General features: G+C 71.5%; 202 protein-coding genes, 1 tRNA gene and 6 pseudogenes (1 of these 209 running past the window's edge). 121 read left to right on the top strand and 88 right to left on the bottom strand.

Going from position 1 to position 228,554, the window contains the following annotated elements; genetic code table 11:
- The first annotated feature begins 168 nt into the window (after positions 1-168).
- Positions 169-663 carry a GNAT family N-acetyltransferase gene (locus IEY56_RS04665; RefSeq protein ID WP_189035746.1) on the top strand — a complete coding sequence of 165 codons (495 nt, stop codon included), beginning with the start codon at positions 169-171 and terminating at the stop codon, positions 661-663.
- On the opposite strand, the gene IEY56_RS04660 is transcribed toward IEY56_RS04665, so the two are convergent.
- Together IEY56_RS04660 and IEY56_RS04655 are read right to left on the bottom strand one after the other, a co-directional pair.
- Complete coding sequence (locus IEY56_RS04660) at positions 644-1,441, bottom strand: SGNH/GDSL hydrolase family protein (protein WP_189035745.1); 798 nt, start codon at positions 1,439-1,441, stop codon at positions 644-646. The two genes, IEY56_RS04665 and IEY56_RS04660, sit on opposite strands and share 20 nt — an antisense overlap.
- Entirely contained in the window at positions 1,428-2,009 is a 582-nt protein-coding gene (locus IEY56_RS04655; RefSeq protein ID WP_189035744.1) for a PadR family transcriptional regulator, read from the bottom strand. Before IEY56_RS04655 ends, IEY56_RS04660 begins: the two co-directional genes overlap by 14 nt.
- A gap of 194 nt (positions 2,010-2,203) precedes the next feature.
- Between IEY56_RS04655 and IEY56_RS04650 the strand changes: the two genes are divergently transcribed.
- The 3 genes from IEY56_RS04650 (at position 2,204) to IEY56_RS04640 (ending at position 4,254) form a co-directional block, all read left to right on the top strand.
- The gene (locus tag IEY56_RS04650; protein ID WP_189035743.1) at positions 2,204-2,641 is read left to right on the top strand and encodes a nuclear transport factor 2 family protein; all 438 of its coding nucleotides are present in this window, start codon (positions 2,204-2,206) and stop codon (positions 2,639-2,641) included.
- Positions 2,642-2,779: 138 nt separating this feature from the next.
- Entirely contained in the window at positions 2,780-3,559 is a 780-nt protein-coding gene (locus tag IEY56_RS04645; RefSeq protein ID WP_189035742.1) for a class I SAM-dependent methyltransferase, read from the top strand.
- Between the two features lie 263 nt (positions 3,560-3,822).
- Positions 3,823-4,254, top strand: a complete 432-nt coding sequence (locus IEY56_RS04640) for a VOC family protein (RefSeq protein ID WP_189035741.1) — start codon at positions 3,823-3,825, stop codon at positions 4,252-4,254.
- A 129-nt stretch (positions 4,255-4,383) separates the two neighbouring features.
- On the opposite strand, the gene IEY56_RS04635 is transcribed toward IEY56_RS04640, so the two are convergent.
- Complete coding sequence (locus IEY56_RS04635; RefSeq protein ID WP_189035740.1) at positions 4,384-5,388, bottom strand: Gfo/Idh/MocA family protein; 1,005 nt, start codon at positions 5,386-5,388, stop codon at positions 4,384-4,386.
- Positions 5,389-5,541: 153 nt separating this feature from the next.
- Here IEY56_RS04635 and IEY56_RS04630 point away from each other — a divergent pair, with 153 nt between their 5' ends.
- The 11 genes from IEY56_RS04630 (at position 5,542) to IEY56_RS04580 (ending at position 16,270) form a co-directional block, all read left to right on the top strand.
- A complete protein-coding gene (locus IEY56_RS04630; RefSeq protein WP_189035739.1) occupies positions 5,542-6,300 on the top strand; it encodes a GntR family transcriptional regulator in 759 nt (252 codons plus the stop codon).
- A 293-nt stretch (positions 6,301-6,593) separates the two neighbouring features.
- Positions 6,594-7,604, top strand: a complete 1,011-nt coding sequence (locus IEY56_RS04625) for a sugar ABC transporter substrate-binding protein (RefSeq protein ID WP_189035738.1) — start codon at positions 6,594-6,596, stop codon at positions 7,602-7,604.
- Between the two features lie 112 nt (positions 7,605-7,716).
- Positions 7,717-8,751 carry a sugar ABC transporter substrate-binding protein gene (locus tag IEY56_RS04620; protein ID WP_444544887.1) on the top strand — a complete coding sequence of 345 codons (1,035 nt, stop codon included), beginning with the start codon at positions 7,717-7,719 and terminating at the stop codon, positions 8,749-8,751.
- Complete coding sequence (locus IEY56_RS04615; RefSeq protein WP_189035737.1) at positions 8,748-9,842, top strand: ABC transporter permease; 1,095 nt, start codon at positions 8,748-8,750, stop codon at positions 9,840-9,842. The genes IEY56_RS04620 and IEY56_RS04615 overlap by 4 nt, the downstream gene beginning before the upstream one ends.
- Positions 9,839-10,711 carry an ATP-binding cassette domain-containing protein gene (locus IEY56_RS04610; protein ID WP_189035736.1) on the top strand — a complete coding sequence of 291 codons (873 nt, stop codon included), beginning with the start codon at positions 9,839-9,841 and terminating at the stop codon, positions 10,709-10,711. The genes IEY56_RS04615 and IEY56_RS04610 overlap by 4 nt, the downstream gene beginning before the upstream one ends.
- Positions 10,712-10,877: 166 nt before the next feature.
- The gene (locus IEY56_RS04605) at positions 10,878-12,032 is read left to right on the top strand and encodes an ROK family glucokinase (RefSeq protein WP_189035855.1); all 1,155 of its coding nucleotides are present in this window, start codon (positions 10,878-10,880) and stop codon (positions 12,030-12,032) included.
- Complete coding sequence (locus tag IEY56_RS04600; RefSeq protein WP_308424113.1) at positions 12,029-12,646, top strand: hypothetical protein; 618 nt, start codon at positions 12,029-12,031, stop codon at positions 12,644-12,646. The genes IEY56_RS04605 and IEY56_RS04600 overlap by 4 nt, the downstream gene beginning before the upstream one ends.
- A gap of 81 nt (positions 12,647-12,727) precedes the next feature.
- The gene (gene pcaDC / locus IEY56_RS04595) at positions 12,728-13,975 is read left to right on the top strand and encodes a bifunctional 3-oxoadipate enol-lactonase/4-carboxymuconolactone decarboxylase PcaDC (RefSeq protein ID WP_189035854.1); all 1,248 of its coding nucleotides are present in this window, start codon (positions 12,728-12,730) and stop codon (positions 13,973-13,975) included.
- A 70-nt stretch (positions 13,976-14,045) separates the two neighbouring features.
- Complete coding sequence (locus tag IEY56_RS04590) at positions 14,046-14,684, top strand: MBL fold metallo-hydrolase (RefSeq protein ID WP_189035735.1); 639 nt, start codon at positions 14,046-14,048, stop codon at positions 14,682-14,684.
- Positions 14,685-14,694: 10 nt separating this feature from the next.
- Positions 14,695-15,474, top strand: a complete 780-nt coding sequence (locus IEY56_RS04585; protein WP_189035734.1) for an exodeoxyribonuclease III — start codon at positions 14,695-14,697, stop codon at positions 15,472-15,474.
- A 328-nt stretch (positions 15,475-15,802) separates the two neighbouring features.
- Positions 15,803-16,270 carry a hypothetical protein gene (locus IEY56_RS04580; protein WP_189035733.1) on the top strand — a complete coding sequence of 156 codons (468 nt, stop codon included), beginning with the start codon at positions 15,803-15,805 and terminating at the stop codon, positions 16,268-16,270.
- A gap of 178 nt (positions 16,271-16,448) precedes the next feature.
- On the opposite strand, the pseudogene IEY56_RS04575 reads toward IEY56_RS04580, so the two are convergent.
- Positions 16,449-16,704, bottom strand: a pseudogene (locus IEY56_RS04575) (alpha/beta fold hydrolase); the annotation flags it as partial.
- Between the two features lie 195 nt (positions 16,705-16,899).
- The gene (locus IEY56_RS04570; protein ID WP_189035732.1) at positions 16,900-18,705 is read right to left on the bottom strand and encodes an SGNH/GDSL hydrolase family protein; all 1,806 of its coding nucleotides are present in this window, start codon (positions 18,703-18,705) and stop codon (positions 16,900-16,902) included.
- A 290-nt stretch (positions 18,706-18,995) separates the two neighbouring features.
- Here IEY56_RS04570 and IEY56_RS04565 point away from each other — a divergent pair, with 290 nt between their 5' ends.
- Positions 18,996-19,436 (top strand): DUF6278 family protein, encoded by a 441-nt coding sequence (locus IEY56_RS04565; RefSeq protein WP_189035731.1) that lies wholly within the window; start codon positions 18,996-18,998, stop codon positions 19,434-19,436.
- A gap of 3 nt (positions 19,437-19,439) precedes the next feature.
- Here the strand turns inward: IEY56_RS04565 and IEY56_RS04560 are convergent, their stop codons facing one another.
- Positions 19,440-20,171 (bottom strand): hypothetical protein, encoded by a 732-nt coding sequence (locus tag IEY56_RS04560; protein WP_189035730.1) that lies wholly within the window; start codon positions 20,169-20,171, stop codon positions 19,440-19,442.
- 151 nt (positions 20,172-20,322) lie between these two features.
- On the opposite strand from IEY56_RS04560, the gene ggt reads away from it, so the two are divergent.
- From ggt to IEY56_RS04530, 6 genes are all read left to right on the top strand, one after another.
- Positions 20,323-22,149: a gamma-glutamyltransferase gene (gene ggt, locus IEY56_RS04555; RefSeq protein ID WP_373292029.1), complete on the top strand. Its 1,827-nt coding sequence runs from the start codon at positions 20,323-20,325 to the stop codon at positions 22,147-22,149.
- A 349-nt stretch (positions 22,150-22,498) separates the two neighbouring features.
- Positions 22,499-23,341, top strand: coding sequence for a nitrilase-related carbon-nitrogen hydrolase (locus tag IEY56_RS04550; protein ID WP_189035729.1), 843 nt, complete (start codon positions 22,499-22,501; stop codon positions 23,339-23,341).
- A complete protein-coding gene (locus IEY56_RS04545) occupies positions 23,341-24,690 on the top strand; it encodes an aspartate aminotransferase family protein (RefSeq protein WP_189035728.1) in 1,350 nt (449 codons plus the stop codon). Before IEY56_RS04550 ends, IEY56_RS04545 begins: the two co-directional genes overlap by 1 nt.
- Positions 24,687-26,093: a dihydropyrimidinase gene (hydA, locus tag IEY56_RS04540; protein WP_045865813.1), complete on the top strand. Its 1,407-nt coding sequence runs from the start codon at positions 24,687-24,689 to the stop codon at positions 26,091-26,093. The genes IEY56_RS04545 and hydA overlap by 4 nt, the downstream gene beginning before the upstream one ends.
- Positions 26,094-26,133: 40 nt before the next feature.
- Positions 26,134-27,141 (top strand): TIGR03842 family LLM class F420-dependent oxidoreductase, encoded by a 1,008-nt coding sequence (locus IEY56_RS04535; protein WP_189035727.1) that lies wholly within the window; start codon positions 26,134-26,136, stop codon positions 27,139-27,141.
- Positions 27,142-27,234: 93 nt separating this feature from the next.
- Entirely contained in the window at positions 27,235-28,929 is a 1,695-nt protein-coding gene (locus IEY56_RS04530) for an NCS1 family nucleobase:cation symporter-1 (protein WP_189035726.1), read from the top strand.
- Positions 28,930-29,093: 164 nt separating this feature from the next.
- Here the strand turns inward: IEY56_RS04530 and murJ are convergent, their stop codons facing one another.
- Positions 29,094-30,662 (bottom strand): murein biosynthesis integral membrane protein MurJ, encoded by a 1,569-nt coding sequence (gene murJ, locus IEY56_RS04525; protein WP_229711620.1) that lies wholly within the window; start codon positions 30,660-30,662, stop codon positions 29,094-29,096.
- A gap of 600 nt (positions 30,663-31,262) precedes the next feature.
- Between murJ and IEY56_RS04520 the strand changes: the two genes are divergently transcribed.
- Positions 31,263-31,883, top strand: coding sequence for a hypothetical protein (locus IEY56_RS04520; RefSeq protein ID WP_189035724.1), 621 nt, complete (start codon positions 31,263-31,265; stop codon positions 31,881-31,883).
- 16 nt (positions 31,884-31,899) lie between these two features.
- Here IEY56_RS04520 and IEY56_RS04515 read toward each other — a convergent pair whose 3' ends face one another.
- Complete coding sequence (locus IEY56_RS04515) at positions 31,900-32,700, bottom strand: SIR2 family NAD-dependent protein deacylase (RefSeq protein ID WP_189035723.1); 801 nt, start codon at positions 32,698-32,700, stop codon at positions 31,900-31,902.
- 170 nt (positions 32,701-32,870) lie between these two features.
- Between IEY56_RS04515 and IEY56_RS04510 the strand changes: the two genes are divergently transcribed.
- The 9 genes from IEY56_RS04510 (at position 32,871) to IEY56_RS04470 (ending at position 44,152) form a co-directional block, all read left to right on the top strand.
- The gene (locus IEY56_RS04510) at positions 32,871-34,505 is read left to right on the top strand and encodes an ABC transporter substrate-binding protein (RefSeq protein ID WP_189035722.1); all 1,635 of its coding nucleotides are present in this window, start codon (positions 32,871-32,873) and stop codon (positions 34,503-34,505) included.
- Positions 34,502-35,455, top strand: coding sequence for an ABC transporter permease (locus IEY56_RS04505; protein WP_189035721.1), 954 nt, complete (start codon positions 34,502-34,504; stop codon positions 35,453-35,455). Before IEY56_RS04510 ends, IEY56_RS04505 begins: the two co-directional genes overlap by 4 nt.
- A gap of 62 nt (positions 35,456-35,517) precedes the next feature.
- On the top strand, positions 35,518-36,378 hold the full coding sequence (locus tag IEY56_RS04500; RefSeq protein ID WP_189035852.1) for an ABC transporter permease: 861 nt from the start codon (positions 35,518-35,520) through the stop codon (positions 36,376-36,378).
- Positions 36,375-37,454 (top strand): ABC transporter ATP-binding protein, encoded by a 1,080-nt coding sequence (locus IEY56_RS04495; protein ID WP_189035720.1) that lies wholly within the window; start codon positions 36,375-36,377, stop codon positions 37,452-37,454. Before IEY56_RS04500 ends, IEY56_RS04495 begins: the two co-directional genes overlap by 4 nt.
- The gene (locus tag IEY56_RS04490; protein WP_189035719.1) at positions 37,451-38,581 is read left to right on the top strand and encodes an ABC transporter ATP-binding protein; all 1,131 of its coding nucleotides are present in this window, start codon (positions 37,451-37,453) and stop codon (positions 38,579-38,581) included. Before IEY56_RS04495 ends, IEY56_RS04490 begins: the two co-directional genes overlap by 4 nt.
- A gap of 5 nt (positions 38,582-38,586) precedes the next feature.
- The gene (locus IEY56_RS04485; RefSeq protein WP_189035718.1) at positions 38,587-40,461 is read left to right on the top strand and encodes a gamma-glutamyltransferase family protein; all 1,875 of its coding nucleotides are present in this window, start codon (positions 38,587-38,589) and stop codon (positions 40,459-40,461) included.
- Between the two features lie 88 nt (positions 40,462-40,549).
- Complete coding sequence (locus IEY56_RS04480; RefSeq protein WP_189035717.1) at positions 40,550-41,368, top strand: inositol monophosphatase family protein; 819 nt, start codon at positions 40,550-40,552, stop codon at positions 41,366-41,368.
- A gap of 40 nt (positions 41,369-41,408) precedes the next feature.
- Positions 41,409-42,836, top strand: a complete 1,428-nt coding sequence (locus tag IEY56_RS04475; RefSeq protein ID WP_189035716.1) for a phytoene desaturase family protein — start codon at positions 41,409-41,411, stop codon at positions 42,834-42,836.
- A 179-nt stretch (positions 42,837-43,015) separates the two neighbouring features.
- Complete coding sequence (locus tag IEY56_RS04470) at positions 43,016-44,152, top strand: glycerate kinase (protein ID WP_189035715.1); 1,137 nt, start codon at positions 43,016-43,018, stop codon at positions 44,150-44,152.
- Between the two features lie 140 nt (positions 44,153-44,292).
- Here the strand turns inward: IEY56_RS04470 and pssA are convergent, their stop codons facing one another.
- The 9 genes from pssA to IEY56_RS04425 all read right to left on the bottom strand — a co-directional run bounded on the left by pssA (position 44,293) and on the right by IEY56_RS04425 (position 55,409).
- Positions 44,293-45,141: a CDP-diacylglycerol--serine O-phosphatidyltransferase gene (pssA, locus tag IEY56_RS04465; RefSeq protein ID WP_045865824.1), complete on the bottom strand. Its 849-nt coding sequence runs from the start codon at positions 45,139-45,141 to the stop codon at positions 44,293-44,295.
- On the bottom strand, positions 45,128-45,775 hold the full coding sequence (locus IEY56_RS04460) for a phosphatidylserine decarboxylase (protein WP_189035714.1): 648 nt from the start codon (positions 45,773-45,775) through the stop codon (positions 45,128-45,130). The genes pssA and IEY56_RS04460 overlap by 14 nt, the downstream gene beginning before the upstream one ends.
- A 170-nt stretch (positions 45,776-45,945) precedes the next feature.
- Entirely contained in the window at positions 45,946-47,193 is a 1,248-nt protein-coding gene (locus IEY56_RS04455; protein WP_189035713.1) for an acyl-CoA dehydrogenase family protein, read from the bottom strand.
- 1 nt (position 47,194) lies between these two features.
- Positions 47,195-47,728, bottom strand: coding sequence for a MaoC family dehydratase (locus tag IEY56_RS04450; RefSeq protein ID WP_189035851.1), 534 nt, complete (start codon positions 47,726-47,728; stop codon positions 47,195-47,197).
- A gap of 5 nt (positions 47,729-47,733) precedes the next feature.
- Entirely contained in the window at positions 47,734-48,717 is a 984-nt protein-coding gene (locus tag IEY56_RS04445) for an HpcH/HpaI aldolase/citrate lyase family protein (protein ID WP_189035712.1), read from the bottom strand.
- Positions 48,714-50,792 carry an ethylmalonyl-CoA mutase gene (locus tag IEY56_RS04440; RefSeq protein ID WP_189035711.1) on the bottom strand — a complete coding sequence of 693 codons (2,079 nt, stop codon included), beginning with the start codon at positions 50,790-50,792 and terminating at the stop codon, positions 48,714-48,716. Before IEY56_RS04440 ends, IEY56_RS04445 begins: the two co-directional genes overlap by 4 nt.
- Positions 50,793-50,798: 6 nt before the next feature.
- Positions 50,799-52,175, bottom strand: a complete 1,377-nt coding sequence (gene ccrA, locus IEY56_RS04435; protein ID WP_189035710.1) for a crotonyl-CoA carboxylase/reductase — start codon at positions 52,173-52,175, stop codon at positions 50,799-50,801.
- A gap of 512 nt (positions 52,176-52,687) precedes the next feature.
- Positions 52,688-53,497, bottom strand: a complete 810-nt coding sequence (locus IEY56_RS04430) for a TetR family transcriptional regulator (RefSeq protein WP_189035709.1) — start codon at positions 53,495-53,497, stop codon at positions 52,688-52,690.
- A 127-nt stretch (positions 53,498-53,624) separates the two neighbouring features.
- Positions 53,625-55,409 (bottom strand): 3-hydroxyacyl-CoA dehydrogenase family protein, encoded by a 1,785-nt coding sequence (locus tag IEY56_RS04425; protein WP_189035708.1) that lies wholly within the window; start codon positions 55,407-55,409, stop codon positions 53,625-53,627.
- Between the two features lie 407 nt (positions 55,410-55,816).
- Between IEY56_RS04425 and IEY56_RS04420 the strand changes: the two genes are divergently transcribed.
- Positions 55,817-56,443: a HEAT repeat domain-containing protein gene (locus IEY56_RS04420; protein ID WP_189035707.1), complete on the top strand. Its 627-nt coding sequence runs from the start codon at positions 55,817-55,819 to the stop codon at positions 56,441-56,443.
- Here IEY56_RS04420 and IEY56_RS04415 read toward each other — a convergent pair.
- A complete protein-coding gene (locus tag IEY56_RS04415; RefSeq protein WP_189035706.1) occupies positions 56,427-56,963 on the bottom strand; it encodes a GNAT family N-acetyltransferase in 537 nt (178 codons plus the stop codon). The genes IEY56_RS04420 and IEY56_RS04415 overlap by 17 nt on opposite strands.
- 21 nt (positions 56,964-56,984) lie before the next feature.
- Here IEY56_RS04415 and IEY56_RS04410 point away from each other — a divergent pair, with 21 nt between their 5' ends.
- On the top strand, positions 56,985-57,140 hold the full coding sequence (locus tag IEY56_RS04410) for a hypothetical protein (protein WP_189035705.1): 156 nt from the start codon (positions 56,985-56,987) through the stop codon (positions 57,138-57,140).
- On the top strand, positions 57,137-57,646 hold the full coding sequence (locus IEY56_RS04405; protein ID WP_189035704.1) for a pyridoxamine 5'-phosphate oxidase family protein: 510 nt from the start codon (positions 57,137-57,139) through the stop codon (positions 57,644-57,646). The genes IEY56_RS04410 and IEY56_RS04405 overlap by 4 nt, the downstream gene beginning before the upstream one ends.
- 37 nt (positions 57,647-57,683) lie before the next feature.
- Here IEY56_RS04405 and IEY56_RS04400 read toward each other — a convergent pair whose 3' ends face one another.
- Positions 57,684-58,091 (bottom strand): RidA family protein, encoded by a 408-nt coding sequence (locus IEY56_RS04400; RefSeq protein ID WP_189035703.1) that lies wholly within the window; start codon positions 58,089-58,091, stop codon positions 57,684-57,686.
- Between the two features lie 66 nt (positions 58,092-58,157).
- Positions 58,158-59,195, bottom strand: a complete 1,038-nt coding sequence (locus IEY56_RS04395; protein WP_045865834.1) for an Rv2578c family radical SAM protein — start codon at positions 59,193-59,195, stop codon at positions 58,158-58,160.
- Positions 59,196-59,386: 191 nt separating this feature from the next.
- Between IEY56_RS04395 and IEY56_RS04390 the strand changes: the two genes are divergently transcribed.
- From IEY56_RS04390 to IEY56_RS04360, 7 genes are all read left to right on the top strand, one after another.
- Complete coding sequence (locus IEY56_RS04390; RefSeq protein WP_189035702.1) at positions 59,387-59,833, top strand: SRPBCC family protein; 447 nt, start codon at positions 59,387-59,389, stop codon at positions 59,831-59,833.
- A gap of 286 nt (positions 59,834-60,119) precedes the next feature.
- Complete coding sequence (locus tag IEY56_RS04385; protein ID WP_506003868.1) at positions 60,120-62,786, top strand: MFS transporter; 2,667 nt, start codon at positions 60,120-60,122, stop codon at positions 62,784-62,786.
- Between the two features lie 240 nt (positions 62,787-63,026).
- The gene (locus IEY56_RS04380; RefSeq protein ID WP_189035700.1) at positions 63,027-63,860 is read left to right on the top strand and encodes a M55 family metallopeptidase; all 834 of its coding nucleotides are present in this window, start codon (positions 63,027-63,029) and stop codon (positions 63,858-63,860) included.
- Complete coding sequence (locus tag IEY56_RS04375; RefSeq protein WP_189035699.1) at positions 63,853-65,181, top strand: M20/M25/M40 family metallo-hydrolase; 1,329 nt, start codon at positions 63,853-63,855, stop codon at positions 65,179-65,181. The genes IEY56_RS04380 and IEY56_RS04375 overlap by 8 nt, the downstream gene beginning before the upstream one ends.
- 50 nt (positions 65,182-65,231) lie before the next feature.
- The gene (locus IEY56_RS04370; RefSeq protein WP_189035698.1) at positions 65,232-67,265 is read left to right on the top strand and encodes a S9 family peptidase; all 2,034 of its coding nucleotides are present in this window, start codon (positions 65,232-65,234) and stop codon (positions 67,263-67,265) included.
- A gap of 110 nt (positions 67,266-67,375) precedes the next feature.
- The gene (locus tag IEY56_RS04365; RefSeq protein ID WP_229711594.1) at positions 67,376-68,305 is read left to right on the top strand and encodes a S66 peptidase family protein; all 930 of its coding nucleotides are present in this window, start codon (positions 67,376-67,378) and stop codon (positions 68,303-68,305) included.
- The gene (locus tag IEY56_RS04360) at positions 68,302-68,841 is read left to right on the top strand and encodes a DinB family protein (protein ID WP_373292027.1); all 540 of its coding nucleotides are present in this window, start codon (positions 68,302-68,304) and stop codon (positions 68,839-68,841) included. The genes IEY56_RS04365 and IEY56_RS04360 overlap by 4 nt, the downstream gene beginning before the upstream one ends.
- 97 nt (positions 68,842-68,938) lie before the next feature.
- On the opposite strand, the gene IEY56_RS04355 is transcribed toward IEY56_RS04360, so the two are convergent.
- The 3 genes from IEY56_RS04355 to IEY56_RS04345 all read right to left on the bottom strand — a co-directional run bounded on the left by IEY56_RS04355 (position 68,939) and on the right by IEY56_RS04345 (position 71,176).
- A complete protein-coding gene (locus IEY56_RS04355) occupies positions 68,939-69,274 on the bottom strand; it encodes a hypothetical protein (protein WP_189035696.1) in 336 nt (111 codons plus the stop codon).
- A gap of 26 nt (positions 69,275-69,300) precedes the next feature.
- The gene (locus tag IEY56_RS04350) at positions 69,301-69,717 is read right to left on the bottom strand and encodes a hypothetical protein (protein WP_189035695.1); all 417 of its coding nucleotides are present in this window, start codon (positions 69,715-69,717) and stop codon (positions 69,301-69,303) included.
- 478 nt (positions 69,718-70,195) lie between these two features.
- Positions 70,196-71,176, bottom strand: coding sequence for an aminoglycoside phosphotransferase family protein (locus IEY56_RS04345; protein ID WP_189035694.1), 981 nt, complete (start codon positions 71,174-71,176; stop codon positions 70,196-70,198).
- Between the two features lie 57 nt (positions 71,177-71,233).
- On the opposite strand from IEY56_RS04345, the gene IEY56_RS04340 reads away from it, so the two are divergent.
- From IEY56_RS04340 to IEY56_RS04305, 8 genes are all read left to right on the top strand, one after another.
- Complete coding sequence (locus tag IEY56_RS04340) at positions 71,234-71,962, top strand: 4'-phosphopantetheinyl transferase family protein (RefSeq protein WP_189035693.1); 729 nt, start codon at positions 71,234-71,236, stop codon at positions 71,960-71,962.
- A gap of 242 nt (positions 71,963-72,204) precedes the next feature.
- A complete protein-coding gene (locus tag IEY56_RS04335; protein ID WP_189035692.1) occupies positions 72,205-74,256 on the top strand; it encodes a DUF5107 domain-containing protein in 2,052 nt (683 codons plus the stop codon).
- A 404-nt stretch (positions 74,257-74,660) separates the two neighbouring features.
- On the top strand, positions 74,661-75,422 hold the full coding sequence (locus IEY56_RS04330; protein ID WP_189035691.1) for a DeoR/GlpR family DNA-binding transcription regulator: 762 nt from the start codon (positions 74,661-74,663) through the stop codon (positions 75,420-75,422).
- 136 nt (positions 75,423-75,558) lie between these two features.
- The gene (locus tag IEY56_RS04325; protein ID WP_189035690.1) at positions 75,559-76,920 is read left to right on the top strand and encodes an ABC transporter substrate-binding protein; all 1,362 of its coding nucleotides are present in this window, start codon (positions 75,559-75,561) and stop codon (positions 76,918-76,920) included.
- Entirely contained in the window at positions 76,917-77,897 is a 981-nt protein-coding gene (locus IEY56_RS04320; RefSeq protein ID WP_189035689.1) for a carbohydrate ABC transporter permease, read from the top strand. The genes IEY56_RS04325 and IEY56_RS04320 overlap by 4 nt, the downstream gene beginning before the upstream one ends.
- Complete coding sequence (locus IEY56_RS04315; protein WP_189035688.1) at positions 77,894-78,820, top strand: carbohydrate ABC transporter permease; 927 nt, start codon at positions 77,894-77,896, stop codon at positions 78,818-78,820. Before IEY56_RS04320 ends, IEY56_RS04315 begins: the two co-directional genes overlap by 4 nt.
- Positions 78,817-79,806: a zinc-dependent alcohol dehydrogenase family protein gene (locus tag IEY56_RS04310; protein ID WP_189035687.1), complete on the top strand. Its 990-nt coding sequence runs from the start codon at positions 78,817-78,819 to the stop codon at positions 79,804-79,806. The genes IEY56_RS04315 and IEY56_RS04310 overlap by 4 nt, the downstream gene beginning before the upstream one ends.
- A gap of 249 nt (positions 79,807-80,055) precedes the next feature.
- Positions 80,056-81,624 carry a sulfatase family protein gene (locus IEY56_RS04305; RefSeq protein WP_189035686.1) on the top strand — a complete coding sequence of 523 codons (1,569 nt, stop codon included), beginning with the start codon at positions 80,056-80,058 and terminating at the stop codon, positions 81,622-81,624.
- A 91-nt stretch (positions 81,625-81,715) separates the two neighbouring features.
- Here IEY56_RS04305 and IEY56_RS04300 read toward each other — a convergent pair whose 3' ends face one another.
- The 5 genes from IEY56_RS04300 to IEY56_RS04280 all read right to left on the bottom strand — a co-directional run bounded on the left by IEY56_RS04300 (position 81,716) and on the right by IEY56_RS04280 (position 86,583).
- Positions 81,716-82,072, bottom strand: coding sequence for a VOC family protein (locus IEY56_RS04300; protein ID WP_189035685.1), 357 nt, complete (start codon positions 82,070-82,072; stop codon positions 81,716-81,718).
- A gap of 31 nt (positions 82,073-82,103) precedes the next feature.
- Positions 82,104-82,913 (bottom strand): methyltransferase domain-containing protein, encoded by an 810-nt coding sequence (locus IEY56_RS04295; RefSeq protein WP_189035684.1) that lies wholly within the window; start codon positions 82,911-82,913, stop codon positions 82,104-82,106.
- 87 nt (positions 82,914-83,000) lie between these two features.
- Positions 83,001-84,731, bottom strand: coding sequence for a bifunctional phosphatase PAP2/diacylglycerol kinase family protein (locus tag IEY56_RS04290; RefSeq protein ID WP_189035683.1), 1,731 nt, complete (start codon positions 84,729-84,731; stop codon positions 83,001-83,003).
- Positions 84,732-84,971: 240 nt separating this feature from the next.
- A complete protein-coding gene (locus tag IEY56_RS04285; RefSeq protein ID WP_373292025.1) occupies positions 84,972-85,382 on the bottom strand; it encodes a DUF2795 domain-containing protein in 411 nt (136 codons plus the stop codon).
- Positions 85,357-86,583 carry a baeRF2 domain-containing protein gene (locus IEY56_RS04280; RefSeq protein WP_189035682.1) on the bottom strand — a complete coding sequence of 409 codons (1,227 nt, stop codon included), beginning with the start codon at positions 86,581-86,583 and terminating at the stop codon, positions 85,357-85,359. The genes IEY56_RS04285 and IEY56_RS04280 overlap by 26 nt, the downstream gene beginning before the upstream one ends.
- A gap of 164 nt (positions 86,584-86,747) precedes the next feature.
- On the opposite strand from IEY56_RS04280, the gene IEY56_RS04275 reads away from it, so the two are divergent.
- Positions 86,748-86,969 (top strand): DUF6158 family protein, encoded by a 222-nt coding sequence (locus IEY56_RS04275; RefSeq protein WP_045864719.1) that lies wholly within the window; start codon positions 86,748-86,750, stop codon positions 86,967-86,969.
- A gap of 86 nt (positions 86,970-87,055) precedes the next feature.
- On the opposite strand, the gene IEY56_RS04270 is transcribed toward IEY56_RS04275, so the two are convergent.
- On the bottom strand, positions 87,056-87,730 hold the full coding sequence (locus IEY56_RS04270) for a diguanylate cyclase (protein WP_189035681.1): 675 nt from the start codon (positions 87,728-87,730) through the stop codon (positions 87,056-87,058).
- Positions 87,731-87,796: 66 nt separating this feature from the next.
- A complete protein-coding gene (locus tag IEY56_RS04265; RefSeq protein ID WP_189035680.1) occupies positions 87,797-89,674 on the bottom strand; it encodes a thiamine pyrophosphate-requiring protein in 1,878 nt (625 codons plus the stop codon).
- Between the two features lie 544 nt (positions 89,675-90,218).
- On the opposite strand from IEY56_RS04265, the pseudogene IEY56_RS04260 reads away from it, so the two are divergent.
- The 3 genes and pseudogenes from IEY56_RS04260 to IEY56_RS04250 form a co-directional block, all read left to right on the top strand.
- Positions 90,219-91,013 (top strand): annotated as a pseudogene (locus tag IEY56_RS04260) (SigB/SigF/SigG family RNA polymerase sigma factor); the annotation flags it as partial.
- Positions 91,014-91,464: 451 nt separating this feature from the next.
- Entirely contained in the window at positions 91,465-92,577 is a 1,113-nt protein-coding gene (locus IEY56_RS04255) for an aminotransferase class I/II-fold pyridoxal phosphate-dependent enzyme (RefSeq protein WP_189035678.1), read from the top strand.
- Between the two features lie 17 nt (positions 92,578-92,594).
- The gene (locus IEY56_RS04250) at positions 92,595-93,782 is read left to right on the top strand and encodes an MBL fold metallo-hydrolase (RefSeq protein ID WP_229711593.1); all 1,188 of its coding nucleotides are present in this window, start codon (positions 92,595-92,597) and stop codon (positions 93,780-93,782) included.
- Between the two features lie 114 nt (positions 93,783-93,896).
- Here IEY56_RS04250 and IEY56_RS04245 read toward each other — a convergent pair whose 3' ends face one another.
- Positions 93,897-94,613 (bottom strand): DedA family protein, encoded by a 717-nt coding sequence (locus IEY56_RS04245; RefSeq protein WP_189035677.1) that lies wholly within the window; start codon positions 94,611-94,613, stop codon positions 93,897-93,899.
- The gene (locus tag IEY56_RS04240) at positions 94,613-95,410 is read right to left on the bottom strand and encodes an MBL fold metallo-hydrolase (protein ID WP_189035676.1); all 798 of its coding nucleotides are present in this window, start codon (positions 95,408-95,410) and stop codon (positions 94,613-94,615) included. The genes IEY56_RS04245 and IEY56_RS04240 overlap by 1 nt, the downstream gene beginning before the upstream one ends.
- Before the next feature lie 204 nt (positions 95,411-95,614).
- On the opposite strand from IEY56_RS04240, the gene IEY56_RS04235 reads away from it, so the two are divergent.
- On the top strand, positions 95,615-98,005 hold the full coding sequence (locus IEY56_RS04235) for a phage holin family protein (RefSeq protein ID WP_229711592.1): 2,391 nt from the start codon (positions 95,615-95,617) through the stop codon (positions 98,003-98,005).
- Here IEY56_RS04235 and IEY56_RS04230 read toward each other — a convergent pair.
- The 10 genes from IEY56_RS04230 to IEY56_RS04185 form a co-directional block, all read right to left on the bottom strand.
- The gene (locus IEY56_RS04230) at positions 97,951-99,021 is read right to left on the bottom strand and encodes a fatty acid desaturase family protein (protein WP_189035675.1); all 1,071 of its coding nucleotides are present in this window, start codon (positions 99,019-99,021) and stop codon (positions 97,951-97,953) included. The genes IEY56_RS04235 and IEY56_RS04230 overlap by 55 nt on opposite strands.
- 195 nt (positions 99,022-99,216) lie before the next feature.
- Positions 99,217-99,609 (bottom strand): YrhK family protein, encoded by a 393-nt coding sequence (locus tag IEY56_RS04225; RefSeq protein ID WP_308424112.1) that lies wholly within the window; start codon positions 99,607-99,609, stop codon positions 99,217-99,219.
- A 118-nt stretch (positions 99,610-99,727) separates the two neighbouring features.
- Entirely contained in the window at positions 99,728-100,747 is a 1,020-nt protein-coding gene (locus IEY56_RS04220; protein ID WP_189035674.1) for a PHP domain-containing protein, read from the bottom strand.
- 229 nt (positions 100,748-100,976) lie between these two features.
- The gene (locus IEY56_RS04215) at positions 100,977-102,650 is read right to left on the bottom strand and encodes an alpha-amylase family glycosyl hydrolase (protein ID WP_189035673.1); all 1,674 of its coding nucleotides are present in this window, start codon (positions 102,648-102,650) and stop codon (positions 100,977-100,979) included.
- Between the two features lie 103 nt (positions 102,651-102,753).
- On the bottom strand, positions 102,754-103,770 hold the full coding sequence (locus IEY56_RS04210) for a glycoside hydrolase family 130 protein (RefSeq protein WP_189035847.1): 1,017 nt from the start codon (positions 103,768-103,770) through the stop codon (positions 102,754-102,756).
- A 76-nt stretch (positions 103,771-103,846) separates the two neighbouring features.
- A complete protein-coding gene (locus IEY56_RS04205) occupies positions 103,847-104,653 on the bottom strand; it encodes a carbohydrate ABC transporter permease (RefSeq protein WP_189035846.1) in 807 nt (268 codons plus the stop codon).
- Positions 104,654-104,692: 39 nt separating this feature from the next.
- The gene (locus IEY56_RS04200) at positions 104,693-105,607 is read right to left on the bottom strand and encodes a carbohydrate ABC transporter permease (RefSeq protein ID WP_189035672.1); all 915 of its coding nucleotides are present in this window, start codon (positions 105,605-105,607) and stop codon (positions 104,693-104,695) included.
- Between the two features lie 17 nt (positions 105,608-105,624).
- Complete coding sequence (locus IEY56_RS04195; protein ID WP_189035671.1) at positions 105,625-106,911, bottom strand: extracellular solute-binding protein; 1,287 nt, start codon at positions 106,909-106,911, stop codon at positions 105,625-105,627.
- Positions 106,905-108,071, bottom strand: a complete 1,167-nt coding sequence (locus tag IEY56_RS04190; protein WP_189035670.1) for a LacI family DNA-binding transcriptional regulator — start codon at positions 108,069-108,071, stop codon at positions 106,905-106,907. Before IEY56_RS04190 ends, IEY56_RS04195 begins: the two co-directional genes overlap by 7 nt.
- A gap of 225 nt (positions 108,072-108,296) precedes the next feature.
- The gene (locus IEY56_RS04185) at positions 108,297-109,055 is read right to left on the bottom strand and encodes a helix-turn-helix domain-containing protein (RefSeq protein WP_229711616.1); all 759 of its coding nucleotides are present in this window, start codon (positions 109,053-109,055) and stop codon (positions 108,297-108,299) included.
- A 235-nt stretch (positions 109,056-109,290) separates the two neighbouring features.
- On the opposite strand from IEY56_RS04185, the gene IEY56_RS04180 reads away from it, so the two are divergent.
- Positions 109,291-109,596: a 4a-hydroxytetrahydrobiopterin dehydratase gene (locus tag IEY56_RS04180; RefSeq protein ID WP_189035668.1), complete on the top strand. Its 306-nt coding sequence runs from the start codon at positions 109,291-109,293 to the stop codon at positions 109,594-109,596.
- 141 nt (positions 109,597-109,737) lie between these two features.
- Here IEY56_RS04180 and IEY56_RS04175 read toward each other — a convergent pair whose 3' ends face one another.
- The 3 genes from IEY56_RS04175 to IEY56_RS04165 all read right to left on the bottom strand — a co-directional run bounded on the left by IEY56_RS04175 (position 109,738) and on the right by IEY56_RS04165 (position 113,929).
- The gene (locus tag IEY56_RS04175) at positions 109,738-110,913 is read right to left on the bottom strand and encodes a S1 family peptidase (RefSeq protein ID WP_189035667.1); all 1,176 of its coding nucleotides are present in this window, start codon (positions 110,911-110,913) and stop codon (positions 109,738-109,740) included.
- Between the two features lie 233 nt (positions 110,914-111,146).
- A complete protein-coding gene (locus tag IEY56_RS04170; RefSeq protein ID WP_308424111.1) occupies positions 111,147-111,983 on the bottom strand; it encodes an aldo/keto reductase in 837 nt (278 codons plus the stop codon).
- A 119-nt stretch (positions 111,984-112,102) separates the two neighbouring features.
- Positions 112,103-113,929: an AMP-dependent synthetase/ligase gene (locus tag IEY56_RS04165; protein WP_189035665.1), complete on the bottom strand. Its 1,827-nt coding sequence runs from the start codon at positions 113,927-113,929 to the stop codon at positions 112,103-112,105.
- A 467-nt stretch (positions 113,930-114,396) separates the two neighbouring features.
- Between IEY56_RS04165 and IEY56_RS04160 the strand changes: the two genes are divergently transcribed.
- The 3 genes from IEY56_RS04160 (at position 114,397) to IEY56_RS04150 (ending at position 116,600) form a co-directional block, all read left to right on the top strand.
- Positions 114,397-115,419: a bile acid:sodium symporter family protein gene (locus IEY56_RS04160; protein ID WP_229711591.1), complete on the top strand. Its 1,023-nt coding sequence runs from the start codon at positions 114,397-114,399 to the stop codon at positions 115,417-115,419.
- 157 nt (positions 115,420-115,576) lie between these two features.
- A complete protein-coding gene (locus IEY56_RS04155) occupies positions 115,577-116,161 on the top strand; it encodes a DinB family protein (protein WP_189035663.1) in 585 nt (194 codons plus the stop codon).
- Position 116,162: 1 nt separating this feature from the next.
- A complete protein-coding gene (locus tag IEY56_RS04150; RefSeq protein ID WP_189035662.1) occupies positions 116,163-116,600 on the top strand; it encodes a VOC family protein in 438 nt (145 codons plus the stop codon).
- Between the two features lie 123 nt (positions 116,601-116,723).
- On the opposite strand, the gene fdhD is transcribed toward IEY56_RS04150, so the two are convergent.
- From fdhD to IEY56_RS04110, 8 genes are all read right to left on the bottom strand, one after another.
- Entirely contained in the window at positions 116,724-117,578 is an 855-nt protein-coding gene (gene fdhD / locus IEY56_RS04145; protein WP_189035661.1) for a formate dehydrogenase accessory sulfurtransferase FdhD, read from the bottom strand.
- Positions 117,579-117,678: 100 nt separating this feature from the next.
- Entirely contained in the window at positions 117,679-118,545 is an 867-nt protein-coding gene (locus IEY56_RS04140; protein ID WP_189035660.1) for a 2Fe-2S iron-sulfur cluster-binding protein, read from the bottom strand.
- Complete coding sequence (locus IEY56_RS04135; RefSeq protein WP_189035659.1) at positions 118,542-120,521, bottom strand: NAD(P)H-dependent oxidoreductase subunit E; 1,980 nt, start codon at positions 120,519-120,521, stop codon at positions 118,542-118,544. Before IEY56_RS04135 ends, IEY56_RS04140 begins: the two co-directional genes overlap by 4 nt.
- A gap of 8 nt (positions 120,522-120,529) precedes the next feature.
- A complete protein-coding gene (locus IEY56_RS04130) occupies positions 120,530-122,482 on the bottom strand; it encodes a molybdopterin oxidoreductase family protein (RefSeq protein WP_189035658.1) in 1,953 nt (650 codons plus the stop codon).
- Positions 122,479-123,456 (bottom strand): 2-dehydropantoate 2-reductase, encoded by a 978-nt coding sequence (locus tag IEY56_RS04125; RefSeq protein ID WP_189035657.1) that lies wholly within the window; start codon positions 123,454-123,456, stop codon positions 122,479-122,481. The genes IEY56_RS04130 and IEY56_RS04125 overlap by 4 nt, the downstream gene beginning before the upstream one ends.
- Positions 123,457-123,621: 165 nt before the next feature.
- Positions 123,622-123,780, bottom strand: coding sequence for an MFS transporter small subunit (locus tag IEY56_RS04120; RefSeq protein WP_189035656.1), 159 nt, complete (start codon positions 123,778-123,780; stop codon positions 123,622-123,624).
- The gene (locus tag IEY56_RS04115; RefSeq protein ID WP_189035655.1) at positions 123,752-125,161 is read right to left on the bottom strand and encodes an L-lactate MFS transporter; all 1,410 of its coding nucleotides are present in this window, start codon (positions 125,159-125,161) and stop codon (positions 123,752-123,754) included. The genes IEY56_RS04120 and IEY56_RS04115 overlap by 29 nt, the downstream gene beginning before the upstream one ends.
- Positions 125,162-125,344: 183 nt before the next feature.
- Complete coding sequence (locus tag IEY56_RS04110) at positions 125,345-126,064, bottom strand: class I SAM-dependent methyltransferase (RefSeq protein ID WP_229711590.1); 720 nt, start codon at positions 126,062-126,064, stop codon at positions 125,345-125,347.
- A 345-nt stretch (positions 126,065-126,409) separates the two neighbouring features.
- On the opposite strand from IEY56_RS04110, the gene IEY56_RS04105 reads away from it, so the two are divergent.
- Positions 126,410-127,087: a GntR family transcriptional regulator gene (locus tag IEY56_RS04105; RefSeq protein WP_189035654.1), complete on the top strand. Its 678-nt coding sequence runs from the start codon at positions 126,410-126,412 to the stop codon at positions 127,085-127,087.
- Between the two features lie 22 nt (positions 127,088-127,109).
- On the opposite strand, the gene IEY56_RS04100 is transcribed toward IEY56_RS04105, so the two are convergent.
- Positions 127,110-128,165, bottom strand: coding sequence for an NAD(P)/FAD-dependent oxidoreductase (locus IEY56_RS04100; RefSeq protein ID WP_189035653.1), 1,056 nt, complete (start codon positions 128,163-128,165; stop codon positions 127,110-127,112).
- A gap of 91 nt (positions 128,166-128,256) precedes the next feature.
- On the opposite strand from IEY56_RS04100, the gene IEY56_RS04095 reads away from it, so the two are divergent.
- The 7 genes from IEY56_RS04095 (at position 128,257) to IEY56_RS04065 (ending at position 136,743) form a co-directional block, all read left to right on the top strand.
- A complete protein-coding gene (locus IEY56_RS04095) occupies positions 128,257-128,856 on the top strand; it encodes a helix-turn-helix domain-containing protein (protein WP_189035652.1) in 600 nt (199 codons plus the stop codon).
- Positions 128,857-129,170: 314 nt separating this feature from the next.
- Entirely contained in the window at positions 129,171-130,352 is a 1,182-nt protein-coding gene (locus IEY56_RS04090; RefSeq protein WP_189035844.1) for an ROK family transcriptional regulator, read from the top strand.
- A gap of 330 nt (positions 130,353-130,682) precedes the next feature.
- Positions 130,683-132,272, top strand: a complete 1,590-nt coding sequence (locus IEY56_RS04085; protein WP_189035651.1) for a sugar ABC transporter ATP-binding protein — start codon at positions 130,683-130,685, stop codon at positions 132,270-132,272.
- On the top strand, positions 132,269-133,285 hold the full coding sequence (locus IEY56_RS04080) for an ABC transporter permease (protein WP_189035843.1): 1,017 nt from the start codon (positions 132,269-132,271) through the stop codon (positions 133,283-133,285). The genes IEY56_RS04085 and IEY56_RS04080 overlap by 4 nt, the downstream gene beginning before the upstream one ends.
- Before the next feature lie 98 nt (positions 133,286-133,383).
- On the top strand, positions 133,384-134,397 hold the full coding sequence (locus IEY56_RS04075) for a substrate-binding domain-containing protein (RefSeq protein ID WP_189035842.1): 1,014 nt from the start codon (positions 133,384-133,386) through the stop codon (positions 134,395-134,397).
- Between the two features lie 76 nt (positions 134,398-134,473).
- On the top strand, positions 134,474-135,679 hold the full coding sequence (locus IEY56_RS04070) for a Gfo/Idh/MocA family protein (protein WP_189035650.1): 1,206 nt from the start codon (positions 134,474-134,476) through the stop codon (positions 135,677-135,679).
- Between the two features lie 65 nt (positions 135,680-135,744).
- The gene (locus IEY56_RS04065; RefSeq protein WP_189035649.1) at positions 135,745-136,743 is read left to right on the top strand and encodes a sugar phosphate isomerase/epimerase family protein; all 999 of its coding nucleotides are present in this window, start codon (positions 135,745-135,747) and stop codon (positions 136,741-136,743) included.
- Between the two features lie 216 nt (positions 136,744-136,959).
- On the opposite strand, the gene IEY56_RS04060 is transcribed toward IEY56_RS04065, so the two are convergent.
- Both IEY56_RS04060 and IEY56_RS04055 read right to left on the bottom strand, forming a co-directional pair.
- On the bottom strand, positions 136,960-137,499 hold the full coding sequence (locus IEY56_RS04060) for a flavoprotein (RefSeq protein ID WP_189035648.1): 540 nt from the start codon (positions 137,497-137,499) through the stop codon (positions 136,960-136,962).
- Positions 137,500-137,659: 160 nt separating this feature from the next.
- On the bottom strand, positions 137,660-138,547 hold the full coding sequence (locus tag IEY56_RS04055; protein WP_189035647.1) for an AraC family transcriptional regulator: 888 nt from the start codon (positions 138,545-138,547) through the stop codon (positions 137,660-137,662).
- A gap of 471 nt (positions 138,548-139,018) precedes the next feature.
- Between IEY56_RS04055 and IEY56_RS04050 the strand changes: the two genes are divergently transcribed.
- The 12 genes and pseudogenes from IEY56_RS04050 to IEY56_RS03995 all read left to right on the top strand — a co-directional run bounded on the left by IEY56_RS04050 (position 139,019) and on the right by IEY56_RS03995 (position 150,657).
- Positions 139,019-139,405, top strand: coding sequence for an SseB family protein (locus IEY56_RS04050; protein WP_189035646.1), 387 nt, complete (start codon positions 139,019-139,021; stop codon positions 139,403-139,405).
- Entirely contained in the window at positions 139,402-140,028 is a 627-nt protein-coding gene (locus IEY56_RS04045) for a hypothetical protein (protein ID WP_189035645.1), read from the top strand. The genes IEY56_RS04050 and IEY56_RS04045 overlap by 4 nt, the downstream gene beginning before the upstream one ends.
- Positions 140,029-140,030: 2 nt before the next feature.
- Positions 140,031-144,752 carry a putative T7SS-secreted protein gene (locus IEY56_RS04040; protein ID WP_229711589.1) on the top strand — a complete coding sequence of 1,574 codons (4,722 nt, stop codon included), beginning with the start codon at positions 140,031-140,033 and terminating at the stop codon, positions 144,750-144,752.
- Between the two features lie 16 nt (positions 144,753-144,768).
- Positions 144,769-145,197: a hypothetical protein gene (locus IEY56_RS04035; RefSeq protein WP_189035644.1), complete on the top strand. Its 429-nt coding sequence runs from the start codon at positions 144,769-144,771 to the stop codon at positions 145,195-145,197.
- Between the two features lie 208 nt (positions 145,198-145,405).
- A pseudogene (locus tag IEY56_RS28250) lies at positions 145,406-145,813 on the top strand (RHS repeat-associated core domain-containing protein); the annotation flags it as partial.
- A 223-nt stretch (positions 145,814-146,036) separates the two neighbouring features.
- Positions 146,037-146,261 (top strand): hypothetical protein, encoded by a 225-nt coding sequence (locus IEY56_RS04025; protein WP_229711588.1) that lies wholly within the window; start codon positions 146,037-146,039, stop codon positions 146,259-146,261.
- A 241-nt stretch (positions 146,262-146,502) separates the two neighbouring features.
- Positions 146,503-146,845 (top strand): annotated as a pseudogene (locus IEY56_RS04020) (RHS repeat-associated core domain-containing protein); the annotation flags it as partial.
- Between the two features lie 389 nt (positions 146,846-147,234).
- Positions 147,235-147,546, top strand: coding sequence for an immunity protein CdiI family protein (locus IEY56_RS04015; protein WP_189035643.1), 312 nt, complete (start codon positions 147,235-147,237; stop codon positions 147,544-147,546).
- A gap of 579 nt (positions 147,547-148,125) precedes the next feature.
- Positions 148,126-148,767: pseudogene (locus tag IEY56_RS04010) on the top strand (RHS repeat-associated core domain-containing protein); the annotation flags it as partial.
- Positions 148,742-149,188 (top strand): hypothetical protein, encoded by a 447-nt coding sequence (locus IEY56_RS04005; RefSeq protein ID WP_189035869.1) that lies wholly within the window; start codon positions 148,742-148,744, stop codon positions 149,186-149,188. The pseudogene IEY56_RS04010 and the gene IEY56_RS04005, both read left to right, overlap by 26 nt.
- A gap of 553 nt (positions 149,189-149,741) precedes the next feature.
- Positions 149,742-150,242: a GNAT family N-acetyltransferase gene (locus tag IEY56_RS04000; protein ID WP_189035641.1), complete on the top strand. Its 501-nt coding sequence runs from the start codon at positions 149,742-149,744 to the stop codon at positions 150,240-150,242.
- 64 nt (positions 150,243-150,306) lie between these two features.
- Complete coding sequence (locus tag IEY56_RS03995) at positions 150,307-150,657, top strand: DUF6086 family protein (protein WP_189035640.1); 351 nt, start codon at positions 150,307-150,309, stop codon at positions 150,655-150,657.
- A 13-nt stretch (positions 150,658-150,670) separates the two neighbouring features.
- Here IEY56_RS03995 and IEY56_RS03990 read toward each other — a convergent pair whose 3' ends face one another.
- Positions 150,671-151,045, bottom strand: coding sequence for a hypothetical protein (locus tag IEY56_RS03990; RefSeq protein WP_189035639.1), 375 nt, complete (start codon positions 151,043-151,045; stop codon positions 150,671-150,673).
- Between the two features lie 248 nt (positions 151,046-151,293).
- Here IEY56_RS03990 and IEY56_RS03985 point away from each other — a divergent pair, with 248 nt between their 5' ends.
- Positions 151,294-152,709 carry an FAD-binding oxidoreductase gene (locus IEY56_RS03985; protein WP_189035638.1) on the top strand — a complete coding sequence of 472 codons (1,416 nt, stop codon included), beginning with the start codon at positions 151,294-151,296 and terminating at the stop codon, positions 152,707-152,709.
- A 49-nt stretch (positions 152,710-152,758) separates the two neighbouring features.
- Here the strand turns inward: IEY56_RS03985 and IEY56_RS03980 are convergent, their stop codons facing one another.
- Positions 152,759-153,004 (bottom strand): DUF397 domain-containing protein, encoded by a 246-nt coding sequence (locus IEY56_RS03980; RefSeq protein WP_189035637.1) that lies wholly within the window; start codon positions 153,002-153,004, stop codon positions 152,759-152,761.
- A complete protein-coding gene (locus IEY56_RS03975) occupies positions 153,001-153,894 on the bottom strand; it encodes a helix-turn-helix domain-containing protein (protein WP_229711587.1) in 894 nt (297 codons plus the stop codon). Before IEY56_RS03975 ends, IEY56_RS03980 begins: the two co-directional genes overlap by 4 nt.
- Positions 153,895-154,507: 613 nt before the next feature.
- Between IEY56_RS03975 and IEY56_RS03970 the strand changes: the two genes are divergently transcribed.
- From IEY56_RS03970 to IEY56_RS03925, 10 genes are all read left to right on the top strand, one after another.
- Positions 154,508-157,015, top strand: coding sequence for a PQQ-dependent sugar dehydrogenase (locus IEY56_RS03970; RefSeq protein WP_189035636.1), 2,508 nt, complete (start codon positions 154,508-154,510; stop codon positions 157,013-157,015).
- A 128-nt stretch (positions 157,016-157,143) separates the two neighbouring features.
- Entirely contained in the window at positions 157,144-158,481 is a 1,338-nt protein-coding gene (locus tag IEY56_RS03965; protein WP_229711612.1) for a ThuA domain-containing protein, read from the top strand.
- 331 nt (positions 158,482-158,812) lie between these two features.
- A complete protein-coding gene (locus IEY56_RS03960) occupies positions 158,813-159,964 on the top strand; it encodes an inositol-3-phosphate synthase (RefSeq protein ID WP_189035634.1) in 1,152 nt (383 codons plus the stop codon).
- On the top strand, positions 159,961-160,848 hold the full coding sequence (locus IEY56_RS03955; RefSeq protein ID WP_189035633.1) for an SCO3242 family prenyltransferase: 888 nt from the start codon (positions 159,961-159,963) through the stop codon (positions 160,846-160,848). The genes IEY56_RS03960 and IEY56_RS03955 overlap by 4 nt, the downstream gene beginning before the upstream one ends.
- Positions 160,845-161,744, top strand: coding sequence for a sugar phosphate isomerase/epimerase family protein (locus tag IEY56_RS03950; RefSeq protein ID WP_189035632.1), 900 nt, complete (start codon positions 160,845-160,847; stop codon positions 161,742-161,744). Before IEY56_RS03955 ends, IEY56_RS03950 begins: the two co-directional genes overlap by 4 nt.
- Complete coding sequence (locus IEY56_RS03945; RefSeq protein WP_189035631.1) at positions 161,738-162,571, top strand: EboA domain-containing protein; 834 nt, start codon at positions 161,738-161,740, stop codon at positions 162,569-162,571. Before IEY56_RS03950 ends, IEY56_RS03945 begins: the two co-directional genes overlap by 7 nt.
- Entirely contained in the window at positions 162,571-163,434 is an 864-nt protein-coding gene (locus tag IEY56_RS03940) for a TatD family hydrolase (RefSeq protein ID WP_189035630.1), read from the top strand. The genes IEY56_RS03945 and IEY56_RS03940 overlap by 1 nt, the downstream gene beginning before the upstream one ends.
- A gap of 15 nt (positions 163,435-163,449) precedes the next feature.
- Positions 163,450-164,628 carry a metabolite traffic protein EboE gene (gene eboE, locus IEY56_RS03935; RefSeq protein WP_189035629.1) on the top strand — a complete coding sequence of 393 codons (1,179 nt, stop codon included), beginning with the start codon at positions 163,450-163,452 and terminating at the stop codon, positions 164,626-164,628.
- On the top strand, positions 164,625-166,013 hold the full coding sequence (locus tag IEY56_RS03930) for an alkaline phosphatase family protein (RefSeq protein ID WP_189035628.1): 1,389 nt from the start codon (positions 164,625-164,627) through the stop codon (positions 166,011-166,013). Before eboE ends, IEY56_RS03930 begins: the two co-directional genes overlap by 4 nt.
- A complete protein-coding gene (locus tag IEY56_RS03925) occupies positions 166,010-167,041 on the top strand; it encodes a sugar phosphate isomerase/epimerase family protein (protein WP_189035627.1) in 1,032 nt (343 codons plus the stop codon). The genes IEY56_RS03930 and IEY56_RS03925 overlap by 4 nt, the downstream gene beginning before the upstream one ends.
- A gap of 227 nt (positions 167,042-167,268) precedes the next feature.
- Here IEY56_RS03925 and IEY56_RS03920 read toward each other — a convergent pair whose 3' ends face one another.
- The 5 genes from IEY56_RS03920 to IEY56_RS03900 form a co-directional block, all read right to left on the bottom strand.
- Positions 167,269-167,583 carry a hypothetical protein gene (locus IEY56_RS03920; protein ID WP_189035626.1) on the bottom strand — a complete coding sequence of 105 codons (315 nt, stop codon included), beginning with the start codon at positions 167,581-167,583 and terminating at the stop codon, positions 167,269-167,271.
- A gap of 374 nt (positions 167,584-167,957) precedes the next feature.
- Positions 167,958-169,346: an OFA family MFS transporter gene (locus IEY56_RS03915; RefSeq protein ID WP_189035625.1), complete on the bottom strand. Its 1,389-nt coding sequence runs from the start codon at positions 169,344-169,346 to the stop codon at positions 167,958-167,960.
- A gap of 199 nt (positions 169,347-169,545) precedes the next feature.
- Positions 169,546-171,699, bottom strand: coding sequence for an acetate--CoA ligase family protein (locus IEY56_RS03910; RefSeq protein WP_189035624.1), 2,154 nt, complete (start codon positions 171,697-171,699; stop codon positions 169,546-169,548).
- A 3-nt stretch (positions 171,700-171,702) separates the two neighbouring features.
- A complete protein-coding gene (gene frc / locus IEY56_RS03905; RefSeq protein WP_189035837.1) occupies positions 171,703-172,935 on the bottom strand; it encodes a formyl-CoA transferase in 1,233 nt (410 codons plus the stop codon).
- Between the two features lie 46 nt (positions 172,936-172,981).
- A complete protein-coding gene (locus tag IEY56_RS03900; protein ID WP_189035623.1) occupies positions 172,982-174,682 on the bottom strand; it encodes a thiamine pyrophosphate-binding protein in 1,701 nt (566 codons plus the stop codon).
- A 152-nt stretch (positions 174,683-174,834) separates the two neighbouring features.
- Here IEY56_RS03900 and sucC point away from each other — a divergent pair, with 152 nt between their 5' ends.
- The 6 genes from sucC to pntB all read left to right on the top strand — a co-directional run bounded on the left by sucC (position 174,835) and on the right by pntB (position 182,270).
- On the top strand, positions 174,835-175,998 hold the full coding sequence (sucC, locus tag IEY56_RS03895; RefSeq protein ID WP_189035836.1) for an ADP-forming succinate--CoA ligase subunit beta: 1,164 nt from the start codon (positions 174,835-174,837) through the stop codon (positions 175,996-175,998).
- A gap of 15 nt (positions 175,999-176,013) precedes the next feature.
- Entirely contained in the window at positions 176,014-176,892 is an 879-nt protein-coding gene (gene sucD / locus IEY56_RS03890) for a succinate--CoA ligase subunit alpha (protein ID WP_189035622.1), read from the top strand.
- Between the two features lie 231 nt (positions 176,893-177,123).
- On the top strand, positions 177,124-178,668 hold the full coding sequence (locus IEY56_RS03885; protein ID WP_189035621.1) for an aldehyde dehydrogenase family protein: 1,545 nt from the start codon (positions 177,124-177,126) through the stop codon (positions 178,666-178,668).
- 134 nt (positions 178,669-178,802) lie between these two features.
- Positions 178,803-178,887, top strand: a tRNA-Leu gene (locus IEY56_RS03880).
- A 371-nt stretch (positions 178,888-179,258) separates the two neighbouring features.
- Positions 179,259-180,803 carry a Re/Si-specific NAD(P)(+) transhydrogenase subunit alpha gene (locus tag IEY56_RS03875; protein WP_189035620.1) on the top strand — a complete coding sequence of 515 codons (1,545 nt, stop codon included), beginning with the start codon at positions 179,259-179,261 and terminating at the stop codon, positions 180,801-180,803.
- 6 nt (positions 180,804-180,809) lie between these two features.
- Entirely contained in the window at positions 180,810-182,270 is a 1,461-nt protein-coding gene (gene pntB, locus IEY56_RS03870; RefSeq protein WP_189035619.1) for a Re/Si-specific NAD(P)(+) transhydrogenase subunit beta, read from the top strand.
- Between the two features lie 118 nt (positions 182,271-182,388).
- Here the strand turns inward: pntB and IEY56_RS03865 are convergent, their stop codons facing one another.
- Both IEY56_RS03865 and IEY56_RS03860 read right to left on the bottom strand, forming a co-directional pair.
- Entirely contained in the window at positions 182,389-182,835 is a 447-nt protein-coding gene (locus IEY56_RS03865) for a PIN domain-containing protein (RefSeq protein ID WP_189035618.1), read from the bottom strand.
- Positions 182,832-183,074: a type II toxin-antitoxin system Phd/YefM family antitoxin gene (locus tag IEY56_RS03860; RefSeq protein WP_189035617.1), complete on the bottom strand. Its 243-nt coding sequence runs from the start codon at positions 183,072-183,074 to the stop codon at positions 182,832-182,834. The genes IEY56_RS03865 and IEY56_RS03860 overlap by 4 nt, the downstream gene beginning before the upstream one ends.
- Positions 183,075-183,295: 221 nt before the next feature.
- On the opposite strand from IEY56_RS03860, the gene IEY56_RS03855 reads away from it, so the two are divergent.
- A complete protein-coding gene (locus IEY56_RS03855) occupies positions 183,296-184,498 on the top strand; it encodes a Glu/Leu/Phe/Val dehydrogenase dimerization domain-containing protein (protein WP_189035616.1) in 1,203 nt (400 codons plus the stop codon).
- Between the two features lie 119 nt (positions 184,499-184,617).
- Here the strand turns inward: IEY56_RS03855 and IEY56_RS03850 are convergent, their stop codons facing one another.
- Positions 184,618-185,076 (bottom strand): ATP-binding protein, encoded by a 459-nt coding sequence (locus IEY56_RS03850; protein ID WP_229711586.1) that lies wholly within the window; start codon positions 185,074-185,076, stop codon positions 184,618-184,620.
- A 146-nt stretch (positions 185,077-185,222) separates the two neighbouring features.
- Here IEY56_RS03850 and IEY56_RS03845 point away from each other — a divergent pair, with 146 nt between their 5' ends.
- From IEY56_RS03845 to IEY56_RS03835, 3 genes are all read left to right on the top strand, one after another.
- Positions 185,223-186,110 carry a helix-turn-helix domain-containing protein gene (locus IEY56_RS03845; RefSeq protein ID WP_229711585.1) on the top strand — a complete coding sequence of 296 codons (888 nt, stop codon included), beginning with the start codon at positions 185,223-185,225 and terminating at the stop codon, positions 186,108-186,110.
- Complete coding sequence (locus tag IEY56_RS03840; protein ID WP_189035615.1) at positions 186,107-186,319, top strand: DUF397 domain-containing protein; 213 nt, start codon at positions 186,107-186,109, stop codon at positions 186,317-186,319. The genes IEY56_RS03845 and IEY56_RS03840 overlap by 4 nt, the downstream gene beginning before the upstream one ends.
- A gap of 93 nt (positions 186,320-186,412) precedes the next feature.
- Entirely contained in the window at positions 186,413-186,625 is a 213-nt protein-coding gene (locus IEY56_RS03835; protein WP_189035614.1) for a DUF397 domain-containing protein, read from the top strand.
- A gap of 183 nt (positions 186,626-186,808) precedes the next feature.
- On the opposite strand, the gene IEY56_RS03830 is transcribed toward IEY56_RS03835, so the two are convergent.
- The 7 genes from IEY56_RS03830 to IEY56_RS03800 form a co-directional block, all read right to left on the bottom strand.
- Positions 186,809-188,164 carry a M14 family metallopeptidase gene (locus IEY56_RS03830; protein ID WP_189035613.1) on the bottom strand — a complete coding sequence of 452 codons (1,356 nt, stop codon included), beginning with the start codon at positions 188,162-188,164 and terminating at the stop codon, positions 186,809-186,811.
- A gap of 208 nt (positions 188,165-188,372) precedes the next feature.
- Positions 188,373-189,587, bottom strand: a complete 1,215-nt coding sequence (locus tag IEY56_RS03825; protein ID WP_373292024.1) for a S8 family peptidase — start codon at positions 189,585-189,587, stop codon at positions 188,373-188,375.
- A gap of 385 nt (positions 189,588-189,972) precedes the next feature.
- Complete coding sequence (locus tag IEY56_RS03820; RefSeq protein WP_189035611.1) at positions 189,973-191,283, bottom strand: helix-turn-helix domain-containing protein; 1,311 nt, start codon at positions 191,281-191,283, stop codon at positions 189,973-189,975.
- Between the two features lie 264 nt (positions 191,284-191,547).
- Positions 191,548-191,799 carry a DUF6332 family protein gene (locus IEY56_RS03815; RefSeq protein WP_189035610.1) on the bottom strand — a complete coding sequence of 84 codons (252 nt, stop codon included), beginning with the start codon at positions 191,797-191,799 and terminating at the stop codon, positions 191,548-191,550.
- A 182-nt stretch (positions 191,800-191,981) separates the two neighbouring features.
- Positions 191,982-192,845, bottom strand: coding sequence for a viomycin phosphotransferase (vph, locus tag IEY56_RS03810; RefSeq protein WP_189035609.1), 864 nt, complete (start codon positions 192,843-192,845; stop codon positions 191,982-191,984).
- Positions 192,846-192,969: 124 nt separating this feature from the next.
- Positions 192,970-193,497 (bottom strand): SMI1/KNR4 family protein, encoded by a 528-nt coding sequence (locus IEY56_RS03805; protein WP_189035608.1) that lies wholly within the window; start codon positions 193,495-193,497, stop codon positions 192,970-192,972.
- Between the two features lie 120 nt (positions 193,498-193,617).
- Positions 193,618-194,526 carry a hypothetical protein gene (locus IEY56_RS03800; protein ID WP_189035607.1) on the bottom strand — a complete coding sequence of 303 codons (909 nt, stop codon included), beginning with the start codon at positions 194,524-194,526 and terminating at the stop codon, positions 193,618-193,620.
- Positions 194,527-194,791: 265 nt separating this feature from the next.
- Between IEY56_RS03800 and IEY56_RS03795 the strand changes: the two genes are divergently transcribed.
- The gene (locus IEY56_RS03795) at positions 194,792-195,214 is read left to right on the top strand and encodes a PaaI family thioesterase (RefSeq protein ID WP_189035606.1); all 423 of its coding nucleotides are present in this window, start codon (positions 194,792-194,794) and stop codon (positions 195,212-195,214) included.
- 52 nt (positions 195,215-195,266) lie between these two features.
- On the opposite strand, the gene IEY56_RS03790 is transcribed toward IEY56_RS03795, so the two are convergent.
- Together IEY56_RS03790 and IEY56_RS03785 are read right to left on the bottom strand one after the other, a co-directional pair.
- The gene (locus tag IEY56_RS03790) at positions 195,267-195,713 is read right to left on the bottom strand and encodes a PaaI family thioesterase (protein WP_189035605.1); all 447 of its coding nucleotides are present in this window, start codon (positions 195,711-195,713) and stop codon (positions 195,267-195,269) included.
- Between the two features lie 38 nt (positions 195,714-195,751).
- Positions 195,752-196,060 (bottom strand): annotated as a pseudogene (locus tag IEY56_RS03785) (DUF2238 domain-containing protein); the annotation flags it as partial.
- 177 nt (positions 196,061-196,237) lie between these two features.
- Between IEY56_RS03785 and IEY56_RS03780 the strand changes: the two are divergent.
- Together IEY56_RS03780 and IEY56_RS03775 are read left to right on the top strand one after the other, a co-directional pair.
- Complete coding sequence (locus tag IEY56_RS03780; RefSeq protein WP_189035604.1) at positions 196,238-197,131, top strand: hypothetical protein; 894 nt, start codon at positions 196,238-196,240, stop codon at positions 197,129-197,131.
- Between the two features lie 111 nt (positions 197,132-197,242).
- Complete coding sequence (locus tag IEY56_RS03775; RefSeq protein WP_189035603.1) at positions 197,243-198,067, top strand: SDR family oxidoreductase; 825 nt, start codon at positions 197,243-197,245, stop codon at positions 198,065-198,067.
- Positions 198,068-198,140: 73 nt separating this feature from the next.
- Here IEY56_RS03775 and IEY56_RS03770 read toward each other — a convergent pair whose 3' ends face one another.
- The gene (locus IEY56_RS03770) at positions 198,141-198,716 is read right to left on the bottom strand and encodes a hypothetical protein (RefSeq protein WP_189035602.1); all 576 of its coding nucleotides are present in this window, start codon (positions 198,714-198,716) and stop codon (positions 198,141-198,143) included.
- Positions 198,717-199,230: 514 nt separating this feature from the next.
- On the opposite strand from IEY56_RS03770, the gene IEY56_RS03765 reads away from it, so the two are divergent.
- Together IEY56_RS03765 and IEY56_RS03760 are read left to right on the top strand one after the other, a co-directional pair.
- A complete protein-coding gene (locus IEY56_RS03765; RefSeq protein ID WP_189035601.1) occupies positions 199,231-200,691 on the top strand; it encodes an amino acid permease in 1,461 nt (486 codons plus the stop codon).
- Positions 200,692-200,947: 256 nt separating this feature from the next.
- Entirely contained in the window at positions 200,948-201,367 is a 420-nt protein-coding gene (locus IEY56_RS03760) for a PPOX class F420-dependent oxidoreductase (RefSeq protein WP_189035600.1), read from the top strand.
- A gap of 60 nt (positions 201,368-201,427) precedes the next feature.
- On the opposite strand, the gene IEY56_RS03755 is transcribed toward IEY56_RS03760, so the two are convergent.
- Together IEY56_RS03755 and IEY56_RS03750 are read right to left on the bottom strand one after the other, a co-directional pair.
- Positions 201,428-202,327, bottom strand: coding sequence for an LLM class F420-dependent oxidoreductase (locus IEY56_RS03755; protein WP_189035599.1), 900 nt, complete (start codon positions 202,325-202,327; stop codon positions 201,428-201,430).
- 343 nt (positions 202,328-202,670) lie between these two features.
- Positions 202,671-203,315 carry a GntR family transcriptional regulator gene (locus IEY56_RS03750; protein ID WP_229711584.1) on the bottom strand — a complete coding sequence of 215 codons (645 nt, stop codon included), beginning with the start codon at positions 203,313-203,315 and terminating at the stop codon, positions 202,671-202,673.
- Positions 203,316-203,502: 187 nt separating this feature from the next.
- Here IEY56_RS03750 and IEY56_RS03745 point away from each other — a divergent pair, with 187 nt between their 5' ends.
- From IEY56_RS03745 to IEY56_RS03720, 6 genes are all read left to right on the top strand, one after another.
- Positions 203,503-204,966, top strand: coding sequence for an Nramp family divalent metal transporter (locus tag IEY56_RS03745; RefSeq protein ID WP_189035597.1), 1,464 nt, complete (start codon positions 203,503-203,505; stop codon positions 204,964-204,966).
- Positions 204,963-205,400, top strand: coding sequence for a hypothetical protein (locus IEY56_RS03740; RefSeq protein ID WP_189035596.1), 438 nt, complete (start codon positions 204,963-204,965; stop codon positions 205,398-205,400). Before IEY56_RS03745 ends, IEY56_RS03740 begins: the two co-directional genes overlap by 4 nt.
- Positions 205,401-205,670: 270 nt before the next feature.
- Positions 205,671-207,143 (top strand): APC family permease, encoded by a 1,473-nt coding sequence (locus IEY56_RS03735; protein ID WP_189035595.1) that lies wholly within the window; start codon positions 205,671-205,673, stop codon positions 207,141-207,143.
- A 482-nt stretch (positions 207,144-207,625) separates the two neighbouring features.
- Positions 207,626-208,375, top strand: coding sequence for a hypothetical protein (locus tag IEY56_RS03730; RefSeq protein WP_189035594.1), 750 nt, complete (start codon positions 207,626-207,628; stop codon positions 208,373-208,375).
- Positions 208,372-209,055 (top strand): DUF4166 domain-containing protein, encoded by a 684-nt coding sequence (locus IEY56_RS03725; protein WP_189035593.1) that lies wholly within the window; start codon positions 208,372-208,374, stop codon positions 209,053-209,055. Before IEY56_RS03730 ends, IEY56_RS03725 begins: the two co-directional genes overlap by 4 nt.
- The gene (locus IEY56_RS03720; RefSeq protein WP_189035592.1) at positions 209,052-209,696 is read left to right on the top strand and encodes a TetR/AcrR family transcriptional regulator; all 645 of its coding nucleotides are present in this window, start codon (positions 209,052-209,054) and stop codon (positions 209,694-209,696) included. Before IEY56_RS03725 ends, IEY56_RS03720 begins: the two co-directional genes overlap by 4 nt.
- A 38-nt stretch (positions 209,697-209,734) precedes the next feature.
- On the opposite strand, the gene IEY56_RS03715 is transcribed toward IEY56_RS03720, so the two are convergent.
- Together IEY56_RS03715 and IEY56_RS03710 are read right to left on the bottom strand one after the other, a co-directional pair.
- Positions 209,735-210,634 (bottom strand): cytochrome c biogenesis CcdA family protein, encoded by a 900-nt coding sequence (locus IEY56_RS03715; RefSeq protein WP_189035591.1) that lies wholly within the window; start codon positions 210,632-210,634, stop codon positions 209,735-209,737.
- Between the two features lie 16 nt (positions 210,635-210,650).
- On the bottom strand, positions 210,651-211,298 hold the full coding sequence (locus tag IEY56_RS03710) for a redoxin family protein (RefSeq protein ID WP_189035590.1): 648 nt from the start codon (positions 211,296-211,298) through the stop codon (positions 210,651-210,653).
- Between the two features lie 887 nt (positions 211,299-212,185).
- Between IEY56_RS03710 and IEY56_RS03705 the strand changes: the two genes are divergently transcribed.
- Together IEY56_RS03705 and IEY56_RS03700 are read left to right on the top strand one after the other, a co-directional pair.
- The gene (locus IEY56_RS03705) at positions 212,186-212,530 is read left to right on the top strand and encodes a MerR family transcriptional regulator (RefSeq protein ID WP_229711583.1); all 345 of its coding nucleotides are present in this window, start codon (positions 212,186-212,188) and stop codon (positions 212,528-212,530) included.
- A gap of 152 nt (positions 212,531-212,682) precedes the next feature.
- Positions 212,683-213,813, top strand: coding sequence for a CapA family protein (locus IEY56_RS03700; RefSeq protein ID WP_189035588.1), 1,131 nt, complete (start codon positions 212,683-212,685; stop codon positions 213,811-213,813).
- A 98-nt stretch (positions 213,814-213,911) separates the two neighbouring features.
- Here the strand turns inward: IEY56_RS03700 and dgoD are convergent, their stop codons facing one another.
- The 3 genes from dgoD to IEY56_RS03685 form a co-directional block, all read right to left on the bottom strand.
- Positions 213,912-215,060: a galactonate dehydratase gene (gene dgoD, locus IEY56_RS03695; protein ID WP_189035587.1), complete on the bottom strand. Its 1,149-nt coding sequence runs from the start codon at positions 215,058-215,060 to the stop codon at positions 213,912-213,914.
- A 210-nt stretch (positions 215,061-215,270) separates the two neighbouring features.
- Positions 215,271-216,524: a PP2C family protein-serine/threonine phosphatase gene (locus IEY56_RS03690; RefSeq protein WP_189035586.1), complete on the bottom strand. Its 1,254-nt coding sequence runs from the start codon at positions 216,522-216,524 to the stop codon at positions 215,271-215,273.
- Positions 216,511-217,323 (bottom strand): alpha/beta fold hydrolase, encoded by an 813-nt coding sequence (locus IEY56_RS03685; RefSeq protein ID WP_189035585.1) that lies wholly within the window; start codon positions 217,321-217,323, stop codon positions 216,511-216,513. The genes IEY56_RS03690 and IEY56_RS03685 overlap by 14 nt, the downstream gene beginning before the upstream one ends.
- An 88-nt stretch (positions 217,324-217,411) precedes the next feature.
- Here IEY56_RS03685 and IEY56_RS03680 point away from each other — a divergent pair, with 88 nt between their 5' ends.
- The 3 genes from IEY56_RS03680 to IEY56_RS03670 all read left to right on the top strand — a co-directional run bounded on the left by IEY56_RS03680 (position 217,412) and on the right by IEY56_RS03670 (position 219,911).
- Positions 217,412-218,080, top strand: coding sequence for a MarR family winged helix-turn-helix transcriptional regulator (locus IEY56_RS03680; protein WP_189035584.1), 669 nt, complete (start codon positions 217,412-217,414; stop codon positions 218,078-218,080).
- A complete protein-coding gene (locus tag IEY56_RS03675) occupies positions 218,080-219,012 on the top strand; it encodes an EamA family transporter (protein WP_189035583.1) in 933 nt (310 codons plus the stop codon). The genes IEY56_RS03680 and IEY56_RS03675 overlap by 1 nt, the downstream gene beginning before the upstream one ends.
- A 131-nt stretch (positions 219,013-219,143) precedes the next feature.
- Positions 219,144-219,911: a thioesterase II family protein gene (locus IEY56_RS03670; RefSeq protein WP_189035582.1), complete on the top strand. Its 768-nt coding sequence runs from the start codon at positions 219,144-219,146 to the stop codon at positions 219,909-219,911.
- 99 nt (positions 219,912-220,010) lie between these two features.
- Here the strand turns inward: IEY56_RS03670 and IEY56_RS03665 are convergent, their stop codons facing one another.
- The gene (locus IEY56_RS03665) at positions 220,011-220,184 is read right to left on the bottom strand and encodes a DUF5302 domain-containing protein (RefSeq protein ID WP_189035581.1); all 174 of its coding nucleotides are present in this window, start codon (positions 220,182-220,184) and stop codon (positions 220,011-220,013) included.
- A gap of 722 nt (positions 220,185-220,906) precedes the next feature.
- Here IEY56_RS03665 and IEY56_RS03660 point away from each other — a divergent pair.
- Together IEY56_RS03660 and IEY56_RS03655 are read left to right on the top strand one after the other, a co-directional pair.
- Positions 220,907-223,528, top strand: a complete 2,622-nt coding sequence (locus IEY56_RS03660) for an ATP-dependent Clp protease ATP-binding subunit (RefSeq protein WP_189035580.1) — start codon at positions 220,907-220,909, stop codon at positions 223,526-223,528.
- A 149-nt stretch (positions 223,529-223,677) separates the two neighbouring features.
- The gene (locus IEY56_RS03655) at positions 223,678-223,899 is read left to right on the top strand and encodes a DUF4236 domain-containing protein (RefSeq protein WP_189035579.1); all 222 of its coding nucleotides are present in this window, start codon (positions 223,678-223,680) and stop codon (positions 223,897-223,899) included.
- Between the two features lie 59 nt (positions 223,900-223,958).
- Here IEY56_RS03655 and IEY56_RS03650 read toward each other — a convergent pair whose 3' ends face one another.
- The 3 genes from IEY56_RS03650 to IEY56_RS03640 form a co-directional block, all read right to left on the bottom strand.
- Complete coding sequence (locus IEY56_RS03650) at positions 223,959-224,660, bottom strand: GAF and ANTAR domain-containing protein (RefSeq protein WP_189035578.1); 702 nt, start codon at positions 224,658-224,660, stop codon at positions 223,959-223,961.
- Positions 224,661-224,740: 80 nt separating this feature from the next.
- Positions 224,741-225,631, bottom strand: a complete 891-nt coding sequence (locus tag IEY56_RS03645; protein ID WP_189035577.1) for an Fpg/Nei family DNA glycosylase — start codon at positions 225,629-225,631, stop codon at positions 224,741-224,743.
- Between the two features lie 11 nt (positions 225,632-225,642).
- Positions 225,643-226,068 (bottom strand): OsmC family peroxiredoxin, encoded by a 426-nt coding sequence (locus IEY56_RS03640; protein ID WP_189035576.1) that lies wholly within the window; start codon positions 226,066-226,068, stop codon positions 225,643-225,645.
- A 327-nt stretch (positions 226,069-226,395) separates the two neighbouring features.
- Between IEY56_RS03640 and IEY56_RS03635 the strand changes: the two genes are divergently transcribed.
- The 3 genes from IEY56_RS03635 to IEY56_RS03625 form a co-directional block, all read left to right on the top strand.
- Positions 226,396-226,941 carry a glycoside hydrolase family 25 protein gene (locus tag IEY56_RS03635; protein WP_189035575.1) on the top strand — a complete coding sequence of 182 codons (546 nt, stop codon included), beginning with the start codon at positions 226,396-226,398 and terminating at the stop codon, positions 226,939-226,941.
- Between the two features lie 105 nt (positions 226,942-227,046).
- Positions 227,047-227,811: a hypothetical protein gene (locus tag IEY56_RS28245; RefSeq protein WP_229711582.1), complete on the top strand. Its 765-nt coding sequence runs from the start codon at positions 227,047-227,049 to the stop codon at positions 227,809-227,811.
- 25 nt (positions 227,812-227,836) lie between these two features.
- Positions 227,837-228,554: the 5' portion of a DUF1707 SHOCT-like domain-containing protein gene (locus tag IEY56_RS03625; protein ID WP_189035574.1), read on the top strand. Its footprint extends 59 nt past the window's final position; 718 of the gene's 777 nt are visible here — the first part of the coding sequence; the start codon lies at positions 227,837-227,839; its stop codon lies beyond the right edge, outside the window.

The raw sequence follows: 228,554 nt of genomic DNA, 5'->3' as shown, positions 1-228,554 counted from the left end.
CCACGCCTGAGGCGGTCCGTTGCCCCCTGCGGGCGGCCGCAACTCCGCTCGGAGCGGCGTGACTTGCGCGACGCCGACGCCTACCGCGCGGCACGGCCCGCATGTTCCGCCTCACATGCCTCCGCAACCCCCACCTCACCCGCACAACATGAACCTACGCTAAGGCGGATGAGGATCAGCGAGTGCCGGGAAGAGGACGTCGTGCTGCTCGACGAGCACATGCCCTGCCCCGGGTCGACGTCGCTCCACGGTCCTCGCTTCGCCCGCCACGACGCGGGTGCCAGCACGTTCCTCGTCGCCTGGCGCGGCAATCTGCCGGTGGGCAGCTGCGAGGTGCTCTGGGAGGGCTGCGACGCGCCGGAGGTGCGCGCCGTCCACGAGAACTGCCCGGAGATCCAGGGGCTCGGCAACTGGCCGGGCACGCTGCGCGCCCAGTCCGTGGGCACCGCCCTCATCCAGGCCGCCGAAGGCCGTGTGCGCGACCGGCGGTGCTCCTGCGTCGGCCTGGGCGTGGAGAGAAACAACCCGCGCACCGCCGACCTCTACAAGCGGCTCGGCTACACCGCGTCCACGCCCTACCTGGACTGCGGCGTCTACCGGGACGGCACCGGCGTCTTCCACCGCGTCGCCGACGCCTGCACGTTCATGGTGAAGTACCTCTGAGCCGTACGGGCAGCAGCTCCGGGCGCTTGGCCGAGCGGCCGTCGCCGGAGGACCGGCCCAGCACGCGCCGCGCGAGCCACGGCCCGAGGAAGGACGCAGCCCACCGCAGCTCGCCCGCCGCGGCACGCAACCCGGCGGGGACCGCCGCGGACGGTCCGGGGAGCGGCCGGGTCCACGAGTCGTCGCTGCCGGGCAGCTCCAGCGCGTGGGCCACGGCGGCGGCGATCCGCTCGTGGCCCAGGGGCCCGGCGTGCAGCCGGTCGGGACTCCACAGACGGGGATCGGTGACCACCCGGTGGTGCGACGTCTCGACGACGGTGACGCCGTGACGTCGCGCGGCCAGCCGGATGCGGTCGTTCAGGGCCCCGACGCGGGGGGCGAGGGGGCGGGCGAGCGGGGTGATGCGGGCGAGGTCGGGGAAGGTGAGCGTCGCGACGCGGGCTCCCCGGGCGGTGAGCGCGGCGTACATCGCCTCCAGATGGCCGGCGACCTCGTCGGCGTCGAACCTGGGGCGCAGCAGGTCGTTCATCCCGGCGACGACCGTGGCCAGCCCGGGCCGCAGTTCGAGCGCCGGGGCGAGCTGCCCTTCGCGGACCTGCCCGGCGGTCCTGCCCCGTACGGCGAGGTTGGCGTACCGCGTGCCCGGGTGGTGCGCCGCGAGCTGCTCGGCGAGGCGGTCGGCCCACCCGCGCAGGCCCGCTGACCCGTCGCCGTCGCCGAGGCCCTCGGTCTGGCTGTCGCCGAGGGCGACGTAGCGAAGATCCTCAAGACCGGACACGGGACGCCTCCGACGTGTGCGCTCTCTCCCGCAGGACCTGCGCGGTCCGCCGGCACCAGTCGCGGTTGCCGCGCTCGAACTCCAGGCCGCGACGGCAGGTCAGATACGGGCCGATCCGCTCCCCGTACTTGAGGAACTCGTCCTCCCCGAGTCCGTCGCGCATCTTCAGCAGCAGCGCCTCGAACAGCGCCGTCTTGGCCTCGGCGAACTCGGCCCGTTCGGTGAGCTGCTCGATCAGCGGGCCGGTGGAGACGCTGTCGGCGGCCTGCACCTTGACCAGGAGGTCGTCCCTGATGAAGGAGGGCTTGGCGGCGGCCGAGGCGAAGCGCTCCAGCTCGGCCTGCCCCGCGTCGGTGACCCGGAAGAGCCGCTTGTTGGGCCGCGCGTCCTGCACGACCTCGCGGCCCGCGACCATGCCGTCCCTCTCCAGTCTCGAAAGCTCCGTGTAGAGCTGCTGGGGGAGGGCGTGCCAGAAATTGGCCACGCCCATGTCGAAAGCCTTCGCCAGCTGGTAGCCGCTCAACTCCCCGTCGAGCAGCGCCGCCAGCACGGCGTGACGCAGTGCCACTGAATCGTCTCCTCTCCTGAGCCTGCCCCGGCCGGGGGGCGTTTCCGGCCACCCGCCGCAGCTCCGTGCCCGGACGCTGGTCATCCGGACGTCAGCCATGGTACTCAAGAAAATGACTATTCATATTCTTGAGTATGACGCGAGCAGGGCCGCCGCATCCGGGACCTGTCGCCGGACGACGAGGGAGTGCCCCCATGGCCGCAGCGAACCGATTCCGCGCCGCCGTCGACAACCGCGATCTCGCCGCGCTGGAAGGTCTGTTCACCGAGGACGTCCGGCTCTACAGCCCGGTCAAGTTCGAACCGTTCGCGGGCCGGACCGCCGTGCTGGGCCTCTTCGGCGTCCTCCTGCGCACCTTCGAGGATTTCCGCTACATCGGCGCACTGGACGGAGCGTCGGAGACGGCCTCGGACGGCGTCGAGACTCCGTCGGCGGCCCTTGTCTTCCGTGCGACGGTGAACGGACGGCAGATCCACGGCATCGACCTGCTCCACCTTGGCCAGGACGAGCGGATCAGGGAGATCACCGTCATGGTCCGCCCCCAGTCCGCCGTGCGGACACTGGGCGAGGCGGTCCTCGCAGGGCTCGTCGCGGACGGACAGGTCCCCGGGACCGGGGCCGAGCAGGCGTGAGGCGCGCGTCGGGCCGGTGGGGCGACACACGGTCCGGACCGACCGGACTGACCGGACTGACCAAACTGACCGGACTGACCGGACTGACCGGACTGACCGGACTGACCGGACGGACCGACTCACCGGAAGGTTGAGGACATGTTCGACGAAGCTCTCGACTCCTGGCGGGAGTGGCAGCGGAGCCCCTGGGGCCGGCTCCGTTACAGCGTCGCGGAGTACAACCTCCGGCGGTGGCTCGCGCCGCTCGGCGACGGCCCGCTCAGGGTGCTCGACCTGGCCGGCGCCGACGGCGGCGACGCCCTGCGCCTCGCGGCGCTCGGCCACCGGGTGACGGTCGTCGACTTCTCGCCCGGCATGCTCGCCGCAGCTCGCGAGCGTGCACGCGAAGCCGGCCTGGAGGAGCGGCTGGTCACCGTCGAAGCGGACGTCTTCGACCTCCCGGCCGAGGTGACCGCCGTCCGCTACGACGCCGTCCTGTGCCACAACCTCCTGCAGTACCAGGACGATCCGCGGCCCGCGCTGCGCACGGCGACGGGCCTCGTACGCGCCCGCGGTGCCGTGTCCGTCATGGCGATCAACCGCCACTCCGTGCCGCTGGGCCTGGCCGTACGCGGTCTCGACCCGGCGGCGGCGCTCGCCGCGCTCGGCGAGCGCACGGCACCGGGGCACACCTTCGACGCCGAACTGACCCTCTACACGGCGGAGGAACTGACGCCGCTGCTGGCCGAGTTGGGCTGCGAGGACATCGAGCACCGCGGGATCCGCACCGTCCAGGACCACATCGTCGACGACGCCCGGAAGCACGAACCGGAGTTCTACGCCGCACTGGAGGCCCTGGAGCTGGCGCTGACCGACCGCCACCCCTACCCGCACACGGCGAGGATCCTCCATCTGCTCGCGCGGGCGGGCGGCCGGTGAGTTCCTGGGTCCGTGTGATCAGGGGCCCGACCGGCTTGCGGCGCCGTGGCCGAAACGGCGTTGTCCCGGCCTGCGAGGCGGGCTACGTTGACCGGGTGACTGCCGGGTCGGCCATGCGCCAAGCACGAGTGGGGCTCCCGGCCTCGCCGTGAGTGCGAGGCGGGCGAGAGGCCCGCCGGTCTCCGCGTCCTGCCTCCCCGCACCCCGTCCGCAGACACCGGCGGAGTGCCTTTCCATCGCGCTCAGGACCTGGAGACACACGCATGCCCGACGATCAGCAGCAACCGCACCGCGAACCCGGTCCGCACACGACCGCGGTCCAGCTCGACCACACGGCCGTCTACGCCCGGGACCGGCGTCTGTCCGCGGAGTTCATCGCCGGTGTCCTCGGCCTGGAGGTCGGCGCCCCGTTCGGGCCGTTCCTCCCCGTGGACCTCGGTAACGGCGTGACCCTCGACTACTACGAGAAGAGGGACGAGCCGGTCCAGCCGCAGCATTACGCGTTCCTCGTGCCAGACGAGCAGTTCGACTCGATGATCGCCCGCCTGGAGGCGTCCCGTACCACCTACTACGCCGACCCCGGCCACACCGAACCCGGCCGTGTCAACGACCTGTTCGGGGGCCGGGGCGCGTACTTCGACGATCCGGACGGTCACAACATGGAGATCATGACCCGTCCGTACGTCCGCCCCTGAGGGACCGTCGCCCGCTGTCCGCCGATCCGTTCACCGGACCGGCGGCCGGGCGGCGGTCCGTCACGGGCGGGGGCCGCGTGCAGCCCAACTCGCGGCGAGAGGCGGCCCGTTGGGCGCTGCCGCCGTGCCTCAGCTGGCGAACTCCGACATCGCCACGGGACGCCCCTCGCGCCGCGAGCGCTCGCACGCCTCCGCGACGCGCAGCGCGGCCAGCGCCTCGTAGCCGTCGCAGGGGTTGGGCGCCTCGCCCCGAACGGCCTTGACGAACGCGGTCAGTTCGGCCTCGTAGGCGGGTGCGAACCGCTCCAGGAAGCCCGGCCAGGGGGTGCCCCGGGAGCTGCCCGCCGCCGGCTCGAGGGAGGTGAGGGGCGTGCGGGCGTCGAGCCCGACGGCCACCTGGTCCTTCTCGCCCGCGAGTTCCATGCGCACGTCGTAGCCCGCCCCGTTGACGCGGGTCGCGGTCGCCGTGCACAGCGTGCCGTCGTCCAGGGTGAGGACGGCGGCGGCGGTGTCGACGTCGTCGGCATCACGGAACATCGAGGGGCCGGCGTCGGAGCCCGCCGCGTACACGGAGACGACCTCGCGCCCGGTGACCCACCGCAGCACGTCGAAGTCGTGGACCAGGCAGTCCCGGTACAGGCCGCCGGAGAGCGGCAGGTAGGCGGCCGGGGGCGGGGCCGGGTCGGAGGTCATGGCGCGCACCGTGTGCAGCCTCCCGAGGCTGCCCGAGCGCACGGCCTCGCGCGCGGCGGCGTAGCCGGCGTCGAAGCGGCGCATGAAGCCGATCTGCAGGAGGCTCCCCGCCTCCTCGACGGTCCGCAGCGCCTCCATCGTGCCGGGCAGGTCGAGGGCGATGGGCTTCTCGCAGAAGACGGGCAGGCCGTGCTCCGCGGCCTCGCGGATGAGCCCCGCGTGCGAGGCGGTCGCGGAGGCGATGACGACGGCGTCGACGCCGTGGGTCAGCAGGAGCTCGGTGGGGGACGGCACGGACGTCGCGCCGAGTTCGGCCGCCACCTCGGCGGCGCGGGCGGCGTCCGCGTCGGTGAGGAGTACCTCCGTCACTCCGGGGGCCGCGGTGAGGGTGCGGGCGTGGAAGGTGCCGATACGGCCGGTGCCGATGAGTCCGATGCGCATGGGGACACGTTCGCCGGTGCGCTCAAGTGCTGTCAACACTTTGTCCTGACAATTGCAGCGCCGTACAGGACGGCCATGGAGTAGCTGTGCGCTTTGTCCGGACAACCAGACTTACGCCTTCCGGTGGGCCGCCCCGCGCACTACGCTCCACCCGTGGCCAAGAATGATCCCGTCGACCTCGAGTTCAGCGTCGACCGCGCCAGCCCGGTCCCTCTGTACTTCCAGCTCGCCCAGCAACTGGAAGCCGCCATCGAACGCGGCCGGCTCTCCCCCGGAAGCCTCCTCGGCAACGAGATCGAGCTGGCGGGGCGGCTGGGGCTGTCCCGGCCCACGGTGCGTCAGGCGATCCAGTCGCTCGTCGACAAGGGCCTGCTCGTGCGGAGGCGCGGCATCGGCACCCAGGTCGTGCACAGCCAGGTGCGCCGCCCGCTGGAACTGAGCAGCCTCTACGACGACCTGGAGGCCGCCGGGCAGCGGCCGGCGACGCAGGTGCTGCACTACGAGACGGAGGCGGCGGGTCCCGAGGTCGCCGCCGCGCTGGCCGTCCCCGAAGGCGGCGACGTGCGCCGGGTGGAGCGGCTGCGGCTGACGCACGGCGAGCCCATGGCCTACCTGTGCAACCACCTCCCCAGCGACCTGCTGCCCGGGGACACCCGTGCGGAGCTGGAGTCCACGGGGCTCTACCGGCTCATGCGCGGTGCCGGCATCACCCTGCACAGCGCGCGGCAGTCGGTGGGGGCGCGCGTCGCCACCGCCGAGGAGGCGAAGCTGCTGGGGGAGGAGGCCGGTGCGCCGCTGCTGACCATGGAGCGCACCACGTTCGACGACACCGGGCGGCCCGTGGAGTACGCCTCGCACCTGTACCGGGCCTCGCGCTACGCCTTCGAGTTCCAGCTCCTCGTCCGGTCGTGACCGTCCGGTCGTGACCGTCGGCGGTCCCTGGCCGGAGCGGCCGGTTCCGCGCCCGCCTGCGTCCGGCCGGGCCGCGACCGCGCCCTCTCAGGCGCGCGCAGGCGCCTCCCGCCCGCACCCTCACCCGCGTCCCGTCCGCGTGAGGTCCGCTTCCTGTCCGCGCCCGGTTCCGTGCGGGGGCTCCGTCCCGTGTTCCGCCGCAGGCCTCGCCGAGTTTGTTCGGACAAACTGTCGTGGAGAATGTTCGGACAAAGTATTGACGCCCTGCTCCGACCACGGCTAGAACTCCGCTCATGGTCCTTCGGCGTAGAGCACGTAGAGCAACAACGGTGGCGATAGCCCTGACGAGCGCGGCGCTCCTGGCCGCCGGCTGCAGCAGTTCCGGCGGCAAGGGCTCCGAGGAGAAGGCGAACGGGGCCGGCGGCGGCAAAGGCGTCAACACCCCCCGGATGACTATCGCGATGGTGAGCCACTCCGGGGAGGGCGACACCTTCTGGGACATCGTGCAGAGCGGAGCGAAGGACGCGGCCCGCAAGGACAACGTCCAGTTCGACTACTCGCACGACGACGAGGCGGGGCGGCAGGCGCAGCTCGTGCAGTCGGCCGTCGACAAGAAGGTCGACGGGCTGATCGTCACGCTCGCCAAGCCCGATGCGATGAAGGGCGTGCTGAAGAAGGCCGCCAAGGCCGGCATCCCGGTCATCACGATCAACTCCGGCGGCGAGTTCTCCAAGGAGATGGGCGCGCTCTCGCACATCGGGCAGGACGAGTCGATCGCCGGTGAGGCCGTCGGCGACGAGCTGAACAAACGGGACCGCAAGAAGGCCCTGTGCGTCATCCACGAGCAGGGCAACGTCTCCCTCGAGGACCGCTGCGCGGGTGCGAAGAAGACCTTCGACGGGGACATGTCGACGCTGAACGTCGACGGCACGAACATGCCGGACGTGCAGTCCTCCGTCGAGGCCAAGCTGCAGTCCGACTCGGACATCGACACCGTCCTCACCCTCGGCGCCCCGTTCGCGGCGACGTCCGCGAAGGCGAAGGAGAAGGCCGGCAGCGACGCGGAGATCGACACCTTCGACCTCAACGCGCAGGTCGTGAAGGGCCTGAAGGACAAGAGCTTCGGCTTCGCCGTGGATCAGCAGCCCTACCTCCAGGGCTACGAGGCCGTCGACGCCCTGTGGCTGCACGCGTACAACGCCAACGAGCTGGGCGGCGGCAAGCCCGTGCTGACCGGTCCGCAGATCGTCACGGAGAAGGACGTGCCGAGGCTGGAGAAGTACACCGAGCGCGGCACCCGGTGACAGGACGCCGCGGGGGGAGTGCGGATACTGGCGCGGGGGTCCGCGCCGGTGACGGCTGCCGCCGCGGCGACCAGGAAGAACAGCGCCACCCGTACCGAGAGGTCAGCAGCACGTGTCCAGGCTGGAGAGGTTCCGCGGCAAGCGAGCAGGAGCGCGCGCCGGGCGGGCCGCCGTCGCGGGGCTCCTCGCGGCGGCGATCCCGCTCGCGGGGTGCAGCAGCACCGGCGGCAAGCGGGCCGAGGAGGAACGCAACGCCGCCGTCGGAGGCGAGGCCGCCGTCGGTACGCCCCGCTGGAAGATCGCGATGGTGAGCCACTCCGGGGAGGGCGACACCTTCTGGGACATCGTGCAGAGCGGAGCAGAGGACGCGGCCCGCAAGGACAACATCGAGTTCCTCTACTCCCACGACGACGAGGCGGGGCGGCAGGCGCAGCTCGTGCAGTCGGCCGTCGACAAGAAGGTCGACGGGCTGATCGTCTCCCTCGCCAAGCCCGACGCGATGAAGGGCGTGCTGAAGAAGGCCGCCAAGGCCGGCATTCCCGTCGTCACCGTCAACTCCGGCCAGGACGAGTCCCGCAAGTTCGGCGCGCTCGCCCATATCGGGCAGGACGAGGTGCTGGCCGGCGAGGCCGTCGGCAGGGAGCTGAACGACCGCGGGCGCAAGAAGGCCGTCTGTGTCCTGCACGAGCAGGGCAACGTCGGGCACGAAGAGCGCTGCCGCGGCATCCGCGAGACCTTCGACGGCAAGGTGCGCAACCTGCACGTCGACGGGACGAACATGCCCTCGGTCGAGTCGTCGCTGGAGGCCGAACTCCAGTCCGACGGCGGGATCGACTCCGTCGTGACGCTGGGCGCGCCCTTCGCCCCCACCGCCGTGAAGGCCGCCGAGGGGGCGGGCAGCAAGGCGGAGATCGACACCTTCGACCTCAACGACCAGGTGGTCACAGGCCTCAAGGACGGCTCACTCGGCTTCGCCGTGGACCAGCAGCCCTACCTCCAGGGCTACGAGGCCGTCGACCTGCTGTGGCTGCACCGCTACAACGCCGACATGCTGGGCGGCGGCAAGCCCGTGCTGACCGGCCCGCAGATCCTCACGAAGAAGGACGCACCGACCTTGCAGAAGTACACGAAGCGGGGAACGCGATGACGGCTACACCCACTCCGACACCCACACCGGAGCCCGCCGGCACGGCGCCGTCCGAGGCACCGGAGAAGGACAGGACCGACGAACGCCTGGTGCACCGCTCGCTGCTGAGCCGGCTGATGGGGCGGCCCGAACTCGGCGCCGTAGTGGGCGCGGTGGCTGTCTTCGTCTTCTTCTCGTTCGCAGCCGAGAGCTTCCTGCGGGCCTCCAGCCTCTCCACGGTCCTCTACGCCTCCTCCACCATCGGGATCATGGCGGTGCCCGTGGCGCTGCTGATGATCGGCGGCGAGTTCGACCTGTCGACGGGCGTGATGGTCACGTCCTCGTCCCTGATCTCGTCGATGTTCAGCTACCAGATGACGGCCAACGTGTGGGTCGGCGTCGGGGTGTCGCTGCTGCTCACGCTCGGCATCGGCTTCTTCAACGGCTACCTGCTGGTGCGGACGAAGCTGCCGAGCTTCATCATCACTCTCGGCACGTTCCTGATGCTCACCGGGCTCAACCTGGGCCTGACGAAGCTCATCAGCGGCACCGTCTCCACCAAGGGCATCGGCGACATGGAGGGCTTCGCCTCCGCCCAGGCGCTTTTCGCCTCGGAGCTGTCGGTCGGGTCCGTCCAGATCCAGGTCACCGTCGTGTGGTGGCTCGCCCTGGTGGCCGTCGCCACCTGGATCCTGCTCCGCACCCGTGCCGGCAACTGGATCTTCGCCGTGGGCGGCGGGCAGGACACCGCGCGGGCGGTCGGCGTTCCCGTCGCCCGTACGAAGATCTGCCTCTACCTCGGAGTCGCGCTGGGCGCGTGGATCTCGGGGCAGCACCTGCTGTTCAACTACGACGTCGTCCAGTCCGGCGAGGGCGTCGGCAACGAGCTGATCTACATCGCCGCCGCCGTCATCGGCGGCTGCCTCCTCACCGGCGGCTACGGCTCGGCGGTCGGCGCGGCGGTCGGAGCGCTCATCTTCGGCATGACGAGCAAGGGCATCGTCTACGCCCAGTGGGAGCCCGACTGGTTCAAGTTCTTCCTGGGGGCGATGCTCTTGATCGCGACCCTGCTGAACGCGTACATACGCAAGCGGGCGGAGGCCAACCGATGACCGCGGAGAAGACCACAGGCAAGGACACGGAGGAGCAGGTCGGCGGGGCCGTGCAGGACGCCGCAGCGGCGGAAGGCACCCCTCTGGTCGAGCTGTCGGACGTCAGCAAGCTGTACGGCAACATCCGCGCCCTGGAGGGCGTCTCCCTGCCCGTGCACGCCGGCCGCATCACCTGCGTGCTCGGCGACAACGGCGCGGGCAAGTCCACGCTCATCAAGATCATCGCCGGGCTGCACCAGCACGACTCCGGCAGCTTCCGCATCAACGGCGAGGAGACCCGGCTCGGCTCCCCGCGTGAAGCCCTGGACCGCGGTATCGCGACCGTCTACCAGGACCTCGCCGTCGTCCCGCTGATGCCCGTGTGGCGCAATTTCTTCCTCGGCTCCGAGCCGGTCAAGGGCCGCGGCCCCTTCTCCCGGCTCGACGTGGACCGTATGCGCCGCACCACACACAGCGAGCTGCTGCGCATGGGCATCGACCTGCGCGATGTCGACCAGCCCATCGGCACCCTCTCCGGCGGCGAGCGGCAGTGCGTCGCCATCGCCCGCGCCGTGTACTTCGGCGCGAAGGTGCTGGTGCTGGACGAGCCGACGGCCGCGCTCGGCGTCAAGCAGTCGGGTGTCGTACTGAAATACGTCGCGGCCGCGCGTGACGCGGGCCTCGGTGTCGTCCTCATCACGCACAACCCGCACCACGCGTACCTCGTCGGGGACCGTTTCGTGCTGCTCAAGCGGGGCGCCATGGCCGGCAGCCACCGCAAGGAGGAGCTGGCCCTGGACGAGCTGACGCGCCAGATGTCCGGCGGCAGCGAGCTGGAGCAGCTCTCCCACGAGCTGGAGCGCGCCCCCGTACCGCAGCACCTGGAGTGAGGCGTGCGGCACCGCGCGGGCTTCGGTTCCGGCCTGCGCGGGGCCGCACGGTGCGACTGTGCGGCGGGGCCTCGCGGTAAGGCAGAATCGGCCACGTGGGCGGGGGAGCGTCCACCCGTGACCGAGCAGTCAGCACCGTGCGAACACGAAAGGCCGCGCCGTGAGCATGTACCGAGAACGGGCGGACCGGGACCGTGTCTACAGGCGCACCGCACCCAGTGCCAGCGTGCTGCGGACCGTCAGCACCCGGGAACGGCGCTCTCACCTCTCCGCCCCCCGGGTACCCACGGTAGGTATCGACATCGGCGGGACGAAGGTGATGGCGGGCGTGGTCGACGCCGACGGCAACATCCTGGAGCAGGTGCGCACCGAGACTCCGGAGAAGTCCAAGAGCCCCAAGGTCGTCGAGGACACCATCGCCGAGCTCGTGCTCGACCTCTCCGACCGGCACGACGTGCACGCCGTGGGCATCGGCGCCGCCGGCTGGGTCGACGCCGACCGCTCCCGCGTCCTGTTCGCACCGCACCTCGCGTGGCGGGACGAGCCCCTCAAGGACGCCCTCACCGCCCGTCTCGCGGTGCCGGTCATGGTGGACAACGACGCCAACACCGCCGCGTGGGGCGAATGGCGCTTCGGCGCCGGCCGCGGCGAGGACCACCTCGTGATGATCACGCTCGGCACGGGCATCGGGGGCGCCATCCTGGAGGACGGCGGGGTCAAGCGCGGCAAGTACGGCGTGGCCGGCGAGTTCGGCCACATGCAGGTGGTGCCGGGCGGCCACCGCTGCCCCTGCGGCAACCGCGGCTGCTGGGAGCAGTACAGCTCCGGGAACGCCCTGGTGAGGGAGGCGCGGGAGCTCGCCGCGGCCGAGTCGCCCGTCGCCTACGGCATCATCGACCGCGTCGACGGCCAGATCGCCGACATCACCGGCCCGCTGATCACCGAGCTGGCCCGCGGCGGCGACGCCATGTGCACCGAGCTGCTGCAGGACATCGGCCACTGGCTGGGCGTCGGCATCGCCAACCTGGCCGCCGCGCTCGACCCGGGCGGCTTCGTCATCGGCGGAGGCGTCAGCGCCGCCGACGAACTCCTCATCGATCCCGCGCGGGACGCCTTCCGCCGCCACCTCACCGGCCGCGGCTACCGGCCGGAGGCCACCATCGCCAAGGCGCAGCTCGGCCCCGAGGCGGGTATGGTCGGGGCCGCCGACCTGGCGCGCCTCGTCGCCCGCCGCTTCCGCCGCGCCAACAGGCGCCGCCTGGAGAGGTACGAGCGCTACGAACGCGCCGCCGACAACCTGCGCCGGGCGGTGGGACAGTGACCACCACGTCCACCACATCCACGACGGACGACGACTCCCAGGCCGATTCCCCCATGGACGCCACACCCGCGCACGTACGCTCCGCCCAGCGGCCGCCGCACCGCCCGCGGCACCGGCTGCTGACGCTCCTCATCGTCGTGCTGCTCATCGCCGTCCCCGGCGGCTACCTGGTCAGGTCCGCCTTCCAGAGCCGCGACAGCGGCGAGGACAAGCAGCGCAAGGCCGCGGCCACCAACCTCACCTACGGCTGGCCGAGCAAGGTCCAGCGCAACGTCTACGACGTGCCGCTGCCCGCGCAGTCCAGCCACCACGCCTTCTACGAGGACAACTCCTGGAAGACCAGCTCCCTTTACGTGCAGTTCCGCACGTCGCAGAAGCGGCTGGACGACTTCCTCGAGGACGTGGGCACCGACCGCGCCGCCCTGAAGAAGGGCGAGGTCACGATCGGCGAGAAGCACGCCGACCACATCGGCTGGGACTTCAACAGAGAGGACCGCGACTGGGCGGGCACGACATACCGGCAGAAGCAGGGCCGCCCCACGGTGTCGATCACCGTGGACCGCACATACGAGAGCCGGCCCCGTGTGTATGTCGTGTCCACCGTGAAGTTCTGATGTACGGAGCGACGACCCCGGGGCCGGGCTCCGGGGACCCCTGGGTAGCGTGAACACGTGAGCGAAGAGCAGAACGCCCTTATGTTGCAGCACCGCCTCGACGGCCCCGACGACGCACCAGTGCTCGTGCTGGGGCCCGCACTGGGCACGACCTGGCACATGTGGGACCGGCAGATCCCCGAACTCTCCCGCAACTGGCGCGTCCTGCGGTTCGACCTGCCCGGCCACGGCGGCGCCCCCGCGCGCTCGGCCGACTCCGCGAAGGTACTGGCGGAGCGCCTGCTCGCCACTCTGGACTCGCTCGGCATCAACCGCTTCGGTTACGTCGGCTGCTCGATAGGCGGTGCTGTCGGCATCCAGCTCGGCCTCCAGGCTCGGGACCGGGTCTCCTCCCTCGCCCTCGTCTCCGCCTCGTCGCGCTTCGGCACGGCGGACGCCTGGCGGCAGCGCGGCGTCGTCGTCCGCACGAACGGGCTCGACCCGATCGCTCGCTCCACCCCGGACCGCTGGTTCACACCCGGCTTCGTCGCCGCGCAGCCGGCGATCGTCGAGTGGGCCGTGCAGATGGTCCGCACGACCGACCCCGGCTGCTACATAGCCGCCTGCGAGGTGCTCGCCGCCTTCGACGTCCGCCAGGACCTGGGCCGCATCGGCGTCCCGACGCTGGTGATGGCGGGAGCGGAGGACCAGGCCACACCGCCCGCCGACGCCCGCGCGCTGGTCGCCGGCATCCCGGACGCGCGCCTCGCGATAGTGCCCGGCGCCTCCCACCTGACACCCGTCGAGCAGCCCGGGGCCGTGACGGAGCTGCTCATCAGGCACTTCACGACCAGCTGGCAGGAGTCGCCCGCCGGGCCGCCCGCGCCCGCCCCCGTCATCACCCCCACGCCGACGCGTCCCGTCGGGGCGATCGCGGAGCTGGAGTCGGCGGCGCAGATCGCCGGCCGCAACGATCCGTACGACGCGGGCATGAAGGTGCGCCGCGAGGTGCTCGGCGACGCCCACGTCGACCGCGCGATGGAGAACGCGGACGCGTTCACGCAGGACTTCCAGGACTTCGCGACCCGCTATGCCTGGGGCGAGGTGTGGACCCGGCCGGGCCTGGACCGCCGCACCCGTTCCGTCGTCACGCTGACGGCGCTCGTCGCGCGGGGCCACTTCGACGAGCTGGCGTTCCACGTCCGCGCCGCACTGCGCAACGGCCTGACCCCGGAGGAGATCAAGGAGGTTCTCCTCCAGACCGCCGTGTACGCCGGTGTTCCCGCCGCGAACTCGGCCTTCGCCGTCGCGCAGGGGATCATCCGCGAGGAGACCACGCCGGAGGACTGACGTCCGCGCGCGTTCCGCGCCGCCCCCGTCCGGAGCGGCCCGGAACGGGGCTCCCGGGCACAATGGCCCCATGAAGCTGATCAAGAAGGGCCACTCCTGCGTACGGCTCGAGAAGGACGGGCGCGCCCTCGTGATCGACCCCGGCGGCTTCAGCGAGGACGACGCCGCGGTCGGGGCCGACGCACTGCTCGTCACCCACGAACACCCCGACCACTTCGACGAGGGGCGGCTGCGGGCCGCCATGGAGGCCAACCCGGCGGCCCGGATCTGGACGCTCCGCGGAGTCGCGGACCGGATCTCCACGACCTTCCCCGGGCGAGTGCACATCGTCGGCGAGGGGGACGCGTTCGACGCGGCCGGCTTCGAGGTCGAGGTGCACGGCCAGCTCCACGCCGTCATCCACCCCGACATCCCGCGCATCGCCAACTCCGGCTACCTCGTGGACGGTTCGCTCTTCCACCCCGGGGACGCCCTGACCGTGCCGGGCCGCTCCGTCGACACCCTGCTGCTGCCGGTCCACGCCCCGTGGAGCAAGGTCTCCGAAGTCATCGACTACGTGCGCGAGGTCGCCCCCCGCAGGGCCTTCGACGTCCACGACGGCCTCCTCGCCGACCGGGCCCGCCCCGTGTACGACCGGCTCATCGGGGACCTGGGCGGCGTCAGCCACAGCAGGCTCACCCCCGGCGAGAGTGTCGGTGTCGCGCGGTAGATTCACACGTATGCGTATCGCCACCTGGAACGTCAATTCCGTCAGCGCCCGGCTGCCGAGGCTGCTCGCCTGGCTGGAGTCCGCACGCCCCGACGTGGTGTGCCTGCAGGAGCTGAAGTGCTCCGCCGAGGCGTTCCCCTCCGAGGAGATCTCGGGGCTGGGCTACGAGGCCCTCGTCAACGGGGACGGCAGGTGGAACGGCGTCGCGGTGCTCTCCCGGGTGGGCCTGAGCGACACGGTCCTCGGACTGCCCGAGGGTCCGCTCTTCGACGGCGGGGACGAGTCCCGTGCCGCGGCGGCGACCTGCGGCGGCGTGCGGGTGTGGTCGGTCTACGTGCCCAACGGCCGCGAGGTCGGGCACCCGCACTACGCCTACAAGCTGGAGTGGCTGGAGGCCCTGCGCCGTACCGCGCTGAAGGAGGCCCCGGGGTCGCTGCCCTACGCGATACTGGGCGACTACAACATCGCGCCGGCCGACGAGGACGTCTACGACCGCGCGGCCTTCGAGGGCTCGACGCATGTGACGGAGCCCGAGCGCGCCGCGCTGAAGGCCCTGCGCGACACCGGCCTCAGCGACGTGGTGCCCAGGCCGCTGAAGTACGACCACCCCTTCACGTACTGGGACTACCGGCAGCTGTGCTTCCCCAAGAACAGGGGGATGCGCATCGACCTGGTCTACGGCAACGAGCCGTTCGCGGCGGCGGTGAAGGACGCCTACGTGGACCGTGAGGAGCGCAAGGGGAAGGGCGCCTCCGACCACGCGCCCGTCGTGGTCGACCTGGAACTCTGATTAGGCGGCCTGCCCGTACGCCCTTCCGCCGGGAGCGGCCGCGCGCCGTGCGAGGCGGCGCCGGCGGCCGGTTCCCCGCCGGGGGCGAGTGCGGCGATGGCTTGAAATGTGCGGCAGGCGCTCTTGCGCTCTTCCGCGTCACGCGTATCAATAGCAACGCGTGAATTGACGAGCTGTCATCGTGACGCCCAGGGGTGCCGCCTGCCGCGGATCGTGCGCATCCCGGTCGCCACAGCACGCACCGCACCCCCCACACGCTCACGCGCGCCAGACGTGGCGCACCGATGCGGTGGTCAGGCTTTTCCCCCACGACCTGGAAGGCGATCCCATGGGACGCAGGAAAGTTCTCGGAACGGCACTGGGCACGGCAGCACTGACGGCATGCGCGCTGGCGTTCGCGCCCGGCGCGCTGGCGGTCGACCCGACCACGGCCACGGTCACGGCGGACTGCGGCAGCGCCGGCTCTGGCGACGCCACGCTCACCGCGACACAGGACGGCACGGCCGCGACGATCACGCTCTCGTCGTCCGCGGTGAAGGCCCCGATCGACGTGGCGGCCGGCTCCGTCGAGACGGAGCTGACCCTCACGAAGAACGGCAGCGACACCGCGACCTTCAAGGGCAACTCGAACCCGGCCATGTCGGCCGGCGACGACGTCAACTCCGGTCCCCTGGACGGCACGGTGGCCGCCGGCGACGTGATGGAGGCGAAGTCGGTGAAGCTGGTCATCTTCGGGGCCATCACGGTGAACTGCGAGGCGACGTCCCCGCAGGACCCGGGTCCGTTCACCTTCTGAGGAACGTGTGACGAGCGGGGCGGTGCCTGTGCGCCGCCCCGCTCCGCGGTCTCCTGGGCTTCCCGGCCGGCCTTGCGCTGCCGACGCCGGACTCCGCGCGCACCCCGGCCTGGACGCGGTGTGCGTGCCGCGTCCGTCAGCTCCGGTCCTGCTCCGTGCAGTTGCTGTCCCGCTCCGTGAGGGGCGTCGCGGTGGCGTCGGCGTGTGATTCCAGCCGGTAGTCGAAACCGGCAGGACGGTCGCTGATGCCGAGACCCAGCAGGTCGATCAGCAGGGAGCGGCGGCCGGCCAGCAGCGGATGGGACGCGACCTCCGCGAAGTAGGCGGGCGAGGTGGCGCCCCAGCCCGTGCACGTAGACACGCGGCGGCTCCCGTCCCGGCAGTTCGGCCCAGCGCATCCAGTCGCCCCCGGGCGTCACGACGGCGTCGCGCACACTCTGCTCCCTGACGGTGAGACGTTGAGGAGTAGAGAGCAGCCAGCGACTGCCGAGCGCCCCGGCGCGGTACCGCGGCCCTGCGGGCCGTCCCGTACGGTGCCGGCGGAAGGGCGGCGGGCAGGTGTGCAGGACCTGTCCGCCGCCCTTCCGTGTTCGCCGGACCCGGGGGCGGGCCACCGCCCCCCGGGCGCGCTACGGCACCAGCTTCCTCAGCTCCACCGAGTCGGCCATCGCCTTCAACCCGGCGTCCCCCGGGTGCAGATGGTCGCCGCTGTCGTACGCGGGCAGCATCCGCTGCGGCCGCGCCGGATCCCGCACCACGGCGTCGAAGTCCAGCACGGCGTCGTACACGCCCCCGTTGTGGCGGACGAACTCGTTGACGGCGCTGCGTCTGGCCTCGACCTCCGGGGAGCAGTCCTTGTAGCCCTCACACGGCGTCAGTGTCGCGCCGACGACGCGCAGTCCGCGCTCGCGTGCCCGTTGCGCGAACGTCTTGAGTCCGGCGACGACGTCCTCGGCGGAGGCACCCCACCGCACGTCGTTGATGCCTTCGAGGACCACCACCGTGTGCGCGTTCGTCTGGGCCAGCACGTCGCGCTCCAGGCGGTGCAGGGCGCTGACACCGCCGGTGTCGTCGCTGACCCCGTCGCCCGGGTAGCGGTCGGAGAGGACGCGGTTGGCGGAGATGCCCTGGTTGAGGACGCCGTAGCGGGGCACGTCGTCCTGGGCGCGCAGCCGCTGCGACAGGACGTCGGGCCACCGCCGGTTGGCGTCCTGCGTGGAGCGCACACCGTCGGTGATGGAGTCGCCGAAGGTCACGACGGAGCCGGGGCCTTCCCCTACGCCTTCGGCGCGGGGAGACCCCGTCCGCACGTCCACACCCGTCAGGAACGGCCACGCCTCCAACGACCCCGTGAACGCGGCGCCTTCCTCGTCTCCCGTACGGTCGCCGCTTCCCGCACCGCTGACGTACGAGCGCTGGATGGCCTCGCTGTGCACGGGCGCGGCGGCGACGGGGCCGGGCAGGTGGATGCTCACGAGCAGGTTGGCGCCGGGCGGCACGCGGAAGCCCACGGGGTCGCTGACCGCCTGCGCGCCGGCGGGCATCACGACGCCGTCCCGTCCGTCGAAGCGCAGCGGCACGGGCCTTCCGCGTCCCGAGGCGCCCTCCCGCTGCACGACCACGGAGGCGCTTCCGATCTCCACCGGGGCCGAGGCGAAGGTGTTGGCCAGCCGGATGCGGGCCCGCGACCCGCCGGCGGAGCTGTGCACCACCAGCCGCAGTGTCTGGTCCTGCCACGGCCCGAGGGCGGTGTAGCCGGAGCTGCTCGCCGACCAGCTCCCCGTCCACGTGGAGTCCTCGCGGCGCACGGCAGCGGAGAAGACGTGCAGGTCCGACTGGGGGCCGGCGTCGTCGGGGAGCGTCACGGAGCGGATCTGCCGGCTGGGGTCGGCGGGCACCGTCACCGCGTAGAGGCGGGCCTTCTCTGCGAGCTGCCCGCTTGCACGGGTGTTGACGTGCGGCAGGGCGACGGCCTTCTCGGCGAGCGGCCCCGCGCGCCAGTCCGGGGCGGTGAGGGTGTACGGGCTGCTCGTGCCGTCCCAGTAGTGCACGGTGCCGCTGCCCTTCACGCCACCGCCCGGCCGCCCGTCGGCCGAGGTTCCCGCCACCAGGAGGGAGACGGCGTTGCCCGATCCGCGTACCCGTACGTGCTGCCCGTCGGCGCGCACGTTGTCGGGGCTGCCGGGAGAGGTGCGGGGCCACCGCAGCGAAGCGGAGTCGAGGTCGAGCCGGCGGCCCGGCTGCCAGCCGGCGGCGTGCAGGTCCTGCGCGGAGAGGGAGTTGCCCGCTCCGTCGAAGTCGGCTTCACCCGGGTGCGCGTCGTCGCTGACGGCCCGGTTGTCGAAGAGCCGCTCCAGGGGGAGCGGCTCGGTGGTCGTGGTGCGGTCTTCTGCCACGGCGACCGCGGGGAGGCCCGCGACGCTCGTCAGGATCATGAGGGGGACACTCCACAGACGTCTGCGCACGCCGACTGGTCCTCTCTGGCGTCCGGGCCCTGCCGCGCGGATCTCCGCGGACCCGCGGCGACCCTGACGGCACGTCCCAGTGGCTTCCGGCTTCAACACCCTTTCGTCGCGCCTTGATTCGACCCAGGCCCGGTGAAGGTAGAGAGACGGCAAAGCGCCGTCAAGGTGTCCAGTCGGACACACCGCGTTTTTTCCGTACCCCTCCACGTGCACAGCGTGCCTGTGGTGCTCCCGCATCAGGGGATGCCACCCTGATCCGTATGAACATCCCCTTCCTGGACAACTGGCGTAAGAGGCACGGTGCGGCATCGGACACGCCCGTCTCCGACACCGCGTCCAGCGACCCCGAGGGCGTCGCGCAACTGCTCTCGGAATGCGAGCTGCTGCGCGGACTGGCGGGACGCGAGGGAGTGCAACTCGACGACTCCGCCGAGTCGTTGGCGGAGCTGGACCAGATGCTGCCCCGCTGGCGGGAGGACCCGGAGGTGTCGCCGTGGCTGGGCAGCGACGCCGGTCTCTACCTGGGCACCGTCATCGTCCGCACGGTGCCGGGCGCGGCCTGGTGGTTCGGCTCGGGCGGTGAGCCGGTCGTGCAACTGCCCTCGGGGCGCCGCCTGGACGTCCTGGAGGAGGGCGCCGCGTGGGCGGAGACGGGCACGCCGGAGCTGTCGCAGCTCTACGCGGAGTTCTCGGAGCGGTGAGTCTCAGGCGGACGCCGGCGGGGGAGCGCTGGTGGCCGCGCGGGTGACGTCGGCGACGAGTTCGACCACGTCCGGGCCGTACGCCTGGGAGTTGACCACCCGCAGCAGCAGGCAGAAGTCCCCGCGCGTCCCGTACTTGCGCATCAGCCGCCGGTGGTTCCGGGCGAGGTAGCGGGCGGCGGCCTGGTGGGTTATCGAACGCTGGCCGCAGAAGAGGAAGACGGGGCGGATGTCCGCGTCCTGCCCGGCGGTGAGACGTGCGAGCAGCACGTGCTCGCGGACGCCGCGCTCCACCAGGTGGCGCTCGCCGCCGATCGTGAAGGCCGCCTGGTCCGGGCCGCGTTCCGCGTCCACGACGGCGCCCGGCAGCAGTGACTGCAGATGCGCGGCCATGCGCCGGTTCGACGTGGGCCCGCCGACGCAGAACTCCGTGCGCTCCCCGAAGCCCTGCTGCGTGGCGTCGTGCGGTACGACGTCGGCCCTCGCGCCGCACTCCTTGATCAGGGCGGACAGCTCCAGGAGGGCGAAGGCGTCGTTCCGTCCGACGGCCCATTCGCCCGCGGCCGGGTCGCGGTCGACGACCATCACGCACTCGGAGTGGCTCGGCAGGCCGAAGAAGCGCTGGGTGCGGCGGAGCTCGCGCCTCCACAGCCAGGTACGGGCGAACCAGCCCAGAGCCGCCACGGCGCCGGCCGCCAGCACACCGAGCACGATGTCACGGAGGTTGTCCGTCATGGGGCGGCAGCGTACATCCGCCGGCTACGCGGTCGTACGGGTATGCCCGAGGGCCCCGGGGAGGGACGGGTCGCGGCGAAGCCCGCACCGATGCTGACGTGCACACGTCCGGGGGCTACTCTTCGCTGACCAATCCCGTCAGGAGGTGTCCATGCGGCGCATGACCAACCGCCGTTCCGCCAGACTGCTCGCCCTGATCACCGCGACGGCGGCCATCGGCACAGTGGGTGCCGTTCTCGCGCCCGCCGGAGCCGGTACGAAGGACGGCTCGGCGCAACCGAAGAAGGAGTCCGTTGCGGTCGGCCACGGCGGCGCCGTCTCCAGTGTGGACCCCGACGCCTCGGCGGCCGGGATCAAGGTGCTCAAGCAGGGCGGCAACGCGGTCGACGCGGCCGTCGCCACCGCTGCGGCGCTCGGCGTCACCGAGCCGTACTCGGCGGGCGTCGGCGGAGGCGGCTACTTCGTGTCCTACGACGCGAAGAGCGGCAAGGTGCGCACGCTGGACGGCCGTGAGACCGCCCCCGCGAGCGCGGACGAGAAGCTCTTCCAGGAGGACGGCGAGGCGCTGCCGTTCGACGAGGTCGTCACCAGCGGACTGAGCGTCGGCACCCCCGGCACACCCGCCACCTGGGAGAAGGCCCTCGACAAGTGGGGCTCGAAGTCGATGCGCGACGTCCTCTCGCCCGCGGAGCGGCTCGCCCGCAAGGGCTTCGAGGTGGACGAGACGTTCCGTCAGCAGACCGCCGACAACGAGGAACGCTTCCGCAACTTCCCGGACACCGTCGACCTGTTCATGCCGGGCGGCGAGCTGCCCGAGGTGGGTTCGACGATGCGCAACCCGGACCTGGCGCGCACCTACAAGACGATGGGCCGCGAGGGCGCGGACGCGCTCTACGAGGGGCCGGTCGCCGAGGACATCGTCGACACCGTCCGGAAGCCGCCGGTCGGCGAGGACGCGAAGAAGAAGATCCGCAGCGGTGACCTCACGGCGGAGGACCTGAAGGCCTACAAGGTCAAGAAGCAGGCCCCGTCCCGCACCGAGTACCGCGGCCTCGACGTCTTCGGCATGGCGCCCTCCTCGTCGGGCGGTACGACCGTGGGCGAGGCGCTGAACATCCTCGAAGGCGGCGACCTCGGCAAGCTCAGCAAGAAGGAGCTGCTGCACCGCTACATCGAGGCGAGCCGCGTCGCGTTCGCCGACCGCGGGCGCTGGGTCGGCGACCCGGCGGCCGAGGACGTGCCGACGAAGGAGCTGCTCTCCCAGCGGTTCGCCGACTCCCGCGCCTGCCTCATCAAGGACGACGAGGTGCTCAAGAGCCCCGTCGCGCCCGGCGATCCGCGTGATCCGTCCGACTGCGGCAGCGGCGACAAGGCCACCCGCACCCCCTACGAGGGGGAGAGCACCACGCACCTGACGACGGCCGACAAGTGGGGCAACGTCGTCGCCTACACGCTGACGATCGAGCAGACCGGCGGCAGCGGCATCACCGTGCCCGGCCGGGGCTTCCTCCTCAACAACGAGCTGACGGACTTCTCGTTCGAGCCGGTCGACCCGGACGTCCACGACCCGAACCTGCCCGGCCCGGGCAAGCGGCCGCGCTCGTCCATGTCGCCGACGATCGTGCTGGACGAGGGCAAGCCCGCCTTCGCCCTCGGTTCACCGGGCGGCGCGACCATCATCACGACGGTGCTGCAGACCATGATCAACCACGTGGACCGCGGCATGCCGCTGGACAAGGCGCTGAACGCGCCGCGCGCGAGCCAGCGCAACGCGGCGAAGACCGAGATCGAGCCGAAGCTCTACGGGAGCGACGTGCGGCCCGAACTCGAGGAGCTGGGCCACGCGTTCACGAAGGTCCCGGAGCTGGGCGCGGCCACGGCCGTGCGGCCTCTGCCGGACGGACGCTGGCTCGCGGCGGCCGAGAAGGAGCGCCGCGGCGGCGGCTCGGCGATGGTGGTACGTCCCTCGAAGAAGTAACCGGGCGTCTGGAGACGAGAGTTGGACTGCGCCGCGGGCGGGACACCGCCCGCGGCGCAGCTGTACGTGGCGCCGGTCTCCCGCGACGCACCGGTAGCCCACCCCGTCCGCCGGCGCCTGCATCGCGGGCCGCGGCGCGACGGGACGCGGTACCGGCCGGCCCGGCGTCGGAGGGCCGTCGGGCCCGGCCGCGCAGGCCACGCGGTCTTGACACGGACCGGAAACAAGATCGATCGGGCGACCTAACGTCGATGCCCTTGCCACCGTGCGTGACGGGACCTACGGTCACATTCTCACGTGGATCTACGCGTGTCGCATTGCCCTGACCTCCCTCCCAAAGGAGCTGCTCATGACCGATGTTGTGCGCGCCGCACTCGTACAGGCGACGTGGACCGGCGACACCGAGTCGATGATCGCGAAGCACGAGCAGCACGCGCGGGAGGCCGCCCGGCAGGGGGCCAAGGTGATCGGCTTCCAGGAGGTCTTCAACGCCCCGTACTTCTGCCAGGTCCAGGACGCCGAGCACTACAAGTGGGCGGAGTCCGTGCCGGACGGGCCGACGGTGCGGCGGATGCAGGATCTCGCCCGGGAGACCGGCATGGTGATCGTGGTGCCCGTCTTCGAGAAGGAGCAGTCGGGCTTCTACTTCAACACCGCCGCCGTCATCGACGCCGACGGCTCTTACCTCGGCAAGTACCGCAAGCACCACATCCCCCAGGTCAAGGGCTTCTGGGAGAAGTTCTACTTCAAGCCGGGGAACCTGGGCTGGCCGGTCTTCGACACCGCGGTCGGCAAGGTCGGCGTCTACATCTGCTACGACCGGCACTTCCCGGAGGGCTGGCGCGCCCTCGGCCTTGCCGGGGCTCACCTCGTCTACAACCCGTCGGCCACCCACCGCGGCCTGTCCTCCTACCTCTGGCAGCTCGAACAGCCCGCGGCGGCGGTGGCGAACGAGTACTTCGTCGCGGCCATCAACCGTGTCGGCCAGGAGGAGTACGGCGACAACGACTTCTACGGCACCAGCTACTTCGTCGACCCGCGCGGCCAGTTCGTCGGGGACGTCGCGAGCGACAAGGAAGAGGAACTCGTCGTACGCGACCTGGACTTCGGCATGATCGACGAGGTCCGTGAGCAGTGGGCCTTCTACCGCGACCGCCGCCCCGACGCCTACGACGGGCTGGTGCAGCCCTGATGACCACCGCGGACCACGACCCGGCTGGTTCGCCGAGGGTGCTCCACAACCGCCACCGCGCCGTTCTGCCCGACTGGCTCGCGCTCTACTACGACGAGCCGATCGAGATCACCCACGGCGAGGGGCGGCACGTCTGGGACAGCGAGGGCAAGCGCTACCTCGACTTCTTCGGCGGCATCCTCACCACCATGACGGCGCACGCGCTGCCCGAGGTCACCAAGGCCGTCAGCGAGCAGGCGCAGCGCATCCTGCACACCTCCAGCCTCTATCTGGACCGCCCCATGGTGGAGTTGGCGGAGCGCATCGCCGCGGTGTCCGGAATCCCGGACGCCCGCGTCTTCTTCACCACGTCCGGTACGGAGGCCAACGACACCGCCCTGCTGCTGGCCACCACCTACCGCCGCTCGAACCAGATCGTGGCGCTGCGCAACAGCTACCACGGGCGGTCGTTCTCGGCGATCGGCATCACCGGGAACCGGTCCTGGTCGCCGACGTCCCTCTCGCCGCTCCAGACGCTGTACGTGCACGGCGGCGTGCGGACCCGGGGACCGTTCGCCGAGCTCGACGACGCGGCGTTCGTCGACGCCTGCACCGAGGACCTGGCCGACATGCTCGGACAGGCCGGGGGCGACGTGGCCGCTCTGATCGCCGAACCCGTGCAGGGCGTGGGCGGGTTCACCTCCGGCCCCGACGGGCTTCTCGCCGCCTTCCGCGAAGTGCTGCGCGAGCGCGGCGTGTTGTGGATCAGCGACGAGGTGCAGACGGGCTGGGGCCGCACCGGCGAGCACTTCTGGGGCTGGCAGGCGCACGCGCAGGCGGGACCGCCCGACATCCTCACCTTCGCCAAGGGCATCGGCAACGGCATGTCGATCGGCGGCGTCGTCGCCCGCGCCGAGGTCATGAACTGCCTCCCGGCCAACTCGATCTCCACCTTCGGCGGCAGCCCCGTGACCATGGCCGCCGGCAACGCCAACCTCAACTACCTGCTGGAGCACGACCTCCAGGGCAACGCGCGCCGGGTCGGCGGGCTGCTGCTGGAGCGGCTGCGGGCGGCGGCGGCCGGGCTGGGCATCGTTCGCGAGGTGCGCGGCAGGGGCCTGATGGCCGGTGTCGAGCTCGTACGTCACGGCACCGACGAGCCGTGGCCGGAGGCGGCCTCGCTGGTGCAGGAACTGGCCCGCGAGAGAGGGCTGCTCATCGGCAAGGGGGGCGGCCACTCCACCAGCAGCGTCCTGCGGGTGGCGCCGCCGCTGACGCTGACCGTCGCGGAGGCGGAGGAGGGCGCCGAGATCCTGGAGCACGCGTTGCGCACGGCAGACACTCAGCTGGAGGGGAAGAACCCGCAATGACGCACACCCGTACGGCAGTTCGCGGCGGTCTCGTGATCACGGCAGCCGACGAGACGCACGCCGACATCCTGATCGAGGACGGCCGCGTCGTCGCGGTCGCAGCGAGCGGCAGCACCGTCGCCGAGAGCTGGAACGCGGAACGCACCATCGACGCCTCCGGCAAGTACGTCGTCCCCGGCGGCGTCGACGCGCACACCCACATGGACTTCCCCTTCGGAGGCACCTTCTCCTCCGACGACTTCGCGTCGGGCACCCGGGCGGCGGCCTGGGGCGGCACCACCACCATCGTCGACTTCGCCGTGCAGACCAAGGGCCAGGCCCTGCGCGAGGGGCTGGACCGCTGGCACGCGAAGGCCGACGCCCAGTGCTCCGTCGACTACGCGTTCCACATGATCCTCTCCGACGTCAACGAGGGCACCCTCAAGGAGATGGACATACTGGTGGAGGAGGGCATCACCTCCTTCAAGATGTTCATGGCCTACCCGGGCGTCTTCTACAGCGACGACGGGCAGATCCTCCGCGCCATGCAGCGCACCGCCTCCAACGGGGCGCTGACGATGATGCACGCCGAGAACGGCATCGCCATCGACGTCCTCGTCGAACAGGCCCTGGCCGCGGGCCGGACCGACCCCCGCTACCACGGCGAGGTGCGCAAGGCGCTGCTGGAGGCCGAGGCCACGCACCGCGCCATCCAGCTGGCCCGCGTGGCGGGTTCGCCGCTCTACGTCGTGCACGTGTCCGCGGAGGAGGCCGTCGCCGAGCTCGCGACCGCGCGCGACAAGGGCCTTCCCGTCTTCGGGGAGACCTGCCCGCAGTACCTCTTCCTCTCCACGGACAACCTCGCGGAGCCGGACTTCGGCGGCGCCAAGTACGTCTGCTCCACGCCGCTGCGGCCCAAGGAGCACCAGGCGGCGCTGTGGCGGGGCCTGCGCACCGACGACCTGCAGGTGGTCTCGACCGACCACTGCCCGTTCTGCTTCGTCGGCCAGAAGGAGCTGGGCCGGGGCGACTTCTCGAAGATCCCAAACGGCATGCCCGGTGTGGAGCACCGCATGGACCTGCTGCACCAGGCGGTCCTCGACGGCCACATCTCGCGGCGCCGCTGGATCGAGCTGGCCTGCGCCACGCCGGCCCGCATGTTCGGGCTCTACCCCAAGAAGGGGACCCTGCAGCCCGGTTCGGACGCCGACGTCGTCATCTACGACCCGCAGGCCCGGCAGACCCTGTCCGCCGAGACGCACCACATGAACGTCGACTACTCGGCGTACGAGGGCAAGCAGATCACCGGGCAGGTGGAGACGGTGCTCTCGCGCGGCGAGACCGTCATCGACCGCCGTACGTACGCGGGACGGGCCGGGCACGGCCAGTACACCCCCCGCGGTCTGTGCCAACTCCTGGACTGAGCACGGCAGCCGGACAACAAAACACCGAAAGGACTCTGGCATGGACTTCGGACTCGTACTGCAGACTGACCCGCCCGGCTCCCGGACCGTCGGCCTCATGCGCCGCGCCGAACGCAACGGCTTCCGCTACGGGTGGACGTTCGACTCGGCGGTGCTCTGGCAGGAGCCGTACGTCATCCACAGCCGCGTGCTGGAGAACACCGAGAAGCTGATCGTCGGTCCCATGGTGACCAACCCGGGCACCCGCTCGTGGGAGGTCACCGCCTCGACGTTCGCCACGCTCAACGAGATGTACGGCAACCGCACCGTCTGCGGCATCGGACGCGGCGACTCGGCGATGCGCGTGGCCGGGCGGAAGCCGAACACCCTAGCCCGCCTCAGCGAGGCGATGTCCGTCATCCGCGACCTGGCCGAGGGGCGCGAGGCCGTCCTCGACGGCACGCCCGTGAAGCTGCCGTGGGTGCGCGACAGCAAGCTGCCGGTGTGGATGGGGGCTTACGGGCCGAAGGCGCTGGCCATGGCCGGCCGCGAGGCGGACGGCTTCATCCTGCAGCTCGCCGACCCGTATCTGACGGAGTACATGGTCAAGGCGGTGCGCGTCGCCGCCGTCGAGGCCGGACGCGACCCCGACGAGGTCACGATCTGCGTCGCCGCCCCCGCCTACGTCGGCGACGACCTCGCGCACGCCCGGGAGCAGTGCCGCTGGTTCGGCGGCATGGTCGGCAACCACGTGGCCGACCTCGTCGAACGCTACGGAGAGAACTCCGACCTCGTCCCCACCGCGCTGACCGACTACATCAAGGCCCGGCAGGGCTACGACTACTCGCACCACGGCCGCGCCGGGAACCCGGACACCGCCTTCGTGCCCGACGAGGTCGTCGACCGCTTCTGCCTGCTGGGCCCGGCGGAGGCACACGTGCAGCGGCTGAAGGAGCTCCGCGAACTGGGTGTCGACCAGTTCGCGGTGTACGCCATGCACGATGCCACGGAGTCGACCATCGACGCCTACGGGAGCGAGATCATCCCCGCACTCGGCGCCGGTTCCTGACCGGACCCGGACCCGGTCCCGGTGCCGGGCACCGGGAGCGCTGCACGACACGCGACACCCACTGGACCGACCCAGCAGAAGAGGTGTGTGCACATGACCGGGACCGCTCCAGCCGCCGCACCGGGACCGCAGAGCGCTCCCGGTGACGGCCCGGCGGGCGACCAGATCACCCACGCCGACGGCCGGGTGGAGCTCGCCGAGGGCGCCATACCCGACGGAGGCCGGTACACCAACGACGACCTCAGACCGGTGCCGCTCGCCCAACGGCGCTGGACCACCTACAACTTCGCCGCCGTGTGGATCGGCATGGCGCACAACATCCCGTCCTGGCTGCTCGCTTCGGGGCTGGTTGCGCTCGGCATGGACTGGAAGCAGGCCGTGTTCACGATCGCCCTGGCGAACGTGATCGTGCTGCTGCCGATGCTGCTGACCGGTCACGCCGGGCCCAAGTACGGCATTCCCTTCCCCGTGTTCGCCCGCGCCTCCTTCGGCGTGCGCGGAGCCAACCTGCCGGCGATGATCCGCGCCGCAGTGGCCTGCTGCTGGTTCGGCATCCAGACGTGGATCGGCGGGCAGGGCATCTTCATCCTGCTGGGGAAGCTGTTCGGAGGATGGAAGGACGCGTCGCAGATCGGCGGGCAGCCCTGGACGCTGTGGGTCTGCTTCCTGCTGTTCTGGGCCCTCGAACTGGCCATCATCTACCGGGGGATGGAGGCGCTGCGCCGCTTCGAGAACTGGGCGGCGCCCTTCGTCATCGTCGGCGCGTTCGTCCTGCTGATCTGGATGGCGGTGAAGGCGGGAGGCTTCGGGCCGCTGCTCGACCAGCCCTCCGAGCTGGGCTGGGGCGTCGAGTTCTGGCCGGTCTTCTTCCCGGCCCTCATGGGCATGATCGCCTTCTGGTCCACCCTGTCGCTCAACATCCCCGACTTCACCCGCTTCGGCGCCGGCCAGCGCGCCCAGGTGTGGGGCCAGTCGCTGGGGCTGCCGACGACCATGACGCTCTTCGCGCTGCTGTCGGTGTTCGTCACCGCCGGCTCGCAGGCCGTATACGGGGCGACGATCTGGGACCCGGTCGAGCTCGCCGCCAAGACGGACAACGTCTTCGGCCTGCTGTTCGCCCTGATCACCGTGCTCGTGGCGACGATCTCGGTGAACATCGCCGCGAACGTCGTCTCACCCGCCTACGACCTGGCGAACCTCGCCCCGAGGTTCATCAACTTCCGTACGGGCGCGCTCGTCACGGGCGTCGTGGGCGTCGTCATCATGCCGTGGAAGCTGACCGAGACGCCCGAGCTGTACATCTACACGTGGCTGGGCACCGTCGGCGGGCTGCTCGGCACCGTCGCGGGCATCCTCATCGCCGACTACTGGCTGCTGCGGCGGACCCGTCTGCTGGTCGCGGACCTCTACCGGGAGGGCGGCGCCTACTGGTACGGCTCCGGCTGGAACTGGCGGGCGCTGGCGGCGTTCGCCGGGGGCGGGCTGCTGGCGGTCGGCGGCTCGTGGTCGGCGCCCGGCAAGGGGCCTTTCCCCGCCGACGGTCTGATCCCCTTCCTGAAGCCGCTCGCCGACTACGGCTGGGCCGTGGGCATGGCCAGTTCGCTGCTGTTGTACGTGGCGCTGACGCGGGCCGTACCGCCGGAGAGCCCCGCGACCGAACCGCCGGACGGCTCCGTGGCGGAGCCGCAGGCCGTGCCGCAGCAGGGATCCGCCGCGGAACCTTCGGACGGCTCCGTGGCGGAGCCGCAGCAACCCGCGGCCGGTGAGGGCGCGGCGGGCGAGCGGTAGGACGGACGCCGCCGCGGCGCTTCACAGCTCCGCGTCGAGGAGCGGCCGGTTCACGCCGGGGAGGTACTCGTCGAGTACCTCCCCGGCGTGAACCGTGCCGCGCCCACCGCGTGCCGGAACTCGCCCGCCGGGCGGGCCGGTCGGACGCGCGTCGCCACCAGGTGTCACCTCAGCCGGAACATGCTCCGCAGCTCGCCCAGCCGCAGCAGGCGGACCGCGCCCAGGTACGTCCCCGCCAGCACGGCGACTCCCGCGGCCACCTCCGCGGCGGAGGCCGCAACACCGCTGACCGGCAGGTACGCGCAGCCCCGCGCGGCCGCCCAGCCGAGCCCGCCGGCCACGGTCCCGGCGATCACCAGCTTGGTGTAGGCACGGCGCACCTGGCCGCCGTCGAGAGGGCCGCCGAGCCTGCGCCGGAGCAGCCGGGAGGCGAGGACGAGGCCCGCCGCGTACGCGAGCGTGTACGAGGCGGCCATTCCCGTCACCGCCCAGCGTGCGGGCAGCAGCAGATGGCACGCGGTGGCAAGCGCGATGTTCACCGCCGCGGTCCAGGTGGCGACGGCGAACGGCGTACGGGTGTCCTCGAAGGCGTAGAACCCGCGCAGCAGCAGGTACTGGGCGGCGAACGGGACGAGGCCCGGGCCGAACGCCTGCAGCATGTGCCCCAGCGGCCGGGCAGACGCGGCGTCGGCGGCTCCGTGGGCGAACAGCAACTCCGCGATGTGCGGCCCCAGTACGAGGAACAGGCATCCCGCGGGCACGATGAAGGCACCGGTGACCTGCAGTGCCCTGGAGAGGTCCCCGCGCAGGTCACTGACGCGGTTCTCCGCCGCCGCGCGGCTCATCCGCGGCAGCAGCGCGGTGACCAGCGAGACGGTGACGATCGACTGCGGCAGTATCCAGATCGTCTGCGCGTAGGTGTACGCGGAGTATCCGACGCCCGCCTCCGGGAGCGCCTGGTCGGCGGCGTTGGCGTAGTTGGTCACCACGGCCAGGGCCACCTGGTTCACCAGGACGAACAGCAGGGTCCACTTGGCTGCGTGGAAGCTCTTGCCCAGTCCGGTGTTCCGCCACCCGAAGCGCGGTCGGAAGCGGAAACCCGCGGCGCGCAGGAACGGCAGCAGCGACAGCGCCTGCAGCGCGATGCCACTCGTGGTGCCGAGGCCCAGCAGCCGCACTTGCGCGGCGGTGACGTCCTCCACCTGAGCGGGAAGCGTCATCAGAGTCAGGTAGGCGCCGAACATGCCGATGAGCACGAGGTTGTTGAGGACCGGCGTCCACATCATCGCGCCGAACTTCTCGCGTGCGTTGAGGACTTGGCCGAGTATGCCGAACAGTCCGTAGAAGAAGATCTGCGGCAGCAGGAAGCGTGCGAAGACCACGGTCAGCTCGAACGCCTCGTGTGCGGCCGGGGTGTCGCGCATGTACAGGCCGACGATGTACGGCGCCGCCCACACGGCCAGCGCCGTCCCCGCGGCGAGCACGCACAGCACGAACGTCACGAGCCGCTGCTCGAAGGCGCGCCCTCCGTCGGGGTCGTGCGTCCGCGCCCGCACGAGCTGCGGCACCAGCACCGCGTTGAGGGTTCCGCCGACGAGCAGCATGTACAGGCTCGTCGGGATCGTGTTCGCCGTGTTGTACGTACTCGCCAGCAGCCCGTTGCCCAGGGCCGCGGCCTGGAGCAGCTGACGGAACAGGCCCGTGGCACGCGAGGCCACGGTGCCCACGGCCATCAGCAGAGAGGAGCGGGCCAGGCTTCTGCCGCTCGCGTGTCCCTCGCCGGTCCTGGGGCGCTCGTCTTCGCGCTCTCCCTCGGCCGTTCCGGTGTCCGCCGGTGTCGTCCCCGCCCCTTCAGCCATCGGGCCAATCTAGAACAGGGCGGGACGATCGCCGGGCGCGGCTCCGTACAGGCACTCCGCCGGCCGTCCCTCCCCGGTCCGCCGCGCTGCCGCGTCTCGTCCGCCGTGCTGCCCCGCTGAGGAACCCGACACCCGGGGCGGTGTCAAGGGCGGGGTCAAGACCTAGGTTCTGTCTGACAAATCCCGCCTGGTTGGCGGTGCCCGGCACGCGTCCTCACTGCGTTGTCGATCGTCGGCGCAGCCCGCTGCGCTCTCTCCCCCTCGGCCTCGCGGCCTGGGAGGTGCCCCCACCCTCCGCCTTGCGATCACACGCACCGGACACCGCCAACCACGTCCTGACGGACGTACGACGCTATTTGTCAGACAGAACCTAGGCGCCGGGGGAAGTCCGCAGTAGAACTGCCTGGTCGTCAGATGAGAGGCGTCAGGGCGCACGAGGGGCGCCCGTCCCACCGAGGCGAGGTGTCGTACCCGATGAACCGCAAGACGAGATTCCTCCTGACGGGTGTGGCCTCCGCGATCGGCGCGGGCCTGCTGCACAGCTGGTCCGGGCGCGGGGAGCACCTCCTCGCCACTGTCTTCAGCGAGCCCGGCTACAGGGGCAGCGTCCGGCACCTGACGTGGACCGGAGGAAAACCGGAGGTCGTCGCGCTCGGCAAGCTCGGGTTGCCGAGCGTCGGCTCGATCAAGATCGAGCAATCGGTGTTCCGCTTCCGGCCCGCTGCGCGGCTGCCGAACCCGCCCATCCTCTGGTACGCGCTCACCGAGCCCTCCGACCGTACGGACCCCGAGGAGGGCGTGCTCGGCCTCATCGCTCTGAACGAGCTCGCGAGCGTGTTCTCGCCGGGCTACCGGGAGCCGGTCCGCCCGTCCGCGGCGCGCTCGGGGGTCCGGCTCTGGGCCGGACATCCCCGCGTCGCGGCGTCCGCGCGTTCCCGCCGTGCCCTCTCCCGGGGAACGGCTTCCGGCAGTGCGGCGGTCTCAGGTGCCGAGCCCTGGTACGACGTCCTGGCCGACGCCCCCGACCTCGCCTCCTGGGGCAGCCGCGTCCGCTACCTCGAACTCGGCTGCCTCCGGAGGCGCTTCGGCCGCTGAGCCGGCGCCGGGCCGGTCAGGCGGCGCGCAGCTCCTCCAGGAGCTGCGGCAGGGCCTCGCCGATCGGCTCGCGCACGACCTCGTCCGCCATCCCGTCGTACGGCGTGGGCTCCGCGTTGACGATGACGAGGCGCGCCCCGTGCTCGACGGCGATCTCCGCCAGCGACGCGGCCGGCTGCACCTGGAGCGACGTGCCGACGGCCAGGAACACGTCGCACGCCTTGGCCACGCCCACCGCCTGGCCGAGGACTTCGGGGTCGAGGGCCTGCCCGAACATGACGGTCGCCGACTTGAGGATGCCGGAGCACTCGGTGCATGCGGGGTCGTCCTCGCCCGCCTCCACCCGCCGCAGCGCCTCCTCCATGGGGGAGGAGGCCCCGCACTGCGTGCAGACCACGGTGCGCGAACTGCCGTGCAGTTCCAGCACCTTGCGGTCGGGGAGACCGGCGAGCTGGTGCAGTCCGTCCACGTTCTGGGTGATGACGCGCACGGGCCCGCCCGACTGCTCGAACCGCGCCACCGCCTCGTGCGCGGCGTTCGGGCGGGCCTTCCAGGCCGGGCTGTCGCGCCGCATCAGCCAGGAGCGCCGCCGGATGTCCGGATCGGTCATGTAGTAGTCGTACGTGACCAGCTTCTCGGCGTCCGGGTCCTTGCGCCACAGCCCCTGCGGGCCGCGGTAGTCGGGGATTCCGGAATCGGTGGAGATCCCCGCGCCGCTGAGGATCGCCACGAGGGGGCCGCTCCGCGAGCGGTGGCCGTCCTCGCGCCGGTGGTCGGGGGAGTGCCGGTCCGGTGTGGGTTCGGGGGAGGTCGCCATGCCCGCCAAGCGTAGTCAGACGCGGCGGAACGCAGGTCGCACCGGGTCGTTGCGCTGGTCGCGGCGCCGATCCGGGTGGTCGTCCGGTGTTCAGGCAAGCCCTTGCCAGGTCGGTGTATACGACATACTGTCGCCCGCGTCCTGCCGTTTCCGCTGAGAGGTGGGCCGTCATGCGCCGTCGCGTACCGCTCCCCACGCGTGCCGCGGCCCTCCTTGCCGCCGTGGCACTCGGCGCCACGGGGTGCGCTTCGCTGACGACGGCGGCGACCGAGGTCGGCGGGGTCCGCATGAGCGACGAGCGCCCCGTCCGTGACGGCGGCACGCTCACCGTCGCCCTCAAGTCCGACCCGGACAAGCTCGATCCGAGCCTCGGCAGCACCCTCGTCGGACGCACCGTCTTCGCCGCGATGTGCCAGAAGCTCTACGACACCGACGCGGACAACCGCATCAGGCCCCAACTCGCCGCCGGGATGCCGGAGGTGAGCGACGGCGGGAAGCGCGTCGTGCTGAGGGTCCGCAGCGGGGCGCGTTTCAGCGACGGCACCCCGCTGGACGCCGACGCCGTGCGCACCTCGCTGCTGCGCCACCGCGACCTGCCCGCCTCCGCGCGCGCCAGCGAACTCGAACCCGTCGAGAGCGTCAGGACGCTGGACGGCAACCGCGTCGAACTGCGCCTGAAAGAGCCGTACGAGCCGCTGCTCGGAGCGCTCGCCGACCGGTCGGGGATGGTCATGTCCCCCAGGGCGCTGAAGAAGTACGGGGAGGACTTCGCGACCCGCCCGTCGTGCGTCGGGCCGTTCCGCTTCAAGGACCGCGTGACGGGCGACCGGATCGTGCTGGAGAAGGACCCGCACTACTACGCGGCGGAGGACGTCCACCTGGAGAAGGTCGTCTACCGCACCATCGTCGACGGCAACGTCCGCCTCGCCAACCTGCGTTCGGGCGACGCGCAGGTCAGCGACCAGACCGCGCCGCTGGAGGTGCAGAGCGCGCTCACGGACGACACCCTGCAGCTCTTCAACTCGCCGACCCTCGGCTACCAGGGGCTCACGGTGAACATCGGCAACTCCCGCGGCCTGGGAAAGCCGCCCGGCAAGGTGGACAGCGCCCTGGCCCGCGACAAGCGCGTCCGCGAGGCCTTCGCCCTCTCCCTGGACAGGCGGCTCATCAACAAGATCGTCTTCCAGGGCATGTACGACACCGCCTGCGGCCCCGTGGCGCCCTCCAGCGAACTGGGCACGGAAACGCGCTGCCCGGGACGCGACCTCGAACGCGCCCGCCGGCTACTGAAAGAGGCGGGGGAGAAGGGCAGGGTCCCCGTCGAACTGACCATCTCCAACACGGTGGAGGACATGCGCCTCGGCCAGGTCGTACAGGCCATGGCGAAGGACGCGGGCTTCCAGGTCCGCCTGCGGCCCACCGAGTTCACGACGCTTCTCGAACACGCCGACAAGGGCGACTTCGAGGCCGTCTCCGTCGGCTGGTCCGGACGGCTCGACCCGGCGGGCAACATCGACGCCTTCGCCGGCACCCTCGGCTCCGAGAACCGCTCCGGCATCTCCGACGAGCGCATCGACGGGCTCATCGAGGACGGACGGCGCACCTCCGACCCCGCCGAGCGCAAGAAGATCTACCGGGACCTCACCGAAGCCGTGAACGGGCAGTACGGGCTGATCTACCTCTACCGGCAGCGCAACTACGTCGTCGCCAACGAGGACGTGGCCGGTCTGCGCGTCTACGGCGACGGGCTCATACGTGTCGAGACCGCCGGCTACGGCGGCGGGACGGAGGCGGGGGACCGATGACCCGGTATCTGCTCCGCCGCCTCGGCCAGTCGGCGCTGACGCTGGTCATGGTGAGCATCGTCGTCTTCGCGGGCGTGCGGGCCATGCCCGGCGACACCGCGAGGGCCCTGGCAGGGGAGGAGACGACACCCGAGGCGCTCGACGCGATCCGCCGCCAGTACGGCCTGGACCAGAACATCGCCGTGCAGTACGCCCGTTACGTCGAGAACGCCGTCAGCGGCGACCTCGGCACCTCCGCCCGCACCGGGCTCCCCGTCACCGACGGCATCTTCGACGCCCTCCCCGTCACGCTCGAACTGGCCTTCCTCTCCTTGCTGCTGGCCGTCGTCGTCGGCATCGGCGCGGGGGTCATCGCGGCCGTCCGCAGGGGGCGGCCCGCGGAGTGGATCGCCAACACCGTCGCGCTGCTGGGACTTTCGGTGCCCAACTTCTGGCTCGGCATCCTGCTCATCCTCGCCTTCGCCATCGCCGTACCCGTCTTCGCCGCGTCCGGCTTCGTTCCCTTCGGCGACGACCCGCTGGAGAACCTCCGCCGGATGGTGCTCCCCGTCGTCGTCCTCGGCAGCGGCCTGGCGGCCGTCGTGATGCGCCAGACGCGGGCCGCGATGCTGGAGTCGCTTTCCGCGGACTACGTGCGCACCGCCCGCGCCAAGGGCCTCCTGCCGCACCAGGTCGTCGGAGGGCACGCACTGCGGAACTCGCTCGTCACCGTCGTCACCGTCCTCGGCCTCCAGCTCGGCCACCTCATCTCGGGGGCCGTCGTCACGGAGCAGATCTTCGTCCTCCCCGGCTTCGGCAAGCTGATGATCGACGCCGTCTTCACCCGCGACTACGCCATGGTCCAGGGCGTCGTCCTCTTCACGGCCACCGGATACATCCTGGTCAACCTCGCCGTCGACCTCCTCTACTCCGTCATCGATCCGCGGATCCGGCTCGGAGGTGCCCAGTGAGCACGGACGCCGTCCACAGCGGAACGGCCCGAGGGCCCGCCGGACCGGGCGGCCCCGAGGACATCCCGGGCACGGCACCCGGGCGCCGCCGTCCCGGCCTCCTGCGCCGGCTGCGGCGCAACAGGCTCGCGTTCACCGGCGCCGTGATCGCGGCCCTCTTCGTCCTGGCCGCGCTGGCAGCGCCGCTCATCTCGCCGTACGACCCCGCGCGAGCCGACTTCGGCTCCGCCCTCGCCCCGCCCGGCTGGAGCCACTGGCTGGGCACCGACGACCTCGGCCGCGACCAGCTCTCCCGCGTCATCCACGGCGCCCGCGCCTCGATGCAGGTCGGCGTGCTGGCGGTGGCGCTGGCCTTCCTGGCGGGCGTGCCGCTCGGCCTGATCGCGGGCTACTACGAGCGGTTCGCCGACCCGCTGGTCTCCCGCATCACCGACACCCTGCTGGCCTTCCCGTTCCTGGTGCTGGCCGTCGGGCTCGCCGCCGTGCTCGGCCCGTCGCTGCTCAACGCCACCGTCGCCATCGGCGTCTCCCTGGTCCCGCAGGTCATACGTGTCACGCGTGCCGAGACGCTGCGCCTGAAACACCTCGACTACGTGGGAGCCGCGGTCGCCAGCGGCGGCGGCGACGGCGTCGTCCTCGTCCGCCACATCCTCCCCAACGCCGCCTCCGCACTGCTCGTGCAGGCCACGGTCGGCGTCCCCACGGCCATCATCGGCGAGGCGCTGCTGAGCTTCCTCGGGCTGGGGGTCCAGCCGCCCGACCCCTCGCTCGGGGTCATGCTCTCCAGCGCCCAGCCCTACATCGCCGCCGCACCCTGGACGGCCGTCTTCCCCGGCCTCGCCATCGTCGTGGCGACGCTGGCCTTCAACCTCTTCGGCGACGGGCTGCGCGACGTACTCGACCCGAGAGGGGCGACACGGTGAACGACACCGCCGGCAGCACGGCCGTGCTGCGCGTACGGGACCTGTCCGTCTCCTTCCGCGGCGAGGAGGGCGGGGACGGCGACGTACACGCCGTCGACGGCCTCAGCTTCGACGTCGCACCCGGCGAAGTGCTCGCCGTCGTCGGCGAGTCGGGGTGCGGGAAGTCGGTGACGTCCCTCGCGGTCATGGGCCTGCTGCCCCCGACGGCGCGCGTCGGCGGCTCCGTGGCCCTCCGCGGGCGGGAACTCGCGGGCGCGGACGAGAAGGAGCTGCGGTCCGTACGGGGCCGCGAGATGTCGATGGTCTTCCAGGAGCCCATGACATCGCTCAACCCGGTGCTCACGGTGGGACGGCAGATCGGCGAGGTGCTCCGCCGCCACCAGGGGCTGGGCAGGCGCGAGGCGCGGCAGCGGTCCGCCGAACTGCTGGAGACCGTGGGCATCCCCGACCCGGGACGGCGCGTCGACGAGTACCCGCACCAGCTCTCGGGCGGCATGCGCCAGCGCGTCATGCTCGCCGTCGCCGTGGCCTGCGACCCGGCCGTACTGATCGCGGACGAGCCCACCACGGCGCTCGACGTGACGGTCCAGGCCGGTGTGCTGGACGTGCTCGGCGCGCTCAGGGAACGGCTCGGCACGGCGATCGTGCTGATCACCCACGACCTGGGCGTCGTCGCGCACACCGCTGACCGCGTCCTGGTGATGTACGCGGGCCGCGCCGTCGAACACGCCCCCGTCGAGGACCTGTTCGCCACACCCCGGCACCCCTACACCCGCGGCCTGCTCGACGCCGTACCCCGGCCCGGCGGGCGGGCGGCCGCCCTCGCCGAGGGCAGGCGCCCGAGGCTGCGGGAGATACCCGGGCTCGTACCCGGCCTGGAGACCCAGCCGGACCGCTGCACGTTCGCTCCGCGCTGCGCGCACGCGGACGGTCTGTGCACGTCGCGCCGGCCCCTGCTTCAGGCGCCGGCGGGGCCCGTAGGCGAGCGGCCGGACGCGCCGCACACCGCGGCCTGCTGGCATCCCCTCGACGTGACGGGCGCACCCGCCGAAGCCACCGAGGAGGCGGCACCGTGACCTCCCAGCCGACCGCGGGCGGCACGCCTCCCGCTCTCGAAGTACGCGGCCTCGTACGCCACTTCCCCGGCCCCGGCCGAAGCACCGTGCGCGCCGTCGACGGGGTCTCCCTCACCGTCGGACGTGGCGAAGTCGTCGGGCTCGTGGGGGAGTCGGGCTCCGGCAAGTCGACCGTCGGACAGTGCGTCGTCCGCCTCGACGAACCCACCGGGGGGACGGTCCGCATCGGGGGAGTGGACGTCACACGGCTCTCCCGGCGCCGGCTGCGTCCCCTGCGCAAGGACTTCCACCTCGTCTACCAGGACCCTTCCGCCTCGCTGGACCCGAGGATGAGCGTCGCCCGCATCGTCGCCGAGCCGCTGGTGCTGCACCGCCTGGCGAGAGGCGACGCGCTGCGCAGCAGGGTGGCGGAGCTGCTGGAGCAGGTGGGGCTCCGGCCCGAGCTGGCGGAACGTCGCCCGCACGAACTCTCCGGCGGCCAGCGGCAGCGGGTCTCCATCGCCCGCGCGCTCGCCGTCGATCCGCTGCTGCTCGTGGCGGACGAACCGACCTCCGCCCTGGACGTCTCGGTGCAGGCGTCCGTGCTGAACCTGCTCGCGGACCTCCAGCGGGACCGCGGCTTCGGCTGCCTGTTCATCACCCACGACCTGGCGGCCGTGGAGTTCCTCGCCGACAGGATCGCCGTGATGTACCTGGGCGAGATCGTCGAACAGGCCCCCGCCGCCGAGCTGTTCACCGCTCCCAAGCACCCCTACACCCAGGCCCTGCTCTCTGCCGTCCCCGTCCCCGACCCCGCGGTGCAGCGAGCGCGCGGGGGTTCCCCCGCGGAAGGCAGGGGGAGGATCGTGCTCCACGGCGACCTGCCCAGCCCGGTCTTCCCCAGGACGTCCACGGGGCAGGCGGTCGGCTACTGCCGCTTCCACACCCGCTGCCCGCTCGCCGTCGAACGCTGCCGCACGGAGGCCCCCGAGCACCGCACGCTTCCAGGCGGCCGGCAGGTCGCCTGCCACCTGGTCGAGGACGACGGCACCGCACCCGACGCCGCGCGGCCGCGCCCGCGCACACTGGAACCGCAAGCCCCGGCACAGTCCGCTGACAGCACCACCGACGTCGACAGGAAGCCGTAACGCCCGTGTTCACCACCCGACCCACCCTCCAAGGCACCTTCGGCATGGCCTCCTCCACCCACTGGATCGCCTCGCAGACGGCGATGTCCGTGCTGGAGGACGGCGGCAACGCCTACGACGCCGCCGTCGCCGCGGGCTTCGTCCTGCAGGTCGTCGAGCCGCATCTGAACGGTCCCGCCGGTGAGGTGCCGCTCATCGTCGCTCCCGCCGAGGGGCCCGTGCGGGTGCTGTGCGGGCAGGGCGTCGCACCGGGCGGCGCGACCATCGAGCACTACAGGTCTCTCGGCCTCGAACTCGTCCCCGGCACGGGCCCGCTGGCCGCCGCGGTCCCCGGCGCGTTCGACGCCTGGATGACGCTGCTGCGCGACCACGGCACACTCTCCCTGGAGAGGGTTCTGGACTACGCGATCGGCTACGCGGAGCGCGGCCACCCCGCCGTCGAACGCGTCGGCGAGACGGTGGAGACCGTGCGGGAGCTCTTCGAGACGGAATGGACGACGTCGGCGGCCGTCTACCTGCCCGGCGGACGTCCGCCCGCTCCGGGGCAGCTGCTGAAGAACCCCGCCCTCGCGGCCACCTGGCGCCGACTGCTCGCCGAAGCGGCGGCGGCCGGCCCCGGCCGCGAGCAGCGCATCGAGACCGCCCGCCGCGTGTGGCGTGAGGGCTTCGTCGCCGAGGCGCTGCTCGCCGCCTCCGCACGTCCCACCATGGACACCTCGGGCGAGCGGCACACCGGGACCCTCACGGGAGACGACCTGGCGGGCTGGGAGGCCACGTACGAGGACCCCGTCACCTACGAGTGGAACGGCTGGACCGTCTGCAAGGCCGGGGCCTGGTCCCAGGGCCCGAGCATGCTGCAGCAGCTCGCGCTGCTGCCCGGACTGACCGCCGACGACGTCGAGTTCGGCGACGGTTCCGGCGAGGACGGCGCGGCCGGCGGCGGCTTCCGCGACCCCGCGTTCGTCCACCGCCTCATCGAGGGCACGAAGCTCGCCATGGCAGACCGGGAGGCGTGGTACGGCGACGCGGAAGGCGCCGGCTCCGTCCCCGTGGAGACGCTGCTCTCGGACGGCTACAACGAGGCCCGCCGCGCCCTCGTGGGCGACACCGCGTCCCGTGAGCTGCGGCCCGGAAGTCCCGGCGGACGGACCCCGCGTCTCGCCGCCCACGCCACCGAGGTCGCACGGGGCCGTGACGCCTTCCGGATGGCGGGCGGGACGGGCGGTGCCGGCGCGGCGGGAGCGGGCGAGCCGACGGTCGCCAGGGACGGCGCGACCCGCGGCGACACCTGCCACCTCGACGTCGTCGACCGGTGGGGCAACATGGTCAGCGCCACCCCCAGCGGCGGCTGGCTGCATTCCAACCCCGTCATCCCCGAACTGGGCTTCCCGCTCGGCACCCGGCTTCAGATGACCTGGCTGGAGCCCGGCCTGCCCAACTCCCTCACCCCCGGCCGCCGCCCCCGCACGACGCTGACGCCCTCCCTCGCTCTGCGCGGCGGCGTCCCCGTGCTCGCCTTCGGCACCCCCGGAGGCGACCAGCAGGACCAGTGGCAGACGCACTTCTTCCTCGCCGCCGCGCTGCGCCCCCGCGTACGCGGCGGTCTCGACCTTCAGGGAGCCGTGGACGCCCCCAACTGGCACACCGAGAGCTTCCCCGGCTCGTTCTTCCCGCGCGCGATGCGGCCGGGCAGCGTCACCGTGGAGTCCCGCGCCGGACGCCGGATGACCGACGGGCTCAGGGCGCGCGGACACGACGTGGAGGAGGGACCCGCATGGTCGGAGGGCAGGCTGTGCGCCGTGGCGCGCGATCCGGAGACGGGCGTGCTGAGCGCCGCCGCGAACCCGCGCGGCATGCAGGGCTACGCGGTGGGCCGGTGACGCCCGTGCCCGGCACCACGTCCACGTCCACGGCCACCGCACCGGCCACCGCGACGGCCGGGGCACCGCACGTGCTTCCATTGAGCGCATGATCGACGATGAGCTGGCCGCAGCGGTCGAAGGAGCCATCCGGCGGACGGTCGCCGAGGAGGTGATGCCGCGGTGGCGGCAGCTCTCCGACGACGACGTGGTGCAGAAGAGCGGCCCGCACGACCTCGTCACCGTCGCCGACCAGCGCGCGGAGGACCGCCTCAGCCGCACGCTGACGGCGCTGCTCCCCGGCTCCGTCGTCGTCGGCGAGGAGGCCGTGCACGCCAAGCCGGCGGTCTACGAGGCACTCCACGGCGAGGCCCCCGTCTGGATCGTCGACCCCATCGACGGGACGCGGCAGTTCGTCCGCGGGAACGAGGGCTTCTGCACCCTCGTCGCCCTCGCCCGCTACGGCGAGATCCTCGCCTCGTGGACGTACGTGCCGGTGCCCGGCGAGATGGCCGTCGCCCGGCACCGGGGCGGCGCGCTGCTCAACGGCGAGGCCCTCGTCGCCGGGCGTCCCGAGGACGGCAAGGTCCTCGAAGTGGCCACCTCCCACCCGGACTTCACCACCGAAGCCCAGAAGCACGCGCTGCTCGGGCTGCGCACCGAAGGCGTCTCACCGCGCCCCTGCGGCTCGGCGGGAGTGGAGTACCTGAGCGTCGCCCGCGGCACGCTCGACGCCGTCGCCTTCAGCTGGGAGGCGGCGTGGGACCACGCCGCGGGTCTGCTGCTCGTCTCCGAGGCCGGAGGCGCCAACTCCACGCTCGGTGGAGAGCCCTTCCGGCTCGCCGGCGGCAACGCCCTTCCCTTCACCGCGGCGCGGGACGCGGGCACCGCGCGGCGTATGGTGGGGCTGCTGCGCGCCGGCAGCTGACCGTCGGCGACCGACCTCAAAGGCGAGGGGAGAGCCGCCAGTGCCATCGATCCGTGACGCGGTCGTCGTCGGAGCCGGACCCAACGGACTGACCGCGGCGGTCGAACTCGCCCGCCGCGGCTTCTCCGTCGAGGTGTTCGAGGCCAGGGACACCGTCGGCGGCGGCGCGCGCACCGAGGAGCTCACTCTCCCCGGCTTCCGGCACGACCCCTGCTCGGCGGTCCACCCCACCGGCGCCAACTCGCCCGCCTTCAACCGGATGCCGCTGCACGAGTACGGGCTGGAGTGGCTCCACCCCGAGCTGTGCCTGGCCAACCCCTTCCCCGACGGCACGTCGGCCGTGCTCTCGCGCTCGGTCACCGAGACGGCGCTGTCGCTCGGGCCGCGGGACGCCGGCACCTACCGCCGGATGGTGGAGCCCTTCCTCGAACAGTGGGAGGAGCTGGCCGAGGACTTCATGGGCATGGGCTCGTGGTTCAACGGCCGCTTCCCCCAGAACCCGGTGCTGCTCGCGCGGTTCGGGCTGCAGGCGCTCCAGCCGATCAGCTGGCTCAACCGCCGGTTCCGTGACGAGAAGGCGCGGGCCCTGATGGCGGGAATGGGCGCGCACGTCATCGCGCCGTTCAGCACGCCGGGCGTGAGCGGCGCGGCCCTGTGCTTCGCGCTCTCCGCGCACGGCCAGGGCTGGCCCCTCGCGCGCGGCGGCTCCCAGGCCGTCAGCGACGCGCTCGCCGGGTACCTGCGCGCGAACGGCGGCGTGATCCACACGGGCACTGAGGTCAAGCGCCTCGACGAACTGCCGCCCGCCAGGGCCTACATCTTCGACACCTCGCCGAGGGCGCTGACCCGGATCGCGGGCCTCGGCAACGCCTACGACGGTTTCCGCTACGGCGCGAGCGTCTTCAAGATCGACTACGCGCTGGACGGCCCCGTTCCCTGGACGTCACCGGAGGCCCGCCGCGCGGGCGCCGTGCACATCGGGCCGACGGCCGGGGCGATGGGCACGGCCCTCAAGGACGCCGTCTCCGGGCGGGCGCCCGAGCGGCCGTTCCTGATCACCGCGCAGCCCACCCTCGTCGACCCTGGCCGTGCTCCTGACGGCAAGCACGTCTTCTGGGCGTACGGCCACGTCCCGAACGGCTGGGAAGGCGATGCGACGGACGCGGTGGAGCGCCAACTGGAGCGGTTCGCACCGGGATTCCGGGACCTGGTGCTGGCGCGCGCCACGGCCGGCCCGCCTCAGCTCGCCGCCCGCAACGCCAACTACGTCGGCGGCGACTTCGCCGCGGGCGCCGTCGACGGTCTGCAGTTCCTGATCCGCCCGAAGCTGACGGCACTCCCGTACGGCACGGCGCACCCCGCGGTGTTCATCTGCTCGTCCTCCACGCCGCCCGGCCCGGGAGTGCACGGCATGTCCGGCCACCACGCGGCGCGCGCCGTCTGGCGGCGGCTGCGCCGGCAGGACTGACGGGCCCGCCCCCGGGGGCCCGGCCCGCCCCCGGCAGGAGCCGCGCACCGGCGCGCGCCGGTACGCGGATTCGCGGCAGTTGACGTTTGCACGGCCCATGGTGGGCAGGGGTCACAGCCGGATAGGGTCGCCTCGGCGCGACTGCCTGTTCGAAAGCGAAAGAGACCCAGGGGCAGAAAATGACGACGACGGCGCGCGTACTGATCGCCGCGGACAAGTTCAAGGGCTCACTGACGGCCGTCGAGGTCGCTGAGCACATCACAGCCGGGATCAGGAGGGTCCGCCCCGAGACGAGCGTGGAGTCGCTGCCCGTCGCCGACGGCGGCGACGGCACCGTGGCCGCGGCGGTCGCGGCCGGCTTCGAGCGGCACGAGGCGGAGGTCACCGGCCCGCTCGGCGCACCGGTCACCGCCGCCTTCGCACTGCGCGGCGACACCGCCGTGGTCGAGATGGCAGAGGCCTCCGGCCTCCAGCTCATGCCGCCCACCGTGTACGCGCCGCTGACGGCCACCACGCGCGGCACCGGCGAACTGCTGCTCGCCGCCGTCGACGCGGGAGCCCGTACCGTCGTCCTCGGCGTCGGCGGCTCCGCCACGACGGACGGCGGAGCCGGCATGCTCGAAGCGCTCGGCGCCCGCTTCCTCGACGAGGACGGTGACCAGATCCCCCACGGGGGAGGGCCGCTGGTGGAGATGGTCTCGGCGGACCTGTCCGGCGTCGACGAACGGTTCGCGGACATCGAGGTCGTCCTCGCCAGCGACGTCGACAACCCCCTGACGGGGCCGAAGGGCGCCGCCTCCGTCTACGGCCCGCAGAAGGGCGCCGGAGAGCAGGACGTGAACGTCCTCGACGCGGCACTCACGCACTTCGTGAAGGTGATGGGCGAGTCGGTCGGCCCCAGAGCGGCCGAGACGGCCGAGGCTCCCGGCGCCGGCGCGGCCGGCGGCATCGGCTACGGCGCGCTCGTCGGCCTCAACGCGACGTTCCGTCCCGGCATCGACGTGCTCCTGGAGGTGCTCGGCTTCGCCTCGGCGCTGGAGCGTGCCGACCTCGTCGTCACGGGGGAGGGGGCGCTGGACGCCCAGACCCTGCACGGAAAGGCCCCGGCCGGGGTCGCCGCGGCGGCGCGCAAGCAGGGCAAGCCCGTGCTGGGCGTGTGCGGGCAGCTGAAGCTGGACGGCAAGGCCCTCAAGGGCGCCGGGTTCGAGCGCGTCTACGCCCTGACGGACGTGGAGAGCGACCCGCAGCGCTGCATGTCCCAGGCGGGCCCCCTGCTGGAGAAGCTCGCCGAGCGCCTGGCGGAGGAGCGCCTCTGACTGCGGGCCGGGCGGTTCGGTCCGGCCGCCCGGCCGTCCCGCTGTCCTGCGCCGTGCGCGCGGGAGACGGCACCCCGTACATCGCAGAAGGGCCCGGCCGCGGAATGCGGCCGGGCCCTTCTGCGCGTTTCTGCTCCGCGTCAGCCCTGCGCTGCTGTGCGCGCCTCGCGGCGGTTGTCGCGGAAGGTGTGCACGCGGCGCGCCGTAGCGAACAGCGGGATGACGGCGCCCAGTACGACCTGGAGCGCGCAGCCGGTCTGCATGAGCAGTTCGCCGCCCGGCGCGTCGAACGCCCAGGCCGCCAGCAGGCCCATGCTCGCCATGATCCAGGCGAGCATCGCCACAGCGAGCCGGCCGCGCGGCTTGGGGTACTCGACGCGGCTCACCATCAGCCAGGCGACGCCCATGATGGCCAGCAGCGTCGGCACGAACGGCAGCTCCAGCAGGACGATCGACACGACCGTCAGGGCGCCGAACGGCCCCGGCATGCCCTGGAACATCCCGTCCCGCATGGGCACGCACGAGAACCGGGCAAGCCGCAGCACCACCGCCAGCAGCACCACGACGGCGGCGACCACGGACACGTGCTGGTTCGCGTCGTTGGCGACCATGCCCCACGTGGCGACGAAGTAGGCGGGCGCCAGCCCGAAGCTGATGAGGTCGGAGAGGTTGTCCAGCTCCGCGCCCATGGCCGAGCTGCGCAGCTTCCGCGCGACGAGCCCGTCGAAGAGGTCGAAGACCGAGGCCAGCAGCATCAGCATCACGGCTGTCGCCGCGCTGTGCCGGGCCATGCCGCCGTCCTCGCTGCCCGTCAGGTGCGGGATGAGGACGCCGGTGGTCGTGAAGTACACGGCCATGAAGCCGCAGGTGGCGTTGCCGAGGGTGAGGGTGTCCGCTATCGACAGCCGCGTCGACAGCGGCATCTCGTCGTCCTCTTCGGCCTCGGCGACCCAGGCGGCCGCCTGGGTATCGGGATCAATCACGGTCAAGACGAGTCACCCCCGCGGTAGTGGTCTGGCCGACCTCGACGCCGGCCTCGACCCCTTCGGGCAGGTAGACGTCGACTCGGGAGCCGAAGCGGATGAGTCCGATCCGGTCGCCCTGCTCGACCTTGCAGCCCTGCGGCACGTACGGAACGATCCGGCGGGCCACGGCACCGGCGATCTGCACCATCTCCACGTCGCCGATCTCGGTGTCGAAGTGCCACACCACGCGCTCGTTGTTCTCGCTCTCCTTGTTGAAAGCGGGGACGTATCCGCCGGGGATGTGCTCCACGGACGAGATGGTGCCCGCGAGCGGGGCGCGGTTGACGTGCACGTTCAAAGGGCTCATGAAGACGGCGACGCGGGTACGGCCGTCGTGCCACGGCATGATGCTCTGCACCACACCGTCCGCGGGGGAGATCACACGGCCCTCGGCGATCTCACGCTCCGGGTCGCGGAAGAACCACAGCATGCCCGCCGCGAGTGCGGTTGCGGGCACGGCGACCGCGGCCGCTCTCTTGGAGCGGCGCGAGCGCAGAAGGCTGACGGCAGCGGTCGCGACTGTCGGCAGAAGCCACGGCGACGCTCCGCGCGCGATGCGGACTCGGCCGCTGGGTGCAGAGGATGGGCTGTGGGGCATGTATGACCTTCGTAGCGGAGGGAGCCGCGGCTGCAGAAGGGGGACGGCGGCTTTCCGGGATGGTATCGGTTACCGGTGGCAACTGGCCAAGCCAGTACGCCAGTCCGTCTCCGAATTCCCTGTGCGGGATGCCGTCCCGTGCGTCAGGAAGGCATCCCGTAAAGGGACATTCAGCCCTGGAAGCGGTACTCCTCCAGCAGGCGGCGGCCTACGATCATTTTCTGGATCTCGGCAGTTCCTTCACCGATCAAGAGCATCGGCGCCTCGCGGTAGAGGCGCTCGATCTCGTACTCCTTTGAGAAACCGTACCCGCCGTGGATGCGAAATGCGTCCTCCACGACCTCCTTGCAGTACTCCGAGGCGAGGTATTTGGCCATTCCGGCCTCGAGGTCGTTGCGCTCACCGGCGTCCTTCTTGCGGGCCGCGCCGACCATCAGGGCGTGTGCCGCCTCCACCTTGGTGGCCATCTCGGCCAGCCGGAACTGGATTGCCTGGTGCTGCGCGATGGGCTTTCCGAAAGTGTGCCGTTGCTGTGCGTAACCGATGCCCAGCTCGAACGCACGCTGCGCCACTCCGCAGCCACGCGCCGCGACGTTGACGCGGCCGACCTCGACGCCGTCCATCATCTGGTAGAAGCCGCGGCCGGTGGTCCCGCCGAGGACCCGGTCCGCGGGGATCCTCAGGTCCTGCATGACGAGTTCGGTCGTGTCGACGCCCTTGTAGCCCATCTTCTCGATCTTGCCGGGGATCGTGAGACCGGGCCTGACCTCGCCGAATCCGGGCTCCTTCTCCACCAGGAACGTCGTCATCGACTTGTGGGGCTTGGGGGCACCTCCCTGGCCGCCAGGCTCAGGGGGACCCTCGGGGACGCCCTCGTCCGTACGGCACAGCACGGCGACGAGCGTGGAGGAACCGCCGTTCGTCAGCCACATCTTCTGGCCGTTGAGGAGGAAGTCGCCGTCGGCGGAGTCCCCGTCGCGCACGCCCTTGGAGGTGATGGCCGCCACGTCGGAGCCGAGTCCCGGCTCCGACATCGAGAACGCGCCCCTGACCTCGCCGGTGGCCATCCTGGGCAGGAAGTGGTCCTTCTGCTCCTGGGTGCCGTGCTGCTTGAGCATGTACGCGACGATGAAGTGGGTGTTGATGATGCCCGAGACGCTCATCCACCCCCGCGCGATCTCCTCGACGCACAGCGCGTATGTGAGAAGGGACTCACCGAGCCCGCCGTACTCCTCGGGGATCATCAGCCCGAAGAGGCCGAGCTCCTTGAGCCCTTCGACGATCTCTGTGGGGTACTCGTCCCGGTGCTCCAGCTCGGTGGCGACCGGGATGATCTCCTTGTCGACGAAGCTGCGGACGGTGGCGAGTATCTCCTGCTGGATCTCGGTGAGACCTTCGGTCTGAGCGAGGCGTCCCATCTCACTTCCCTCCCTTCTCCGCGCCGCCGGCGGGCTCGCGCAGAACGGGCCGCCCCGGCTGCTCCCCGCCGCGCTCCTCTACGTACGTCCGCGTGGGGACCATCACCTTGCGGCGGAAGACGCACACGAGCGTGCCGTCCTGCTTGTAGCCCTTGGTCTCGACGTGGACGACTCCGCGGTCGCTCTTGGACTTCGAGGGGGTCTTGTCGAGGACGGTCGTCTCGCCGTAGACCGTGTCGCCGTGGAAGGTCGGCGCGACGTGCTTGAGCGACGAGACCTCCAGGTTGGCGATGGCCTTCCCGGAGACGTCCGGCACCGACATGCCCAGGAGCAGCGAGTAGACGTAGTTGCCGACCACCACGTTCCGGCCGAAGTCGGTCGTGCTCTCCGCGTAGTTGGAGTCCATGTGGAGCGGGTGGTGGTTCATGGTGAGCAGGCAGAACAGGTGGTCGTCGTACTCGGTGACCGTCTTGCCCGGCCAGTGCTTGTAGACGTCCCCGACGGTGAACTCTTCGTAGGTGCGGCCGAACTGCATCCCGCTCACGCCTCCGGTGCTTCGAAGGACTTCGTGCGCGCCATGCCCGCGGCACGCCCCTTGCCCGCGATGACGAGGGCCATCTTCCGGCTCGCCTCGTCGATCATCTCGTCGCCGAGCATGGCGGAGCCCTTCTTGCCGCCCTTCTCGGACGTGAAGTACTCGTAGGCGTCGAGGATCATCTCGGCGTGGTCGTAGTCGTCCTGCGAGGGGGAGAAGATCTCGTTGGACGCCTCGACCTGGCTCGGGTGCAGCACCCACTTGCCGTCGAAGCCGATCGCCGCGGAACGGCCGGCCACCTCGCGGAAGCCGTCCAGGTTCTTGATCATCAGGTAGGGGCCGTCGATCGCCTGGAGGTCGTGGGTGCGGGCGGCCATCAGGATGCGCATGAGGATGTAGTGGTACGCGTCGGCGGGGTAGCCGGGCGGCTGCTCGCCCACGACGAGGGACTTCATGTTGATCGAGGCCATGAAGTCGGCCGGGCCGAAGACGATCGTCTCCATGCGCGGCGAGGCCGCCGCGATGTCGTCGACGTTCACGAGGCCCTTGGCGTTCTCGATCTGCGCCTCGATGCCGATGCGGCCGACCTCGAGGCCCATCGTCGTCTCGATCTGCGTGAGCAGCATGTCCAGCGCGTGCACCTGCTGCGCGTCCTGGACCTTCGGCAGCATGATGCAGTCGAGGTTGTGCCCGGCGCCCTCCACGACCGTGATGACGTCGCGGTAGGTCCAGTGCGTCGTCCAGTCGTTGACGCGCACCACGCGGGTCTTGCCGCTCCAGTCGCCCTCGTTGAGGAACTTCACGATCGTGTGCCGCGCCCCCTCCTTGGCCAGCGGGGCGCAGGCGTCCTCCAGGTCGAGGAAGACCTGGTCCGCCGGAAGGCCCTGCGCCTTCTCCAGGAAGCGGGGGTTGCTCCCGGGCACGGCGAGACAGGATCGCCGCGGGCGGAGGCGGGAAGCCGGGGTGGCGGCCGGCGACGGGGCTGTCATGCGGGGACCTCCAGAGGGTCGAGCTTGTTCGCTGTGCGGATTTCGTTGACGATACGGCCGATGATCTCCGTGATCCCGAAGTCCTTCGGGGTGAAGACCGCGGCGACTCCGGCCGCGCGCAGTTCGGCCGCGTCGGCTGAGGGGATGATGCCGCCGACGACGACGGGTACGTCGTGCGCGCCCGCGTCGCGCAGGCGCTCCAGCACGTCCGGTACGAGTTCGGCGTGCGAGCCGGAGAGGATGGACAGGCCGACGCAGTGGACGTCCTCGGCGACGGCCGCCGCCGAGATCTGCTGCGGAGTGAGCCTGATGCCCTGGTAGATCACCTCGAAGCCCGCGTCGCGGGCCCGTACGGCGATCTGCTCGGCACCGTTGCTGTGCCCGTCCAGGCCGGGCTTGCCGACCAGCAACCGGAGCTTCCCGGCGCCCAGTTCGCGAGCCGTGTGCTCCACGCGGCGCCGCACGTCCGCGAGGGCGGAGCCCTCCTCGGACGGCACCGCCACGGGGGCGCTGCTCACGCCCGTCGGCGCACGGAACTCGCCGAAGACCTCGCGGAGCGCTCCCGCCCATTCGCCGGTGGTGACACCGGCGCGGGCGCACTCCAGCGTGGCCTCCATGAGGTTGGCGTCGCCGGCAGCGGCGTCCTTGAGCCGCCGCAGCGCGTCGGCGGCCGACTCGCCGGGCGGGCACTGCCGCGCGTCGCGGACCTTGCGCCAGTGCCTGACGGCTTCGGCGACCTGGGCCTCCGTGGCCGGGTCGACCGTCTGGACGGCGGTGTCCAGGTCGGCGGTGAGGGGGTTCGGCTCGGTCGACTCGTAGCAGTTGACGCCGACGATCTTCTCCTCGCCGGACTCGATGCGCCCGCGGCGCTCGGCGTGCGAGGAGACAAGCTGCGACTTCAGGTAGCCCGACTCGACCGCGGCCATCGCGCCGCCCAGCCGCTCGATGTTCTCCATCTCGGCGAGGGACGCCTCGACCAGCTCCGTGACCTTCCCCTCGACGACCGACGAGCCCGCGAAGATGTCGTCGTACTCCAGCAGGTCGCTCTCCAGGGCCAGTACCTGCTGGATGCGCAGCGACCACTGCTGGTCCCACGGCCGGGGCAGGCCCAGCGCCTCGTTCCAGGCGGGCAGTTGCACGGCACGGGCCCGGGCGTCCTTGGAGAGGGTCACCGCGAGCATCTCCAGCACGATGCGCTGGACGTTGTTCTCCGGCTGGGCCTCGGTCAGGCCGAGGGAGTTGACCTGGACGCCGTAGCGGAACCGGCGCTGCCGGGGGTCCTCGATCCCGTACCGCTCCCGGGTGACGCGGTCCCAGATGCGCGTGAAGGCGCGCATCTTGCACATCTCCTCGACGAAGCGGACGCCCGCGTTGACGAAGAACGAGATGCGCCCGACGACGTCGCCCATGCGCTCGGGCGGCACCTGCCCGGAGTCGCGCACGGCGTCCAGCACGGCCACGGCCGTGCTCATGGCGTACGCGATCTCCTGGACGGGCGTGGCACCGGCCTCCTGCAGGTGGTAGCTGCAGATGTTGATCGGGTTCCACTTGGGGATCCGGCCGACCGTGTAGGCGATCATATCGGTCGTGAGCCGGAGCGAGGGCCCCGGCGGGAAGACGTGCGTCCCCCGCGAGAGGTACTCCTTGACGATGTCGTTCTGCGTCGTCCCCTGGAGCCTGGAGACGTCCGCGCCGTGCTCCTCCGCAACGACCTGGTAGAGCGCCAGCAGCCACATGGCCGTGGCGTTGATCGTCATGGACGTGTTCATCTGCTCCAGCGGGATGTCCTCGAACAGCCGCCGCATGTCGCCGACATGGGAGACCGGTACGCCGACGCGGCCGACCTCGCCGCGCGCCAGCACGTGGTCGGGGTCGTAGCCGGTCTGCGTCGGCAGGTCGAAGGCGACGGACAGGCCCGTCTGGCCCTTCGCGAGGTTGCGCCGGTACAGCTCGTTGGACGCCTCAGCGGTGGAGTGGCCGGCGTACGTGCGCATGAGCCACGGCCGGTCCTTCCTGCCGGGCCCGCCGCGCCCCGCGGGCGCGGCGGGTGCAGCGCGTTCCCCTCGGTTCGTCATGACGGGTCACGCCGCCTTGCCGGTGGCGCGGTGGCCCTGCCCCGCATCGGCGTCCCGGAAGAGGTTGATGGCGTCGAGGTGCTTGGCGCGCTTCGCCTCGTTACGGACGCCGAGTCCTTCTTCGGGGGACAGTGCGAGGACGCCGACCTTGCCCTGATGGAGGTTGCGGTGGACGTCGTAGGCGGCCTGGCCGGTCTCCTCCAGGCTGTACGTCTTCGACAGGGTGGGGTGGATCTTGCCCTTGGCGATGAGGCGGTTGGCCTCCCAGGCTTCGCGGTAGTTGGCGAAGTGCGAGCCGACGATGCGCTTGAGCGACATCCACAGGTAGCGGTTGTCGTAGCTGTGCTCGTAGCCGGAGGTGGAGGCGCAGGTGACGATGGTGCCGCCCTTGCGGGTGACGTAGACGCTGGCGCCGAAGGTCTCGCGGCCGGGGTGTTCGAAGACGATGTCGACGTCCTCGCCGCCGGTGAGTTCGCGGATGCGCTTGCCGAAGCGCTTCCATTCCCGCGGGTCCTGGTGGTGCTCGTCCTTCCAGAAGCGGTAGTCCTCGGCGTTGCGGTCGATGATCGCTTCGGCGCCCATGCGGCGGCAGATGTCGGCCTTGGCGTCGCTGGAGACGACGCAGATGGGGTTGGCGCCTCCCGCGAGCGCGAACTGGGTTGCGTAGGAGCCCAGTCCGCCGCTCGCGCCCCAGATGAGGACGTTGTCGCCCTGCTTCATGCCGGCGCCGTTGCGGGAGACGAGCTGCCGGTAGGCGGTGGAGTTGACCAGGCCGGGGGCTGCGGCCTCCTCCCAGCTGAGGTGGTCGGGCTTGGGCATGAGCTGGTTGGACTTGACCAGCGCGATCTCCGCGAGGCCGCCGAAGTTGGTCTCGAAGCCCCAGATGCGCTGCTCGGGGTCGAGCATGGTGTCGTCGTGTCCGTCGGCTGATTCGAGCTCGACGGACAGGCAGTGGGCGACGACCTCGTCGCCGGGCTTCCAGGAGTTGACGCCGGCGCCGGTGCGCAGCACGACTCCGGAGAGGTCCGAGCCGATGACGTGGTAGGGCAGGTCGTGGCGCTTCGTCAGCGGCGAGAGGCGGCCGTAGCGCTCCAGGAACCCGAAGGTGGACATCGGCTCGAACAGCGAGGTCCACACCGAGTTGTAGTTCACCGAGGACGCCATCACCGCCACCAGGGCCTCACCGGGCCCCAGTTCGGGCACGGGCACCTCGTCGAGGTGGAGCGACTTGCGCGGGTCCTTCTCCCGGGAGGGGAGGCCGTCGAACATCCCGGCCTCGTCCTTGTGGACGGTCACCCCGCGATACGACTCGGGGAGGGGCAGCTCGGCGAAGTCTTCGGGCTTTGTGTCTGACGCGAGGATCGCGTCGAGGATCTTGTTCACGGTATTGCCTCCGGCGAAGCGCGAGGAAGGAGACGCTTTGAGGGTCGTCGGGTTTGAGGCAGAGCCGTCGGTTCGGCGGGTTTGTTGCTGTCGGCAGCGCTGGTGAGCGCGGGGTCGCCTGTGACGCAGGCGTCCGGGAACACGGCTGTGGTGCCGTCGGGACAGCGCCCGGACTCGCACCAAGGTATGACACCCAGTGCCAGCACACAAGACACTGCGTGCCAAAAATTTCTCTCATCTGTCACCGGGGCTCGCACGCATGAGCGCGCGGCGCTGCCCGCCCACCGGAGGGAGTGCGGGCAGCGGTGAGTGAGGGACGTCTACCGGGTCAACTCCCCGCGGCGCGGGGGGAGTCGGGCACGCCGGACGGAGGCGTGGCGTACGCGCTCAGGTGCCGGCCGCCGTGCCGGCGGGCAGGACGCACTGGGCGGAAGGCGCGGACCGGTGCGAACAGGCCAATCTGAGAGGAGTGCCGCAGAACACCGCCCGGTGCCGGGGGCGGCTCCGGAGAGTCAGGAACGCAGCGCCCGCTCGATCGTGTCCATGATCTCGCCGAGAGGGGCGTCCGTACGCGCGACCGTGACCAGGACCTCGTCATGCCGGACCGTTTCGGCTCCCGCCCCGCTCCCGGAGCCCGGGCCGCCCGGACCCGAAGTCTCTGGCGTGGACAGCCTGTTGGCGCCGAACCCCGTGCCGAAGGTCTTCCGCACGATCGCGAACGCGTGGTCCAGCTGCGCCTCGACGTCCCCCACCCCGCCGTTGCGCAGCCAGCGCCGCAGCACGTGGTTGTGCGCCGTGACGACCGCGGACGCGGCGACCTCCGCGAGCAGCGGCTCGTCGAAGTCGCTCACGCCGTCGCGGTGCGCCGCCTCGTCGAAGTGGCCGAGGAGGTAGCGGGTGAAGAGGCGCTCGTACCGCGCGACGGACGCGATCTCGCGCTCGCGCAGCGCGGGGACCTCGCGGGTGAGCTTGTACCGCTCGACGCTGCCCTTGGGCGAGGCCGCGTACATGCGCATGACCTCTTTGATGCCCCGGCAGACGGTGTCCAGCGGGTTCTCGTGCGCCGGCGCTGCCTCCAGCACGGCCTGGGCCCGGACGAGGGTGTCGTCGTGGTCGGGGAAGATCGCCTCCTCCTTGGCCCGGAAGTGCCGGAAGAAGGTGCGCCTCGCGACGCCCGCTGTGGCGGCGATCTCGTCGACCGTGGTGGCCTCGTACCCCTTCGTCGCGAAGAGTTCCATCGCCGCCGCCGCCAACTCGCGCCGCATCCTGAGGCGCTGGGAGGACGCGGTGTGCGAACGGGAAGGCTTGGCCGAGTCTGACATGTGGGGAACGTTACACGCCGTGACGGACTCGGGGGGCGGGCTGCCGGAAGGCTCCAGCAGCCCGCCCCACCCGTCGTTCTGCCTCACCGGCGCTTCCGCTTCACCGGCGCCCTGCCCGCGGGGGTTCTCACCGCCGCGCGTATTCGCGGAAGCCACGTCCCGTCTTGCGGCCCAGGCACCCCGCGGCCACCAGGTGCTCCAGCAGCGGCGCCGGAGCCAGGCCCGGATCGCGGAACTCGCGGTGCAGCACCTGCTCGATGGCGAGGGAGACGTCGAGCCCGACCACGTCGAGCAGTTCGAAGGGCCCCATGGGGTACCCGCCGCCCAGGCGCATCGCGGCGTCGATGTCATCGAGCGAGGCGTAGTGCTGCTCGACCATCTTCACCGCGTTGTTCAGGTACGGGAAGAGCAGGGCGTTGACGATGAATCCGGCGCGGTCGCCGCAGTCCACGGGGTGCTTGCGCACTGCACGGGCCACCACGCGCACGGTGGCGTGCGCCTCGTCCCCGGTGAGGACGGTGCGGACGACCTCGACGAGCTTCATCGCGGGTGCGGGATTGAAGAAGTGCATGCCGATGACGTCCTCGGGACGCGAGGTGGCGCGTGCGCAGGCCACCACGGGCAGGGAGGAGGTGGTCGTCGCCAGCACGGCGCCCGGCTTGCAGACGCCGTCCAGGGAGGCGAAGAGCTGCCGCTTGACCTCGAGGTCCTCGGCCACCGCCTCAACCGCCAGGTCGACGCCGGACAGCGCGTTCAGAGAGCCGGCCGGAGTGATACGGGCGAGAGCGGCGTCCCGCGCCTCCTCCGTCATCCGGCCCTTCTTCACCGCGCGGTCGAAGGAGGCCGCGATGCGGGCCTTCGCGCTCTGCGCCTTCTCCTCGCCGCGCGCCGCGAGCACCGTCTCGTACCCGGCCTTGGCGAACACCTCGGCGATGCCGCTGGCCATGGTGCCGGAGCCCGCGACGCCCACCGACGAGACGGGGCGCCCTTGCTCCAGCCCGGCGTCGCCGTCCGGCGTCTCGGCGTCGGCGAGGGTGACCGACGAGCCCGGCGCCTCGTAGGTGTAGAAGCCGCGGCCCGCCTTCTGGCCGGTCAGGCCCGCGTCGCTGAGCTGGCGCAGGATGGGGGCGGGGGCGTGCAGGCGGTCGTGGGAGTCGGCGTACATCGCGTCCAGGACGGTGCGCGCCGTGTCGATGCCGATGAGGTCGAGCAGCGCGAGCGGGCCCATGGGGAGGCCGCAGCCGAGGCGCATGGCGTCGTCGATGTCCTCCCGGCTCGCGTAGCGGGACTCGTACATCGCGGCCGCCTGGTTGAGGTAGCCGAACAGCAGGCCGTCGGCCACGAATCCGGGACGGTCGCCCACCGCGACGGGCTCCTTGCCCAGATCGCGGGCCAGCTCGGTCACGGCGGTGACGGCCTCCGGCGAGGTGAGCACCGACGAGACGACCTCGACGAGCTTCATCTTCTTGGCGGGGTGGAAGAAGTGCAGGCCCAGCACCCGCTCGGGCCGGTCGGAGTCGGCCGCGAGCCGCGTGACGGACAGGGCGTTGGTGCCGGTCGCGAGGATCGTGCCGGGCTTCACGACGGTGTCGAGGGCGGCGAAGACCTGGCACTTGGTGTCGTAGTCCTCGGGCACGACCTCGATGACCAGGTCCGCCTCGGCGGCGGCACGCAGGTCGGAGAAGGTGCGGAACCGGGCGAGCGCGTCCCGCCGTTCGTCCTCCGTCATGCGCTCGCGCTGCACGGCGCGGGCGGTGGAGGCTTCGAAGGAGGCGACGGCGTGCCGGGCGGCGGCGTCGCTGATGTCGATGCCGACGACCTCACGGCCGGAACGGGCGAGCACGTCGGCTATGCCGGTGCCCATGGTGCCGAGGCCGACGACGGCGATGGTGTGCAGAGGCGGACGGTCCATCACGGGACTCCAGGGGTGACGACTGACGGTGAGGGTGGGCCGGCTCCGCGCCGGAACGAATGAACTCCTCGGCGGGCACGGCCGGTTCGGCTGATGGCCGGTTCAGCTCGGTGCACGGCATCGGCGCACGCGCTGGAAGAGCTGCGATGAGAGGATGAGTGGAAGGCGGAACCAGCCCGGTCCCAGGGGCTGTTCCGTACTCAGCGGTGCTGCCCGGGCAGTGCCGCGGCGTACACCGCGGACCCGGACCCCCGCCGAACCGACTCGAACTCCGGCGGCTGCGTCACCAGGCCGCCTGAGCGGGGGTGCCGCTCTGACGAGCAGCTTAACTCGTGGGTAACCAACGCGCCAGGGGTATGGCACTTCCAGGGCTGTGGGACGGACCACGTGGGGGAGGGAGCGCGGAAGTGGGCGACGCATTCCGTTCGTTGACCGATCGCGTACGGGCCGAGGCGGACCCGGCGGAGTACGAGCGACTCGTACGGCTCGCGAGGGAGGGCACACCGGCGGCGCGGGACGAACTCGCAGCCGTCCTCGCGGAGAGCCAACGTCCGCTGTGGGCGCGGGAGGTGGCGGCGTTCGCCCTCGGCACGGCCGGGGACCGGCGTGCCTTCGAGACGCTGATCTTCATGCTGAACTACCGCGACCCCGTGCGCTGCGCCACCGCCGCCCACGCCCTGGCACGCCTGCGTGACCCCCGGACAGCCCGCGCCGCGGCAGCGCTCGCCACGAACGAACTGCGCACCGGGTACGCCCTGCACGCCGTACGGCTGCTCACCGCGTTACGGGCCCCCGAGTCGGTCCCCACGCTGATCTCCGTCCTGCAGCGCCTGCTGATGGGGCCGGTGCACTACTGGCCGATCGCCGAGGCGTGCGTCCAGGGGCTGGGTGCGCTCGGCGACCGGCGCGCGGTGGCCGTCCTGGGCGCCGCCGCCGAACACCACCGCCTCTCCCCCTCGGCGAAAGCGGCCCTGGCCCGGATACCCGCGACACCCCGTCGGGCCCGCAAACGCTCGGTCAGACCGCACCCGTGAGGAGCGGCCGCGTGTAGCGCACCACGGTGACGGGCGTCCCCGCCACGTCGTCCAGACTCTCCGCGTCCTCCAAGGTGTCGAGGGTGAAGCCCGCCCGTTCGTAGAAGCGGCGCGCCCTGGCGTTGCCGCCGATCACCCACAGCGCGATCCGGGAAGCGCCCGAGGCGGCGGCCCTCGCAAGACAGGCGCCCGCCAGTAGCCGGCCCACCCCGGTGCCGAGGACGTCGGGTCGGACGTAGAGCGCGTAGAGCTCGGCGCCGCCCGCCGGTCCGCCCCGCCCGTGCGGCCCCTCGATGCGGTACGGGCCGAGGGCCGCCCAGCCGGCGATGCCGCCGTCCTCCGCCTCCGCGACGAGATTCACGATGGTGCCGTCCGAGGCGGCGAACATGCGCCGCCTCGCCGCGGCGTCCTCCTCGACGGACATCGACGACAGGTACGCGGCGGGCAGCAGCCCGGCGTACGCGGACTGCCAGGCGCGCACCCGTAGTTCGGCCACGGCTTCGATGTCCGCGGCGGTCATCTCCCTCACCTTCATGCCCTGATGCCGGCAGTACCCGGGCCGTACCTCACCCGGATTTCCCGCCGGCTCTCCTCGGGGCTGCGCCCCCTGCCGGCCGCCGCGGTGGGCGGCCCGGTGGGCCTGGTGGCGGAACCCGGACAGAAGGTGTCGTGTTTCCAGGCGACGATGCGCATATGACTCTCAGCTGGGCGGACTTCCACGCCGCCGAACCCGAATTCGCCGACGCCGTCCGGGCACGCTTCGGGCGTTTCCGCCACCACGTCCTCGCGACGCTCCGTGCCGACGGATCGCCGAGGCTGACGGGCCTGGAGGGGGACTTCCGCGCCGGTGAACTGTGGCTGGGGATGATGTACGGCTCCCGCAAGGCGCGGGATCTGCGCCGCGATCCGCGCTTCTCCCTGCACGCCAACCCCGGCCCGGGCGACGACATGGCGGGCGGCGACGTGCGGGTCTCCGGCCGCGCCGCGGAGGTCACGGACCCGGGCGCGCTGGCACGTTACGCGGCCGGAGCGCCCGAGGGCAGCACACCCGGGCGCTTCCACCTCTTCCGCGCGGAGCTGACGGAGGCCGTGCGCGTCCATGTGGAGGACCCGTACATCGTCTTCGAGGTCTGGCACCCGGGGAAGCGTCTGCGCACGGTCCGGCGGAAGGACGAGGACAGCACGCTTCACGAGGACGTATGAGCTGCACGTGGCGGCTGTGACCGGGCGGGGTGTCCGGTCACAGCCGCCACGTCGGCGTGATCGCGAACGCCTCGACCTCCAGGTAGAGCTCGGGGTGCACGAGCGAGTAGACCTGCACGGCGGTGCAGGCGGGCGGCCTGTCGGGGTTGATGCAGGCGTCGCGCGCCTCCCGCACGGCGGGCATGACGCGCATGTCGGTGACGAAGAAGGTGAACTTCACGACGTCGTCGAAGGTGGCGCCGGCCTCGTTGAGGCAGCGGCGTACGTTCGCGAAGACCTGCCGGGCCTGTGCCATCGGGTCGTTGAGACCGACGACGTCGCCGTTCTCATCGAGCGAGAGCTGTCCGGAGACGGCGACGAAGCGGCCCTCCCCCCAGACGACGTGGCTGTAGCCGTACGCGGGGGCGATGCCGGCCGGGGTCTTGATGTGCGTGAGTTCGGGCATGACGCGGATGCTGGTTCATAGAGATCGTCGGCGCCACCGCTTTGTGAAGTTCCTGTGGTCCGGTTTTCACAGCAGCGTCAACTGGGTGCACTCCGGCGGCTCGGGCTCCGGCTCCCGGTCGGGGTGGACCTCGACGCGGCGGTGCCTGCCGGGTGCGCTGGGGCCGATGCCGTACTCCGCGGCCAGTTCGTGCACCTGGCGGGTGATGCGCCGCTGGTACCACTTCGGCGCGTAGGCGCTGTTCTCGTACAGCGCCTCGTAGTGGCGGACGAGGTGCGGGTGGTGCCGGGCGAGCCAGCTCATGTACCACTCCCGCGCGCCCGGGCGCAGATGCAGGGCGAGCGGGGTCACGGAGGTGGCGCCCGCGGCGGCTATCGCCCGGACGGTGGTGCGGAGCTGTGCCGGGGAGTCCCCGAGGAACGGGATGACGGGGGCCATCAGGACGCCGCACGGGATGCCCTGCCCGCTGAGCGTGCGCACGACGTCGAGACGGCGGTCCGGGGCGGGGGTTCCGGGTTCGACGGTGCGCCACAGCTCCTCGTCGGTGAAGCCGACGGAGACCGAGATCCCCACGTCCGTGACGGCGGCGGCCGAGCGCAGCAGGTCGAGGTCGCGGAGGATGAGCGTGCCCTTGGTGAGGATGGAGAAGGGGTTGGCGTAGTCGCGCAGCGCGGTGATGATCCCCGGCATCAGGCGGTAGCGGCCCTCGGCGCGCTGGTAGCAGTCGACGTTGGTGCCCATCGCGATGTGCTCGCCCTGCCAGCGGGGCGCGCCCAGTTCGCGGCGGAGCAGGTCGGGGGCGTTGACCTTCACGACGATCTGCGAGTCGAAGCCGGCTCCGGTGTCGAGGTCGAGGTATCGGTGGGTTCCGCGTGCGAAGCAGTACACGCATGCGTGCGAACAGCCCCGGTACGGGTTGACGGTCCATTCGAACGGCATGCGGGACGCCCCCGGCACCCGGTTGACGATCGAGCGGGCGCGCACCTCGTGGAAGGTGATGCCCCGGAACTCCGGGGTGTCGAACTGCCTCGTGACCACGTCGGTGCCGAAGAGGGCGGGAGACTCCGCCGCCGACCCGTCGCCGCTCAGGTTCTCCCAGCGCATGGACCCTCCTCGCGTGCCGCCCTGCCGTTCGTACTTAGAATAGAACATCTGTTCCCCATCGCTCTGTCAAGCCGATTTGGGCGCGGGGCGGCCGGGTGGTTGGCTGACGCCGGGGGATGCCGCGGCAGGAGGCGGACGCAGCAGGAAGGCGCCGCCCCGCCGCATCCGGATGCCGACAGCAGGAGGAGTTCATGGCGCAGGTCGTCTCGACCACCGAGCGGGAGATCGCGGCGAAGCCCGACGCGGTCTTCGACGCGCTCGCCGACTACAGCGCAACCCGGCCGAAGCTGCTCCCCGCCCACTTCAGCGAATACGAGGTGCGGGAGGGCGGTGACGGCGAGGGCACCCTCGTGCACTGGAAGCTGCAGGCGACGAGCAAGCGGGTGCGCGACTGCCTGATGGACGTGAGTGAGCCGTCCGAGAGCGAACTCGTGGAGCGCGACCGCAACTCCACGATGGTCACCACCTGGAGCGTCGCCCCGGCCGGCGGCGGCAGTGCCGCGCGCGTGTCCGTGCGCACCGAGTGGCAGGGGGCCGGTGGCATCGGGGGCTTCTTCGAGCGGACGTTCGCCCCGAAGGGGCTGGCGCGCATCTACGACGAGATGCTCGCGAAGCTCGCCGCCGAGCTGGAGAAGTAGAGCGGAGGCGCGGACGGGGGTGGGGGCGGCGCGCTCCCGCCCCCCGGTGGGGTGCGGGACGTGCTGTCGTGCTCACCGGTTCGGGTGGTTTCCCCGGTAGTGCGGAGCGTCGGGATCCGTGTGCGCCCCCGCGTCAAAGCCGCAGTTGAGCGCGCCGACCGGCGCCCTGGGCAACGGAGTTGGCGCCCCGGCCGCAGTGTTCGGGGCTCTCTGTCCGGCTTGCTCGCTCTTGTCGCGTAATGCGAGAAATACTCCCCGAGGACAGTGAGCACGACAGGGGAGCGCAATGGGCGGTATGGCTCTGGGTCACAGAGATGAGCAGAGCCCCGCCGTCGTCGAAGTCAGCCTGGAGCTGCCGGAGTACGGCCGTCCTCCCGGCCGGGGTGCTGCTTCCTGCGGCGCCCCGGCCGAGGCCCGTACGCCTTCCACGGCGAGCGCATCGGACCCCGGCCCCTCCGGGACGGGGTCCGGCGGGGGCGGTTACGCCGGGACGACGCCGGCGGAGGAAGGGCCCGGTGCGGGCGGTGCCGTCCCGCTCAGCCCCCGCCGCGTGCGGCTCGTCTTCGTCGCCCTCATGCTCGCTCTGCTGATGGCGGCGCTCGAACAGACCATCGTGGCAACGGCGTTGCCCGAGATCGTCGGGGACCTGAACGGGCTGGACCGCATGTCGTGGGCGGTGACGTCCTACCTGCTGGCCTCCACGGTCGGCCTGCCCGTCTACGGCAAACTCGGGGACCTCTTCGGCCGCAAGAGCGTCTTCCTCTTCGCCATCGTGGTCTTCGTCGCCGGCTCCGCGCTCGCGGGATGGTCGCGGACGATGACCGAACTCATCGCGTACCGCGCCCTCCAGGGCGTCGGCGCGGGCGGCCTCATGATCGGCGTGCAGGCGATCATCGCGGACGTCGTGGCGCCCCGTGAGCGGGGCCGGTACATGGGTCTCATCGGCGCCGCCTTCGGACTCGCCTCCGTGGCCGGTCCGCTGCTCGGGGGCTGGTTCACCGACGAGCTGTCGTGGCGCTGGTGCTTCTACATCAACGTCCCCTTCGGCCTGCTCACGCTGCTCGTCACGGCGTTCGTGCTGAAGCTGCCGCGCCCCGCCGCCCGGCCCCGCCTGGACGTGGTGGGGACCGTGCTGCTCGGTGCGTTCTCCACCTGCCTCGTACTGCTGACGAGCTGGGGCGGCACGGAGTACGCCTGGGACGACCGCGTGATCCTCGCGCTGGGCGCCGGGGCGGTGCTCAGCGCCGCACTCTTCCTCGTCGTCGAACGGCTGGTCCCCGAACCCGTGCTGCCGCTGCGGCTGTTCAGGGACTCGGTCTTCAACGTCACGGGCCTCGTCGGGGTGGCCGTGGGCATCGCGCTGTTCGGCGCCGCGAGCTACCTGCCCGGCTTCCTGCAGATGGTCGACGGCGTGACCGCGACGGAGTCGGGTCTGCTGATGCTGCCCATGATGGGCGGCCTCGTGCTCTCCTCGACGGTCTCGGGCCAGCTCATCTCCCGAACGGGCCGCTACAAGGTCTTCCCGGTCCTGGGATGCGCGCTGTCCGCCGTGGGGATGTGGCTGCTTTCCCTGCTGGAGACCGGCACGGACCGGCTGTCGTACAGCATCTGGATGGCCGTACTCGGACTGGGGATCGGGCTGGTGCTGCCGGTGCTCGTCCTGGCCGTCCAGAACTCCGTCCCGGCGCGGGACCTCGGCGCCGCGACGAGCGCCAGCAACTACTTCCGGCAGATCGGCGGGAGCGTCGGAGCGGCCGTCTTCGGCACCCTGTTCATCGAGCGGCTCACGGACTCCCTGGCCAGAGACGTGCCGCGGGGCGGCGCCCATGTCGCGCCCGACGCGGAGTCCCTCACTCCGCAGGCGGTGCACGCGATGCCCGCCCCTCTGCGGGACGCGTACGTGCAGGCTTACGCCGACGCCATGCCGCGGATCTTCCTCTACCTCGTCCCGGTGCTCGTCCTCGGGCTGATCCTGACCTTCTTCCTCAAGGAGAAACCGCTGGTGTCCGAGAACGCCCCCGTGCCCGAGGCGCGCAACGAAGCAGGCAGCACCCACGCCGGGAGCACGGCCTTCGGCCAGACCGCCCCCCTCGGCGCGGACCCCCTCGGCCCCGCCCCTCTCAGCACGGACCCGGCCTTCGGCCGCGACGGGATCCACCGCGCGGGCGCCGCCGAGGCACAGGCGGGTGTCACCGGAGCCGTCGCGGTGTGCGGCAGCGTCCGGCACCACGACGGCACCGGCGTGCCGCGCGCGGCGCTCACCCTCATCGACACCGGCGGCAAGCAGGTCGGCAGGGGCGTCACAGGAGAGGACGGACGGTACGTGCTGAGCACCCGGGGAAACGGCTCCTACGTACTGATCGCGGCCGCGGGAGGGCACCAGCCGCAGGCGGTCGGCGTCACCGTGGGGGATCGGCCGGTGGAGCTCGACATCGTGCTGGGCGGCGCCGGGCGCCTGACGGGCAGTGTGCTCACCGCCGACGGGCTGCCGGTTCCGGACGCCGCCGTGACGCTGACGGACGTGCGCGGCGAGGTCGTCGCCGCCGTCCGCAGCGGGCGGGAAGGCGGCTATGTCGTCGACGAGCTCGTCGCGGGCGAGTACACCCTGGCCGCGAGTTCACCGGCCTGCCGCCCGGCCGCGCTCCCCGTCTCCGTCCAGGCGGGACGCGAGACCCGCCAGGACATCGAACTCGCGGGCGGCGCCGTGCTGCGGGGAACTGTCCGGGCAGGCGGCGGAAGGCCGGTGGAGGACGCCAGGGTGACGCTCCTGGACGGGTCGGGCCACGTCGTCGAGACCGTCACGACGGGAATCGACGGGACCTTCCGCTTCGTGGGCCTCACGCCGGGCGAGTACACCGTCATCGCGTCCGGCTATCCGCCCGTCGCGACGGTCCTCAAGGTGGCCGGCGGGGAGAGCGCGGAGCGGGACGTGCTGCTGGGTCACGAGGACTGACCGGAGGCGGGCGGCACGGAACCTCCGTGCCCGCAACTCGGGCGGGCGCGCCAGGGGTTGCCCCTTGTCCGCGCGGGCTGCGAAACCCGCCTGCTGGCGTGTCGCGCGGTGCCGGCCCCAGGCGTGTCGTCCTGTAAAAGGGCAGGTCAGAGGGGAGAAGTCGAGCCTGTCAGTGGTAGAGACCACAGGAGTTATCCACAGGGGTGTCCTGGGGTTTGCGCACCGCGTAACGTTCCCGGCATGAAGATCCTCATCAGCGCCGACATGGAAGGCGCCACCGGTGTCACCTGGCCTGCGGACGTCCTGCCGGGCACGCCCCAGTGGGAGCGCTGCCGCCCCATGTTCACCTCGGACGTCGACGCGGCGGTGAAGGGCTTCTTCGACGGCGGCGCCGACGAGGTGCTCATCAACGAGGCGCACTGGTCGATGCGCAACCTCCTGCTCGAACAGCTCGACGACCGGGCGCAGATGCTCACCGGGCGCCACAAGTCCCTCAGCATGGTCGAGGGCGTCCAGCACGGCGACGTGGACGGCATCGCGTTCATCGGCTACCACACGGGGGCGGGGACCGAAGGGGTGCTCGCCCACACCTACCTGCCCAACTCGGTCACCGGGGTCTGGGTCGACGGCGCGCGGGCGAGTGAAGGGCTCCTCAACGCCCTGGTCGTCGAGGAGTTCGGCGTCCCCGTGGTCCTCGTGACGGGAGACGACCGCACCTTGGAGGATGCGAAGGGCTACGCGCCGGACGCCTTCGGCGTCGCCGTGAAGGACTACGTCTCGCGGTACGCGGCGGTGTGCCGCACCCCGAAGCGCACGGCGGCCGACATCAGAGAGGCCGCGGCGAGCGCGGCGCGGCTGGCGGTGCGCACGAGGCCGGCGGAGCCCCAGGCGCACACCGTGGAGCTGGAGTTCGACGCCGAGCACCTGGCCGGAGCCGCGAGCGTGGTCCCCGGCGTGGAGGTGACGGGGGAGCGCCGCGTGACCTACACGTCACCCGACATGTACGAAGGAATCCGGACTTTCAAAGCAGTGACGACGGTCGTCTCGTCAGCGGTGGAGGAGCAGTATGGCTGAGCACATCGACCAGCGGGCCCTGGACGAGGCGGTGACCTTCACCTCCGAGCTGATCCGCATCGACACCACGAACCGCGGCGGCGGCGAGGGCTCGGAGCGCCCGGCCGCCGAGTACGTGGCCGAACGGCTCTCCGACGCGGGCATCGAGCCCCGCTTGCTCGAGAAGGCCCCCGGGCGGACCAACGTGGTGGCCAGGATCCCGGGCAGCGACCCCTCCGCGGACGCCCTGCTCGTCCACGGCCATCTCGACGTGGTGCCGGCGGAGCCCGCCGACTGGAGCGTGCACCCCTTCTCCGGGGAGATCCGGGACGGCGTGGTCTGGGGACGCGGCGCCATCGACATGAAGAACGCGGACGCCATGGTGCTCGCCGCCGTGCGTGCCTGGTCCCGGGCCGGTGTCCGCCCGCGCCGTGACGTCGTCCTGGCCTTCACCGCCGACGAGGAGGACAGCGCGGAGTACGGCTCCGAATACCTCGCCGAGCAGCACGCGGACCTCTTCGAGGGCTGCACGGAAGGCATCAGCGAATCAGGCGCCTTCACCTTCCACACCGGCGACGGGATGCGGCTGTACCCCGTGGCGGCGGGTGAGCGGGGCACGGCCTGGCTCAAGCTCACCGCACACGGCAAGGCGGGGCACGGTTCGAAGATCAGCCGCGCCAACGCGGTCAGCCGGCTCGCCGCCGCGATCGCCCGCATCGGTGAGCACGAGTGGCCGCAGCGGCTCACGCCGACCGTGCAGGCCGCGCTGAAGACCCTGGCCGCCGTCCGGGGGCTGCCCGAACCGGACGTGGACGCCCCGGACTTCGACGCCGACAAGCTCCTCGCCGACCTCGGCCCTGCCGCCGCCCTCGTGGAGCCGACGGTGCGCAACAGCACCAACCCGACGATGCTGAACGCCGGTTACAAGGTCAACGTCATCCCCGGCACCGCCACCGCGTACGTCGACGGGCGGATCCTGCCCGGCGGGGAGGCGGAGTTCACCGAGACCCTCGACCGCCTCACCGGCCCGCACGTCGAGTGGGAGTTCCACCACCGCGAGGTCGCGCTGCAGGCCCCCGTGGACTCACCGACGTACGCGGCGATGCGCGAGGCGCTGGAGCACCACGACCCCGGAGCGCACGTCGTGCCGTACTGCATGTCGGGCGGCACCGACGCGAAGCAGTTCTCGCGGCTCGGCATCGAGGGGTACGGCTTCTCACCGCTGAAGCTGCCCGAGGGCTTCGACTACCAGGCGCTCTTCCACGGCGTGGACGAACGAGTGCCCGTGGACGCCCTGCACTTCGGTGTCCGCGTCCTGGACCGCACGCTGCTCGCGCTCTGAGCCGCCCCCGTCCCGCTCCCCGCTTCTCCCAGTCCCCGGAGGCTTCACGCATGCCGACCATCACGGCCCCCTACGGCACCTGGACGTCCCCGATCGACGCCTCTCTCGTCGCCTCGCACGACGGCCGGCCCGAATACCCCGGCGCAGTGGGCGAGGAGATCTGGTGGACGGAACCGCGGCCGGCCGAGGGCGGACGCCGCGCGCTGATGCGCCTGCCCGCCGACGGCGGGGACGGCGCGGCGGAGTCCGTGCTGCCCGCGCCGTGGAACGTGCGCAACCGTGTGATCGAGTACGGCGGGCAGCCCTGGACGGGGGCGGTCCGGAGCGAGGGCGGACCGCTGCTGGTCTTCACCCACTTCGCCGACCAGCGGCTCTACGCGTACGAGCCGGACGTCCCCGGCTCCGTTCCCAGGCCGCTGACGCCGCTCTCCGAGGTGTGCGACGGAGGGCTGCGCTGGTGCGACCCCGTCGTGGTGGAGCCCGAGGGTTCCCGGCCCGAAGTCTGGTGCGTCATGGAGGAGTTCACCGGTGAGGGGCCGACCGATGTGCGGCGCCTGCTCGCGGCCGTCCCCCTGGACGGCTCCGCCGCCGAGGACAGGGGCCGTGTGCGTGAACTGACCGGTGACGCCAGCCGGTTCGTGACGGGCCCGCGGCCGTCGCCCGACGGCCGGCGTGTGGCCTGGCTCGCCTGGGACCACCCCGCGATGCCCTGGGACGGGACGCTCGTGAAGGCCGCCCGGGTCACAGGCGGGGGCGAACTAAAGGACGTACGGACCGTGGCGGGAGGCCCGGAGGAGTCGGTCGCCCAGGTCGAATGGGCGCCCGACGGCACGCTGCTGCTGGCCTCGGACGAGACCGGTTGGTGGAACCTGCAGCGCCTCGACCTGGACGCGGCGGCGCCCGGCGGCTTTGGCGAAAGGGTCGCCCTCTGCCCGCGCGAGGAGGAGTTCGCCGGCGGGCTGTGGCGCATCGGGCAGAGGTGGTTCGCGCCGATGGCCGACGGCCTCATCGCCACCCTCCACGGCCGCGGCGCCATGCGGCTGGGCATCCTCGACCCGCGGACAGGCGAGATCGCCGACGCCGCCGGTCCCTGGACGGAGTGGGCCGCCCTGGCGGTGACGGACACCCGCGTCGTCGGTGTGGCCGCCTCCCCGCACAGCTCCTACGAGGTGGTCGAGCTGAACACGGGCACCGGTCACGCGGTCGTCGTCGCCGCGGCACACGAGGACCCGGTCGATCCGGCCCACTACCCGCAGCCGCTCGTGCGCACCTTCACCGGACCCGGTGGCAGGGACATCCACGCCCACGTGTACCCGCCGCACCATCCCGGCTACGCGGCCCCGGAAGGCGAGCTGCCCCCGTACGTGGTCTGGGCACACGGCGGCCCCACCAGCCGCGCCCCACTCGTACTCGACCTGGAGATCGCCTACTTCACCTCCCGCGGCATCGGCGTCGTCGAGGTCAACTACGGAGGCTCCACCGGGTACGGGCGGTCCTACCGCAACCGGCTCCGCGAGCAGTGGGGCGTCGTCGACGTCGAGGACTGCGCGGCGGCGGCCCGCCAGCTGGCGGCCGAAGGCAGCGCCGACCCGAATCGCCTGGCACTGCGCGGCGGCAGCGCGGGCGGCTGGACGACGGCCGCGTCCCTCACGTCACCGGACACCGCGGGCCTGTACGCATGCGGGACGATCAGCTACCCCATCCTCGACCTCACCGGATGGGCCACGGGTGAGACGCACGACTTCGAATCGCAGTATCTGGAGTCCCTGGTGGGCCCGTTGCGGGAAGTGCCCGACCGCTACCGCGACCGCTCGCCCATGCAGCACGCCGACCGCATCGAGGCACCCTTCCTGCTGCTCCAGGGACTCGACGACGTCATCTGCCCATCTGTCCAGTGCGACCGCTTCCTGGAGCAACTCGACGGCCGGGGGGTGCCGCACGCCTACCTCACCTTCGAGGGGGAGGGGCACGGCTTCCGCCGCGCGGAGACCATCATCAGGGCGGTCGAGGCGGAACTGTCGCTGTACGCCCAGACGTTCGGGACCGAGCGGGGCGACGTACCCACACTGGAGCTGAAGCCGTGATGGATGAGACGCAGACACCGCACCGGGGCGCGGAACAACCGGGGGCCGCGTTCCCCGCGGCCGCCGATACGACGCACGCCGCGTCTCCCTCTGCGGGCGGGGAGGTGAGCGTGCGCCCCCTGACCCGGCCGCGGCGGCTGCGCCCGGGCGACCGGGTGGGCATCGTGGCGCCGAGCGGGCCTGTGGGGCGTGAGAATCTCGCGACGGGGGTGGACGTCCTCCGCGACTGGGGCCTCGAGCCCGTCCTCGGGCCGCACGTCCTCGAACCCCACCCCTCCATGGACCACTTGGCGAGTGCGGACGAACTCCGGGCCCGCGACTTCCAGGAAGCCTGGTGCGACCCTTCGCTCTCGGCAGTCATCGCCGCCCGCGGCGGCTACGGGACCCAGCGCGTCCTCGACCTGCTCGACTGGGACGCACTGCGCCGCGCGCCGGCCAAGGTGTTCGTCGGCTACAGCGATCTCACCGTCATGCACGAGGCGTTGGCCCAGCGGCTCGGTCTCGCCACGCTGCACGGGCCGATGATCGCCACCGCCTCGTTCCTCGCCGACAGCGCGACGCGTGAGCATCTGCGCAGCTCCCTCTTCGCTCCGGAGAGCGTCCTGACGACGACGCCGGCGAAGGTCACCCGCACCCTCGTTCCCGGCCAGGCGCGGGGTGTCACCCTCGGCGGCAACCTGTCGCTGCTTGCGGCGGAGCGCGGCACCAGCCACGCGCGTCCCTCCGCGGCGGGCGGCATCGTGCTGCTGGAGGACATCGCGCAGCAGCCCTACAGCCTCGACCGGCTCCTCACCCAGCTCCTGCGCTCCGGCTGGTTCGAGGGGGTCGCGGGTATCGCGCTCGGTTCGTTCACGGACTGCGGGGAACGCGAAGACGTCCGGGTAGTGCTGCGAGAACGACTCGCCCCGCTCGGCGTCCCGATCGTGGAGGACATGGGCTTCGGCCACGGCACCTCCACCCCGACTCTTCCCCTGGGCGTTCCGGCCGTACTCGACGCGGACGCCCGCACGCTCACCTACGACGAACCAGGACTCACGTGACCGCCACCGAAGCCTCCATCCCGCCGCTGCCGCCGGGCGAGCCCGATCCGTCGACGGCCGATCCGCACGTGCTGCTGCGCGGCTATCTCGACTACTACCGGGACACGCTGCTGCGGAAGATCGACGGCCTCTCCGAGGAGGAGCTGCGGGGCAGCCGTCTGCCGTCGGGCTGGACGCCGCTCCAACTCGTCCGGCACCTGACGTACGTCGAACGCCGCTGGCTGTGCTGGGGGTTCGAGGCCGAGAAGGTACCTGACCCGTGGGGCGACAGGGGCGGGGACGGCAAGTGGCGCGTCCCGGACGGGGTGCCGGTGGCCGATATCGTCGCCGCCTTCCGGGCCCAGTGCGACCGCTCGCGGGAGATCGTCCGCGAGGCCCGGCTGGACGCACACGCCCGGCTCGGTGGCCGCTTCCCCACCGAGGAGGAGGCGCCCTCGCTGGCATGGATCCTCTTCCACCTGCTGCAGGAGTACGCGCGGCACGTCGGGCACCTCGATGTCGCACGGGAACTGGCCGACGGAGCGACGGGGGAGTAGGGCGAGCAGCGCCGTCGCATCACTGGCACGGTCGAGCTGCCGACGTCACGTGCAGCCGGCGTCACGTGCAGTCGACGTCACGGCTGCCGAACCGACGTCAGGTTCCTTCAGCCCTGCGCTCAGCGAGGGGGGCGCGAGGGTCGATGTGCGCGCGCCGCACGAGGACTTCGTCGACGGGCCCCACGGGGACCCCGAGGTCGCTCGCGGCGCGTCGCAGCTGGGTGAGCGCGGCGTCAGCAGCCTGACCGGGCGTTTCGGCCGGCATCCCGAAGACGGCACCCAGCGTCTCGGCCGTTCCCCCGTCGGCCATGGTCAGCTGGGGCAAGGCGTCGGCCCCGTGAGCGGAAAGCCACGCCGCGAGCCGGTCCGTCAGGGCTACGGAATCAAGCCCGTCCTCCATGACGACCAGCTCCGCGTGCACTTCCCACTTCACGGGGTCTCTCCTCGACGCGGCGTCCGCTACGGCGTGTTGACCTTCACCATCTTGCTGCTGGCGCTGCCCTTCGTGCCCGGGAAGGGAGAGGTGATCTGCATGGTCACCTTGCCCTGGTAGGAGCCGTCGCCCCTGATCTTCTTCCCCTTCGGCTTGGGCGTGTAGTAGGTCACGCTCCCGCCGTTGACGGCGACCGACTTCGTCTCATTCGACGTGGCGACGGTCGAGGGCGGGCAGAGGCCGGGGCACTTCAGCAACTGACCGCGCACCCGCACATGGACCCTGGGGATGTTCCCCTTGCAGCTGAGCCGGGTCTTGAAGATGACGCTCTTGCCCCCCTTCGACCAGTGCGGATTGTTGACGGTCCCCGTGCACTTGGCCCACCTGGTGCGCTTCGTGCTCACGTCCCCGTCGGCGCCGCCGGCGCGGACGCTGCTCGTCACAGTCCCGGACTCCGATCCGGGTGCCTGCGCGGCACTTTGGGCGGAGGCGATGTTCGTGCCGCCCAAGAGCAGCACGGCACTTGCGGCCGCAACGGCCGTGACGGCACGACGAGTTACAGATTTGCTCATGTGATTCCCCCGGTAGAACTCGGTGATCACTCTGATCGTGCACTGTCCGCGGTGGCTGAGGAATGCGATAGGTGTCAGATGTCCAAGATGTGCCGCCGGAATGACTTGTTCTCCAAGTCTTCACGCAAGAGGAAAGTCATACGAAAAGCGTGCTCCGGCCGTTCCATTTGTCGCTGCCAGGTGGGCGGAGCTGAACGTGAACGGGCACGGTGCGGCCGCGCTTTGGGGGTGCTCTGAGGAGCCCGGGATTGCGGCAGAAAAGCACGCCGCCGTCGCGAATACCGCCTCCGCGCCATGGCCCCCGTATTCCGGTCCCGCAGCCCTCGAATTCCGGCGGCCCGGGAGAATCTCAGAGGCCGGCCAGCTCGGCGAGGACGCGGGCCTGCCGGACGAGCTGCACGGTCCGGTCCAGCCGCCCTTCGTGCCCGGTGTCACCACCGTCCACGTCGAGCTGCCACAGCGCGAACTCGACGAGGCGTGCCATGGCCCAGGCGTGCACACGGGCCGCGTCCGCGCCGAGTTCGCCGGCGACGAGCGCCGTGCGCCGGGCGAGGACGTGCTCCGGCGACGGATGCGCGAACGGGTCGTCCACCTGCTGGATGAGGGGCCAGGGGTCGAACGCGGCGTCCCCGTAGAGGGGTTTGGCGTCGATCGCCAGCCAGGGACGGCGGCCGGACGCCAGCACGTTGCCGGGGTTGAAGTCGCCGTGCAGCACCGTCTCCAGCGGTGCGGTGCGCGGCAGTTCACGCAGCAGCGAGGACGCCTGCCGGAAGAGGCCGGTGTCCACGGAGGACGGCCATGTGCGGCGGCCCGCCCGTTCGTCGAGTACGTCCGCCAGCCGGCCTGTGGCGCCGGCGAGGTCCTCGATGGCGGAGTCCGGCCCGGGCCGCCGCCCGCGGCCGCGGTCCCACAGCACCCGCAGAACGCCCGCACCCGTCACGAGCCGTTCCTCGGCCGGCAGTTCCAGGGCTTCGCCGAGCTGCGTGCCCGGTTCGCAGCGTTCCAGGAGCAGCGCGTACTGCCGCGGGTCGTGCTCGTACACCCGCACCGCGCCGTCTCCCGCCCACAGCCGCAGTGCCTCGCCCTCCGGCCGTGCCTCCCTGTGCGGCCAGGTCACCTTCAGTACGGCGCGGGCCCCGTCGGCGCGCTCTGCCGGGGCGACCCACGAGCAGCTGCCGCCGGCGTACGGGGAGCCGAGCCGCAGGTTCCAGCGCTGCCTCAACTCCTCGACCAGAGAGGGGAGTCGGCTCAGCCAGTCCCGTCCGCTCGCGGTGCGCCGCATGGCGGTCGTCACGGGAAGCGAGTCGGGGAAGAGATCGGCTGGGGTCATGCTGGGGAGCCCTCCGGCGGCATGGGGCGACGACGTCGGGGAGTGTACTTTCGTGGGATGCCGACGACTTCCGGAGCAGCGTGGGACGCCGACCGTGTTCCGGGCCGCCGCCTGTCATCCGAGGACGCGCCGGACACCCACGTCGACGTCCGGGTCCTGCGGGTCTCCGAGTACGCCGACCGTGCCGCCGGGGAGCTGTCGCTGCTCTCGGACGAGGAGCGGGCCCGCGCGGCCGCGTTCCGGCTGCGGGCGGACCGCGACCGCTACCACGTCGCACATACGGCGCTGCGCCACGAACTCGCGGCGCGGCTCGGCACGACGCCCGCCGCGGTGCCGCTGACCCGGGCCGACTGCCCGGTCTGCGGCGGCCCGCACGGACGTCCCTCCGTGCCCGGCGATCCCCTGCACTTCTCCCTCTCCCACGCGGGCGACCTCGTGGTGCTCGCCTTCGCGGGCGCAGCGGTCGGGGTCGACGTCGAGCAGGAGCAGGAGCCGTCGGTCGTCACGGAGGTCGCGCGCGCCCTTCACCCCAGGGAGCAGATCGAGCTGGCCGCGCTTCCGGAGGCGGAGCGGGGCGTCGCCTTCGCCCGCTGCTGGACGCGGAAGGAGGCGTACCTCAAGGGCAAGGGCACCGGACTCGCCGAGGATCCCGCGGTCTCCTACGTGGGCACGTCGCGGATGCCCGTGCCTCCGGCGGGCTGGCGGATCGCCGACGTCGCCGTCCCCGGCCGTTACGCCGCGGCCTGGGCGCTGCTGGACGGCCCGGGCGCCCCGCCCTCGGCGTAGGCGCCGACCGCCGACCGCCGACCGCCGATACCTGCCGCAAGACACCGGCCAAGCACGGACGACACGGGCCACCGCCGCCGCGTTCCGGGATCGGTGCCGCACCCCGACACCTCCCGTGCGGCCGGACGCGTCCCGTACGGACCGGCACATGCGCCCTGGTCATCGCGGCGCCCACCGTGTTCCATGGTCGTCGGGGCCCGGGAGAGCCGGGCGTCCCAGCCGCGTAGAGGAACGAGGATGCCGTGCCGACGACGCTGCGCTCCACCACCCTTACCCTTCCGGCGGCTCCCGTCGGCCCCGCGAATCCGCTGCCGCCGCTGCTGCCCCTGGACGAGATGCACACGCTCGACGAGAGCGAACGGGCGTCCCTCCCCGCCGAGATGGCACGGCAGGTGGGGTACGAGCCGCTGCGCTCGGTGCTTCCCGAACGGGTGCTGGACGGCTACACCCGCGAACGCACGCCGGCGTCCATCGACGCGCTCGTCCTGGAGAACGAGAAGCTGCGCGTGACCGTACTGCCGGGGTACGGCGGCCGCATCCACTCGCTCCACCACAAGCCGACCGGACGGAACCTGCTGTACACCAACCCCGTACTGCAGCCCGCGGACTTCGCCCTCAACGGCGCCTGGTACTCCGGTGGCGTCGAGTGGAACATCGGGGCGACCGGCCACACCACGCTGTCCTGCGCCCCGCTGCACGCCGCACGGGTGCCCGCGCCCGGCGGCACGGGGCCCCACCCGGCGGCAGCCGGGGGAGAGATGCTGCGCCTCTGGGAGTGGGAGCGCCTGCGCGACACCCCGTTCCAGGTCGATCTGTGGCTACCGGAGAACTCCGACTTCCTGTACGTGGGCGTCCGCATCCGCAACCCGCACGACCGGACGGTGCCCGTCTACTGGTGGTCGAACATCGCGGTTCCGGAGGGCGAGGGCACGCGCGTCCTCGTACCGGCGGACGAGACCTGGTACTTCGCCTACGAGCGCCGCCTGCGCCGCATCCCTGTGCCGGAGTGGGACGGCGCGGACCGCTCGTATCCGCAGGCCAGCGAGTTCCCCGCCGACTACTTCTACGAGATCCCCGCCTCCTCCCGTAAGTGGATCGCCTCCCTTGACGCGCAGGGCACCGGCCTCGTGCAGACCTCCACCTCGCTCCTGCGCGGACGCAAGCTCTTCGTGTGGGGGCACGGCCCGGGCGGGCGGCGCTGGCAGGAGTGGCTGACCGAGCCGGGCACGGGCGGCTACGCCGAGATCCAGGCGGGCCTCGCCCGCACCCAGCTCGAGCACGTCCCGCTCGGCGCGGGGGAGGAGTTCGCCTGGATGGAGGCGTACGGTCCGCTCGACGCCGACCCTGCCGCCGTGCACGGCGCGGACTGGGCGGCGGCCCGCCGTCACACCGAGTCCCGGCTGGAGGAGGCCCTGCCCCGCGCTGAGGTGGACGCCGCCTACGAGGCGTGGCGGGAGTGCGCCGACGCGGAGCCCGAAGGCGGGCTGCTGGCCGCCGGCTCCGGATGGGGCGCGCTCGAAGTCGCCCGCGGCGGCTACTCGTTGCCGGGCACGCCCTTCCCCGAGGAGACGACGGGCGAGGAGCAGCGCCCCTGGCTGGAGCTGCTGACGAAGGGCCGCTTCCCCGAAGCCCCGGCGACCGGCTCCGCGGCGACGGGCTCCGCGGCGTCCGGTGCCAGGGAGTCCGGCGGCGCTGCCGCCCGCGTCCCGGCCCCCTCGCTGGTCTCCCGGGAATGGCGCGACCTGCTGGAGTGCGCTCCCTCCGGGCCGTCGACCGACTACCACCTCGGCGTCGCGCAGTGGCACGCGGGAGACAGGGCGCAGGCCGTGAGGAGCTGGGAGCGGTCCGTCGCAGCCGAGGCGACGCCGTGGGCCCTGCGGTGCCTGGCGGTCGCGGACGCGCAGGATCCGCACCCGCGCGGGGGGCTGCCGCGGGCAGCCGACCGCTGGCTGACCGCCGTCGAGACTGCCGCCTCCCGGTCCGCGCCGGCGGTGCTGCTGGAGGCGCTCGTGCGCGAGGCGGTGCCCGTGCTGCTCTCGGCGGGGCGGTCCGCCGAGGCGCGAGACGTCCTGGAGCGGCTCCCCGCGGAGACGCGGAAGCGGGGACGCTACCGGCTGCTGCTCGCGCAGGTGCTGGCCGCCGAGGGCGAGCCGGGCGCGGCACGCGAGGTGTTCGACGCGGGCTTCGAGGTCGACGACCTGCGCGAGGGCGACGAGGTGCTCGGCGAGACGTGGGCCGCCCTCACCGACGAACCGCTGCCGGAGCGGTACGACTTCCGCATGCGCCCCGCCTGACGGAGCGGGCCTTCCGGGAACTCCGCCCGGCACGGCGCAGCCTCGGACGGCGCGGTCCGCCCGGGCTGTTCGCGTCCGTCAGGACTGCGCGCGCCCGTCTCCTCGGACCGCTCCGGATGACCGTTCGGACCCGGGCCGCGGGCGGGCAGTGACCCGTGCCACCGTCCCGCCGGGCCGGAACGGGCACCCGGCGGGCGCACCCACGGCGGCACCAGGCGTCGCCCATGACCGCTGGGGGCCCGTCCGCGCACGTCACGGCGCCGCAACGGGGTCCGTGGAACGGGCAGAAACGGGCACGATCCCGCCAGCGCCTGGCCTGGTCCCCGTGTTCGAGGAGCTGTACAACTCTCCACACGGGCCCGAACGGGCACGGCCGTGACCGTACGGAGAGGGGAGTGCCGCCCATGAGCGCGGAGGAACGACAGCGCGAGATCGTCGTGGCGGCCCGCCGCGGCGGCTCGGTCGACGTCGCGGAACTCGCCGGCACACTGGGCGTCGCGAAGGAGACGGTCCGCCGCGATCTGCGCGTCCTGGAGGCGCACGGACTGCTGCGCCGCACGCACGGCGGGGCCTATCCGGTGGAGAGCGCGGGCTTCGAGACGACCCTGGCCTTCCGCACCACCATGCACGTGCCGGAGAAGCGCCGCATCGCCGCCGCCGCTGCCGAACACCTCGGGGAGGCGGAGACGGTCTTCATCGACGAGGGGTTCACGCCGCAGCTCATCGCCGAGGCGCTGCCCCGCGACCGTCCGCTGACCGTGGTCACCGCGTCCCTGGCCGCCGCCGGAGCGCTCGCCTCGTCGGAGGAGATCACCGTGCTGCTGCTCGGCGGGCGCGTACGCGGCGGGACGCTGGCCACCGTCGACCACTGGACGACGAAGATGCTCGCCGGGTTCGTCATCGACCTGGCCTTCATCGGCGCCAACGGCATCTCGCGGGAACACGGTCTGACCACCCCCGACCCGGCCGTCAGCGAGGTGAAGGCGCAAGCCGTCAGAGCCTCCCGGCGGCGGATCTTCGCGGGCATGCACACGAAGTTCGGGGCGGTGAGCTTCTGCCGCTTCGCCGAGGTCGGCGACTTCGAGACGATCATCACCTCGACCGGAGTGCCCGCGTCCGAAGCCCACCGCTACTCCCTCCGCGGACCCCAGGTGATCCGCGTCTGACCGCCAGGGGGCACCTCCACCGCCCGCCCTCCACCCCGTCCCCGCTACCGGCGGCTCGGCGCCCTCCCGGCTCCTCCCCTCGACTCTCCCGCCCGAAGTCCGCCCGCTTCGCCCCGATATGACCAGGAGATCGTTCATGCGCAGTCAGAGCCGCCGCAGGACGCGCGCAGTCATCGGTGTGGCAACCGCCAACGTGCTGATGGCAGCGTGCGCCGGCGCGGGCAGCCTCGCCACAGGCGGCGACACGATCAACGTCCTGATGGTGAACAACCCGCAGATGGTCGAGCTCCAGAAGCTCACCGCCGAGCACTTCACCAAGAAGACCGGCATCAAGGTCAACTTCACGACGCTGCCGGAGAACGACGTACGCGACAAGATCGGCCAGGACTTCGCCAACCAGGCCGGGCAGTACGACGTCGCCACGATCAGCAACTACGAGGCGCCGATCTACGCCAAGAACGAATGGCTCCAGCCGCTCGACGGCTACCTGAAGAAGGACCCGGACTTCGACCAGAAGGACATCCTTCCGCCCATCCGCGAGTCGCTGAAGGGCGAGGACGGCAAGACCTACGCCGAACCCTTCTACGGCGAGTCCTCCTTCCTGATGTACCGCAAGGACGTCTTCGAGAAGAAGGGCCTGAAGATGCCGGCCGAGCCGACCTGGCCGCAGGTCGCGAAGCTCGCCGCGAAGGCGGACGGCGCCGAGAAGGGCATGAGCGGCATCTGCCTGCGCGGGCTGCCCGGATGGGGCGAGGTGATCGCCCCGCTGACCACCGTGGTCAACACCTTCGGGGGCACGTGGTTCGACGAGAACTACAAGGCCAGGCTCACCGACCCCGCCTTCGTGAAGGCGACCGAGTTCTACGTCCGGCTCATCCGCGAGCACGGCCAGTCCGGCGCCACCCAGTCGGGGTTCGCCGAATGCCTGAACAACATGACGCAGGGCAAGTCGGCCATGTGGTACGACGCGACGTCGGGCGCGGGCTCGCTGGAGGCCGAGAAGTCCCCCGTCAAGGGCAAGATCGGCTACGCGCCCGCGCCGACTGTGAAGACCTCCTCCTCCGGGTGGCTCTACAGCTGGGCCTGGGGCCTGCAGAAGGCGTCACGCAATCAGGACAAGGCGTACGAGTTCATTTCCTGGGCGTCCAGCAAGGAGTACGAGCACCTCGTGGGCGAGGAGTTCGGCTGGGCGAACGTCCCGGCGGGGAAGCGGGCCTCCACCTACGACATCCCCGAGTACGAGAAGACGGCCGGAGCCTTCGGCGAGACCACCCGCAAGGCCATCACCGAGGCGGATCCGCGTGACCCGGGCGTCCAACGGCGTCCCACCATCGGGATCCAGTTCGTCGACATCCCCGAGTTCTCCGACCTGGGCACCAAGGTCTCCCAGGAGATCAGCGCGGCCATCGCGGGACGCCAGTCCGTCGCGACGGCCCTGAAGAAGTCACAGCAGCTGGCCCTAGAGGTCTCCGAGGAGTACGAGGGGCGAGGACGATGAGCAGCACACCGGCCACGACGACCACCACGACCCCGCCCGGCGGACGGGCGCCAGGCGCACGGGACTCCGGACATCCGGCGCGTACCGCCCCGTCCCCCCGGCTGCGCGCCTGGGTCACCCGGGCACCGCTGCTCCCCGCTCTCGTCTTCCTGATCATCGTCACGCAGCTGCCCATGGTGGCGACGCTGGTCATCTCCGTATTCGACTGGAACGCCCTCTATCCGGAGGCCCGCAGCTTCGCCGGACTGGCCAACTACGCGGAGGTGCTGGGCGATCCGGAGCTGCGCAAGTCCGTCCTGACGACGATCCTGCTGACCGTCACCGTGGTGCTCGCCAGCCTCGTGCTGGGGATGCTGCTCGCACTGCTGCTGGACCGCCGGTTCAAGGGCCGCGGCGCCGTCCGCACGATGCTCATCGCGCCGTTCCTGCTGGTGCCCGTCGCGGCGGCGCTGCTGTGGAAGCACGTGCTCTACAACCCGGAGTACGGGCTGTTCAACGGCGTGCTGCACTGGATCTCCGGCGACGGCGCCCCGCAGCCCGACTGGGTCGCGGAGATGCCGCTCGGCGCCGTCGAGGCCTCGCTGGTGTGGCAGTGGACGCCGTTCATGATGCTGATCCTGCTCGCCGGGCTGCAGAGCCGCCCCTCCGACGCCGTCGAGGCCGCGTGGATCGACGGTGCGAGCGCCTGGCAGGTCTTCCGCTACATCACGCTGCCCCACTTGCGGCGCTACCTGGAGCTGGGGGCGCTGCTGGGGACCGTCTACATCGTGCAGAACTTCGACGCGGTCTTCACCATCACCTCGGGCGGGCTCGGCACCGCCAACCTGCCGTACACGATCTACCAGACCTTCTACCAGGGCCACGAGTACGGACTGGCGTCCGCCGCCGGTGTGCTCGTCGTGATCGGCTCCATCGTCATCGCCACCCTCGCGCTGCGGGTGGTCTCGTCCCTCTTCAACGAGGAGGCCCGTTCATGAGCGCCGCAACGAGCACCGGCCGGTCCGCCGCCGCCCCGGCGGGGACGTCCGCCGCGAAGCCCGCGGGGAGGGGCGCCGCCCCGGACACCGCGCCGAAGAGCGTCCGCCGCAGGAACGCCTCACTGGGTCTCGTCGCCTGGTTCGTGGGCGTCGTCTTCGTGCTGCCGGTGCTGTGGATGGTGCTGACGTCGCTGCACTCGGAGACCGACGCGGCCAAGAACCCGCCCGCCCTGGCGGCGCCCCTCACGCTCGACGGCTACCGCGAGTTCTTCGGCGCCGGAGGGGGCCCGAGCCCCTGGTTCTCGCTCGCCAACTCGCTGACGGCGTCGGTCGTTTCCACCCTCCTCGTGCTGCTGCTCGCGCTGCCCGCCGCGTACGCGCTGTCGATCCGCCCCGTGCGCAAGTGGACCGACGTCCTGTTCTTCTTCCTCTCCACGAAGATGCTGCCGGTCGTCGCCGGGCTGCTTCCGATCTACCTCTTCGCGAAGAACACCGGCCTGCTGGACAACGTCTGGCTGCTCGTCATCCTCTACACGTCGATGAACCTGCCGATCGCGGTCTGGATGATGCAGTCCTTCCTCGCGGAGGTGCCGCCCGCGCTGATCGAGGCGGCGCAGATCGACGGGGCGAGACTGCCGGCCATCCTCACCCGCGTCGTCGCCCCCATCGCCATGCCGGGCATCGCCGCCACCTCGCTCATCTGCTTCATCTTCAGCTGGAACGAGATGCTCTTCGCCCGGGTCCTCACGGGCGTCGTCGCCCAGACGGCTCCGGTCTTCCTGACCGGTTTCATCACCAGCCAGGGCCTGTTCCTGGCGAAGGTGTGCGCGGCGTCGGTCGTGATCTCCCTGCCGGTGCTCGCGGCAGGTTTCGCCGCCCAGGACAAGCTCGTCCAGGGCCTTTCCCTAGGAGCAGTGAAATGAAGGCAGCACTCGTCGAGTCCCCGGGCAGGGTCTCGCTCACCACCGTCCCCGACCCGGCTCCCGGCCCCCGGCAGGTGGTCGTGGACGTGGCGGCGTGCGGGCTGTGCGGCACCGATCTGCACATCCTGGAGGGCGAGTTCGCTCCGACGCTGCCGGTCGTCCCCGGTCACGAGTTCGCCGGCGAGGTCGTCGGCGTGGGCAGCGAGGTCAGCGAGGTGGCCGTGGGGGACCGGGTCGCCGTCGACCCGTCGCTGTACTGCTACGAGTGCCGCTACTGCCGTACGGGGCACAACAACCTCTGCGAACGCTGGGCCGCGATCGGGGTGACCACGGCGGGCGGCGCCGCCGAGTACGCGGTGGCTCCCGTCGCCAACTGCGTGAAACTGCCCGAGCACGTGCGCACCCAGGACGCCGCCCTCATCGAGCCGCTGTCGTGCGCGGTGCGCGGCTACGACGTCCTCAAGAGCCAGCTCGGCTCGCACGTCCTGGTCTACGGCTCCGGGACCATGGGCCTGATGATGCTCGAACTGGCCAAGCGCACCGGCGCGGCCAGCGTCGACGTCCTCGACCTCAACGAGGAACGGCTCGCCACGGCACGGCGGCTGGGCTGCTCCGCCGCGGCCGCGACGGCCGACGAGCTGGACCGGCCCCAGGGCTGGGACCTGGTGGTCGACGCGACGGGCAACGCGGCCGCGATCCAGGACGGCATCGGCCGGGTCGCGAAGGCGGGAACGTTCCTGCAGTTCGGCGTCTCCGACTACGCGACGACGGCGACCATCGAGCCGTACAAGATCTACAACCAGGAGATCACCATCACCGGCTCCATGGCGGTGCTCCACAGCTACGAGCGCGCCGCAGAGCTCTTCGCGGGCGGCCTGCTCGACCCGGAGATCTTCATCTCCGACCGGCTCCCCCTGGACGAATACCCCCGGGCGATCGAGCAGTTCGCGGCCGGCAAGGGGCGGAAGATCGTCGTCGTGCCCTGACGCTGCGGCGTCATGCCTGTGAACTCCCGCCCCCGTGCGGCGAGTTCAGAGCAGGGGACGAGCGGGCCAGTACGGAACCACCACCGTGCGGGGCCCGCTCGCCCCCGACCGCATCCTCCGCCTCGTCTCCGTCACCGCCCTGCTCTCCCGTTCCCGGCCCATGTCACCGACGGTTCACAGAGAACTCACAAGGTCGATGTCCAGCATGCGCGGCACGCACCAGAGTTCAGGACCGGAGAGGAGGGCCGGATGCCCACCGGCAAGCGTCTACACCGCAAGGGCCAAGGGCGCCGACGCATCGGACGTACGCCCGTCGCGGGACTGTGTCTCGCCGTCGCCGCCGCGCTGCTGACGTCGTGTTCGACCGTGCAGGGGACGGACGCGAAGGATGCGGCGACGTCCTCGTCCGCCGACGGCGGCGAGGGCGGGAGCGGCAGGCCGAACATCGTGCATGTGCAGACCGACGACCTGTCATGGAACCTCGTGCGGTACATGCCGCACGTACAGCGGATGCAGAAGGAGGGGGCGACGTTCTCGAACTTCTTCGTCACCGACTCGCTGTGTTGCCCGTCCCGCTCGACCGGCCTCACGGGGCAGTATCCGCACAACACAGGTGTCTTCACCAACAACGGGGACGACGGCGGCTACGGCGCCTTCATGAAAAAGGGCAACGAGAAGAAGTGCTTCGCGCCCGCGCTCCAGGACGCCGGCTACCGGACCGGTTTCATGGGCAAGTACCTCAACGGCTACCAGCCCGCGGACAAGAACGGCACGTCCCAACCGTACGTACCGAAAGGCTGGGACGAGTGGGCCGTCGCCGGCAACGGCTATCCGGAATTCGACTACGACCTCAATGAGAACGGCCGCGTCAAGCACTACGGAAACGAGCCCGAGGACTATCTGACGGACGTCCTGTCGAAGAAGGCGTCGTCGTTCGTCGACAAGTCGTCCGGGGCGAAGAAGCCCTTCATGCTCCAGATCAACCCGTTCACGCCGCACTCGCCGTCGACGCCCGCGCCCAGGGACAAGGACGAGTACCCGTCGCTGAAGGCGCCCCGTACCGAGGCGTACGACAAGGCGTCGACGCCCGCTCCCGAGTGGCAGAAGGACCTGAAGCCGCTCACCGCGAAGGAGGAGAGGGAGATCGACCGCAAGTTCGCCAAGCGGGTGCGATCCGTGCAGGCTGTCGACAAGATGATCGGCGACCTCCAGGACCAGCTGAAGAAGAAGGGAATCGCGGACGAGACCTATTTCGTCTTCGGCTCCGACAACGGCTTCCACATGGGTGAACACCGGCTCAGGCCCGGCAAGCAGACCGCCTACGACACCGACATCAACGTGCCGCTGATGGTCACCGGACCGGCGGTGCCCGCGGGCGAGCGGATCCCGCGGATGGCGGAGAACACCGATCTCAATCCCACGTTCCTCGAAATGGCGGGCGTGAAGCCTCCGTCGTCGGTCGACGGCAGCGGCCTCACGGACCTGCTGCGCGGGAAGACGCCGGAGAACTGGCGGGAATCCGTGCTGGTGGAGCACCGCAAAGGGAAGTCCAAGAAGGGGGATCCGGACGCCGCCCCCCGGAAGAACCACGGTGACCCGCCGAGTTACGAGGCCCTGCGGACCCCGGAGTCGCTGTACGTCGAATACGCGGGCGGCGACCGCGAGTTCTACTCGATGAAGTCCGATCCCGAGCAGCTGCGGAACCGGATCTCGTCCCTCCCGGACGACCGCCGCGACGAACTGCACGACACCTTGGAGGCGTTGAAGAGCTGCGAGGGCTCGGAGAGCTGCCGCGAGGCGTCCCGCGTGGACGAATAGCGGCCGCGCCGACCAGCGCCGGGGAGAGGGCGGTGGCGCGGCCCTGCCGTGACGTGCGGCAAGGCCGCGCCGTGCGCCTCGCCGTGACGCCCTAGCTGTCCGTGCCCTGGCGGTCGACGTACTCGAAGACGCTGCCGTCGGGGTGCCGTGCCACGACGTTGCGTCCGATGGGCGTCTCCTTGGGGCCCGCGATGATCTGGGCGCCCACGGCCTTCAGATCGGCGACGGCCTCGTCGACGTCCTTCACGGCGAGCGTCGCGGCGATCTTCCGGAGGATGTCCATGTGCTCCGCGGGGCCGCTCATGAGGAAGAACGGCCCGACGGCCGCCACCGAGACCGGTCCTTGCGCGAAACGCACCGCCTCGGCGTTCGCCAGTCGTTCGTACGCCGGAACGGCCGCGTCCAGATCGTCGACGCACACGCGCAGTGAAGTCCCCAGAATGTCCATGGAACGAGCCTAGTTGGCGACTTACCCGTCGTCAGGCCCGGCAGAGGATCTCTCCGTGGGGCACACCGAACCACCCGTCTTCCCGCGCACCCCACTCCCGCCACGCACGCGCCGCGTCGTCGAGCCGCCCGGCCGTCGCGAACCCGCCGTCGACGGCCGTGCGCGCGAACGAGGACGCGAGCGTCCGCTCCGCCCACAGGCCGCTCCACCACCGGCGCTCCTCGTCAGTGGCGAAACACCACACGCTCGACGACGACGCGACCTCCGTGAAACCCGCCTCCCGCGCCCAGACGTGCAGGCGGCGGCCGGCGTCCGGTTCGCCGCCGTTGCCCCGGGCGACGCGGCGGTACAGCTCCCGCCACTCGTCGAGCCCCTCGGTCCGCGGATACCAGAACATGGCGCCGTAGTCGGAGTCCCTGGCCGCGACCAGCCCCCCGGGCCGGCACACGCGCCGCATCTCGCGCAGGGCGCCCACCGGATCGCCCACGTGCTGCAGCACCTGATGGGCGTGCACGACGTCGAAGGACGCGTCGGCGAAGCCGAGGGCGTGAACGTCGCCGACCGCGAAAGCGGTGTTCGCCAGACCGCGCCCCGCGGCCTCTGCCCGCGCCTGGCCCAGGACGTCCGCGGCGGCGTCCACGCCCGTGACGCGGCCGTCCGGCACGAGGGCGGCCAGGTCGGCGGTGATGGTCCCGGGACCGCAGCCGATGTCCAGCAGGCGTGTGTCCGGGACGAGTTCACCCACCAGGTACGCGGCTGAGTTCGCGGCGGTGCGCCACGTGTGCGAGCGCAGGACGGACGGGTGGTGGCCGTGCGTGTAGGTCGCGGTCTCCTTCGGCATGACGGCAGCCTACGGCCGTTGTTCACCTGCTGGACAGATCCGTCTCACATGGCGGGAGGCTTGGGCGCGCAGAGGGCGCGGGACCGCTCATTGCTCCAGCGGCCGGTACACCGTCAGCGCCTCGTGCTGTTTGTCCAGCAGCAGCCGGTGCGGCGCCGGGGCCACCTCGCCGTCGTAGCTGAGATGCGTCCCCGACGGGATGTCGGAGATCACCAGCCTCCGCAGCCGCCGCGTGCTGTGCAGCGGAGAGCGGCCGACGGTGCTGGTGAGGGCCGCGACGAACAGGCGGGTGCGGGCCCAGCGGCCCGCTCCGACGAGCCGGATGTCCAGCTGCCCGTCGGCGAGGTCGTGCCTCCGCACCGGCGCCATCCCGACGCGGTAGCCGCAGTTGCCCGCGAACAGCAGCCACAGCGCCCGCTCCTTGCCGCCGAGTCCCGCCTCCACGGGGCCGCTGGTGCGCAGCACCTGCAGGGCCGCCAGGACTCCCGCGGGCCAGGGCCCGATGCGGTGCGCCCACCTCTCGCGGATGCGGACGAGCTCGGGGTACGCGCCGAGGCTGAAGGTGTTCAGGAAGTACCCGGGCTCGCGCACCACGTCGTCCTGGGTGCCGGAGTGCGGAGGCAGCGGGGTGAAGCGCCCGAGGTCGACGGCCACGGCGTCGCCCGTCTGTACGGCGCGGCAGGTGTCGGCGAACTCCTCGATGCCCAGGTCGTACGCGAAGTGGTTGTGCGTCCCGCCCGGCAGCACCGCCAGCGGCACACCCGCCCGCAGGGCGTGGGTGGCGGCGGTGTTGACCGTGCCGTCGCCGCCGCAGACGCCCAGCGCGCCGCCGAGTTCGGCGGCCCGCCGCGCTGCCTGACCGAGCTTCTCGTCCAGATGCCCCGACCTCGGGTCGCAGCAGACGATCTCCGCCTTGGGCAGCATGTCGCGCACGACGCTCAGGGACGTCGGCTCCTCCAGCTCGGCGTCCTCCTCCGCCGGTTCGCAGGGGGACTCGTCGCGGGAGCCCGAGCGGGCGTTGGCCACCAGCACCAGCCCGAGCCCTTCCGGAAGCGCCGGAGCGTCCCTCAACGGACGCCCTGGGGAAGGGAGTTGGGAACGGGTCGGGGCGATGCCCCGCACCGCGAACGCCGACCCCACACCGAGCGCAGCCCCGACGAGCACGTCGCTCGGGTAATGGACGCCGGTGTAGACGCGTGAGAACGCCACCGCCGCAGCGACGGGCGCCACCACCGCGCCCCAGCGCGGCGACTCCAGCGCCACGCCCGTCACGAATGCGGCGGCGGACGCCGCGTGACCGGAGGGGAAGGACGTCGTCACCGGCTGGCGGTGCAGCCGCCTTATCACCGGCACCGCGTCCAGGACCGGACGCTGCCGGCGGACCGAGCGCTTGCCGAGGGTGTTGACGGTGGCCGAGGCGACCGCGAGCGACGCCAGGCCGCGGGCGGCGCACCTGCGGGCCCGCGGGGTGTTGCTGAGCGCGATCGCCCCCGCCACCGCGAACCACAGCCGTCCGTGGTTGGCGCTGCGGCTCAGCCGCGGCAGGATCCGCTCGGGTCCCGGCCAGTCGCGCTTGGCGACCAGGTCGAAGACGGACCGGTCCGCCGCGGACCAGGCCTGCCATCCGGGCCAGTCCCGCCAGGCGGGACGCCCTGAGCGTCCCGTGTCCGGGTTGTGCGACACGGCGGAGGCCGCCGCCTCCAGGACCGACGGGCCGGGCCGCCGCCTGGCGGCACGCACCCGGCGCAGCGGGGAGACCCGCCCGCGACCTGCGCCGTCGCGTGCTCCGAGCCCTGTGAGACTGCTGAACCTTGCCATGAGGCTCGCTTTCTCCGACCCGGATGCCGGTAAACCTCGACGGCCCGCCGCCACCCGCCGGACGCGCGCCCCGTGACCGGTGGTCGGCCCGGCGCACTCGAACTCAGCAGACGGCGGGGACCGCGCGGCGAACGGCTCCCGCCGCCCGGGCGGGAGCCGGAATGCCCGTCGCACGTGCCGCGCCGGTGCGGGGCCGCTCAGGGCGGCCCGGCACCGGCGCGGTTCTGGGCGGACGGGCGCTCAGGCGCGGGGCTTGCGGCCGAGCGCGGCCATCACCTCCTGGACGTTCGCGTACGTGCCGCCCTCCTTCGGCAGCCGCCGCACCACCTCCACGAGCGGATCGGGCGCGTACTGGTCCATCAGCTCGCGCTTGAGGGCATCGCGGTCGGCGGGGAACGAGTGCCGCCCCAGATGCCTGGCCAGGTCGGAGCGGAGCGCTTCGTCCTCCGCCTCCTGCGGGGTCGGCGCATTGGCGGGCGGTACGGGACGAGTGGTGAGCTCCGGGTCGTCGTCCGCCCCGGGCTCGGCGTCGTCCCACTCCTCGGCACGCGTGGGGTGCCCCGACCTCAGCCAGCCCTGCAGCTCGCGCTTGGCCTCGTCGTCGCGGTGGGGGCTCAGGTGGTCGCTACCGCGTTGCATGTTGTCCGCCACCGGTTCCGCCTCCTTCCGGTCCTCCTCCGTGCGCCCAGCGCAGCAGCGCCCCCAGGCCGCCGTCCGGCAGCCCTTCCGGCACGCCCTCGGGCACGTCCGACGGCCGTACGCGCAGCACTTCGGCGCCCGTCGTGGCGGCGGAGCGCAGCAGCGCGTCGTCGGCGCGCGCGGACGACGGCTCGGTCTCGCCCAGGTACTGGGGTTCGGTGCGGCGTGCCGCCACCTGGTCCGGATGGTCGCCGACCCAGACCTCGCGGTGCAGGTCGGGCCCTTCCGGGCGTACGAGCAGCACGGCGATGCGGTGCTCCCGTGCCGCCTCGACCAGCGCGGGTACGCCTTCCGCGGCGTGTACGCGGCCCTCCTGGCCCGGCGAGCGTCCGGCCTGGAACCGCTCCAGTACGGCCGCCGCGCTGCGCCGGGCGAAAGCGGCACGGGCCTGGGCTACCTCCTCGTCCAGCAGCTTCCGGCCGCTGGCGGTGTTGGAGGCGGGCCCTTCGGGGCCGCTGTCGGCCCGTACGCCGTGCTCGGCCTGGAACGTGCGTTCCTGCAGGTCGGGCGGCAGGCGGTCGTGGACGGCGTGGCGTTCGCGGCTGTCGCCGGCGAGGACCACGAGCCGGGCTCCGCACTTCTCCCAGCGGTTGCGCAGCTCGTCGGCGATCTCCGCGGCGTTCTGCTCCCACGTGTTCTCGACGGCGGTCTGGAAGTGCCGCTCCGACCAGTCGCCCGAGGGGGTGCGGTGCACCGGCCAGTCGGCGCCGGTGACGCGGCCCGCGCTGTGCGAGCCGACGGAGCCGCGGAGCTCGAACTCGGCTCCCTTTCGGTCGATGTAGGCCACCAGGCAGGACGGGTCGCTGTCCGCGAGCTCCACGAGGGGGCCGAGGCGCGGCAGCGCCTGCCAGGAGACCGGGGGATGGCCGCCCTCGGGTGGCGGGACCGTCAGCTCCGTGTCGAGCACCACCTCGCCGTGTGTGGCGAAGACCGCGTAACCGGGAGCCCGTCCGACGGGAAGCGAGGCGAGCCGCTCCGAGACGGCGCGGCACGTCTTCTCGTCCGCGCCCTGCTGCTTCAGGCGGTCGACGGCTGAGCGGGCGGTCAGCTCCCTGCGTGCCGCCGCGTCCTCGGAGGCCGTGGTGGTGTCGAAGTAGACCGACGCCCATGGGCCCTCGCGCTCGAAGAGCGGGCCGAGGAATCCGAGATCCATTGATTCCCTCCTTGGATTGCGCACGCCGGGTACCCGGCCCGTCGCGGGCAACACGAGGAAACACCGGCCTGCCGCGCGGCCCGTACCGGAGCGGGCGCACCTGCCGCCGCACGCAGAGGCGACGGGCCGGTGTACGCACCGCCGAAGGACAGAGAGGGAGACCCATGGGAATCGATCCACGTCAGCTGAGCGACGCGGACCTGCTGAGGGAGCTGGAGAACATCCACCGCACGCGGCACGACACCCTGCTTCACGCTCCCGACGACGCGCTGTCCGCGCACAGCGTCCGCATGACGGAGCTGGAGGCGGAGTACCTGCGCCGCCACCCGGAGCGTCCGGTCTCACCCGGCCGCACCCGAGAGGGAGCCCGCGCACGCGGCGAGTGACGGCCCGGCCGCCCGGCCGCACCCCGCGGCACGCCGCCCGGACGCGCCCGCCGACTCGCTCGCCGGGGCGCGTCCGGGCGGCCGGGTCAGGCTTCCGCGCCGCGGGCGGGGCCGTCCGTCGGGCCGCCGTCATCCGCGCGGCCGTCCCCGCGTGCGGCGGCGCGCCTCCGGTCGGCCCGTACGCAGCGCAGCAGCTCCTCCGCGTACGGAAGGGCCACGCACACGCCGAACGCGACGGTGATCCCGGCCAGGTACTTGCGCGGCAGAGGCGGCTTCCGCAGGACCAGCCGCCAGGCGTCGCGGTCGCCGCGCCCGCCCCGCAGCAGCGAGCGCACCTGCTCCGGGTGGAGGCAGACCAGGGAGGCCAGCGCGCTGAACGGCAGCGACTCGAGGAAGCTGTGCACGTGCTGCTCGACGGGCTTGATCTCCCGGTCGCTGTGGTGCGCCGTGCGGACGTCCCAGACCGCGGTCGCCTCGTGCGCCGCGGCGGCGCCCAACTGCACGGTGAGCAACAGGGGGTTGACCTTGCACAGCAGGGTCAGCCCGATCGGCGCGCCCACCTCCGCCATCATCAGGGAGTGGATGAGCGACTCCCGCGTGGCGGGGGAGTCCTCGATGCGGCTGCGCCTGTGCAGCCACCAGTCGGCCAGGCCGGGCAGGAACCACGACGGCAGCAGCCCGTACATCAGGTAGCGGACCGTGGCGTCCTCCACTCCGGCACCGCCGTCCGCCCCCCGGCGGACGGGCAGGAACCCGGGCATCTCTACTCCTTCACGACTCGCAGGGTGCGCAGGGACGGGGCCCGGCCTGTGCGGCATCCACGCCGCTCACGCCCCGCTGTCCGGGTCGCGGGGTTCGGACGCCGGGTCGGACTCGCCGCGCTTCTCGGCCTTGCGGGACCGTTCCGAGGGGTGGGGCCTGCCGCCCGGGAGGAACTCCTGCACCTTCGCCTTGATCCCCTGCTTGACCATCGCCTTGCGGTCGCTGTCGCCCCTGAGGATGGACGCGGCGGTGGCCTCGATCTGGTCCCAGTCGGCGTGCGGCGGGATCGGGGGCACCGAGGGGTCCGTCATGAACTCCACGACGGCCGGCCCTTCGGAGGCCAGCGCCTCCCGCCAGGCGCTCTGCACGTCACCGGGCTTCTCGACGCGGATGCCCGTCATCCCGAGGGAGCGTGCGAAGGCCGCGTAGGAGACGTCCGGCAGCGACTGGGAGGGCGCGAACTGCGGCGAGCCGCTCATGGCCCGCATCTCCCAGGTGACCTGGTTGAGGTCGCGGTTGTTCCAGATGCCGACGACGAGCCGCGGATCGTCCCACGTCATGCGGTACTTGGCGAGGGTGATCAGCTCGGCCATGCCGTTCATCTGCATCGCCCCGTCGCCGACGAGAGCGATCACCGGACGGTCGGGGTTGGCGAACTTCGCGCCGATCGCGTACGGGACTCCGCAGCCCATCGTCGCGAGCGTCCCCGACAGGGAGCCGCGCATGGTGCCGCGCATCGTCACGTGGCGGGCGTACCAGTTGGTGGCCGAACCGGAGTCGGCGGTGACGATCGCGTCGTCCGGCAGCAGCGGATCGAGGCAGTGCGCGACGTACTCCGGGTTGACGGGGTCGGCGCTCACCTCGGCCCTGCGCCGCATCACCTCCTTCCACCGGTCGACGGAGGCCATCAGCTCCTCGTGCCACTCGATCCCCTCGTCGTTCTGGCGGAGCCGGGGCAGCAGCTTCTTCAGCGTCGTCTTCGCATCGCCGACGAGGTTGACCTCGTACGGGTAGCGCATCCCCACCATGTGCGGGTCGAGGTCGATCTGCACGGCGCGTGCCTTGCCGTAGGGCGGCAGGAACTGGCTGTAGGGCATGCTCGACCCGATGGTCAGCAGCGTGTCGCAGTCACGCATCAGCTCGTAGCTGGGGCGGGTGCCGAGCAGGCCGATGGAGCCGGTGACGTAGGGAAGCGTGTCCGGCAGCACGTCCAGGCCGAGCAGCGCCTTGGCGACGCCCGCCTGCAGGGTCCCGGCGACCTGCTCCACCTCGGCACGCGCGCCCCGCGCGCCCTGCCCGACGAGGATCGCCACCTTCTTGCCCGCGTTGAGGACCTCGGCGGCGTGGTCGAGAGCGCCCTCGGAGGGTTCGGCCTGCCATCCGCTGCTGCCGAGGCTGGAGGGCACCATCTTGAACTCGTGGCCGGGCGCCTCGTATTCGAGGTCCTGCACGTCCGCGGGGATGATGACGGCCGTGGGGGCGCGCCGCCCGTAGGCGGTCCGGATCGCGCGGTCGAGCACGTTGGGCAGCTGCTCGGGGACGGTGACCGTCTCCAGGAACTCGGAGGCGACGTCCTTGAAGAGCGAGTGCAGGTCGACTTCCTGCTGGTAGGAGCCGCCCATCGCGGAGCGCGCCGTCTGGCCGAGGATCGCCACGACGGGCACGTGGTCGAGCTTGGCGTCGTAGAGGCCGTTGAGCAGGTGGATCGCGCCGGGTCCCGAGGTGGCGGCGCACACGCCGAGCCTGCCGCTGAACTTCGCGTACCCCACGGCCTCGAACGCGGCCGTCTCCTCGTGCCTGGACTGCACGAAGCGGGGCTCGTTCCCGGCGCGTTCCCAGGCGGCGAGCAGGCCGTTGATGCCGTCGCCGGGGTAGCCGAAGACGTGCTCGACCTCCCACTCGCGCAGCCGGCGCAGGACGTAGTCGGAAACCTTCTCGGACATCGGGAGCGCTCCTCTCGCGTTCGTCGCCGCAGTGCCCTGACCGGGCGCTGCCGGCGGGCCGGCGGCCTGGCCCCGGCCGGTGGCGTCCCGGCCGGGGACGCCGTCGCCGGCCTCAGCCGTCCCCGGCGGGCGGCACCCCGGCGCGGCGGAAGCCGGACCGTTCCGGCAGGCCGGGGGCGGCCCGCAGGGCGGGAGGGGCGCCCGGTCCGGCCGCCCGGGCCCGGAGCCGCGGACTCCTGACCCCGGGGTGTCCGTACGTCGACGGGGGTGTCATGCCGCTTCGGGTTACCGCGCGTGACGGCAGGAAACACCGTCACGGGCGTGGCGCCGGATCACGCGGCGCCGAATCCGCAAGAGAGCCGGAGCCGTTGACGTTTGCGGCAGGAGGCCCCGGGCAGGCGCACAGATACGTGCTTCGGCAAGAAGGCACATCCGCGGGAACGAGAGCTCTGTCTCCGTCAGGACCGTTTCAGTCCTCCCGCCAGGTGCCTCCTCCCGCGGTGTTTGCTCGATGGAGTACACCAAGGGAAGTAGGCAGCACAGAATGACGACCGTACGAACACGTACGAGGAGTGCCCGCCACCCGCACGACGACGCCCCCGACACGGCAGCGGACTTCCTCCGCATCGCCTCGCTCCCGGACGGACCGGAGAAGGAGCGCGCGCGGCAGGAAGTGGTACGTGCCTGGATGCCGATGGCACGGCGACTCGCCCAGCGGTTCCGCAACCGCGGCGAGACCCTGGAGGACCTGCAGCAGGTCGCCTCTCTCGGCCTGGTCAAGGCCGTCGCCCGCTACGACCCCGACCGCGGCAGCGCGTTCGAGAGCTTCGCGGTGCCCACCATCGTGGGTGAGATCAAGCGCCACTTCCGCGACCACCTGTGGGGCGTTCACGTCCCCCGGCGCGTTCAGGAACTGCGCAACCGCGTCCGCAACAGCAGGCGCGAACTGAGCCTCTCCGAGGACGGACGCACCCCGTCCGTCGCGGAGGTGGCCGAACACAGCGGCATGTCCGAGGAGGACGTGCTGGTGGGGATGGAGGCGCTGGAGAGCTTCAGCACGCTCTCGCTCGACGCCGAGCTCCCCGGTTCGGACGACGGCTACTCGCTGTCCGACACCCTGGGACGCGCCGAACCCGGCTTCGACCACGTGGTCTACAGGGAGTCGGTCAAGCCCCGGCTGGAGAGGCTGCCGGAGCGTGAACGCCACATCCTGTACCTGCGTTTCTTCTGCGACATGACGCAGATCAAGATCGCGGAACAGCTCGGCATCTCGCAGATGCACGTCTCACGGCTCATCAGCCGCACCTGCGAGCGCCTCCAGGAGGAGGTGGACGGGGACATGGACGCGCAGGAGGCCAGGATCCGGCCGGCGCCCGCCGTCCAGGCCCGGCCCGTGACGGCCCTTCCGGCTCAGACCGAGCCCGCCGTGCCGACTCGCATCGGGCCCGCCGTTCCGGCGGGGACCGAGCCCGCCGTCCCGGCGGAGCCCCTGGCCGCCTGAGACGTCCCGTCCGGCTCGGGGGCGGGCCACGGGCCGGTCCGATCGGGCGGCCCGCGGCGGACGCCGCGAGAGGAGGGGCGGTGCGCGGAACGCGCGCACCGCCCCTCCCGCTGCGCGCTGCGAGAGACGGTCCGGCGGCCCCAACCGGCCTTCGGCGTACAGCCGTTCGGCCCGCGCGTACCGCCGCCCGGCCGTCAGCGCTTGTTCCGTGCATGTCGGACTCGCCCCTGTCTGCGAAGCTGGACGTGTTGCGGGGTCGCCGGGTCACGGAGCGCGTCGGAGGCGGACGATGGAGGCTGACAGCCAGGCACGGCAGGGCAGCTCGGCCGTCGCGGTCGCCGCGTGCGGCTACTGGCAGCGCCGGGGGATGCCCACCCGCCCCGGCCAGGTCGTCGCCGCGCCCAGCGCCCGGCTGCTGCTGCTCGCCGTCCTCGCCGCCGCGGGCGAGGGCTCCGTCCTCCTGCCGCGTCCCAGCGCCGGCTGGCACGCTCCGCAGGCCCGGCTGCTGGACCGCCCCGTGCACACCGTCCCCGTGCCCGTGGAGTGCGGCGGAGTGCCGGACCCGGTCGCCCTGCGCGAGACGGTGCGGCGCGCCCGTGCGGAGGGCGAGGAGCCGCGCGTGCTCGTCCTCTCCGTGGCCGACGACTGCACAGGAACCGTCGCCCCGCCCGAACTGCTCCACGAGGTGTGCGAGGCCGCGGGAGACGACGGGCTGCTGATCGTCAGCGACGAGAGCTGGCGCGACACCTCGCACGTGCCGCACGACACCGTCCTCGTCTCTCCCGCGGAGATGGTGCACGGCGGACGGGAGTCCGACGCCGTCGTCGTCCTCGTGGGTCTGGGCGAAACGCTGCTCCCGCACGGGCCGCAGGCGGGCATCGCCCGCTTCCCCGACAGCGGGCGCGGCCACGGCCTCGCCGGATCCGTGCGCGCCGTCCTCGCGGCGCTCGACGCACAACTGCACGCGCCGGCGGACGGGGTGGTCGCCGACGCCCTCACCGAACCGGAAGCGGCGCGCACGCACCGGACGACAGCGGCCCGTTCGCACGGTGCGCTCCTCGGCGCGCTGCACGACGTCTGCACCGAGGCCGGCGCCCTGTGCAGACCGCCGCGGGCAGGACGGCACGTCTACGCCGATCTGGAGCCGCTGCGCCCGCGGCTGGAGGCCCACGGCGTCAGGGACTCCGCCGGGCTGGAAGCCGAACTGGTGCGGCGGCTCGGCCCGTACGCGAAAGGCGGGCACCGGCTGGGGGACGAGCCTCAGGCGCTGCGCGTGCAGCTCTCCGGCAGCCTGCTGACGGCAGGGCCCCCCGGCCCGGCGCCGTTTGCTTCACCGGACGTCAGCGGGGCACTCGACTCGCTGAAATCTGTTCTCGACGGACTGACCGCTCCCGGGGAGTGATCGTGGAACCGGACCGGATGCTGACAGAGCATGAGACGCACACCGAGAGCTCTCCGCAGAGCCAGCCCGAGGGCTCTCCGCGGAACCCGCCCGGGAGTTCGCAGCAGCAGCCCCGCAGGCGTCCGCTCGACCGTCCGCAGAGTCCTCCCCGGGCACGGGCCGGCAGCCGGCCCCGGACGCCGGCCCGGACGGGCGAGGACACCGGCGGCCCGCAGGCTCCGCCCGCACCGCAGCCGCTGGGGGCGCGGCGCCTCTGGCCGCGCTCCTTCGCCGACCGCCTGACGTCCCCCCTCCCGGGAGTGCGCGCGCTCGCGCGGGTCGCCCGCGAGGGCGCGCTGCGGCCCTCCTCCGACGCGCTGCGGGAGGTGGCGGACATCCCCCGCGAACCCGGTCCGCTCCCCGGGGCGGACGCCGCCACGGTCGCCGTCACCTGGGCGGGGCACGCGAGCTGGATCGTGCGGATCGGTGGACTGACCGTGCTCACCGACCCCGTCTGGTCGCGCCGCATCCCGGGCACGCCCGCCCGCGTCACCCCGGTCGGCGTGGCCTGGGAGGACCTGCCGCCCGTCGACGCCGTGGTCATCTCCCACAACCACTACGACCACCTCGACGCGGCCACCGTCAGGCGGCTGCCGCGGGACACGCACGTGTTCGTGCCGGCCGGTCTGGCGCGCTGGTTCCGCAAGCGGGGCTTCACCAGCGTCACCGACCTGGACTGGTGGGAGGGGGCGGAGCTGCCGGGACCGGACGGCGGCCGCGTACGCGTGGACTTCGTACCCGCCCACCACTGGTCCCGGCGGACGCTGACCGACACCTGCCGGTCGCTCTGGGGCGGCTGGATGCTCACCGAAGAGCGGGGCCGCCGCGTCTACTTCGCCGGCGACACCGGATACGGCCACTGGTTCGCGGAGATCGGCCGCCGCTTCCCCGGCATCGACCTGGCGCTGCTGCCGATCGGCGCCTACGAGCCGCGCTGGATGCTCGGACCGGTGCACACCAGCCCGGAGGAGGCGGTACGGGCGTGCGAGGACGTCGGGGCGCGGGCCATGGCACCCATGCACTGGGGCACGTTCCTGCTGTCCGGGGAGCCCCCGATGGAGCCGCTGGAGCGCGTGCGAGCGGCGTGGGCCGGTACGGGACGGCCCCGCGAGGACCTGTGGGACCTTCCCGTCGGGGCCTCACGTGTGCTGCGGGAGCAGCGGTGAGCCGCCCGGCGCGCCGTCGCCGAGGGGAGCCCGCGCGGCGCGCGTGAGGGAGGCAAGGGCGGCGGGGGCTGCGAGCCGGAGGCCCCGCCGTCCGTCCGCGCCTCCGCCTCCGTCTCAGCGTGCCGGCGTCTCCTTGCGCGTCCGCTTCCGCAGCCGGTGCCACAGCGGAGGCGCCACGCTGATCAGCGCGGTCAGGGCGATCGCCGCGACCAGCCCCTCCCACGGCTCCGGGAAGAGCACGCCGCCGAGGATGCCGATGAGCCCGTACGTCACCGTCCAGGCCACGCACGCGGGGACGTTGCCGTGCACGAACTCGCGCGTGGGCATCCGCGCCAGCAGGCAGGCCAGCATCACAGGGATGCGTCCCGCCGGTACCAGGCGCGACAGGACGAGCACGGCGACCCCGTGCGCCCGGAGCTTGTGCTGGGCCTGTTCGAGACGGTCCGGAGGGGCGTGCGCGCGCAGCCGTTCCAGCCACCGCGATCCGTTCCGCGAACCGACGCCGCGCCTGCCGAGCGAGTAGAGCGTCACGTCCCCGAGGAAGGCGGCGGCCGTCGCGATGCCGAAGACCGCCGCGAGGGAGAGCGCCGGGACACTCTGGTGGAGAGCCACCACCGCCGCACCGCTGACGAGGGCGCCCGTCGGGATGACGGGCACCAGCGAACCGACCACGACCAGCAGGAACAGCGCCGGGTAGGTGACGGCCTGCTGCGTCGGTTCCCCCGGGACCAGGGCCGCGGCCCCGCCCTCCCAGCCGGCGGCCGCGTGCCCTCCGGCGGCCAGGTTCCATGCTTCCGGGCCCCATACCTCCAGCGTCAGCTGAACGGTCATCAGACCATCTCCAGCCGTATGCTCTCGCCGTGCCCGAGCCGGTGCACCGCCACCTCGGGCGCAGACTGCCCGGCCTTCCGCGCGAACTCGTCCCCGGGGGAGTGGAATTCGTGCGGCCGTACCGCGTCCATGCCGATCGGCCAGTACGTGCCGTAGTGCACGGGCACCGCGTAGCGGGGGCGCAGCCGCGTCAGCGCTTCGGCGGCCCGGCCCGCGTCCAGGTGCCCCTCGCCCAGCCACGGTCCCCAGCCGCCGACGGGGAGCAGCGCGACGTCGACGGTTCCCACCGCCTCCGCCATGCCGTCGAAGAGGCCCGTGTCCCCTGCGAAGTAGGTGCGGGCCGCTCCTTCCACGACGTACCCGAGAGCGGGCGCGCGGTGCGGGCCGTAGGGCAGACGGCGTCCGTCGTGCGCGGCGGGCACCGCGCGGACCGTCACGCGACCGCCTTCGCCGCCCCCGGCGCCTTCCACCACCACCGCGTCGCCGGCGGAGACCTCCTCCAGCCGCAGGAGCGGAGCGAGCCGCCGCAGCCCGGGGACGGCGCGGAGCGCTCCGCGCGGGACGAGCACCCGGGTCTGCGGGGACAGGCGGGCGAGCGAGCCGAGATGGAGGTGGTCGGCGTGCAGGTGGGAGACGAGCACGACGTCCGCCACGGTGGCCGATGCGGGCGGCAGCTCTCCGCGCCGCCTGCGCAGGTGCGCCATGCGCCGCACGAGAAGTGGATCCGTGAGGACGGTCACTCCCGAGTCGCGCACGGACGTGGTGGCGTGCCCCCACCATGTGACTTCCACCGGCACCCTGGTTCCTCCTCGCTGCCGTGCGGCCTGCCGGAACGGCGGCCGAACGACCGGTTCCCGCTCTGCGGCGAGGGTATGCGCCGGGTCCCGGCCACCGGGAGGGCGCGGGCCTGCCGTACCCCGGAATGTGAAAAAGTGGAGATTATCCCGCGTGTTGGGCGGGTTCTCGTGTCCGTAAGGGCCTGCGCGGAGTTGGGAGGAAGCATGCGACTGTGGATGTTTCCCTCGATCCTGCCCCTGCGGGCGCCCGGACGCTGGCGGAACCTGGGCGCCGCCGCGCTGCGGGTCCTCGCGGTGTGGACGGTGAGCACTCTCACCCTGCTGGTACTCGCGGGCGTCCTGCCCGACTTCCGCCTCCAGTCGCCCGGAGGCAGCAGCGCGACGTTCATCGGCACCACCGCCGCCATAGGGGCCGGGGTCTTCGGCCTGCTGAGCGCGCTGGTGTGGCCCGTGCTGGTCCGGGCCCTGCTGCTGGTCCCGGCCCTCGTCCTGGGCGCTCTCGTGTTCTTCCTCAACGGCTCGCTGCTCTGGCTGGCGCTGTCGCTCGTGCCGTACGGGCGCGGCTCGGCCGACCCGGGCACCGCGGTCGTCGTCGCGGCGGTGATGTCGGCGGCGTCCTCGGCGACGAGCACGGCGCTGGCCGTACGGGACGACGGCGCCTACCGCCGCCGGCTCGCCCGCCTCGCCGACCGCCGCCGCCGCCGTGAGGGCGCCGGCGAGGGGCCGCGCACCCCGGGCACCGTCTTCGTGCAGCTCGACGGGCTGGGTCACGACATGCTGCGGGAGGCCCTGCGGAGCGCTCCCGGGAAGCCTCCGCTGATGCCCACGCTCGCCGCGATGCACGGCCCCACGCACCGCCTCGCCCGCTGGCGCACGGACTGGTCGTCGCAGACGGGGGCCAGCCAGCTCGGCATCCTCTACGGCTACAACGGGGACGTTCCGGCCTTCCGCTGGTACGAGAAGGACCGGGGCGAGGTGATCGTCAGCAACCGGCCGAGCGGAGCCGCCGAACTGCAGCGGCGCGCCGTGGAGGAGACCGGCGACCGCGGTCTGCTCGCCCAGGACGGCGCGAGCCGCGGAAACCTCTTCAGCGGCGGCGCCGGGCAGGTCGCCCTCGTCCTGTCGGTGGCCGCGCGGCGCGGACGGGAGAACCGTTCCCGCGCCGGGTACTTCGCCTACTTCTCCGACCCGGCCAACGCCACCCGCACCGCCGTCTCCTTCGTGGCGGAGGTGCTGCGGGAGACGGTCCAGTCGACGCGGGCACGCCTGCGCAAGGAGCGGCCCCGGGTCGGCCGGGGCGGCCTCTACCCCCTCATCAGGGCGTTCGCCACGGTGGTGCAGCGTGACGTCGTCGTCGCCTCGGTGCTGGGGGACGTCTTCAGCGGACGGACCGCCGTCTACGCCGACCTCGTCGCCTACGACGAGGTCGCCCACCACTCGGGGCCGCGGAGCCGGGACGCCCGGCTGGTGCTGCGCCGGCTGGACCGGTCGCTCGCCTTGATCGCCAAGGCCGCGGAACGGGCGCCCCGGCCGTACCGGATCGTCTTCCTCTCCGATCACGGCCAGAGTCCGGGGGAGACGTTCCGGGGCGCGTACGGGCTCACGCTGGAAGACCTCGTACGCGCCGGCTGCGGACTGTCCGTCTCGCGCTCGGCGGGGCGCACGCCCAGCGGCGCGGAGGCGCGCGAGGCGGCGCGCGCCGCGCTGCACCGGCCGGAGGACGGCTTGCTGCGGAGCGGCGGCGCCAGGCCGCATCGCGGAGCCGGTCCGCTGGTGCTCGCCTCGGGCAACCTGGGCCTCGTCTCCTTCCCCGACGTGCCGGGCCGCATGTCGATGGAGCAGATGGACAGGCGGCATCCCGCCCTGCTGCGGACGCTGGCGGACCATCCGGGTATCGGCTTCCTGCTCGTGCACAGCGAGGAGCACGGGCCCGTCGTGCTCGGCAGGGACGGCAGCGCGCACCGGCTGGACTCGGGTGAGGTCGTCGGAGGGAGCGACCCGCTCGCGCCGTTCGGGCCGGGGGCGGTGGAGGCGGTCCGCCGCACCGCGGGGTTCCGCAACGTGCCCGACATCATGGTCAACTCGGTCGTCGAGCCGGAGAGCGGAGCGGTGCACGCGTTCGAGGAGCAGATCGGCTCCCACGGCGGCCTGGGCGGACCTCAGAGCCAGGGCTTCCTGCTCTCTCCCGTCGAGCTGTCCGCTGCGGCCGGGGACGGCGAGGAACTTACGGGCGCGGAACGGCTCCACCTCGTGCTGCGGCGCTGGCTGAACGAGGCCGCGGAGGAGCCCGTACCCGGCAGCGCCGCTTCCGAGGACGCCTCGCGGGCGGGCCAGGGGGCGCGGCACGACGACGCGCCGGTGACCGGCGGCCCGGCGGCGGGCGACGCGACAGGGCCGGGCGATGTGACGGGGATGGCCGACGTGCCGGGCCCGGACGCCCTCGCGCCGGTCCCGGGACCCTCACATGACGCCCGGGTGCCCGGGCCCCTCGAGCCGCCCGGCCAGGACGGCCGGCCGGCGCGGCCCGAGGGCGGGGACTCTCAGGACGACGCCGGGGACCGCCGCTCCTCACGCAGGGGCGCGCCCACTTCGTGAAGGTGCCGCAGTGCCTCACGCCACGACGCGACGAGCCCCGTCTCGTGGTAGGGGATGCCCAGCTCGGCGCAGTACTCGCGGACGATGACCCGTGCGCGGCGCAGATGCGGTGAGGGCATGCTCGGGAACAGGTGGTGCTCGATCTGGTGGTTGAGCCCGCCCAGAGCGACGTCCGTCAGCCGGCTGCCCGTCACGTTGCGGGACGTGAGGACCTGGCGGCGCAGGAAGTCGGGGCGGTCGTCACCCGTGAGCGTCGGCATGCCCTTGTGGTTGGGCGCGAAGATCGAACCCAGGTAGACGCCGAAGACGGCCTGGTGGAGGAAGAGGAACGCGACGGCCATACCGGCGGGCAGCACGGCGAAGAGCGCGGCGAGATAGCCGGCCAGATGCGCGAACAGCAGAGCCCCTTCCAGCAGCCGCCGCTTCATGTGCGGTTGCCGCAGGGCCCGGACGCTGGAGACGTGCAGGTTGAAGCCCTCCAGCGTCAGCAGCGGGAAGAAGAGGGCGGCCTGGTGGCGTCCGATGAACCCGGGCAGCCCCTTCGCCGCCCGTGCCTGGTCCCGTGACCAGACGAGGATGTCGGGTGCGACGTCGGGGTCCAGCTCCTCGTGGTTGGGGTTCGCGTGGTGCCTGGTGTGCTTGTTCATCCACCAGCCGTACGACATGCCCACGCCGAGGTTGCCCACGATCCGTCCCGCTGTCTCGCTGGCTCTGCGGCCGGAGAAGACCTGCCGGTGTGCCAGGTCGTGGGCGGCCAGGGCGAGCTGACCGAAGACCAGCCCCAGGAACGCGGCGACCGCGAGCTGCCACCAGCTCTCGCCCAGGGCGAAGAACGCAGTCCATCCGGCTGAGAGGGCGAGCCCCACGAGGGTGAGACGGACGGTGTAGTAGCCGGGCCGCCGCCGCAGCAGCCCGGCGTCGGCTATGCGCCGGGACAGCCGGGCGAAGTCGCTGCCACGGTGCGGCTCCGCGTCCGGAGCTGAGGATGCTGGGGGTTCCGCGAACGCTGTCGTCATGGGACAAGGCTCCCGGCGGCCGGTGTGCGCGGACAGCCGCGCAGCAGGCCTCCCGCCGGGGGTGCGGACCTCAGGGCGGGGGTGGTGCTACGTCCACCCCCTTCCTCCGCTTTCCGCCCGCCCGTCCTCGGCCCGCCGCCCTGTGCCCCGCCCGCAGCGTGTCCGTGCGGGAGCGTGACCGTGCGGCGGGCGTTGTCAGAAGTCCTGCGGGGACTCGTGTGCGTAGCCGCCGCCATGCCTGCGCTGCAGATGGATGCGCCTGGCCAGCCGGATCACGGGCCTGACCAGCAGCTCCACGCTGCCGATGACGAAACACCAGGTGCCCGCCGTCTGCCAGGCGGTGAAGAAGAACATGACACTGCCCGCCAGGAACCACAGCGCGATCAGGATGTCGTTGGCGATGGACGCGTACTCGTAGCGCTGACGGAGCATCAGCTCCTCGCGCTCCATGCGCATCTTCAGGGACGGCTCCCGCTCACCGGCCCCGTGCGCGCGGCCGTGCGCACGCCGCTGCCCGTGCGGGCTGCTTCCGCCCCCGTCCTCCCCGTCTCCCCGGTTGCCGTGCGCGTGGTCGTTCGGCTGGGACACCTGTCTCCTCCTGTGGACGAACCGGCGACGTCCGGCGCCCGGCCCCGGCTGGGGACGCCGTCCCGGCCGCGGGCGGGCGGCCCGCCTCAGACGCGGCCGTAGCGGCACGCCCCGGGCGTCAGCCGCCGTGGGCCCAGCTCAGCAGCTCGTCCGCGCCCCAGGTGTTGATGACACGTCCGGCCGGGACACCGCACTCCACTGCACGCGTGCAGCCGTTGATCTGCCAGTCGAGCTGGCCGGGCGCGTGCGCGTCGGTGTCGATCGAGAAGAACACCCCGGCGTCCACCGCCTGGCGCAGCAGCCGGCGCGGCGGATCGAGCCGCTCCGGACGGCAGTTGATCTCCACGGCCGTTCCCGACTCCTCGCAGGCCGCGAACACCGCCTCCGCGTCGAACTCCGACTCCGGACGCGCCCTGTTGCCCGAGAGCAGCCGCCCCGTGCAGTGCCCCAGCACGTCGACGAGCGGGTTGCGCACCGCCGCGAGCATCCTGCGCGTCATGTCAGGCCGGGACATCCGCAGCTTGGAATGGACCGACGCGACGACGACGTCCAGCTCCGCCAGCAGCTCCTCCTCCTGGTCCAGCGAACCGTCCAGGAGGATGTCGCACTCGATGCCGGTGAGCAGCCGGAACGGCGCCAGCCGCTCGTTGACCTCCGCCACCACCGCGAGCTGCTCGCGCAGCCGCTCCGCCGAGAGCCCCCTCGCGACCGTCAGCCGCGGTGAGTGGTCCGTCAGGACCGCCCACTCGTGCCCGAGCTCCGCGGCCGTCCGCGCCATGGTCTCGATCGGGCTGCCGCCGTCCGACCAGTCGGAGTGGAGATGGCAGTCACCGCGCAGCGCCCCGCGCAGCTCACCCGCCTCGCCGGAGGGCTGGGACACCGTCCCGGTCTCCGACTCCAGCTTCGCCAGGTAGCCGGGGACGTCGCCCCGCAGCGCCTCCCGCACGACCTGGGCTGTCTTCGGGCCTACGCCCTTCAGCGACTCCAGCGACCCGGCGGAGGCCCGTTCGGCGACCTCGTCCGGGGTGAGCTGCGCGAGTACGTCCGCGGCGGTGCGGAAGGCCCGCACCCGGTACGTGGGGGCCTGCTCGCGTTCCAGCAGGAACGCGATCCGCTCCAGTGCAGTCCGGGGATCCAACGCTCGCCTCCTCGACGGCGCGCGGTGCGTCTCTCCGCGCGCTGCTCACCCTGCTCCTTTCCACGGTGCTGCACCGCACGCCCCCGTGCCCGGCGAGACGGGCCGGGGGCGTGCGGTCCGGGGCCGTACCGCCGCCGCCCTGTCGCGCCGTAGCCGTGCAGCGCTGCGTGAACGGGTGCACGAGGCGGAGGAGCGTCGGCGTGCGGTCCGGAGCGCGGCCGCCCGGACGTCAGTCCGCGGAGGCCACGGCGGGAGCCGCCGCGTCCGCCGGGGCGGGCAGCCACACCGCCGTGTCGGCGGGCACCTCGCCGTCCGGCACCGGGTCGCTGGCGAGCAGCGTTCGGGAGCCCGCGGGAAGCCGGAGCGGGCCGGGCCCGAAGTTGACGACGCACCGCAGCCCGCCGCGGTCGAAGGCCAGGTGGCCGGCGCCGGGCGGGTTCAGCAGCCGGAACGGGACGTCGCCCGGCCGCACGGGGTGCTCGCGGCGGATGCGCAGGGCGTCGCGGTACAGCGACAGCATCGACTCCGGGTCGTTTTCCTGCGCCTCGGCGGTGAGGTGCGCCCAGCCGTCCGGCTGCGGGAACCAGCAGTCCCCGGGGGCCGCACGGGAGAAGCCGTAGGGCGGGCGGCTCCCCGACCACGGCAGCGGCACGCGGCAGCCGTCCCGTCCGCGCTCGGTGCGCCCCGAGCGTTCCCAGACGGGGTCGCGGAGACGCTCGTCGGGAAGGTCCGCCTGGGGGAGTCCCAGCTCCTCGCCCTGGTAGACGTACGCCGTACCGGGCAGCGCCAGCATCAGCAGCGCGGCGGCGCGGGCCCGCCGCCGTCCGGTGCGGCCGCCGCCGAACCGGGTGACCGGGCGCACCGAGTCGTGGCTGGAGAGCACCCACGTGACGGGGGCGCCGACCGACTCCATCGCATGGGCCGAGGCGGCGATCACTCCGTGGAGCTGCCGCTGGTCCCAATCGGCTTCGAGGAAGGCGAAGTTGAAGGTCTGCTGCATCTCGCCGGGGCGCACGTAGCGGGCGAGGCGCGCGGGTTCGAAGACGGCCGCCTCGGCCACGAGCACCCGCTCCCGTGGCGCGCAGGAGCCGGGGGGACCCGCCGGGTGGCCGTCCAGCAGGGCACGCCAGCCCCGGTAGAGCGGGTGCAGCTCCTCCTGGTCGTAGTAGGGCATGAGGTGGTTGCGCGCCGGGTCCTCGTGCTGGCCGGGGCCCGCGTCGGGCAGCCCTTCGGCCTTGAACAGGGCGTGGGCGACGTCCACGCGGAAGCCGTCCACGCCGTGGTCGAGCCACCAGCGCATGACGCGTTCGAACTCGGCGTGCACCTCGGGGTTCCGCCAGTCGAGGTCCGGCTGCTCGGGGGCGTGCAGGTGCAGGTACCACTCGCCGCCGGGCGTCCGGGTCCAGGCGGGGCCGCCGAAGGCGGAGCGCCAGTCGTTGGGCGGCTCGGCGCCGCCGGGACCGCGCCCGGGCCGGAAGATGTAGCGCTTCCTGGCGGGGGTGCCGGGCGGCGCCGCGAGTGCCTCGCGGAACCAGGGGTGCCGGTGGGAGGTGTGGTTGGGGACGAGGTCGACCAGGACGCGCAGGCCGAGGCGGTGGGCCTCCGCGGTGAAGGCGTCCAGGCCGGCGACCGTGCCGACGTCGGAGGCCACCGCGGTGTAGTCGCTGATGTCGTACCCCGCGTCGGCGAGCGGCGACGGGCAGAACGGCGTGAGCCACACCGCGTCGACGCCCAGCCGGTGCAGGTGGGGCAGGCGCTGCCGCGCGCCGTCCAGGTCGCCGATGCCGTCGCCGTCCGCGTCGGAGAAGGAGCGCGGGTGGATCTCGTAGCAGACGGCGCCGCGCCACCATTCGCGCGCGGCGTCCGCGCCGAACGCGCCGTCCCGGTCCGCGGCGCGGTTCACGCGGCGCCCCTCCCGTCCCAGGGCGGAGGCGCGTGACGGTGCTCTGCTCCGGCGGCCGGAAGCGGCCGGCCACCGGAGCGACAGCGCCCGTGTGCCGGGAGGTTCACTCCGTGCGCTCCAGCCGGGCCACGCCGATGTGCGCGTCCGCCATGCCGTAGAAGACGTACCGGGCGCCGTCGATCTCCTCGATCGCCGTGGGGAAGACGACGTTCGGGACCGTCCCGGAGCGCTCCTCCTCGGTCTCCGGTGCCATCAGCGGGTCCGAGGAGCGGGCGAGGACCTTCGCGGGATCCGCCGGGTCGAGGATCATCGCTCCCGCCGCGTAACTGACCTTCTGGTTCTGCGCGAACGGGTCCTCGATGCTTCCGGAGACGCCGTGGTGGATCAACAGCCATCCCTCCTCGACCTGGATCGGAGCCGGGCCGGCACCGATCTTCAGGCTCTCCCACGGGTGTTCGGACATCGCGACGAGACGGTGGTCGCGCGGCCGGGTCAGGGCGGTGATGTCCTTCTCGGCCTCGGCCACGGGCACGTAGGAGATCCAGATGCCGGGGCGCTCGTCGGTCACGCCCGCCGGAAGGTGCACGCCTTCACCGGGCCGCAGCCAGCCGAGGTCCCACATGGGCCGGTGCAGCATCGCGTAGGCGGGGGCGCCGTCGGGGCCGGGCACCGGCACCGGGAAGTGCACGACGTCCTTGTTGGGGAAGAGGTTGACGTCGGCGTCCAGTTCGGGCTGGTACGCGAACTGCAGCGGTCCCAGTCGCCGCCACTCGCGCAGGTCCCTGGAGACGGCGAGCGCCGGCTTGGGGCCGAGCGGCCCGTAGGCGACGTAGGACATCACGTGGTATCCGAGGCTCGGGACCCACGTCACCCTGGGGTCCTCGACGCCCGCGTTGTTCTTGCCGCGCTCCCAGCCCGCGTCGGGTGCGAGCACGACTCCCCGCCGGGTGACGCCCGTCGGGACGCCGTCCGTCAGGTCCACCTCGGCGAGGCCGACGCGCGAGACGTTGCCCTCCGCCACGAGGCGGGGCAGCAGGTGCAGGGTCCCGTCCTCCGTGCGTCCGGAGGCGGGGTTGAGGACGCCTTCCGCTTCCAGCGGGTCCCCGGGGGAGGGCGACATCACCACGCCTGCGCGGACGAGCCGGTAGGGAATGCCGTCGGTGGCGGGGGATGCGGTGCGGTCGTTCACTGTGCGATCAGCCCTTGATTGCGGAGTCGATGTCGGTCTGGGTGAAGTGGCGCTGGAAGAGGAGGAAGAGGACGACGGCGGGGACGGCCAGCACGCAGGCGCCGGCCATGACGGCGCCCGTCGGGTTGTCGACGGTGCCGCGCAGGTTGCTCATGAAGCCCGCCAGCGAGACCGCCAGCGGCTGCATGTCGGCGTCCTTGGTCACCAGGAACGGCCAGAGGAACTCGTTCCACGGTCCGATGAAGGTGAGGAGGGTTCCCGTCAGCAGGGCGGGACGGGCCAGGGGGAGGGCCACGCGCCACAGGACGCGGAACTCGCCGGCGCCGTCGATCCGTGCCGCCTCGAAGAGCTCGGCCGGAAGCTGCAGGAAGAACTGGCGGAAGAGGAAGACGGCCGTCGAGTTGACGGCGAACGGCAGGATCATGCCCAGGTAGCTGTCGCCGAGGCCGTAGTCCCTGACCACTAGCACGTACAGCGGCAGCATGAGCAGCTGGAAGGGCACGGTCTGCACCAGCAGCAGCGTCGCGAAGAGCGTGCCGCGCCCGCGGAAGTGCAGCCGGGCCAGGGCGTATCCGGCGAGGACGCCGAGGACGAGCGTGCACAGCAGCACGCCGATCGTGAAGACACCCGAGTTGATCAGCGAAGTGCCCAGCGAGACCGCGCCGTTGACGGCCTCGTAGTTCTGGGTGCCGCTGCTGCCCGGCCGCGGCAGGACGGAGCCGAGCTCGCCCGTGTTCGCCTTCTGCAGCGACTCGCCGAACATGTACAGGAACGGGAAGAGGAAGGCGACGGCGCCCAGCAGGAGCACGGCCATCCTCAGCGGCCCGCCGGAACTGCGGCTGCTCTGCACGTGTCAGCCCTCCTTCTTCTCGGTGAACCTGCGGGCGACGAGGGAGAGCGCCACCACGAACAGCACGAGCACGACGCCGAGCGCGGCGGCGAAGTCCGGGTGGGCCTGCTCGATGCCCTTCTGGTAGAGGACCAGCACCGGCGAGGCCGAGGCGTGGTCGGGTCCGCCGCCGCCGGTGAGCAGATACGGCTCGCTGAAGAGGTTGGAGCCGGTGATGATGGCGTAGACCGTGACGAGGGTGGTGGCGGGCCGTACGCCCGGCACCGTCACCGTCAGGAAGGTGCGGACGCGCCCGGCGCCGTCCACGGCGGCCGACTCGTACAGCTCCCCGGGGACGCTCTGCAGGGCGGCGAGGTAGAGCATCACGAAGAAGCCGAGGTTCTTCCACGTCACGAACACGGCCACGACGGGCATCGCCAGCGACGAGTTGACCAGCCACGACGGGTCGGGCGCCAGACCGCCCAGCGCGTGGTTGACCAGCCCGTCGGTGCCGAAGAGGTAGCTCCATACCGCGACGAGCGCCACGCTCGCCGTGATGTACGGGAGGTAGTAGGCCGCCCGGAAGAAGGAGCGCAGCGGCAGCTTCGAGTTGAGCGCCGAGGCGAGGACCAGGGACAGCAGCACCGTCAGCGGCACGTTGATGACGAGGAAGACGGCGATGTTGAAGAACGACCGCTGCACCACCGGATCGGTGAAGACGTCCCGGTAGTTGCTCAGCCCGACCCACGGCGCGTCCACTTCCGCGCCGGGCGCGGTGAAGTAGAAGCGGTGGAAGGACATCCAGACCGTGTAGCCGAGCGGCACGGCGAAGACCACGAGCAGGAAGAGCGCGTAGGGGGAGGCGAACAGGGCGCCCAGCGGCAGCCTGCGCGTCCGGCGCCCGCTCCCGGGCGCACGCGATATGAGGGGGAGACTCATCGGGACCTCGGTATCCGTCAGTACTCGTCGAGGATCTTGGTGACGTCGCGGGAGGCTTCGCGCAGCGCCGGTACGGGCCGCTCACGGCCGAAGACGACGGACGCCGTCCACCTGTCGCGCACCGCCTGCCACATGTCGATGGAGCCGGCGACGCTGGGCACCTCGACGGTGCGGTCCGCCTGCTCGGCGAAGGCGCGGTAGTCGCGGTTCTTCGCGAACCACGGCTTGTAGGTGTTCAGCAGGTCCGGGCGCATGGGCATCTGGCCGGTGACGTCGAGGAACCGGCCGTCCTGCTTCCTGGAGGTGGCGAACTTCAGCACGTCCCAGGCGGTGGCGCGGTTCTCGCAGGCGCTGTACATCGCCACCGACTTCTCGTCGGAGAACGTGCTGGTCTCGTCGAGGGAGCGGCCCTCCGAGGTGGGCACGGGGACGACGCCCCAGTCGATGCTGTCCTTGTACGCCGCGACCGCCCACGGGCCCGCGATGGTCATGGCGGCCTTGCCGGACGCCATGGCGTCGCCGGGGAAGAGCTCCTGCGGGGCGAGCTTCTCGCGGTAGACGCTCCGCCAGAACTCGGCGACCCTGCGGCCGGCGGGGTTGTCGAACTGGGGCTTGCCGTCCTTCACCAGGGACTTCCCGTCGCTCTCCGCGATGAAGGACGCGTAGAAGTCGTACCAGGACTGGAAGAACTCGCTGCTGGGCGCGGGCCAGATGGCCGCCTTCGCCGCGCCGCTGCGGACGATCTTGCGGGAGCTGTCCAGGAAGTCCTCGTACGTGGAGAGCCGGGGGTTCTCCGGGTCGAGCCCCGCCTTCTCGAAGAGCTTCTTGTTGTAGAGGATCATCACCGGGTTGCTCTTCCACGGCAGCTGGTAGAACTTGCCGTCCTCCGAGCGGTACTGGTCGGCGCGTTCGCCGGTGCGCGAGGTGACGTAGCGCTCGCCGCCCGGGAAGTCGTCGAGCGGGACGAGGCCGGCCTGCTTCTGGAACTGGGGCACCGAGGCGGGCGAGGTGTTGAAGACCAGGCAGGCGCTGTTGCCCGCGACGATCGATGCGCTGAGCGCCTCCTCGGAGGTCTTCCCGGCCGGTATCTGCTGCGCCTTGATGCGCTCCCGCGGATGCGCCCTGTTCCAGTCGGCGACCATCTTCTCGCCCCACTCGACCTCTTGGGCGTTGTTCGACAGCCACACGGTGATGGGGCCCCGCGAGGTGGCCGCCGCGGCGCTGTCGGGTGCCGTACGGGCGCAGCCGGCGCTCGCGCCCGTCAGCGCCAGTGCCAGCAGCGCCGCTGCCGTCTTCCTCAGCAAGGCTCACTCCGTACTGTCGGTCCGGCTGCGGGTGGCGCACCCGGAGTCGTGCGGTCCCCGGCGGACGCGGGGCGGGGCAGCGGGGCTCCGGCCGGCGACCGGCTGCCGGGAGCCGTCCCGGCGGGAGCCGTACGGGCCGGTGCGGGGCCCATGGAGGCGCGCGGCAGCAGCTCGGCGGGGGCGAGTTCGACGTCGTCGGCGCGGCCCCCGGCGACGACCTCGTCGAGCGCGCGGGCGGCGGCGGCGCCCCAGCTGAGGGCGTCCGCACGTGCCGAGGCCAGCGGCGGATGGGTGTAGGCGGCGAGCGGTGTGTCGTCGTAGCCGACGACCGAGAGGTCCCCCGGCACGGCCAGGCCCAGTTCGTGCGCGACGGCCAGACCGGCGGTCGCGGACAGGTCGTTGGCGTAGACGATGGCGGTGGGCCGCGCGTCGCCGAGTGCCAGCAGTTCGCGGGTCGCCGCCGCGCCGCCGTCCGCGGTGAACCCGCCCGGCAGCACGGGGCCGGGGGTGAGTCCCGCCGCGCGGACGGCCTCCTCCCACGACGCCTGCCGCCGGCGCGAGTGCCTGAACTCCTGCGGCCCGGCCACGTGGGCGATGCGGCGGTGCCCCAGCTCCACGAGGCGCGCGACGGCGCCGGTGAAGGCGGGACGGTCGTCCAGGCTGACTGCGCACAGGCCCTGCGCGCAGTCCGGGTCGCCGACGACCACGGCGGGCAGGCTCAGGCTCCTGGTGAGAGCCGGCCGGGGGTCGTCGACCCGCATGTCGGTGAGCAGCACGCCGTCGACGCGCCGGTCGGCGGCCAGCCGCTCGTACGCCGCCGCCTCGTCGCCGGGGCCGGTGACGTGCAGGACGAGCGAGTCGCCCCTGGGGGAGAGGACCGACTCGACGCCCGCGATGAAGGCGGGGAAGAACGGGTCGGCGCCGATGGCGTCCGTCTCCCGCGTCAGGACGAGGCCGAACGCCCCGGCCTTCCCGTGGGAGAGGGCCTGCGCGGGCCGGCTCGGGCGCCAGCCGAGTTCGGCGGCGGCGGCGAGGATGCGCGCCTTGGTGTCCTTCGCCAGACCCGGGCGGCCGTTGAGCGCGAACGAGACGGCGCTCGGGGACACGCCGGCGAGTTTCGCCACGTCCGCGATGGTGGGACGCCGGTCTCTTGCTGCCATGGAGCGGGCCTGTCTCTGCGTCGGCGGTTGGCCAAATGCGTGGTGACGGGCGTTATGTTGCGTTTAAACCGCTTTAACTCCCGCGCAATGCCTGCACTTAATCGGATGGCTATGCGGGGTGTCAACGGGTGCGGCGAATCTTCTCCCCCGGGGCCCGGAACGCGCCGGGCGGGGCGCATCCCTGCCCGGACGTCCGACTGCCCGTATGCGGCGCGAGTTCGCGCGCTACGGCAGGAGCCGGCGCAGCTCCCGGGCCGTCTCGGGCCCGGCCGGCAGGAACGCCTCCACCGCCAGTTCCGAGACGGTCACGTCCACCGGTGTGTTGAAGGTGGTGATCGTCGAGAGGAACGAGAGCCGGCGGCCCTCGTGCCCGATGACGAGCGGCAGCGCGAAGGGGCTGTCGCCGCCCGCGCTCTCCTCGCCGCCCGGCGGCAGCGGGTACGCCGAGACCTCCTCGTACAGCCGGCGCAGCTCCCCGGACCGGACCAGCGCGAGCTGCCGTTCCATCTGCCGCAGCAGATGGCCGCGCCACTCCCGGAAGTTGAGGATGCGCGGTGCCAGACCCTCGGGGTGGAGGGTGACGCGCATGGCGTTGAGCGGCGGCGCGAGCAGTTCGCCGGGGACGCCCTCCAGCAGCATCGCGATGCCGCGGTTGGCCGCGATCACCTCGTACGTACCGTCGACGGCGAGCGCCGGGTACGGCTCGTAGGCCGTGACCGTCCGCTCCAGGTCGGCGCGGAGCGCGTCGAGGGCGGGGGAGCGTGCCGGCGTCGTGGGGTAGTGCGGTGCGTAACCGGCCGCCAGCAGCAGCGAGTTGCGCTCCCTGACGGGGACGTCCAGATGCTCGGCGAGCCGTAGCAGCGTGTCCTTTCCGGGTACGGCGCGGCCCGTCTCGACGAAGCTGATGTGACGGCTGGACGAGTCGGCGCGCAGGGCGAGTTCGAGCTGGCTGAGCCCCGCACGCTCGCGCCAGCGGCGCAGCATCGGGCCCACCGCGCCGCGTGCGGCGCCCAGTTGGCCCTGGGAGCCCGGGCCGTCCCCGGTACCCCCGCCCGGTCCGGCTGCGGGGCCGCGGCCGTGCTCTCCTGCGGCAGCCGGCCGGGCGTTCGTCATGCGCCGAGTCTACGGCGCGTGCGGTGCCGCGGGCCGTCCGCCGGGCACGGGAGGCGGCGGGCTCCTACCCTGGCGTCAGACCTCGAGAGAAGGAAGCGGGAACCCCATGGCACCTGAAGCTCTGAGCCGGCAGCAGACCGAGGAAGCACTGGCCGGGCTCCCCGGCTGGACGACGGACGGCGAGAGCATCTCGCGTACGTACTCCTTCGCCAAGCACCTGCCGGCCGCGGCCATGGTCGTCCATGTGGCCGCCATCCAGGAGGAGTTGAACCACCACTCGGAGATGTCGCTGGGCTACAGCAAGCTCTCGGTGACGGTGAACACCCACAGCGCCGGCGGGAAGGTCACGGACAAGGACGTCCAACTGGCACGCCGTATCGAGGAGATCGCCCCCGGGCACGGCGCGAGCTGACCGCTGTCCGGCCCGGCAGCCGACCGGGAGGAGCAGCCGCCCGGCCGTGCGCTGCCCACGAGTGCGGACGTGCCGGGGAGTGGACGTACCGGACCCGGCCGCCCGTCGGAGCGGCCGGGCCGGAAGGTCCCGTCCTCGCGCTCAGCCCGTCTTCAGGGTGAGGCCGTACTTCTTCAGCGGCTCGCTCACCGGCTGGTAGTACGTCGTGCCTCCGAGGGAGCAGTCGCCCGAACCGCCGGACGTCGTCCCCTGGGCCTGGTCGCTGGAGATGAACGGGCCGCCGGAGTCGCCGGGTTCGGCGCAGACGGTGCTGCGGGTCAGCCCCTCGACGGTGCCTTCCTCGTACGTGATGGTGGCCCCGTGCTGCTCGATCGTGCCGCAGCGCCAGCCGCTCGTGGAGCCGGAGCGGCACACGGACGAGCCGGGCGGCATCTGCTGCGACCCGGAGACGGTCACGTTCGCGCCGCCCGTGCCCTTCACGTACGGCGTCGCCCGCCAGCCGCTGTCGGCCTCGACCCACCCGTAGTCGTTGCCGGGGAACGAGCGGGCCCGTACGGTGCCCTGCGCCGCCCGGTTGTGGCCCGTGGTCTTCGCACCCGCCTTGCCGCAGTGCCCGGCGGTCAGGAAGCCGTCCTTGCCGCCCTTGGTGACGGCGAAACCGATCGAGCAGCGCGTGGAACCGTTGGAGTAGTACGCCTCCCCGCCGCGCAGGTCCTCCGCGTAGAGACGGGGCCGCTCCGCGGACTGCGTCACACGGACGAGTTCCGGTGCCGCGCCGCTCCTGGTGAGGAAGTCCTTGGCGGCGGCGGGCTGCCCCGCCCGTACGAGCACGCTGTTGGACTGCACGTCCACCGCCCACACGGACGTGGCGCGCGGCGTCCGCTTCAGCGCCGTACGGTCCAGGGCCTGCTTGGCGGCCTCCAGCTCGGCGAGGCTGTGCGCGACGACCTCGGCTGCGGCGCCGGCGGCGGTGATCACGCGGGTGTCGCGCCGGTCGGTCGTGGCGACGGTCAGCTTCGACGTCGACCCGGTGACCCAGGCGCCCCCGTAGCGGGACCCGAGCCGCTCGCGGAGGGACTTCTCCACGGCCGCGGCCTTCCGCTCGTTGACGAGCCTCGTCCTGGCCTGGGACGTGGTGATCCCCAGGTCGCGGCTGATGCTCTTGAGCATCCCGGGGGCCACCTCGGGGGCCGGGGCCGTGTCGCCGGTGGGCGACTGCCCGGGGGGAGAGGGCTCTGCGGCGGCGGGCAGGGAGCCGATGGCGAGGGCGCCGACGGCCATGGCCGTGGCGGCGAGGACAGGGACCTTACGGGGCATGCGCTCTCCTCGTTCGCTGGTGCACGGGCGTGACCGGCCCATGCTTCAGCGTCCGGCCGCGGTGCGGGCGGCACCACCTGTGCGTGGACCAGATGGCCGCACGCCGCCGGCCGCCCGGAGGAGGGGCACACAGCGCGACGGCCGGACGCCGCTCCCCGGTGGTGCATGGGGAAGCGGCGTCCGGCCGTGGTGCGGTCGGCGTCGGATCTGCAGGCGCGCTCTGCGCCCGGCGGTCAGCCGGTGAAGTGCATCGAGTCCGGGTCGGGCCCCAGCCGGGTGCCGGAGTCGAGGCCGGCGACGGCCTCCAGGTCTCCCGCGTCCAGCTCGAAGTCGAAGACGTCGATGTTCTCCCTGATGCGGGCGGGCGTGACGGACTTCGGGATCACGACGTTGCCCACCTGGAGGTGCCAGCGCAGGACCACCTGAGCCGCCGTCTTGCCGTGCTTCTCGGCGACCGCCTTCAGCTTCGGCTCCTGCAGGAGCTCCTTGCCCTGGCCCAGCGGGGACCAGGCCTCCGTCGCGATGCCGTGCTCCGCGTGGAACGCGCGCAGAGCGCTCTGCTGGAGATGCGGGTGGAGCTCGACCTGGTTGAGGGCCGGGACGGTGCCGGTCTCCTCCAGCAGCCGCCGCAGGTGCGGCTCGTGGAAGTTCGAGACGCCGACGGCCTTCGCCCTGCCCTCCGCGTAGATCTTCTCGAACGCCTTCCAGGTGTCCACGTACTTGCCGGTGTCCGGCATGGGCCAGTGGATGAGGTACAGGTCGACGTAGTCCAGCCCGAGCCGCTCCAGCGAAGCGTCGAAAGCGCGCAGGGTGGAGTCGTGGCCCTGTTCGGAGTTCCACAGCTTGGTCGTCACGAAGACGTCCTCGCGCGGCACGCCGGACGCGGCGATGCCCTGGCCGGTGCCGCGCTCGTTCTCGTAGACGGCCGCCGTGTCGATGCTGCGGTAACCCGCTTCGAGCGCCGTGCCCACGGCGCGCGCCGCCTCGTCGTCGGGCACCTGCCAGACGCCGAAGCCGAGCTGCGGCATGACGCTGCCGTTGTTCAGGGTGATGGCGGGAACGTTGCTCACGAGCTTTCGGTCCTCACGTCGGATCGGGGTCAGTGGTTCGGGTTCCTTCTTCCACATGACTCAACGATCATCCGCGACAGGGCATTCCTGTTCGGCTTTGAGCACCGCCCCACCTGCGGTCAGTGCTGGTACAGGGCTTCGATCTCCACCGCGTAGGCGGTCTCGATCGCCTTCCGCTTCAGCTTCAGCGACGGGGTGACGAAGCCGTGCTCCTCGGTGAACTGCGCGGCCAGTATCCGGAAGGTCCTGATCGACTCGGCCTGCGAGACCTGCGTGTTGGCGGCCACGACGGCCCGGCGCACCTCGGTCTCGAGGTCCGGGTCGCGCACCAGCTCCTGCGCCCGCATCTCCGGCTTCTCCCGCATCGCCAGCCAGTGCGAGACGGCGTCGGGGTCGAGGGTGACGAGAGCCGAGACGTACGGGCGGTCGTTGCCGACGACGATGCACTGGGCGACCAGGGGGTGCGCGCGGACGCGCTCCTCCAGGACACCGGGGGAGACGCTCTTGCCGTTCGAGGTGACCAGGATCTCCTTCTTGCGACCCGTGATCGTCAGGTAGCCGTCCTCGTCGAGCGAGCCGAGGTCGCCGGTCGCGAGCCAGCCGTCGTGCAGCGCCTCGTCCGTGCCCTTGGGGTTGTTGAGGTAGCCCTGGAAGACCTGGCCGCCGCGCAGCCACACCTCTCCGTCGTCGGCGATGTGCACCGTCGTGCCGGGCAGGGGCTGGCCGACGGTGCCGAACTTGGTCTTGTCGGGCGGGTTGACGCAGGCTCCGGCGCTGGTCTCCGTCAGGCCGTAGCCCTCGTAGATGCGCATGCCGATGCCGTCGAAGAAGAGCCCGAGGCGCCGCTCCATCGCCGAGCCGCCCGACATCGCCGCGTGGCAGCGGCCGCCCATGGCGTCGCGGAGCTTGCTGTAGACGAGGGTGTCGAAGAGCTGGTGCTTGATCCGCAGGGCCGGGCTCGGGCCGGGGCCCGTGCGGAAGGTCTTGTGCTCGACCGCCTCCGCGTAGCGCACCGCCACGTCCACCGCCTTCTCGAACGGGCCGAGCTTGCCCTCGAGTTCGGCCTTGCGGCGCGACGCCTGGAAGATCTTCTCGAACAGGTGCGGCACGGCGAGCATGAACGTCGGCTTGAACGACTCCAGGTCCGGCAGCAGCGCCTCGGCCGCCATGACGGGCTGGTGCGCCAGCTTCAGCTTCGCGCGGATGCACACCAGCTGCACCATCCGCCCGAAGACGTGCGCGAGCGGCAGGAAGAGCAGCAGCGAGGGCGGTTCGCCCGGCTTGGAGCTGAAGACCTCCTGGTAGCGGTGGATCAGGGCGTCGGAGTCGGCGAGGAAGTTCGCGTGCGTGAGCACGCAGCCCTTGGGGCGTCCCGTCGTGCCCGAGGTGTAGATGATCGTGGCCGTCGAGTCCGGGGTGACGGCGAGCCGGTGGCGGTGGACGATGTCGTCGTCGAGGTGGGTGCCGGCGGCCATGAGTTCCTTCTCCGCCTGCGCGTCCAGCTGCCACAGCCGCTTCAGCCGCGGCAGCCGGTTGATCACGGAGCCCACCGTCATGGCGTGGTCCTCGTGCTCGACGATGGCCGCGGCGACCTCCGCGTCGTGCATCATCCAGCAGACCTGCTCGGCGGAGGAGGTGGGGTAGATGGGCACGATCTGGGCGCCGATGGACCACAGCGCGAAGTCGAGGAGAGTCCACTCGTAGCGCGTGCGGGACATCAGGGCGACCCGGTCCCCGAAGCGGACCCCCTCGGCCAGCAGCCCCTTGGCCACGGCCAGCACCTGGTCGCGGAACTCGGCGGCGGTCACGTCCTGCCACTGCCCCGCTGAATCCTTACGGCACAGCGCGACTCGGTCGGGGTCCTCGGTGGCATAGTCGAAAATGGCGTCGGCCAGCCCCCCAACTTGGGGCGTGGGCGCCACAGCCGGGACGGTGAACTCGCGCAATGGTTCTGCTCCTCGACACGCAGTGCACAGCTGTATTGCACAGCGCGAGCGACCGTATCCGATGAAACGGCTGGTGGGGAGGGGTGCCGTTTCCAACAACCCCGGCATATGCGGGCATTCCGGAAACTCGTTCCCAGGTTGTTGCACCCCGCGCGACGTTTCTGCACTGAACCTCCCCGAGCAAACCGGTCGCTCAGTACACGTGACGCGCGCAAGCCGCGAACCCCCCGGCGCCGGGCGAATCGCCTCCGCCCGGCGCCGTGCTCCCACGCCCACCGGATACGGCGGGCGCTCCCCGGTGCCGTGACGCATCACACCGAACGGACCGGGCCGCAGGGCCTCTCCGCGCTCCGGGTGCACCGGCCGCGCCGATACAATTCCCGGGGATGCGCCACGCCGTTCCGGTGCACACGGCCCGTACGGCGAAAGCGTCCGTACGCAGCAGCCGCACCTTCAGAGGGAATTCCTTGCACCGCCTGGCACGACTGGCCGACCCCTACATCGCACTGCTTCTCGGCACCGTCCTCCTCGCCGTCCTCCTGCCGGCGAGCGGCGGCGCCGCCACCGCTCTCGGCTGGGGCACCAAGGCCGCCGTCGGGCTCATCTTCTTCCTCTACGGCGCCCGGCTCTCCACCCGGGAGGCGCTGCAGGGCGTACGGCACTGGCGGCTGCATCTGACGGTCGCCGCCTGCACCTTCGCGGTCTTCCCGCTGCTGGGGCTGGCGACGCACGGGCTCGTGCCGTACGTGCTGACGCCGGAGCTCCAGGCGGGGCTGCTCTTCCTGTGCCTGGTGCCGTCCACCGTCCAGTCCTCCATCGCCTTCACCTCCGTCTCACGCGGCAACGTGCCCGCGGCCATCTGCGCCGGGACGTACTCCAGCCTCATCGGGATGGCCGCGACGCCGCTCCTGGCGGCCTGGCTGATCGGCGGCCACGCCGCGATCGGCGCCGACGCGCTGGTGGGCATCGTCTGCCAGCTCCTCGCGCCGTTCCTGGCCGGGCAGTTGCTGCGGCGCTGGATCGGTGGCTTCCTCACGCGGCGGCGGCGCGTCCTCGGCGCCGTCGACCGGGGATCGGTGCTGCTCGTCGTCTACACGGCCTTCAGCCAGGGCGTCGTCGAGGGGATCTGGGGGCAGATCACGCCGCTGCGGATGACCGCCCTCGTCGGCGTGGAGGCCGCGCTGCTGGCTCTGATGCTGGCGCTCACCTGGTACGGCTCCGGCAGGCTGGGCTTCGCCCGCGAGGACCGCGTGGTGACCCTCTTCGCCGGCTCCAACAAGTCGCTGGCGGCCGGACTGCCCATGGCCAGCGTCCTCTTCGGGGCGCACGCCGCGCTGGCCGTGCTCCCGCTGATGCTCTTCCACCAGATGCAGCTGATCGTCTGCGCGTTCGTCTCCCGCCGCTGGGCGGCCAGGGCACCGCAGGTGCGCGCCTCCGGAGGGGCCAGGCAGGCCGACGGCGAGAGTGCGTCGCTCGCCTACAGCAAGTAGGGATCCCGTCGGGACCCTCGGTCGGCAGCCCGCCGGGCTCGCGCCGTTCCGCAGCCGTCGGCCGTAATGGGGCGGCGTCACGCCGAGGGTCACGCGTTTTCCCCGCCCGGCGGATCGAGGAACGCCCCTGTCCGCAATGTGCGGAAGGGTGGGCGCCATGACCGACCAGACCTGGAACCCCCTGCTCCGGGAGCAGATCGACTGGCACTGGAGCCACCACCTGCGTCCCCGCCTCGACGGGCTCACCGACGACGAGTACACCTGGGAGCCGGCGCCCGGCTGCTGGAGCGTACGGCCGCGCGGCACGGGCACCGCACCCGTGCAGGCCGGCTCCGGCGCCATGACCATCGACTTCGCCGCGCCGGAGCCCGACCCGCCGCCCTTCACGACGATCGCCTGGCGGCTGGGCCACGTCATCGTCGGCGTGCTCGCGGTGCGCAACGCCGCGCACTTCGGCCGCGCGCCCGCCGACTATCAGTCCTTCGACTACGCGGCGACCGCCGGCGAGGCGCTGGCCCAGCTCGACTCCGAGTACGCCGCGTGGCGGGCCGGAGTGGCCTCCCTCGGGGAGGCCGGGCTCATGCGCCCGTGCGGCGCGGCCGAGGGACCGTACGCCGAGCGTCCGCTGGCCGCCCTGGTGCTGCACATCAGCCGCGAGCTGACCCACCACCTCGCCGAGGTCTGCCTGCTCCGCGACCTCTACGCCCACACCCGCCGACCGTCCCGCCAGGAGGCGAACTGACATGGCCCGAGACATCCAGATCACCATCGACTGCGCCGACCCGGCAGCGCTTTCCGCCTTCTGGGCCGAGGCCCTCGGCTACCGGCTGCAGGACCCGCCCCCCGGCTACGACACGTGGGACCAGGCGCTCGAAGCCCTGGGCGTACCGCAGGAGAAGCGCAACGACGCCTCCGCGGTGGTGGACCCCGGCGGCTCCGGGCCGCGCCTGTTCTTCCAGCGGGTGCCGGAGGGCAAGCAGGTCAAGAACCGCGTCCACCTGGACGTGCGGACCGCTCCCGGACTGGAGGGCGAGGCGCGGATGGCGGCCCTGGAGGAGGAGGCCGAGCGGCTCCTCGGCCACGGCGCCGTACGGCTCGCGCGCCATGAGCCGGATCCCCCTCTCGGCGCCGGCTTCATCATCATGGCCGACCCCGAGGGCAACGAGTTCTGCCTGGACTGACCGGCGGCCGGACACGCGGGAGGAACGGCGGGAGTCAGGAGGGTTCACGGGAGGCAGGGCCCGGCCGACGCAGGGGGCGCCTCCCGCCGGCCGGGCCCTTTTCCCGTGCAGCAGGCGAGACCGTCAGGCCCAGCCGGCTGTGGTGCGCAGAGCAAGCCGGTGCTCACCTGCGTACACGTTCATCGATGAGCCGCGGAGGAAGCCGACGAGCGTCAGCCCGCTCTCCGCGGCCAGGTCCACCGCCAGCGACGACGGTGCGGAGACGGCGGCCAGGACCGGGATCCCGGCCATCACCGCCTTCTGTGCGAGTTCGAACGAGGCGCGCCCCGACACCATGAGGACGCACTCGCGCAGCGGCAGCCTCCCCTGCTGCAGCGCCCGTCCGACGATCTTGTCTACGGCGTTGTGCCGGCCCACGTCCTCCCGCAGGTCCAGCAGCTCCCCCTCGGGCGTGAAGAGGCCCGCGGCGTGCAGGCCGCCCGTCCGGTCGAAGACCCGCTGGGCCTCCCGCAGCCGGTCCGGCATGGCCGAGAGCACCTCGGGTTCGAGACGGACGGGAGCGTCCTGCGGGTCCTCGACGGACCAGCGGGCGGTCGTGCGCACGGCGTCGAGGCTGGCCTTGCCGCACAGCCCGCACGAGGAGGTGGTGTAGACGTTGCGTTCGAGAGCGATGTCGGGGACGGCGACGCCCGGCGCGAGCCGGACGTCGACGACGTTGTAGGTGTTGATGCCCTCGTCGGTGGCGCCGGCGCAGTAGACGATGTTCGCCAGCTCGTCCGCCGAGCCGAGCACGCCCTCGCTGACGAGGAAGCCCGCGGCCAGCGCGAAGTCGTCGCCCGGCGTCCGCATGGTGATGGCGAGCGGCTTGCCGTTCAGCCGGATCTCCAGCGGCTCCTCGGCGACGAGGGTGTCGGGGCGTGTGCTGACCGCCCCGTCGCGGATGCGCAGCACGCGCCGTCGCTCTGTGACCCGTCCCATTCGATCAGTCCCGTCGGTGAGTCCGTCAGTGGCCGGTCCGGCCGGTTCCCCGGGTGCGGCGGAGCCGCTGCCGGCCGGACCGCGGCCGGTCAGCGGTCCGTCATGTCGCCTTCCCGCTGCTGACGTGCTGATAGCCGAATCGGCCCTTGATGCAGAGATTGCCGTGCGTCACCGGATTGTCGTGCGGTGAGGTGACCTTGACGATTTCATTGTCCTGCACGTGGAGGGTCAGGTTGCAGCCCACACCGCAGTACGCGCACACCGTCGTCGTCTCCGTCTGCCGCTCCTCGTCCCAGGTGCCGGCCTGCCGCATGTCGAACTCCGACTTGAAGCTGAGGGCGCCCGTCGGGCACACCTCGATGCAGTTGCCGCAGTAGACGCACGCGGACTCGGTGAGGGGCCCGTCGTGCTCGACGGAGATCCGGGCGTCGAAGCCCCGGCCCGCCACGGAGATCGCGAAGGTGTTCTGCCACTGCTCGCCGCACGCGTCGACGCACTTGTAGCAGAGGATGCACTTGTCCAGGTCGCGGACGTACAGGTCGTTGTCGACCTTCGGCCCGTCGTTGAGGGTGGCGGCGTCCTCGCCGAACCGGTCGGGCTTCGCCTCGTACTCCTTGATCCACTCGGCGACGCGCGGCGTCGTGGACAGGTCGGCGGCGGAGGCCAGCAGCTCCAGGACGATCTTCCGGCTGTGCCGGGCCCGCTCGGTGTCGGTGCGCACCTCCATCCCGGGCTCCGCCTTGCGCGAGCAGGCCGGCGCGAGCGTGCGCGACCCCTCCACCTCCACGACGCAGACACGGCAGGCGTTCTTCGGGGTGAGCGTGTCTCCGTAGCACAGCGTCGGGACGTCCTTGCCGGCCGCGTCGCAGGCGTCGAGGATCGTGGAGCCCTCGGGGACCCGGGCGGGCTCGCCGTCGAGTGTGAACTCCACGAGACGGCGCGGGGGATTCAGCGGTACGGCGGTCATGCGTAGGCTCCCAGTCGGTCGATGGCGGACTCCACGGCGTTCCACGCGGTCTGGCCCAGACCGCAGATCGAGGCGTCGCGCATCGCCTCTCCCACCTCGCGGAGCAGCGCGATGTCGGTGGCCGCTTCCGGACCGCCGGCCCGCTCGGCGAGACGTCCGAGCGCCTCCTCCTGCCGGACGGTGCCGATGCGGCAGGGCACGCACTGGCCGCAGGACTCGTCCCGGAAGAACTCCGCGATGCGCAGCAGGATGCGCGGCAGCGGCACGCTCGAGTCCAGCGCGAGGACCACGCCCGAGCCGAGCGTCGTGCCGGCCTCTCTGGTGCCCTCGAAGGTGAGGGGGATGTCCAGCTCGTCGCCCCGGACGAAGCCGCCTGCGGCGCCGCCGAGCAGCACGGCCCGCAGGTCCCCGGTGACACCCGCGAGGGACAGCAGCTCTCCGAGCGTGGCGCCGAAGGGCAGTTCGTAGATGCCGGGCCGCTCCACGCTGCCCGAGACGCAGAAGAGCTTGGGGCCCGTGGACTTGCCGGTGCCGATGGCCGCGTACGCCTCGGCGCCCAGCTCCAGGACGGTCAGCACGTTCACCAGCGTCTCGACGTTGTTCGCGGCCGTCGGCTTCCCGAAGAGCCCCTTCTCCACCGGGAAGGGCGGCTTCGAGCGGGGCTCGCCGCGGTTGCCCTCCAGGGAGTTGAAGAGAGCCGTCTCCTCGCCGCAGATGTACGCACCCGCGCCGCGCCGGATCTCGATGTCGAAGGCGTACCCCTGCCCCAGCACGTCCGGGCCGAGCAGCCCCCGGGCACGCGCCTGCTGGATGGCGCCGGTCAGCACCCGCAGCGCCCGCGGATACTCGCCGCGCAGGTAGAGGTAGCCGTGGTGCGCGCCGGTCGCGTAACCGGCGATGGTCATGGCCTCGATCAGGGCGTACGGGTCGCCCTCCATCAGCACCCGGTCCTTGAAGGTGCCCGGTTCGCTCTCGTCGGCGTTGCAGACCACGTAGTGCGGCTGGTCCGGCTGGGCCGCGGTGGCCTGCCACTTGCGGCCCGTCGGGAAGGCCGCGCCGCCGCGCCCCACCAGACCCGAGTCGGTGACCTCCCGAAGGACGGCGGCCGGGCCGATCGCGAAGGCGCGGCGCAGCGCCCGGTATCCGCCGTGTGCGCGGTAGTCGTCGAGGGACTCCGGGTCGACGACGCCGATGCGCGACAGCAGCTTGAGCGACGGGTCCCCGGCCTGCGGTACGGCCAGTCCCGCGCCGGGCTCCCCGGGAGCGTCCTGCGGGGCGCGGGCCGCCGCCTCGACGGCCTCCGCCGTGGCGGGGGCGACGACGGCGGTCGCGTACGCGTCCTCGCGGGCGACGCCGGGGGAGGCGGGCCCGGAACCGTTCGCGCCGTTCGCGGAACCGTTCGCACCGTTCGGTGAAGGCGCCGACGCCGCCTCCGCGGCGCCCGCGCCCGGCCCGGCGGCCGACGGGCAGCCCTGCCCGGCCCGTATCGCCAGCGCCGCCGGAGCGCGCTCGCACAGGCCGAGGCACGGGCTCGGCTCCCAGACGACGCCGTCGCGGGCCTGGCCCGCCGGGCCGAGGCGCTGCTCGACGTCCGCCCGGAAGGCGTCCGCGCCGGGTGCAGCCGCGCACGCGATGTCCGTGCAGACGTGCACGACCTTGGAGGGCCGGGGACGCATCGAGAACATCGAGTAGAACGTCGCCACCCCGTAGGCCTCGGCCGGCGGGACGGTCAGCCTCCGGCAGAGGTAGCTCAGGGCTCCCTCGCTGATCCAGCCCACCCTGTCGTTGACCGCGTGCAGCCCCGGCAGCAGCAGGTCGCGGCGCTCCCGCGCGTCCCGCCCGCCCAGGGCCCAGCGGAGGTCGCCGGTGCTGCGGTCGTCCGCTCCCTCCCAGGCACTCGCGGGCGGCCCGAGCAGTTCGTCGACGGCGGCCTTCTCCTCGTCCGTCGGCTTGCTGTCACCGAAGCGCAGATCCATCGCAGCCCTCAGCTCCTCACGGCTGCCGCGACGGGCAGCTTCTCGATCCGTATCGCTGACGCCTTGAACTCGGCGGTCCCGGCGATGGGACAGTTGGCCTCGATGGTCAGCTGGTTGGTGTCGACCTCGTCGGGGAAGTGCATCGTCATGAAGGCCAGCCCGGGCCGGAGCATCGGGTCGACCCACACCGGCGCGACCACTGACCCGCGCCGCGAGGTGACCCGCACCTCCTCCTCCGTGACGACGCCGTAGTGCTCCGCGTCCTCGGGGCTCAGCTCCACGTACTCGCCGCGCCGCAGCGGGGACGCGAAACTCCCGCTCTGCACGCCGGTGTTGTACGAGTCGAGCCGCCGGCCCGTGGTCAGCCGCAGCGGGTAGTCCTCGTCGGTGAGGTCGACGGGCGGGTCGTGCTTGACGATGCCGAAGGGCGCCGGCTTGCCGCGCCTCTCCGGGTCCTTCTCCCACAGCCGGCCGTGCATGTAGGTCGGCTCCAGCCGGTCGGTGCTCGGGCAGGGCCACTGGATGCCCTGGTGCTCGGCGAGACGCTCGTACGTCATGCCGTGGTGCTGCGGTGAGACGGAACGCAGCTCGTCCCAGACGGCCTCCGAGTCCGCGTACTTCCAGTCGTGGCCCAGGCGTGCCGCGATGTCGCAGATGATGTCGATGTCCTCGCGGGCCTCGCCGGGCGGGTCGACCGCCTTGCGCACGCGCTGGACGCGGCGTTCGCTGTTGGTCGTGGTGCCGTCCGTCTCGCACCAGGCGGCCGTGGCGGGCAGTACGACGTCGGCGAGTTCCGCGGTCTTCGTCAGGAAGATGTCCTGCACGACGAGGTGGTCGAGCATCTGCATCCGCTCGACGGCCTGGCCGCTGTCGGCCTCCGACTGCGCCGGGTTCTCCCCGATGCAGTAGACGGCGCGCAGTTCGCGGCTCTCCATGGCCTCGAACATCTTGGTGAGGTTGCGTCCGTGCCGCGGCTCCAGCGTGGTACCCCAGGCCGCCTCGAACTTCTCCCGCGTCTCGGGGTCGAGGACGTTCTGGAAGCCGGGCAGCCTGTCGGGGATGGCGCCCATGTCGCCGCCGCCCTGCACGTTGTTCTGCCCGCGCAGCGGCTGGAGGCCGGCGCCGTACCGCCCGACCTGGCCGGTCAGCAGCGACAGGTTGATCAGCGCCCGTACGTTGTCGGTGCCGTTGTGGTGCTCGGTGATGCCCAGCGTCCAGCACAGCTGGGCGCGTTCGGCGGTGGCGTAGGCGTGCGCGAGATCGCGGATCGCGTCGGCCGGTACGCCGGTCACCTGCTCGGCGACGCTCAGCGTCCAGGGCTCGACCTCGTCCCTGTACTCCTCGAAGCCGGTCGTGGCCCGCTCGATGAAGGCGTGGTTGGCGAGTCCGGCGTGGATGATCTCGCGCCCGATGGCGTGGGCGAGCGGGATGTCCGTGCCCACGTTCAGGCCGAGCCAGCTCTCCGCCCACTCGGCGGTCGACGTACGGCGCGGGTCGACGGCGTACATGCGGGCACCGTTGCGGATCCCCCGGAGTACGTGCTGGAAGAAGATCGGGTGCGCGAAGCGGGCGTTGGAGCCCCACATCACGATCAGGTCCGTCGTCTCGATCTCCTCGTAGGAGGAGGTGCCGCCCCCGGAGCCGAAGGCCGCGGAGAGCCCGGCGACGCTGGGCGCGTGGCACGTGCGGTTGCACGAGTCGACGTTGTGGGTGCCCATGATGACGCGGGTGAACTTCTGCGCGACGTAGTTCATCTCGTTCGTCGCCCGCGCGCAGGAGAACATCCCGAAGGCGTCCGGGCCGTGCTCGTCGCGTGTCCGGCGGAAGCCCGCCGTCGCCTTCTCCAGGGCCTCCTCCCAGGTCGCCCTGCGGAGGGGCCCGCCCTTCTCGTCCCGTACCAGGGGATGGGTCAGGCGGGTGTACTGCTTCGACGGCGGTTTCCCGCGGTCGCGTTGCCTCATGCTGCGCTCCTTACGGTTTGTGCCAGCAAGTCGGTGACGGCGTGGATGGCGCAGAGCTTCGGCACGGGAGTCCGGGTCAGCGCTGCGAGTTCGACCACCGCGGCCAGGAGCACGTCCAGCTCCATCGGCTTGCCGCTCTCCAGGTCCTGGAGGGTGGAGGTCTTGTGGTCGCCGACGCGCTCGGCGCCCGCGAGGCGTCGTTCGACGGAGATGTCGGGGCGGCAGCCGACGGCCTCGGCCACCGCGAGGGTCTCGCGCATCATCGTCCCGACCAGCGCCCTGGTGTCCTGGTGGCGGCAGATCTGGGCCATGGTCGCCCGGGAGAGCGCGCTGAGCGGGTTGAAGGCGATGTTGCCGAGCAGCTTGATCCAGATGTCGTTGCGGATGTCCGCCTCGACGGGGCACTTGAGGCCGCCCGCCTGCATGGCCTCGCTGAACGCCTCGCACCGCGAGGAGTCGGTGGTGTCCGGCTCGCCGATCGAGAACCTCGTGCCCTCCATGTGCTGCACGACGCCGGGCCCCGCCAGTTGCGTCGCGGCGTAGACGACGCACCCGATGGCGCGTTCGGGAGGCAGCACCTCGCTGACCGAGCCGCCCGGGTCGACGCTCTCGATGCGGCGGCCCTCGTACGGGCCGGAGAGCCCGTGGAAGTACCACCAGGGGATGCCGTTCTGCGCGGCGACGACGGCCGTGTCCTCGCCGACGAGGGGATGGACCAGCGGCCCGCACGCCGCATAGGAGTTGGCCTTCAGGCCCAGGAAGACGTAATCGACCGGCCCGATGGAGGCCGGGTCGTCGGTGGCGTGCACGCGTGCGGTGAAGTCACCGCGCGGGCTGAGGACTTGCACGCCGTTCTCCTGCATGGCGGCCAAGTGCGCGCCACGGGCGATGAGATGCACGTCCGCGCCGCCGCGGTGCAGCGCTGCTCCGACGTAGGCGCCGATTGCACCGGCACCGACCACTGCAACTTTCATATCCGCTCTCCGATCGGTTGAGGGGACCGAGCGTGGGATGGAACTTGGATGGTCGACTGAATATTGTATACACTTCGCCCTCCACGCGGGGCAAGAGGCGTGCAGCGGTCGATCTCGCTCCGCGTCAGCCCGAATTGCCCCGCTATGGGCGCGACGGCGCCTCCGTCAGCCCGTGAAGAGCTGGGCCGCCTTCTGGATCAGCTCGTAGAGCCCGTACGCCATGGGCAGGCCGACCCAGAGCCATGCCAGGACGCCGAGCGGTGCCCGGGCGCCGCCCGACTGGACGGTCCCGCCGTCAGGTGTGCTGCTGTCGCCGGTCGTCATCGCCGGGCACCTCCTCGTCTGCTTCGCCGGCCTCGTGGCCCGCAGCGGCCCGCGGCTCGTGGTACTTGGGGTTCACGGGGCGCACCAGCTCGTTGGCGACGAAACCGACGGCCAGCAGCCCGATCATGATGGTGAGGGAGAGCCCGTAGAGGCCCGGCCCCGAACGCCCGGCGCTCTCCTGGGAGTCGGCGACCCAGTTGACGATGAGTGGCCCGAGGACGCCCGCGGTCGACCAGGCCGTCAGCAGCCGCCCGTGGATGGCGCCCACCTCGTAGGTGCCGAACAGGTCCTTCAGATAGGCCGGCACGGTCGCGAAGCCGCCGCCGTAGAAGGAGAGGATGACCAGCGCGCACGTGATGAACAGCGGCTTGGACGAGTCGCCGAGCTGCACGATGGCCAGGTACATCAGCGCCCCGACGCCGAGGTAGACGCGGTACATGTTCTTGCGGCCGATGAGGTCGGAGGTGGCGGACCACAGGAAGCGTCCGCTCATGTTGGCCAGCGAGAGCAGCGCGACGAAGCCGGCTGCGGCCGAGGCCGAGACGGGGGTGGAGGTGCCGGCGAAGAAGTCGCCGATCATGGGGGCGGCCTTCTCCAGGATGCCGATGCCCGCCGTCACGTTCATGCACAGCACGACCCACAGGCACCAGAACTGCGGCGTGCGGACGGCGTTGCGGGCCGAGACGTCGGCCGTGGTCACCAGGCTGCGCGCGGCCTGCTTCTCCTGCGGCGTCCGGTCGCCCGGGGGCCGCCAGCCCTCCGCGGGTACACGTACCAGGAGGACGCCCAGCGCCATGAAGACCGCGTAGACCAGGCCGTGGACGAGGAAGGCCATGGCGATGCCGTCGCTGCCGGAGCCGAAGGTCTCCAGCATCTGCGCGGACCACGGCGAGGCGATCAGCGCGCCACCGCCGAACCCCATGATCGCGATGCCGGTGGCCATGCCGGGGCGGTCCGGGAACCACTTGATGAGCGTGGAGACGGGGGAGATGTAGCCGATGCCCAGTCCGATGCCGCCGACGAACCCGTAGCCGAAGACCACGAGCCAGTACTGCTGGAGGGCCGCGCCGAGCGCGGCGAGCAGGAACCCGGAGGAGAAGCACAGGAGCGAGACCGACATCGCCCACCGGGGGCCGTTGCGCTCCACGAGCGTCCCGCCGAAGGCGGCCGAGAGGCCGAGCATGACGATGCCCAGCTGGAAGGGGAGCGCGCTGGCCGTCCCGGAGAGCCCGAGGGAGGACTCCAGCGGGGGTTTGAAGACGCTCCAGGCATAGGCCTGACCGATGGAGAGATGTACCGAGAGCGCGGCCGGGGGAACCAGCCAGCGGCTCCATCCGGGAGGTGCGACGGTGTGGGAGCGATCAAGAAACCCGGGCGTCATGGCCGGAACTGTAGGCAGGCCCCGCGCCGATGACCATAGATGCGGCAGGATTTGTCGACTGTATGCGCTGCGGTGTCGCCGGGGGGCGTGCGCTGCGGTGCGGACGCGCCCAACGGTCTTACGGGGCACGCCGGTTGGGCGACGTGCCCTGGGGCTGTGCTCCGCCCGGTGCGGGCGGCGCGGTCAGCCCGTCCGCACGCACGTGTAGGAGGCGAAGACCGAGCCGCGCACTGCCGAGTCGGTGATCTCGAAGCCCGTGGCGGTGAGCATGGGCTCCAGCAGCCAGGTGAAGGTGCTGTGTTCGGTGCGGACGTGCTCGGCGAGGTCCGCCCGGGTGTAGGCGACGGCGGGGTCGTCCCCCACGGCCGACAACCAGCCCTCCAGGGCGGTTTCGGTGTCGCCGGGGGCGAAGTCGTAGACGAGGTCGTGCAGTCGCAGGACGCCACCGGGCCTGAGCGCCGCATGGATCCGCCGCAGCGCGAACACTTTCCAGAAATCGGGGAGTTGATGCAGTGCGTGACGGGTGAAGACCGCGTCGGCGGGCTCCCCGGCGTGTTCGTAGCCGAGGAAGCCGCCCGGAACGCAGTCGAGAGCGGTGAGGCCCTCGCTCGCGGCGCGCTCGCGCAGCACGTCCCGCATCGCGGGCGAGATCTCCACCGCGACGACGCGTCCGAAGTGCCGCGCGGCGGGTACGGCGAACTGCCCCGTCCCGGCGCCGATGTCCACGACCACGGAGCTCCCGTCCAGTCCGTGCGCCTGCAGCAACTCGATGTCGGGGCGCGGATCGGGGTGGCCCTGCTTCCGGTCGAAGCCGGCGACGAATCCCGGGTCCAGGTGTTCCGGGCCGGCGTGGGCGAGCTCGTCGAGCAACCAGTCGGGGTCCATGGACGGTGAGAGTGGCACGGCGGGATCCGCCGGCGCACGGCAATATCCGCGCGGGCGCGGCCGTCCTCTTCGGGCGGGCCCGGAGAGGGCCGGCGGGGCGGGCCGCTCCGCCGGGCATGTTCCGCCGGACGGGCGGGGACGCGCCTCGTGCGAGAATCTCCCGTCCGGAGCGTGCGAATCGGTCTGCGACGCCGTTCCGGGGGTGTCTCGGATCGCCATCTCCCCCGTGTGCGTGGGCTGTTGGGACCCACGTGTGACGCGTCACAGAGTGGGAGAAGATGGCACGGGCCACCGGTGGAGTGACAATGCACCTCGTAGACTGTATTCAATAGCCAGAATCGGTCGAGGGTCAGGAGTCGCGGAATGCTGTCCGCTGGACTGCCGGAAGGCACCATGCCCAAGCTGGAGCGCCCCGGCCCGCTGCGTGAGCGGGTCTACGAGGCGTTGCTTCAGCTCATCACCACCCGCGCGCTGAGACCGGGCCAGCACCTGGTCGAGAGCGAGCTCGCCCAGCACCTCGGTGTCTCACGGCAGCCCGTGAGGGAGGCGCTGCAGCGTCTGAACACCGACGGATGGGTCGACCTGCGTCCCGCCCAGGGTGCGTTCGTCCACGAGCCCACCGAGGACGAGGCCGACCAGCTGCTGACCGTCCGCACCCTGCTGGAGGCCGAGGCCGCCCGGCTCGCCGCCGTCAACGCGGACGCTCAGGGCGTCGCGGAGCTGGAGGAGCTGTGCCGCCGGGGTGAGGAAGCCGTCGGCGGCGAGCAGGTCGACGCGGTCGTGGAGGCCAACGCGGCGTTCCACGCGAGGGTGATGCAGCTCGCGGGCAACCCCGTCCTCGCCGAGCTGGCCAGCCAGGTCGACCGCCGCGTGCGCTGGTACTACACGCCCGTGGCGCGGCAGCGCGGCGCCCAGTCGTGGATCGAGCACCGCGCGCTCATCGCCGCCATCGCCGACGGCGACGAGGCGCGGGCGACGGCCGTCATGAGGGAGCACACGGAGCACACGCGGCGCTCGTACCACAAGCGCGAACCCGCCTGAGCCCGCGCACCCCGGTGCGCGGTCAGGACGCGGCCGCGGCGTCTGCGGCCGGGGCGCGTGTGCGGCCGCCAGCGCGGCGGTCCGCGACGGCCCGTGCCACCTCCTCCTCGACCAGGCCGCGGTTCACCGCGATCGCGGCGGACGCGCCTCCGGCAGCGGCGTTGACCACTGCTGCCATGGGGTCGGCGACGTTCCCCGCCGCCCACACCCCCGCCACGCTGGTCAGCCCCGAAGCGTCCGTGACGACCCAGCCGCTCCCGTCCCGCTCGCAGCCCAGATCCGTCAGCAGCCCGTCGGCGGGGACCATGCGCGGCGGGACGAAGACGGCGCGGCGCGGCACCACCCGGTCCCCGGTCAGCGCGACGCCCTCCAGCCGGTTCCCCGCCATCACCAGCCGCTCCACATCGCCGTCCACGATGTGCACGCCGCGCGCTGCGAGCTGCTCCGCCTCCTCCGCGGACAGGGCCAGACCGTGCCGGAAGAGGACGACGTCGTGTGACCACTGGCCGAGCAGCAGCGCTTGGTGCACCGCGCCCGGCGCGCTGCCGAGCACGCCGACGGGCTGGTCGCGCGCCTCGTAGCCGTGGCAGTAGGGGCAGTGCAGTACGTCCCGGCCCCAGCGTTCGCGCACCCCCGGGATGCCGGGCAGTTCGTCGCGCAGCCCTGTCGCCACGACGACTCTGCGTGCGCGGAGCGTCCGGCCGTCCGCCAGCCGGACCGTGAAGCCGGGTTCGGCGCTCCGTACCCGCCCTTCGATGCTCCGTACCCGGCCGTCGATCAAATCGCCGCCGTATCCGGCTACTTCGGCCCGTCCCGCGCGGATGAGCTCCGAGGGCGCCTGCCCGTCGCGGGAGAGGAAGCCGTGCACATGCGCCGACGGCGCGTTGCGCGGAGAGCCGGAGTCCACCACGGCGACCGTACGGCGCGAGCGTGCCAGCACCAGCGCGGCGCTCAGGCCGCCCGCTCCTCCGCCCACGACCACCACGTCGTAGGCGGCGCCGCCAAGCCCCTCCGCGCCGCCGCCCGCCCCGCCGGAGCCGCCGCTTCCGTTCCCTGTCGTACCGCTGTCGTCGTTCACGACCCTCACCTCCGCGTTCCACCCTGCTGAGAAGCGTGCGAGAACGGCAATCCTTGTTGCCGTTTCCGGGACAGCGGGGTGCAATGGAGGCGTGGACCCTTCCTCTGCCGCAGCCAAGGCCCTCGCCGAGGTCGGCCCCCGCCTCAAGCGTCTGCGTACGGGCCGGGGCGTGACGCTCGCCGCGCTCTCCGAGACCACGGGAATCTCCAAGAGCACGCTCTCCCGCCTGGAGGCCGGGCAGCGCCGTCCCAGCCTGGAGCTGCTGCTGCCGATCGCGCAGGCCCACCAGGTTCCGCTGGACGAGCTCGTGGGCGCGCCCGAGGTGGGCGACCCCCGTATCCGTCTGAAACCGACGCGGGTGCACGGCCAGACCGTGATCCCGCTGACCAGGCAGCCGGGGCCGCTGCAGCCCTACAAGATGATCGTCCCGGCCGACCGGACGGACCCAGACCCGCGTACGCACGAGGGATACGAGTGGCTCTACGTGCTCGCCGGCCGGCTGCGTCTCGTCCTCGCGGGCAAGGACCTCGTCCTCGGGCCCGGCGAGGCCGCCGAGTTCGACACGAGGCTGCCGCACTGGTTCGGCAGTACGGGGGCGGGCCCCGTCGAGGTCCTCAGCCTCTTCGGCCGCCAGGGCGAGCGGATGCACGTCCGCGCGAGGCCGCGTGCCCGGGGTGAAGCCGGCGAGTGAGCGGGGGCCGGGAGGCGAGACGGGTTCGGGAGAGAGGGGCGTGACGGGCGGACGGTCCGGCCGGGGGGTGATCGGCGCCGGGGCGCTTCGGGGGTGCCGGGGCGTGAACGTGCCCCCGTGTCACAGCTTTGTCCTCTGCATGGGAAAAGTCGAAGCGATTCCTGCAGAACTTCTTCCCCGTTGCGCAGAGCGCTGGTACGTTCCCAGTCAATCCCGGACAGTGTCCGCGGCGTCGCGGCTACGGGAGCATGCAACTCGCGTCCGCGGCCCGGGCCGTCGGACATCCGCAGGGGAGGAGGCCGGTGATGAGACGGATGACGGCACGGCCTGCCAACCCCCACCAGGCGCGGCTGCTCCGGCTGTTGCGCGACGGGGGTCCCAACTCCCGTGCGGAGCTCGGCGATCAGGTGGACCTCTCCCGCTCCAAGCTCGCCGTGGAGATCGACCGGCTGCTGGAGACCGGGCTCGTCGTGGCCGACGGGCTCGCCGCGTCACGAGGCGGCCGCCGCTCGCACAACGTGCGGCTCACACCTCAACTGCGCTTCCTGGGCGTCGACATCGGCGCCACCTCCGTCGACGTGGCCGTCACCAACCCCGAGTTGGAGATCCTCGGCCATCTCAACCAGCCCATGGACGTGCGCGAGGGCCCCGTCGCCGTCTTCGACCAGGTGCTCGCCATGGTCGCCAAACTCCGCGACTCCGGCGTGGCCGAGGGCTTCGACGGCGCCGGCATCGGAGTGCCGGGCCCTGTGCGCTTCCCCGAGGGCGTCCCGGTGGCACCGCCCATCATGCCCGGCTGGGACGGCTTTCCCGTGCGGGAGGCGCTCAGCCAGGAACTCGGCTGCCCCGTCATGGTCGACAACGACGTGAACCTCATCGCCATGGGCGAGATGCAGGCCGGAGTGGCCCGCTCGGTTCGGGACTTCTTCTGCGTGAAGATCGGCACCGGCATCGGCTGCGGCGTCGTCGCCGGAGGCGAGGTGCACCGGGGCACCACCGGGAGCGCCGGCGACATCGGGCACATCCAGGTCGAGCCCGAGGGGCGCCCGTGCCCGTGCGGTAACCGCGGCTGCCTGGAGGCCTACTTCGGCGGTTCCGCCCTCGCACGTGACGCTGAGAACGCGGCCCGCGAAGGTCTCTCCGCCGAACTGGCCGCCCGCCTGGAGAGCGCGGGACGGCTGACGGCGGAGGACGTCGCCGCCGCCGCGTCGGCCGGAGACGGCACCTCGCTCGACCTCATCCGCGACGGAGGAGCCCGCGTCGGGCAGGTCATCGCGGGGCTCGTCAGCTTCTTCAACCCCGGACTCGTGGTGATCGGCGGCGGTGTGACGGGCCTCGGCCACACGCTGCTCGCCAGCATCCGCACCCAGGTCTACCGCCAGTCGCTGCCCCTGGCGACCGGCAATCTCCCCATCGTCCTGGGCGAGTTGGGCCCCGCTGCCGGTGTGACGGGGGCCGCCCGCCTGATCAGCGACCACCTGTTCTCCCCGGCCTGAGATCACCTGGCCGGGCGCTCCGTCCGACCGCCCGTCCGGCAGCGGCCGCGCTACAGCGGCCCGCCCCGTAGCACAGCGCGTCGCACCGCCCGCACCACCGCTCCACGCCGCGACACCCGCCGGCCCGCGACACTGCCGGCACCGACCGGCACGCACCGAGCACCGACGTATCCGGCCCGCCCCACCGCGCACCCCGCACCCTGAAGCAAGGCCGCACCCCTGCCCCGCAGCTCTCTCACGACAGCTCTCACGACGTACCGCCGCACGTCCGCACCGCCGCACGTCGCACCGCCGCCCGGTCCCGTCTGCCCGCACGCACGGAGGCCCTCCATGGCTCCACCCGCCCGTCCCGCTCCCGCGGAAGAACCCCCGCCGCCGGACCGTCAGTTCCCGCTGCTGAGCATGTCCGGCATCACCAAGACGTTCCCCGGCGTGCGGGCCCTGGACGGCGTCGACCTGGACGTCGAAGCCGGTGAAGTGCACTGCCTGCTGGGGCAGAACGGCGCGGGGAAGTCCACGCTCATCAAGGTCCTCGCCGGTGCCCACCAGCCCGATGCGGGGGAGATCCGCTGGAAGGGCCGGCCCGTCAGGCTGCACACTCCCGTGGCGGCGATGCGGCTGGGCGTCGCGACCATCTACCAGGAACTCGACCTGGTGCGGCACCTGTCGGTGACCGAGAACATCTTCCTCGGCAACGAGGTCGCCGTACGCGGCTTCATCCGCGCCCGCGACGCCCGCCGGCGGGCCGCCGAACTGTTGCGGCGCCTCGGGCACCCCGAGATCGACCCGGACGTCCCCGTGGGCGCCCTCCCGGCCGCGGGCCAGCAGATCGTCTCCATGGCGCGGGCCCTCTCCCACGACGTACGCCTCATCGTGATGGACGAGCCCTCCGCGGCGCTCGACCCCGACGAGGTCGACAACCTCTTCCGCATCGTCGGGGACCTCACCGCGGACGGCGTCGCCGTCGTCTACATCTCCCACCGGCTGGAGGAGATCCGCCGCATCGGAGACCGCGTGTCCGTCCTCAAGGACGGCCGGGTCGCGGCCGCCGGACTCCCGGCCCGTACGACCACGACCGCGGATCTGGTGGCGCTGATGACCGGCCGTGACGTGCAGTACGCCTTCCCCGAACGGCCCGTCTCCACCGAGCCGTTGGAGGACCGCGTCCTGCACGCCGCTCCGCCGCCGCCCGTCCTGTGCGCCGAGAAGCTCGCCCGCCAGGGCGAGTTCGCCCCGCTGGACCTCGAAGTGCGCCGCGGCGAGATCGTCGGCCTCGCGGGACTCGTGGGCTCCGGAAGGTCGGAGATCCTGGAGACCCTCTCCGGGGCGCGCCGCCCCACGTCGGGGCGCGTCCTCGTCGAGGGGAGGCCGCTGCGGCCCGGGGACGTCACCGCCGCCGTGCGCGTGGGCATCGGTCTCGCGCCCGAAGAGCGCAAGGCCCAGGCGCTGTTGATGCTGGAATCCGTCACCCGCAACGTCTCCGTCTCCGCGCTGCCCCGCTTCTCGCGCGGCGGATGGCTCGACCGCCGGGCCGAACGCGCCGCCGCCCGCGCCCGTACCCGCGATCTCGCCCTCCACCCCGACGACCCCGACCGCCCCGTGCGCACGCTCTCCGGCGGCAACCAGCAGAAGGTCGTCCTGGCCCGCTGGCTGCTGCGCGACTGCAAGGTGCTCCTCCTGGACGAGCCCACGCGCGGCGTCGACGTGGGCGCCAGGGCGGAGCTGTACGCCGTCATCCGCCGCCTCGCTGACTCCGGTGTCGCGATCCTGCTCGTCTCCAGCGAAGTGCCCGAAGTCCTCGGCCTGGCCGACAGGGTGCTGGTGCTGCGGGAGGGCCGCGTCGTGCACACCGCCCCCGCCCGGGAGCTCGACGAGCACCGGGTGCTCGACCTCGTCATGGAAGGGAGCCCGTCGTGCTGAGCTCACCCGGTTCCGACGCGGTCAAGGAGCCCGCGCCGCCGCCGACCCAACGGTCCCCGGCCCGGCGGGGGATCAGCGCCCCGCGGATCGGAGTGCGTCACCTGTCGCTGCTCGGGGTGCTGGTGGCGCTGGTGGCCGTCGGCGCGATCACCAGGCCGGAGCAGTTCCTCACCGGCGACAATCTCCAGCTGATCCTCACCCAGTCCTCCGTCATCGGTGTCGTGACCGTCGGCGTCACCTTCGTCATCATCGGCGGCGGCATCGACCTGTCGGTCGGCGCGATCGTCGCCCTGGCCTCCGTGTGGGCGACGACGGTCGCCACGCAGGAGTACGGCCTCGGCGGCATGCTGCTGTGCGCGCTGTGCGTCGGGCTGGGATGCGGCCTGGTCAACGGCGTGCTCATCGCGTACGGGCCGATGGTGCCGTTCATCGCCACCCTCGCGATGCTCGCCTCCGCACGCGGCCTGGCCCTTCTGATCAGCGACGGCAAGACGCAGGTCGTCACCGTCGACTCCGTCCTCGGCCTGGGCGTCTCCGACAGCTACGTGCTGGGCGTGCCACCCCTGGTGCTGGTCTTCGCCACCGTGGCGGTACTCGGCTGGCTCGTCCTGGGACGCACCACGTTCGGGCGCCGCACCGTGGCCGTCGGCGGCAACGCCGAGGCCTCCCGGCTCGCGGGCATCGCGGTGCGACGCCAGCGGCTGCTGCTGTACCTGCTGTCCGGGCTGTGCTGCGGCATCGCCGCCTTCATGCTGATCGTCCTCACCGGGTCCGGTCAGAACACCAACGGAAACCTCTACGAGCTCGACGCCATCGCCGCCGCGATCATCGGCGGCACCCTGCTCAGCGGCGGCCGGGGCACCATCACCGGCTCCGTACTGGGAGTCCTCGTCTTCACCACGATCACCAACCTGTTCGCTCTCAACAACCTCCAGAGCGACGTCCAGCAGATCGCCAAGGGGGCGATCATCGTCGCCGCAGTCCTGGTCCAGAAGGGTCGGAAGACGCAATGACCGAGATGCCTGACAGCCGGAACGCACCCAGCCACGACACCGCCGCCCCGTCCGGCTCCGCCGCGGACGCGCGCACTTCACGCACCTCGCGCAGGAGGATGCTGTTCGGAACGGCAGCCGCCGGCGCCGCCCTGCTCGGCGCGGGCTGCACCAGCAACAAGAGCAACGACGCCGCGGAGGCCCAGGGCCAGGCCGACATCGCCGACGACAAGCCCGGCAAGAAGGTCACCATCGGCTTCGCCGGGCCGCAGGCCGACCACGGCTGGCTGAACGCCATCAACGAGCAGGCGAAGGCGCGTGCGAAGAAGTACGAGGACGTCACGCTCGAAGCCACCGAGGGCTCCAACGACAACGCGCAGCAGATCGGCCAGATCGAGACGCTGATCAACAAGAAGGTCGACGTCCTCGTCGTCCTCCCCTCCGACGGCAAGGCGCTCACCCAGGTCGGGCTGAAGGCCATGCGCGCGGGCATCCCCGTGGTCAACCTCGACCGCGTCTTCGACTCCCAGCAGGCCTACCGCTGCTGGATCGGCGGCGACAACTACGGCATGGGCCTCAACGCCGGGCGCTACATAGGCGAGCAGCTGAAGGACAAGAAGAACGCCAAGGTCGTCGAACTCGCCGGCATCGACAACCTGGAGCTGACCAGGGAGCGCACGAAGGGCTTCGACGACGCCCTGAAGAACTACCCCAACATCAAGAAGGTCGCCCGCCAGGCCGCCGAGTTCACCGTCGAGTCCGGGCAGTCGAAGATGGCTCAACTCCTGCGCGCGGAACCGAAGTTCGACGCCCTGTGGAACCACGACGACGACCAGGGCGTCGGCGCGGAGCGCGCCATCGAGCAGGCCGGACGGGACGAGTTCCTGATGGTGGGCGGCGCCGGTTCGCGGCGCGTCATGGACGCCATCAAGAGGGACGACGGCGTCATCAAGGCCACGGTCCTCTACCCGCCGACGATGGCCGCCTCCGCCATCGACCTGGCCCGCGCACTCGGCCAGGGCAAGGGCATCGGGGGCCTCTCCGAGTTCGAGATCCCCGCCTCCCTCACGCTCTACTCGGCCGTCGTCACCAAGGAGAACGTCGACGAATACCTCCCGACCGGCTTCAAGTAGACCCGGCACACGCCCTCGACGCACCACGCCGGGCAGCCCGCCCCCCACACCGCACATCCCGACAGGGAGGAGTCCCATGTCCAACGAGACCGCGCCCGCCCCCGCGCCCGGACGTCCCGAACAGTCCGGGTCGGCGCCACCGCTCGGTGTGGGAATGGTCGGCTACGCCTTCATGGGGGCGGCGCACTCGCAGGGCTGGCGCACCGTCGGCCGGGTCTTCGGTCTGCCGCTCGCCCCGGCGATGAGGGCGGTCTGCGGCCGGGACGGCGACGCCGTCCGGTCGGCGGCCGAGCGGCTCGGCTGGAGCGCGGCGGAGACGGACTGGCGCGCTCTGATCGCCCGCGACGACGTCCATCTCGTGGACATCTGCACCCCGGGGGAGAGCCACGCCGAGATCGCCGTCGCCGCCCTGGAGGCCGGCAAGCACGTGCTGTGCGAGAAGCCGCTCGCCAACACCGTCGCGGAGGCCGAGGCGATGGCGGCCGCGGCCGAAGAGGCGCGCGCACGAGGCCAGTTGACGATGGTCGGCTTCAACTACCGCCGCACGCCCGCCCTCGCGCACGCCAAGCGGATGGTGGACGAGGGGCGGCTGGGCGAGCTGCGCCACGTACGCGTCTCCTACCTCCAGGACTGGCTCGTCGATCCGGCGTTCCCCCTGGCGTGGCGGCTGCGCCGTGAGGCGGCCGGCTCGGGGGCCCTCGGAGACCTGGGGGCGCACGCAGTCGACATCGCGCAGCACCTGGCGGGAGCGCCGTTGGCGGGCGTCTCGGCGCAGACGGAGACGTTCGTGACGGAGCGGCCCCTGCCCGGCCAGCCGCCGGACGGGGAGAAGGGGCCCGTCACCGTCGACGACGCCGCCGTCTTCAACGGCCGCCTCACCACGGGGGCGCTGGCGTCGTTCGAGGTGAGCCGGGTCGCCGCGGGCCGCAAGAACGCCCTGCGCGTCGAACTCAACGGCACGCGCGGCTCCCTGGACTTCGACCTGGAACGCCTCAACGAACTCCACTTCCACGACCACACCGACGCGGCGCTGGAGTCCGGGTTCCGCCGCATCCTCGTCACCGAACCCGACCACCCCTACCTGGAGGCGTGGTGGCCGCCGGGACACGGGCTGGGCTACGAGCACACCTTCGTCCACCAGGCCCGCGACCTCCTCCACGCCGTCGCCACCGGAACCGACCCCGAACCCTCCTTCGCCGACGGCCTGCAGGTGCAGCGGGTGCTGGCAGCCGTCGAGGAGAGCGCGTCGAAGAACAGCGCGTACACCGCCGTCGCCGGCTGAAGTCCCGGCCCGTCACCGCCAGTCAGCCGGCCCGGCGCCGGCGCGAGACCAGGAGGCCCCGCAACATGCCACGTCAGTTCACGCTCTTCACCGGCCAGTGGGCGGACCTGCCGCTGGAGGAAGTCTGCGCGCACGCCCGCGACTTCGGCTACGACGGCCTGGAACTCGCGTGCTGGGGCGACCACTTCGAGGTCGACCGCGCTCTCAACGAGAGCGGCTACGTGGAGGGCCGGCACGCCCTGCTGGAGAAGTACGGCCTGAAGTGCTGGGCCGTCTCCAACCATCTCGTCGGCCAGGCCGTCTGCGACAGCCCCATCGACGAGCGGCACCAGGGCATCCTGCCCGCCCGCATCTGGGGCGACGGCGAACCCGAGGGCGTACGGCGGCGCGCGGCCGCGGAGATGAAGGACACGGCCCGCGCCGCCGCCGCCATGGGAGTGCGGACGGTCGTCGGCTTCACCGGCTCCTCGATCTGGCACCTGGTCGCCATGTTCCCGCCGGTGCCGCCGCACATGGTCGACCGCGGCTACGAGGACTTCGCCGAACGCTGGAACCCGATCCTCGACGTCTTCGACGCGGAGGGCGTCCGCTTCGCCCACGAGGTGCACCCCAGCGAGATCGCGTACGACTACTGGACGACCCACCGGGCGCTGGAGGCGATCGGCCGGCGTCCCGCCTTCGGCCTCAACTTCGACCCCAGCCACTTCGTCTGGCAGGACCTCGACCCCACCGGGTTCCTCTACGACTACCGCGACCGCATCTACCACGTCGACTGCAAGGAGGCCCGTACCCGCCTCGACGGCCGCAACGGCCGTCTCGGCTCCCACCTGCCGTGGGGCGACCCGCGGCGCGGCTGGGACTTCGTCTCGGCCGGGCACGGCGACGTCGCCTGGGAGGACGTCTTCCGCATGCTCCACTCCATCGGCTACGACGGCCCGGTGTCGGTGGAGTGGGAGGACGCGGGCATGGACCGCCTGGCGGGCGCGCCGGAGGCGCTCCGGCGGCTGAAGGCGTTCGACTACGACCCGCCGTCGTCCTCCTTCGACGCGGCGTTCAGCTCCTGACGGCCGTCGCGACGGGAACGCACCGGCTACACGGCGACGTAAACGGACCGGCTCACGGCGGCACGGGCCCGCCGCGAGCCGGTCCGGCGTCCAGGCGGGGGAGGACGGCACCGCCGCGGCAGGCCTGAACGCCGGCCGGGGAACCTGTCAACTCAGGGGCGGTACCGCCGCGTTGCTGAACCGTCCCGCCATACCGCTGCGTTGCCCCGCTCCCGGTCACGCCATCGCAGCCGCGGCCTCCAGCGCGAGGTGCCACGGGTAGTCGGCCGGGTCGGCCCGGCCCGGCGGCAGCGGCTCGAACCCGCCCTCGCCGTACAGCACCCGCACCCCCGCCTCGCGCAGCGTCCCGATGCTGCGCCCGAACTGCGGATGCGTGGCGTAGGCGCTGTTGACGCACGGCATCACCGCCAACGGCCAGCGCTTCCCCAGGGCTTCGGCCACGTAGCCGCCGACGAAATGCGGAGTGAGCCCCAGCGCGGCGACGTTGACGGTGTTCAAGGTCGCCGGCGCGACGACCGCGACGTCCGCACGCGGCCACACCTCCGTGTCCCGGGGCCCCCGCACCCTGCTGCGCACGGGACGCCCGGTCAGCGCCTCCAGGGCGGGCAGCTCCTCGGCGAGCCACACCGCCGCGGTCTCCGTCAGGCCGACGCACACGTCCCAGCCGCCTTCCTGGGCGCGGCGGACCACGTCCGCGATGCCGAGCACGGGCGGAGCGGCGGAGCCGAGGAGGTACAGCACGCGGTTGTTCGTCATGGACGGCATCCCACCACGCCGGACGCCGACTCGCGGACGTTCGGACGGCAGCGCGCGGCGCCCCCGTCACCTGCGAGGAGGACGGGAGCGCCGCGGGCACCGTCAAGCCGACGCGCACGGGGGCGTGTTCGGCACTTCCCCGGACGGACGCGCGCCCCGCTCAGGCGGAAGGCCCGGAGCGCTCGGCGCGCTCGACCGGAATCCACAGGTCGGCGTCGGCGTGCTCCCCGTCCCCGGACAGGCCGACGCGCAGGATCTCCGGCCCGGGCCTGCTTCGGTACGGGTTGGAGGGGAACCACTGCGTGAACACGTCCCGCCACAGATGCTGCAGGGTCTGCGGGAAGGGACCGGAGCTCCCGAAGACGGCCCATGTGCCCGCCGGGACGTCGAGCACGTCCAGGTCCGGCGGCACTTCACCCTCAGCGCTCGTCAACACGGCGTGGTAGTAGTCGAGTTCGGTGCCCTCCGCGCGTCCCGGGTCGAGCTGGTCGCTCACCCCGACGATGCCCTCCGGCTCCTGGTCGGACATCCCGGAGAGCCGCCGCAGCGTCCCCTCGTCGATGCTCCGCACGAACTCGGCGATCGCCGGATTCGCTCCCTCGTGCACGAGTGGCACCCGGGCCTTCCTGCCGACCACACGGAAGCGGTCCTTCTCCACGATCCTGTACCGCATGCCGGTACTCCCTTCGACGACGAGGCGGAAGGACATCCGCGGCTGGGACCGCAGCGCGGCTCCCGTCCGCCGCGCCTCACCCGGCCCCACGCCGTGCACGGCGCGGAACGCGCGGGCGAAGGCCTCGCCGGAGCTGTAGCCGTAGCGCGTCGCCACGTCCAGCAGCGTCATCTCGCCGGCCAGCACCTCGGCACCCGCCACCGTCATCCGCCTCCGGCGGATGTACTCCGAGAGCGGCATGCCGGCGAGCGCCGAGAACAGCCGGCGGAAGTGGTACTCCGACGTCGCGGCGGCGCGCGCGAGTGCCGCGACGTCGATGGACCGGCACAGCCGCTCCTCGATGTGCTCCATGGCCTCGTTCAGCCCTTCCAGCACCGCGGTCTCCTTCCCTTACGTCCACTCACGCTAGGAAGTCCGCACCCCTCCCCGCCCGCCATCCTGTGCCCGGAAAGGTCGGGCCGGGCGTGCTCATCGCCCGGCGCGGCTGCGCGGCGACCTCGACAGCGGTGCCGACGCACCGCGTTCGGCTCCTGGACGTGATCACCGCCTCATCCGGTCTCCGCCACCGGGCGGCGTCGTACCCCGCGTGTACGGTGAGGAGCAGCGTAGAGACGTCGGGGGACGGGGAGTTGTACCGGATGCCGGGGGAAGCGGCAGCATCCGCGGACGGCCGCACGGGCATGCCCGAAACAGCGGCCGCGGTGGGGAGTTCGAACATCGCGCGGGTCTGCCGCCGACGCCTGCCCGTGCCTCGACGGCCGCTGTGGAAACGGGCACTCGGCACGCACGTGCCGCAGGGGGCGTCCCCGTCCCCGACGCCCGCACCATCGAACGACCGGGGGTGTCATGCTGACGGAGGACTTCACGGACGTCGACGCGGCACGGGAGCACGTGGCCGCCACGCTGGGGGAGTTCCGCAGATCCCTGCTGCTCGTGCCGATCCGGTACGGCGGCGTCCTCACCGGCGACCAGGGCGGTCTGCGGTGGATCTACGCGTTCACGGGCCCGGACACGCTGACGGCCTTCGCGCGGGCCCGTGGCGAAGGCGGGGAATGGGAGTTCCGGCAGGTCTACGGGGCCCGCCTGCTGGACGAGACCCTGGCCGAGGTCGGCGTGCCGTGCGGCGTCGCGGTCGACGTGGGCAGCGAGGGGGCGTTCCTGCTGCCACCGGTGAAGGGGATCGTGCCCGACGAGGCGGCCGTGGACGGGGAGCCGGAGGGGGCAGCGGAATGAGCGGCGGCTACAAGTTCGACCCGCAGGCGGCGAAGCTCGTCCAGCAGGGCCTGAAGGCGGCGACGGCGGAGCTGGAGGACACCGGCTTCTTCTCGATCAACGCGCAGCAGGGGCAGGGCTTCCAGTTCCTGCAGATGTCGGGCATGGAGATGGGCAACGGCGAACTCGCCTCCGTCTTCGGGCAGTTCTGCGGCCGGTGGGGTATGGCCATCAACGGCAAGATGCAGGACCTGAACGACATCGCGGAGCGGCTCGGCCTGTCCGCGGGGCTGTACCACGAGCAGGAGCAGTACGTGAACGACACCCTCAAGGAGGCTGTCGTCACGTCCAGTTCGTACAACCCGCAGCAAGGCCTCGCGGAGGGCGAGAACGCGGGGGAGAAGTCCTGGGGCGAGGTGTGGGGCGATGTGAAGCCCCGCGCACCGGAGTTCGACACCTCCATGCCGGATCTGGGCGAGATGGGCGGCCAGTGGGGCCAGGTCGGTGACGACTTCGCCGACTCGCCGTGGCAGGACGTGGCCGGTCCGGACCGCTGGGACGACTCGGACTGGCAGTGGGACGGGCCGCCGCCCGAGCAGGGGCAGAGCGGCCAGGGGAACGGCAGGGGCGACGGGGGGAACTGACGGTGGGACTGGGGGAGGCGTTCGACAACCCGCTCGGCGCGGTGAAGAGCGGCCTGGAGAAGGTCGGCGACGGCGTCGAGTGGGCCGGCGGCAAGGCCGCCGACGGCCTCGACGAGATCGGCCTCGAGGGCGCCGCGGAGGGCGTACGCGACGCGGGGGAGTGGACGGCGGACAAGCTCGGCGCCGACGTCGCCGAGAGGCAGCTCGGCGAGACGGAGGACCCGAAGGAGATCATCCACGGCGACGTGGGGAAGCTGACCGAACGGGCCGAGCATCTGCGGGACTTCTACAAGGCCTTCGACAAGCTCGGCACCGGCCTGAAGCGCCTCGACGTGCACGGCTGGGAGGGCGAGGCGGGCGAGGCCTTCCGGTCCGAGTTCGAGCCGCAGCCGAAGTTCTGGATCAAGGCGGCGGACGCCTGCGAGTCCGCCGGGAAGCAGATCGTCCAGTACGCGTCCACCGTGGAGTGGGCCCAGGGGGAGGCCAAGGAGGCCGTCGCCCTGTACAAGAAGTCGAAAGCCGCCTCGGACAAGGCAGTCGACGACTACAACGCGAAGGCCGACGCCTGGAACCGCAAGAACGAGTCCGGTCAGGACCCCGGGCCGAAGCCGCCCCCGTTCGAGGACCCCGGCAAGGCCGGGCTGGACCGCGCCCAGCACATGGTCCGCGAGGCGCGCAGCCAGCGCGACGACGCCGCGCGCCGCGCGAAGGACGCCATGCGCGGACTGGTGGAGCAGGCCCCGGAGCTGCCCGGCGCCTGGGAGACCGTGAAGATGGCCGGCCGGGACATGTTCGAGGGCATGGCACTGAACGGCATGCACATCGCGGGCGGTGCGCTGAAGGGCGTCAGCGAGATGGCGGGCCTGGCCCGGATGCTGAATCCGATGGACCCGTACAACATGACCCACCCCGGCCAGTACGTGCAGAACATGAACGGTGTCCTCACCGGCCTGGCCTCCACCGCCGCCCACCCCGAACGCCTCGTCGGAATGGTCAAGAACCAGAACTGGCGCGACCCCGGGGAGGCCGCCGGGAAGCTCCTCGTCGACCTCGCCGGCGGCAAGGGCGCGGGCGGAGCCGCGAAAGGCGGACTCAAGGGCGCCCTGAAACACGGCATCAAGGAGGGCGCGGAGCAGGGCGCGCGGAAGACGCTCAAGGAGCGGCTGAGCGATCTGCGCCGCCAGTTCAACTGCAAGGTCCTGCGCAACGAGCCGGTGGACATGGCCACGGGGCGCATGGTCCTCCAGGAGACCGACGCCGCGCTGCCCGGTTCCTTCCCGCTGGCCCTCACCCGCACCTTCGAGTCCGCGTACCGCCTCGGCGGCTGGTTCGGTCCCGCCTGGGCCTCGACTCTCGACGAGCGGCTGGAGGTGGACGCGGAAGGCGTCGTCTATGTCTCCGCCGACGGCAGCGCCCGCCCCTACCCGCACCCCGCGCCGGGCGTTCCCGTCCTCCCCGAGGAGGGCCTGCCCTGGCCACTGGACCGCCGCGTCGACGGCTCGTACACCCTCACCGATCCGGTCAGTGGCGTGACGCGTACCTTCGCCGCCCCGGAAGGCGCCGCACCCGGCGGTGACGGCGTCGCACGCATCGCCGCGCTCGGCGAAGAGACCGGCGGCTGGGCGTCGTTCGAGTGGGACGACGAGACCGGCGCGCCGCATTCCGTCACCCACTCCGGCGGCTACGAGCTGAAGTTCCAGTGCCAGGGCGGACGGATCCGTGCCCTGTCCCTGGCGGGAGGGGCGCCGGACGGAACGGACCAGCAGCTCAAGTCCTACGGCTACGACGAGGCGGGCCACCTGACGTCGGTCTCCGACTCCACCGGAGCGACGCTGCGCTACGGCGTGGACGAGCGGGGCCGCATCGTCTCCTGGACCGACAGCAACGACCGCTCGTTCTCCTACACCTATGACGACGACGACCGCTGCGTCTTCCACACGGGCGAGGCCGGCCATCTCCGCACGACGTTCGAGTACGGGCTGCCGTCCGAGACGCCCGGGCACACCACCACCCGCGTCACCGACTCCCTCGGCCACACCAAGCACTACCTGGTCGACGGCAAGCTGCGGATCGCCGCGGAGACCGACGCCAACGGCGGGAGCACGCACACCACTTACGATGCCCAGCACCGCCCGCTCACCGTCACCGACCCCAACGGCGGCACCGTCCGCTACACCTACGACGGCGTGGGACGCCCGCTGCGCGCCGTGCTGCCGGACGGCGGCGTGATCACCGTCGAGTACGACGAGCACGGCCGTCCTGTCCGCAGGACCGACGCGGACGGCGCCGAGTGGCGCTTCGCCCGCGACGAGCGGGGCCTCCTCACCGCCGTCACCGACCCGGCGGGCTCCACCACGGCGTACGGCTACGACGCGCGCGGCCATCTCGCCTCCGTGACCGATCCGTTGGGCGCGACCAGCACCGTCCGCTGCGACAGGGCGGGGCTTCCCCTCCAGATCGCCGCCCCGCCAACGGCCTCCGGAATGGGAGGCCCCGGCGGCGGGGCCACGACGTACGTCCGCGACGCCTTCGGGCGTCCCGTCACCGTCACCGACCCGGCGGGTGCCGTGACCCGGCTGGAGTGGACGCCGGAGGGGCGGCTCGTGCGCCGCGTCGACCCCGGCGGCGAGGTGCACACCTGGACCTACGACGGCGAAGGCAACTGCCTCACCCACACGGACCCGGCCGGCGGCGAAACCCGGTACGAGTACACGCACTTCGACCTGCGCACGGCCCAGACTGGTCCCGACGGAGTCCGCCACACCTTCGCCTACGACACGGAGCTGCGGCTCGTCCAGGTCGCCAACCCCCAGGGACTGACCTGGAGTTACACCTACGATCCCGCCGGACGCCTGATATCCGAGACCGACTTCGACGACCGCACCATGCAGTACGGTCACGACGCCGGCGGCGGACTCGCCTTCCGCACCAACCCGGCGGGCCAGACGATCAGCTTCTCCCGCGACGCCATGGGCCGCGTCACCAGGAAGAACGCCGACGGCGACGCGACGGATTACTCCTACGACGCCGCCGGACGCCTCATATCCGCCCACGGACCGGGCGTCGACCTGCTCTGCCGGCGGGACAAGCTCGGACGCGTCAAGGACGAGGCCGTCAACGGCCGTGTCCTCACCCACGATTACGACGCGCTCGGCCGCCGCACCCGCCGCGTCACACCCGCCGGAACCGTCACCGAGTACACGTACGACGCGGCCGGCAACCGCACCTCACTCACCACGAACGGCCACACGCTCACCTTCGACCACGACGAGTCCGGACGCGAGACCAGCCGCAGCTTCGGCGACTCCGGCCTGACGTTCACCAGCCTCTGGGACCCGGCGGGACGCCTCGCGTCCCAGACGATCGCCGGCCCGGTTGCGGGCACGGTGCAGCGCCGCACGTACCGCTACCGCGCGGACAGCCATCTCGTCGGCGTCGAGGACCAGCTGAACGGCACGCAGCTCTACGACCTGGACAGGGCGGGGCGCGTCACGGCGGTACGGGCGGAGAACTGGTCGGAGACGTACGCGTACGACGAGGCCGGCAACCAGACCTCGGCCGACTGGCCTGCCCGGCACGCCGGTTCGGACGCCCGCGGCGAACGCAGCTACAGCGGCACGAAGCTGCTGACGGCCGGGTCGGTCCGCTACGAGTACGACGACGCGGGCCGCGCGGTGCTGCGTCAGAAGTCGCGGCTGTCGAAGAAGCCGGACACGTGGCGCTACGTGTGGGACGGCGAGGACCATTTGACGTCGGTGACCACGCCGGACGGGGTGCGGTGGCGGTATCTGTACGACCCGCTGGGGCGTCGGATCGCCAAGCAGCGGCTCGGCGAGGACGGTCAACGGGTGCTGGAGCAGGTGGACTTCACCTGGGACGGGCCGACGCTGATCGAGCAGACGACGACGGCTCCGAACCTGCCGGATCCCGTGACGTTGACGTGGGATCACGACGGGTTGCGTCCGTTGACGCAGACCGAGCGGATCACGGACGAGACGACGCAGGCGGAGATCGACTCCCGCTTCTTCGCGATCGCCACGGACCTTGTGGGCGCGCCGACGGAGCTCCTGGACGAGAGCGGCGGGATCGCGTGGCGTACGCGCAGCACGTTGTGGGGGACGACGACGTGGAACGCGGACGCGACGGCGTACACGCCGCTGCGCTTCCCCGGCCAGTACGCGGACCCGGAGACGGGCCTGCACTACAACTTCCACCGCCACTACGACCCCACCACGGCCCGCTACCTTTCCCAGGACCCCCTGGGCCTCGACCCGTCCCCCAACCCGGTCACCTACGTCCACAACCCGCATTTCGAGACTGATTGTCTAGGCCTAGCGCCGGACGACTGCCCAAGTCGTTCGAGCGGAAGCAGCGGCGGGCGCTCGGCGCAATTGCGTGGCGAGAGGTACGAACATCACCTCCACGATAAACTCGGCGGCGGTGGGAGTTTCTCCGAAATGGGGCGAGAATTTGACGGGGCGTTTGTTGACGAAGTAACAGGACGCGGCACCTGGTACGAAGCAAAATCTGGCGGCTTCTGGGACAGATTGGAAGGAAATCAAAAGGCGCAAGGGAAATTCTTCTCCACGGAAGGACAGAAGCAGCAGATTGCTGCTAGTAAGGGCGTTGAATACATAGTCATTTCTGAGCGAAGGATCCCAGATAGGGTTACTCAATGGCTTGACAAAAAAGGAATCCCGTGGCGAATCGAACCGATGGACTAGTGGAAAGGTGCTGACTATGGCTAGGTCGTCTGACATCGATTTCAGCTTCGAAGAGAAACTGGAAGTCTCGGCTGTAGTACATCGACTCATGAGTCATGGGGCGTCGTTCCTTCGTGATGGACGGGTCACCTATGTGATCGACAAAGAAGAGATGTTCGATTGGCAAAGCGTTCCGGCTCTAGAGTTGGAAAGGGTTCTTGCCATTGCCGATACGGAAAGTGCCGATTTTAGTTTCGGCCTCGCCGTCTTTCTAGATGATCGCTTCACTGGAGGCGATCTGTTGTTCCATCCCGGGCATAAGACTGCATCCTTCATGGTGACGATCAATCGGAAATTGCTTTTTGGGAGTCAGCGGTTTTGCGACTTCGGGTGGTACTTGAATCGTTTGATCCCCGTCTTCGAGGAATTCAACCTCACTTCGTTCACTGCATCTGACTACTCATGAGTTGTGCTCCAGTCCACTGATTGCGGGGTGGCGAATCGGAGGCAAGCGAAGTCTGACTATGTCCCCAGAGTTGTGTTCGACTTGATGTGCTATCAGCCTTGGGAGGCGTAGACCACTTGAACACTAGAAAGCAAGTAGCTGCGTCCGTTGTCGCAGCTGAGCGGATCACGGATGAGACGACGCAGGCGGAGATCGACTCGCGCTTCTCGCGATCGCCACGGACCTGGTGGGTGCGCCGACGGAGTTGCTGGACGAGAGCGGTGGCATCGCGTGGCGTACGCGCAGCACGTTGTGGGGGACGACGACGTGGAACGCGGATGCGACGGCGTACACGCCGCTGCGCTTCCCCGGCCAGTACGCGGACCCGGAGACGGGCCTGCACTACAACTTCCACCGCCACTACCACCCGACCACGGCCCGCTACCTATCCCAGGACCCCCTGGGCCTCGACCCGTCCCCCAGCCCGGTCACCTACGTCCACAACCCGCACACATGGGCGGACCCACTGGGACTGGCGGGGTGTGAGCCTCCGGCCGTTTCTGAGACGAGAAATGGTAAAGGAAGTATCGTCAGCAAGTATCCGATGACCTCTGACGAGGCGATGACGGCCGGAAAGGATTTCCTCGGAGAGGGATACAGGGAACTTGGACAGAACCGCGGCGTCTTTCGTAGTGCAGATGGACTTCGGCAATTCCGCATGGACCAGGGCTCCATCGCAGGAAATCATTGGCCCGATGTCCCGCACGTTCACTTTGAGATTTTTTAACACGCAGGTGATAAGAAGCCGCGCGTCAACAATCATGTTCCGTTGACGGACTAAAATACGGGTTGGGATCAGCGTGATCAGGATCGGAATGGTGGGTAAAATTGAATCAGGGGATGATCAAGGGAAGTTTGTGAAGGTCCAAGAGCTTCCGGACGATCCACCCAGTTATTTAGTCCATGTGGCGGCAGACGATGCCTTCAAGACCGACGGAGGCGATGACTGGGTTGAAGACTACTGTTCTTTGGAACAGTACTTCGCAGAGGCAAATTGGGTAATCGTTTGGGAAGGGGAAGAATGAACAAACAACCTATCCCTCAAGGATGAACCTGCTTGTTCCATTTTTCCAGAGTTCCCACGGCGGTAGGTGAGGATCACACTTCACCGTCCCCTGTGATCGAGAGGGCCGAGGGTGCACTATCGCGTGGTCTATTCTGGCGTCGTCAATCGGTTCAGCATCTTTTTGAGTATGAGAAAGGGCAACGGTCCAGGATTGGACTTCGCTTCTTTCGCTGCTCTGGCCAGGGGGAGCCGAGAGCCCAGAGGCGGAGATCGATTCGCGGTTCTTCGCGATCGCCACGGATCTGGTGGGTGCGCCGACGGAGCTGCTGGACGAGGGCGGCGGCATTGCCTGGCGCACACGCAGCACGTTGTGGGGGACGACGGCGTGGAACGCGGATGCGACGGCGTACACGCCGCTGCGGTTCCCCGGCCAGTACGCGGACCCGGAGACGGGCCTGCACTACAACTTCCACCGCCACTACGACCCCACTACGGCCCGCTACCTTTCCCAGGACCCCCTGGGCCTCGACCCGGCCCCCAACCCGGTCACCTACGTCCACAACCCGCACACATGGGCAGACCCGCTGGGACTGGCGGGTTGTAAAGTTAATCCCAAAGCTGTCGAACAGATGGAGCGTGATGGAACCAAATTCGAGAGAGCAGCTTGTTGCTGCAGGTTTCGATCGCGACGGAAAAGTGGTCTTTCTCGAGCAGGGAAACCCGAAGGCCGGGCTCCAACCTGTGCTAAATGAGCACGGTAGCGAGTTCGAGGGGAAAGGAATATCTCGTGATCAAGTGCCTGACCTCATCATGAGGGCCCGCACTGAGGGCAAAGTCGTTGGTCATCAGGGAACTGGACCACGGGCGCGGCCAATATACGAGATTGCATTCAATGGGGCAACACGACGTGTGGCGGTTACGACAGGCAGTAATGGGTTCGTGGTAGGAGCAAACCTGAAAAGTCTCGATCAGGGGAGTGTATGGTCAAGGTTGTGCGATTGGCACCCGAGTACGAGTGCGATCCGTTGTGGCTCTCCACGCAATCAGGCGTAGAAAACATTCCTGCCTGTCATCTTCCCATTGATGCGGCACTCGTCGATGAAGTGCAAAAGTGGGGAGCAGAATATGAGGCCACTTATGTGCCGGAAGACCCTCTGGCCTCGGGGTTTTCTACGCCACGCGAGGAGAGTGACTTTGTTGAGCGTGGACGGGATATCGCCCACCGCCTGGCCGAAGAATTGGGATCAACTTGGTGCGTATATTTTTCTGTACCGGGGGCCGGGCCACGAGAAAAGATCACATGACTTCCTCTGTCGGTGCTGACTCCGGCTAGTTTTGACGAAGGTAGCAAATTGCTGCGCAGCTGTTGGCGGAACGGCGGCATCGCCTGGAAGACGCGAAATTCCCTAGTGGGGAAGCGACGTCGAACGCGAACAAAAATTGATGCCGCCGCGGTCTCCCGGCCACACGGTACTGACGGTCATTTGGGACAGTACAACAGGGTCGGAACCGAGCTGTCATGCATCAGTACTTTGATCGTGTCTTCTCTGAGCATGGTGACGGATCGCTGGCAAGAACCCGACGCAGACGCCCCGAGGCTGGTAAACGGCGTGGTGGTCTAGGTCGACGACCGGTTCCTAGCCTGAAGCCAGCGAGTTGGCTCCCTTGTCGGTCAGGCTTTCAGCCTGGGCTGGCTCCTCCCGGTCGACAGAGGTACTCCGAGCGACTGCCCCGTAGGAAGGTGCCGGCAGGATTCTACGAAGATGACCTCTGGGGGCGCCCGCTATTTCTCCAGTGCCCCCTTGGGTTCCGTCCCTGCCCCCAATTTGGCCACGTGCGGGCACGGATACAACCCGCTCCGTGGGCCATCCTCTGGTCAGGCGGTATGCCACCTGGTGGGTGCGCCGACGGAGCTGCTGGACGAGAGCGGCGGGATCGCGTGGCGTACGCGCAGCACGTTGTGGGGGACGACGACGTGGAACGTGGATGCGACGGCGTACACGCCGCTGCGCTTCCCCGGCCAGTACGCGGACCCGGAGACGGGCCTGCACTACAACTTCCACCGCCACTACCACCCGACCACGGCCCGCTACCTATCCCAGGACCCCCTGGGCCTCGACCTGTCCCCCAGCCCGGTCACCTACGTCCACAACCCGCACACATGGGCAGACCCGCTGGGACTGTCGGGGTGTGGGCTAGACCTCACAAATGCGACTCCGCACAGCGGAAGATTTCCAAGGACGGCGAACCCCAATGAGGTTCTCGTGCGACGAAAGGACGACGGTACCGTTACAGCTTACGCTGTATATGACGCTGCAGGTCAGACACTGAAGCGCGTCGACGTGGATCCCAACTCTGCGCCGCACAACGGTATCCCTGCCCCTCACGTCGTGGAGATCGTGGAGGATGTGAACCCCAAGACTGGCCAATCATTCCCGAGATGGGGTGAGACGCGACCAGCGAGGCCAGACGAAATTCCAATACCGGAACGTGATAACAGTGGAGCCAGTGCACTCAGAAATTGAGGCTTGGGCGCGTAGTTTCACCGGAAACCTTGACTACCTCGATTGGGCCTCTTCCAGGTTGACGCTTCCTGATTGGTTGGCCCTCGCTCGACTCTTTCGGCCGAAATTTATCGAGGTTTCAGGGTGCGTGCTCTGGGATCGTGCCTATCACCCGGAGAACTTTCAACTCTGGCATGACCAGGTAAATGGCAATCCAACGGCGATCGAGTCAGTTTTGAACAGAGTTCGACTCTGGCAGTTCATCGACGTCGACAGTCAAGAAGACGAGGTGGCGATGAACTCGCTTGCTCAGGATATCGTGTTCTTCTGGCGCGCCTCTCTGGAGAATGCCTTCCCGGAAAAAGAATTCGAAGTCTCAATCATCGATATCGGTGACGGACCAGAGGTCGGATTTATCGTGCGTAGACCCACCACGGACTGATGTCAAACATATGTGCTCCTGATCTAGTCATGTTTCTAGGAATCAGAGCGCGTATTCGGCGTCGAATACGGTTCCGCTTGCGCGAAGACTGCAAGAGAACTCGGGACGGGGCGATCTCTGCGTGAGCTTCTTGCCGACCCCCAATCGTAGGCTGAACCACTGGTGGCACTTCGGCAGCGAGTTCGCGGCGAGCGTGGACAAGGTCGAGAGCTCCACTGAAGTCGGATGAGCTCGGAGTGATGGTGGGGATAGAGGTCGGTGAGTGCCAGCTGATACGAGTGAGTGCTGTTCATACTCTCCAGCGGTGCTGGCTGTCGAGTTGGGGGAACCGCGCTGAGAACGAAGGCTCTGCATGCATAGTGGAAAGCGGAGGCGGCGTCCGGGTCGACATCGTGGCCGTGGCTTGGGCGGATCCGCTTCTTAGCGAAGTGTGGTCGATCGGAGTGTCGAGGGCTTCGCAATCCTGACTTGGCAGAAGGCTTCATCCCGCTACGGCCTATCGACGTACGGAAACCCGGATGAGCTCACAGTGCCGTCTGGATAGGGTCGGCGGGTGCCCGAGCTGAGACGACTGAGTGCTGACCATGCCCCGGCGGTCCTGGCCTTCGAGTTGGCGAACCGCGCCTACTTCGCGGCCTCCGTCCCGGATCGCGGCGACGACTACTTCGACCGTTTCGCGGAACGGTACGACGCTTTGCTGGCCGAGCAGGAAGCCGGCGTCTGCGCGTTCTACGTCCTTGTCGCGGAGGACGGCTCGGTACTCGGCAGGTTCAACCTGTACGACCTGGAGGATCGGGCCGCGGACGTCGGCTACCGGGTGGCTCAGCAGGCCGCCGGCCGTGGCCTGGCGACCGCGACGCTTCGTGAGCTGTGCTGGCTGGCGGCGTCGGAGCACGGGCTGCGCGTACTGCGGGCGGCCTCTGCGCACGAGAATGCCGCGTCGCGGAGGGTGCTGAGGAAGGCCGGGTTCGTGAAGGTCGGCCCAGCCGGACCGGACGATCTCAGCGGCAAGCAAGGCAGCTGGTATCAGCTCGACCTGGGAGCGCAGTTGTAGATCGCGCCCAGCGCCGGGCAAGCACGGGCTATCCCACTGGCAGGTGTTGCTGATGAGCTGCTTCGTGACCATCGATCAAGTGGACGTGTGGAACCCGGCGAACACTGGGGTCAGGCTTTTCGTAGCGGAAGCGAGCCTTCTGGCAGAGGTCTTCAAGGAGGATCCGGGAGTAGGGCGGGTCGCGGACGACGAGCTGCAGATCGATGGCTGGCGATTCGCCTCGTTCTTATCCCGTCGTATGAGCGAATACGAAAGGTCCAATAACGGGGCCTTACGGGCTCTGATGGAAGGCTTTCTGGCAGTGAGCCTCGTGATGCTGCTGCGTGCGAAGCACCCTCTGGCCGAGTTCACGCGAGATCCCGGAAAGTTCTGGAGGCAGCGGATCGCAGAGGTGGGAAGGGGCATGCCTGTCTGACAGCGAACCCTTCTCATTCCCCCTGTTGCAGCCAGGTCAGGCTGTCGATGCGGTGAGTCAGCCACATGTGGCTGACCGAGGCCAGTACCACCAGCGTCAGAACCACGATCACGCCCGACACGACGTTTCGCATGGCGCGCCCTGCACGGTCGCGCAGTGCCGCACGCGCCCGCGACCACGTCAGAAGGGTGATCAGGGGGAACCCGACGAGCATGCACGGCAGCTCGATGTAGATGAGGCTCCAGTCGCGCTGACCTTCGAAATCTCCGCGCCATCCCGGGCCCGCGGAGTAGAACCACACGATGCAGCCGCTCCATGCCGCGGCGAATGTCAACAGGCAGCCGCTGGCTGCGGCGACCTGACCCTCACGCTCTCCGGACTTCTCCATATCTCGACCTGACGCCCCTCACGCCTGTCCCAGTTCCCTCGCCGTTGCGACCGCGATCCTGTCTGTCCGGCATCCCCGAGCACCCCCCGGAAGCGGGCAGGCGCTCAGGTATCCCCCTACGTTGATCTCGAAGTCCGTGATCTTGAGCTGTGGCCGGTCTGGTTCCCTCCGTGGGGCAGCGAGCGCAGCGGGCTTACCGTGGAAGAAGCGACAGCGGCAGCAGCAGTGCGCACCGGGAGGTGACGCCGATGTCGGATCAGCAGACGGTTACAGCGACATCCCCAGCGGAGCAGGCCATCGCCGATCAGCTGCGCGCCTCGTTCGAAGGTGAAGTGATCGATCGCGGGCATCCCGGCTACGACGAGGCCCGCACGGTGTGGAACGGTCTGATCGACCGTCGGCCGGCGGTCATAGCCCGGTGCTCCGGCACCGCGGACGTGGTCGAGGCGGTCGAGGTCGCCCGTAAGCATCGTCCCGTCGTCAGCATCCGCGGTGGCGGGCACCAGGTGGCGGGCAGCGGGGTCTGCGACGATGGACTGGTGATCGACCTGTCCGCGATGAAGGGCATCCATGTCGACCCCGTAGCCCGGACGGCGCGTGCCCAGCCGGGCGTGACGTGGGGCGAGCTGGACCGTGAGACCCAGTTGCACGGGCTGTTCACGCCGGGCGGAGAGATCTCGGCGACGGGCATCGCGGGCCTCACCCTCGGCGGCGGTCTCGGATTTCTGATGCGTGCGTACGGTCTGAGCTGCGACAACCTCCGCTCGGTCGAGATCGTCACCGCGGACGGCACCGTGCACACGGCGAGCCGGGAGCGGGAGCCCGACCTGTTCTGGGCGGTTCGGGGTGGTGGTCGCGGCGTCGGAGTCGTCACGTCGTTCGAGTTCGATCTGCAGCCGCTGGGCCCGGAGGTGACCGGTGCGCTGGTCCTCTACCCGTACGAGAACGCCGAGGCGGTCGTACGGGCATGGCGGGACGTGACGCTCACGGCACCGGAGACGGTCACCCCGGAGATCCTGTTGTGGAGCGTGCCCGCCGACCCGGCGATTCCGGAGGAGCTGCAGCGGGCGAAGTGCGTCCTGGTCGGCGGCGTGTACGCCGGCCCGCCGGGCGCGGAGGCGGCAGCGGCGGTGGCGCCGCTGCGTGAACTGGCCGAGCCGCTCATGGACTTGAGCGGGACGATGCCGTACGTGACGCTGCAGAGCGCGAACACCTGGCGGTTCCCTGACGGGGAGCGCTACTTCATGAAGTCGCACTTCATGGACGAGCTGACCGACGAGGCGATCCGGACGCTGGTGGAGTGGGACGCCCGGCGGCCAACCCCTGAGAGCCTGACCGTGATCCGTACGCTGGGCGGCGCCGTGGGACGCGTCGGCAGCGACGAGAGCGCGTTCGCGCACCGGTCCGCGCGCTACAACGTGAGCATCGACGCCGGCTGGCGCGACCCGGCGATGGACGACGAAGCGATCGGCTGGGCGCGTTCGGCGTGGGACGCGATGAAGCCGTTCTCGAGCGGCGGCACTTACGTCAACTTCGCCGGACTCGGAGAGGACGCGAGCGAGTTGCAGGGCGCTGTCTACGGTCCTCACGAGGAGCGGCTGGAACGCATTCGCGCCGCGTACGACCCGGAGGGACTGTTCGCACGGGCCGCACACCGGCCATGACGTACGCCGCAGCCGAACGATGCGTCAGCCGGTGGATCAACCCGGCGGCTCAACTCCCGGACGCGTACGAGATGAAGCTGCTCCACGCGGCGGGGGAGAGGGCGAGCTGAGGGCCCTGCGCGTTCTTGGAGTCACGGACGTGGACGGCATCGGGGCAGGTGGCGACCTCGACGCAATCGTCCCCCGAACCGCCGCTGTGGCTTGACTTCTGCCAGGAGAGTGCGATCTCGACACAGTCGCCGTCGCCACTACTGCTGTAGCTGCTTTTGAACCAGGCAAGTTCAGTGGTGCTCATAGCGCTCCTCGCATCCGCCGCAGCAGGCTCCGGGAGTCTTCGAGGGAGAGAGCCTGTGACCGCATCCTGGCATACCTCATCTGATGCATGCTCACCACGCGCGAATCAGCGACGAACTGGCCGCTCTCCTGGCCTTCGCAGTAGCCGAACCATTTGTGCTGCGGCGTCTCCAGCAGGCAGATAGGACCATCCAGCCCCGCGTGGCTCTCCCTCACCACCGGCATGAGCTGGATCTCGACGTTCCGTTGCTCCGCCACCGCCAGGACGTGGTCGATCAGCCCCCGCGTCACGTCCGTCCCACCCATGCGGCGCAGGAAGAGGTGTTCCTCAAGGATGAAGCTGTACGCCGTGTTGGGGCGTTCGGTGAGGAGCCGCTTGCGCTCTGCCCGCGCCTCCCACTGGGCTTCGATCTGCGCGTCGTCCAGGGGCGGGAGCTGATTGACGAACAGCGTCCGGGCGTACGTCTCCGTCTGCAACAGGCCCGGGACGAGGCGGCATTCGTACGTGTTGAGCGTGATCGCCTCCGCCTCCAGGCGGGCCCACTGGCGGAACCAGCTCGCGAGGCCCGGTTGCCGTGAGAGGTGCCGGGCGGCGCCGCGCAGCGCTCCGAAGGCGTCGAGCACTTCCTCGGCGCGTTCGACGAATTCTGGTTGCGGGAAACGCCGCCCCTGCTCGATCGATCCGACGGTCGGCTGCGAGTAGCGCACCAGCGGGGCGAACTCCTCCTGTGTCAGGCCCGCACGCTTCCGGAAGGCTTTCAGGACTTCCCCGAACGCCTTCAGGCTGTCTGAGGACTCCGGTTCCGCGCCGCTGCCAGGGCAGCCGCCGCTCGGCGTTCCGCCAGCTGCTTCGGTACCGGTGCCCGGGCTCCCGTCCATCCCGTCCGCCATGTCGGCCGTCCCCTTGTGTGCTCGCCCCCGGATACTCTGAACTCACGCATGGTCACGGTGTGTTACAGGTTCTGTCCACCACTTCCGCTCGTACGCGGATTCCGAGTACGGGTCGGCGAGCTGAGGAAGAACCCTCGCAGTCAGGCGTTCGGGCCCCTCCGAAACGCAGAGCGCGCTGCTCAACTCGTCCTGGCTGTATGAGGGTTCACGCCCCGGGCGTCGCCGCCGGGTGCAGTCGCATGCGTGGCCGGGTAGGGATCAACCTTGGCGCGGAGGGGGCTTGCCTTCCGGGCGCACGGTGACTCGGGGCGGCTCTCATCGTGCACACTCACGCTCACACTTTGTCCACATGGTGGAAGAAGCTGACTTGACCTCTGCCAAAGGGGTTTCCGAACGGGACGAAGATGGCTAACGTCCTTGTGGTGTACCGGACATGAGCCGTTTTCCCCTCGATCTCCTCACGACCGGTACGTCGCAACTCGTACCTCCAGCAATCCGGTGATCCCGGGCCCCACACCGGCGATCAAGTCGGCGCGACGGCGCGCGCCTGTGCGAACACGACGGTCTACGACACCTGCGTCCACCACCGTTTCTCCCTCTCAGGAGGAGTCGCGTGCACAGGATCACCCGCTCTCCAGCCAAGTCACGTTCCGCATCGACCAGATACGCCCGCCGCCGGCTCCGTGCCGCCATCCGCTCCCGTACCGCCGTGCTCCTCTCGGTGCTGCTCCTCGGCGGTGCCCTGAGTATCGGCGGCGCACCACCGAGCCAGGCCGCGGCCCCCGCCGTCGAGCCGGCCGCCGCCGACTTCCAGCAGGTCACGCTCGCCAAGGGGGTCGCCGAGACCGGTGAGCCCATGACGCTCGCCGTGCTCCCGGACGGCGGCGTGCTGCACACCGCCCGCGAGGGCACCCTGCGCCTGACGGACGCGGGCGGCGCCACGAAGGTCGCCGGCGAGTTGCCCGTCTACGGCCATGACGAGGAAGGTCTCCAAGGCGTCGGGGTGGACCCGGACTTCACGGAGAACCGTTTCGTCTACCTCTACTACGCGCCGCCCATGAACACCCCCGAAGGCGATGCCCCCGAGACGGGCAACCCGGACGACTGGAAGCCCTTCGAGGGCGTCAACCGCCTGTCCTGGTTCGTGCTTTCGGAAGACGGCACCCTCGACATGGACTCCGAGAAGACGATCCTCGAGGTGGCCGCCGACCGCGGACTGTGCTGCCACGTCGGCGGCGACATCGCCTTCGACGCGGACGGCAACCTGCTGCTGTCCACCGGCGACGACACCAACCCGTTCCAGTCGGACGGCTTCACGCCCATCGACGAACGGGCCGACCGCAACCCGGCGTTCGACGCGCAGCGCAGCTCCGGCAACACCAACGACCTCCGCGGGAAGATCCTCCGGATCAAGGTCGAGGAGGACGGCTCGTACAGCGTCCCGGAGGGCAACCTCTTCGAGCCGGGAACGGAGAAGACCCGTCCGGAGATCTACGCGATGGGCTTCCGCAACCCGTTCCGCATGACCGTCGACAAGCCGACCGGCACGGTCTACGTCGGGGACTACGGTCCCGACGCCGGTACCGCCGATCCGGCTCGCGGTCCCGCCGGGCAGGTCGAGTTCGCGCGCGTGACCGAGGCGGGAAACTACGGGTGGCCGTACTGCACGGGTGACAACGACGCCTATACGGACTACGACTTCGGCAGCGAGGAGTCCGGGGAGAAGTTCGACTGCGCCGCACCGAAGAACGACTCGCCGCACAACACAGGTCTTACCGACCTGCCCCCGGCGCAGGCCGCGTGGATTCCCTACGACGGCGCGTCCGTCCCGGAGTTCGGCGACGGTTCCGAATCGCCGATGGGCGGGCCCGTCTACCGCTACGACGAAGACCTCGACTCCGACGTGAAGTTCCCCCAGGAGTACGACGGGGACTTCTTCGCCGGCGAGTTCGGCCGCCGCTGGATCAAGCGCGTCGAGCAGGACGAGAACGGCGGCGTGACGTCCATCGACTCCTTCCCCTGGGACGGGACCCAGGTGATGGACATGGAGTTCGGGCCGGACGGCGCTCTCTACGTACTCGACTACGGCACCGGCTACTTCAACGGTGACGCGAACTCCGCCGTGTACCGCATCGAGAACGCGACGGACGGCCACAGCCCGATAGCCGAGGCGAAGTCGGACAAGACCAGCGGGCAGGCTCCGCTCGAAGTGGCCTTCTCCTCCGAGGGCAGCAGCGACGCCGACGGCGACGAGATCAGCTACAGCTGGGACTTCGGCGACGGAGGCACCTCGGACGAGGCGAACCCCACGCACACCTACACCGAGAACGGCACGTACTCGGCCACCGTCACCGCTTCAGATCCGGGCGGGCGCACCGGCAGTGCCAGCGTCATCGTGACGGTCGGCAACACCGCTCCGAAGGTGGAGATGCAACTTCCCGCCGACGGGCAGCCGTTCGGCTTCGGCGACGAGGTGCCCTTCGAGGTGAAGGTGACCGACCCGGAGGACGGGGAGATCGACTGCTCGAAGGTGGAGGTCAGTTACATCCTCGGCCACGACAGCCACGGGCACCCCATCACCTCGGCCAAGGGCTGCAAGGGCACCCTCAAGACCCCGGCTGACGGCGAACACGACCCGAATGCCGACATCTTCGGGGTCTTCGACGCCGAGTACACCGACGGCGGCGGGGGCGGACAGGACCCGCCGACCGGCCACGCGCAGAGCATCCTGCAGCCCGAGCACCGGCAGGCCGAGCACTTCACCGACTCCGCCGACGGAGTCACGGTCTCCGAAGCCGAGGACGCCGAGGGAGGCAAGGCGGTGACGGGCGTCGACAACGGCCAGTGGATCGTCTTCAAGCCCTATGTGACCGAGGACGTCACGGAGTTGACGGCACGGGTCAAGGCGGCCGGTCTCGGCGGCGGCACCGTCGAGGTACGTGCGGGAGCGCCGGACGGCACCCTGCTCGGCAAGGCCGACGTGGCGGCCGGCGACGGCTGGAGCGACGTGACCGCGCCCGTCGGGAACGCACCGGAAGGCAGCGGCGAGCTGTACCTGGTGTTCACCGGCGGCCTCGGCGACCTCTTCGACGTGGACAGCTTCACGGTGAAGACGGAATGAGGGGAGGAGGGCAGATGAGACGTACCGCAGACAGGGTCACGGGAGAGCCGCGGAACCGGCGGGGCGTGCCCGCAACGGGCCGGCGCGCCCGCCGGGCGGGCAGGTCGGCGCTCATCGCGGCGTCCGCGATGCTGCTGACCCTGGCCGTCGCCGTGCCGGGCTCCGCCGCGGCGGAACCATCCGGCCACTCACGCGACGGCGAACACGTCCTGGTCTTCTCCAAGACGGCGGGGTTCCGGCACGACTCGATCCCCGACGGCATCGCCGCCATCCAGGAGCTGGGCGCGGAGAACGGCTTCACCGTCGACGCGACGGAGGACGCCGCCGTCTTCACTCCGGAGAAGCTCGCCGAGTACGACGCGGTGGTCTTCCTCTCGACGACCGGCGACGTGCTCGACGACGGTCAACAGGCCGCGCTGGAGGGGTACATAGAGAAGGGAGGCGGCTACGCCGGGGTGCACGCCGCGGCCGACACCGAGTACGACTGGCCCTGGTACGGCGGGCTGGTGGGGGCCTGGTTCGACTCCCATCCGCTGATCCAGCCGGCCACCGTCGAAGTCCAGGACCGCGCGCATCCCGCCACGTCGCATCTCGACGAGGAATGGAAGCGCACGGACGAGTGGTACAACTACCGCTCCAATCCCCGGGAGAACGTCCGCGTGCTCGCCGCGCTCGACGAAAGCTCCTACCTCGGCGGCAACATGGGCGAGGACCACCCCATCTCCTGGTGCCGGGAGTACGAGGGCGGCAGGTCCTTCTACACGGGCAACGGGCACACCAAGGAGTCCTACGCCGACGAGGCCTTCCGGACGCATCTGCTCGGCGGGATCCGCTGGGCATCGGGTGCCGCGCAGGCCGACTGCCGCCCCGAGAACGGCTACACCGCTCTCTACGACAGCGGGACGGGGCTGGAGGGCTGGAAGCAGGCCGGGCCCGGCCACTTCGAACAGGCCGAGGACGGCACTCTCACCACGGTCGGCGGCATGGGCCTGCTGTGGTACGGGACGGAGCAAGTCGGCGGCTACTCCCTGAAGTTCGACTGGCGGATGTCCGGCGACGACAACTCCGGGGTCTTCGTCGGCTTCCCCGCGTCGGACGACCCGTGGACGGCCGTCGACCAGGGCTACGAGATCCAGATCGACGCCACCGACGTGCCGGAGAAGACGACCGGTTCCGTCTACGGCTTCCAGTCGGCGGACCTCGAAGCGCGCGACCGGGCGCTGAACCCGCCGGGGGAGTGGAACACGTACGAGATCCGCGTCGAGGGCGAACGCCTCCAGGTCTGGCTCAACGGCGTCCGGATCAACGACTTCACCAACACCGACCCCGTCCGCAGCCTCACGGACGGCCACATCGGCCTGCAGAACCACGGCGACGAGGACGAAGTGGCCTTCCGCGACGTGCGGTTGAAGAAGCCGGCCCCGGCCGGGCCCGGTGAGGGAGGAGGCGGCGCCCCGGGTCCGTGACGCACGGCCCGACGCACGTGGAGACCCGTCCGGCGCACGCCGGACGACGAGCCGCAGCCAGCGGCTCGCCCGCCCGGCGTCCCGCGGCCCGAGGGGGGCCGTGGGCACCGGGCAGGCGGCGGGGAGGAGAACGCCGACTCCTTCCCGCCGCCCACCGACAACGTTGCCCCCTCGCTCGCGACTCCCGCCCCTCCGGCAGCGCCGCGGCGCCCGGCCGCCCCGACGACCCGTCGCCCGGCTCCCGCCGTCCGGACACGCCGGCACGCCGCCGGCCCATCGACTCGAACCCTCGGCAGAAGTCCCCCTCACCCCCTCACCACGGAGGCAGGCCGTGACCACAGAGCGACCCGAGCAGCACGCTTCCGCTCCCGACGGCGCCCGCACCGGCGTATGGCTCGTCGGTGCCCGCGGTTCCGTCGCCACCACCGCCATCGCCGGATGCGCCGCCGTCGCGGCCGGGATGCATCCGCCCACCGGCATGGTCACCGAGACCGGCGCCTTCAGCGACTGCGGCCTCCCGCCGCTGGAGCGTCTCGTCTTCGGCGGCCACGACACCGCGTCCTGCCCGCTGCCGAAGCGCGCCGAGCAACTCGTCGCGGCCGGCGTGCTGCCGCACGGCCTCCCGGCCGCCCTGCACGCCGAACTCGGCGCGGCGGACGCCTGCATACGTCCCGGCACCCCGGCGACCTCGGAGGATCCGCGCGAGGAGGACGAGGCCATCGCCTCCCTCGCCGCCGACATCTCCGCCTTCAGCCGGGCCAACGGCCTCGCCCGCACCGTGGTCGTCAACGTCGCCTCCACCGAGGGGGCTCCTGCGGCGGACGAGGCGGCGCTGCCGCCCAGCTCCCGCTACGCGGCGGCCGCTCTGCGGGCGGGCTGCCCGTACGTCAACTTCACGCCGTCCACGGGACTTCACCACCCGGCGCTCGCGGAGGAGGCGCGCGCGTCGGGCCTGCCGTACGCGGGCCGCGACGGCAAGACGGGGCAGACGCTGCTGCGTTCGGTGCTGGCCCCCATGTTCGCGCAGCGGGCCCTGCCCGTACGCGCGTGGTCGGGCACCAACCTCCTCGGAGGGGGCGACGGCGCCGCCCTCGCCGACCCCGGCGCCGCCGCGGCGAAGAACTCCGGCAAGGAACGTGTCCTCGCCGACAGCCTCGGCCGACTCCCTGAAGGTCAACTGCACATCGACGACGTCCCCGCCCTCGGCGACTGGAAGACCGCCTGGGACCACGTCGCCTTCGACGGCTTCCTCGGTTCCCGCATGGTGCTCCAGACGATCTGGCAGGGCTGCGACTCGGCACTCGCCGCGCCGCTCGTCCTCGACCTCGTCCGCCTCCTCGCCCGCGCGCACGAGACGGGGACGAGCGGCCCCGTCGACGGACTCGGCTTCTACTTCAAGGACCCCGACAGCGGTCCGAGCGCCCTGCCCGAGCAGTGGCGAGCGCTGCTCGGGCTCGCCGGCCGCCTCCGGGCGGGCGCATGAGGAGCGGGCGGCCGTTCGGCCGCGCCGCGGACTGGGCGCAACTGCTGCGTGTGTCCGCCGTGTTCAGCGTTCCGGGCGACGCACTCGCCGGTGCAGCGGCATGCGGGCAGCGGGCCAACCGGGGGACGCTGGCGGCCATGGGCGCGTCCCTGTGCCTGTACGAGGCGGGCATGACCCTCAACGACTATTCCGACCGGGAGACCGACGCAGTCGAACGGCCCGGCAGGCCGCTGCCCTCCGGCCGGATCGCCCCCGCCGCCGCGCTGGCCGCCTCCGTGGTGCTGACGGCAGCGGGGCTGCGGCTCGCGGCGGCGGCGGGCCGCCCGGCGCTGCTGACGGCGACAGCGCTCGCGGGCACGGTCTGGGCGTACGACATGCGGCTGAAGCACACCCCGTTCGGCCCGGCCGGGATGGCGGCCGCCCGCGCCCTCGACCTGGTGCTGGGAGCAGTGGCGACGCACGGCGCCTGCCCCGCGGAAGGCGCGCGGCGGCGCGGGGCGGTCGCGGGCAGCGCCGCACTGCTCGGCGCGCACACGTACGCGGTGACGGCCGTGTCCCGCCACGAGACGCTCGGCGCGCCCGCCGCGGTACCGCTGGCGGCGCTCGGCGCGACGACAGCGGTGGCTACCGCCACGGGGCGCACCGGCCGTGTGCCGGCTGTCTTCGCCGCCGCCTACGGCACCGCTGCCGCCAGGCCCTTCGCACACGCCGCGCTGAACCCCTCGCCGCAGCTGCTGCAGCGCGCGGTCGGCGGCGGCATCAGGGCCACGATCCCGCTCCAGGCGGCTCTCGCGGCCCGCGCCGCCCGCCCCGGCACCGCCGCCGCGCTGATGGCCCTGCTGCCCCTGGCCGGGCGGCTCTCACGGAAGGTCAGCCCCACATGAGCGGCTCCACACGGCTGCGCTACGCCTACGGCACCAACGGACTCGCCGACCTGCGGCTCGATGACGCCTTGGCGCTGCTCGCCGACCTCGGATACGACGGCGTCGGCCTGACCCTCGACCACATGCACCTGGATCCGCTCGCCCGCGACCTGCCGCGCCGGACCGCCGCCGTGGCACGGGCACTCGACCGGTACGGCCTGTCCGTCACCGTCGAGACAGGCGCCCGCTACGTGCTCGACCCCCGCCGGAAGCACGGCCCCACCCTGCTCGACCCGGACCCCGAGAACCGCGGCGCACGGCTGGAGTTGCTGCTGAAGGCCGTACGCGTCGCAGCCGATCTGGGCGCGCACGCCACGCACTTCTTCAGCGGCGTCCTGCCCGAGGGCGCCGATCCGCACACCGCGTGGCCGCGCTTCGCCGACGGGGTCAGCGCGCTGCTCAGCGCCGCCGACGCGACCGGGGTGCCGCTCGCCGTCGAACCCGAACCGGGCCACCTGCTGGGCGACTTGGGGGCGTTCCATCGGCTGCGTACGACCCTCGGCGAGCCCGACGGCCTCGGACTCACCCTCGACCTCGGGCACTGCCTCTGCCTGGAGGACGAGTCCCCGCCGGAGTGCGTCCGTTCGGCCGCGCCATGGCTGCGGCACGTGCAGATCGAGGACATGCGGCGCGGCGTTCACGAGCATCTCCCGTTCGGTGAGGGGGAGATGGACGTGCCGCCGGTGCTGGCCGCGCTCCACGAGAGCGGATACGCCGGGCTCGTCACCGTGGAGCTGCCCCGGGACTCGCACGCCGGTCCCGACCGCGCCCGCGACTCGCTGCGCTTCCTCGAAGAGGCGGAGAAGGCCGCCCGCAGGCAGTCCGGTCTCCCCGAGGAGGGATCGCCCCCATGCTGAACCCCGCCGAACCGGCCCTTCCGCGATCCGGAGACGACGGCCCCGCCGAGCGGCGTCCCGTCAGTCCCGCCCCGCTGCCGCCCGAGGAGGTCCGGGCACGTGTCGAGGCGCGGCTCGACGAAGCCCGGGCGGATTGGCTGCGCCGGGCGCTGGCCGACGCGGCGGCGTCCGCGGCGGTGTCCGCATCGCCCGCGGGAGAGCCCGTGTCCGCGGACCCCGGAGCCGCCACGTCCGCCGACACCGGAACGGCCGCGTGGGAGCGCCATTTCGCCTCGGCCGGACGGCACTGCGGACGCCACGCGGCCGGCGACGTCCGCGTGCTGCTGCTGCACGCCGCACGGGCGGGCACCGCCACCCTCACCCGCCTCTACCGGCAGGGCACCGCAGCGGAGCGCACGGCGGTACTGAACGCCTTGCCGCACCTTCAGCTCGCCGCACCGGCCGGGTGCCTCCCCCTCGTCGAGGACGCGCTGCGCGCCAACGACACCGGTCTCGTCGCCGCGGCGGTCGGCCCGTACGCCGCCGTGCACCTCGACGCGCACGGCTGGCGGCACGCCGTACTGAAGTGCCTGTTCAGCGGAGTGCCGCTCCAGGCGGTCGCCGGGCTGGCGGAGCGTGCCCGCGGGGACGGCGAACTGGCGCGCATGCTCCGCGACTTCGCACACGAACGCAGCGAGGCCGGGCGCCAGGTACCCGAAGACCTGCACCACGTCCTGGACATCGCCGTAACCCCCGCCCACGCCCCCGAAGGTCCTGCGCGCACCCCCGAATCACGGGAGACCCCCGCCCCCGCAGAAGCCGCCCCGCAGCCGCCCGAGGAGATCTGATGCGCATCTTCGACCCGCACATCCACATGACCTCGCGGACCACCGACGACTACACCGCCATGTACGAGGCGGGTGTACGAGCCGTCGTCGAGCCGTCCTTCTGGCTGGGCCAGCCGCGCACCTCGCCCGGCTCCTTCTACGACTACTTCGACTCACTGCTGGGCTGGGAGCCCTTCCGCGCCGCCCAGCACGGCATCGCCCACCACTGCACCATCGCCCTCAACCCCAAGGAGGCCGGCGACCCGCGCTGCGTGCCCGTGCTGGAGGAGCTGCCCCGCTACCTGGCCAAGGACGGCGTCGTGGCGGTGGGCGAGATCGGCTACGACTCGATGACGCCGGTCGAGGACACCGCGCTCGCCGCCCAGCTCCAACTCGCCGCCGAGCACGGCCTCCCGGCCCTCGTCCACACGCCGCACAGGGACAAGGCCGCGGGCCTCGCCCGCACGCTCGACGTGCTGCGCGAGTCGGGGCTGCCGCCCGAACGCGTGCTGCTGGACCACCTCAACGAGACGACCGTCGACGCGGCCGCCGCCTCGGGCTGCTGGCTCGGCTTCTCGATCTACCCCGACACCAAGATGGACGAGCACCGCATGGTGCGGCTGCTGCGCCTGCACGGAACGGCCCGCGTGCTCGTCAACTCCGCGGCCGACTGGGGGCGCAGCGACCCCCTGAAGACCCGCGCCGTGGGCGACGCCATGCTCGACGCGGGCTTCACCGACGACGAGGTCGACCAGGTGCTCTGGCGCAACCCGGTGGCTTTCTACGGGCAGAGCGGCCGGCTCGAACTCGACGCCGCCGCACCGCAGTCGGGAGCACCGCCCACGACCCACGAGGGCAACTCCATCCTGCGCGGCGGGGAATGAGGGAGGCCGGACATCGTGCGCTTCCGCCATCCCGACGGTACGACCGTCCACCTCGCCTACTGCACCAACGTGCACGCCGCCGAAGACCTCGCCGGAGTCGTGGACCAGCTGCGCGAGTACGCCGAACCCGTGCGGCGCAGGCTGCACCGCGACCGGCTCGGCATCGGCCTCTGGCTCGCCAGGGACGCGGCCCGCGCGCTCACCGCCGACCCGGCGGCGCTGCGTTCGCTGCGCGGCGAACTCGACCGGCGCGGCCTGGAAGTGGTGACGCTCAACGGCTTCCCCTACCGGGGCTTCGGGGACCAGCACGTCAAGTACCGCGTCTACAGGCCGGACTGGACGGAGCCGGAACGGCTGGAGCACACCACGGACCTGGCGCGGCTGCTGACGGCGCTGCTGCCCGATGACGCGGTCGAGGGCACCGTCTCGACCCTGCCGCTGGCATGGCGGACCGGCTTCACCGCGGAGCGCCGCCGCACCGCCCTCGACGCCCTCGGCGCCCTCGCCGGGCGGCTGGACGCGCTGGAGGAGCTGACGGGCCGCAGCATCCGCGTGGGAATCGAACCGGAACCCGGATGCACCGTCGAGACTACGGACGACGCCGTGGCGGCGCTCACCGGGCCCGGAGCGCCGCCGCCGCACCGGGTGGGGGTGTGCGTCGACACCTGCCATCTGGCGACGCAGTTCGAGGACCCCGAGGGGGCGCTCGCCGCTCTCTCCGCCGCCCACGTACCCGTCGTCAAGTGCCAGCTGTCCGCCGCGCTGCACGCCGAATGTCCCGATGAGGAGGGCACGTTGGAGGCGCTCTCCGCCTTCGCCGAACCCCGCTTCCTGCACCAGACCCGGGCCGGTACGGACGCCGGCGTACTCGCCGTGGACGACCTCGGCGAAGCGCTCCGGCCCGGGGCCCTGCCCCCCGGCGTTCCCTGGAGGTCCCACTTCCACATGCCGCTGCACGCGCCGCCCCCGGCGCCGCTGAGCTCCACGCTCGACGTGCTGCGCTCGGCCCTGGGACGGCTCGTCGGCGGACCCGTGCCGCTCACGCGCCACCTGGAGGTGGAGACCTACACATGGCAGGCCCTCCCCGAGGGCCAACGACCCCGCACCCGCGCCCAGTTGGCCGACGGCATCGCCGCGGAGCTGGACGCCGCCCGCGAGATGCTCATCGACCTCGGCCTCAAGGAGCTGCCGTGACGCAGGAACCGCAGCCGCTGCTCGTCCTCGACGTCGTCGGGCTCACCCCCCGGCTTCTGACGCACATGCCCGCCCTGAGCGCTCTCGCCGGGGAGGGCACGCACGTGCCGCTCGGCACCGTGCTGCCCGCCGTCACCTGCGCGGCCCAGTCCACGTTCCTCACGGGCCTGGAGCCCTCCGGCCACGGCATCGTCGGAAACGGCTGGTACTTCCGCGAACTGGGGGAGGTGCTGCTGTGGCGCCAGCACAACGCGCTCGTCGGCGGCGAGAAGCTCTGGGACGCGGCCCGGGCCCGGCACCCCGGCTACACCGTCGCCAACGTCTGCTGGTGGTACGCGATGGGGGCCGGCACGGACTGGACCGTCACCCCGCGCCCCGTCTACTACGCCGACGGCCGCAAGGAGCCCGACTGCTACACCCGCCCCCCGGACCTGCACGACGAACTCACCGGGGAACTGGGCACGTTCCCCCTCTTCCAGTTCTGGGGCCCGGGAGCCGGCATCGCCTCGTCCCGGTGGATCACCGGCGCCACGCGGCACCTGATGCGCACCCGCCGTCCCGACCTCGTCCTCACCTACGTCCCGCACCTCGACTACGACCTCCAGCGGTACGGGCCCGACGACCCGCGCTCCCACCGGGCCGCGGCCGAACTCGACGCCGTACTCGCGCCGTTGCTCGACGACGCCCGCGCCGAGCGCCGCACCGTCGTCGTGCTCTCCGAGTACGGCATCACCGCAGTGGACCGCACCGTCGACGTCAACCGCGCCCTGCGCCGGGCCGGGCTGCTGGAGGTGCACACCCAGGAGGGCATGGAGTACCTGGACCCCACGACGTCGCGGGCGTTCGCCGTCGCCGACCACCAGATCGCGCACGTCTACGTACGCGACCCCGCCGACCTGCCCTCCGTCCGCGACGCCCTCGAAGGGCTGGAGGGCATCGGCCAAGTGCTCGACGAGCGCGGCAAGAAGGACCACGGACTGGACCATCCGCGCTCCGGCGAACTCGTCGCCGTCGCCGAGCCCGGCGCCTGGTTCACCTACTACTACTGGCTCGACGACGCCCGGGCACCCGACTTCGCCCGGCTCGTGGAGATCCACCGCAAGCCGGGCTACGACCCGGCCGAGCTGTTCATGGACCCGCGCGACCCGTACGTGCGGCTGCGCGCCGCGACCGCGCTGGCACGGAAGAAGACCGGCATGCGCTACCGCATGGCCGTCGTCCCGCTCGACCCGTCACCGGTACGCGGCAGCCACGGCCGGCTCCCCGAAAGCACCGACGAGGGACCGGTGTTCATCTGCTCCCGGCCCGGTGCCGCCGACGGCGCCCTCGCCGCAACCGAGATCAAGTCCCTGCTCGTCGACCTCGCTCTGGGAGAGCCCACATGAGAAGCACACCCCACGACCCCGAACTCGTACACCGCCTGCGCCGCCGCGGCTTCCTGGGCGTCGCCGCAGGGGCGGCCGCCGCCTCGCTGCTCGGCGCCGGCGCGGGCACCGCGCAGGCGGCCGCGCCCTCGGCGGCGGACGCGGGGCGGTGCGGCCCCCTGCTGCCGAAGGGCCGCCTCGGCATCCAGCTCTACACGCTCCGCGACAAGGTCCAGTCCCTGGGCTTCGCCGCCGTCTTCGAGGAGCTGTCCCGGCACAGCTACGAGCAGGTCGAGTTCGCCGGCTACACCCAGGGCACAGGAGACATCTCGCTGGCGCAGCTGCGGCGTCTGCTGCGGGAGTACGGGCTGCGCGGCATCGGCAGCCACGTCGGCTACTACTCCGACGACCCGGACGACTACACCTTCGACACGCAGCTGGAGAAGGTGCTCGACGACGCCGCCGAACTCGGCCTGCCCCATGTGGGAACCGCCGCCGGTCCCGACCGGTACGGCAGGACCGTCGACGCGTGGAAGCGCGCCGCGGAGGACTTCAACCGGTACGGCGCGGCCGCGAGGCGACGCGGCCTGAAGTTCTACCAGCACAACCACCAGATGGAGTTCGGCTTCGCCGAGGACCGGCCGGACGTGCGCCTGTACGACGTCCTCCTCGCGGAGACCGATCCGGAGCTGGTGTACCTGGAGATGGACATCTACTGGGCGTTCGCGGGCAAGTACCGCTTCAGCGTCCGTCCCGACGGAAAGCCCGCCCCCTTCGAGCCGGTCGAGTACGTGCTGGCGCAGCCGGAGCGCTACCCCCTCTTCCACGTCAAGGACGGGGAGCACGACGAGACGTCGGAGGACGGCTACCGCATGGTCGACGTCGGCGACGGGGACATCGACTACCGGCGGTTCATCGGGAAGGTCACCCGTGCGCGGGGCGGCCGCAACCACAACTGGCAGGTGGAGCACGACAATCCGGCCGACTCCTTCAGGACGGCACGCCGGTCCGCAGCCCATCTGCGGTCGCTGAAGAGGACCGGGGGCTGAGGCCCGCGGGTGCGGGCCGTCCGCCGTGAGCGGGCGGCCCGCACGCCGTGCCGGTGAGGCAGCAGCGCTGTACGCGCACCGGCGTACGGCGCGACGGCGCACGTACTGCCTGACGCCGTCGCGGCTGGGGGCGGGAACCGGCGCAGGCGCCCGTTCCCGCCCCCCCCGAGTCACCGGTCAGTCCGGCTTCCCGGCGTCAGCCGGCCGCGGTTCTCATCGGCCGGCCCTCATTCGCCCCCTCCGCGCCTCGCTTCGGCCGCGAGACGGCGGGCCTCCCGGCGGCCCGCGTACCGCTCCTTGCGGTTGCCGGCCTTCTTCCACTCCTGCCACTCCCTGATGTGGGAGCGCACCTTGCACCCGGCGCAGCAGCCGCCCGAGAAGAGGTGGGCCGCGGGGTCCTCCCACCGGCAGCGGGTCTCCGCACCCTGTGACATCGGGTCAGCCGGCAGATCGCACGCGCCGTAGCGGTGGTCGTGCACCGGCCGGGGGTCGTGCTCCGCGTGGCGCACCCGCAGGGGCTTGGTCTTGTCCGTACGGGACATCGTGTTCCTTCCGGAACCGCCGCCCGTGCTCCCGGACTCTCCGGGCGGGCGGCCAGGTTCGGAATCGCACGGCCACACCTTCTTCCTCGTCCGCGGCACCGGCCGCGGCCCGGCCGGTGCGGCACCCGCCGCGAGGACGGGCGCGTCCCGGTGTGCCTGCTCCCGGCGGCGCGGCCAACCGGCGTACACCGCAGGGGAGTTCGGCACACGTTCCGCACGGATGCGCAGAACGTTCCAGGATATCGGGGCCACCCGGACGTGTACAGGGAACCGGGCGGCAGCGGGCACGCTCCGCGTGGGGATACCCGGACAGACGGCTGCCGGGCCACCCTTGAGGAGAGGGTGGCCCGGCAGCCGTCTGCGTCCCTGCCCGGTCAGATCACTTCCCTGCTGATCGGCTGGGGGTTGGGCTTGATCGAGGACTTGCGCGGCCTGCCCGGCTGGTGCAGGAACAGTGCCACGACACCGGCCAGGAGAGAGGTGCTGCCCGCGAGCCAGAAGGCGCCGCCGAATCCCCAGGCACTGACGACCATGGAGCCCAGGCCGGCGCCCGCGATACCGGACAGCAGCTTGGAGCTGTAGACCATGCCGTAGTTGGTGGCGTTGTTGTTCTCACCGAAGTAGTCCGCGGTCAGTGCCGCGAACATCGGGAAGATGGCGCCGCCGCCGAAGCCCGAGATCATCGAGCAGAGCAGGAACAGCGGCATCGACTTCGCCTCGCCGGAGAGCAGGATGCCGAACTGCGACAGTCCCAGCACGACGCAGACGAAGAGCAGACACTGCTTGCGGCCGTACCGGTCGGACAGCCAGCCGATCACGCCGCGCCCGGTGCCGTTGACGATGGCCTTCAGGGACATGGCCGTGGCGACGATCCCGCCCGCGAAGCCCATCTCGTTGCCGAAGGGCACCTGGAAGGCGATACCGAAGATGTTCACACCGGACGTGCACAGCAGGCAGAACCACATGATCGGCACGCGGCCCGTCTTGAGCGCTTCCTTGGCGGAGTACTGCTTGACCGCCGGCGGGTTCTTCTGCAGCGCGCGGCGTGCACGCGGGTCGTCCGGCGCCTTCAGCGGGTCGATGTGCGAGGGCCACCAGTTCTTCGGCGGGTCCTTGAAGAAGGAGCCGGCGAAGGCGACCACCGCGGCGAGGAAGACGCCGACGGAGATCAGCACCCAGCGGAAGTTGCTCACGTCCATGAAGCCGGTGAAGATGAACACGAACGGCACGGAGCCGTAGGCGAAACCGCCGTTGACGAAGCCGGTCTTGCCGCCCCTGCGCTCCGGATACCACTTGCCCACCATGTTGACGCAGGTCGCGTACACCGCCCCGGCGCCCATGCCGCTGAAGACACTGAACCCGATGTACGCCATGACGACGTTCGGCGAGTAGGCGAGCGCCAGATAGCCGATGAACGTGCCCAGCGCGCCCCACATCATGGCCTGCCGCGCGGGGAAGCGCCCGCTCTCCCGCAGCTTGCCGACCGGGAAGGCCACGCCTCCCTGGAAGAGGACCCAGATGCCCATCATCCAGAAGATGTGGGCGCTGTTCCAGCCGTGCGCGGTATGGAGGGTCGACTCGGCGGACGCGAACGCGTACTCGGCCGACGAGATGCCCATCATGCCGACCCAGGGGAGGATCACCATCCACCGGCGATGCCGTCCCATGATGTCGACGTCGGTCTCGCCTATGCGGTAGGTCCGACCGTTCTTGTCGGTCACCTCCCTGTAGGGGAGGGCCGTTGGTGCTTCTGTTGTTGTCATGTGCTGCACCCCTTGCGTGGAGAGAGTCTGGCCAGCGCCCCCTGTCCGGATCTCTTGCTTGGTGCGTTGTCGCGGGTGCCGCTTCAGGCGCGCCCGGGGTACGGCGGGGCGGGTTGCGGAGCCCGCCCCGGTCCCGGGTCCCGCCGCGGCGGCGGGGAGCTGGCCCCCGCCACCGCGGAACGGTCCCGCTGCACGGCCCCTACAGGAGCCCCGCCGCTCGTGCCCACCGGTATTTGGCTCCCAGTACGGCCACGGGCTTCTCAGTCGTGTACGGGTAGGCGACGACCCCTCGCTCGAAGAGGTACGCGCATGCTTCCTCGACCTCCACGTCGCCAGCAAGGGAGGCCACGACGGGTTTTTCGATTCCCTTCTCCCGTGCCTCGGCGACGACCCGGGCCGTCAGCTCCGCGAAGACCATGGGCGGAGTGACGATCGTGTGCCAGTAGCCGAGGACCAATGAGTGGATACGCGGGTCCTCCAGGCCGAGGCGGATGGTGGCCTCGTACGTGGAAGGCGGCTCGCCTCCGGTGATGTCCACCGGGTTGCCCGCGGCGCCGAACGGCGGGATGAAGGCGCGGAACGCCTCGTCCAGGTCCGGCGGGATCTCCATGAGAGACATTCCGTTGTCGACGATGGCGTCCGAGAGCAGGACTCCCGAACCGCCCGCGCCGGTGATGATGACGGTGTTGTCACCCTGCGGGGTGGGCAGCACGGGCAGCGCCCGCGCGTACTCCAGCATCTCGTTCAGGCCGGGCGCCCGGATGACGCCGGCCTGCCGCAGGACGTCGTCGTAGACGGCGTCGTCGCCGGCCAGAGCGCCCGTGTGGGAGCCGGCCGCCTTGGCGCCCGCGCTGGTGCGGCCCGCCTTGAGCACGACGACCGGCTTCTTCGGCACGGTCTCCCGTGCCGCCTCCACGAACGCCCGCCCGTCCTTGAGGTCTTCCAGGTGCATCGCGATGCACTCGGTGTTCGGGTCGTCCGCGAAGTAGGTGAGCAGGTCGTCCTCGTCCAGGTCGGACTTGTTGCCGAGTCCGACGATCGCCGAGACACCGGTGCTGGTGCTGCGGGCGAAGCCGAGGATGGCCATGCCGATGCCGCCCGACTGGGAGGTGAGTGCCACACCGCCCTTGACGTCGTAGGGCGTGCAGAACGTGGCGCACAGGTCGTGCCACGTCGAGTAGTAGCCGTAAATGTTCGGCCCGAGCAGCCGCACACCGTGCTTCTCGCCGATGGCGACGATCTTGTCCTGCAGCTCCTGCTCGCCCGTCTCGGCGAAACCCGACGGGATGAGCACCGCGTTGGGAATGCCCTTGGCTCCGACGGCCTCCAGCGTGTCGGGCACGAACTTCGCCGGGACGGCGAAGACGGCCACATCCACCTCGCCGGGGATGTCGGCGACCGACTTGTACGCCTTGCGCCCCAGGATCTCGTCGGCCTTGGGGTTCACCGGGTGGATCTCCCCGGGGAATCCGCCGTCGACGAGGTTGCGCATCACCGAATTGCCGATCTTGCCCTGCTCGTTGGAGGCGCCGATCACCGCGACGGAGCTCGGCTGCATCAGCCGCTTCATCGAGGCGCGGATCTCCTCCGGCGTGTAGCGCCGGCGCTCGGCGGGCTCGTCCTCCGTCAGCAGGATGCGGATGTCGGCGGCCGTCGCGCCGTCGGACGACGCGAAGACGGGGTTGAGGTCGACCTCGACCAGCTCCGGGAAGTCGTGCGTGAGCTGCGAGACCGCCACGATGACCCGTGCCAGCGCGTCGCGGTCGACGGGGTCGCCGCCGCGCACGCCCTTGAGGATCTCCGCCGCCCCGATGCCGTCCAGCATCGACATGGCGTCCTCGGTCGTGGCAGGAGCGAGCCGGAAGGTGACGTCCTTGAGGACCTCCACCAGTACGCCGCCCAGCCCGAAGGCGACGACCTTCCCGAACGTCGGGTCGGTGACGGTGCCGACCAGCACCTCCTGGCCCGGCTTGGCCATCTGCTGCACCTGCACGCCCAGTACGTTCGCGTCGGCGTCGTACTTCCGGGCGTTGCCGACGATCTCGCAGTACGCGCTGCGCACTTCGGCGGAGGAGGAGACGCCTACGCGCACGCCGCCCGCGTCGGTCTTGTGCAGGATGTCCGGCGAGACGATCTTCATCACGACGGGGAACCCGAGCCTGTCCGCCAACTGCACGGCCTCGTCGGCCGATTCGGCGAGGCCCTCGTCCGGTACCGGGATGCCGTAGGCGTCGGCGACCCGCTTGCCCTCGGGGGCCGTCAGCGCCGTGCGTCCCTCGGCGCGGGCGGCGTCCAGCACCGCACGTACCGCGTCCTTGTCCGGCTTGCCGGCGCTGTCGTTGTGCTGCGCCATGGGTCAGATCACTCCGTTCGTCTTGAGCAGCGCCAGTTCTTCCTCGTTGAGGCCCAACTCGCCTATGAAGACCTCCTCGTTGTGCTCGCCGAGGAGCGGTGAGGGGGTGATCTCCACGGGGGAGTCCGAGAGCTTCATCGGGGAGCCGACGGTGGTGAAGGAGCCGCGCTCGGGGTGCTCGACCTCGACGATCATCCCGTTGGCGGCGAGGGACTCGTCCTCGACGATCTCCTTCGTCGAAAGGATCGGCCCGCAGGGGATGTTGTGGGCGTTGAGCGCGCCCAGCACCTCCCACTTGGGCATCGTGGAGGACCACTCCTCGATGAGCTGGAACATCTTGCCGAGCTTCGGCAGGCGCGCCTCGGGGGTGTTCCACTCCGGGTCGTCTGCGAGTTCGGGGCGGCCGATGAGCTTCGTCAGCGGCTCCCATCCGACGGGCTGCACGATCACGTACACGTAGTCGTTGGGGCCGCCGGGCGCGCACTTGACGGCCCAGCCGGGCTGGCCGCCGCCGGATGCGTTGCCCGAGCGCGGCACCTCGTCGCCGAAGTCCTCGTTCGGGTACTCGCCGAGCGGGCCGTGCGCCAGCCGCTGCTGGTCCCGCAGCTTGACGCGGCACAGGTTGAGCACCGAGTGCTGCATGGCCACGTTGACGCGCTGTCCCCGGCCCGTGCGCTCACGCTGGAGCAGCGCCGCGAGGATCGCGGCGACGGTGTGTACACCGGTTCCCGAGTCGCCGATCTGCGCGCCGGTCGCGAGCGGCGGCCCGTCCTCGAAGCCGGTCGTCGACATCGAGCCGCCCATGGCCTGCGCGACGACCTCGTACGCCTTGAAGCTGGTGTACGGGCCCTCGCCGAAGCCCTTGATGGAGGCGTAGATCAGCTTCGGGTTGATCTGCTTGATGCGGTCCCAGGTGAAGCCCATCCGGTCCACGGCCCCGGGGCCGAAGTTCTCCACCAGCACGTCGCTGCGGCGGATGAGCTCCGTCAGCAGCTCCTTGCCGCGGTCGGACTTGGTGTTGAGCGTGATGCTGCGCTTGTTGCAGTTGAGCATCGTGAAGTAGAGGGAGTCCACGTCGGGGAGGTCCCGCAGCTGTTTGCGGGTGATGTCCCCCGAGGTGGCCTCCAGCTTGATCACGTCGGCGCCGAGCCAGGCGAGGAGCTGCGTGGCGGAGGGGCCCGACTGGACGTGGGTCATGTCCAGTACGCGGATTCCGTCGAGTGCCTTCTCGGTCACTGTCGTCGTGCCGGTCGTATCCGTCACGTCGGTCACAGCAGTCACCTCACTTGTACATCGTCTGGTTCATGGTTCCGGGCGCGTACGCGTCCGGGTCGATCCACACGTTGACCAGGGACGGCTTGCCGGACGCGCGGGCGCGCTCCAGCGCGGGCCTGATCTCCGAGGGTTCGCGGACCTCTTCGCCGTGGCCGCCGAGCATCCGCGCGAACTGGTCGTAGGGAACGTCGCCGAGGGTGTTGCCGACGCGCTCGCGTGCCTCTCCGTACTTGGCCTTCTGGCCGTAACGGATCTGGTTCATCGAGGAGTTGTTGCCGACGATGCCCACGAACGGCAGGTCGTAGCGGACCAGCGTCTCGAAGTCCCAGCCGGTCAGGGAGAACGCGCCGTCGCCGAAGAGCGCGACGACCTCCTTGTCCGGACGGGCCTGCTTGGCGGCCAGCACGAACGGCACGCCCACGCCGAGCGTTCCGAGCGGTCCCGGGTCCATCCAGTTGCCGGGCGCCTTGGGCTGCACGACCTGGCCGGAGAAGGTGACGATGTCGCCGCCGTCGCCGATGTAGAGCGAGTCCTCGGTGAGGAAGTCGTTGATCTCGCTCACCAGCCGGTACGGGTGGATGGGCGAGGCGTCCGAACGCAGCTGCGGCAGCCGCTTCTCCAGTGCGGTCTGCTCGGCGCTGCGCAGCTCCTCGATCCACGCCTTCCGCTTCTCGGCGCCGCCGTTGATGCGTCCGGAGGCGGCCTGCGTGACGGCTGAGAGCACCAGGTCGGCGGAGCCGACGATGCCCAGGTCGATGTCGCGGTTCTTGCCGACGGTGCGGTAGTCCAGGTCGATCTGGACGACCGTCGCGTCGGGGGAGAGGCGCTTGCCGTAGCCCATGCGGAAGTCGAAGGGCGTGCCGACGATGATGATGAGGTCCGCGTTGGAGAAGGCGTAGCGCCGCGAGAGCTGGAAGTGGTGCGGGTCGCCGGGCGGCAGGGTGCCGCGGCCCGCGCCGTTCATGTACGCGGGGACGTTCAGCGTGCGCACCAGGTCCGTTGCGGCGTCCGTCGCGCGGCACGTCCAGGTCTGGCTGCCGAGCAGGATCGCCGGGCGCTCGGCCTGCACCAGCAGGTCGGCGAGCTTCTGCACGGAGTCCGGGTCGCCCGGCTGCCGCGTGGAGGCCCGGTAGTTGCCGGCCTTGGGGACCCTGGCCTTCTCGACGGGGACCTTCGCGTCGAGCACGTCGCGCGGGATCTCCAGGAAGGAGGGCCCGGGTGCGCCGTGGTAGCACTCGCGGAAGGCCATCGAGACCATGTCCGCGGCCCGGGCCGTGTCGGGCACGGTGGAGGCGAACTTGGTGATCGGCCCCATCATGTCGACGTGCGGGAGGTCCTGCAGGGAGCCCATCTTGTGCTGCGTGTGGGCCCCTTGGCCGCCGATGAGCAGCATGGGCGACTCCGCGCGGAAGGCGTTGGCGACGCCGGTGACGGCGTCGGTCGTGCCCGGTCCCGCGGTGACGACGGCGCAGCCGGGTTTGCCGGTGAGCCGGGCGTAGCCGTCCGCGGCGTGCGCCGCTACCTGTTCGTGGCGTACGTCGACGACGTCGATTCCCTCGTCGACGCAGCCGTCGTAGATGTCGATGATGTGGCCGCCGCAGAGCGTGTAGATGACCTCCACGCCCTCCGCCTTGAGCGCCTTGGCGACCAGGTGCCCGCCGGATATCAGTTCCTGGCTTTCCTGGCTGTCCTGGCTGTCGTCGGGCATGGCGTATCGAGTCCCTTCGTCGGGTGTGGAGCACGGTCAGAGCAGATTGCATACAGTCGACGAATACTGTATGAACCTTGTTATCCCGCATCGACTGGGCGATGTCCAGGGGGCGTGCACCGATCGTTTCGAAGATCGACCAGGGAGCACATGTGGACCTTTACGAGCACCAGGCGAGGGAACTCTTCGATCGCCACGGCGTCCTGGTACCGGAAGCCGAGGTCGTGGACACCGCGCGAGCTGCGCGGGAAGCGGCCGGAAGGCTCGGTGCCGACAGGCACGGCGTCGTGGTCAAGGCACAGGTGAAGACAGGAGGCAGGGGCAAGGCCGGCGGGGTGAAGAAGGCAGCCGATGCGGCGGCGGCCGAGATCACCGCGCGTCAGATCCTGGGCATGGACATCAAGGGCCACACCGTGCACAGCGTCATGCTCGCCAGCCCTGTGAACGTGGAGAAGGAGTACTACGTCTCCTACGTCCTCGACCGCGCTGCGGGCGGCTTCATCGCCATCGCCTCAGCCGAGGGCGGGATGGAGATCGAGGAGGTGGCGGCGGCGCGCCCCGAAGCCGTCGCCCGCGTCCCGGTCGACCCCGCCCGCGGCGTGACGCCCGAAGTCGCCGACCGGATCGTCTCCGAGGCCGGACTCCCCGAGGACGTCGCCCCCGTCCTGCGCAAGCTGTGGACCGTACTGGAGTCGGAGGACGCGCTGCTCGTCGAGGTCAACCCCCTCGTCCGTACTGGCGACGGCTCCATCGTCGCCCTCGACGGCAAGGTGACCCTGGACGACAACGCCCGCTTCCGCCAGGCACGTTGGGGCGAGAGCGCCGAGGTGCCGTCCGGCGGTGAGGGCGGGCGGCTGGAGGCCGAGGCCGCGTCCAAGGGGCTCAACTACGTGAAGCTGGAAGGGGAGGTCGGCGTCATCGGCAACGGCGCGGGACTGGTGATGTCCACGCTCGACGTCGTCGCGGGATGCGGCGCCAGGCCGGCTGACTTCCTCGACATCGGCGGGGGAGCCTCGGCGCAGGTGATGGCCGACGGCCTCTCCCTCGTCCTGAGCGACCCGGACGTGAAGTCGCTCCTCGTCAACGTCTTCGGCGGCATCACCGCCTGCGACGCCGTCGCCGAGGGCATCACCCAGGCCCTGGACCAGGTCCGGCTGACCAAGCCGCTCGTCGTGCGCCTCGACGGCAACAACGCCGTCCGCGGCCGCGAGATCCTCGAGGAGAACCCCCACCCGCTGCTGGAGCAGCGGACCACCATGGACGGCGCCGCCCAGCGTGCCGCCGAACTGGCCACTGCCGCTGCCGCGGCCGCATAGGGAGGCGGGACACCGATGGCGATCTTCCTCAGCAAGGCAAGCAAGGTCATCGTCCAGGGCATGACCGGCGCGGAGGGCATGAAGCACACGCGCCGGATGCTCGCGGCGGGCACCGACATCGTGGGCGGCGTCAACCCGCGCAAGGCGGGCCAGGACGTCGAGGTGGACGGGCGTTCCGTGCCCGTCTTCGGCTCGGTCGCGGAGGCGCGGGAGGCGACGGGCGCCGACGTCTCGGTGCTGTTCGTGCCACCCGCCTTCTCCAGGGCGGCCGTTCACGAGGCCGTCGACGCGGGGATCCCGCTCGCCGTCGTCATCACCGAGGGCATCCCCGTGCACGACGCCGTCGCCTTCCGCGCGTACGCGCAGGAGCGGGGCACCCGCATCATCGGCCCCAACTGCCCGGGGCTCATCAGCCCGGGGCAGTCCAACGCCGGCATCATCCCCGCCGACATCGCACCCGAGCCGGGCCGCATCGGGCTGGTCTCGAAATCCGGCACCCTCACCTACCAGCTCATGTACGAGCTGCGCGAGATCGGCTTCTCCTCCTGCGTGGGCATCGGCGGCGACCCCGTCATCGGCACCACGCACATCGACTGCCTCGAAGCGTTCGAGGCCGACCCCGAGACCGATCTGATCGTGATGATCGGTGAGATCGGCGGCGACGCGGAGGAGCGGGCCGCCGCCTTCATCAAGGAGAACGTCACCAAACCCGTCATCGGGTACGTGGCCGGCTTCACCGCTCCGGAGGGCAAGACGATGGGGCACGCCGGCGCGATCGTCTCCGGCTCCTCCGGCACGGCGCAGGCCAAGAAGGAGGCGCTGGAGGCGGCGGGCGTACGGGTGGGCGAGACGCCGACCGGCACGGCGCGGCTGGTACTCGACCGGCTCTCCTGACGCCCGGGCCCGGATCCGGGTCCGCCCCCGTCCCCCGCTGCCGGGGCGCCGGCCGCACGGCCGGCGCCCCGGTGGACGTGACGTTGCGCATACCTCTGCGAAGACCGGTGACCAGCCGCCCCCGACTCGCTACTGTCCAGTAATAACACCGGGCGTTCCCCGTGCAATGAGGGATGTTCGCGTGCAACCCCCCACAACCCGCCCCGTACTGCAACGAGAGCGGAGACCGCGATGGGCCACCGACCCACATCCGCACCCGTCACCCCGCCCACCCTCGCGCTCAAACCCGGCACCGCCTGGAGCGACGTGTGGCGGCGCTGCCGCGAGCTCGCGCCGGAGGCCTTCGCCGACGACGGCCGCGTGTTCGCCCTGTGGCGCGGCGGCTGGCAGGCGGGCGGCGCGTCGCGGCAGGCCACGAGCCCCGTCGACGGCACCCGGGTGTGCGCACCGCCGTCGCTCGACGCCGGCACGGCGCGCCAGGCCGTCTCCGCCGCCCTGGACCAGCACCGCGCCTGGCGCCACGTGGCACTGTCCGAACGCCGGGCCCGCGTGGCCGCGACCCTCGACGCCCTCGCCGAACACCGCGAACTGCTCGCGCTGCTGCTGGTCTGGGACATCGGCAAGCCGTGGCGGCTCGCACGGGCCGACGTCGACAGGGCCGTCGACGGCGTGCGCTGGTACGTCGACCGGATCGACACGATGCTCGACGGCCGCACGCCGCTGCCCGGCCCCGTGAGCAACCTCCCCGGCTGGAACAACCCGATGAGCGTGCTCGTACGCGCCATGCTCGTCCAGGCGCTCGCCGGCAACGCCGTCATCGCCAGGGCTCCGGCCGAGGGGGGAGCCGCCGGGCTGACGCTGGCGTGCGCCCTCGCGGCACGCGAAGGGCTGCCGCTCACCCTCGTCGGCGGCGACGACCCGGAAGTGACCGGACACCTCGTGCGCGCACCGGAGATCGGCTGCTTCTCCTTCGCCGGCGGAGGAGACACGGCGCCGGCCGCGGACGCCGGCAAGCGGCACATCGCGGAGACGGAAGGGCTGAACTCCTGGGGAGTCTGGGACTACTCGGACTGGGAGGCCCTCACCCCGCTCATCCGCGGCACGTTCGAGCACGCGAAGCAACGCGGCGGCTCCTGCCCCAGGTTCGTCGTGCAGCGACGCCTCTTCGCGGGCTTCCTCGACGCCTACCTCGCCGCCGTCCGCTCCGTGCGCTTCGGCCATCCGCTCGCGGTGGCGCACCCCGAGGACTACCTGCCGGAACTCGACTTCGGCCCGCTGATCGACGCGGCGACCGCCGCGGAGCTGGCAGCCCGGACACAAGAGGCCGTCGAGCACGGTGCGGTGCCCCTCTACCAGGGCACCCTCGCGGACGGCCGCTTCCTTCCGGGGCAGGACACCTCCGCCTACCTGCCGCCCACGGCGCTGCTCTCGCCGCCGCCCTCCTCGCCGCTGCGCCGCGGGGAGTCCGCCGGCCCGGTCGGCACCGTCGTCCTGGCCGACTCCGAGGCGGAGCTCGTCGCCGGGATGAACGCCGGGGACGACGCCCTCACCGCGACCCTGTCCACCGACGACGGGGCGCTGTACGACCGGCTCGCCCCCCGCATCCGGGCGGCCAGGACCGACCGCAACAGACCCCGCTCCCGGCCCGGCGCCTTCGCCGGGGGCGAACTCCTCGTGCACGCCGTCACCGACGGCCGGCCCGGCGGGAGACCGCCCGGCGGCCTTCCCGGTGGCGGTACCCGGCCGAAGGCCGGATCCCCGCAGGCGGCGGCCTGACCGCCCGCCCGCACGGCGGCCCGGCGACTGTCTGCCGGGGCGCCGCTCACTCGGCGATTACGGAGGTGAAGAGCGATCCGAAAGCTTGGTATGGTTGTCCCCGTCGCCACGGCAGAGCCGGGGCGATACACCTTGTCCGGGTGGCGGAATGGCAGACGCGCTAGCTTGAGGTGCTAGTGCCCTTTACAGGGCGTGGGGGTTCAAGTCCCCCCTCGGACACTCTCATTGCGGCGGTGCCGGTCGGTTCTCGACCGGCACCAGCGGATTCTCCTCTTCTCAGGTTTCCGTTCTTCTCCCCTCGCCGATGGGCTTGTCCGACGGCAGTCGCCGTCCCCTCCGCACAGTCGCGCGCAACCGCCGGAACCGGCTGACGCGCTCGTGCGTCTCGTCGGCGCCCCCTCCTCGCCAAAGCGGCTTCCGCGGCACCGGCGGACGCCCCACCCCGTGACAGCAGGCAGCCCGTTGCGGGAGAGTCCTCGCTCTCCGTCGCAGGCACGCAGACACTACGAAGAAGAACCCTGAGCAGACCCGTCAGCTGGCCGTCCGGCCCCACGGACCACCCAGCGCCCATACCGCGCAAAGGGAGACCGATGTCAGATCCACAGCCGCTCCACGTAGGCGTAGCCGCCGAGTCGAGAGCCGGAGAGACCCGGGTGGCGGCCACGCCCGAGACCGTCCGGCACATCATCAAGCTCGGCTACGAGGTCGTCGTCGAGTCCGGAGCCGGCGAGGCCTCGGGCTTTCCCGACGAGAAGTACACCGAGGCGGGCGCGAGCATCGGAGGCGCCTGGCAGTCGGACGTCGTCCTGAAGATCAACGAGCCGTCGCAGGAGGAGATCGCGCGGCTCAAGGACGGGGCGACGCTCATCGGGATGATCGGCCCGGGCCTCAACCCCGGGCTCCTGGACGAGCTCGCGCAGCGCCCCGTCACGGTGCTGTCCATGGACGCCGTGCCGCGGATCTCCCGGGCCCAGTCGATGGACGTGCTCAGCTCGATGGCCAACATCGCCGGCTACCGGGCGGTCGTCGAGGCGGCCCACGTCTTCGGCCGGTTCTTCACCGGCCAGGTCACCGCGGCGGGGAAGGTGCCGCCGGCCAAGGTGCTGGTGGCGGGAGCGGGAGTCGCCGGTCTCGCGGCGATCGGCGCGGCGTCCAGCCTCGGCGCGGTCGTACGCGCGACCGACCCCCGGCCGGAGGTGGCCGACCAGGTCCGCTCCCTCGGCGGGGAGTACCTCGCGGTCGAGGTCGAGCAGGAGGCGTCCGCCGACGGATACGCCAAGCAGACCTCCGAGGAGTACAACCGCCGTGCCGCGGAGATCTACAGCGAGCAGGCGGCCGACGTCGACATCATCGTCACTACGGCGCTCATCCCCGGGAAGCCTGCTCCCCGGCTGGTCACTGCGGCGGACGTCGCGTCGATGAAGCCCGGCAGCGTCATCGTGGACATGGCGGCCGCGCAGGGCGGCAACGTCGAGGGGACGGTCCCCGGGAAGGCCGTCGTCACGGACAACGGCGTGACCATCGTCGGCTACACCGACCTCCCCGGGAGGCTTCCCGCCCAGGCGTCCCAGCTCTACGGAACCAACCTCGTCAACCTTCTGAAGCTGCTCACCCCGGAGAAGGACGGGCAGCTGCGGGTGGACTTCGACGACGTCGTCCAGCGCTCCGTCACCGTGGTCCGCGACGGTGAGAAGACCTGGCCGCCCCCGCCCGTTCAGGTGTCGGCGGCGAAACCGGCGGCAGCGGAGGAGAAGGCCCCCGCACCGGCGGCGGAGGAGAAGCCCGGCCTGTCGCCCGCCGCCAAGCACACCCTCACCGGTGCGGGAATGGCGGCGCTGTTCGCGCTGATCGCCGTCTCACCGGCACAACTGCAGAGGAACTTCACGGTCTTCGCGCTCGCCGTCGTCATCGGCTACTACGTCATCGGGAAGGTGCACCACGCCCTGCACACGCCGCTGATGTCGGTGACGAACGCGATCTCGGGGATCGTCGTCGTCGGGGCGCTGCTGCAGATCGGGCACGAGGGGACGGCCGTCACCGTCCTGTCCTTCGTAGCGATCCTGCTGACCAGCATCAACATCTTCGGAGGCTTCTCCGTCACCCGCCGCATGCTCGGCATGTTCTCGAAAGGCTGAGGCCCCATGGACGCCACCACTTCCGCCGCCGAGCTCGTCGCGGCACTCCTGTTCATCCTGAGCCTCGCCGGGCTCTCCCGGCACCGGACCTCCCGTGCGGGGGTGGCCTTCGGGATCTGCGGCATGGCGCTCGCGCTGGTCGCCACGGTCGTCGTCGCCGCCGTCGACATCTCCGCGACCGCCACCGTGCTGATCCTCGTCGCGATGGCGGCCGGGGCGGCCGCCGGCCTGTGGCGGGCCCGTCTCGTGGCGATGACCGAGATGCCGGAACTCATCGCGATCCTGCACAGCTTCGTCGGTGTCGCCGCCGTGCTCGTCGGCTGGAACAGCTACCTCCAGGTCGAGGCGAAGGGCGCGGAGCAGACGCACGTCGCCGCCGAACTCCTGCGCATCCACCACGCGGAGGTCTTCATCGGGATCTTCATCGGCGCGGTCACCTTCACCGGTTCCGTCGTCGCCTACCTGAAGCTGTCCGCGCGCATCAAGTCGCAGCCGCTGGTCCTCCCCGGCAAGAACGCGCTGAACCTCGGCGCGCTGGCCGCCTTCGCCGCGCTGACGGTCTGGTTCGCGATCACCCCCAGCCTCGGTCTGATGATCGCGGTCACCGTCCTCGCGCTCGCCCTCGGAGTGCACCTGGTCGCCTCCATCGGCGGCGGCGACATGCCCGTCGTCGTCTCGATGCTCAACAGCTACTCGGGCTGGGCCGCGGCCGCCGCGGGGTTCCTCCTCGACAACAACCTGCTCATCATCACCGGCGCCCTGGTCGGCTCCTCCGGTGCGTACCTGTCGTACATCATGTGCAAGGGCATGAACCGGTCGTTCATCTCGGTCATCGCCGGAGGCTTCGGTATCGAGGCCCCCGCGAGCGGCGACGCCGATCAGGGCGAGCACCGGGAGACCACCGCGGAGGAGACCGCGGAACTCCTCGACGGGGCGACCTCGGTGATCATCACGCCCGGGTACGGCATGGCCGTCGCCCAGGCCCAGCACCCCGTGGCCGAACTGACCCGCTCGCTGCGGGACCGCGGCGTCGACGTCCGCTTCGGCGTGCACCCCGTCGCCGGGCGGCTGCCCGGGCACATGAACGTCCTGCTCGCCGAGGCGAAGGTGCCCTACGACATCGTGCTCGAGATGGACGAGATCAACGACGACTTCGCGAGCACCTCGGTCGTCCTCGTCATCGGCGCCAACGACACCGTCAACCCGGCGGCGACGGAGGACCCGACCAGTCCGATCGCCGGGATGCCCGTGCTGAAGGCCTGGGAGGCCGAGCACGTCGTCATCTTCAAGCGCTCGATGGCGTCGGGCTACGCCGGTGTGCAGAACCCGCTGTTCTTTCGCGAGAACAGCAGCATGCTCTTCGGCGACGCGAAGCAGAGCGTGGAGGCGATCCTCCGCGCGCTGGGCGACTCGGCACCGGCCGCCGGGTCCGGCGCGGGACGCCAGCCAGCGGGTGCGGGGACCTGAGGGCAACCGGTCACGGGGAGACTCGCTGGCCGGCCGTCGCGCGCGGGGCCGGGCCGCTCTTCACGGGCGGTCCGGCCCCACGCGTCCGCGTGGGTGGGCACTGCGGCTGCCCGTCCTCCTACATGTCCTCCGGCAGCAACTGGAATGCCGGATGGCCAGTGAGCGGGATCATCAGGCGGAAATGCCGGTCCGTGGTGAAGATCGAGTCCGTACGGTACGCGGCGGCCAACGCGACGTTCATCGCGTCCGCAAGGCCGACCCCCTTGCCCTGATCCGCGTCCCGGTAGCCCTCAAGGACGGCGAGGGCGGTACCCATGTGCGGTGCGATCTCTGCTACTTCGAATCGACGCGTGGCGACGTAGCGCTCGATGAAGCGCAGGGCGGTGATCGCCTTGTGGGCCCCGGCCCTCGTCGAGATGAGGTAATCGAGTTCTCCCAGCACCAGCGGGGAGATCACAAGGTGCCGAATGATTCCCAGCGCTTTCTTGTGTTCTTCGTGCCCTGCGAGGTGCGGGTCGAGGAGGCGGTACAGAGCGTTCGTGTCCGCGATGACGACATCGGTCACGAGCCCATGCCTCGCAGGGTGTCCTCGATCTCGTCGTTGCTCACATCCGGCAGGTCCAGGGAGGGGATTTCGATGTCTCCCATGGGGCCGACGGGGTAGGGCGGGACTTCGGCCGCCTCGAACGGGCGCACTATCGCGACTGGACGACCGTTCTTGGTGACCGTGATGGTCTCACCGGCTTCTGCTGCGGCAAGGATTCGCGAAGAGTTCTGGTTGAATTCCCGAGCCGTGGCTTCCATGTAGTACAGGGTAGTACATGTCTGGCGGCGCCGCTTCTCCGCGTCTGAGCTGCACATTCTGGGCCTGAAGCTCTGAGCCTTGCGCCGCAGCACAGCGTGAGGGGCACCGGCCCGTCTCGCGGACGTCCGGTGTACAAGTGGCCCATGGGCTGTCCTCGACGCCGAGAGGGGGCGCCACCGCACGCCCCCGCCGTCGTCACCGATCTTGAGGAGCCCCGTCGATGCCATCGAGCACGTTCCCCGCGCGCGTTCCGCTGGTCTCGCTCACCTGGACCGACCATGTCACCGGCTACCAGGGTCACTTGGTCATCGACCGGCTCGTGCGCGGCGTCTCCAGCGGCGGACTGCGCATGCGCAAAGGCTGCACCCTGGACGAAGTGGCCGGTCTCGCACGCGGCATGACGATGAAGGAAGCCCTCCACTACGACCCTCAGGCCCGCTACATCCCGCTCGGCGGCGCCAAAGGCGGCATCGACTGCGACCCGCGGGACCCCGAGGCGTACGGCGTCCTCGTGCGCTACCTGCGGGCGATGCGCCCGCACATCGAGAGTTTCTGGACGACGGGCGAGGACCTCGGCCTCACCCAGGCAACCGTCGACGCGGCGGCGGCCGAGGCCGGTCTGCGCTCCACCGTCCAGGCCGTCTATCCGCTGCTCGACGACGAACAGGCCGCGCGGAAGCGGCTGGACGAGGCCTTCGCCGTCGACGTGGACGGCATCGGACTAGACGAACTGGCGGGCGGGTGCGGCGTCGCCGAAGCGGTGCTCGCGGGCCTCGACAGGGAGGGAGCGGCGTACGGGGAGACGCGGGTCGCGCTGCAGGGCTTCGGCACCATGGGCGGTTCCGCCGCCCGGTTCCTCGCACATGCCGGACTGAGGATCGTCGCGGTCGCCGACGCCGAAGGGACCGTCGCCAATCCGGCGGGACTCGACGTGGAGGCGCTGCTCGCCGCACGCGACGAATACGGCCGGGTCGACCGAGCCGCCCTGCGCCCCGGCGACGCCGAACTGCCGGGCGGCGCATGGCTGTCCACCGAGGCCGAGGTCCTCGTCCCCGCAGCTGTCTCCTACGCGGTGGACACCGTCAACCAGCGGCAGATCACGGCGCGTTGGGTGGTCGAGGCCGCCAACATGCCCGTACTGCCCGAGGCGGAGGCGCGGCTCGCCGCACGCGGCACCACCGTCCTGCCGGACGTCGTCGTCAACTCCTGCACCAACGCCTGGTGGTGGTGGACCCTCTTCGGCGACATCGGCGCGGACGCGGACGAGGCCTTCGCGTACATCCGGCGCTCGATGCGCGCGCTGATCGACCTGATGCTGGCACGCGCCGAGGCCGACGGAACGAGCCCGCGCGCCGCGGCCCACGCCATCGTGGCGGACCGGCTGCCCGTCATCGCGGAGCGGTTCGGGTGGTACGGGGGCTGACAGTAGGGGGTCATCGTGGCCGAAGGGACCGACCGTGACCGCGGGGGTGTCCATCCTGGACCACGACATCGAGGCGCCGGGGGAGCCCGGCGCGCGCATCACGGCCGGGAGGCCAAGTCTCAGACACAGTGCGGTAGTTGGTACTCCGCCCACACCGTCTTGCCCGGCCCGTCGTCACGCGGCCCCCAGCCCCAGCGGGCGGAGAGCGCCGCGACCATCAGCAGGCCACGGCCGCTGTCACAGTGGCCGGACGGGGCGGAGGTCACGGGCTCGCGCTCCGACCGGGCGTCGGAGACCTCGACACGCACCGACGGGCCGACCACGGTCAGCGTCAGCCGGAAGTCACGTCCCGGAACCCGCCCGTGCCGCACCGCGTTCGCCGCGAGCTCCGCGACGATCAGCACGATGTCGTCGTGCGCGGTGCTGTCGTACGGGATGTCCCATGTCTCAAGCCGGTTCCCCGTCAGCCGGCGGGCGAGGCGTGCGCCGCGCGGTGTGGAGCTGAACCGCATCGCGAAGCGGCCCACTCGGGCGGGGACAGCGGTGGCGCGCATCGGTGGAACCGTCTCGTTCGTCATGCCCGCAACGCTTCACCCGGTGGCGTAGCGTGACCAGAGGTGACGCGCTGCGAGGAGCCGGTTGTACGCGTTGACGCCGCCGTTGTACGCGGCGCGCGGCGTGACCCTTGTGGCGGGAGGGCGTTGGGTGCGGGGAGTGGTCGCCGATGGGGGCAGAGGCAGCGATGACGCAGGACGAGCACGAGCCCGGAGCAGCCGGCCCCGGTGCCGGGGCCGGGACCAGGCCCGAGGACGATCCCGGCAGAGGCGTACTGGTGGCGTTCGGGCGGCAGTTGAAGCTGCTGCGCGTCCAAGCGGGTCTGGACAGATCGGAGTTCGGCAAGCGGACGGGTTACGCGCCGCAGTCCGTCGCCTCCTTCGAGCAGGGACGGCGCATTCCGCCCGCGCGGTTCATCGACTCCGCGGACGAGGCGCTGGGAGCAGGGGGAGTGCTGAAGGCGCTCAAGGACGAGGTGGCCCGTGCTCAATACCCGGCGTTCTTCCGGGACATGGCCAGGTTGGAGGCGCGGGCGATCGGACTCTCCGTGTACGCGAACCACGCGGTGCCGGGGCTCCTTCAGACCGCCGAGTACGCGGGAGCTGTCTTCCGGATACAACGGCCGTTGCTGGAGGACGAGGTCATCGAGCAGCGGCTGACCGCACGGATGACCCGTCAGGAGATCTTCACCCGAAGGCCCGCCCCGCTGCTGAGTTTCGTCGTCGAGGAAGTGGTGCTCCGAAAACCGATCGGCGGCCGGGAGGTCCTGCGGGGACAGCTGGAGCGGATCCTGCTGGCGGGGCAGAACCGCAACGTGGAGATCCAGGTGATGCCCACCGACCGTGAGGATCACGCTGCGCTGGATGGGCCGTTCACGGTGATCGAGACCGCGGACGGCAAGCGGCTCGCGTACACGGAGGTACAGGAGGACAGCCGCATGTACTCCGGTCATCGCAAGGTCCACGAACTGGAGTCGCGCTATAGCATCTTGAGGTCACAGGCGCTCACTCCGTGTGAGTCCCTGGCATTCGTCGAAGATCTGCTGGGAGTGGGATGAGCATCGAGACAGTTGAGTCGGCTCTTCCGGAGTCGGCATGGTTCAAGAGCAGTTACAGCGGTGGTGGCGGCGGTGAGTGCGTGGAGGTCGCGGCGGCCGGTGGCGCTGTGCACGTGCGGGACTCGAAGTCGGCTGCCGGTCCCGTCCTCACCGTCGGGCCCGAAGCGTGGGCCGGGTTCCTCGGGTTGGCAGTCGAGCGGCTCGACTGATCCGAGCCGGAGCCAGGCCCGGGGCCTATGTCGGTCACAGGCGCTCACCCCGAGTGAGTCCCTGACAATCGTCGAAGATCTGCTGGGAGTGGGATGAGCATCAAGACATCTGAGTCGGCTCTTCCGGAGTCGGCATGGTTCAAGAGCAGTTACAGCGGCGGAGCTGGCGGTGAGTGCGTGGAGGTCGCGGCGGCCGGTGGCGCTGTGCACGTGCGGGACTCGAAGTCGGCTGCCGGTCCCGTCCTCACCGTCGGGCCCGAGGCGTGGGCCGGGTTCCTCGGGTTGGCAGTCGAGCGGCTCGACTGATCTTCCCGTCCAGAAGTCACAGCGGAGCCGGATGAGGTAATACGCGCGGCGGCGGGCCGGGGCACGTGAGGGTGCGTGTCCCGGCCCGCCCGTACCGGCAAGCGCGGTGTGAACGGGCAGGAGGCGGGCGGCAGTTCGCCGTTACTGCTCGTCCCGCCGCCCGCCCGTGCCGGGCGCTGGGGTTCAGGCGCCCGAGCAGTACTCCGCTTCCTTGCCGATGGACCGGTACATGCAGTCGGAGTTCTCGATGAGCTGGAGCACCGCGTCGCGGTTGCGGTCGGTCTCCCGCTCGATGACGTCGTCGGGCGGGTAGAAGCCGCCTTCGAAGATGCTCGTCGGATACATCTCGTAGGTGTAGGCGAAGATCTTCTGGTCGCCCCACAGCCAGTCGTCGATCGAGCCGTCGGTGATGTAGAGATCGCTGGACTGCTCAGGGGTGTAGCCGTTGCTGGCGGCCATCTTCTCGCCGACGGTGGCGAAGGCGTCGCGGTCGTCCTGCGTGAGGCCTTCAGCGGTGTCGTCGGTGGTGTATCCGTAGGGCCAGAGCACCAGTTCGCTGTAGGTGTGGAAGTCGATGGCGGCCTTGATCTGCTGCTTGCCGCCGACCACTCGGGAGCGCACGAAGTCGGCGACGACCTGCACCTCCGGTGCGGACGCGGCGGACGGGCCCCGGTAGGTCTCCGAGCTGGGGCTGCTCGAAGAGCCGCCGCAGCAGCCCCACTTGTAGTCCCAGTTGCGGTTCAGGTCCGTGCCGACGGCGCCCGAGGCGGGCTGGCGGTTCTTGCGCCAGCTGCGGTAGGAGCCGGACTCGATGTCGTACTCGCCGCCGTCCGGGTTGAGGTCGGGGACGATCCAGATCTCGCGGCCGTTCACGGCCTCCGCGATCCGGGAGTCCGTCGCGTAGTCCTCGCCGAACTCGCGCAGCAGGTACAGCGCCATCTCGACGGTCAGGTGCTCGCGGGCGTGCTGGTGGTGCGTGAAGAGGACTTCGGGCTCGTCCTCGTCCGTCGCGACGTTGTCGCTGATCTTGACGGCGATGATGTCCCGGCCCTCGTGCGACTTGCCGATGACCTGCTTGCTCATGATCGACGGGTTCGCCGCCACGCGCTGGTCGATCTCCTCCATCGCCTCGGCGTAGTTGTGGTAGCCGGAGTCCTCGGGCGGGAAGTCCCCGGCCTTGCGGGCCTTGCCGCCGGTGCGTGCCGGAGGGCCGTCGAGCTTCTTCAGCGAGTACCCGAGTTTCCGCAGCTCGCGGGTCTGTGCCGGGTCGGCGGTGACGACGACCGAGTGGTCGTGGACCTCGTCCAGGGAGACCCCGGTGGCCGTGAGCGCGGTGCGGTCCGCGGGGGTGGACGGCCCGTGGATCTCGTACTGCCGCACGGACTCCTCGGCGGTCGCGGAGGACGGCCGGTCCGGGGAGGAGGCGGTGGCGTCGACGGCGGCGGTGAGCGGCGCCGCCAGCGCCAGCGCCAGCAGGGCGGCGACGGTGGTGGACCGTTTTCGGTTCAGCTTCAGGTTCAGCTTCGGACGAAGTCGCATGGCAAATCCTGGATCGGGAGCAGGGGGGTCCCCGGGGCGCGGACGGGGTCCGCGCCCCGGGTCTGGCGTGGCGGGGCGGGGCGTCGTGCGTGGTGCGCGGTGCTTCGTGCGTCGTCCCGGCCCGGCGGCAGGACCGTAGCCGCGCCGCCGAACCGGGACCGGTCCGGCGGGTGAGGGGTGAAACGCCCTTCACCCGCCGGGTGCTGGGTCAGAACAGGCTGTGGAGGAGCTTGTTCGGGGAGCCGGTCATCGGGTCCTGCACCTTGTCGCTCGTGGCGTTGGCCACGAGGGCGTCACTCACCTCGGCGGGGGTCGCCTCGGGGTGGTCGGCCAGGTAGAGGGCGGCGACACCGGCGGCGTGCGGGGAAGCCATCGAGGTGCCGCTGATGGTGTTGGTGGCCGAGTCGTCCGTGATCCAGGACGAGGTGATGTCCACGCCGGGTGCGAACAGGTCCACGCAGGTCCCGTAGTTGGAGAAGGAGGCGCGGGTGTCGGTGTCGTCGGTGGCGCCGACGGTGATCGCCTCGGGCACGCGCGCGGGGCTGGCGTTGCAGGCCTCCTGCGGGTTGCCGAAGATGTCGCCGTTGCCGGCGGCGAGCGCGTAAGTGACGCCGGAGGCGATGGAGTTGCTCACGGCAGCGTCGAGGGTGTCGCTGACGCCGCCGCCGAGGCTCATGTTGGCGACAGCGGGCTTCGCGGCGTTGGCGGTGACCCAGTCGACTCCCGCGACGACGCCGGAGACGCTGCCGGAGCCGCTGCAGCTGAGGACGCGGACGCCGATGACCGAGGCCTCCTTGGCCACGCCGTAGGTGCCGCCGGCCGCCGTTCCGGCGACGTGCGTGCCGTGGCCGTTGCAGTCGTTGCCGTTCTGGCCGTCGCCGACGGTGTCGGTGCCGACGGACGCCCGCCCGCCGAACTCGCTGTGCGACGCGCGGATTCCGGTGTCGATGACGTACACGCTGACGCCGGACGCCGTGGTGTTGTAGGTGTACGAGCCGTCCAGCGGCAGGTCCCGCTGGTCGATCCTGTCGAGCCCCCATGTGGCGTCGGCCTGGGTCTCGTTGAGCGAGACCTTCGAGTCCTGCTCCACGCGTTCGACTCGCGGGTCGGCTGCCAGCTTCCGTGCCTCGCTCTCCGTCATCTTCGCGGCGAAGCCGTTGAGCGCTTCGCGGTAGACGCGGGTGAGGTCGGCGCCGTTGCTGCGGGCGAGGTCAGCCGCGGCGGAGCGGGGCGATTCTGCACCGTCCTTGAGGGTGACGATCCAGCTGCCCGATATCGCTGTGTCAGCGGGGGCGAGCCGGACCTCGGCGGAGGGGGGTGTCGCGCTGTGTGCCGGGGAGCCGGCGAGCTGCATGCCTGTGAGCAGCAGCGCGGCGGGCACGAGGGCGCTCAGACGGCGGGTCGTGGATCTCATGTAGTGCACCAGACCTTTCCTGGACCGGATCTCGGACGCTTATGGACCGGACGGCGTGCCACACCGGCGCAGGGCGCGGTGGGGCGCGCGGACGTGCGACTGGGTCAGGTGGTACACGGGGCAACTGAAGCTGCTTCCGGTTGAGTTGCCCGGCTCGGTCCGCCGTAGGACTCGGTCTCCGCCGCTCCTCTGAGGTGGGGTTCGGGAGCACGGGCCGGTGGGGGCGCGCCGGGTTTGTCAACAGGAGTTATGGAAGCTGTTACCCTGCTGCTGAGAAGTGTGCGTGGCCCCGCGTGCGGCGTCAAGAGCCTTGTGCGGCAAGGCATTTGACGAGAACTTGACGGTGGCCGGACGGCGCGGCGGCTGGGCCCGAGCCCGCGGAACGCGGGCGCCGCTACACCCCTTCGAGCGCGGCCAGACCGCGCCGGTAGACCTCTGCGGCGTCCGCCGTCCGCCCGGCGCGCAGGAGCTGGTCGCCGAGGAGCCGGCAGGTCCCGATGGCCTCGAGCGTGGCGCCGACCAGCAGGTAGCGGTCGATGGCGGAACGGAACAGGGCCTCGGCGGCGGCGTTGTCGCCCCGGTCCACCGCGATCCGCGCCTCGATGCGGTCGAGTTCGGCGGCCTGCTCCGGGTCCTGACGCCCCGCCGCCACCTCCCGGCATTCGCCGACGAGTTCGGCTGCCTCCGTCGGGCGCCCCAACTTGCGTACGATCTCGGCCAGTTCGGCGGTCGCATTGATCCTGCGCTGCACGGCTCCGGTAGCGCTCAGGATGTCCCGCGCCTCACGGAGCTGTTCCTCTGCCTCGGTGAGCCGGCCCCGCCGCGCGGTGAGATAGCCGTGGGCGAAACGGCACATGCCCACCTCGGTGCGCAGCCTCAGATGCTCGTACAGGGCCGTGGCGCGCACGATCGTCTGCTCCGCCTCGTCGTATCTGCCCTGCGCCACGAGGACCCGGTTGACGTGGTAGTAGCCCTGGGCCAGGACGTCCGACGTGCTCACGTCCGGCGCCCTCCGCAGCGCGGCGTCGGCCACGGCCCCGGCCCGGCCCAGGTCCCCCCGTTCCACATGTGGGAGACCGCACGCGGCCAGCAGGGCGAACTCCGCCGTCGGCTGGGACGTCCGTACCGCCTCGCGCAGATGGTCCTCGGCGACGGACAGAGCGTCCTCTATCAGCCCGTTCGCGAACAGCGCCCAGACCCGCCCCATCAGCGCGGGCAGCCGCTCGGCCAGCGGCCGGTCGTGCAGCAGCGCGCCCGCCTCGTCGAACAGCGCGGCCCCGGCGGCCGGATCACCTCCGTGACGGGCGACGAGGCCCAGCCCGTGCCGGCCGAGCGCCCGCAGTGCCCGGTCCCCGTGCCGCGCCGCCTCCGCACTGAGCGCCTCGTAGACGGCGGCCGCCCGTTCCGTGTCGCCCTCGGACAGGGCGACACGTGCCTCGGCCGCCTCGGCCAGCAACGCGCGGCGGCGGCCCGGGGGATAGCCGAAACAGAGGTCCTCGAGGTCCATGCCGAGCCGGGCCGCGAAGTGGGCCGCCGCGGCCGGGGAAGGAGTGCGCTTGCCTCCCTCGATCGAGGACACGTACGCCCTCGTGAACCGGTCGCCCGCCAAGTCCGTCTGTGTCAGGCCCCGTTGGACGCGCAACTCCAGCATCCGCGAGCCGATCCCCGCCACGTCGGCGTCGGGAGGAAACGAGGCGTCGGGCATGCGGGTCACTGTAGGCCCACGGGTGACACGGCATCAGTGCATCGGACAACTTTCCGATCAAGCGCGGGACCGGGGTGTCTGCCAAGGCCGGCGTCCTCGCGGCGTTCTCTCGGACACCGGCCGCTCGACACCGTGCACCGGCGTCGTGATCACGGAACGAGTCGGAGGTACGCCGAAGCGACCCGGCAGCGAAACCGCTGTCGGCCGCTGACCGATCCCCTCGCCGCGATGCCGAATCCCAGATGAACACTCGCAGTCCGGCAGTCAGTTGCCCTTCCGGCGCTGCTCGTCGAACCGGCGCAGCACCCGTACCAAGCGCCACGATCCGGCCGCCGCTCCGAGCAGCGCACCTGCCGACACGCCCTGGTCCTCCGGACCGGACGTGCCGAGAGCCCATGCGAGGGCGAGGACGGCGGCGAAGACCACGGCGGCCAGGGCGACGGCGGTCACCAGGGCGAAACCGATCTCCACCGTCATCGCGTCCTTGTCCCACCGCGACTCACGCCCCTTGTCCATGCCGCAAGTCTCACACCACGGTCAAGGCAGGGCGCGCGCCCGGGGCGAAGGGAAAGGGGAGCAACTACCGGAGGAGTGGCGCCGGTTGAGGTGGTCGTGGTCTCCGGATGCTCCCGGCCTGTGTCCGTGCACCGGTGTTCTTGAGCCGGGTGCCGGGTGCCGGGTGCCGGGTGCCGGGCGCTTCAGCGGTAGCCGGCCAGGCCGTCCGAGAGTTCCTCCTCGTCACCGTCGCGGATCGCGAAAAGGGCCTGCTGCAGGGCGAACGTGCCGTGGATCGCGGTGACGCGGGTGAGGAGCCCGTGGTCCGGCCGGCCGTCCAAGGCGACCACCTGCTCCAGGAACTCGCGGCCGTAGCCCGCGCCGACGGCTGCGAGGTCCTCGGCCGGATCGCCGAGCGCGACGTCGTCCCAGTCGAGGACTCCGGAGAGGTGTGGCAGGCCGTCCGTCCACTCCCACAGGACGTTCCCGGCTCCCAGGTCACCGTGCACCACCGCCAGGGTGAGGTGGGGAAGAGCGCCGGCCGCTTCGAGTTCCCGCTCCGCCCGGAGACGCCCGGAGCCGGACATGAGGGGGAACAGCTCCGCGCGCACATCCTCGGCGAACCGCCGCCAGCGGTCGCTTCGTACGTGGGGGAGAGCTGCCCGCGCCGTCTCGTCGGTGCCGGCGCGGGCCAGGCCGGACAGCAGGGTGGCGTACTGCGCCGCCGCCGTGGCAGCCACCCGCGCGTCGCCAAGCGCGCCGCGCTCGAGAGGTTCACCGGGAATGCGGCTGAGGACCAGGAACGGCACCTCTTCCGTGCCCTCGGCGCCGCCCCGCGACAGTGGTTCAGGCGTGCGGAAGCCGAGGTCGAGCCCGGCGAGTGCGTGCAGGGCGGCCGCCCGCTCGGGCAGCCGCCCTGCCGCCCCTCGGGTGCGGGGCAGGCACACGACGCGGTCCGAGCCGATGACCACGGTGTGGAACTGCCCCTGCCGTACGGGAAGTTCCTCCAGCTTGTCACCGGGCAGCAGGCGGTTCAGCAGAGCGCGATGCGTCGTACGGATGCTCACGGTGCGACCTCCTCGCCAACGGCGGTTGTCCGCGCCTGTACGGGCGGGGATGTCGTCCAGGATGACGCGGACCGGGGGCGCCGCCGGATCGGGCCGCGCCGCACGGTCTCCGGAAGGGCCCGGCTCAGCGGCAGAGTGCCTCGAAGTCCTGGACGAAGGACGGGAACTCGGCCCGTGCGCCGTCGATGATCTCGCCGGCGGGCCTGCGCGGGGTGCGCGCGTGGCGCTCGGCGATCTCGGTGAGGCGTGTGTCGGGGCGCCCATCGCGGCTCCCGAACTCGACGGCCTCCATCGGCCCTACGCCGTCGGCCAGGAGCCAGAGGAAGTCGGAGAGGCTGCCCGCCACCACGGCGAGCGCGCCCTCCGAACCCATGAACACCACGGGCTGATCGGACAGCCCCCGGCCCGGCCGCGCCAGCCAGAGGGCGGCGAGCCCCCCGGTGCCGTCCTGTCCGAAGACGCGGTAGGCGCTGCCGTCGGCTGTGCGGTCACCCGTCCAGTCGCGGATCCAGCCCGTCGTCTCCTCGGCGGATTCGAAGGCGCTGTAGGGCTCGAAGTCGATGCCGTCGCCGTCGGCGTAGTCGAACTCGACGCCTGCCACGTCGGCGAGGGCGGGAGGAAGGCAGCGGTCGTCCGTGCTCGTTTCAGTCACCCGCGCAGGGTAGGCCGTGCCGCCGACATCGCCCGCCTCTGACCGCTGCCTTCCCGCCCGTCGACCGGTTCCGCGGGACGGCCTTGTCGGGTGGCGGACCCGACTCGCTGATCGAAGTCGTCAGTTGACGCGTTCGTAGGTGGCGAGAGTCTTGTCCCGGTAGCCGTCCGCGTCATCGCTCTCCACCGACGTGGTCAGACGCAGCGAGCCGCCCTTGAACTCGAGATTCTTCGGCATGCTGTTCTCGGGCGGGCAGAGCGCATCGGGGTTCCTCCCCTTGACCTTGTCCATGTCGTAGGGCAGTTGCACGACGTCGCCGATCATGTCGACCTGGCCGTGTGCCTCGCACTCGCCGTCGGACGTGGTGATGGTGACACGCGGGGGCTTGGCCCCGCCCTGCTCGAGGGTGACCCGGTGGCTGCCGTCCTCCGCGCGCCAGGTGCCGACGAAGGACTTCCGGATGCCTTCCCAGGCGGTCCTCTTGTCGAATCCGCCGTCCGGCGTCCACAGCAGGGTCCTCGTCCCGCTGTGCCACTTGTCGACGAAGCGCACGCCGTCGTCGATGAAGCGGGCGCGGGGCCAGCCGTCCGTCCCCTTCTCGACGTCGGTGTCCCAGTCGGACAGTTCGCCTTCGGCGACGACGGCGACCGACCAGTCCGGAGCCTGGTCCTCCCGGCAGGCGTGCCCGAAGTCGGCGATCGCCGCGACCCTGTCGCCGCGTGCGCGCAGCTTGATGCCCCGGCACGGTCCGGCCTTCGTGCGGTGGATCGTCCTGGCGGTGGTCCATCTTCCCCTCGTGGACCGCTGGTGCCGTTCGATCAGCCCTTTCCCCGGCCGGTAGCGCATCTCGACCCAGCGGCCGTCCGCGAGCTGGATGACGGACCGGTCGTCGTTGCTCTCGATCTGCCGGGAGTCGCTCTTCAACTCCTTCGCGTTCTCCGCCGCTTCCTGCGGGTCGGCGCATCCGGCGCCGACCGCCGCGACCAGCAGTGCGGGGATGCAGAGCGTGAGGGCGCTCCTGGATCTCATTGGCGGATTCCTCCGTGCCGTGGGGCTGGACTCCGTCTGTCCACTTCACTGCTCGGACCGAATGCGTCATGAAACCGGTTCCAACTCGCGAGTAACAGTGCGGTGACCGCTCCGCCCCGTCGAGGCCCGACACCGTCGCCATGCCGTCGTCCACGCACCGGTGGCACGTCGGCCGGAACACGACGGTGCCTCGCTGCACACGGCCGTAACTCCTGGCAGAGTGCGCCGTGTTGTTTCTGCAGGAGACCGGCTGAGGAGGACACCGATGGCGGACGAGGCGAACGGAGCGAAGGGCGGTCCGACGCCCGCGGCGCTACTGGCCTCGATGCCCTTCGCCGCGCGGCTCGGCATGACGCTCGAGACGGCGGGCGCCGAGGAGTCGGTGGGCACGCTGGCGTGGTCGGAGGAGCTGTGCACCGTGGGGGGCGTGCTGCACGGCGGCGCGCTGATGTCGCTGGCGGACGCGGTCGGCGCGGTGTGCGCGTTCCTGAACCTGCCGGCGGGCGCCGGTACGACGACGGTGGAGTCGAAGACGAACTTCCTGCGCGGCGTCCGCTCCGGCGTGGTGACGGCCACGTCGCGTCCGCTGCACGTGGGCGGCACCCTCATCGTCGTCCAGACCCGGCTCACGGATGGCGAGGACCGCCTCGTGGGCCATACGACCCAGAGCCAGCTCGTCGTCAAGTAGGCGGAGAGGGGCGGGAGTTGCGTCGCGCTCGCGGCCTTCGGGGGCCTCTCCTTCAGACCGCCCCTGCCGCGTCGGCCAGCGCGATGACACGTGCCGTGGCCGTCGCGGTGGCGACCGTCGTCCCGTCGCTGCCGGCGAGCGACGCCTCGAGGAACGCCAGGTCGCCTTCTCTGCGCGTCACTTGACCGCTCCCCAGGAACCGGCCGGGCCGCGCGGGACGCCAGAAGGCGACCTTCAGCTCCAGAGTCGACTGGAACTGTCCGGGTTCGAGCGTCGCGAGCAGCGCCGGCCCCACCGTGTCGTAGAGCATCGCTGAGAGGAACGCGCCCAGGACGTTGCCCACGGGGTTGGTGAAGTCCTCGGTGGCGGTGAACGCCACCTCGATCGTGCCCCGTTCGGGGTCCGCGTCGACGAACTCGAAGCCGAGGGCGGCCGCCGCCCGGGGCAGCGGTGCGCGCCCCGTGATCCCGTCCCAGAAGGGGCCCGTCCGCTCCGGCATCGTCCGTCCTCGCCGCTCGTCCTGATGCTTACTCCGTCCTAACCGCCGGACGGGCCGCGACGTTGCGCCTCGAGGGCGCCGAGCTGCCGGTCGTGGGCCCTGCTGAGGAGGAGCAGCGCCGTTGTGGCGCCGACGAGGGCGAGGAACATGTCCCACTGCGTGTCCCACACATCGCCCTGGGTGGCGAGGAAGTCGTACGCGCCGGGACCCCCGACGACCGCCGCCCACCACTCGATCATCTCGAAGAACGCGCTGAACGCCAGGCATCCGCAGACCGTCAGCGGGGCGAGCCAGCGGCTGCCCCGCAGGGGCGAACGGCGCACCAGGATCTCTCTCACCAGGACGGCGCGCGGCCGTCCGCCCGTACGGCTTCCGGGGGCGGGCTCCCACGGTCGTGTGCGCAGCCGTTCACCCGCTCGTCAGCCCGTGGGCCGGCCGAATCTACCCCGGGGCGGGGGAGCGGGAGCCGGGAAGTACGCTTTCGTGTGCGTTGCACACAGGGGGAGCGCGAGGGGGAGTCAGCCATGAGGCAAGTCGACAAGATGCTGCGCGAGATGTCCGGCGCGCACACGGTGCAGGTCGTCGACAGGTGGGGCTCCACCAAGAAGCTGGCCCGACTGGTGCTGGTCGCCGAGCAGTTCGGCTTCATGTACGGGGACACGCACCAGACCGGCGGCCGGGCGCCCAAGACGGTACTGACGCTGCACCGCGACCCGAGCCCCGAGGCCCAGCACCGTGCGGCGGACAACGCGGCCCGCTACCCGCAGGCCCTCAACGGCGGCGACCTCCCCGGCATGCAGCCGGGGTTCAAGCTCACGCCGGTGCCCGAGGCCCACCCTCACCTGGAGCTGCTCAAGGCGCGGGTCACGTACGACCTCACCGGGAAGAACGCCGAGAAGCGCGTGCTCATGGGTGCGATCGGGCTGACAGCGGGATTCGCCTTCCTGCTGATCCGCAACGTCGCCTCGGACAGGACGCCCGTCGCCCCCATCGTGGGCTGGGGCTTCCTCATGCTGATCATCGCCTGCGGATTCCTGTGGACCCGCAGGAGGAACAAGCGGTCGGCGGACGTGCTGCGGCAGGCCGGGCTCGTGCCCGTACAGGACGGGCAGGGACGCACCCGGTACCTGCCTCCAGGTGCTCAACTCCCGGGCTCGCACGATCCGTTCGCCCAGCAGGCGCCCGGCGTCCAGCCGCAGCAGTGCGCGCCGGGGCCGTACGGCCACCCCGGTGCCGGGCAGGCTCCCGGCCCGCAGCAGCCCCCGTACCCGCAGCAGGGCCCGTACGGCGGCCCCGGCCAGCAGCCGCCCTGGCCGCAGCAAGGCCCCTACCAGCCGCAACCCGGCCAGGCGCCGTTCCCTTACGGCGCTCCGCAACCGCCGGCGGGCAACCCGCATCAGTACGGGAAGGGAAGCTAGAGCACATCGCCCGGCTCCCCGGGACTTCCTCGCTCCCGCGGTCGGCGACCTGCGGCGCGGGACAGCCGTCCCGGTCCGGCCGGACCCCGACCGACTCCCTCGGAGGGCGTCATGAAGCTCCTGGTCGTCGGAGGCAGCGGGTACCTGGGGAGCGAGCTGGTACGTCAGTCGGCGGCCGCGGGCTGGGACACTGCGGCGACGTACCGGTCCCGTGTGCGCGACGTCCCCGGAGTCGCCTGGCACCGGCTCGACATCCGTGTCCCCGGACAGGTCGACGACGTGATCGGGGCGGTCGCGCCCGATGCGGTGATCAACGCGACCAGCGGGCACGGCGATTGGGCAGTCACAGCGGACGGCGCGATCCGTGTGGCGATGTCCGCGGTGCGGCAGGGTCGCCGGCTGGTCCATGTCTCCAGCGACGCCGTGTTCTCGGGCGCGCGGATTCACTACGACGAGTCCTGCCTGCCCGACCCCGTCACCCCCTACGGCGCGGCCAAGGCGGCCGCCGAGACCGCGGTGCGGCTGCTGGCGCCGGAGGCCGCGGTCGCTCGCACCTCACTGATCGTCGGGGACGGCCTGTCCGTGCACGAGCGTCTGGTCCATGCCCTGGCGGCGGACCCGCGTGACGGCGTCCTGTTCACCGACGACGTCCGCTGCCCGGTGCACGTCGCCGATCTCGCCGCCGCCTTGCGGGAGCTCGCGGTTTCAGGAGAAGCGGGGATGTTCCACCTCGCCGGAACGGACGCCGTCAGCCGTCACCAGCTCGGCGTGCTGATCGCACGCCGGGACGGGCTCGACCCCTCCCTGCTGCCTGCCGGACGCCGGGCTCGCAGCGGCCCGCCCGGCGCGCTCGACGTCCGTCTCGAAGGGAGCGCGACGCGGAGCCGACTGTGCTCCCGGCTGCGCGGAGCCCGGGAGTTCTTGGACGCCGGGTAGGCGAGGCCGGTCGCGCGGGACCGTGGGCCGACCGGCCGCAACCCGTATCGGCGCGGGAAGCAAGCCAACCCGGCTACGCCGCCTCCCCGTTCTCCGCCAGTTTCCGCAGCGTGAACAGCTGGCGGCGCATCATGAACAGGTCGCCCCAGGCCAGGACGCGGCGGCGCAGGCGCCCGGGGAGCCCGCCCTCCTCGCCCGGGACGAGTTTCACCACGAGTCTCGTCCTGCCGGGACCTTCCTCCGTGACGGCGTAGGTGAGGGTGAGCGGCCCGAACACCCGCAGCGCCCGGGTGTCGTCCAGGACGAGGGTGAGGTGGTCGTCCAAGGCGAAGTCCGCGAGCCGGAAGATGGTCATCACCCGCTGGCCCCTCTCCAGACGCTCCGCGCCGGGCGTGAGCCGGCGCGGGCTCCGGCGCCCGAGGTTGTCGAGCAGGTCGTAGCTGTACGGGGCGACTTTCAGCTGGCACAGCCAGCGGAAGACGGACGGGCGGGCGGCGTCCACCGTGACGGCGCGGAACCATGCCTCGCCCGACCCGCCCGACAGGTCGTCGCACGGATAGTGCCGCTCCGTCTCGTTCCGGCGGGCTCCCCAGAGTCGCGGAATCCGTCTCGGCGTCCCGTAGTCACCTTCTCCGCCGCCGTATCGCATACGGAAAGCGTCGAGTCGAACACGCTGCGAGTCAACAGCTGCTGCGAACAGGGGCAGGAGGGTCCGTACCGAGGGTGGCGGAGGAAATGCCGGGAGTGATGTCCCTCCGTCAACCGCCGCTCGGATTCACGTGGAGCGAGCGCGGTTCCGCCCGGGTTACCTCAGATTTCCCTCAACTCGCCTCCCGGTTGAACCTCAACGCCGCCTCAAGTCTTCAATGCCTTCCTTAATCCATTCTCAAATCGAGGTAATGCCGGGATCAACGGCCCGGGGGTGATTGAACCGCCGTGCCGAGTTTAGGCCCTTCTATCCGTGAAGTCGGTCACATGCCCCCCGTGTCGACACGTCCGGGCGCCGTGATAAATGTTCACGATCTCCTGCGCGGCGACGTTCCAGCCGTGCCGGAGCCCCAGTGCTGGCGGATCGCCAACCAGCACCTCCATTCATTCCCGGGAGTACCGGATCCGGCTCTGCCGAAATGGCGCGGCCGGACGTGGAGAAAGGCACGGACGTAATGGTCTCGGTGGAAACCAGTCGGCCCGACGACGTCGGCAAGGCCGCAGGAAACGGACCCGACGAGGAGTACGAGCGCGGGCTGGGTCCGCGTCAGGTCCAGATGATCGCGATCGGCGGCGCCATCGGGGTCGGCCTGTTCATGGGGGCCGGGGCGAACATCGCCAAGGCGGGCCCCAGCATCATCCTGATGTACGCGCTGGCGGGCTGCGTCGTCTTCCTCATCATGCGCGCCCTCGGCGAGCTGCTCCTCTACCGGCCGGTGACCGGAAGTTTCGCGGAGTACGCCCGTGAATTCCTCGGCCCGTTCTTCGGATTCGCGACGGGCTGGACCTACTGGCTCCTCTGGGTCGTCACCGGCATGGCGGAGCTGACCGCGGCCGCCATCTATATCCATTTCTGGTTCCCCGCGATCCCGCAATGGGTCAGCGCGCTGGCGTTCCTGGTGGTGCTCTTCGGGGTCAACCTCATCTCGGTGAAGATATTCGGCGAGGTCGAGTTCTGGTTCTCGATGATCAAGGTGACCGCCATCATCGGCATGATCGTGATCGGCCTGGGCGTACTGACCCTCGGTTTCTCGGAGGTCGGCGACAGCGCGTCGACAGCCAACCTGTACGCACACGACGGTTTCTTCCCGAACGGCATCGGCTCCAGCCTGATGACGCTTCAGGGCGTCATGTTCGCCTACCTCGCCGTCGAACTCGTCGGCGTGACGGCCGGTGAGTCAGAGAATCCGGAGAAGACACTTCCCAAGGCGATCAACACTCTTCCCTGGCGCATCATCTTCTTCTACGTGGGTGCCCTGACGGTCATCCTCGCGGTCGTGAAGTGGACGGAATTCTCCGAAGGTGAATCCCCCTTCGTGAAGGCCTTCTCGGAGATGGGCATCCCCCTCGCGGCGGGAATCGTCAACTTCGTCGTGCTGACGGCGGCCCTGTCGTCCTGCAACTCCGGCATGTACTCGACCGGCCGCATGCTGCGCGACCTGGCGTCCAACAGCCAGGCGCCGAAGGTCTTCGAGCGGCTCAACTCCCGCAAGTCGCCCGCCATCGGCATCACGGCCTCGGCGGCGCTGATGGGCATCGGCGTCGTGCTCAACTACCTGGTGCCGGAGAAGGCGTTCGGCTACGTCACCTCCGTGGCGACGGCGGCGGGCATTTGGACCTGGATGATGATCCTCTGCAGCCACATCCGGTACCGCGTCGGGCTGAAGGCGGGACGCCTGCCGCGCTCGCCGTTCCCCGCGCCGGGCGGTGCCGTGGCGAGCACCGGCGCGCTGCTCTTCCTGCTCCTGGTGACGGGCCTGATCGCCTACGACTCGGAGGCGCGGATCTCCCTGTACGTCGGCGCCGTCTGGGCGGTCCTCCTGCTGGCCGGCTGGTTCAAGGTGCGCGGCAACGGCCGCGGAGCCGCGGGGCGGCAGAAGGACGCCGAGCCGGAGAGCGCCTCCGTCCCCGAGTAGGCGACGTACGCCCGGGCGGATCCCGCCCGGGAGCGCGGCCCGCCCGGGCGGATCCCGCGAACCCCGCGAAGAGACGGACCGTGACGCCCCAGGGGTGTCACGGTCCGTGCGCGTCCTCCGCCGTCCGCCGCTGCCGTCCCTCCGCCGTCTTGAACGGCCTGCCGCCGGGTACGCGTGGCGGATCAGTCCGCAGGACCCGCCCGGGACGCCCGTCGAGCCGCGTGGCGCCGGGCGCAGACACCCAGAGGAGCGCCGTATGTCGAAACCCCCGCTTCCGGACGAGGCCGTCGCCATGCTGGAGAAGGCCAATCCGGCCGTGATCACGACGTTGCGCCGTGACGGCCAGCCGGTGTCGACGGCCACCTGGTACCTGTGGGACGGCGGGCGGGTAATGGTCAACATGGACGAGGGCCGGAAGCGGCTGCAGCACATGCGGGACGACTCCCGCGTGACGCTCACTGTCCTCGACGAGTCGTCCTGGTACACCCACATCAGCATCGTCGGCCGGGTCGCCGAGATCCGGGAGGACGAGGGCCTCGCCGACATCGACCGGCTGGCACGGCAGTACCTGGGGCAGCAGTACCCGCAGCGCGACCGCCGCCGCTTCAGCGCCTGGATCGAGATCGACCGGTGGCACGGCTGGGGCACCCTGAAGGACAACACCCAGCCGGGGTGACACCGTCGAGGTCTCGCGTGGGACCGCCGGCCCGTGCAGGCGCCCGCGGTCCCGCGCCCCTCACAACGGCAGCGCGGAGGCGAGAGCGCGCCATTCGGCCAGCGGCAGCGCATGGGGGACGTCCGCGGTGACCACCTGGAGCGCCACGTGGTCCGCGCCGGCCGCCAGGAACGCCTCGACGCGCTCGCGAACGGTATCGGTGTCGCCCAGGGCGTAGACGGCGTCCAGCAGCCGGTCGCTGCCGCCGCCCGCGAAGTCCTCCTCGGTGAAGCCCAGCCGCAGCAGGCTGTTGCGGTAGTTGGCCAGGCCCAGATACCGCTCCAGGTACGCGCGGGCGACGGTGCGGGCACGCCCCGGGTCCGTCTCCAGCACGACCTTCAGCTCGGGGGCGAGGAGGGCGCCGGGCCCGAGAGCTTCACGTGCCCGCGCGGTGTGCTCCTCCGTCACCAGGTACGGCAGCGCGCCGAGCGCCCGCTCCCGCGCCAGCCCCAGCATCTTCGGCCCGAGCGCGGCGAGGGCGCGCCCCGAGGCGGGCACGGGCCGCGGGGCGGCGTCCAGCGCGTCCAGGTAGGAGCGCATCGCCGTGTACGGGCGCTGACGCAGCTCCTCCTTCGCCCGCGGGTCGGTGACCGCCTCCGCGTGGCTGACGCCCAGGCCCAGCACGAAGCGCCCGCCGTGCTCCGCGTCGAGCCGGGCGTGACCGGCGGCGACGTCGCGCGCCTCGTGCTGCCAGATGTTGAGGATGCTCGTGCCGACGGTGATGCGGGAGGTCGCCGCGAGCAGCGGTTCGGCCTGGTCCAGCCCGGGGCTGCCGCCGATCCACAGTGCGCCGTACCCCAACTCCTCGATCTCTGCCGCGACTTGGGTGATCTCCGCGCGCCTGGACGGGTCCGTGGAGCCCAGTGCGGTGTTCCACAGGCCGATCCGGCCGAAGCGTTCGGAATGCTCGCTCGATGTCATGCCTGGTGAGCGGCGTGGGCATGCGGCGGTATTCCAGCCGACAGCCGGCTTCCCCCGGACGGCCCCCGGACTTCCTCCCGTGGTGCGCCTCCCGTACGCCGCCCCGCACGTCCCGTCGGCTAGGGGCTGTCTGACAAATGGCGCCGTTCGCCCGGAGGGCGGGGCTCGCGTCGTCTGGTGCGTGCGGGTGCAAGGCGGAGGTCTGTCCTCGTAGTGGGCTACTCGGTCGGTCCGACAACGCAGCAGACGTGCGTGCCAGGCGGCGCGAGCCAGGCGGGATTTGTCAGACAGGCCCTAGCGGAGGCCTGACGCCTCGTCATAACGGCCTTGCAGATGGGCCCGTTCAGCCGCCGGGCTCCTCCGAGACGCCGCGCAGCCGTCCGTAGTACGCCGTCTCCAGGTGGGTGCGCATCGCCGCCTCGGCGGCCTCCGGATCGGCCTTGAGGACGGCGTCCGTGATGGCCCGGTGCTCCTCCAGCGTCTGCTGCCCGACGCCGCGGTCGTAGTAGAGCCGGAAGATGTGAAGGTGACAGTGCGTGCGCTCGAACGCGAGACGGACCTGCGCGCTGCCCGCCAACTCGGCGACCAGCACGTGGAATCGGGTGTCGTGCGCGGTCAGCGCCTTGTAGGCGTCGTACGTGGCGTCGCTGGGGGTGGCGCAGGACTCCATCTCCTCCCGCAGTCTCTCTCTCCCGGCGGCGTCCGCCCGTTCGGCTGCCCGCGCGGCCGCCCACGGCTCGATGAGGAGCCGGAACTGGTAGAGATCGGCGAGCTGTTCGCGGTCCAGCAGGGGCGTCGTCCGGTAGCCGCGCAGCGGTTCCTTCACCACCAGCGCCGCCGACTCCAGCCGGGCGAGGGCCTCGCGTACGGGCGTGGGCGAGACGCCGAGCCGCCGGGCGAGGCCGTCGATCGAGACGCGGGCGCCGGGTTCGATGGCGTGGTCCATGATCAGCGTCTTGATGGCCTCGTGGACGTCGTCGGCCAGCATCGGCCGCCGCGGCAGGGGAGTTGGCGCTGCGTCCGCGCCGGCTGTGCCCGTCCGAGGCCGGTCCATTGCTCCCCCTGCGACTGCTGATCCCGAAAACAAGGCTGTCCAGCCCCTTGACGTGCGAGCTCATGCGCTCGAATATGCGTACGGCCTACCGGAAGTATCCTATAGGATATGCGGGACTTACATGAGTACAGAAGAATCCGGCCGCATTGAAGACACCGCGCTGCGGCTGCCGGAACCGCCGACGGGGCTGCGGCAACGGCGGGTCACCGTCGTCACGGCGCTGAAGTACTTCGGCCCCGGGGCGATCATCGCCTCCCTGACCATCGGCAGCGGCGAATCGATCCTCGCCTCCCGCGAGGGAGCGGTCTTCGGCTACGCCGTGCTGTGGGCGGTGGTCGTCGGCTCGGTCGCCAAGGGCGCCCTCGTCTACGCGTCGAACCGTCACATCACCCTGACCGGCGAGCACCCCATGGCGAGATTCGCCAAGGTGCTTCCCGGGCCGCGCGGTTGGTTCCCCGTGCTGCTCGCAGCGATCTGCCTCATGTCCTTCCCGGGCTGGGCGAGCGGGGTCGCCGTCGCGCTCGGCGACTTCCTGGAATCGATGGGAGCGGGCGACGCGACCTACTTCGCGGTCGGCCTGCTGATATTCGCCGGGGTGCTGTCGTGGGTCGGCGGCTACACGGTGCTGGAGAAGGTGCAGGTCGCCATCGCGGGCATGATGGTGGTGCTCGTCCTGGTCGCCGTCTTCGTCGCGCAGCCCGACTGGCTCGGCGTGCTCGGCGGGCTGGTGCCCGGCGACTTCGGCTACGCCCCGTTCGTCGCCGACAAGTACCCCGACATCGGGAGCACTTCGGTCTGGGTCGAGCTGGTGGTCTTCATGGGCGGCCTCGGCGGCGGCATGTACGACTACATCGGCTACACCGGCATGCTGCGCGAGAAGAAGTGGGGCATGCTCGGCCACCGCGAGATCGACGCGATCGGCGACCGCCTCGCCGCCCTGGAGCCCCGCGACCGCCTCCCGCTCTCCACGGAGCCCCAGGAGGTCCAGAAGGCGCGCGCCTGGAGCCGTGCCCCGCTGTTCGACATGCTGGCGGCCTTCCTCGCCCTGGGCGTCATCGCCGCCGCGTTCATGATCAACGGTGCGGCGATCCTCGGCGAGAAGCAGCAGGTGCCCGAGGGCAACGACGTGCTGACCCACCAGTCGCAGTTCCTGGCCTCGGTGGCACCGGTGTTCGAGTACTTCTACATCGTCGCCATCGTGATGGTGCTCTTCGGCACGATCTACGCGGTGTGGGAGGCGTACTCCTGGACCACGTACGAGAGCCTGGCCGCCGTCTCCAAGAAGATCCGCGTCCGCGGCCAGCGGGGCATCCGGCCCTTCGTGTACGGGTGGACCGGCGTCGGCGCGCTGCTGATGATCGCCTCCGGGGCGGACTTCGTCGACCTGATCACGCCGGCGTCCATCGTGGGCGGCGTGTTCGCGTGCGGCATCTACGGAGCGGGGCTGCTGTACGTCGACAAGGTCAACATGCCGGCCGAGCACCGGATGACCACGCTGCTGCGCGTCCTGGTCGCCGCCGGCTCGGTCTTCCTCACGGTGTGCGGCGTGATCGCGATGCTCTCCTACGCGGGGGTCGTCTCGTGAGCGGGCGGCTGCACTGGCGCTACGCCGTCCTCGGCGCGGGGTTCCTCGCGCTCGCAGCCGTGCGGACGGCGCAGGGCGCGACGGTCTGGGGCGTGGTCTTCCTCGCCGCGGCCGCCGCCAACGCCTGGCTGGCCGTGCACGAGGGCAGGCCCCGGACGGAGCCCGCGGGCCCCGGCGGGGCAGCGCACCAGCAGAGCGGTGTGCCGCGTGCCGACAGCGCGCAGGTCGAGCGCTCCCTGGAGGGCTACCGGGCCTCGCGCGGGCAGTGGAAGGCGCTCGCCGCCGGCTGCCTCGCCGTAGGGGCGGGACTGCTGCTGGTCGAGCCCCCGCTCGCCGTCTTCGCGGGCGGCGCCGCGCTGTTCGCGGTGCTGCGGGCCCGCCGGGCGGGCCACGCGGTCGCGACGCTGCGCCGCGCGCGGCTCGTACGGGAGTAGCACTCGGCCCGACGCGGAGCGCGGCGCGCAGCAGCCCCGGGTGTACCCGGCGGTTCACCGGAAGGTGCGAGCGAAGTCACGGGCATCATCCGGCCCCGACTGGGCATACGGGCGTGCGGCAGCGCGGGCGATGCCCGCGCCGCCGCACGGCGGCGGGATCCGTGAACCGGTGACCGGCGGCCTGTCGGGCGCCCGCGGCGGCGTCCGCGCCAGCACGCTCCGCGTGAACCGAACAGCGCCGGACGATCCGGGCAGAGTGAGAAAGTGCCGATGAACCTATTGCGAAAGATGCCGGTCGACGACGTACTGGACCGGAGCCGGCAGAACACGCTGAAACGGACCCTGTCGGCCACCTCGCTGGCCGGTTTCGGCGTCGGAGTGATCATCGGGACCGGCATCTTCACGCTGGTCGGCGTGGAGGCCAAGCAGCACGCCGGTCCGGCCGTCGTCGTCTCCTTCGTCATCGCCGGCGCCGTCGCCGCGCTCGCGGCGCTGTGCTACGCCGAACTGGCCTCCGCCGTCCCCACGGCGGGCAGCGCCTACACCTACGCGTTCGCCACGCTCGGCGAACTCTTCGCCTGGATCATCGGCTGGGACCTGCTGCTGGAGTTCGCCCTCGGGGCCGCCGTGGTCTCCCGGAGCTGGTCCGGCTACGTGGCCAACCTCCTGGACCTGCCTCCGGAATGGTTCGGTGAGCAGGCCACGGTGAACATCGGGGCGATCTTCATCATCGCCGTGCTCACCGTGGTGGCGGTCACGGGCATCCGCGGCTCGTCCCGCGTGACCAACGTGCTCGTCATCGTCAAGGTCTCGGTGTGCGTGCTGATCGTCGTCGCGGGACTCTTCTTCGTGCGCGGCGCCAACCTCGACCCCTTCGTCCCGCCGGCCGAACCCGCCGAGAGCGGCGCCTCGATCGTCGACCAGCCGCTGATCCAGGCGGTCGCGGGACTGGAGCAGTCGGTCTTCGGCATCGGCGGCGTGCTCACCGCGGCGGCCGTCGTCTTCTTCGCCTACACCGGCTTCGAGGCGCTCGCCAACCTCGGCGAGGAGACGAAGAACCCGAAGCGCGACCTGCCGCGCGGCCTGCTGGGCAGCCTCGCCGTCTGCACCGTCCTGTACGTCGCGGTCTCCTTCGTGCTCAACGCGATGGTCGACTACCGGGAGATCGACGAGGGCGCGCCCATCTCGGCCGCGTTCCAGTCGGCCGGCGCCCCGTGGGTGGGCGTGCTCGTCGGGCTGGGCGCGATCAGCGGGCTGACGTCCGTGATGATGGTCGAGCTCGTCACCCTGGGCCGCATCGGCTTCGCGATGAGCCGCGACGGCCTGCTGCCCCGGCGGCTCTCCGAGGTCCACCCCCGCTGGGGCACCCCGCACCGCATGACGATCGCGATCTCCGTCCTGATCATGGTCCTGGCAGGGTTCGTCCCGATCACCGAACTGGCCGACATGGTCAGCATCGGCGCGCTGTCCGGCTTCCTCATCGTCGCCCTGGCGGTGCCGCTGCTGCGCCGCAAGCGTCCCGAGCTGGAGCGGCCCTTCCGGGTTCCGCTGTCGCCGTGGCTGCCGATCGTCACCGCGCTCGCGTGCCTCTACCTGATGTCCAACCTGGACGTGTTCACGTGGCTGCGCTTCGCGGCATGGCTGCTCCTGGGCCTCGCGATCTACTTCTTCTACGGGCGGCGGCACTCCGTCCTCGTGGGACGGAGCAAGGACGAGGGGGAGGCCGGTAAGACCACCGACTAGGGTGCGTCGTTTGGATCTTCGTGGTTCAGCGAGCGGCGTCCGGTGCGTCCGGATGCCAGGCGGAGGATCGCCCTCGTACTGGGGTCCCCCATGCCGAAGGCCAGGGGAGTACTCGGGCGACTCCGACAACGCAGCAGACGGGCGTGCTGGGCGTCGCAAGCCCGCGAAGATCCAAACGACGTGCCCTGGGTGCGGGCCTCCCCGGGCCGCATCCGCTCCGCACGGCTCCGCATGGGCCGCCGACGCACCGCACCCTTCGGGGGGCGGACCGTCGGCGGCCCTTTTCGTTGCCGCGACGGCCCGACGGCCCGACAGCCCGACGGCCCGACGGCCCGACGGCCCGACAGCCCGACCGACCGACCGCCCGGTCCCCGACGTCCCGTCCGGCAATGCCGCGCCCGCGTCTTGAGCACTCGCTCAAAACTCTGTACTTTGAGCGAGTGCTCAAATCGAGCGGAGTGCGGACCGAGGGGGGATCTTCGATGCGGCTCTACGTGGAGACGCGCATCCGCGCCGGGATCGGGACGGTGTGGGACCGCAGCCAGGACCCCGCACTGCACCAGCGCTGGGACCTGAGGTTCGGGGAGATCGGCTACCTCCCCCGCGAGCCGGGGGAGCCGCAGCGCTTCCGGTACGCCACACGCGTCCTGCCGTGGCTGAAGATCTCCGGCACCGGCGTCTCGGCCGGCGAGCAGGACCGGCCCGACGGCACCCGCACCTCGGCTCTGCGCTTCGCCTCCGCCCACCCGCTCTCGTTCATCGAGGAGGGCCGCGGCTACTGGCGCTACGTCCCCGACGGCGAGGCGCTGCGCTTCCTGACGGGATACGACTACCGGCCGCGCTGGGGGTGCTTCGGCCGGGTCGCGGACCGGTTCGTCCTGCGTCCCCTCATGGGATGGGCGACGGCCTGGTCGTTCGACCGGCTGCGCCTGTGGTGCGAACACGGCATCACCCCCGAGCGGTCGCTGCGGTACGCCCTCGCGGAGGTGTCCGTACGGTGCGCCGCCGTCACCGGTGCGGCGGCCCTCGCCCAATCCGGGGCGTTGCCCGGCCCCGCCGCCGCGTACGCCGCGCCGGGCGTCCTCGCCGTCGCGGCACTCGCGTCGCTGCTGCCCCCGTCGCGCCGCACCCCTGCCGCCCGCCGCTGCCTGCGCCGCCCGCCGTCGCGCTCCGCGGCGGGCCGGGCGGCCGCGACCGCACCCGCCCTCCTCACGAAACTGGTGAAGCCATGACGAGCATCTTCGAACAGGCCCTCGGCGCCGGGGACTTCGCGCGGCTCCACCCGGAGGTGCGGCGGCGCTTCTCCGTCGGGCTCGACAGCGTCACGGCGTGCGTCGGCCGCGGCACGATGGACCGCGTCTGGCACCGGCGCGGCTTCGTCCGTCCGTTCCTCGCCCTGGGCGGCAGCCGCAACATCCTCGTGCCCGAGGCCGGAAGGGACATCCCCTTCACCATCGAGAACTTCCCCTACCGGGACTCCTACGGGCGGGAGACCGTCACCTTCGTGCGCACCTTCCAGTTCCCGCGCCGCGTCCGCCGCTTCGACGCCACCATGGTCCACAGCCCCGAGCGCGGCTGCATCGTCGACTACCTCGGCACCCACCAGCACCTCGCCTCCGACCTGCACCTCGAAGCGGACGAGGAGGGGGCCCTCGTGATCCGCTCCGGGCAACACCGGTTCAGGGAAGGGCCGGTGGACGTGCGCGTCCCGGAACTGCTCGCAGGCGATGCGGTGGTGCGGGAGTCCTACGACGAGAGGGCCCGCCGCTTCCGCATCCAAGTGCGTGTCTCCAACCGCCGGTTCGGTCCCCTCTTCGGCTACGAGGGCTCCTTCGCCGCCGAGTACGCCGACGTCGCGGAGCGAGGCGTACGCGCCGGTCTGCGGCCGCTGCGCGAGGAGGCGCGGGCGTGAGCGAGGGGACACGCGAGAAGCTGCTGGACGGGGCGCTGCGCACCGTCGTCGAGCAGGGGATCGGCAAGACCTCGGCGCGCACCATCGCCGCCGCGGCCGGAGTGAACCAGGCGCTGGTCTTCTACCACTTCGGCAGCGTCGACGAACTCCTCGCCGCTGCCTGCCGGTTCGGCGCGGAGCAACGCGTCGCGCGCTACCGCGAGCGCTTCGCCTCGGTCCGCACCCTGGCCGAACTCCTCGAACTCGGCCGGGAGCTGCACGCACAGGAGCGCGCCGGCGGCCACGTGGCCGTACTCGCACAACTGCTCGCGGGGGCCCAGACCCACCCCCGGCTGGCGCCGGCCACGGCGGCCGGGCTCGCGCTGTGGATCGAGGAGATAGAGCGAGTGCTCGCCCGCGTCCTCGAGGGTTCCCCCGTCGCCGAGTTCACGGACGCGGGCGGGCTCGCCCGCGCGCTCGCGTCGGCCTTCGTCGGGCTCGAACTCTACGAGGGAGTCGACCCGCGGGGCGCGGCAGGCGCTCTGGACGCGCTGGAGCAACTGGCCGGGCTGGCGGAGGTCCTGGAGGACCTGGGGCCTGTCGCCCAGCGTGCCGTACGCGCCAGGCTCCGGCGGGGTGCCGCGAAGCGCGGGGAGCGCTGAGCCTCAACTCGGCGGCACCGAACGGCCGCACGCCCTCGTCAGCTCGTACGCGGCGGCACCGCATCTGCCGGTTCGCCGCCGCGGCCCCGCGGAGTCCGCCGTCCCGGCCGGTACTTCACCAGCACGGCCGCGGCGGCCAGCAGGACGGCGAACACGCACGCGACCACCGGCATGCCGATCTGCTCCACGCCGTTCGCGAGCGACCGCTGAACGTATCCGGCGGCGCCGATCACCGGGTCCGCCGTGTCACCGCCGCCGAACACGCGGATCTCGTACCAGCCGTAGTACGCCGTGTACGCGCCCACGACGACCAGCAGGCCGCCCCCGAACCGCGACGCGACGGCCCCCACGCCGCGCAGCCGGTCCACCGTCGCGGTTCGGGCGAGCGCCACGGCCAGGGCGGCGACGCCGACGATCGCGCCCATTCCGGCCGCGTACGCCCCGAAGAGCAGCAGCCCCTGGCCCGCGGACCCGCTCCGGAAGGCGGAGACGACGATCGCGAGGAACGGCGCGATGGTGCAGCCGAGCGAGGCGACGGCGTACGCGCCGCCGAACAGCGCCATCGACGGCAGCGAGCGGCCCACCCCGGGAGCGCGGCGCAACTTCGGTGCCGGAGACGGCAGTTCGCGGCCCGCCAGCAGCCACACACCGGCCCCCGCGAGCAGCAGACCGAAGAAGACGGTGAACCACGGCAGATGCTGCTGCACCTGGCTCGCGACCGGTGCGACGACGAGCCCGAACACGCCGAAGACACCGGCGAATCCGAGCGTCATCGCGGCGGTCGCCGCCACCGCACGTGCGACCGCCGCCCCCCTGGTGGGGGAGTCCTCGCCCAGCACGAGCAGCGAGAGGTACGCGGGCAGCAGCGCGAAGCCGCAGGGATTCACCGCCGCGAGCATGCCCGCGGTCAGGGCCAGGGCGAGAGGAAGGTCGGCCATGGGCGGGACGTGAACGTCAGCCGGCGAGACCGGAGACGAGCTTGTTCAGTTCGCTCGGCCCCGTGGCGGCGCCCGCGTGCACCTTCTTGCCGTTCTTGTCGAGCATCACGTACGAACTCTGCTGCGTGATCCCGAACTTCTTCCAGACGCTGCCCTTCTGGTCGTTCAGGTGCGGGAAGTTGCCGACCTTCTGGGCGCTGACGAAGCCGCGGATGGGTTCCGTCTTGTCCAGGCCGGCGACGCCGAGGAAGTTCACCTTCCCCTTGTACTCAGCGGCGAGCTTGGCGGTCTGCGCTGCCTGTCCCTTGCACGTGCCGCACCAGGGCGCCCAGAACCACAGGACGGCCGGCTTGTCGGCCAGCGTCGCGCCCTTGAACGTCTTGCCGTCGACGGTCGAGCCCGCGAACTGCAGCGATGCGGGGGCTCCGTCGGGCGCCTTCTCGCCGGGGGCGATGCCCTCCGGAGCGTCCTTGCCGGAATCGTCCTTCTCTGGGGCGTCCTTGTCCGGCTTCCCCTCACCGGCCTCACCGGCTTCCCCGGCCGGCTTCTCGGGCTTCGCCTTGTCCGCCGGTGCGGGGCTGCTGTCCTCCGAGCAGCCGGCCACGGCGAGGGTGCTCGCGAGGAGCAGAGCGGTGAGGACGGCACGGGTTCGAGCGGCACGCATCATCTGGTCCCTCGGTGGATGGGTCGGGGCCCTCACGCTAGGTGCTCGCCTTTGGCGGCAGTGGGGTTTTGGGCGTCTCTGACAAATGGCTCCGCCCGCTGCGGGCGGTGCTCGCGGCGGACGGACCGTGCAGCCCGAAGGGGGAGGCCGTCCTCTCAGCGGGCTACCCGGCCGAGCCGACAACCAGGAGATGTGCGTGCCGGCCGTCGCGACACGAGGTGAGCCGGACAGGTCACCAGCAGCGGCTGAGCAATCCGGCGGCGGCCCTGTACCCGCCGTGTTCCGCCCGCACGGGGCGCGGGCCCCCGCGCGGCAGGCGCCGGGGCCCCGTGACAGGTGCCCGGGAGGCTCCGCGCGAGGGCGGGCACCCCAGGTGCATTCCTCTTCTACACGACACCGGAAATCTGTACTCGCGGCTGTAGACATCGAGACGCGGTCGGGGTAGAGTTCCTGCTGTCTTCGAAGGAGTCAGAAAGCGTGGCAGAGGACGAACTGCCACGAGCCGTAAGCGGTGCGGCGGCAGGCCGGCGGAGTCAGAAGCGATCCCCCGGAGCTCCGAGGCCGGTGGCCGCGCCGGGCGGTCGGGAGAAGCCGCCGTGCATGTCCTGTTGTCCGAGCAGTACCCGTGAGAAGAAGATCAAGGAAAGAGAGGAGTCAGACGCCATCGGGATCGCCCGGGAGAGTTCGCAGAGCGCCCGGGTACCGCAGACCCCGGATTGGAAGGTGGTCCACGGTCCAGCAACCGCGATCCCCGCATTCCGGCCGTCCGGCCCGTATGCGGTAACTCAAGAGCCGGCTCGCACAGCCGGCGGATGGTGTTGAAACCCCTCGGGGCCCCGGTGCCGCACGGCACCGGGGCCCCTCGACGCGTCCCGGAAGAGGTGCAAGTGCCAGAAGAGAATTCCTCGCAGTTCGCCGATCGTCTCGAAGACGACGACTACCCCGCATACACCATGGGCCGGGCCGCGGAGCTGATCGGGGCCACCCCCGCCTTCCTCCGCGCACTCGGCGACGCCGAACTGATCGTCCCCCTCCGCTCCGCCGGCGGCCACCGCCGCTACTCCCGTCACCAGCTGCGGCTCGCGGCACGCGCGCGGGAGCTCGTCGACGACGGCACGCCGATCGAGGCGGCCTGCCGCATCATCGCCCTGGAGGACCAGCTCCAGGAGGCGCAGCGCGCCAACGACGAGCTGCGCCGTACGGAAAGCGGTTCGGAGCAGGCCGCCAGCTGAGGCGCCGGGGAGCGGGGGAGCCCGTCCCGGCCGCCGGCGTGCCCGGCGGAGCCGTGCCCCGGCCCGGCCGGCGGCAGTCGCCTCGTCCAGACCACCCGCCGCAGGTGTCAGAGTGAGGCCGGGAGGCGACGGCCGGTGCATATATTGCGGCGATGAGCGGTGAATCGGTCGATCTGTCCCTGTGCGGCGACGTCATGCTCGGTCGCGGTGTCGACCAGATCCTCCCGTACCCGGGGAGCCCCGAGCTGCGGGAGGGGTTCACCCGGCACGCGGGGGACTACGTCCGCCTCGTCGAGGCGCGCAGCGGACCGGTTCCCGTCCCGGCCGGGTTCTCCTGGCCGTGGGGAGACGCGTTGCAGGCGCTGGAGACGTTCCGTCCGGACGTCCGGGTGATGAACCTGGAGACCAGCGTGACGTCGAGCCCGGCGTTCGCACCCGGCAAGGGCATCCACTACCGGATGGCCCCCGCCAATCTGCCCTGCCTCTCGGCGGCACGTCCGGACGTGTGCGTGCTGGCCAACAACCACGTCATGGACTTCGGCGTGCCCGGCCTGGAGGAGACGCTCGACGCCCTCGCCGGGGCGGGGCTGCGGACGGCGGGGGCGGGACGTGACCTGGAGGAGGCGCGCCGGCCGGCCGTGGTGCCCCTCACGGGCCCGGGGCCCGCCCGCCGGGTGCTGACGTTCGCGACGGGCACCCCGTCCAGCGGCGTCCCGGGCTCCTGGGCGGCGACGGAGAGCCGGCCGGGCGTCGACTTCCTGCCGGTGCTGTCGGAGTCCTCCGCTGCCGAACTGTCCTGCCGTGTGCGGGAGTTGCGGCGTCCGGGCGATGTCGTGGTCGTCTCCGTGCACTGGGGCTCCAACTGGGGCTACACGGTTCCACCGGAGCAGACCCGGTTCGCGCACGGGCTCATCGACGGCGGTGGAGCGGACGTCGTGTTCGGTCACTCCTCGCACCACCCCCGCCCAGTCGAGATCTACCGCGGCAAGCTCGTGCTCTACGGCTGCGGCGACTTCATCGACGACTACGAGGGCATCACCGGCTACGAGGAGTACCGGGACGAACTGCGGCTGCTGTACCTCGCGTCGGTCGACGTGGGAAGCGGCCGGCTCGTCCGGCTGCGCGCGGTTCCGTTCATCTCGCGCCGGATGCGGCTGCACCGTGCTGCGCCGGCCGACGCCGCATGGCTGCGGTCCGTACTGGACGAGATCAGCCGCGACTTCGGCGTGCGGGCGGCGGCGGGCGACGATGCCGTGCTGACCCTGGAAGCGGCCCGGCGGTGACCCGCCCCGGCCGGACCGCCCCCGCCCCGGCGCCCTGTCTCCCGGTTCGGGGAGGGCCTGGGGGAGGGGCGCCGGGGTCCGCGTCGCGGGAGCGGGGATCACCACTCGGCGAACGAGCCGTCGCCGTGCCGCCAGACCGGGTTGTGCCAGCTCTTCGCCGAGCCGTCCGCCTTCCGTACCGCCTTCTCGTCGATCTCGACGCCCAGTCCGTGCCCGGTGGGACGCGGGAGATGGCCGTCCTCGAAGCGGAAGACGGAGCGGTCGGCGACGTAGTCGAGCAGCTCGGCACCCTTGTTGTAGTGGATGCCGATGGACTGCTCCTGGATGAGGAAGTTCGGCGTGCAGAAGGCGAGTTGGAGGGAGGCGGCGAGAGCGAGCGGCCCGAGCGGGCAGTGCGGTGCGACGAGCACGTCGAAGGTCTCCGCCAGCGAGGCGATGCGGCGGCACTCCGAGATGCCGCCCGCGTGGGAGAGGTCGGGCTGCAGCACCGCGATCCCGGCCTGCAGGGCGGGCAGGGCGTCCGTGCGGGAGAACAGCCGCTCGCCGGTGGCCACCGGCAGCCGCGTCGAGTCCGTGACCCGCCCGATGAGGTGCGTGTACTCCGGCAGCACGGGCTCCTCCACGAACATCGGCGCGTACGGCTCCAGCACGCCTGCCGCCCTGACGGCGCCGGCGGTCGAGAACCGCCCGTGGAAGTCGACCGCGAAGTCCCCCTCGGGGCCCAGGACTTCACGCGCGGCTTCCGCCCTGGCCGCGACGTCCGCCAGCTCCGCGGGGGTCGGCAGCGGGCTCATGCGGCCGGAGGCGTTCATCTTCACCGCGGTGAAGCCGGCGTCCACCTGGGCCGCGACCTGGTCGCGCACCTGGGCCGGCTCGTCGCCCCCGACCCAGCAGTAGGCGCGGGCCCGTTCGCGCACGGGCCCGCCGAGGAGCCGGTACACCGGTGCGCCGAGCGCCTTGCCGGCGATGTCCCACAGCGCCTGGTCGATGCCGGCGACGGCACTGGAGAGCACGGGCCCGCCGCGGTAGAAGGAGCCCTTGCTCATCAGCTGCCACAGGTCCTCGATGCGGGACGGGTCGGCGCCTACGAGGAACTGGTCGGCGAGCTCGTGGACGGCGGCCCGTACGGTCTCCGCCCGCCCCTCCACGACGGGCTCGCCCCAGCCGACCGGACCGTCGTCCGTCTCGATGCGGCAGAAGAGCCAGCGCGGCGGCACGGCGAACGTCTCGACTCGGGTGATCTTCACAGTGGTGCTCCAGACGATCCAGACGGTGCGCGGGCGGCGAGGGCCCTCAGGACAGAGCCCCGCTCACCCCTCGATGCTGCCTTCGGTGCGGCCCGTCCTCCAACGGTGCCGGAGCACGGGCACGGCGGCCCCGCGACGCGACGCCGTTGCCCAGGGTGCCCCGTCCGGCGGTTGAGCACTGCGGCCCTGTCCAGGGGCGACGCCGTACCGTCACGTCCGCGGGCCGTCCCCGCCCCGGGGCACGCCCACCGACATCAGGGCGGTGTCGTCGTCGAGCCCCTCGCCGAAGGCGTCCAGCAGCTCCGCGAGCGCGTCGACGGTCTCCTCGGCGGTGCTCGGGGCCAGGACGTTGGCGAAGTCCAGGAGTGCCTCGTCGCCGTAGCGGTCGGTGGCGCCCGCCGAAGTGTGCGCCTCGGTGAGACCGTCCGTGTAGAGCAGCAGCGTGTCCCCCGGGGCCAGCCGGACGGTGGTCGTGGAGATGTGCGGTTCGGCGAGCACGCCGATGAGCTGCCCTCCGGGGGTCGGGACGAACTCCGCCGTCCCGTCGCCCCGCAGCAGCAGGGCCTCGGGATGGCCCCCGCTGGCCAACGTGACGCGGTAGCCCTCGCGTTCGGCGCTGAGAAGTCCGAACAGGACGGTGGCGAACCTGGGCTCCTGCTCGTAATCCTCCGTGTTCAGCACGGTGTTGAGGTTGTGCAGAACGGTGACGGGATCCGGGTCGTAGACCGCCGCGGCGCGCAGCGTGTAACGGGCGAGTGAGGTCAGGGCGGCGGCGGGAGCGCCCTTCCCGCACACGTCGCCGAGGAAGAGCCCCCAGGTGCCGTGGGCCGCCAGCGGGAACAAGTCGTAGAAGTCGCCGCTGACTTCGTCGCGGGAGGCGATGTGGTAGTGCGCCGCGACCTCCAGCCCCCGGGGTGCCGAGAGATGCGGCGGGACGAGGGTGCGCTGCAGGGTCGAGGCGAGCCGCTGGAGACGTGCGCGCTCGTGCTCGGCATCCTCGCGGGCGCGCAGGAGTTCGGTCTCGTAGGAGCGGCGGTCGCGTGCGTCGGTGACGGTGGTGCGCACCATCAGGGGATGCTCGTCGTTGTCGGTCATGACGGTCGAGGTGACGAGCACCGGCAGCCGCGTCCCGTCCGCGGCCTTCAACTCCAGTGCGATGCCGCTGACTTCGCCCTGGAGCCGGAGCAGCGGCGCGTAGTGCGTCTCGTGGTAGAGCTTGCCGCCCACCGTGAGCATGTCGGCGAAGCGCATGCGCCCGACGACCTCGTCGTGCGTCCGGCCCAGCCATGTCAGCAGCGTGCGGTTGGCCTTGACGATCTGCCCGTCCATCAGCGTGAAGAGATATCCGCACGGGGCGTTCTCGAAGAGGTCCTCGGCGTTGTTCTCCAGCAGCGAGGCGTAGGCCAGGTGCGCCGTCCGGGAACGCGGTGCGTCGCTGGAACCTTCCCCGTCAGCGCTCGTCATCGGTTCGGGCCGCGAACGAGGCGATGGCTTCGGCGGTCTGCTCGGGGGCGCTGAGCTGCGGGCAGTGCCCGACCGCGTCGAGCGTGACGAGTTCGCTGCCCGGGATCGCCTCGTGCACGAAGGCTCCGACCTCCCTGGGAGCGATCACGTCATGGGCGCACTCGATCACCCTCGTCGGCACCGTCACCCTGGCGAGGTCCGCGCGGTTGTCGGACAGGAACGTGGCCCGGGCGAAGACGCGCGCGATGGACGGGTCGACCCGGCAGAAACTGTTCGTCAACTCCTCCGACAGTTCCGGCCGTTCGGGGTTGCCCATGATGACGGGCGCCAACGATGCCGACCAGCCGAGGTAGTTGCTGTCCAGGGAGTCCAGCAGCTCGTCGATGTCCTCGGCGCTGAAGCCGCCCGTGTAGTCGTGGTCGTCGATGTAGCGGGGCGACGGCGTCAGCAGCACCAGTTTCTCGAAGGTTCCGGGCTCCCACCCGGCGGCCAGGACGCCGAACACGGAGCTGACGGAGTGGCCGACGAACACCAGGGGCCCCAGGCCGAGTGCGTCGCAGATCTCCAGTACGTCCCTGGCGTAGCCGTCCAGCGAGGAGTAACGCTCCTCCCGCCAGGCGGACTTGTCGGACCCCCCGGTGCCCACGTGGTCGAACTGCACGATCTTGAACTCGTCCGCGAGCAGGGGGGTCACCAGGCGCCACATGTTCTGATCGCAGCCGAAGCCGTTGGCCAGCATGATCACCGGGCCGTCCGTCCGGCCTTCGACCACCACGTTGTTCCTGTGCAGTACATCCATAACGCCTCATATTGTCCCATTGCTGCGGATTTGCCGCCCCGTTGCCGGGAGGGTTGTGCGTCAGGCGCCGCCACGTTATGCATGAGTCATGCATGATAAGGAACGCACGGCCAACCTTCTCGGGGCCACCGCGCTCGCCGTGGCCGACCTCGCGCTCGCGGGAGCCACCAAGGCCGCCGGGACCAGCGCCAGCGGAGCCGCCGCCCTGGTCGCGCTGGCCGCCTCGCCGGGACTGAGCGTCACGGAACTCGGGCGGCGCGTGGGCCTTTCGCAGTCCGCTGCCGCGCGCATGGTCGACTCCCTGGAGTCGGACGGACTGGCCGAGCGGCGCCAGGGCCCCGGCCGCTGGGTGTCGGTCGTGCCCACCGCCGCCGGCATGCGCACGTCGCAGTCGCTCCTCGCCGCCCGCGGCAGCCCCCTCACCGGGATGCTCGACGCCCTCGACGAGGCGGAGCGGGACACCCTGGCGGAGCTCCTGGGCAAGCTGCTTGCCCGGGCGTACGCGGAGGTGGGCGACGCGGAGCTGATGTGCCGCCTGTGCGACCGCGCCGGCTGCGTGCGGGACGGAGCGGTCTGCCCCGTCGGGCAGGCGGAGCGCGACGGCCTCGGCGGGGGCGACGGCGGCGACGGGACCGGTGACCGCGGACCCGGTGGCGGACCCGGTGACCGCGGACGATCCGGGGCCCGGCCCGTCCGGTCCTCCCCCGGGCGGGAGGACCGGCGCCCCGGCGGCGGTCGAAGGGCGCCCGGTGCCTGATGGGCGCCCTCCTGGCCCTCGCGTCGGCGGTGTGCTACGGGATAGCCGACGTCACCGGGGGCCTTCTCTCGCGCCGTGCGCACTTCGCCCTCGTCGCGCTGGCCGGGCAAGGGGGCGGTCTCGTCCTCACCCTGCTCGCCGCTCCGGTGTTCTCTGCTGCGAGGCCGGTCCTCTCCCTGGCCCTCTCCCCGGACACCGCCTGGGGCGCGCTGTCCGGCGTGGGCACCGGAGTGGGGATGGTCCACCTCTACCGGGGTGTGAGCCGCGGGGCGATGAGCGTCGTCGTGCCCGTCAGCGCCGTCACGGGCGTAACGCTGCCCGTCGTCGCCGGCGTGGTGCTCCTGGGCGACCGGCCGTCCGCGCCGGCCTGGCTGGGAATCCTGGTCGCGGTCCCTGCCCTGTGGCTGGTGTCCCTGGAGCGGTCCCGGCCGGGCGCCCCCGTCCTCACGGGCGCCTCCCTCGACGGCCTGATCGCCGGCGCGGGGATCGCGCTGCAGTACCTCGCCCTGGCGCAGGCCCGGCCGTCGGCGGGGATCTGGCCGGTCGCGGTGGGACGCGTCACCGCGCTCGCGGTGATCGCGGCGATCGCCGTGCCGCTCCTGGCAGCACGGAGGCGCCGCGCACCACTGCGGCGGCCCCCGCGAACGCCCGCCGGAGCGTCCCAGGGCGCGTCCGCGGAAGCGCCGGCCCTCCTGCCGCCGCGGTACGCCGCCGGGTCCGCGGTCACCGGCATGATCGCCGCTCTCGCTCTCGTGCTCTACCTGCTGGCCGCCAGGGAGCAGCTCGTCGTGATCGCCGTCGTCCTCTCGTCCCTCTACCCGGCGGTGCCCGTGGTGCTGGGGCTGACGGCGCTGGGGGAGAGGCCCACGCGCCTCCAGGCCGCCGGCCTCTGCGCGGCCGCCGCCGCGACAGCGCTGATCACCGCCGGCTGACGGCGGTCCGCCGCTCGGGCGCCGTCTTGCTTTCGGCCCCCGCGTCCACGAGTGTCTACGCGGCGACGGCCGCCGACGCAGCCGTACGCCCGGAGCGCGCACCCCGCCCACACCTCGGAGAGGAACCGGCCATGACCACCGCCGCAGGCACGGCAGACCCCTGGATACGGCGCTACCACCCCGCGCCGAACGCTCCGTTCCGGCTCGTCTGCATGCCGCACGCCGGCGGTTCGGCCAGCTTCTTCCACCCCCTGTCGCAGGCTCTCGCGCGGGAGGCCGACGTCGTCGCCGTGCAGTACCCGGGGCGGCAGGACAGGCTGCGGGAGAAGTGCCTCGACGACGTCCACGAGACGGCCGACAGGGCCTTCGCCTCGCTGTGGCCGCTGACAGACCGCCCCACGGTGCTCTTCGGCCACAGCATGGGCGCCTCCGTGGCCTTCGAGGTGGCGCGGCGCATGGAGGACAAGGGGCTCGTGCCCGTGGCGCTGTTCGTCTCGGGGCGGCGTGCGCCCTCGCGCCACCGCGACGAGGGGATCCACCTCAAGGAGGACGACGGCTTCCTGGCCGAGATCAAGGCTCTCGACGGGACGGACGCCTCCCTCCTCGACGACCCGGACATCCGCCGCATGGTGCTTCCCGCGCTCCGCGCCGACTACAGGGCGGCCGAGACCTACCGCCCCCGGCCCGGTCCGCCGCTGCGGTGTCCCGTCGTCGCCATGGTGGGGGACAGCGACCTCAAGGCGCCTGTCGAGGACGTCCGCGCCTGGAGCGAACACACCGGTGGAACCTTCGAGTTGGAGGTCTTCCCCGGCGGGCACTTCTACCTCGGCGACCGGACGCGGGACGTCGCCGCGACGATAAAGCGCCACGTCGCGGCCCTGACGGGGGACGGCCGGTAGCTCCCCGGCAGCACGAAGCCGCCGCTTACCGGAGGTGCGGGAAGCGGCGGCAGCCCGGCAGGTGCGCGGATCGGCCAGTCCAGCGGCCGACCCCGCGGGTCAGCCCGTCTTGCGGCGGAACTGCCGCTTGCGCCCGTCGGACCTCGGGGCGTGCACGTTCATCGTGAAGTCCTCGTGAGGTACGCCCTTCTTGGCGCGCTGGTTCTTACGGTCGAGCGCCTCGCGGAACTTCTGCTTCACGTCCGGGGTCTGCTCGTCCTTGCTGTCCGCCATGCCGTACTCCCTGTTCTCTGACTTTCCCTCTGACTCGAACACATCGGCTGCATTGCTTCGTGCAGGACTCTCGTCGGCCCCGGTGGCGGCGGGCCGCGGGCCGGGGGAGGGACGCCCGGTCTGCCCGAGGGGTGGCGGCTCGGCACGGCTCGCCGGGCCCGGCGCTCCCGCCGGGAACGCCGCACCCCGGCCCCAGCGGGTGCGGAACCCCGGTGTGCCGCAGGCGCCGTCCGGGCGCTGCTCCGGGTACGCGGGGGAGCCGCGCGAGAGCCTTCCGACGTCCTGCGGCGCACCGTGTCCGGCGGCGCGGGACGCTTCTCGGAGTGCGGGACGGCACGCCCTAACGGAGAGCCTCGCATCGGGTGTGCCTTCCTTCTGGCGGAGTGCGAACCCCGGCCGGCAGCGCTGTCGACTGTCCCCGTCCGACATTGAGCACGACTGCGGCGCCGGGCGCGAGTGATTTTCCGGCCGGGACGTCCGCACGCCCCGGCGTCTCCATGATCCCACCACCGCCGCGCCCCCGTGGCCCGATGGCCGCCGCGCCCCTCCCGCCGCCTGCCCGTCCGTGCCCCCGCTCCCCGCCAGCCCTGGGCGTACGGCCGCCCCCGCCGGCGTCGCAGGGGCACGTGTCGCGGCGCCGTACGGGGGAACTCCGGCCCGGGAGCTTCTTGCAGCCGACACAGCGTGGCCCGGCCGAGCCCGGGTCAGCGGGACGGATACCTATGACCGGCGGGTACATGGGTCCCGAGGACTTCGGCAGGGACCCGTTCGGAGAGTTCATCGCACGCTTCCTGGGCAGCGCCGCCTCCCCGGGCAGCGGAAGGCGGGACCCCCGCTACTACGACTTCCTGCGGCTGATGAGCGAACCGGCCCGGCAGCTCGTCTCCGAAGCTGCCTCGTATGCGGCGCAGCACGGCAGCAGCGACCTGGACACCGAGCATCTGCTGCGCGCCGCCCTCACGACCGAGCCGACCCGCACGATGATCTCCAGGGCGGGTGCGGACGCCACCGCGCTCACCGAGGAGATCGACAGGAACGTCGGCGAGGGCTCGCCCCGCAAGTCGATCTCCGTGAGTCCGGCCGTGAAACGCGCGCTGCTGGACGCCCACGACATCGCCCGCGCGCGGGGCGCGTCCTACATCGGCAGCGAGCACGTCCTCATCGCCCTGGCCGCCAACCGCGACTCGACGGCCGGGCAGATCCTCAACGCCGCGCACTTCGATCCCCGGTCGGCCTCCTCCAGCGGAGGGTTCCCCGGGTCCGGGCCGCAGGGTCCCGGCGGCTACCCGGGTTCCGCCGGCGGCCCGGAGGGCCCGCCCGCCCGCGGCGCCATGCCGGGGCAGGGGCGCAGCGACACCCCCAACCTCGACAAGTACGGCACCGACCTGACGGAGATGGCCCACGACGGCCGGATAGACCCCGTCATCGGACGGGACGCGGAGATCGAGCAGACGATCGAGATCCTCGCCAGGCGCGGCAAGAACAACCCCGTACTGATCGGGGAGGCCGGCGTGGGGAAGACCGCGATCGTCGAGGGACTGGCGCAGCGCATCGCCGACGGCGACGTCCCGGACAACCTGCTGGGGCGGCGCGTCGTCCAGCTCGACGTCTCCAGCCTCGTCGCCGGCACCCGCTACCGCGGCGACTTCGAGGAGCGCCTGACCGGCATCATTGACGAGATCCGCTCCCGCTCGGAGGAACTGGTCGTCTTCATCGACGAGCTGCACAACGTCGTCGGTGCCGGCGGCGGCGGTACGGAGGGCGGCTCCATGGACGCGAGCCAGATGCTCAAGCCGCCGCTCGCCCGCGGGGAGCTGCACGTCATCGGCGCGACGACGCTGGAGGAGCACCGGCGCCACATCGAGAAGGACGCGGCGCTGGCACGCCGGTTCCAGCCCGTCCTCGTCCCGGAGCCCGCGGAGAGCGACGCGGTGGAGATCCTGCGCGGTCTGCGCGACCGCTACGAGGCGCACCACCAGGTCCGCTACACCGGGGAGGCCCTGATCGCGGCCGTCGAACTGTCGGACCGCTACCTGACCGGGCGTTTCCTCCCCGACAAGGCCATCGACCTCATCGACCAGGCCGGCGCCCGGGTGCGGCTGCGCACCGCGACCCGCGGCACCGACGTGCGCGCCCTCGAACGCGAGGCCGAACAGGTCGCCCGTGACAAGGACCAGGCCGTCGCCGCGGAGGACTACGAGCGCGCGCAGCAGTTGCGCGACCGGCTCGCCGAACTGAAGACGCGCATCGACCAGGACGAGCGCAAGCACCAGCCCAACGGCCGCATCGCCGAGGTCACCGTCGAGGACATCGCCGACATCGTCTCCCGGCAGACCGGCATCCCCGTCAGCAACCTCACCCAGGAGGAGCGGGAGCGGCTGCTGGGCATGGAGGAGCGGCTGCGGGAGCGCGTCATCGGCCAGGACGAGGCCGTCGCCGCCGTCGCCGACGCGGTGCTCCGGTCCCGCGCCGGCCTGTCGAGTCCTGCACGCCCCATCGGCAGCTTCCTCTTCCTCGGCCCGACCGGGGTGGGCAAGACCGAACTCGCCCGGGCGCTGGCCGAGTCGCTGTTCGGCACCGACGACCGCATGGTGCGCCTCGACATGAGCGAGTACCAGGAGCGGCACACCGTCAGCCGGCTCGTGGGCGCCCCGCCCGGCTACGTCGGCCACGAGGACGCGGGACAGCTCACGGAGACCGTGCGGCGCAACCCCTACTCGCTGCTGCTCCTCGACGAGGTCGAGAAGGCGCACCCGGACGTCTTCAACATCCTGCTCCAGGTGCTCGACGACGGCCGGCTCACCGACTCGCAGGGACGCACCGTCGACTTCACCAACACGGTCATCGTGATGACGAGCAACCTCGGCTCCGAAGCCGTCTCGGGCCGCGGCGCGGTGCTGGGATTCGGCAGCGGTGACGAGGAGGACGAGGAGGACGCCCGCAGGGAGCGGGTGCTGCGCCCGCTGCGGGAGCATTTCCGCCCGGAGTTCCTCAACCGCATCGACGAGATCGTGATCTTCCGCCAGCTCTCCGACGACGAGCTGCGCAAGATCACCGACATGATGCTCGACGAGACCAGGCACCGCGTCCACGCGCAGGACCTCGCCGTGGACTTCTCGCCCGCGTCCGTCGACTGGCTCGTCAGGCGCGGCTACCAGCCCGAGTACGGGGCACGCCCGCTGCGCCGCACCATCCAGCGCGAGGTGGACAACCAGCTCTCGCGGATGCTGCTCGGCGGCGAACTCAAGCCGCACACACGGCTGCTGGTCGACGTCGTCGACGACCGGCTGGTCTTCCGCACGGAGGACGAGCCGGAGGGCGGCGAGATGCGGCAGGAACTCTGACGCGTCCCGCGGCGCGGCTCGTGCGGGCCCCGGTCCGTCGGCGCGGGGCTGACCGGGAAGCTCCCCGGACGGCCGATGAGTCTTCCGCCGCCGCGGGGGTAACCGTGCGGGCAACGGAGTTGTGTCCGCATCGACTTGAGGAGCCGATCATGGGCCTGACCTTCCGGAAGAGCTTCCGGATCCTGCCCGGTGTACGTCTGAACATCAACCGCAAGTCGTGGTCCGTCACGACCGGCAGCGGGAACGGCCCCCGGCACACGGTCAGTTCGACGGGCCGCCGCACCACGTCGATGGACCTGCCCGGACCCTTCGGGTACCGGAGCACCACGACGAAGCGCGGCCGCAAGGGCTCCCGCACCAGGAGGAGTTGACACGCGGCCGCAACCGCTCCCGTAACACGAGGAGTTGACGCGGCGAACGTCCCCGGGGCTCAGCGGGCTCCGGGGATCTCGCCCGTCTCGGTGATGGTCCGCACGATCTCGCGCAGCTTGACGTTCTGGTCCTGCGAACTCTTCTTCAGCACGGCGAACGCCTGGTCCTCGTCCAGCTTGTAGCGCTCCATGACGATGCCGATCGCCTCGCCGATGCTGTGCCGCGACTCCATGGCCGCGTGGAGCTGCGCGTGCGTACGCGCGCTGGAGAAGGCGACGGCGGCGTGGGAGGCGAGCATCCAGCCGACGTCCTCCGACGCCTTGGAGAAGGTGTTGGGCCGGGACGAGTAGATGTCGAGGGCGCCGAGGTTGTCCTCCTCGGTGTAGAGCAGGAAGCCCATCATGCTCCCGACGCCCAGTTTCCGTGCCTCGGGGGCGTAACGGGGCCAGCGCTCCACCGTCTCCGTCATGTCGGCGATCCGGTAGACCTCCTGGGGCACGCGCGCCGCGTCGAAGCACGGGCCCTCGCCCAGCTCGCCCTGTATGCGGTCCGAGGCACGGACCACGTCGCTCGTTGTGGCGAGCGTCTGGACCCTGCCGTTCTGGACGGCCATGATCCCGGCGGCCTCGCAGCCCTCGATCAGGGACACCGCGTGCTCGACGATCCGGTCCAGGGTCTTCTGGACGGAGTCCTGCGCGAGCAGGTCGCGGGCCATGTGCGCGAGGTTCTTCGCGTACTCCTCGACTTCCTCGCCCGTCATTCCTGCCCCTCGTGCGCTTCTCTCGGAAATGTCCCCGACACGCTATACGCCCGGTGTGACGGGCGGCAGCGGGGCCCGGATCACTTCAGCAGCCGGGACATCCGGCGGTCGGCGAGGGGCTTTCCGCCCGTCTGGCAGGTGGGGCAGTACTGCAACGCGCTGTCACTGAAGGAGACCTCGCGGACGGTGTCGCCGCACACGGGGCACGGCTGACCCTTGCGGCCGTGCACCCGCAGACCGGTCTTCTTCTCCGCCTTCAGTTCGCCCGCGGCCACGCCGCGGGAACGCTCCACGGCGTCTCGGAGAGTGACGCGGAGGGCCTCGTAGAGCGCCGCGATCTCGTCCTCGGACATCTCCGCGGCGATCTTGAACGGGGACATCCGGGCGGCGTGCAGGATCTCGTCCGAGTAGGCGTTGCCGATTCCGGCGACGACGCTCTGGTCCCGCAGCAGGCCCTTCAGCCGCTGCCGCTTGCCGCGCAGCAGCTCCGCGAAGACCTCGGGGGTGAACTCGTCCGCGAGCGGGTCGGGCCCGAGACGTGCGACGCCCGGCACCTCGCCCGGATCGTGCACGCAGTACACGACGAGGCGCTTGCGCGTGCCCGCCTCGGTGAGGTCGAAGCCCTCCGCGTCCGCGTTCCCGCCCCCGCCGGCAGCGGGCTCGGCCAGCCAGAGCCTCAGCGCCAGGGGGCCCTTGCCCGGGCGGGGCGGCTGCGCCGGGAGGGCCTCCCGCCAGCGCAGCCAGCCGGCCCGGGCGAGGTGGACGACCAGATGGAGGCCGTCGGCGTCCAGGTCGAGGAACTTGCCGTGCCGCTGCACGCCCGTGACGGTGCGGCCCTCCAGCGCGTCCGGCCCGGGGTCGTACGTCTTGAGCACGCTCACCGCCACCGGCATGACCCGCCGCACCTCGCGGCCGGTCAGACGCTCGTGCAGGAAGTCGCGCAGGGCTTCGACCTCGGGCAGTTCGGGCATGTCCCCTCCGCTCAGGCCAGGTCGGCGGTCAGGGTGATCGTGGTGCCCGAAAGGGCCTGGGAGACCGGGCAGTTGGCCTTCGCCTCCTCGGCGGCGGCGGTGAAGGCGGCCTCGTCGACGCCCTCGACCTCACCCCGTACCGTCAGGTGGATGCCGGTGATGCCGGTGCCCGGCTGGAAGGTCACCTCGGCCTTCGTCGTCAGACGCGTGGGAGGGGTCCCCGCCGACGTGAGCCCGTTCGACAGCGCCATCGAGAAGCAGCTGGAGTGCGCGGCCGCGATCAGCTCCTCCGGGCTCGTCTTCCCGCCGGGCTCCTCCGCGCGGGACGCCCACGTGACGGCCTGCTTTCCGATGCCGGAGGATTCGAACGCGGTCTCGCCCGAACCGCTCTTGAGGTCTCCGCTCCACACGGTGCTCGCGGTGCGTGTCGTCGCCATGGTGCCGGTCTCCTGTCGTCAGTGGGTTCGTCCTGCCGGGACGTCCGCCGCCGCGCGCCGTGCACGGGCCGGCCGTCCCCACCCCGATCCTCCGCTCCCGCCCGGCGGGGAGTCCGCGACGACGCGCCGGGGCCGTGCGTCCGCAGCCGGCCGCCCGCCCGGTGCGCCCCCGGCGTGCGGGGCGCGCTTCCCAGTGTCCCGCGCATCGGTTCCGTCCGCGCATCCCCGGCGCATCACGGTCTGTTGGGGATACGGGACGGCGTGCTACGGGTACGGGAGGCACACAGGGCGTAATCGAACGCGCCACGCGGCAGTAAGGAGTCCACTGTGATCAAGGGCGTCGATGTCTCGTCATACCAACCTTCCGACTACAGCACGAAAGGACTCGACTTCGTCTTCATCAAGATCACGGAGGGCACGTCGTACACGAACCCCAAGTGGGTGGACCAGCGGAAGACGGCACGCGACGCCGAACTCGTCACGGGCTTCTACCACTTCGCGCGCTCCGGGAGCATGAAGGCGCAGGCCGACTACTTCATGTCCAAGATCAACCTGGTGCGCGGCGACATGCTCGTCCTGGACTGGGAGGACTCGGCCGTCAGCAACGCCGAGAAGGACTCGTGGATCAAGTACGTCCAGAAGAAGCGGCCGAACACCCGGGTGCTGCTGTACTGCAACACCAACTTCTGGCTCAACCACGACACCACGTCGTTCGCGGGGGACGGCCTGTGGATAGCCCACTACAACGGCAAGCCCGGCAAGCCGGGGATCAAGCACCCCTGGCGTTTCCACCAGTACACCGACGACCCCATCGACACGAACCTCGCCAAGTTCGACACCCGCGCCGAGCTGCGCGCGTGGACGCGCAAGTGATCCCGCGCCGGACGGGCCCGCCCGCACACCGGTAACCGCCCCTGTCCGCCGCACGGTTGGAGACCTGCGGCGACAGGCGGCACCGGGTGCCGATAACCTCCCGACATGCCGGAAGCCAACATAAGCCCGACGACCGACGAGAAGCCGCCCGCCTCCGGGACCCCCGGTGGCGGCGACGGAGGAGAGACGCCCCGACCGGACAGCGCGGCCCCGGGCGCCGCGCAGCCGGAGGAGGCGGCTCCCGCGGGCGATCCGGGCGACGGGGACGGGACGGGTGCGGCGGCGGTGCACGGCGGCGCGGAGGAACGTGACGGCGCGGAGGGGCCTGAGGCATCAGGAAGGCCCGAGGAATCGGACGGACCGGACGGACCGGAGGGGGCAGACGGGCCGGTGGGACCCCCGGTGGCGGCGCCAGGTGAGCCAGACGGCGCGGGCGACGCGGACCCGGCGCACGAGGCCAAGGAAGATCACGACGCGCACGGCGCGGAGAAGCACGGCGGGACGGACGCCGCGACTGCCGCTGCCGCCGGCGCTGCGGGTGCAGCCGGCGCCGCGGATTCCGCCGAGGCCGCCGGCCCGGAGGACGCGGAGGAGGACCGGCAGCGCGCGGGGCTGACGCCACGCCAGGCCCGCAGGGTCCGCATCGTCGTCTCCGGCGTCGTGATGGCCGCCGTGGCGGTGGCCCTCTTCGTCCGCCTGGTCAGCGCCCCTTCCGTGCTGACCGTCGGCTTCTACGGGATGGCGCTCATCCTCTCCGGCACCGCCATCGGGCTCAGCCAGCGCGGCCGGACCCGGGTCGCCAGCGGAGTGCTCGTACTGGGTTTCGGCGCCGTCGCACTGGCCGAGTGGCTGCTGGCCTCGGTCCAGTGACCGGGCCGCGTACTAGGGTGACCGTATGACCGACGACCTGCCGGAGATGCGCGCCTCCGACGCCGAGCGAGAGCGCATCGCCGAGGTGCTGCGCGACGCGCTGGCCGAGGGACGGCTCGGACTCGAAGAGTTCCAGGAACGGCTCGACAGCGCCTACGCGGCCCGCACACGGGGCGAGTTGGTCCCGCTCGTACGGGACCTGCCGCAGCACTCGTCCGGAGACGGCGCCGTGAGCGGGTTCGAGGAAGGAAGCTCCGAGCCCGCCCCCTCGCCGGGCAGGCGGCGCCGCTGGGCGGAGCGGATCGGCGGCGCGGCGACGTCCCGTTGGGGCGTGGGCGTCATGGGCGGATTCGGCCGCAAGGGCCAGTGGACGGTCCCGCGCGTCTTCACCGCTCTCGGCATCATGGGCGGCGGCGAGATCGACCTGCGGGACGCCCGCTTCGAGGACCGCGAGGTGGTGATCCGCTGCTTCGCGCTGATGGGCGGGATGAGCGTCACCGTTCCGCCGGGGCTCGGAGTCGAGGTGCGCGGTGTCGGCGTCATGGGCGGTTTCGACACGTCAGGCTCGGTGGCGGGGGACTCAGACGCGCCCCGCGTGGTGATCACGGGCTTCACCGTCATGGGCGGCGTCGGCGTCGTGAAGAAGCTTCCGCGTGAGGAGAAGCAGCAGCTTCGCGACGAGCGCCGCGCGCAGCGTGAACTCGAGCGCCGCCGCGAGGAGGAGAGCGGTGAGCGCGGCCGGC

This window comes from Streptomyces daqingensis, assembly GCF_014645895.1.
GTDB lineage: Bacteria > Actinomycetota > Actinomycetes > Streptomycetales > Streptomycetaceae > Streptomyces > Streptomyces daqingensis.
Note: the sequence above shows the minus strand (reverse complement) of the source record. Positions and strands in the feature narration are given on the sequence as shown.

Coding starts and splice junctions, on each gene's coding strand:
- IEY56_RS04075 (WP_189035842.1), top strand. CDS start 133,384: ATGCTGTTCGGAACGGCAGCCGCCGGCGCCGCCCTGCTCGGCGCGGGC.
- IEY56_RS04200 (WP_189035672.1), bottom strand. CDS start 105,607: ATGAGTCTCCCCCTCATATCGCGTGCGCCCGGGAGCGGGCGCCGGACG.
- IEY56_RS04125 (WP_189035657.1), bottom strand. CDS start 123,456: ATGAAAGTTGCAGTGGTCGGTGCCGGTGCAATCGGCGCCTACGTCGGA.
- IEY56_RS04650 (WP_189035743.1), top strand. CDS start 2,204: ATGGCCGCAGCGAACCGATTCCGCGCCGCCGTCGACAACCGCGATCTC.
- IEY56_RS03650 (WP_189035578.1), bottom strand. CDS start 224,660: ATGACGGGCGAGGAAGTCGAGGAGTACGCGAAGAACCTCGCGCACATG.
- IEY56_RS04640 (WP_189035741.1), top strand. CDS start 3,823: ATGCCCGACGATCAGCAGCAACCGCACCGCGAACCCGGTCCGCACACG.
- pcaDC (WP_189035854.1), top strand. CDS start 12,728: ATGTTGCAGCACCGCCTCGACGGCCCCGACGACGCACCAGTGCTCGTG.
- IEY56_RS03680 (WP_189035584.1), top strand. CDS start 217,412: ATGCATGATAAGGAACGCACGGCCAACCTTCTCGGGGCCACCGCGCTC.
- IEY56_RS04410 (WP_189035705.1), top strand. CDS start 56,985: ATGCCGGCAGTACCCGGGCCGTACCTCACCCGGATTTCCCGCCGGCTC.
- IEY56_RS04265 (WP_189035680.1), bottom strand. CDS start 89,674: ATGTCCGAGAAGGTTTCCGACTACGTCCTGCGCCGGCTGCGCGAGTGG.
- IEY56_RS03985 (WP_189035638.1), top strand. CDS start 151,294: ATGTCGGATCAGCAGACGGTTACAGCGACATCCCCAGCGGAGCAGGCC.
- IEY56_RS04380 (WP_189035700.1), top strand. CDS start 63,027: ATGAAGATCCTCATCAGCGCCGACATGGAAGGCGCCACCGGTGTCACC.
- IEY56_RS04305 (WP_189035686.1), top strand. CDS start 80,056: ATGCCCACCGGCAAGCGTCTACACCGCAAGGGCCAAGGGCGCCGACGC.
- IEY56_RS03655 (WP_189035579.1), top strand. CDS start 223,678: ATGGGCCTGACCTTCCGGAAGAGCTTCCGGATCCTGCCCGGTGTACGT.
- IEY56_RS04580 (WP_189035733.1), top strand. CDS start 15,803: ATGGGACGCAGGAAAGTTCTCGGAACGGCACTGGGCACGGCAGCACTG.
- IEY56_RS04300 (WP_189035685.1), bottom strand. CDS start 82,072: ATGGACATTCTGGGGACTTCACTGCGCGTGTGCGTCGACGATCTGGAC.
- IEY56_RS03885 (WP_189035621.1), top strand. CDS start 177,124: ATGGGCCACCGACCCACATCCGCACCCGTCACCCCGCCCACCCTCGCG.
- IEY56_RS04180 (WP_189035668.1), top strand. CDS start 109,291: ATGGCACCTGAAGCTCTGAGCCGGCAGCAGACCGAGGAAGCACTGGCC.
- IEY56_RS03850 (WP_229711586.1), bottom strand. CDS start 185,076: ATGACGAACGAGACGGTTCCACCGATGCGCGCCACCGCTGTCCCCGCC.
- IEY56_RS03770 (WP_189035602.1), bottom strand. CDS start 198,716: ATGCGATACGGCGGCGGAGAAGGTGACTACGGGACGCCGAGACGGATT.
- IEY56_RS03975 (WP_229711587.1), bottom strand. CDS start 153,894: ATGGCGGACGGGATGGACGGGAGCCCGGGCACCGGTACCGAAGCAGCT.
- IEY56_RS04470 (WP_189035715.1), top strand. CDS start 43,016: ATGACGACGACGGCGCGCGTACTGATCGCCGCGGACAAGTTCAAGGGC.
- IEY56_RS04045 (WP_189035645.1), top strand. CDS start 139,402: ATGAGCGGCGGCTACAAGTTCGACCCGCAGGCGGCGAAGCTCGTCCAG.
- pntB (WP_189035619.1), top strand. CDS start 180,810: ATGGACGCCACCACTTCCGCCGCCGAGCTCGTCGCGGCACTCCTGTTC.
- IEY56_RS04275 (WP_045864719.1), top strand. CDS start 86,748: ATGGGAATCGATCCACGTCAGCTGAGCGACGCGGACCTGCTGAGGGAG.
- IEY56_RS04185 (WP_229711616.1), bottom strand. CDS start 109,055: ATGCTGCGCCGCTGGCGCGAGCGTGCGGGGCTCAGCCAGCTCGAACTC.
- IEY56_RS03700 (WP_189035588.1), top strand. CDS start 212,683: ATGAGCGGTGAATCGGTCGATCTGTCCCTGTGCGGCGACGTCATGCTC.
- IEY56_RS04155 (WP_189035663.1), top strand. CDS start 115,577: ATGACCGACCAGACCTGGAACCCCCTGCTCCGGGAGCAGATCGACTGG.
- IEY56_RS03755 (WP_189035599.1), bottom strand. CDS start 202,327: ATGACATCGAGCGAGCATTCCGAACGCTTCGGCCGGATCGGCCTGTGG.
- IEY56_RS04250 (WP_229711593.1), top strand. CDS start 92,595: ATGCTGACAGAGCATGAGACGCACACCGAGAGCTCTCCGCAGAGCCAG.
- IEY56_RS04480 (WP_189035717.1), top strand. CDS start 40,550: ATGATCGACGATGAGCTGGCCGCAGCGGTCGAAGGAGCCATCCGGCGG.
- IEY56_RS04375 (WP_189035699.1), top strand. CDS start 63,853: ATGGCTGAGCACATCGACCAGCGGGCCCTGGACGAGGCGGTGACCTTC.
- IEY56_RS04090 (WP_189035844.1), top strand. CDS start 129,171: ATGACGGCACGGCCTGCCAACCCCCACCAGGCGCGGCTGCTCCGGCTG.
- IEY56_RS04115 (WP_189035655.1), bottom strand. CDS start 125,161: ATGACGCCCGGGTTTCTTGATCGCTCCCACACCGTCGCACCTCCCGGA.
- IEY56_RS04585 (WP_189035734.1), top strand. CDS start 14,695: ATGCGTATCGCCACCTGGAACGTCAATTCCGTCAGCGCCCGGCTGCCG.
- IEY56_RS04060 (WP_189035648.1), bottom strand. CDS start 137,499: ATGACGAACAACCGCGTGCTGTACCTCCTCGGCTCCGCCGCTCCGCCC.
- IEY56_RS03750 (WP_229711584.1), bottom strand. CDS start 203,315: ATGCTGGCCGACGACGTCCACGAGGCCATCAAGACGCTGATCATGGAC.
- IEY56_RS04550 (WP_189035729.1), top strand. CDS start 22,499: ATGACCGATGTTGTGCGCGCCGCACTCGTACAGGCGACGTGGACCGGC.
- IEY56_RS04175 (WP_189035667.1), bottom strand. CDS start 110,913: ATGCCCCGTAAGGTCCCTGTCCTCGCCGCCACGGCCATGGCCGTCGGC.
- IEY56_RS04235 (WP_229711592.1), top strand. CDS start 95,615: ATGCGACTGTGGATGTTTCCCTCGATCCTGCCCCTGCGGGCGCCCGGA.
- IEY56_RS03765 (WP_189035601.1), top strand. CDS start 199,231: ATGGTCTCGGTGGAAACCAGTCGGCCCGACGACGTCGGCAAGGCCGCA.
- IEY56_RS04190 (WP_189035670.1), bottom strand. CDS start 108,071: ATGGCAGCAAGAGACCGGCGTCCCACCATCGCGGACGTGGCGAAACTC.
- IEY56_RS04515 (WP_189035723.1), bottom strand. CDS start 32,700: ATGGCGACCTCCCCCGAACCCACACCGGACCGGCACTCCCCCGACCAC.
- IEY56_RS04460 (WP_189035714.1), bottom strand. CDS start 45,775: ATGCCCCACAGCCCATCCTCTGCACCCAGCGGCCGAGTCCGCATCGCG.
- IEY56_RS03900 (WP_189035623.1), bottom strand. CDS start 174,682: ATGCCCGACGACAGCCAGGACAGCCAGGAAAGCCAGGAACTGATATCC.
- IEY56_RS04395 (WP_045865834.1), bottom strand. CDS start 59,195: ATGCGCTGGGAGAACCTGAGCGGCGACGGGTCGGCGGCGGAGTCTCCC.
- hydA (WP_045865813.1), top strand. CDS start 24,687: ATGACGCACACCCGTACGGCAGTTCGCGGCGGTCTCGTGATCACGGCA.
- IEY56_RS04105 (WP_189035654.1), top strand. CDS start 126,410: ATGCTGTCCGCTGGACTGCCGGAAGGCACCATGCCCAAGCTGGAGCGC.
- IEY56_RS03735 (WP_189035595.1), top strand. CDS start 205,671: ATGAACCTATTGCGAAAGATGCCGGTCGACGACGTACTGGACCGGAGC.
- IEY56_RS04345 (WP_189035694.1), bottom strand. CDS start 71,176: ATGACCCCAGCCGATCTCTTCCCCGACTCGCTTCCCGTGACGACCGCC.
- IEY56_RS03925 (WP_189035627.1), top strand. CDS start 166,010: ATGAGAAGCACACCCCACGACCCCGAACTCGTACACCGCCTGCGCCGC.
- IEY56_RS04280 (WP_189035682.1), bottom strand. CDS start 86,583: ATGGATCTCGGATTCCTCGGCCCGCTCTTCGAGCGCGAGGGCCCATGG.
- IEY56_RS04430 (WP_189035709.1), bottom strand. CDS start 53,497: ATGTCAGACTCGGCCAAGCCTTCCCGTTCGCACACCGCGTCCTCCCAG.
- IEY56_RS04205 (WP_189035846.1), bottom strand. CDS start 104,653: ATGGCCGTGCTCCTGCTGGGCGCCGTCGCCTTCCTCTTCCCGTTCCTG.
- IEY56_RS03660 (WP_189035580.1), top strand. CDS start 220,907: ATGACCGGCGGGTACATGGGTCCCGAGGACTTCGGCAGGGACCCGTTC.
- IEY56_RS04315 (WP_189035688.1), top strand. CDS start 77,894: ATGAGCGCCGCAACGAGCACCGGCCGGTCCGCCGCCGCCCCGGCGGGG.
- IEY56_RS03830 (WP_189035613.1), bottom strand. CDS start 188,164: ATGCGACTTCGTCCGAAGCTGAACCTGAAGCTGAACCGAAAACGGTCC.
- IEY56_RS04530 (WP_189035726.1), top strand. CDS start 27,235: ATGACCGGGACCGCTCCAGCCGCCGCACCGGGACCGCAGAGCGCTCCC.
- IEY56_RS03945 (WP_189035631.1), top strand. CDS start 161,738: ATGCTGAACCCCGCCGAACCGGCCCTTCCGCGATCCGGAGACGACGGC.
- IEY56_RS04070 (WP_189035650.1), top strand. CDS start 134,474: ATGTCCAACGAGACCGCGCCCGCCCCCGCGCCCGGACGTCCCGAACAG.
- IEY56_RS03910 (WP_189035624.1), bottom strand. CDS start 171,699: ATGGCGCAGCACAACGACAGCGCCGGCAAGCCGGACAAGGACGCGGTA.
- IEY56_RS04130 (WP_189035658.1), bottom strand. CDS start 122,482: ATGAGGCAACGCGACCGCGGGAAACCGCCGTCGAAGCAGTACACCCGC.
- IEY56_RS03875 (WP_189035620.1), top strand. CDS start 179,259: ATGTCAGATCCACAGCCGCTCCACGTAGGCGTAGCCGCCGAGTCGAGA.
- IEY56_RS04340 (WP_189035693.1), top strand. CDS start 71,234: ATGCCGACGACTTCCGGAGCAGCGTGGGACGCCGACCGTGTTCCGGGC.
- IEY56_RS03710 (WP_189035590.1), bottom strand. CDS start 211,298: ATGCGTGCCGCTCGAACCCGTGCCGTCCTCACCGCTCTGCTCCTCGCG.
- IEY56_RS03980 (WP_189035637.1), bottom strand. CDS start 153,004: ATGAGCACCACTGAACTTGCCTGGTTCAAAAGCAGCTACAGCAGTAGT.
- IEY56_RS03685 (WP_189035585.1), bottom strand. CDS start 217,323: ATGGATGTACTGCACAGGAACAACGTGGTGGTCGAAGGCCGGACGGAC.
- IEY56_RS04615 (WP_189035737.1), top strand. CDS start 8,748: ATGACGGCTACACCCACTCCGACACCCACACCGGAGCCCGCCGGCACG.
- IEY56_RS04415 (WP_189035706.1), bottom strand. CDS start 56,963: ATGACCGCCGCGGACATCGAAGCCGTGGCCGAACTACGGGTGCGCGCC.
- IEY56_RS03645 (WP_189035577.1), bottom strand. CDS start 225,631: ATGCCCGAACTGCCCGAGGTCGAAGCCCTGCGCGACTTCCTGCACGAG.
- IEY56_RS04425 (WP_189035708.1), bottom strand. CDS start 55,409: ATGGACCGTCCGCCTCTGCACACCATCGCCGTCGTCGGCCTCGGCACC.
- IEY56_RS03860 (WP_189035617.1), bottom strand. CDS start 183,074: ATGGAAGCCACGGCTCGGGAATTCAACCAGAACTCTTCGCGAATCCTT.
- IEY56_RS04450 (WP_189035851.1), bottom strand. CDS start 47,728: ATGCAGTTCGGCCGCACCTACGAAGAGTTCACCGTCGGGGACGTCTAC.
- IEY56_RS03640 (WP_189035576.1), bottom strand. CDS start 226,068: ATGGCGACGACACGCACCGCGAGCACCGTGTGGAGCGGAGACCTCAAG.
- IEY56_RS04135 (WP_189035659.1), bottom strand. CDS start 120,521: ATGGATCTGCGCTTCGGTGACAGCAAGCCGACGGACGAGGAGAAGGCC.
- IEY56_RS03665 (WP_189035581.1), bottom strand. CDS start 220,184: ATGGCGGACAGCAAGGACGAGCAGACCCCGGACGTGAAGCAGAAGTTC.
- IEY56_RS03800 (WP_189035607.1), bottom strand. CDS start 194,526: ATGAGATCCAGGAGCGCCCTCACGCTCTGCATCCCCGCACTGCTGGTC.
- IEY56_RS04320 (WP_189035689.1), top strand. CDS start 76,917: ATGAGCAGCACACCGGCCACGACGACCACCACGACCCCGCCCGGCGGA.
- sucD (WP_189035622.1), top strand. CDS start 176,014: ATGGCGATCTTCCTCAGCAAGGCAAGCAAGGTCATCGTCCAGGGCATG.
- IEY56_RS03780 (WP_189035604.1), top strand. CDS start 196,238: ATGAGGCAAGTCGACAAGATGCTGCGCGAGATGTCCGGCGCGCACACG.
- IEY56_RS04050 (WP_189035646.1), top strand. CDS start 139,019: ATGCTGACGGAGGACTTCACGGACGTCGACGCGGCACGGGAGCACGTG.
- IEY56_RS03920 (WP_189035626.1), bottom strand. CDS start 167,583: ATGTCCCGTACGGACAAGACCAAGCCCCTGCGGGTGCGCCACGCGGAG.
- IEY56_RS04245 (WP_189035677.1), bottom strand. CDS start 94,613: ATGACCGTTCAGCTGACGCTGGAGGTATGGGGCCCGGAAGCATGGAAC.
- IEY56_RS04150 (WP_189035662.1), top strand. CDS start 116,163: ATGGCCCGAGACATCCAGATCACCATCGACTGCGCCGACCCGGCAGCG.
- IEY56_RS04665 (WP_189035746.1), top strand. CDS start 169: ATGAGGATCAGCGAGTGCCGGGAAGAGGACGTCGTGCTGCTCGACGAG.
- ggt (WP_373292029.1), top strand. CDS start 20,323: ATGCGGCGCATGACCAACCGCCGTTCCGCCAGACTGCTCGCCCTGATC.
- murJ (WP_229711620.1), bottom strand. CDS start 30,662: ATGGCCGTGGGCACCGTGGCCTCGCGTGCCACGGGCCTGTTCCGTCAG.
- IEY56_RS04565 (WP_189035731.1), top strand. CDS start 18,996: ATGAACATCCCCTTCCTGGACAACTGGCGTAAGAGGCACGGTGCGGCA.
- IEY56_RS03715 (WP_189035591.1), bottom strand. CDS start 210,634: ATGGCCGACCTTCCTCTCGCCCTGGCCCTGACCGCGGGCATGCTCGCG.
- IEY56_RS04455 (WP_189035713.1), bottom strand. CDS start 47,193: ATGGGACGCCTCGCTCAGACCGAAGGTCTCACCGAGATCCAGCAGGAG.
- IEY56_RS04390 (WP_189035702.1), top strand. CDS start 59,387: ATGGCGCAGGTCGTCTCGACCACCGAGCGGGAGATCGCGGCGAAGCCC.
- IEY56_RS03840 (WP_189035615.1), top strand. CDS start 186,107: ATGAGCATCGAGACAGTTGAGTCGGCTCTTCCGGAGTCGGCATGGTTC.
- IEY56_RS04590 (WP_189035735.1), top strand. CDS start 14,046: ATGAAGCTGATCAAGAAGGGCCACTCCTGCGTACGGCTCGAGAAGGAC.
- IEY56_RS04535 (WP_189035727.1), top strand. CDS start 26,134: ATGGACTTCGGACTCGTACTGCAGACTGACCCGCCCGGCTCCCGGACC.
- IEY56_RS03855 (WP_189035616.1), top strand. CDS start 183,296: ATGCCATCGAGCACGTTCCCCGCGCGCGTTCCGCTGGTCTCGCTCACC.
- IEY56_RS04290 (WP_189035683.1), bottom strand. CDS start 84,731: ATGGCAAGGTTCAGCAGTCTCACAGGGCTCGGAGCACGCGACGGCGCA.
- IEY56_RS04140 (WP_189035660.1), bottom strand. CDS start 118,545: ATGACCGCCGTACCGCTGAATCCCCCGCGCCGTCTCGTGGAGTTCACA.
- IEY56_RS04510 (WP_189035722.1), top strand. CDS start 32,871: ATGCGCCGTCGCGTACCGCTCCCCACGCGTGCCGCGGCCCTCCTTGCC.
- IEY56_RS03775 (WP_189035603.1), top strand. CDS start 197,243: ATGAAGCTCCTGGTCGTCGGAGGCAGCGGGTACCTGGGGAGCGAGCTG.
- IEY56_RS04120 (WP_189035656.1), bottom strand. CDS start 123,780: ATGACGACCGGCGACAGCAGCACACCTGACGGCGGGACCGTCCAGTCG.
- IEY56_RS28245 (WP_229711582.1), top strand. CDS start 227,047: ATGCCGGAAGCCAACATAAGCCCGACGACCGACGAGAAGCCGCCCGCC.
- IEY56_RS04560 (WP_189035730.1), bottom strand. CDS start 20,171: ATGACGGACAACCTCCGTGACATCGTGCTCGGTGTGCTGGCGGCCGGC.
- IEY56_RS04065 (WP_189035649.1), top strand. CDS start 135,745: ATGCCACGTCAGTTCACGCTCTTCACCGGCCAGTGGGCGGACCTGCCG.
- IEY56_RS03950 (WP_189035632.1), top strand. CDS start 160,845: ATGAGCGGCTCCACACGGCTGCGCTACGCCTACGGCACCAACGGACTC.
- IEY56_RS03820 (WP_189035611.1), bottom strand. CDS start 191,283: ATGCCCGACGCCTCGTTTCCTCCCGACGCCGACGTGGCGGGGATCGGC.
- IEY56_RS03845 (WP_229711585.1), top strand. CDS start 185,223: ATGGGGGCAGAGGCAGCGATGACGCAGGACGAGCACGAGCCCGGAGCA.
- IEY56_RS04325 (WP_189035690.1), top strand. CDS start 75,559: ATGCGCAGTCAGAGCCGCCGCAGGACGCGCGCAGTCATCGGTGTGGCA.
- IEY56_RS04505 (WP_189035721.1), top strand. CDS start 34,502: ATGACCCGGTATCTGCTCCGCCGCCTCGGCCAGTCGGCGCTGACGCTG.
- IEY56_RS04230 (WP_189035675.1), bottom strand. CDS start 99,021: ATGACGACAGCGTTCGCGGAACCCCCAGCATCCTCAGCTCCGGACGCG.
- IEY56_RS03745 (WP_189035597.1), top strand. CDS start 203,503: ATGAGTACAGAAGAATCCGGCCGCATTGAAGACACCGCGCTGCGGCTG.
- IEY56_RS04635 (WP_189035740.1), bottom strand. CDS start 5,388: ATGCGCATCGGACTCATCGGCACCGGCCGTATCGGCACCTTCCACGCC.
- IEY56_RS03670 (WP_189035582.1), top strand. CDS start 219,144: ATGACCACCGCCGCAGGCACGGCAGACCCCTGGATACGGCGCTACCAC.
- IEY56_RS03965 (WP_229711612.1), top strand. CDS start 157,144: ATGCTGCTGACCCTGGCCGTCGCCGTGCCGGGCTCCGCCGCGGCGGAA.
- IEY56_RS04440 (WP_189035711.1), bottom strand. CDS start 50,792: ATGACGAACCGAGGGGAACGCGCTGCACCCGCCGCGCCCGCGGGGCGC.
- IEY56_RS03725 (WP_189035593.1), top strand. CDS start 208,372: ATGACGAGCATCTTCGAACAGGCCCTCGGCGCCGGGGACTTCGCGCGG.
- IEY56_RS04605 (WP_189035855.1), top strand. CDS start 10,878: ATGTACCGAGAACGGGCGGACCGGGACCGTGTCTACAGGCGCACCGCA.
- IEY56_RS04210 (WP_189035847.1), bottom strand. CDS start 103,770: ATGTCGCCCTCCCCCGGGGACCCGCTGGAAGCGGAAGGCGTCCTCAAC.
- IEY56_RS04330 (WP_189035691.1), top strand. CDS start 74,661: ATGAGCGCGGAGGAACGACAGCGCGAGATCGTCGTGGCGGCCCGCCGC.
- IEY56_RS04645 (WP_189035742.1), top strand. CDS start 2,780: ATGTTCGACGAAGCTCTCGACTCCTGGCGGGAGTGGCAGCGGAGCCCC.
- IEY56_RS04035 (WP_189035644.1), top strand. CDS start 144,769: ATGGCTAGGTCGTCTGACATCGATTTCAGCTTCGAAGAGAAACTGGAA.
- IEY56_RS03690 (WP_189035586.1), bottom strand. CDS start 216,524: ATGACGAGCGCTGACGGGGAAGGTTCCAGCGACGCACCGCGTTCCCGG.
- IEY56_RS04405 (WP_189035704.1), top strand. CDS start 57,137: ATGACTCTCAGCTGGGCGGACTTCCACGCCGCCGAACCCGAATTCGCC.
- IEY56_RS03835 (WP_189035614.1), top strand. CDS start 186,413: ATGAGCATCAAGACATCTGAGTCGGCTCTTCCGGAGTCGGCATGGTTC.
- IEY56_RS04295 (WP_189035684.1), bottom strand. CDS start 82,913: ATGCCGAAGGAGACCGCGACCTACACGCACGGCCACCACCCGTCCGTC.
- IEY56_RS03990 (WP_189035639.1), bottom strand. CDS start 151,045: ATGGAGAAGTCCGGAGAGCGTGAGGGTCAGGTCGCCGCAGCCAGCGGC.
- IEY56_RS04545 (WP_189035728.1), top strand. CDS start 23,341: ATGACCACCGCGGACCACGACCCGGCTGGTTCGCCGAGGGTGCTCCAC.
- IEY56_RS03795 (WP_189035606.1), top strand. CDS start 194,792: ATGGCGGACGAGGCGAACGGAGCGAAGGGCGGTCCGACGCCCGCGGCG.
- IEY56_RS03940 (WP_189035630.1), top strand. CDS start 162,571: ATGCGCATCTTCGACCCGCACATCCACATGACCTCGCGGACCACCGAC.
- IEY56_RS04270 (WP_189035681.1), bottom strand. CDS start 87,730: ATGCCCGGGTTCCTGCCCGTCCGCCGGGGGGCGGACGGCGGTGCCGGA.
- IEY56_RS03915 (WP_189035625.1), bottom strand. CDS start 169,346: ATGACAACAACAGAAGCACCAACGGCCCTCCCCTACAGGGAGGTGACC.
- IEY56_RS04445 (WP_189035712.1), bottom strand. CDS start 48,717: ATGACAGCCCCGTCGCCGGCCGCCACCCCGGCTTCCCGCCTCCGCCCG.
- IEY56_RS04255 (WP_189035678.1), top strand. CDS start 91,465: ATGGAGGCTGACAGCCAGGCACGGCAGGGCAGCTCGGCCGTCGCGGTC.
- IEY56_RS03760 (WP_189035600.1), top strand. CDS start 200,948: ATGTCGAAACCCCCGCTTCCGGACGAGGCCGTCGCCATGCTGGAGAAG.
- IEY56_RS04310 (WP_189035687.1), top strand. CDS start 78,817: ATGAAGGCAGCACTCGTCGAGTCCCCGGGCAGGGTCTCGCTCACCACC.
- IEY56_RS03815 (WP_189035610.1), bottom strand. CDS start 191,799: ATGGACAAGGGGCGTGAGTCGCGGTGGGACAAGGACGCGATGACGGTG.
- IEY56_RS04385 (WP_506003868.1), top strand. CDS start 60,120: ATGGGCGGTATGGCTCTGGGTCACAGAGATGAGCAGAGCCCCGCCGTC.
- IEY56_RS04400 (WP_189035703.1), bottom strand. CDS start 58,091: ATGCCCGAACTCACGCACATCAAGACCCCGGCCGGCATCGCCCCCGCG.
- IEY56_RS04370 (WP_189035698.1), top strand. CDS start 65,232: ATGCCGACCATCACGGCCCCCTACGGCACCTGGACGTCCCCGATCGAC.
- IEY56_RS04520 (WP_189035724.1), top strand. CDS start 31,263: ATGAACCGCAAGACGAGATTCCTCCTGACGGGTGTGGCCTCCGCGATC.
- fdhD (WP_189035661.1), bottom strand. CDS start 117,578: ATGGGACGGGTCACAGAGCGACGGCGCGTGCTGCGCATCCGCGACGGG.
- IEY56_RS04085 (WP_189035651.1), top strand. CDS start 130,683: ATGGCTCCACCCGCCCGTCCCGCTCCCGCGGAAGAACCCCCGCCGCCG.
- IEY56_RS04610 (WP_189035736.1), top strand. CDS start 9,839: ATGACCGCGGAGAAGACCACAGGCAAGGACACGGAGGAGCAGGTCGGC.
- IEY56_RS04570 (WP_189035732.1), bottom strand. CDS start 18,705: ATGATCCTGACGAGCGTCGCGGGCCTCCCCGCGGTCGCCGTGGCAGAA.
- IEY56_RS03955 (WP_189035633.1), top strand. CDS start 159,961: ATGAGGAGCGGGCGGCCGTTCGGCCGCGCCGCGGACTGGGCGCAACTG.
- IEY56_RS03730 (WP_189035594.1), top strand. CDS start 207,626: ATGCGGCTCTACGTGGAGACGCGCATCCGCGCCGGGATCGGGACGGTG.
- IEY56_RS03790 (WP_189035605.1), bottom strand. CDS start 195,713: ATGCCGGAGCGGACGGGCCCCTTCTGGGACGGGATCACGGGGCGCGCA.
- IEY56_RS03675 (WP_189035583.1), top strand. CDS start 218,080: ATGGGCGCCCTCCTGGCCCTCGCGTCGGCGGTGTGCTACGGGATAGCC.
- IEY56_RS04625 (WP_189035738.1), top strand. CDS start 6,594: ATGGTCCTTCGGCGTAGAGCACGTAGAGCAACAACGGTGGCGATAGCC.